Below are 208,942 nucleotides of genomic sequence, written 5' to 3'. Positions count from 1 at the left end.
GGGTACCACAGCGCTGCGCGCTGTGCAAGCGAACACCCCTGCTTCGCAGGGGTGTTGCGCTCCCGCTCCGCGGGAGCGTTGGCGGAAACGCTCCGCGTTCCGCTCAACCAGGTTGCTGCGCAACCTGGTTGACGCCCCGTCCGCTGCGCTCCCGGGGCTTACGGGAGCTGCGCCCCCGTTGTGGCTTCTGCTGTGCTACAGCCACCTATGACGCTCCGCGTCACCAGGCGTGCCACGCTCCGCGCGGCCCACCCAACGGGCCTGACGGCCCGGCAGTAAGGGGCGGTCGCCTGTTGGTGTGGAGTAGCCGGGGTTGTGTTGTGCTTCAAAATGTATCGCGGCTTGAGTCTGGAACGGATGGATCATTCCGATCCATCTCCAGGATGATCCGGTCAGTGAAACTGCGCTACATCCAACCAACCTGCGCAACCGGCCCCGGACTGGGCTGCCGGGTGGCGTGGCGGCGAGGTCAGGCCCCTGCACCGAGCCGGCTGAAGGTCCAACGCAGCACATCCTGGTCGACTCGGGTACGGCCGGTGCGGTGGAGGGCTGTGTGGGTGTGGGCGGTCAGGCGGGCCCAGTTACGGAAGTTGCCGTGGGCGGCGCGGTTGTCGGCGAAAGCGATGTCCTCGGGGTCCGCATCTGCCCACAGGGGGTGGTAGAGCGGGATGACCTCCTGGACCTCGTCGAGGGTCAGGCGGGAGGAGTGCTGCCAGGTGAAGATGCGGGAGGACAGCATGGGTTCTTGGCGCAGCGTGGTGTGGCAGCCTTCGCCGCCAATGAAGATGACGGCGAGCTGGGTGTAGGGGTCGTCCCAGAGGTAGCGGATGTATTCCAGTTGGTCGCTGGAGAGCCATTGGGCTTCGTCCAGGACGAGGGTGCGCGGGTGGGTGGCGAGTGTTGCCTTGAGGAGGTGATCGAACTCGGTGGCGTAGCGGGGAGGTTGGCCTGGCAGCTGAAGGGCGGCGTGCAGTTCGTGGCGTACGGCGCGGGTGTGGAAGGTGATGCGGCGGATGTCTTCGCTGGCTTCGAGTTCGTGGAGGCAGCTGGTGGCGGCGACGGTTTTGCCGAAGCCGGCGTCGCCGTGGAGGCACATCATCGCGCGGGCGTTGATGGTGTCGGTGAGGTTCTTCCTGGCGGTGAGCAGGGCGGGGGTGGTGACCAGGCGGGCGTCGGGCAGGGCGGTGTACTGGTCGGTGGATGCAGGCGGCAGGCGGGTCATGGGGCGTCCTGGGCGGCTGGGTCTGAAGGCGTGGTGAGCCGGGTGCGGGCTTTGAGGGGGTCGGGGGTGGCCCGGTCGGCGGGTGGCGGTGCCGGCGGGATGAGGTTCGGCAGCGCGAGTGGGGAGAGGTCGCATTCGTGGTGGCGGGCCAGTTCCCGAGTGGCTTCGGCTGCGGTGATCGCGTTCAGGCGGCGGGTTTCGGTGGGGGTGGTGGCGGGGGCGAAGCGCTCGTGGCGCAGTCGTTCGGCGGCTTTGGCGTCGGCACGCAGCCGGTGGGCGCGGCGGGTACGGGCTCGGCGCAGTGCGGTGAGCTGTTCGTCGGTGGCTTGGTCGGCGAGGTGGGCGGTGTCCAGATGGCAGCCGTGGGGTGTGCAGACTTCGATCTCGTGGGTGTGGTGGGGCATGAAGCGCACCGTGGCCTTGAGGCCGGCCTGTCTGGTCATCCAGTCGGCGATGTAGTTGCGGTTCTTGAAACGCACCCCGTGGCTGGTGAGGGTTCGGGGGCGGCCGTCGTCCTTGAGAGTGAAGGAGCACACGTCGGCGGCGGGGACGTCACGGAGCGGGGTCGGGTCGCCCTGCCATGCTTCGAGCGGGGTGGCTGAGTGGAGCTCGGTGGGATGGTGCTCGGTGTTCCACCAGGCCACCCAGGTTAGGAGTTGTTCGGTGAAGGCCTGGAAGGTCATCGGTGGGCCGGCAGGTCGGCGGTCGGGGCGTTTGTGTGGCTTCTTGGGGGTGTAGCCGGGCAGGGCGGCGAACAGCATCACGGTGGCGCAGTGGTTGAGGTTCTCGATGCTCCCTTTCAGGTGCGGGCTGTAGGGCGGCAGGACGGTGATGTTCGAGTCCAGGGGAGTCAGTGCGGTGGCCACGGTGCGGGAGAGGAAGTCCTTGCCGCGGTCGAATCGCACATGCGCGGGGAGACCGCCGAAAGGGCCGTAGGGAGTGGAGCGCACGATCGCGGAACGCAGCGCAGCCAGGATGGAGGCACGGGTTGGGCAGCCCGGGGTGTCCGTGGCACCGGTGATCGCTTTGGTCGCGCAGTCGGTGAACCACGTGACGTAGGGGTGGAGAAGAGTGCCGACCACGTCCACGCGCAGCGGCGCCTGGACGTGGTCGGCCTCCCACATGTCGTTACGCCATGTCCGGGGACGCTTGGCGAACACGTCGTGAGCACGGGCGGCTTGGGGGCCCTGGCGATAGCCGGCCCGCTCCCCCGCGGTCAGATCCCGACGGACCGCACGCAGGAATGTCGCCAACGACGGCACCGGATCCAGTACCGGGACGGCGGTTGGTGGCGCACCGCCCGGGAGGGGCCGAGTGCCAGTCGACGGTGCTGGTGGCGGTGGCGTGGCGTCGCCGTCGGTGGTGCCGGTGCCCGCCGAGGGTATGGCGCAGTGGGTGCGGGCCCGGGCGACGGGTTCTCGGTGCACAGCGGAGGCGTTGCCGTGCCAGTACGCCGGCAGCACCCGGAGCTCAGCAGTTATCTCGAACCGGCCCGGTGCGGCGAGCTCCCGGGGCCAGGGTAGTGACGGGCCCGGCGCTGGCATCGGCCAGCCACCGCCACACCGTGCGCTCCGAGACGTTGAGGCACTGCGCGGTGGTGTGCACATGCCCTCGGCTGAGCCTGCCCTTGGCCCGCAGCTGGAGGAGATGCCCTACGGCCGGGGCACGCAGAGCGGTGAGCGACACGGCATCGAGGACGGGCTCGGCTTGGTCGGGTACAGGAGACGAACCGGCGGTGTCGTGAGCGGGGGTGGTGTTCATCGTGGGCCTTCCCGCGCGCGGGCGACGCCCGGCGTGGAGACGGGCGGGATAGTCAAAGACGCGGAGCAAGACGAGAACAGGACCGGGCCAGCAGCGCGGCACCGACCGTGTTCTCCGTGCGGTGATCCAGGGCCGCGTATGCATGGGAGGTGATCTTCGCCCAGGTAGGGAAGTTGCCGTGCGCGCACGTCTCGTCGGAACGGAGCAGGTCGGCGTCGGCCGCGGTGTGCCACAGCGGGGGGGGAACCGAGGCAGCACGCCTGGAACCTGCGCAGGATCCAGGCGTGGGATGTGCTGCCAGGTCAGCACCCGGGACGCCAGCGCCGGAGCCCGGGCCACGGTGCGCTCGGCGCCAGCCCCGCACAACACCAGCGACATCCTGGTGGCCGGTGCGCCGGCCAGCAGCCGCAGGTAATCCAGCTCCGGGCCGCAATACGCTGCACATCATCGATGACCAGCACCCCGGACTCCGCCAGTGCCAGAAGGAACACGCGGTCGGCCGCGGCCGCCGGCTCGTGACGCCTTCACGGGGAGGCTGAACGCGGCCAGCAGCGCGGCACGCAACTACGGGAGCGCCAGCTTCACACCTACCACCGCCCGACGGACCGGAACACGGTGCGCCAGCAGGCGCAGCGCCTGATACAACGCGACGGTCTTGCCCTGGCCAGGATCCCCGTACACACACACGATCCCGCGGGCGGCGGCCGTGTGCGCGAGCGCCTCGGTCACCTCCCCCAATTGCCGGGTCGAGACCACATACGCGCCCGGGACATACAGACGCACCCCGTCCGTGAACCGCGAGCTGCCCGCGGCCACGGCCCGGCCGGCCTCCGATACCGGCGTGGGCAAGATAGAGCAGGGTCTGCTGACCGGACTCGTCCACCGTTCCCGGCAGAGCGAGCTGGGCCAGAGCACGGTCATAGCAGTCCGGATCGACGTGTCCTTGCCGGGGCGAGGTGCTCTCCCGCACACGGCCCGCACGCAGGTGATCCCGTACGGCCCGGTGCATAGTCGTCAACGACGGGAGCCGCCCCTCAAGCGGTGATTCATCTCCGGCTTGTTCCAGCTCGCGGTGCAGCTGCGCAACATTCCCGCCCAGCTCCCGCAGCCGAACCCACCACACGTCACCGAGAACGAACCCCCGGCGACGCCCCACCGGCTCCAACTCACCCTCACGGGCCCGCGCCGGCCAACGCCCCACCATCCGTGCCGACACCCCAGCCGCCTCCGCCGAGATCCGAACATCCACCGCATCAAACGTCCCGGCCTGACCCAAAACCAGCAGACGGCCTACCACCACCTGCCAGGCCAGCACCCGTACACACGAGCGGGACACCAACGCCCCTGCCTCACGACCAAGCCATCCTCACCCAGGCGCCCCAGCAAACCCGCGAGCGGTGACACCTCTACAGCCATACCGTCCACCACACCACGCACCCCCCACCCGCAGCACAGGAACAAGCAACTCCACGACAGCCATCCACCACCTGTGCCACGCCAAACCCACAGACCATGACCATGACAGCGTATTAACCACCCCATAACAACCCACCAACACCACCCCCACCCCCGCCCAACAACACACAGCACAACAACCCTCATCAGAAGCCAAACCCACCGACACCCAACCCACCGACACCACAAAACCCATACACACGGGACACCAACGCCCCACTCTCATCCAAGCCGTCCTCACCCGGAACCGGCAGCATGGAATGATCTGGAGATGACCGAAGTCAGCAGTGCGGACGGTGGCACTTTTCGGCGCGAGACCGAGCGGGTCGTCAACGAGATCGCCCAGGAGTTCCGCACCTTGGACGACGGGGTGGCCTGGTTTTCCGACCTCTCCCTGGCGCGTCGGCAGGATGTACTGCGAGAGGTTGCTGGCTACGCCATGCAAGCGAACATCACGGCCGCGGACGGCCGCTCGGGAGTGACCCGGTCCGGGGTGAAGTCCACGGCCAACCCCTCAGTGATGATCTGTATGGACCCGCCCCGCTACAGTTTCGCCGGCCTGCCCGCCGACGAGCACGTGAAGGCGTTTCGTGTACTCGTCTCCGTGTTCACCATTGCCGACACCCGCCGCAGGGAGACGCACTGCAGGGATACCTGCGGACACACGTGGCATCACCTGCCCACACTCGCCGTGGAGCTGTAGCCGCGGCTGCTCCCAGCTTGAGCCGGTACCGCCACCGAGGGCCGTCAGGAACAGTCCAAGAAAATCAGAGCTAGCCCCTACCCAGCACGGCCACCCGCTGACAACCAACCACTGCCACCACACCACCCATTCACACGCGAGAAGGAGAACAGGCTGGAGAAGCTCGGCATGGTCTGGTCGCTGGCCGATGAGCGGTTCCAGGAGAACCTGGAGGCCGCCAAGGCGTACTACGAGCAGCACTGGAGTCTGTGCGCGCCCCGGTCCGCGACGATGCTGGACCGGCAGGTGGGGCAGTGGCTGTCGAACCTGCGGCGCACCGGTGCGCTGGATGGCCATCCCGAGTGGAAGACCGCGCTGGAGGCCGTGGATGGGCACTGGAACCCGGCGTGGCCGGCGGAGTGGCAGAGGCACTACGTCGCGCTGCGGGAGCTGGTGGCCGACGAGGAGGGCCAGGCCGACGTCCTGCCCGGGGTCACGATCCACGGCATGGACATCGGGTGGCTCGCCAAGCAGCGGACGCCGAAGCTCTGGCAAGCCCTGGCTGACGGGCAGTGCGAGCACCTGGAGCAGCTCGGCATCACACCGCTCGCCCCGGCCCCCGGGGGCGGAGGTTCCCAAGAAGGCGCCCACGGCGTGCATGAGCGCCTTCGAGAAGGGCGCCGCGGCCCCCTGGCGCAGTACAAGACTCGTGAGGGCTCCATGCTTGCATTCGAACTCGAAGGGCCGCTGGAATTCCGCGTAAGAGGTCAATTCATCCCCCGCTCCCTGGCCCGGCGGCCGTCACCGACGACGACCTGGCGCAGGTAATAGCGGTACATCTGACCGGCTCGAATGATCGCGATATCCATCATGGAGACCACGCCACACCGCCCTGACCTGCAATAAAAGGCCGGACAGTCGCACATCCCGGCAGGCGGGAGCAGCGGCCGAGCTTTCTTCCCCGCGTCCCGTCAGGCGGGAAACGGCCCCGGCCGACTCATGAATGTCATCGCTCTCCGGCAGCCACCACTTCACGGCCCGTACGACACCGACCAGCACCATTGAGCACCACCGAGTGCCAAGGAACGATCACCGGCTACCTCAGCCCCTGGCAGCCGCCGGGGGCTGAGGTCTGTCCGGCGGATCATGCTCGGAGATGCGCGAGTAGGTTGGCTGCATGTCTTCCGTACTTGTTGTTGGTTATGACCCGCAGGCGATACCCGGCGTTGACTCGGAGGGCCTTCGTGCGGCTTTAGATAAGGAGCTGGTCCGGTTCGCAGAGCACGACATCGAAGCGGCCATGACCCTGGTCGCGTTCGGTACGTCGGACAATCCCACGCTCGTCGCGTCGCTGGCCGAGCGTGCCTGGGACGTGGTGGTTGTCGGTGCCGGAATCCGCAAGACGGAGCAGCTGCTTCCGTTCTTCGAGCAGATCGTGAACCTGATCCGCCGTCATGCACCCCAGGCTGCCATCGCGTTCAACACCAGCGGTGGGGACAGCGTCGAGACGGCACAGCGCTGGCTCTGAGGTTTGCCAGGGAGGATCACCTGCAGAGCCAGAGTCGAACTGCGGCGAGGGTGACTGTGCCGTGGAAGACGTAGGCCCGTTTGTCATATCGGGTCGCGACGGCCCGGGAGTTCTTGAGCCGGTTAAACGTCCGTTCGACCTCGTTGCGGCGCCGGTAGCGCTCGCGGTCGAAGCCGGTGGGTCTGCCGCCATGGCTGCCGCGGCGTCGGCGATTGGCGCGCTGACTCGTGGCGGCCCGGATGGAACTCAAGCAACAGGCCGCGAAGTCTGCCCGGCCGGCTTCGGATTCCGACGCCGCTATGCAGTGACAGACCGTCTCGGCGTCACCGTGCGACAGCGTCCTTGAGCGGCAGCAGCACGGCGTGGAAGAGAGGCGCGTTCTCCATGCGCGGGCGGAGGTCTCCGAGGGTGTGCCAGCCCCAGCGCACGTACACGAAGGCGGCCTCTCCGGCCCCCGCGCAGGGGGTGGAGGAGCCGCCTTCGTCCGTCACGTCGACGCAACGTCCAGTGCGGGTGCAGCGTCCGGTTCTCCGACGTGCCGCAGCCAAGGCGACCGGGGCCTCGGTGGAGAGAGCCGGAGGCGATCCGCCTCGGACTCAGGGCCGGTAGAAGACCAGCATGGTGCCCGGGTTCTGGGGGTCGCGTTCGCAGTGGACGATCGTGACGTGGTGGCCCGCTCCCTGATCCACCCCCCGCTGGGTCTCCTGCGTGAAGCAGTCCGTCGCGGGGTCGCCCGGCGTGAACATCGAGGGGAGTTCGGCGGCCTGCGCGGCTCCGATGCTGAGGCCGGAGAAGGCCAGAACGCTGGCGGCGGCGACTGCTGCGCGCTTGAACTTGCGCATGTTTTCTCTCCTTACGTGCGTACGTGCAGTGGTGCGTGTGCGCCCCTGCGGCGCACGGGCCCGCTACTCGCGGAGCGTGGCTGAATCGGACCGGCCCCGCGGTCGGCCGGAGTCGTGCCTGCACGGGCGGGCGTCCCCGGCAGGGATGTCAGACCAGAGGGGTTTGTGTGACTGCCTCCGTCTTCAGGCGGTCGCTGCAGGCGGTGACGATGGCGGGTGTGACCGCAGTGAGGTTGGCCCCCCAGCTGACGTTGGCGTTGACTTCGCAGACCAGGAACTCGCCGCCGTCAGGCAGGAACAACAGGTCGACGCCGGCCACGCACAGGCCCAGGACCTGCGCTGCCCTGATCGCAAGATCCTCGCCGCGAGGGTACTGGCCAGGGCAGACGGTGAACTCTCCGCCCTGGGCCAAGTTCGAGACCATGCGGCCGTCGGTGGCCTGACGCGCCTGCACCTCCACGACCCTCCCGTCGACGACGACCACCCGCAGGGACCGGCCATGGGAGGAGGCGATGTAATCTTGCAGAAGATAGGGGACTTCGCTGCGCAGACTGCCGAGGACGCCCTGGAGCATGGCGGCGTCGGTGGCTAGGAAGACCTGCCTGCCGCGGTCGCCGCGCACGGACTTGACCACGCACGGCTCGGCCATGCCGCCCGCGACCAGCCACTCCAACGGAGCGTCCAGATGGGTGCGGGTGTCGGGGACCGGGATTCCGGCGGCGGCCAGGTTCTGCAGATGCCAGAACTTGTTGACGCAGCTGAGCACCGAGGAGATCGGGTTCACCAGGACGGTGCCCATGGCCTCAAGGTGCCGGAGCAGTGTGATCTCCCGGTCGGTGGACAGCGCCGGCGTCGACAGTCGCGCGTAGGCCACCCGCGGCGCGGCAAGTTCCCGCCCCTCACCGTCGAACAGGCACAGCCGCCCTGCGCTGATCCCCAGGAACAGGTCCTGGGTGCGCACCACCTGGCACGCCTGCCCGAACCGGGCACGGAAGGCATCCGCCAACTCCTCGGACACCCGGTTCTGGTCGAGCCCGGGTCCGATCACCAGCCAGACGGGCTCGGTACCACAGCCATTATCCGACATTGCGCATTTCCCTTCGAAAAGGACGAAGAACCGCCCGCTTAACCATGCGAGATCAGGCACCGCGGGGCCTTGGGACACGCCCGCGTCCGCCGCCGGGCTGTCCAGCCACGCGCCGGTGTCGCCGAGCCCATCGACCCACCTGCGGTGGTCGGAGAGCTTCTTCATGTTCAACCAGGTCGCCCGCTGGGCCGACTTCCTGAGCTGGTTGAACATGATTCTGCGGTCCAGCCTGAGTTCATGCCTCCGCCACGGTTACTCGCTCGGTCTGGTCGGCAAGGGCCTGGGGTCCTGTAATGGTTGCCGCAGCGAGGTCGAGGCGCGCGCCCTTGCGAGCGCCGGTAGTGGTTGGTGTACGACGCCTTCAGCGTCGTCTGCACCGTGCGCCGGTAAACCGGCCCCCGGGTCTTGAACTCGTGCACCAGCTCCCGCAGCGTCGCCTCGTCCCCGGACACCGCCGGGAACACGACCTGACGGACCGTCCCCTCCGGGGCGCCGAGCGACTCCTCGGCGAGCTTGAAGAGGATGTTCTTCTTGCCCGACACCTTCTTGAACGCGTTGATTAGCTGCTCGGTGCCCTTCCTCGCCGCCCGCGCACCGATCCGGTGCACCGTGGAGATCAGAAGCTCCACCAGCGTGTCGGTGATCTCCCGCTCCCGCTCGTGCAACAGCGCGGCCAGCAAGGTCACCCGCAGCGCCACCGGATATGTCAGCAGGTGGGAAGGCGACTCCACCGCGGCTCGCGCCCGCCAGTCGGCCACGACCTTCGGTGCGACGTCGATGAACAGATCCCGAGGCAGGCCGATCGCCCGCACTGCCAGGAGCTTGTCGATCTCGGTGAGCATGGTCTCCAGGTTCACGTTGCCCGGCGCTTCCTCACCCTCAGTGCCGCCACCCGCGGGGTCGTCCTGGTCGGCGCCGGCCGCCAGAACCACGATCCGCTCGATGCTCTCCACGGTCAGCCGGGAGGAGATCAGGGCCGTCAGCGACTCCTCGGCCGCCCGCAGGGCAGCCGCCACGATCCGATCACACCGGCCCGGCGTGGGCGGCTCGACGCTCTCCGTGCGGCAGCGCGTCAGCAGTTCCACCCGTACCTGCTCGGACCTGCGCTCCTTGTGTGCGACGTGCTCGACCAGATACGCCGTCAGCTTCCCCGCGTCCGCGACGCTGCGCTCATGGAAGCCGAGGTGCTCCCGGATCTGCGGGCGGTGATACTCGGCCGTGCGGCCCATCCAGTCGTAGGAATCCAGCTCCGAGGCGAGAACCTGCACCTGCCGGGCAACGAACTCCACTGCGTCGCCCGGCAGCTCTGCCCGGCTCCGGGAAAACCGTTCGTACTGCGTATAGAACTTCAACAGCACGGCGAAGTCCAGTCGTATCGCACCACGCTTGCCGGACACGAGCGCCTGCTCGTCCTTCAGCAGCGTCCAGTGCTCGACGAGTTCATCCAGGTCCAGCGGAGTACGGGCCACGATCGACGATCGTCCTCGCAGAGCTTCACCCACCGCAGCAGTACGGCCCCAGACTCACCTACACGGGTGACGCTCTCGCAAGATCACCGCTGTTTGCGGCTGGTGACATGGTTCCTACCGGCACCCCTGGTGGTACAGGTCGCCCCTGGGCGCCGCACCCGCACTTCGTATAGGGCCGTCACCACCTCGTCGGCCGGTGCATCGATCTCGCCTCAGCAACTCGAAGAAGTCCGATCAGAGTGGAAGAGCGGCGACCAGACGGCATGCCTGACGAACCAGGAGGGCCGACTCGTCGACGTGCTCGCTCTGATGCGCGCTGCTTTTCCGGCGAGGGACTTCCCCCCTCGCGCGGCAAGAGAGCCTCTTTTCGGCCATTGCGGGTGGTGAACTGGGCTGCTCGGAGCAAGAGTGGTTTGCCGCGCGGCGGTCCGCCTCACAATCTGCGACAGCGGGACGCAACGGACGGTCTGGCAGCAGTGGAGCTATCCGGTTGCAGTGGCCGAGCTGTTGAAACGGAAGCAGCTGCCGGTTCGGCTCTGTGGCCACGTTTCGGCGATGGCCGCCGTCACCGCTGAAACATAGGTGTAGAACACATCGCTGGGCCGGGAGGCGTCGTCGATGGGTGCCACCGTCAGGGCAGCGCCGAGCTGGAAACTCTCGCGCAGGCCGCGACCCAGTTCAAGTTGCACGCCCTGGCCGCGGAGGTTGCGGTTGGCGATGTTGCGCGGGTCTTTGCCGTCGATCTCCTGCGGGGGCGGTGAGATGGCGAAGCCTGCGGCGGCCAGGCCATCTTTGATGGCGGTCCCGAGTTCGGTGTCCAGGCCGCCAAGGTAGGTGGTCGCAGTGCTGTCGCTGGTGCCATGCCAGGACACCGTCCACTCGGCGGTCCGCAGGACCTGAAGGGCACTCGGCTCGTCGAAGCGGTTGCTGGTGATGTGTAGCGCGGAATTGCCGCTGCTCTTGAGGCCCTGGAGCGAGTAGAAAGAGGTCTTGAGCGCAGCGGCGCAGTAATCGGCAAGCTGTGTGGTGGGGTACTCGATCGCGCCGCCGTGGATGGCGATATTCGCTCCTCGGGCTCCATTGACGACTCTCGACGAGATGAGGTAGTCCCTGCCGCGGGTGTTATGTGCGGCGAGTTCGGCGTAGCTGGCATAGGTGTCGGCCAAGGGACTGGTCCTTACGTGGTGATGGCCAAGGGATCCACACGTGGCGCAGACAGAATTTTCATCGCGAGTGGTTCCAGCGGGTTGATCCAAACGGACGGTGCCGACGGGTTTGACGCAGCTCGAGCCTGGCGATGGAAGTGCTTGCAGTTCTCATTTTCACATCGGGCTGTTCGATTCACCGCCGGTGGCCGTAGAAGCCGTTCGGGACGGTAGGCGTAGGACACCGCCCCTGCTGTCCAGGGCCGGCCGACCCGCACCTGCGGACCGGCGAGGAACTCCCCGGTGCCTCGACAGCGTGATCAACCATGGAAGGGCTACGAAGCTGACGGTCAGCATCCCTGCCCGGGTGATTGATGGGCCAGGCCGTGGCATCGATCCGGCTCGGTGATTGCGGAGATCCTTCCGACGCCGCGCTATTCGGGAGTCACCGGTGGTTCCCGCCGGCTATACCGTGCGCGGATCTCGGCGGTGATCGCTTCGGATTCGGTGACAGCTTTGAGGGAACGGGCAAGCTGGACCCGGGCGGCCGAGCGGTGTTCGGTGTCAGCAATGCCCGACAGATTGGCTTCCGCGATCACTGCCGCGATGTCCAGGGCCGCACGGGCGGAGGACGCGGCCACGGCGAGGTCGGGGACCACATCCGCCTTGGCTACCGCGATGAGCCTGCGGGCGAGGCAAACCACTTCGGCCGCGGTGCGCGCGGTGCGCAGCGGTACTTCGGTCGCGGCCGTCAACGCCTCCTGGACGGCCACGGCGTGTGCTCGTGTGCTCGTGGCGGTGGTTCTGGGCAAGCGGTGTGCGGCGAGTACGGTGCCGAAGGCGGCCGCGTCGTCTGCGGACAGGCCGAGGGCGGTGCTCCGTAGTTCCTCAGCGGCCGCCCGTGCGGCGAGCAGGTCGGATTCGTGTGCCGCACATTTCGGGTGGCCGATGCTGAGGTTGCAGACCATGGAGATCAGGGCGGCGCCTACCGCGGTATTCATCGCCGCGGCCGCCCCGGCTCCGGGCGGGAACGACGCGGAAGCCAGATCGTCGAGCCATCCGCCAACGGTTTCGTCTCGCACGCAAGTCTCCCTCGGGAAGGACGGGTATGTCTCGAGTAAGCGCACAGAACGGCCCCGGGCGGGCGTGCTTCATTCCCGTTCACACGGTGAGCTTTTCTGGCCTTCAGTGTCCCCCCGCAAGCAACATGGCCTAAAGGAGCCGGGTGAACAGGGCGCAGGTGGCCGGTTCCGGCGCTGGCAACTATGAGCTCAACGGCGGGCACACTATACGTAATATCCATCTACATACCTGGGTATTCATACAACTCATGACGACACCGGACATCAGCGCGCTCCTGAAACGCATCGGATGCGCCCGGCCGCTCCGGCCCGACGCTTCCGCCCTGCGCGGGCTGTACCGGGCATGGCAGCGCCAGGTTCCTTACGAGAACATCGACACCCAACTCGGCCGGCCCATCACCCTGGAAGCCGACGATCTCATTGGCAAGTTCGGACACCGGCGCCGCGGCGGCCAGTGCTTCGAGACCAACGCCGCCTTCGCCCTGCTGCTGCGCGGCATCGGATTCGAGGCGATTCTCGTCGACGGAGCAGCGGACCGCGAGACCTACGGCGACGGGCGATGGGGAGGACACAACGCGCTGCTCGTACGGAGTCAGGACGAAACCTGGCTGACGGACGTCGGCCTGGCCGACCCGTTCCTCGATCCGCTTCCTTTACGCGAGGGCCGCTATCGGAGCGGCGAATTCGAGTACGCGCTGGAACGGTTGGATGAGGGGGCGTGGCGAGCACATCATCACCCCGCAGCCCTGCTGTCCTCCGTCGACTTCCGCACTACGGCCCGCCAGGCTTCGCACTACGTCGCACAAGCCAACAGCCAGCGCGGACAACTGATGGTCCACCTGCACAGGGACGGCTACAAGCAGGCTCTGCGCTCCCGCACCGTGCGACGTGCCACCCACACGGGCGACACGCACATGCGCACGCTGACCAGCATCGAGGAGTTCGCCCAGACACTCGCCGAGGTGTTCGGCGTACCACTGGACGATCTTGGAACCAGCGGCCTTCACGCTTTGTGGGACATCACCGGCGAACAACACACGAGATGGCTGAGCAACCGCGACAAGGCCCGCTGACGCAGCCAGACGGCCTTCCGGCGCCCGGCCTTCCCCGCCGGGTGCGCGGCATCAGCGATCCCTCGTTCGATCACGTACCTTGCGCAGCGCGGCCTCGACTCGAACCGCGTCGGCCGTGGCAGTGACTTCGTGGACCCGGACGGCCCACGCGCCCTGGGCGGCTGCCAGAGCCGATGCAGCTGCCGTGGCAGCGTCGCGGGCACGCACCGGCCGGGGTTCATCGGTGGCCGGGTCAGCCAGCAGCGTGCCCAGGAATCGCTTGCGGGAAGCACCGACCAGTACCGGACGGCCGAGCCGGGCCCAGGCGTCGATTCTCGCCAGCAGGGCCCAGTCGTCTTCGCGAGTCTTGGCAAAACCCAGTCCCGGATCGACGATCACCTGGCTCGGGTCCACCCCGCCCGACACCACAGCGTCCATTTCACGCTCGACTTCCTCGATGACCTCACCCACGACGTCCCCGTAGCCGGCCAGTTCATCCATGCGAACGGACTGCCCCCGCCAGTGCATCACAACGAAGGGGACACCCGTTCCAGCAGCTACGCTCACCATTCGAGAGTCTGCGCGCCCCCCGCTGACGTCGTTGATGATGCGTGCACCCACATTCACCGCAGCCTCTGCTACGTCAGCACGCATGGTGTCCACGCTGATTAACACACCGCCTTCGGCCAGGCCCTGGACGACCGGAATCACCCGACGCAGTTCCTCCTCGCAGGTAATCCGCACAGCGCCCGGACGTGTCGATTCGCCGCCGACGTCTACCACATCCGCGCCCTGTGCAACCAACTCCAAACCATGCGCTAAAGCCCGATCGGAATCCAGCCAGAGCCCTCCGTCCGAAAACGAGTCCGGGGTGACGTTGACGACGCCCATAACCCCGCAGCGATCCCAATCGGGCAGGCCAGGCAGAGGGTTCTCATACGCGCTCATGGAGGAATTGTGGCTGGCGCCTGCCCAAAGCATCATCCATTCAGAGAATGACCTCATCAGCGACCCGGCAGTGCGCCGCCGAAGCCGAGCAGAGGTGTGCTCACCGGGTCAGTAGTTGTTTCTCTTCCTCGTCGCCTGACCGCCTCGGGGTACGCATGTCACAACCCAGTTCTCAGAACGGGGCAGGACCGTTTGTGAAGGGATCTATGTGCGAGGGTGGAATTGGGCGATCCGCCTCCGTCTGTGCCGCAGAGCCGATAGCTTGATCCATCTGCCGACAGCGGGAAGAGGATGGACCATGGCTAAGAAGAAGGCCAAGGCCGCGCCGGCTCTGACCCCGGTCCGGACCGACGACACCACCAGCAGCAATGGGAAGCAGCCGTCAGCGATGACGTGGGCGTCCTTGGCGTCGGTTTTGCACTGACCGCGGTAGCCGGCCGCGGCGCGGTGGACGGTCAGGCCGGTGAGGTAGACCATCGGCTGTTCATGGGCGAGCAGGAGCCCGATGAGCAGAGCGGCGCTGCCGTGGTTGGTGTCCACTGCCCACAGCACCTCGCCCGGGTTGGCGGCGAGCACATCGCGGATGAGTTCCAGCAGCTCGGGCTCGTCGTTGCCGACGCGGCGCGACAGTCGCTGTTCCCCACGGGCGTCGAGTGCCACGCAGTGGTGAGGTTCTTTGCCGATGTCGACCCCGGCCCAGATCTTGAACATGTCCGCCTCCGTCCGCTGTTCGTTCTGCGGTCCCGCGGACGGCCTCACCGGCGCTGTCCTACACAGCGATCAAGTCACGTATCCCAATGAGCGGTTGGGGCCGTCACGGACTCCGGGCGGCCAAGTTCTTTCAGCCATCCAGCGGCGACAAGCTCACTGCCATACCCGGAGCCCTCGGGTTCACCGATCCTACGAATGACCGGCGTGGGCACGCGTCAGAACAGTAGGACAAGCTCAGCAATCACTATCGGATCTGATTTTCGAACCGCCGTGAACCCCGCCGTGAACCCTCGGATTGCACGGGTTCATTGGACGCGTCGACTCCCTGTCGTCAAATGATCGTTTGCCGACAGGGAGGCCCTGCGCCCCTGTGCGGTGCGTTGCTCCAGGCCGTCCAGGATGAGGGCCAGGCCCGCCTCGAATGCGGACTCATGATCGATCGCCGGCACATCCGCCGGTAGTGCGATGGTGCCGGGGCTCGGTTCCGCCTGTTCCTCCAGGACGCTGCCGACCGTGAAGCGGCCAGCAGCCAGCATCGCCATCTGGGCGTCACGCTCGGGCACACCGGAGGTGATGAGGAAGTCCATCTTGCGGCGGATCCGGTCGAGGTCGCTGGTGGGTGTGGTGCCGGCGTGGAGGCGTGCGCCATCCCGGCGCATCAGCAGGGTGTGCCTGAAGCTGCGCGTGTTCTCCCGGAGCCAGTCACGCCAGTCGTCGCCGGGCGTCGGTAGCGGTTGCGCCGCGTGGGGCGCCATCGCCGCTTCCGCCATGGCGGCCAGGAGGTCTTTCTTGGTGCGGAAGTACCAGTAGAGCGACGGCTGCTCGACGCCCAGGCGCTTCGCCAGCTGCCTCGTGCTGACGGCGTCCAGTCCGACTTCGTCGAGCAGGCCGAGCGCCTCCGTGATGACGGTCTCGCGGTTCATCTTGGTCACGTTGACAATCTATCGCTGATAGATGAACCTGCAAAGGAATCATTCACTGATAGATTCTGGAGTGGGACCATGACCACGCGATCGGGAACACAATCCTTGCGGGTCCTCGTCGCCGGCGGCGGGGTCGCAGGGCAGGCCCTGGCGTTCTGGCTCACCCGGGGCGGGCATCGGGTGACCGTCGCTGAACGCTTCCCCGCACTGCGGGCCACCGGCGCTCAGGTCGACCTGCGGGGGCAGGGCATCGAGGCCGTCAACCGGATGGGCCTCCTCGACGCCGTTCGCGACGCGCTCGTGGACGAGGCGGGTGTCGCCTTCGTAGACGCCCATGGCAAAGCCAAGGCGACGATCATGGCCAATACATCCGGAAAGGGCCGGCAGACCCTCACCTCCGAGTACGAGATCATGCGCGGCGACCTGGCGCGCATCCTCCACGACGCGACGAAGAACGACACCGAGTACGTCTTCGGCAGGAGCGTGGACGGCTTCGAGCAGGACGAGCACAAGGTCATCGCGCACCTCTCCGACGGCTCATCCGGAGAATTCGACCTTCTGATCGGCGCGGACGGGCAGGGATCACGCATCCGGCGGGCGCTCCTGCCGCAGGGCTTCGACCCGTACTGGCGCGTCGGCATGCACATGGCCTACTGGTTCGTCCCGCGCATCGCCTCCGACAGCAACATCCGGGACACCTACATGATCCCGAAAGGCCGCCAGGTCATGCGCCGCAGCCACAACCCGACTGAGACCCAGGTGTACTTCGTAATGCGGGACGAATCCAAGGAAGCCTCCGCGATCCACCGCGCGCCCGTCGAACGCCAGCAGTCATTCTGGGCCGACCGGTTCCGCGACGCCGGCTGGCAGACCGAGCGCTTCATTGAGGGCATGAGGACCAGCCCGTTCTTCTACTCCCAGGAGATCGCCCAGGTGCGTACCGACACCTGGTCCAAGGGCCGCGTGGTCCTGGCCGGCGACGCCGCGCACTGTGCCTCCCCCTACAGCGGCATGGGCATTTCCGGCGGCCTGGTCGGCGCCCACGTCCTGGCCGGCGAGATCAACCGCCACCCCGGCGACCTGCCGACCGCCCTGGCGAACTACGACAGAACCCTGCGACCCTTCGTCGACGAGATCCAGGGCGAAGTCAACCCGCGCCTGCTGCGCTTGGGCATGCCGATGACTCAGCGCGCGATCGACGTCTTCCAGGCCACCACCGCACTTGCCTGCTTCCTCCGCGTCCCGGAACTCACCGCACGCTTTTCCAGGGAAGACCGCGGCGGCGACTGGCAGCTCCCCGCCAATCCGGCACCGAGCAGCGCCGCGTAGAAACCCTCAGCTTGTCCTACCGTTTTGGCTCGGGCCCACGCCGGTCATTCGTAGGATCGGTGGACCCGAGCCAAAACGGTAGGACAAGCTCAGCCCCTGCGCCACGGCACCTCGTCGGCCGGCCGGTGGTTCAGTGACCAGGACCTCGCCGGCCCGTCCCCGAGCAGCGGGTGGTTGCCGTGGGTGATGACGGCGATGACGGCGATGGCCAGCATCCCGGACGCCGCCCAGGCGCCGAGCCCCGCGCGCGCTCCACGACAGATCGGCGGCGTTCCTGCGCCGCTCTCCGATGCGATCCATGCCTCACCCCACCAGCAGTGGACGCAGCCGTGTCGCGGTGAGGCGTCGGACCAGCGGCTCGGGCCACCGGCGCATAACGTGCATCAGCAGCACACCGACCACGGCGCCCACCACGAGACCCGCCACCGCATCGTGCGGATAGTGCGCCCCGACCCAGACCCGCGAAGCCGCCATCGCGCACGCCGCCCCGACCGCGACCGCACCGAGGCGCCGCGAGACGAACATCATCGCCACGGCCGCCGCGGCGGCGATCGCCGCATGGTTGCTGGGGAAGGACCAGTCGCCGGGCGCCGGGCACGCCTCCAGGGTCGCCACCCTCAGGCTCTGGCACGGACGGTCCTCGCGTACGAGCATCTTCACCACGTCGTTCACGGCGTACGCCACGACCACCACCACAGGCACCGCGAGCGCCGCGAGCGCGGCCGAAGCGCTCGCCCGGCGCGCCCGCCACCAGACCACGACCATCAGCACGGCGAATGCCGCCAGTCCGTACGCCGACCAGGCAGACACCACGCTGTCGAGCCAACCGGGCGCATGCGCGGCGAGGTTGGTCACGTCCCGGTAGACGGAGCCGTCGATGCCGGACCCATCGAGAGCAAGGGGCACAGGGGAAGTCATCCGCGGTCCCCCTTCGCGCCTGTGCCCCGACGCGAGCGCAGCAGCTCGGCGACGAGCGGGATCAGTGACACCGCGACGATCACCGCGACCAGCGGCAGCAGATAGCGGTCCACGTTCGGGATCGAGGAGCCAAGACCGTACCCGGCGAGGGTCAGGCCCAGACGCCCACAGCCTGCCAGACGATGAAGGTGCGCGCGGGCACGTTCAACGCCCCGGCCAGCGGGTTCAGCACCGTACGCACCACCGGCACGAACCGCGCCAACACGATCGCCTTCGCTTGCCCGTACCGCTCAAGGAGTTCCTCGGCTCGCTTCGCACCTTCCGACAGGCGCGCCGAGCGGCTGCGCGCGAGCAGCGCACCGCCCGCCCTGCGCCCCAGCAGATACCCGCACTGCGCGCCCGCGAGCGCACCCACGGCGGCGACGACCAACAGCGGCCCCAGGGAGAGATGAACCCCATGGCTCGAACCGCCCCCGGCGCACAGCAGTCCCGCTGTGAACAACAAGGAGTCACCGGGCAGGAAGAATCCGATCAGCAGCCCGGTCTCGGCGAACAGCACCACGCCGACGCCAAGCACCCCGAACGCGGTCAGAAGCGAGGAGGCGTCCAGCACGTTCACGGCGAGCTGCGACGACAGAGACGGTAGTGACGATAGAGACAAGACAAGAGGTGTGGTCATCGGTGGATCCTTCGCCCAGGCTGGTGGCGGGGTACTGACAAACTGGTGACTCCGTCAGGTCTCTACGCATTCGTTCCCGCGCCGACGGCACTCGTCGCCGGCTCACGCTGCGCCGCTGTGGAGTGGTTCCCTGCCCATTGGCGCAGCCGGTCGGCCGGGTGGGGCAGTACCACGAAAGCCTCGGCCTGCAGGCAGGCCCAGCTGATGCGCGGCAGGTCGCGGGCCGTCGGGTAGACGACGAAGCGAGGTTGCCACTGCGGGCGGAACTTGGCGTTGAAGCGGTAAAGAGACTCGATCTGGAACCACCGGGACAGAAAGACGAGCAGCCCTCGCCACCCGCGCAGCACCGGGCCCGCGCCGATGCGCTCGCCACCTGCCAACGCCGCCCGGAAGACGGCGAAGTTGAGTGAGATGCGGCCGATGCCGAGGCCGGGGGCGGCGCGCAGTGCGGCGACGATGAGGAGTTCGTTCAGACCGGGTTCGGCGGTGCGGTCGCGGCGCATCAGGTCGAGGGACAGGCCGTCCTCGCCCCAGGGCACGAAGTGCAGTAGCGCCCGGACGTGGCGGGTGCCGTCGGCAACTCGCTGGTGGGCTGTGACCACGACGCAGTCGCCGTCGGCCGGGTCGCCGAATCGGCCGAGTGCCATGGAGAATCCCCGTTCGGTGGCGCTGCCCCGCCAGGTCGCCGCGGCCTGGCGCAGCTGCAGCTTCTCTTCGTCGGTCAGTTCGCGCATCCGTCGTACCTGGCATGAGTAGCCGCTGCGCTCGATGCGGTTGACCATTTGGCGTACGTTGCGCATGGTGCGGCCCGCGAGGCTGAAGTCTGCGCAGTCGACGATCGCCTCGTCTCCCAACTCCAGTACTTTCAGGCCGCCTTCACGCATCCAGATCTGCGCGCCGAGTTCGCTGCAGCCCATGACGGCGGGCGTCCAAGCATGTCGTGCGCACTGTTCGAGGAACTCTTTGATGGCGCCCGGCCAGGCCTCCGGATCACCGACCGGGTCACCGCCGACGAGCGCGACGCCGGAGACGACGCGGTAGGCGACGGCGGCCTTTCCCGTGGCCGAGAACAGGACGGCCTTGTCGGCGCGGAGCGCGAAGTAGCCGAGTGAATCGCGCCGCCCCTCGCGCACCAGGAGGGCCCGCAGTCGCGCACCGCCGTCCGCCGGTGCAAGCCGGACGGGTCGTAGCGCCAGGTAGACCGTGGTGGACGCGGTGAGCAGCCCCAGGGCGAGCAGCGAGGCTTGCACGGCGTCACCGACGCCCTCGCCGTCGTACGCCAGCGGTCCCTCCATACCCACGAGGCCGCTTGCGACCTGCTGGAACCGGTCGGTGAAGGAGATGCCTCGGCCAGCCTCGTGTTCGGCGCGCACCCCGACGATCAGCAGCCCGAGGCCGACGCTGACCGTGCCGAGCAGCAGCAGGTTCCCCAGGGCCCGGGTCCGGCCACGAGGGTCGCTCAGTGCGTGGAACTCGCCCCGCAGCCACACGAGTCCGGCGCACAGCAGAGCCGACACGGCGGCCGCGACGAACGCGTGATGCCTCAGGCTCTGCACCAGCGCGCTCACGGCGAGCAGGGCGACGGCTGCCTCCCACGCACGCCGTTTACGGCGCCGCAGACCGCGTGCAAGTAGGACGAGGAGGACGCCCGCGACAAGGGCCGCGGCACCCGTCACGTCCTCCGACAGGCCGGGAACGTACGGCGCCATGCGTTCGATCCGACTGGCGCGTACCTGCGGGGAGACGGCCGTCGCGATGTCGAGGAGCCCGATGAGCAGACAGGTGTGACCGGCGATGGCGGCTGGGCGAGGCTTCACGGTCACTGACCGTAGCCGTGCCGGTCACCAAAGAGGTAAGGGCAGGTGAGGAGAAGGGTAAGAATGCGCGGCGCGACAAACCCGACCGCTCCGCCGGAGGCTTTCCCCGGTGGAGGCTGCCGTGGAAGCGCAGTCGACCGCCTCCTCAACGACAGGTGGAGGACGTATGGGGCTGACAAGCCGGGGCCTGGAGTACACGACGGCGCTGGTCGCTCGGTCGTGTGTGGGGCTCACGGTGTGGGCGTGGCCGCGGCTCGCCCCTCGCCGTCCCATGGCCGTGCTCGGCAGGCTCGGTGTCACCTTGGCGACGCGGTTGGCGATCCTGACGGAGTGCGGAGTGCGGAGTGCGGAGTCGCGGGGAGCACGCACTTCGACTTCTACGGTTTCTGGGACGAACTGCTCGGCCGAGTATCCACAGCGCCCGCACGGGTCACGGACGCCGGCGGCGGCCCCCGTGTGTACGCGGCACGCGAAGGCCCCGTCCAGCCAGCCGGACCACAGAGCCCGGACCAGGTGCACGGCCTGCCCGTGGGGCCATTCGCGAAGGTCGGCAGCGTCCAGTCGGTGCGGATCATCGGGAGGCGCACACGTCACCCGGCGGTGTACACGTCCGCGGCCGCTCTGTCGGCCGACTACAAGGTGACCGACGATCTGACGACGGGCAGCCTCGTCAGCGCCGGGCCGCGCGAACCGCACCGACAGCGGGGGCACGATCTGGTGTGGCGGCTGCGGCATCTACCGATCCCACGGGTGTCCGTCCTGGTGGCGAGTTCTCGGCAGGGTGAGCCCGACTACGGCCCAACCGTGCGGTTCCTCAAGGCCATACGGCCGCCGATGACCTCGGCGCGCATCATCCTGCCGCGCGGCAGCCACCACTTCACGACCTGGCGGCGGGAGATCGGCCCCGCGATGGAGCGGCTGGGCGGGCAGCTGACGTTCCCCCAGGACACCACGCCGTCCCCAACACCGCGCCACGTCACGCGATCGGCCACACAGTGACAGCTCCCCCGGAGGGTGCGAGGCACCCGCTGAAACACCGGCCGAGAGGGCCGAGGCTGCTCTGCGGGTCACGTTCAGCGTGGTGCGGGGCGGTTGGTGGGCCGCCACCGACAAAGTCGGCCCACCAGCCGCCCCGCTGGAGCTCGCGTCCACCAGGTGCGCGGGGGAGCAACGGCCCTGATGGAGCGAGCGGTTCGGTCACGGCCCGAGTCGCCCTACGGGAGCCGGGGCCGCGTGGCCCCCTGAGGACGAGTGGGCCCGCGTCCGCCCTGGGGTGGTGTCCGCACGAGGGCCCGACCGGCTCCGCACGCCGATCCGGGAACACGCCACGCGCCCAACGGGCCTTCCTGCGAAGCCAGTTAACCGTGCGCGCGGTGAACCGCTGCCAGGCGCGAGCGCGCCGGGAGGCCCGTAGGTCCTCGAAGAGGGTGTCGTAGCGGGCCACGACGGCTCGGGGTCGTAGCGGTGTGCGGACTTGAGGGCGGCCGCGCTCATCTCCTTGCGGCCCGCCTCGTCCCCGATCAGGTCGAGCATCGCCGTGGCGAGCGCGTGCGCGTCACCGACCGGGACGAGCCGTCCGTCGACGCCGTCCGTGATGATCTCGCCGGGCCCGAGCGGCGCGTCCGCACTGTCCGCCCGGGTGTCCACCAGCGGTACGAGGGTGATCCGCGGGTCGACCGCGAAGCGGGGGTTGGCCCGGTGCCGGGAGAACGAGACGATCTCCACCTCGTGGCCGCCGTGCTCGACGAGCGCGGCGGCGAGGTCGAGCGTGGTGCGCACCGCAGCGCGTATGGCGTACGCGTTGTGCAGCAGGAACGCGATCTTCATGTGCGAAGGCCTTCCTCGGCGGGCACACGGTGCGGGCCCGGACCGTTCCCGACATCCCTCGATATCGGTGACAGCGTGCGTGCCGTGGGTAAGGGAGCAGTCGCCCGCCGGTGAGAGGCGGGTAAGAAGCCGCCCGGACGGCGGCCGAGCGGTCGATCCGGGCACGCCGCGGGGGCAGACTGGGGCGTGTGTCGCAACGAGCCGTTTCCCCAGCCGCCCCGTCGTCCGCGGCGCCCGCGCCCGCGGTGCTGCTCGCCGAGGACGACCGGGCGATCCGGCACGCCCTGGAGCGCGCCCTGACCCTGGAGGGGTACACCGTCACCGCGGTCGCCGACGGCGTCGAGGCCCTGGCCGCGGCGCACCGTGCCCGCCCCGACATCCTCGTCCTGGACGTGATGATGCCCGGCATCGACGGCCTCCAGGTCTGCCGCGTCCTGCGCGCCGAGGGCGACCGCACGCCGATCCTCATGCTGACCGCCCTAGTCGAGACACCCGACCGCATCGCGGGACTCGACGCCGGCGCGGACGACTACGTCGCGAAGCCCTTCGACGTCGAGGAGGTCTTCGCCCGGCTGCGCGCCCTGCTGCGCCGCACCGCCCCACCGCCCGACGAACCGGTCGACCACCGCATCACCGCCGCCGACCTGCGCATCGACCCCGCCGCCCGCCGCGCCTGGCGCGGCCCCCGCGAACTCGACCTCACCCGCACCGAGTTCGACCTCCTGGAACTCCTCGCCCGCAACACCGGCATCGTCCTCGACCACGCCACCATCTACGACCGCATCTGGGGCTACGACTTCGGCCCCGGCTCCAAGAACCTCGCCGTCTACGTCGGCTACCTGCGGCGCAAGGTCGACGAACCCGAAGGACCGCCCCTCATCCACACCGTCCGCGGCGTGGGGTACGTCCTGCGGCGGGCGTGAGATGCGGCGCGCCGGCGTGAACGGGAAGAGCGGCGAGAACACGGCCTTCGTACCGTACAGCGGGCGCCGGACCCGGTGGCGGGCCCGCAGCCTGCGCACGACACTTGCCATAGCCTTCGCCCTCGTCGCGGTCGGCGTCACGGCGCTGATCGGCGTCCTCTCCTATCATTCGGCCGCCCGGCTCGTCCGTGTCGACCAGGAGGCCGTGTTCGACGAGGTGGTGCACGATCTGCGCTCGCAGGTCCGCCAACAGACCCTCACGCCCGGCGACTTCGCGTCCTCGGACCCGGACCACGACGGCCCACGCGACGATTTGACCCGCCGCGTCGGCACCGACGTCCAGATCCTCGGCCCCGGCGGCACGCCCATCGACAGGGGCAGCCCGCCGCTCCCGGTCGATGCCAAAGCCCGCCGGATCGCCGACGCGGACGCGCCCGGCACGCAACACGAGGACCACGACGTGCGGGTCGCCGGCGAGGACTATCGAGTGTCCACCGTAGCGCTCGGCGACGGCCGGGGCGCGGTCCGGGTCGCGCAGGAATTCAGCGACACCGAGGACCTCCTCAAGGAACTGCAGAGGCGCACCCTGCTGTTCGCTGCGGCGGTGGTGCTCGCGGCGGGTCTGTTCGGCTGGTGGCTCGCCCGTCGCGTCACCTCACGCCTCGTCCGCCTCGCGAAGAACGCGGAGGACGTGGCGTCGACCGGCCGGCTCGATGTCGCCGTATCGGTCACCGGCGGCGACGAAGTGGGCAGCCTGGGCCGCTCCTTCGACCGGATGCTCGGCCGGCTCGCCCGCTCCAAGGACGACCAGCGCCGCCTCGTCCAGGACGCGGGCCACGAACTGCGCACGCCACTGACCTCACTGCGGACGAACATCTCCCTGCTGCGCCGCATCGACGAACTCCCGTCCGAGTCCCGCGCCGAACTGGTGGCCGACCTCACCGACGAATCACGCGAACTGACCGACCTGGTCAACGAGTTGGTGAACCTCGCGGCGGGCAATCAGGACGACGAACCGGTCGTCGAGGTGGACCTCACCGAGACCGCCGAGGATGTCGCCACTGTGGCCCGCCGCCGCACCGGCCGCACGATCATCGTCCGCGCCGAAGGCAGTACGACGATTCCCGGCCGCCCGGCCCAACTCCAGCGGGCCCTGACCAACCTGGTGGAGAACGCCGCCAAGTTCGACACCGACGGCACCGACCCCATCGAGATCGCCGTCACGGGTGCGCCGACCGGCCTCGTCCGCCTCGAAGTCCTTGACCGCGGCCCCGGCCTCGACCCCGCCGACACGGACCGCGTCTTCGACCGCTTCTACCGCGCACCGGCCGCCCGCAGCAGCCCCGGATCGGGACTCGGCCTCTCGATCGTCCGGGAGGTCGCGGCGGCACACGGCGGAGTGCCGTTCGCCGCACCGAGGGAGGACGGCGGAGCGGTCATCGGTTTCACAGTCAGCGGGGCGCCCTCCCCCCGGTGACGGATCGCGCCCCTCCACTGCGGCGCTCTCACGCCCGCGGGGCGATCTGTGGCCGCCAGATCCATGGCGTGCCGTCAGGCGACATGCCCACGACCGCCAGGGGATGCCCGCCCCGGGCCATGAGGGACGGCGAACCCACCGTGACCGGGCGGCCCGGTGCGAGGAGAGGAGTGGTGTCACCCGAAGTCCCGTACTGGATCTCGGCGTGGCCGGTGTCGGCCATCCCGAGCAGCACCGGCATGGCCCGCCCCGTAGGGCCCGCTGCCACCTGGGCGGTGATGGCACCGTATCCGGTGAAGAGCCGCAGAGGGGTGCCGACTTCACCTGCCTCGTTGTCGTACACATAGGGCACGGCCTCTCCCGGTGCGCGGTAGATCAGCGGGATGTGTCCGCCCGATGCGAGGACGGCGGCCGGCGGACCGTCCGGAGCCCGCAGCCCGGTCGGCGGGCGGAGGGTGACCGGTCCGCCCGGGCGGCTCTGAGCCCAGTGGCGCACCGTGTCGTGTCCTGCGGCGTAGACGTGGACCCGTCCCGCCTTGTCGAGAATGACGGTCAGTCCGTCCTGGACCTGTTGTCCGCCCAACTGACGCCAGGGCCCCCACCGGCCGGAGGCTTCGCGTGTGCGCGCGGCGAGGCCCTGCCCTGCGGTGCGGGCGAAGAGGTGAACACGACGGTCGGGCGTGGCCACCGCCACCGGGCAGCCGACCCGGCGCCCGCGCTCGGCGCCGACGTCGGGAGTGCCGAGCCGACGCCACGACCCGAAAGGCCCGCCCGCGCGGCGTTGTTCCAGAACGACGATCTCCCGTGTGTCGGCGCGGCCCTCGCCATCCAGCGCGGAGAACCGAAGGCCGAAGACGAGGTGCCGGGCAGCGGCATCGGTCACCACGGACAGAGCCGGGGCGAGCGGTCCCCCGCCCAGATTGCCCGGGGCGCCGAAACGTCCGCTGCGCGCGGCTGTCTCGCGCCACCGGACCGCTTGGGTGCCGAGCACTCCGTAGGCGACGATCCGGCCGAAGCGATCGGTGGTGGGCACGGGCGACGAACCCGGGTAGCGGAGGTGAGTGCTTCGTGCCCATCCCTTGCGGCTGGTGAGGGCGTGGTTTCCGCCCTGGCTGTAATCGCCGCAGCCGGCCCGGTCGTTGCACTCCCACTGTGGGCTGCCCCCGTACGCGGTGATGTAGCGGGCCTTCTGATCGAGGACGGCGAGTGGCAGGTTGTGCGGCCAGCGTTGGTTGTAGTAACCGCGATAGGCCACGGCGGTGAAGCGCGGAGCGTGCCCCTGGCGCCGGTCGGAGTCGGCCACCCACTGGGACATCGCCTTCCACGTGAACAGCGCCGTGGGGGTGTGGTCCCGGTGATCGGAGAAATGTGGCTGGTCGTTGCCCTTCGGGTGGGCCGCGTCGTGCACCTGGTAGTCGGGGTCGGGGTCCAAGGTGTGGATGACGGTGGGCCCAAAACGGTTCATCAGCCAGGCAAGGACGTCGACCAGCGTCTGATGGTCGTAGGTGTACGCCTGGGACACCGTGGAATCGGTCACCGGCAGGGTGTGCATGACTGCGCGCGGAAGGTTCCACAGTTCGGGCAACCGCATTCCACCCTCGCTCCGCATGGCGATGTTGAGAAAGATCAGCCGCGCCTGGAGATGGCCCGCCACCAGCAGGTCGGTCTCGGCGCTGACTCCGTGCGGCAGGGACAGGGCCGAGCGCTCCCAGCCGGTGAAGCGGCCGAGGCCCAGCATCTCGGCGTAGGCCTGTCGCATGCCTTGCTGCCGGGCACCGGAGTAGCCGGGTCTGTTGGAGATCATCGGTGCGAGTTCGTGGGGCACGCGGTTGCGGCCCGAGGCATCCCCCGCCGTGACCACGACGGTCACCACCGGCAGCCCAGAGCGCAGCAGTTGGTGGCACTGGGGGTTCATGAAGAAGAGGTCGTCATCGGGGTGCGCGACGACCTGAAGCAGCAGGCTCTTCCCCGCAGCGGCGAAGGTTCCGGTCGCGCGCGGGTTCACGGCGCGCACCGGAGCCGGTGGAGGACCGGAGCGGCCGCTCGTACATCCAACGACTGTGGCGGAGGCGAGAGTCGCGAAGCCTCCTGCCAGTACCCGTCGACGCGTCACCTCATACGCAGAGCTCTGCTTCGCCCCGTCTCCCGCCATGCCCCCACGCCCTTACCTGCCGGCACGGAGCCGGTCGGGCCCGCGCATCGATTCCGTACAGCTTGGGACGCCACCGGATCAGAATTCGGAAGGTGTGAATTCTCTTACCGGGAACTCACCTGCTTCTTTCCAGCCCCCTGAGGGCCTACAAATGCTGCCGCGCTTCATATCTCGGATGATCCGCGGAACTGTCCTGTACCGATACCACGTTGTCACGCTGCTGCAGGGGTTGCGCGGTGCCAGAATTGATGGCCCAACGGGCGATCAGGAACGAGAGAGGCGTGGCGAGTACGCCCGCGACCAGGGCCGTGATGTCCTTCCCGGTTCCCAAGGCGTGCACGCCGATGAAGAGGAGCGCGCCGCTGAATACCAGGTTGACGAGGCTCGACAGGGGGAAGCGGATGAACGCCTGCCAAGTCGGCTTCGTGCGGCAGGTGATGTAGGTATTGAGAAGGAAGGAACCGACGATACTGACCGCAAATCCGACGACGTGAGCGATCAAGTACGGGATCCGGCTGTTGAGGGACACGTACACGGCCATGTACACAGCGGTGTTGACGATTCCGATCAACCCGAAGGTGACAAACTGCCGAAAGAAGCGCAGGCCACCGGGCTCCTGAACCCGCGCAACGGGCCGCACGATCGTGTCCACCGTGAGCGGAGGACTGATTCCTGATGAGGGGACGCGATCGACTTCCAGCACGTTCTCTTCGGTCTCGCGCACGACGTAGGGCGGGCGGCGTTTCGTCTCGCTGTAGATGCGGCCGACGTATTCACCGATGACACCGAGCGTGGCGAGCTGGATTCCTCCCAGGGCCACGACGGCGATCAACAGCGTGGCGAACCCGGGCATGTCCACGCCATGGACGATGACGTCCACGGCGATCCACAGCGCGTACGCGAAGGCCGCGAACGCCAGGGCGAGTCCTGCGTAGATGACCAGGCGCAGCGGGCGGCTGTTGAAGGAAATGAGCCCGTCGATCCCGTAGTTGAGCAGGCGCCGTCCTCCCCATTTCGACCGACCCGCGACGCGGTTGACGTTGCGATAGGTGAAACTGACGGTGTCGAAACCGATCCAGGAGAAGATCCCCTTGGAGAACCGGTTGGCCTCCGGCAGGGCGAGAACCGCGTCCACCGCGCGGCGCGACAACAGCCTGAAGTCCCCCTCCCCATCGACGACATCCACGTCCATGCAGTGCCCCATGGCCTGGTAGTACGCCGAACTGACCTTTCTGCGCAGCAGGCCCTCACCGGAGCGGTCTCGTCGGGCGACGACCTGGTCGTATCCCCGCTGCCGCAGTTCCAGCATGCGGTGGAGGAGTCCTGGAGGGTGCTGAAGATCGGCATCCATGAGGGCCACCACGTCACCGCGTGACATGCGCAGCCCCGCGAGCATGGCCGCCTCCTTGCCGAAATTCCGGCTGAAGGACGTATAGCGCACACGCTCGTCCGCGGCGGCGAAGGCTCGCAGCTGAGCGCGGGTGGCATCACGGCTTCCGTCGTCGACGTAACAGATCTCGAAAGACCGCTTCGTCGCGCCCAGGACGTGCATCAGCGTCCCGTGAAATGTGTTGATCACCTCTTCCTCGTTGAAACAGGGCACAACGACGGAGATCTGACACTCTTCCATGCGCCACCTCAGCAGGTATGGGTGCGGTCTTTACGACTACACCCCCACCATGACGCATCAAATCAAGATGACGGTAAGAAGCCGGGGCGGAACGACACCGCCTATGTACGCTCATAGGAAGCGACACCATTACCTTCACGCCGAGAGCTATTCCTGCTTGGCGCCCGTGGGAAGGGAGCAGCCTGTGCTGCACATGCCTAAGAAGGCCGCTCGGGACCAGCGCGGCGGTGTGGTGCCGGAACCGCGAAGGCCATGGTGGCGGACATCCGCGCCGCTGGGACTGCTCTCGCTCCTGCCGCTCGCCGTGTTCGCCTTCGCGGCATGGAACGCCCGGTGGGTGCGCCCCGGCGGGGACGACTGGTGCTTCCTCCCGGTGGTTCGCGACGGCGGGCTGCCCGCCATGGCGGAGAAATTCTACTTCCATGACAACGGACGGATCGTCAACGCCGTGTTGGTGTGGGCGTACGCGCGCTTCGGCGAACCGGGTCAGCAATGGTTCGCGCCGATCAGTGGCGTGCTCGTGATCGCACTCCTATGGGCTTTCATCGCCGCCGCTCTGCACGTCGGCCGACTCCGGGCCCCGCGGGGCGTCGGGCTGCTGGTGGCGTCCATGGTGACGGCCTTGTTCCTCTTCGGCTCGCCCAACACCTACAAGACGTTCTACTGGCCGGCCGCCTCCGTCTCCCACACTCTGCCCCCGGTGTTCGCCTGCGCGGCGGCCGTCCCCGTGCTGCGGGCGACCTCACGGCGAGGCAAGGCCCTCGCGCTGCTCACCGTCGTCCTCACGGGAGCGTGCCTGGGCCTCCTTTCGGAAGAGACCAGCGTGGTCACCGCGACCGTCTTGGCGTTCGCGCTGCTGATCAGCAGCCGGGCCTTCCCGGCGGCACGCCGCCGCTTTCTCCGGGTCTGCTGCGCGGCCGGAATCGCGAGCACCGTGATGGGCATCCTGATCCTTTACACCTCCCCCGGCGCGATGCGCAGACGGGAACGCAAGCACGCATCGACGATGCTCACCCCCGACTCACTCATCGGATCCTTGCGCGGGTTCGGCGAGATCATCGCCACACTGCTCACGACCTGGCCCTACGCGGGCGCCATCGTGGTGGGTCTCGTCCTGGGTCTGGTGACCGCGAGTGGTGCATCGGGCCGCATCCGGCCCGGAAGAACCCAGTCCCTGGCGGCCGTGGCCGGCGTCTGTGCCCTGCTCGTCTCCGGCTATGTATGCACGGTCATCACCTACCCGGTCTTCGGGAAGGCAGTGGTGTCATCGACCCGTCTGTGGAACGACTACCTCCTGCTCTACATCCTGCTCCTCGTCTACGTCGGCGCCCTCGCCGGCCGCGCATGGGGAAGTCGGGCCCAGCGGACAACGCCGGTCCTGGCCACCGGGGCCCTGCTGAACGCGGCCGTCTGTATCGCCCTTGCCGCATCGCTCGCGGGCCTCGCGTCCGACATGACCACGCGTGCCCAGGACTGGGATCGCCAGAACCGCTCGATGCGTAGTCAAGCCGCGGCCGGCGTACAGGTCCTGTCGTACAAACGGCTCCCCCTCAGCCACATGACCGAGCCCTTCCGCCACCACGGCCACGCGAAGTGGCCAGCCGAGTGCATCGCCCGTTACTACCACGTACAACGCATCACTCAAGCCGCCAAGTTGCCCTGACTCAGCGCTTGGCCTGCCCCTCTCTCGGCTCACCGAACCGGCCACGCCGGGCGCATGAGAATCACAAGAGGTCGTTCTTGCCCAGGCGGACCGGTCGGCCGTAGCGGCGTCCCCAGTCCTCGTCGACCAGCTCGTCCAGCTCGTCCAGCAGGTGAGGGGCGGTGCCGGCGACTTCTGCTGATCATGCTGCCGCACCGGGAAAACCCAAGGTCCCCGACAGAGTCAAGCTCAGGGTGAGCGGTGGTGACGTAGTGCATGGCGGTCTTCTCCGTGATGCCGAAGAGCCGCATCAGCCGGTTCTGGTCGGCACTTTGGACTGCTTCGTTGAGGATGCGGTCTTGCCGCGAGCCGCTCAGCGTCAGCCCGCGGGGAAGGGCTCAGCTCAGGGTGCTGATGCTGGAGTCGGTGCCGCGCAGCAGGTCCGCGGCTCGTTCGGCCACGGCGTACACCGTGGCGACCGTGTTCGCCGACGGGATGGACGGGAACACCGAGGCGTCGGCGACCCTCAGTCCATCGATGCCATGGACCCGCAGATCGGGCCCGGTGACAGAGAGGGGATCGGCCCCCATCCGGCAGGTGCCCACCGGATGGCAGTACGAGGCGAGGGTCCGGAGTACAAACGCGCGCAGGGCATCGTCGTCGTCCACGTCCGGCCCGGGAACCACCTCCCGACCACGCCACGGCGCGAGCGCCGGGGCCCTGCCGATCTCCCGGACGAGCCGCACACCGGCGACGACCGCTGCCAGGTCACGCTCGTCGGTGCAGTAACCCGGATCGAGCACGGGCGCCGCACCGGGATCGTCGCTTGCCAGGCGCAGCGTGCCGCGGCTGTACGGGCGGATCGCGGAGACAGCGATGGTGTAGCCGTCCTCCGGGTCCTTGGCCGAGGTCTGATGGGAGGGGCAGTCGACGAAGACGACCTGGAGGTCCGGCTCTTCGACGGCGGGGCCGCTGCGTATGAGACCGAGGGCTTCGCCGTGGTTGTTGCGCCGTGGCGGCAGCGGGCGGGCCGCGCTCGACATGAGGCTGATGATGGGATGGTCGTGGAGCTCGGCGCCGACGCCCGGCAGGTCGAGGACGGTCTCGACGTCCACGTCGGCCAGATGGGCGTGCGGGCCGATCCCCGACAGGAGCAGCAGCTGCGCGGAGCCGATGGCACCGGCAGTCAGAACGACTTCGCCCGCGCGGGCGAGGGTGACTTCGTCGGTGCCGGTGCGGTACTCCACGCCGACACAGCGCCCGCCGCTGATGCGCAGCCGCTGCACCAGGGCGTTGGTCACGACGGTCAGGTTGGGCCGCTCCAGGGCTGGCGCGAGATAGGCGTCGGCGGCGCTCTGCCTCCTGCCGTCGACGATGTTGAGGTCCGTCAGTCCGAAGCCCTCCTCCAGGCCTCCGCTGATGTCGGCGGCCCTGGCGTACCCCGTCTCGGCGGCCGCTTCCAGGCACGCTTCGATGACCGGATGCGGCGGGTCGGCGGGACTCACAGTGAGGGGGCCGTCGATCCCGCGCAGTGCCGGATCGCGGCCCACCGCGTTCTCGCTGCGCCGGAAGTACGGCAGCAGATCGTCAAAGCCCCAGCCCTTGGCGCCCTGGCTGGGCCACTGGTCGTAGCCGGAGTGGTGGCCTCGGGCGAAGACCATGCCGTTGATCGCCGAGGATCCGCCGAGCCCGCGCCCTCGCGGCAGTCGTGTGGATGTGCCGGTGGCCGACTGCTCGACGGTGAAGTCTCCCCAGTTCGCGGGGGTCTGGAACAGGGTCGGCCATGCGGGGGGCGAGGACTGCGCGGGCAGCACCTCCGAGCCACCCGCCTCGATCAGCAGGACATGAGTGTCCACGTCCTGCGACAGCCTCGCCGCCAGCACACAGCCGGCCGTCCCCGCTCCCACGATGACGAAATCGAATTCCGGCACGTGGTCCTCCTTCGGAGCGTCGTCACTCCTGCACGGCTTCGCCTAGCCGCCATCAGGTATCGAAGCATCCCGGTCGCACGGCGGGGAGACGTTTACGCGCTTTTTGCTTCCGCCACGGTGATGGTCCGAAACACCGCCGGCCAGGCGCGGTATCTGGGGCTGGCACGCTACGAAACAGGTGATCAAAGCCGCTTCTTGGGCCTAGACGACCTCTTGCTGTCCCTAACGAAGGCGTTGTACGTGGCGGTGTGTGATCAAGCAGACGGCGATTTTGAGGAATGCTTCGTGGATGTCGCCAGCAGGTCATTCCCGAGCCGAAGCCCAACTCCTGGGGCAGGTATTGCCATTGGATGCCGGTGTGCAGCACGAACAAGATGCCGCACAGGGCCTGCCGGTCCGGCACCCAGAGGTCTGCCCTGCACCAGCTTCGGTCCAGGTTCGGGCAGCAACGGCTTGATGAGCGACCACAGTTCATCCGACACGATCCACGGCCGCGACTGACGTTCCGTCACAACCAGACGAGCGCGCAGACACACCAACAGTCACATGATCAACCGCTTTTGTTAGAACCAGTAAGCGAAGGCTCACAAGCCCGGCTCGTAAAAGGAGTCACGGCTCCCAGCACTCGAACACCTGGTGAGATCCACCCGACGTCACCGGGGTCTGGGCGGTGCGTCCTACGGTGCGTGTTTCCGAACCCGAATCCGAAGCTCAATGGCTTGATGCCTTGATGCCTTGATGGCCGCACAGGACGGCTGTGGGGCCGTTCGGCGAGGTGTCATGCGCCCGTCCGGCAATCAGCGCGCGACGCTGCGCATCAGTCCCTCAAGGTCGCGTTCGCCAGCCGGTGTTTGTGCCCCGCCCTGGAGGCCCCCGCTGATCAGGTGCTGAGCGGTCGGCAGGCTGAACGTAGAAGCCCAAGCATCGTTCTCACGGAGGAGTCCCTCCTTGAAGTCATCGGCGGGCAGCGAGTGCTTGGCTGCTTCGATGACACCGTCGGGCAGCGCGGCGATGTTACGAGCGATACGGTCGACGTGCTCGTCGAGCCCGTCGGCTGGCAGGGCCCGGTTGATCCAGCCGTAGGACACTGCGGTCTCGGCATCGAACAAGTCGGCGGTGAGGACCACCTCCAGTGCGCGGTTGCGACCCACGCGGTCCCGGAGGTACTGCGTTCCGCCTCCGCCGGGGATGATGCCCATCAGCGCTTCGATCTGACCGAGTCCAGCGGTCTCGATGGCGGCGAATGTCATATCCGCTGCGGCCACGAATTCCGCCCCGCCTCCGCGGGCCTTCCCGACGAGCTTCACGATGGTCACCTGGGGCTGGTGGCGGATCAGCTCACCGATCGCCTGGAACACGTTGACGTCTGCTGGCGCGGATGCGGCGAGTTCCTGGAGGATGTCCATCTCTTCCCCGACGTGCATGTCCACGTGAGCAATGAAGAATTCCGGGTCGGCGCTCGAGAAGACGATCACGCGGACGGAAGAATCGTCCTTGAGACCCGTCAGCACCGTCCGCAGCTCACGCATCATCGTCGTTCCGAGCGCGTTCACCGGGGGATTGTCGAGGACGATCCGGGCGACGCCGTGTTCGCTGCTCACGCGCAGGGTCGAGTAGGCATCATTCGTCATGAGGTTCTCCCTTGGTTACCGCTGGGCATGTAGGTTTGCAATGCATACCTACCGTCGACGACGGCGCCCAGACGGTCAAGAACGCACTTTGGGAGCACCTAGGATCATGAAGGACACCGATCTGCACGGCGTTGACGCCGAAACACGGACGGTTTTCCGGGCGGACTGCCCCAGCCGACCGATCCTCGACCAGATAGCGGACAAGTGGTCGATGATGGTGATGGCGCTGCTGGAGCGGCCCACCCGGTTCAATGAACTGAAGCGAGGTCTGGAGGGCATCACGCAACGTGTCCTCACCCAGACACTGCGCCGTCTCGAGCGCAACGGCATGATTCAGCGCACGGTGCTGCCGACCTCACCGGTCGGCGTCGAGTACTCGCTCACACCCCTGGGCGAGTCCCTGCGCGAGCCGTTCGGTCTGCTCTACGACTGGACCGTCGAGCACAGCGCAGAGATCCAGAACTGCCGACGGGCTTACGACACCAGGGCTGACGCTTAACCGCCTGCTCAATGATGTCGATATGCAGGTGGATCGCAGTGGCATGGACGAGCAGGGGTCAGCTGGCCTGTGTCGGCTTTCTTGCCCACCTGCGCGGAGCGCTGGAGGCGCAGCGTGTGCCGAATGCGCCGGTAATCGGGAGCCGACTGGCGCACCACTTTGTCACCCGGGAAGAGACCTTCACCCTTCCGGACAGGAACGAATCCGATGCCGAGCTCGACCGCCGCGGCACCGCCCAGCGCCCAGCAGGAATCCCCGCGACTCGATCCCGCAGACTGCTGTGACCCCCTCATCCCGGAACGGTTCCACCAGACCTGCGACCACTGCGGCCAGCGCCTTGGCGTCCCGGAAGATCGCCCACACATCGGCGTGCCCGCCGACCCATCGGAAGTGTTCCAGCGTCAGATCACGTGCGGTCCTAGGCATGCGCGCGACCGCGCACCGGCTACCCCTCACCCTGGCGCCCCATCTACGCTCAGATCAGGCAGACCTCGCTTCACCGCCTCGGCGTTCGTCCCCTGGAACACCGGGGTGAACACCCCAGTACCCCGCCACTGCCGAACCCGCGCCCGCGGGTTCTCCGGGTACGGCCCGTACTCACCGACCGGCAGGAACGGGGAGATGAACTCCCACTCGGCATCCGAAAACTGAGAGCCTCCCCCCCCCAGGTCGGGGACCGACGAGATCACAACCCCACACATTAATGCGTGTCGACGGTGTCGAGGGACTCAAGGATGCCCGTCAGCGCCGCGGAGAAGCGGTCGAGGGTGTCCTCCCGCAGCGAGACGAAGCAGCGGGTGCCCTCGAAGCGGTGGAGAGTCAGACCCGCTTCTCGCAGGATCCGCATGTGGTGGCTCACCGTGGATGGCCCGAGGCTCACGGAAAAGTCCTCACGCTGGTGCTCGGCGTGGTCCGCCAGTACGGCGACGATCGCGAGCCGGGCCGGATCCCCCAGGGCAGAGAGCAGCCTTGCAAGTTGAACGTCCCCGAGGTCGGGGTGATGCGGACTCTTCGGCATGGGGGCAAGACTACTATTTCGAAGTTCTACATTGTTCGATGTATCCTTCCTGGCGTCACATCGATCAAGGAGGTCCCCATGGAGTTTCTCGTGCAGGTCGACGGTTCCCGCGTCTACACGCTGCCCACCGACGAACGCGACGATCTCATCCGCCGGGAACGGGAGCGGGGCCGTGAACTGCTGGACGAGGGAGTGATCCAGCAGTTCTGGCGGATCCCGGGCCGGCGCGGCAACGTCGGCATATGGTCTGCCGTCGACGCCGACACGCTGGAAGAGGCTCTGACCAGCCTGCCGATCTGGCCGTACGCCGACATCGAGGTCACCGCCCTGGCCACGCACCCCATGATCCGGCAACGCTGACCCGCCCGCACCGGCTGGGCGTCCGCATCGACCCCGGCGCCGGTCGCTCCTGACGGAGAACGGGCCGGGCGGCACAACTCCATACACGCCCTGGCTGACCGGCTGGTTTACACCAGTCTGGATTCATGGAGTCTCATCGGGGTTGGCATTTCTCATCGATGCCTGCCGTGACCGATGAGTTTGGTGCGGATCCGTGGTCGATACGGCTGGATATACCGGCAGGGGTGGGCCTGTGCTGGGGACGTTCCAGCGCGGGAGGAAGCAGATGGAGGATGTGATGAGCGTCGACGACTCCGACCAGGGCCACGCGATCCGGACGGGCGGGCAGGGGACGCGGGTGAGCGGCCCCAGGGTGTTGGTGGCGGGGGCGAGCATCGCGGGACCCGCGCTGGCTCACTGGCTGCGTCGGCGGGGGCTGAGGTGACCGTGGTGGAGCGGGCTCCCGAGACAGGACAACCAGGCGCCCGCAGCTATCGCGGCTGACGACGACGCCAATGCCGCTTGCCTGCCGACGCTCGGGCTGGACTCGACTTCCTGTGACCTGGATGAGCCTTGTGGTCTACCAGCCGGGGGGTGAACGGCCTGGAGGCCAGTACGCCAAAAACCGTCCCACTTCCTGGAACGGGCCACGGCGGACCATGCTGAGGTGCTGCGGGCCCGCCTCAACGCGTGAATGGTCCGGCGCTGTGCTGTCGGAGCGCAGGATCTACGCGGATCTGGCTCAGCTGCCGTCGGTGCTGTCGTAGTTGTTCAGCGCGGTGGTGAATGCCTCGATGGTGCGGCGGCGCGCGGTGAGGAAGGCGAGCCAGGTGCCGTCCGCGTAGTGGACTCGGAAACGAGCCATGAGCTGGAGGCGGGGGCGGCTCTCCACTTGGGCGACCCAGGTGCGGGGGATTTCCCAGACGGGGGTACCGTCCAGGTGCCGTACAAGGCCGACCCGCTGGTCCGTCACCCGCATCAGCAGCGCGCCGGACGTGGACGGCATGGCCGCCGCGATGCTCTGCGCACCGCCGGACTGGGCGCCGTACCGGTGCATCAGGTGGTCACCGAGCATCCCGCCGAGCTTGCCGTGCTTGACTTTGACACCTTCAGCGCTCTTCACCGGCACGACGATTCCGGAGGCGAGCAGCTGCTCACCTGGCGCCAACTGACTCAGGGCAGACCGCTGTTGCACAGATATGGCTTCCGACATGGCGACGTTTCCCCGTGATCTTCTCGACTCTGATGGGGGATCGTATCGGCCAGGGCCGCCGCTACTGACGGCGCCCCTGCCGTGCTGTCAGCCCCACCGAGCAGCAAGTCGCGGTCGGCGCCAGAGCCTGCCACCGTGTACCGCCCGGCTGGCGCAAGTTCGTGTCCGCGTCGGCTGCACCTTCCCCTGCACCGCGTACACGAGCTCCAGACCTACCCGTTCGTCCACCTCCGGTATCCCAACCAGGAGTCCATGGGCTCGAACTTCAGCTCGTTCATGACGGGCATGCGGGTCATGAACAAGGATGCCTACTGGCTCGACAACCGCATGACCAACGGGAGCAGGCCAGCCGCGACCGCGGCACGGTCGATCCTGAGACCGCAGTACTGTCCGACAGCAGCGAACACGGCTGGGGAGAGCTCTTCGTGATGCTCCTCGATGTACAGCTGTGCCTCTTCCTCAGTGGTATCGGAGCCGTCGTACGGGGAGGGGATTACCGCGCCCGCCGCGCGTAGTGCGGCGTCCAGCGCCGGCGACCACCCGGCGGTCTCTTGGAACTCTGCCTGCCGGGTCTGCCCATCGCCCGGCGTGTGAAGGATCAGAGCTGGGGCATCGTGGTGGTTCAGCGTGAGACAGATGACTTCCTCACCTGCCAGGGGCGCCATCTCGGGCGCCCTCCGGTAGCCGAGGAACCAGGTAGCGGCGACTCCGTCATGGCCGGCTGGCAGCATAGGCGGTATGAGTGAAACAACTGGTTCTGACGAGGGTGTAGTTGACGCTGTTCTGACCTCACCGCAGGAGTGGCGTGGCTTTCTGGAGCGGTACGGCGAGCGGTACTTGAAGAACTGTGCCGACGGCGACGAGTTGGTCGATCTGCTGGATGAAGATCAGCTGGACCTGCTGGATCGGGAGGGTCGGGTTGATGTGTGGTTGGGTGAAGCACCGGCTCGGAAAGAGGCTCTGGTGGCGTCCGAGGAGCGGCTCGGGGTGCGGTTCCCGCCGAGCCTAAGGGGGTTCTTTCTGGCGAGCGACGGGTGGACGCTCCTGGATGCCTGGGTGGACGGTGTTCATCCGTGCGGCCGCGTCTCATGGATGCGGGATGGCGATGCCGGCAGCAGCGTGACCGCGGTCTACGAGTCGATACCCGACAACGAGGAGTATGTGCAGCTGTTTCGCCGATCCCTCGAGATCGCCCGGGGAGAAGACTTCTGGTTGCTCGATCCGACCGACGTCGGACCGGACGGCGAGTGGGCCGCCTACGATTTCGCCCCGAAGTACGGCACCCTGACGGAGTACCCCAGCTTCTCGGCGCTGTTTCAATCCGAGTACGAGGACTTGGCCTAGGTTCCGTCGCCAGAGGTCACGCCCGCATCAGGAGTGATGCGAGGGTGACATCGGCGTCATAGGACTCGATGGTCTTGTCGTAGCGGCTGGCGATGCCGTGCCATCGCTTAAGCGGTTGAAGCGCCGTTCCACGACGTTGCGGTGCTTGTAGAGCTCGATCACGGGGCGGATGCCGCGCTGCCAGAGCAGGCGGCGGTACTTGTCGTGGTCGTAGCCGCGGTCGGCGAGAATCGCGTCAGGTCGTCGGCGCGGTCTGCCGACCCCGGCCCGCCACTGCCGGGATCTTGTCGAGCAGGGGCAGAGGTTGGGGCAGGGGCAGAGGTCGGGTGGCATCGTTGCGATTACCGCCGGTCAGGGTCGCCGCGAGCGGGATGCCCCGGCCGTCGACGATGAGGTGGTGCTTGCTGCCCGGCCGTGCGCGGTCGACGGGGCTGGGCCCGCTTTTGAGCCCCGTCGAGCGGCCCGCATGTGGGAGGAGTCGATCACCGACCGGTCCTAGGAGCTGTCTGATAATTGATCTTGTGGTGGGTCGTGGTGAGTTGACGGATGCGGCGTGGGAGCGGACAGCGCCGCTGTTGCCGGGCGTTGACGGGCGGGGTCGTCCATGGCGTGATCATCGGCAGGTGATCAATGGGGTGCTGTGGCGGTTGCGGACCGGTGCTCCGTGGCGTGACCTGCCGGAACGCAATGGGCCGTGGCAGACGGCTTACGAGCGGTTCGCTCGCTGGGAGGCGGAGGCACCTGGGTCCGCCGGTCTTGAACAAGCTGCGGGTACCCCGGCCCGGTGCCGGGCGACCTCGCTGCAGACCTGATGCGGTCATCGCAGACAAGGCGTACTCGTCCCGGGCCATCCGCCAGGGCCTGCGCAAGCGCGGGATCCAGGCCGTGATCCCCGAGCGGGCCGACCAGAAGGCCAACCGCCTGCGGCGAGGCAAGGCCGGCGGCAGACCGCCGGCCTTCGACCGCGAGCTCTACAAGAACCGCAACGTGGTCGAACGCCGCTTCAACCGCCTCAAGCGGTTCCGCACAGTGCCGACTCACCAACTGAACGGAAACGCGGAGCCGACGGCCGATGGCCGATGGCCGATGGCACGACCGGACGGGACCGACTCGGTTGCTCGCATCCCGTCGCTGCCGGCATAGACCGGCCCAGCCCGCTTGGTCGAAGGAAAGCACACGTAGTCTGTGCCTCCGGGCGGCCAGGACTTGGCTGCGCGTAGCCATGGGTGGCGTCTCGTCGCCACTGACCAAGGAGGGAATCGCACGTGAGTTCAGAACTCAAACACCCACTCACCCGGCTCGGTGAACTCACCTTCCAGGCCGACGATGAGACACTCGTCCGGGAAGTACGTGCTCTCGTCGACCCGGCGGCCACACTCCGGCTCAACGGGAAGGAGTCGGATGTCGAGGGCTACATCCGCCACGTACTAGAGCTGCGTGCGGCCATCGCGCATGGCACGATCACCGTCATCGACGAGGTTCGGGACGGCCGTGGGCTGCGCGAACTCCTCGCGGCACGCGTGGTGGTCCACATGACCGGCAAGGACGGGGTTGTTACCAAGGGTGAGTCCCATCTCGTCGGTCGCCTCGGTGACGACGGCCGCCTCGTCAGGATGGTCGAGATCGGTCGGGTCGTGACCGGCGAGGACGATCCGGTCGAGGTCTGACCGAGGCCGGAACACCCCGGGGGTACTCCTGAGCTTGCTCCGGTTTGGCGGACATCCGAGATCAGGGGTTCGTCCCCGGGAGGATGTCCATCATGGAGAGCATGGGGAAGAAGCCTCGTCGTGCTCGCTGTTCGTGCTCGCCGTTCGTTCACGCCGGAGTTCAAGGCCGAGATCGTTGAGCTGTGCCGCCGTAGCGACCGCTCGATCGGCCAGGTCGCCAAGGACTTCGACCCGATGGAGGTCCTCAAACGGGCCACGGCTTTCTTCGCGAAGGAGACCCGATGACGGTGCGCCCGTTCATCGAGGCGGAGAAGCAGGCAGGCCACAGCGTCAAACGCGTGTGCGAGCCGCTGAAGGTCTCCCGTGCCGCCTACTACGCCCGCCGCTCGGGCCCCAGTGCCCGCACCAGTGACGGTGCTGAGCTGACCGCCACGGACGACCCCGCCCGTCAACACCCGGCAACACAGTCCCAGTTCGGCAAATCGGTACCCCACTGGGTCGGTGCACGGTTCCAGTTCGCGGGTGCGCCGTCATAGTGGACCGGGGGCAGGGCATGACGCAGCAGACCGTAGGGCGATCCGGTCTCGGTGAGCCAGGATCCGGGGTCGTAGAGGTCGGCTTCGCCCTGGGCGGAGGTGGCCAGGATGTCGTGCAGCAGCCAGGAGGCCGTGCCGGCCAGGGAGAGGCGAAGATGCCGCCCGCCGCCGGTGGCCTGGCGGTCGCTCAGTGCACGTAGGACGGCGGCGGCGAGCAGGTACCCGGTTCCGTGGTCCAGCGCCTGCGCGGGCAGTACACCGGGGCGGCCGTCGGCCGTGGCCTCGATTGCGGCGATACCGCTACCGGCTTGGACCAGGCTGTCGAAGCCGCGACGCTCGGCCCACGGGCCGGACCAGCCCCAGGCGCTCAGTTGGGCGACGATCAGGCCGGGATGCCGAGCCAGGAGCGCGTCGGGGGCCAGTCCGTGCCGGTCCAGGGCGCCGGGGCGGTAGCCGGTCACCACGACGTCTGCCTCGCTGAGGAGACCCTCGAAGGTCTGCCGGTCGCCAGGGCTGGTGAGATCCAACAGTGCGGAGCGTTTGCCCAGTCCGGTGTCGGCGTGGGCATCCGCGTCTTCGGGGAGCTGCGGGGCGTCCACACGCAGCACGTCGGCGCCCAGCAGCGCCAGTGTGCGTGTGGCGACGGGGCCGGCGATGACGCGGGTCAGGTCCAGGACCCGCACCCCTTGGGCCGGCACGGGTGCGGGTGCCAGCAGCCGGGGGCTGCTCTGACCCACGCTCCGCGTCTCGACCAGAGCGGGTCCGGCCGCATCGGGTGCGGCCGCAGGGGGTCCGGCCGCAGCGGGCGCGGAAGCCACGGCCACGGCCAGGCCGCCCGCCGCATAGACGGTCTCCTGGACCTCCCGGGCCGGACGTGATGCCAGTTCCTTCGCGAGCATGCCCACCAGCGCCTGGTCATGCCCCGTGCCCGCGATGCCCAGTGCGCTGAGCAGCCGGGCACGGTGGTGCGGGTAGTTGGCGTGAGTACGCACCCATCCGTCGGCCGTCCGCCAGAACCCGGACAGCGGAGCAAAGGACGTCGGGGCCCGGCCGTCGATCCGCAGGTGGCGTTCACTGACGAACGCGGTGGCCACCGCCGCCTCGTTCACCCGCACCGCAGGCACGGGCACGCGGTTGCGCAGTGCCAGCAGTTCCGCCGCCGCCAGCGAGGACACGCCCACGCAGGCACGCGCCAGTTCCCTTACCGGCAAACGCGACGGCAGAACAGCGCCCGCTCCCTCGAAGGACACGCTCGGGACCAGTCGGCGTCGGCCCCCCAGAGCTGCCCAGGCGTGCGTGGTGGCGGCATCCTCGGTGTACGTCATCCGCTCATTGTGCGGGGCAACCCAGGATGACGCTGCCAGCGGGCCGTTGTGGTTCTACCCTCACCTTGGCTGGCGCCCTGAAGGATCCGCGTGCCGGAACGCGTAGCCGTCACCGGCCGTCACGAGCAGACCCTGATCGACCAAAGGGCGCAGCAGGGCGTCCAGTTCCCCCCGGCCTTCATCGGCCACGTCCTCCAGAAGAAGGTGTGCGACGTGGTCGTCGTCCGTCGACATCAAGCTCAGCAGACTGCGGGCGGAGGAGGGCTGCGCGCGGCCTCCGCAGGAGCAGTTCGCGCAGACTCTCCGGCGTCTGTACATCTCCGTCGGCGAGCGACCTCCTCGGCGGCGCCCAGCAGCCCGTAGCCGGCGTTGCTGACGACCACGTCGATGTGGCCCATCGCGGCCCAGGCGCGTCAGCCGTCGGCCGTATCTGGCCGGTATGTGTCAGATCGAGAGCCGCGAGCCACGGCCGGTCGCCGTGTTGCGCCTTGAGGTTGTCGGCGGTTGAGAGGTCCCGAAGTGTGCCAGCGACACGATCGCCGGTAGCGAGCAGCTTTTCCGTCATCAGGCGGGCCGAGGCCGCTGCTGATGCCAGTGATGAACCAGGTTTTCATGGGTGGTTTCCGCCCGGGGGGAAAGCGGCGGGAGGATGTCCCGCCCACGCGTGCGCCTAGCGCTTGTCGACGACGACCCCGCCGTTCAGGATCACTATGCTCAGATCGCGAAGGTTGTCGATGTCCGCAGTGGGATCAGCGTTCAGCACGAGCAGGTCGGCGCGTTTGCCGGGGGCCACCGCACCGAGGTCGGGGCGGACACACTGCCGCGACGCGCCGCTGGTGCCTGCGGCCAGCACCTGGGTGGGCGTCATCCCGGCCGCCACCATGAGCTCGGCCTCGTCCAGGGTGTTGGCTCCGAACAGGCCCCGTCCGCTGAAGGTGTCGCTGCCCAGCGCGATGTGCACGCCGGCCTCAGCGACCTTCTTGAGATTGCCACGGGCGTCCGGGTGGGCATCGTCGATCCAGAGCGTGGGCGTGTAGGTGATGCCGTGTTCGAGCATCAGGTCGATGAGCGAGTGGTCGGTGAGGGGCTCGACGGTGACACCGTGCTCCAGGCCGTCCGCCCCAGCCTCGATCGCCTCGCGTGCCGCGGCTTGCTGGGTGGTGTGGACGGTGACCCGAAGGCCCCGCTCGTGCCCGGTCTCGATACCCGCCCGAAGGAAATCGAGGGGAAGTCGTTCCAACTCGACACCACCCGGAAAGGCAGGATTCTGCCAGCGGTACTTCGGCCCGCCAGCGTGCGCGCACGCGCCTTCCGACAAGAGTTTGACCGCGTCCACCTTGCGGTCAGCGAGGTGGTGCACCAGGTCGCGGATCTGCTGCACGCTGTCGACCTCCCCCGTGAAGCGCTCGCGCGCCCAGGGGTTGCCGCTGAAGACAGTGGCGGCGGGATGCCCGTCGCGTCCGGTGATACCGCAACCGGTCGCCAGCAGTCGCGGGCCCCGCAGCTCGCCCGCGGCGATTCTCGCCCGCGTGTCCAGAATTCCGCCCGTCGGATCACCCACCGACTTGATGGTGGTGATCCCGTGGTCGAGGAACAGCCCGAGCCTTCCGGGAAGCTCATTCTCCTCGAAGGCCCGCATCGAATCCGGATCGGAGACCGCGCGCACGTCGTAGAAGTGGATATGAGTGTCGATCAGGCCCGGCATGACCCATCCTTCGGCCGCATCCACCTCCTGTCTGCCCCTGAGCGGCTCGGCCGAGACGGAAGCGATCTCTCCGCCGTTGATGGCGACGTCGTACAGACCGGCGAGCGCCTGACGGCCGTCGAAGACATGTGCGCGACTGATCACGAGGTCGTAGGTCGCGGGGCCACGAGCCTCCGTGCTCGCCATTGCTTCGGATTCCTGGGGCATCGCTCTCACTCCCGGTGCGTTCTGAGTAGGTGTTCGGGCCGCGGTACACGCGGACGGATCATGCGGCCGACCGCTGACGTCGAGAGTCAGGAGGGCCCGGAGTGCCCGGAGTGCCCGGGCTGGAAAAACTGTAACCGACCCAGTTACAGTTAAGTCGTACGTCATGACGCAGGGTGGGTATGCGTCAGCGCCTGATCAGTGATTCCTCGGTTCGTTGCCGGAGGCCAGTATCTGATGCAGCAGGCCGGCGATGGTCGTCCTGCCGAGCTGTTCCTCCAGGGCTCGTTCCGCGCTCTGGAACTCGGCGTCGAGCAGGTCACCGATGTTGCGTCCGACCTCGCACGCCCCGCTGGGCGGATGGGTGTACCGCGAGAAGATCTGCCCTTCCTCGGCGGCGGCGTACGCGTCATAGAGCGTGATGTCCCGCGGGGCGCGAGCAAGGGACCAGCCGCCTCCCCGACCCTCGGCGGACCACACCAGGTCAGCGTCTCGCAAGCGGCCGAGCACACGCCGCACGACGACTGGATTGCTCTCAAGGCTGTCCGCGATCTCCGCGGAAGTCAACGAGCCCCCACGCCGGTGCGCCAGCATCGCCAGCGCGTGAATCGCAACCGCGCTCCTACTGCTGAGCCCCGCCATCTCCTACTCCTTGCCGTCGCCGGTTGACTGCAACCACAGTAGTTGCAGTTTGATCGATGATCAACCGAGTTGCCTCAACGGGGCATAACTCGGGCAAGAGACCAAACGGGGCCACGGGATGAACTGGAAAGCTCGACTGCCGCAGTAACTGCCGGATCTACTGCGGCGGAGCCTCTGCCGTGATCATCGCGGCCTGCGGGCGGGGCATTCCGGCCGCCGGGGGAGGTCTACGCATGTACTGCGGCAGTGCCGACCATAGCCTGGGCATGCACTTTGAAGCCTCGGGGTCTACGTGGAACCTGCATGACCGTCAGCCAGGAAAGCGACGTCACTCCCGTCGGCACCTGGCGGCATCCACGGGTGTTTCGCCCCTCCCGTCGGCGAACGATCGCCCCAGTAGACGGGGCGCGTTACGGCAATCGCACCGCGGCGTCCTGGTGGAGACACGCCTTCCAGTACGGCTACGCCTACCAGCGCCTGTGTGACCTCACCGGCTCGTTCCTCGACAACAGCTGATTCACCCCGCACCGCGGCGACTGGCTGTCCGACGTCGATGCCGGGCTGACCGCCCTGGGCATCACAGCGGTGTCCCCGGAAGATTTCTGGTTCGGCTCGCTGCCCCCGCCTCCCCTGCTACGGGCAGACAGCCCGGATTGCGATGAGTGGACACACGGGGCGTGGGCCCGGGCAACGGGCAACGGGCAACGGGCAACGGGCAACCGCGTACGCGACTTGAGCGTAGCGCTCGGGCAAACCGCCGCGCAGCCACTGCGTTGAGGGCGTTCATTCGACGCGTGCGTCGTACCAGTTGAGGGTTGCCTGGCAGTCCTTGCTGTCGGTGCGCTGGGCGGAGAAGGTGAGCTGGCCGCTGTGGGCTGGTGCGGTGCCGGTGACGGACACGGGTTCGGTGCCCATGGTGGTAGCGGAGACAACCCGGCTGCCGCCCGCAGTGACGGTCCACTCAGCGGATACCGCGCACCCGTCTTCGCTATCGATGTCGATGGTCCCCCGAGGCTTCTGGCTTGCGTCGGAGATATCGAGCCAGAAGGTTGCACTGATCGCCTCACCCGATGGGATCTCCAACGACAAGTAGGCCGGAGAACAACCCGTCTCAAGGTTGCACCATTTACTGTGCTCCGAAGGCCGGTCACCCTTGGCGTAGTCCATTCCCGGCATCCAGTCGTAGGAACTGTTGAGCCACATCGGCAGGACCACGCAGACTCCCACGCCGACTGTCCACAGCATGCCCTGCTGCCATCGGGTGTAGCGGTGGGAGGCGATGCGGGAGATCGTCTTCGGGAGGGTCAGCACCAGCACGTCACCCGCAGTGTCCTCGGCGGCCTCCGTAGCATTCCGGGCGCCTCCTGCCAGAGCAGGAGATCCTGCTGGCGCTTCCGCATGCAGCGCCTCCACCTGCCGGCGCAGCACCGCGACTTCATGTTCCAGCGGGGCGAGAGTCTCCCGCAGGCCCGTACTCCGGCGCTCGCTCTCCCCCAGCTGCCGCTCGGTGTTCTTGACGTAGTCGGCGGCCGCGGTGAGCTGACGTCGCAGCCAGGCGTTCTCCTCGTGAAGTGCCTCTGTGCGAGCAGCAGTTCGACGGGCTTCGTCCAGTTCTTCCCGGAGGGCCTGGAGGCGGGCCTGTGAGGTCTCGATGCGGCGACGGTCGCTACCGGCCCGCGCTTCGGCCTCCAGCAGTCGCTCGCGGACGGCGCCCAGCTCATGTTCCAGGAAGGCGAGACGGTGATGAGGATTGCTGCTCGCCTCCATCACCGCAATCCATAACGCGCGCAGCTGCCTCTGCTCGGCCTCGGTCAGGGGCGCGTCCACGGCCCGCCGTGCCACGCCCAGGCAGTCGATGAACTGCGGGGGCGCCACCCGGTCGCCGGACAGGAAACGCGACACGGACGTGTAGTCGAAGGGCACGTCCGTCCGGCGCGCGAACGCCCGCAAGGAGTCCGGAATCGGCTGGTAGACGGCACGCAGGCCCTCGGCGTAGGCAGCACCCGCCCGCTGGTACCGGCCGTCAGCGGCATCAGCGTCCACCCGTCCCCCGTCTCCTGGGTCCCGCGCACCCCGTTGACGCGAGGCTGCCTCGAAGGCGTACCAGTCTTCCCACCCGGAGCTATTACACAAAATCGGCCATGGAAAGAAGTCGGGGAAAGGTACGTGTTGCAACCTTCCGCAACACTCTGACCTGCAGGAACGGTGGTCACGTCAGCCATCCGCAAGCACGAGGGGACGCCACCAACTGATGCACTTCGACCACCTGGAGGACTTCCTCCTGCACGACCTCGCCGGCAACGTCTCCTCCGCTCTCCTGACCGCCGCAGCCATCGCCGTGGCCCGCAAAGTCCGCACCGCCTACCGGCAGCGCCGCACGCAGCACAACGCCGGATGCACACAAGGCTTGGCAGGGCCGTTCATCGGCCGTACCAACGGCGCCAGGAGAGAACAGCGGGGACGGCGAGCGCCACGGCCTCGCGGCCGAGGACGTTGACGTGTCACTCCCCAGCCACCGTGGTGATCTATCCAGGTCGCGCCGCCGCCATCACCCGCACCGCCGCCCTGCTCACCGCCCCCGTCGCCCTCGCCCTCCCGGTCGCCACCGCCCAAGCCGCACCCGCCGTCAGAACCGATGCGGCACCCAGAGCAACTGCGAGCTGACCGGGAGCCGCTGGTATTCCGAGTACGACGACCAGTACGTCGATGGCCCCTCCGGGCTCGACACCGACCACCGCATCCTCCCTCGCAGAGGCCTGGGACAGCGGTGCCGAGGACTGGACCGCGGCGGAGCGTCAGGCCTACGCCAACGACCTCCGCGACGAGCGGGCGTTGATCGCCGTCACCGCGAAGTTCCAACCGCAGCGAGTCCGGCCAGGCCCCTCGATCTGGATGCCTCCGGCCGACGGCAACCGATGCGACTACGTGAGCCAGTGGGTCGCCATCAAGACCGGCCAACCATACGAAGGGCTCCCCTAGTCCCGAGGGAGAACGTAGGTCACGTTGAGCGGTGCTGCCATCAGGAGGACACGGCCAAGGCCAACGAGGCGACGGCCGTGGCGAGGTAGAAACCAGGAAACGCGAGGTTGTAGAGCACGCGGGCGCGCAGATGGAAGGTGAGGGCGCCTAGGTAGAGCACGACGAGACCGCAGGCCGCGGCGGCACCGAGGGGGCGTAGTGCCGTGTCGAGGAGGCCGAGGAGGAGGCCCGCCGCACCAGCCAGCTTGAGGGCGGCCAGCCAGGGCAGCCAGGATCGGGGCACACCCACCTGCGCCGAGTTGGCCAGCACGAAGCGCGCCCCGGCGAGGTCGGCTGCGGCGATGCCGACGTTGACAGCGGCGGTGAACGAGGTGACGACGAGGAATGCGAACTGGGTACCGGTCATGCCTTCAGGGTCCGCGGGCGCTTCGGCACCGTCCAGTACCGGCTTCTACGACCTGGTGGCATGGACGTGGACACGCGCCTGCTTCGGTACTTCGCCGCAGTGGCGGAGGAGGGCACCCCGTCCGGGTCGGCGCCGTCACCGGCCGGCCCGACGAGTGGTTCGGAGCTGAGGAAGACGCCGAGCGCGAAGAGTCCGCGGCGAACAGGGCGAAGCACCACAACAGCCAGGTGGACCCGCCGAGCGGCCCGCGACTGGAACACCTACGTGGCCACGCGCACCTGACCCACCTGCGCGGTACCGAAAGGACGATCACGCACGGAACTCAGGGCCGGACGGTGTTCTTGCCGTGATCTAATCCCAGCGGCCATCGGAAGAAGGGTGATTCGTGTCTACACGTGATGCGCGTGGGAGCGTAACGACGGCGGGCCAGCGAGATCAGGCTTCTCCCGGATTATGGGGCAATCGCAACTACCGGATTTTTTTGGGTATTCAGACCCTTTCGGCGCTCGGTGATTCCTTCTCCTACGTGGCGATCCCGCTCCTGGTCTTGCACAGCACGGGTTCGGTTGTGCAGATGGGCCTGGTCACCGCCCTGACCGGGGTGGCCTCGATCCTCACGGGGTTGTTCGCCGGGGTGGTCGTGGACCGTGTCGACCGGCGTCGGCTCCTCATGGTGGCCGACTGGGCGCGTTGCCTGCTGTTCGCTCTGATCCCGCTGGTCTGGCTCTTCACCACGCCGATGTGGCTGCTCTACGCGGTTGTCCCGGCCGCAGGCGTGTTCATGATGCTCTTCAGGGTGGCGTATGTGACGGTAGTCCCGGCCATCGTCGAGCCCGATCAGATCACCAAAGCCAACGGGCATCTGTTCGGCACGTACGCGGCCGCCAGTGCCGGGGGCCCGGCGTTGGTGGGCTTCGTCGCCTCTGCCCTCGGCCCGGCTGCGGCCATCGGCATCGACTCCGCCACCTTCGCCTTCTCCGCCATCGGCATTCTCTTCGTGACGATCCGTCCGACCCGGCAGGCCTCTGCACGGAGCGTGGGCGACCGGGCGGGTGTGCGGGACGAATTCCTCGTCGGCGTGCGGTTCTTGTGGGCCCACCCCGTGCTGCGTCCGTTGACAGTGCTGCTCTCGCTGCTGACCTTCCTCACCTACGGGCTCACCGACCTCATCATATTCCTCGTCCGAGAGGACCTGGGGCACCCGGACAGCACCGTCGGCTTCGTCCTGAGCGCCGGCACGCTGGGCACCTGTCTGGCATCGTTCGCCGTCGCGCCAGTGCACCAGCGGCTCGGATTCGGTGCCAGCTGGATCGGAGCCTTCACACTGTGCGGAACCGCCGTTCTGTGCCTGGGACTGTCACACAACGTCCTGGTGGTCGGCCTGCTGGCCGCCGTCATACTGTTCGGCACCAGCATCGCGGGCACCTGTTCCATGTCGCTGCGCCAGGAGGTGACCCCCGGTCATCTGCTGGGAAGAGTTACTGCCGCGTTCTGGACGACCCACTCCGCACTCGGCCCGCTGGGGGCTGCCGCAGTCACGGCCGCGGCCGCTGGGGTCGGTGTCACCGCAACGTGCCTGGGAATCGGCGTCAGCGTGGTGTGCATCGCCCTGACCGCGATACTGACGGGAATCGGGCAGAGCCGCCCGGATCGCCCGGCCGTGCAGGACGCGTGACACGCGCCCTGGAACCCGTGTCCGCCGTGCAAGATCTGCAAGGCGATGAACGCCCCGGGCGGAGGTCCTCTCCCCCTCGTGCGAGGTCACAATGGCGGCTCCCAGCTCCCCTCTCCCCCGTTCGACGGTGATGTGCGCCGGCCGGGCCACGAGGACGGGGCCGGCGCGATGACCACCGCGCGGGCGCCGTGCCGCGATGGCAGGTCGGCCGCGCACGGGCCACGCTCAGCAGGCTCAGCGGGAACGGGCCGGACAGCGGCGGATCGCCACCGGCGGGGGTCACCAGTCATGGACGTCCTCCGCCGCCGCACAGCGGCGTGACTCGCCACGTGCTCGTTCCAGGTCGGCCTCGACCATCATCCGTATCAGTTGCTCGAAGCCGACCTCGGGTTCCCAGCCCAGTTCGGTACGGGCCTTCTTCGGGTTGGCGCACAGCAGATCCACCTCGGCGGGGCGGGTCAGGCGGGTGTCGCTGACGACATACGCCTGCCAGTCCAGGCCCACCGTCTCGAAGGCGACGCGAACCGCGTCTCGCACGGAGTGCATGTGCCCGGTGCCCACGACGTAGTCGCCGGGCTCCGGCTGGGCGAGCATCAGGCGCATGGCGCGTACGTAGTCCCCCGCGAAGCCCCAGTCCCGCACTGCGTCGAGGTTGCCCAGGCGCAGCTCGTGCTGGAGCCCCAGGCTGATCCGGGCTGCCGCCCGGGAGATCTTACGGGTCACGAACTCCCGGCCGCGCCGCGGGGATTCGTGGTTGAAGAGGATCCCGGAGGCGGCGAACATACCGAAGGACTCACGGTAGTTACGGGTGATGAGGTGCCCGTACGTCTTGGCGACGCCGTACGGGCTGCGGGGCCACGGCGCGGTGTTCTCGTCCTGGGGCACCTCGGAGACCTTGCCGAAGATCTCGGACGACGACGCCTGGTAGAAGCGGATGGTGCCAGGCGAGACGACACCGGATCTGCCGAGGCCGCTGACGATACGGATGGCCTCGAGCATCCGCAGCACGCCCATTCCCGTGACCTCGCCCGTGAGTTCGGACTGCTGCCACGAGATGGGGACGTAGGAGATCGCGGCGAGGTTGTAGACCTCGTCGGGCCGGACGCGGTCGACGGCGGCGACGAGACTGCTCTGGTCGAGCAGGTCCCCCTCGACGAACCGCAGGTCGGCGGCGAGCCGCTCGATGCGGCGGCGGTGCGGGTTGGCCTGGCCGCGCAGCAGCCCCCACACCTCGTATCCGCACTCCAGGAGGTGCTGGGCGAGGTAGGAGCCGTCCTGGCCGGTGACACCGGTGATCAGTGCGCGTTTCATGGTCGGGCCCCTTCCCTCGGCCGGGCGGTGCCCGGGTGCCGCCCCTCGGCGCGGGGCAGCGGGGAGCGCCGCCAGTCCGTCGCGGTGAGCGTCGTGATCAGCTCTGCCGCCTCGGCGAGTCCGGGCACGCTGCCGAGGCACCCGGGGTGGGCGGCGGGTGGTCCGCCGCGGCCGCTGCGTACGTGCAGCGACCAACAGCCCGCCGCCGCAGCCGCCATCAAGTCGGTGTCGTGATCTCCGACGAGCAGCGCCCGGGCCGGGAGTGTCTGGAGCCGTTCCAGCACGCCGGTGAGGAGTCCCGGGCGTGGTTTGCGGCAGGAGCAGCCAACCGCAGACGGATGCGGGCAGTGCAGGATCACCGGGCGTGGCACGCCGACCGCCGCCAGGTCCGCGGCCATGCGGTCGTGGATGCGGTCGAGTTCATGCGCGGTGAGCAGGCCGTGGCCGACGGCCGCTTGGTTCGTGACGACGGCCAGACGCAGGCCCAGGCCGGTCAGTCGGGCGCAGGCGTCGAGCGCGCCGGGCAGCCACCGCCACTGCTCGGCGCGGGTCACGTAGTCGGGACGGTTGACGTTGAGGACGCCGTCGCGGTCGAGGAGGACGGCCTGCAGCTGTGGCGTCCGCTCCGTCGGGTTCAGTCGGGGGTCAGCCATGATGCTGCCCGAGGGAGGCGGAGGAGCCGTGCCGGTGCACCGGCGCCTCGGGGCCGGGCGGCGCCAATGAGGCGGGCGGCTCGGGCGGGCCCTCGGCGATGAGTTCGCGCACCGTGTTGCGCACGGCCTGCGCCGAGGTGAGGCGGGGCTGCCAGCCGAGGCCGAGGAGTCGGCTCGGCCGCACCCGCAGCGTGGGGATGTCTCCGCTCCAGCCGCGCTGTCCGGCGCCGAACGTGATCTCCCCGTCTGCACCGGGGAATTCGGCGACGGCGATACGGGCGACGTCGGCGGCCGAGGTGGCGTCGGTGTTGCACACGTCGAACGGCTCGAACGCCTCCCAGGCGGCGGAGCGCGCGTCCCCGGACGCTTCCGCGAGCGTCGTCATCGCGGACGCGCAGTCGGTTGCGTACAGATAGCTGCGGGTCTGGCTGCCGTCGCCGAGGACCGTGAGTTGGGCCGGGTCCTCGCGCAGTCGGCTGACGAAGTCGTAGGTGATGCCACGCCGCATACCCGCGCCCACGATGTTGGAGAGCCGGGCAGACACGGCGCGCAAACCCGTCTCGTGTGCGGCGGCGCTCAGAAAGGCCTCGGCGGCCGCTTTGCCCGCGCCGAATCGGGTGGTGGGACGCGGCGGGCGCTCGGCCTGCGGCGTGTCGTACGCGGCCCGGTCGCCGTAGACGAGCTGGCTGGAGGTCATCACCACGCACTGCGGCGGGTGTTCGGTGAGGGCGTCGAGGAGTGCCACGGTGCCCGCGACCGTAGTGTCCAGGTCGGCCCGGCCTGACCGGTCCGCGCGATTCTCGGTGTTGGCCCCCAGGTGGAAGACCCAGCGTGCGTCTTCGGTGAGCTGCCGCAGGGTGCGAGTGTCGCGCAGGTCGGCCTCGTGGTAACGCAGGCCCGGGTGCGGGGCGGCGGCGCGCAGCCGGTGTGCCGACGGCCACGGAACGACGTCCACCGCGGTCACCCGGTGGCCCGCGGAGAGCAGTCTGGCCACCAGGTGCGATCCGATGAACCCGGCGGCTCCGGTGACCACGGCGTGCGGTGTGTCGCCAGGGGTGTCCTGCGCTGTGTCGCCGGGAGTGTCCTCTGGTGTGCTCATGTCTGTTCCGGCCTACCTTCCGTGGCTGGTGGGGTGGCGGGTGGGATAGCTCATCGGCAGGCGCACCATGGGGAGCGGCCTGACCCACGGGCGAACTAGTCGACGGTGTCGAGGAGTTGGGAAAGCTTCCGGATGCGGACGTAGCGCGCGTCGTCGGGGTAGATACCGAGGGGGTCGTAGAGGATCGTGGAGGGAAGGTGGCGCGGGGCGCCGTCGAGGGTGTCGCCGACGTAGCGGCACTGCTCCAGGGGGCGGCCCAGGGCGACGGCGGCCATCCGGAAAATCCTCGGGTCGGGTTTGGCGATGCCGACGGCACACGAGTCCAGGACGCCGTCGAGGCGGTCGAGCAGCCCTGCCCCGGCGAGTTCGGCGTGTGCGTGGCCGTCGGCGTTGCTGACGACGTAGCGCTGTACGCGGCTCGACAGCGCGTCAAGGAACGGCACGGCCTCGGGGTTGACGACGCTCCACAGCACCGTGTCGTCCACTTCACGCCGCACCGTGCGCCACAGTGCTTCGGCGGCGTCGGGCGGACAGTGGGCGTGTGCGGCCCACAGGTGGGCGAAGGGGCGCGGCCCGGTGGCCGGCGCGTCCTCCAGGTCCTGGTCGCGGGCGGCGAGAGATACGGCGTGCCGTGCGGTGATGGCGTCGAGGCGCAGCCCGAGGTGTCTGCCGTAGTGGGCGAGCACCTCTCCGTCGAGCAGGATCAGCACTCCCCCGGAGTCCAGGAGCAGCGCCGGGGGGCGCGTGCCAGTTCGGGCGGGCGTGCTCTGCCGGGCGGGCTCGGGCTGCCGGGCGAAGGTACGGGACTGGGCGGTGCTCATGGTTACTCCCCTCTGCGTGGGCCCCGGGCAGGGCTCGGGCCAACTGGCCGCGGGCGATCGCCGCCGGGGCGCGGGGCGGCGGTCGTCCGCGGCACCGGGGCGTTAGTGCGGGCCGGGCGTCAGGAAGAGGTTCACGAACTCGCGTTCCGTGCCCTGCGCGGCGCGTACGAACTCTTCGTCGGGCAGAGCCGGGTCGATGTCGAGGTCGTCGACGATGTCGCGGGTGAAACCGAGTTCGGAGTAGATCCGCAGCACCTCCACCGGGTCGGCGCCGCGCTCGCGGATGCCGGGCGGCCAGAACTCGACGAGCAGGCTGGGGCGGCAGCGGCGCAGCGTGCGCCGCATGCCCTGGATCGCGAGGTGGTCGCCGCCCTGCAGATCGACCTTGATGAAGTTGATCTCGGGTACGTCGTCGAGGATGTCGTCCAGGGCGATCACGGGTACGGGGTGGCCGAGTTCGCTCGGCTCGTCGAGGACCCGGTGGTCGCCGGTGTTACCGTCCTTGTCGCGGCGTAGATACGCGATGCCGGGCCGGTCCCCGGCCGCGGCGAACACCGGGGTGACGTTGGACGCGCCGTTGCGCACCAGGTTCTGTACGAGCATCTGGTGGTTCCAGGCGTCGGCCTCGATGGCGATGACCCGGCCATGGGACTGCACGAGCTGGGACATCAGGAGGCTGAAGTAGCCGATGTGCGCGCCGATGTCCAGGACGGTGGTACCGGCGGTGACGGTCTTGCGGATGGCCGCGTCCTCGTCGGCCTCCCAGCGGCGGGTCTCGGCGAGTTCGGGCCGGATGATGGTGTCGCCGCCCTCGATCTGAAGGACGCCGACGTCCGTGTCTATGTGGGCGGGCAGCAGCCACTGCGGGGCCGCGGCGCCCGGTGCGGCCATGGCCTCGCCGACGAGAGGCCGCCACAGCCGGGCGGTGGCCTCGCCCGCCGCCTGCGCGTCCGGCGCTGCGGTGCCGTTCGTGAGGGCGGCGATCGCGGCGGCGGTGCGCTGCACCGTCAATGCGAAGTCCGCGGGCGAGGGGCCTCCGTAAGGCGAGCGGTTTCCGGTGTCCGGCATGTGGATGCGGGTCCCTTCTCTTGGGGGCTCTATGCGGGTGGGGCTCTATGCGGGTGGGGCTCTATGCGGGTGGGGCTCTATGCGGGCTCGTTCATGAGCTCAGTGGGTGCCATCAGGGCAGTGACGCCGAGGGGGGGAGGCCCGGGGTTCAGACGGGCACGCCCTCCACAACGCTGTGGTACTGGGCTTCGAGGTATCCGTGGTCGGCGAGTTTGCGGGTCATCGTGTGCCGGAACCCGGCGGCCGCGAACAGTCCCGCGAACTCGCCCTCGGTGCGTACCCGCCCCCGTGTGGTCACCAGAAGGTCCATGTCCGTGGTGACGATGCCGTGGGCGGGTCCGAGGTCCTCCGCGCGAGTCGGCATCAGCGGCTCCATGACGAGGATCCGGCCGTCGTCCGCGATGACGTCGCGGCAGTTGCGGAGCAGTTTGAGCACGTGGTCGTCGTCCCAGTCGTGCAGCACGCTCTTGAGCACGTACAGGTCGCCGCCGGGCACCACCGCGTCGAAGGCGTCACCGCCGACGGCCGTGCAGCGGTCGGCCAGACCAGCCTCGGCGACCAGCTTCCGGGCCTGCGCGAGGACTTCCGGCCGGTCGAACACGATGCCCTTCAGACCGGGGTGGGCGGCGAGCACCCGGCTGAGCAGGGCGCCGTTGCCGCCGCCGATGTCCACCACAGTGTCGCACCAGGCGAAGTCGTAGCCCTGGGCGAGGGCCGGGCCCACCGCCTTGGTGTCCTCGCCCATCGCCGCGTTGAACATCGCGTCCTGGTCGGGGTGTTGGGTGTAGTACGTGAAGTAGGGCACGCCGTGGATACGCTCGAAGCCGTTGCTGCCGGTGCGTACCGTCTCCGCTAGGTCGCCCCAGCTGCGCCACATGGCTTCACCGGCGAAGAGCAGCACCATGGCGCACAGCGAGTCGGGCACGTCCGAACGGAGCGGACGGCCCATCGGGGTGAGGGCGTAGCGGTCGGGGCCGCCGTTCGCCGCGACGATGCCGGTACCCGCCATGCCGCGCAGCAGACGGCGCAGCGCCGCCTCGTCGGCACCACAGGCGCGGGCGAGTTCGGCACAGGTGCGGGGCCCTGCGGACATCTGATCGGGCAGGCCCAGACGCACGGCGGCGTGGATGATCTGGGCCGGCATGGAGCCGAAGGCCAGCTGCCACAGGCGGGCCAGCGACTCGTCCTCGCCCTGCGGGATTCCGGACTGCGCGGATGCGGTGGGTTCCCCGGGCGTGGTGGGTTCCTCGGGCGTGGTGGGTCCATCGGTCGTGGCGGACTCGTCGGCGGTGGTCATGGGGTGATCGCACTCCTTGGCTGTGCCGGAACCGCGGGCGCGGACGGCGTAGCGGGTGGGGTGGACAGGTCTGTCGGGGCGGTCGGGGAGGAAGGCGCGTATGGCGTGGAAGGATCGCGTGCCGCAGGGTGCCCGGTCTCCACGAGCGTGAGGACCTCGGCCCGCAGCGCCCGGGCAACCGCCGCGTCGGGGGCCTCTACGTTGAACCGCAGCAGGCCACGGGCCTCGGTGTTCGAGGGTCTGATGTTGAACCAGGCGCCGTCCGGGCGGTGCACCGTGAGTCCGTCGAGCCAGTCGCAGGTGGTGCCCGGGCGGATCGAGGCCGCGCGGGCGACCTCGCGCAGCCGCTCGTCGGGGTCGTCGACGCTGACAGCGGTCTCCGGCAGAGTGGTGTAGCGGGTGCGGCCGTCGATGAGCGCGGACACCGGTGTGGGAGTGGCGCCCATGGCGGCGAGAACGTGCAGTGCGGCGAGAAGACCGGAGTCCGCGTTCCAGAACTCGCCGAAGTAGTAGTGCGCGGAGTGCTCGACACCGAGCACGGCCCGGTGCCGCGCCATCTCGCGCTTCATGTACGAGTGGCCGACGCGGGAGCGCACCGGGCGGCCGCCGAGCGCGGTCACCTCCTCGGCCAGGGAGCGGGACGTGACCGCGCTGTGCACGACGGCGGCGCCGGGCTGCCGGGCCAGGGCGCGCCCGGCGAGGAGCACGCCGACGGCGCTCGCGGGCACCGTCTCGCCGTGTTCGTCGACGACCACGCAGCGGTCCGCGTCCCCGTCGAAGGCGAAGCCGACATCGGCGCGGGCCTCCCGGACCAGGGCACGCAGCGCCGCGGTGTACCGGGGTTTCATGGGGTCGGCGTCGGGGTGCGGGAAGACCCCGTCCACGGCGAAGTTCAACGGGATCACATCGACGGGCAGCGCGGCGAGAACGGCGGGGACGGTGAGCCCGGCCATGCCGCCGCCGGCCTCGACCACGGCCGTCACCCGCCGCACCGGCGCCGCGTCCGGTGCCGCGAGGGCGAGGAGGTGGTCACGGTACGCGGCGAGCATCGGGTGGTCCCGGGCGGTGCCGGTGCGGGCCGCGGGCCAGGTGGGCGGGGTTCGTGCCGTCTCGAGCAGCTCGCGAAGGCCTGTGTCCCAGCCGAAGGGGGCTGCGTGCGCGTGGCACAGCTTGATGCCGTTGTACTCGGGCGGGTTGTGGCTCGCGGTGATCATCGCGCCCGGGCGGCCCAGGGACGCCGAGGCGTAGGAGAGCATGTCGGTGCTGGCCAGGCCGATGCGTACGACGTCACGACCCTGGCCGAGCACGCCCCGCACGAACGCCCGGGTGAGGCGGGGCGAGGAGTGGCGCATGTCGTGCCCGACGACCACTTCGGGCTCCTGCACCATGGCGGTGAAGGCCGCCCCGAACCTCTCGGCCAGTTCTTCGTCCAGTTCCTCGTCCACCACTCCGCGGATGTCGTAGGCCTTCACCACGGCGGCCGGGTCGCGCATCATCGCCTCCTTGTCACTGTCCGGGCCGCGCTCACCAGCGCCGGATCCGGGTCGGCTGTACGGGGGGACGCCGGGTGCCGTCGTCGAGCACGTAGGGGTCCTGCGGGCCGAACGGCTCCTGCCACCACTGTTCGGGGGCGGGCTGCCAGTCCTCGTCCGGGTAGATGCAGTCCACGGGGCACACCGGCGGCAGGCATTTGCCGCAGCCGGAGCAGAGTTCGGGCAGGATCGCCATGCCGCCGCGGCCGAGGTTGAAGACGGCTCCGAACTGGGACGGGCATGCCTCGACGCAGGCGTCGCAGCTGATGCACTCGGTCTGCTCGATGCGCAGCGGGTCCTGGCGCCACTGGGGAGGGCGGGTGCGGTCGGTGACGCGCTGGCCACGGGGGGTCTCCCGGGCTTCTTTCGGCCCGGTCGTCGAGCTTCGTCCGCGGCCCCGCACGGGACGGTCATCGGTCATCGGTCGGTACCTCCAACACGGTTGGTTCATCGGCTGGTTGAGCGGGTGCACCGTGAGCGAAGGCGGCGGCCGTCCATGCGGTGGTGGCCACTACGGCCGCGGCCAGGCCGCTCGCGGAGAAGCCGTGGCTGCCGTCGACGACGCGCAGCTGCCAGGCGGGGCGGGTCTCGGTCTCGTCGAGCAGGCGGCGGGTCGTGGCGTCGGGGTGGGCCAGCTCCTCGGTGCCGTAGACGACGCACACCGGCACGCCGCTGTCGCGCAGCAGGGCGGGGTAGTCGCGGCCGCGGTCGTCGCGCGCGTAGGCGACGCCCAGCCACAGACCGCACCAGGCGGCGGCCAGAGTGCCGTCGACGCGGTGCAGCCGAGGGGCGGGCCCGTCTTCGGCCTCCTCGTCCAGGATCGGTCCCCACAGCACGGCGCCGTCGACCTCGGGCAGGTCGTGTGCGGCCATCGCGGCGAGCCGGGCGCCCGCGCTGTTGCCGACGACGACGAACCGTTCGGCGACCCCCTGGGCGCGCAGTCGGCCCACGGCCGCCCGCAGGTCCGCCAGGCGACGGCTCCAGGTGGTGTGCGTGAAGGTCCCGTCGCTGACGCCGGTGCCCCGGCTGTCATACCGGAAGACGGGCAGTGCGTGTGCGGCGCCCTCGTGTGCCAGAAGGGTGCCGCACTCGTGGATGTCCACGCGCTGTCCGGGGTTGCCCGGTTCGTAGATCAGGCATACGGGCCACGGTCCGGATCCGGGGTCGGGCGTGTGCAGGATGCCGAGGAGTTCCTCGCCGTCGGAGCTGAAGCCCACCGAGCTGATAACGGAACTCCCTTGCCCTGGTACGGAGTCGGCCGCTCGGCCGGTGTAGGCAGTGCGGCCGGCGCCGACAGCGCGGCCCGGGTCGACGAGGGCAGACGCGGCGGGCCGCACGCCGCCCGGTGCGGCACTTTCGGGCCCGCCGGTTCGCGCGGGCGCTCCGGCCGCCGCAGGGTCGATCCCACCCGGCGCGGACGCGGCGGCTCCGTCGGACACAGGACCGGCGATCCCATCGGGCCCGGAAACGGAAGCTCCGCCGGGCCCGGAACCAGTCACGCCATCGCCCCCGCGAACCGCGGCCCCGCCCCGCATGGACCCGGCGGCGCCTGTCAGGAACTCCACCGAGGCCGTCATCACCGTCTCCCGCGGCTCGTGTTCCCAGTGCCAGCTCGGGGCCCACTTGTCCGGCCGGTGGACGATTTCGCGCAGCGGCAGTCCGCTGGCGCGGGCCCACGCGCGGTCCTCGGCGGTGGCCGCGACGATCAGCGTGCGGGTGCCGGGCAGGGCCGCGAAAGCGGCCTGCGCCGCGGGCGCCGCCGCCACGAGGAGGCCGGCGTCGACCGGCCCTGCGGGCTGCGGCGGCTGGTACGGCTCGCCCACGGCCGCGTCGAGGAGGGCGGCGGCGACGGCACTGTCCTGGAGCTCGTCGGGGACCGTCCGGCCGCGCGTGCCGAGGGCGGCCAGCTCGCCCGGGGCCGCGTCGGTGCCGGTCCGCCACAGCGCGAGATCGGGGCAGACGAGCAGACCCGAGGCGGCCTCACCGGCCGAAAGCAGCTCGGCGGCCAGCACGTTGCCGAGTCCGCAGCCGATCACGGCCACGGGTCCGGCACCCGTCTTGCGGGCGTGGGCGGCGACGGCGCGGGCCGCCTGCCGCGCCCCTGCCCAGGTGGCCGGGCGGCCGGTGGCCGCACTGTCGGCGTGGCCGGGGTGGTCGTACTGCAGGACGTTGAGGCCGCGGCGGCGCAGTCTGCGGGCCAGGATCGACCACAGGTAGCGCGGCTCACTCATCGACAGGGCGAGCCCTGTCAGGAGTACGACGGTGGGAGCGGCGTCGTCGTGGTGGTGGCGCACCACGCACACCGGGTCTGCGGGTGCGCGCGCTGTCAGGAAGTACTGGCTCAGCCCTTGCTGCATGCCCACCACTCCCCCCGCTCCGGCTCGCCCTCATGGACGGGCACCCATCTCGCGAACTCCGCCACGGACATCCCACCCAGCGTCAGTGCGAGCAGCAGCCGGGCCGGTATCTCCGGATGCTTGCGCTCGAACCGCGCGGCCGAGCTCTCCAGGCCCGCGCGGTAGAACCCGTCGGGTCTGCTGTGCGCGAAGTGGTCGTTGCGGGCGGCGGCGCAGTGCAGGAACTCGGCGCCGCGCGCAACGAGCCGGTAGCCGAGCTCCAGGTGTTCGAGACCCCACCCGGTGAAGTCCTCGTCAAATCCGCCGACTTGGTCGTAGAGGTCGCGGCGCAGCGAGACGTTGCCGGACAGGAAGCTGAGCCAGCGCACCGGCGAGTCCGTCCGCCCGGAAGTGTCGTAGATGCCGCAGACCTTCTTCACGAACGCGGGAGTGCGGGAGCGGCGCCGCAGCGTCCCCCCTTCGGCGGCGAGCAGCTCCTTGACCTCGGCCAGGCGCTCTTCGAAGCCGCTCAGGTACAGCTCCTTGACGTCGCCGACCACGACCCGCCGTGCCCCAACCTCGTCGACGCGGGCATGGGCACGGGCATGGGCACGCACATAGCCGGACACCGGTGCGCGGTCCCCGTCGCAGAAGACGACGACCTCTCCCCGGGCGGCCCGCACGCCGGTGTTCCTGGCGGCAGCCCGGCCCTTGGCGGGAGTGTGCACCGCGCGCAGCGGCAGGTGCCACGCCGCGGCACGCAGCACATCGGCGGTGGCATCGCCCGACCCGTCGTTCACCACGACGAGTTCCCAGCTGCCGGACGGTGCGTCCTGGCGGGCGAACGCGTGCAGCGTCGCCTCCAGGCGGGCCGCCTGGTCACGGGTGGGCACGACCACACTGACGGCGGTCATGACTCTCCTTACGTTCAAAAGGGTCGGGGTTCACGTGCGGTACGTCGGGGCTCACCGGCTCGTCGCGCGGTGCACGCGCGCCGCGGCACGGGTTCAGACGACGACGAGGTCCTTGCCGAGCCAGTAGTTGCGGCCGGTCAAGTCCGTCTCGGCGAAGCGCCGTTCGACGTCGAGATACCCCTCGACGAGTTGTTCCGGCGTCATCAGCTTGGGCGTGAAGGTCACGGCCAGCGGGTCGTCGATGCCCTGGGGGCGCTTTTCGAGCAGCCGCCCCTCCCGGGCGAGGTGCTCGTACAGCGGAGTGCCGGGGATCGGGTAGAGAACGCTCAGGAACAGCCGGGAGACCTTGGCACGCAGGGCGAACTCGTAGGTCTCGTCGAAGACGTCGGGGTCGTCCCAGTCGAAGCCGAAGATGACGTTGACCTGTGTCTCCACCCCGGCCTCGTGCAGCCGAAGGAGCAGCTCCTCCGCCTCGGGGATGGTGAAGAAGGTCTTCTCGGTGAACTCGCGGTTCTTCTCCCGCACGCTCTCCACGCCGAAGGAGGCCACGCGCATGCCCCCGTCGAGCGCCGTCTGTACGACGTCGGGGTGGCGGGCGAGGTTGAAGTCCGTCTGGCAGCCCCACTCGATGCCCTCCCCCGCGAGGCGGCCGAGGAGTTCCTTGGAGCGCTTGGGGAAGACGAGGAAGTCGTCGTCGCGGAACACCACGCGGGGGATGTCGAACCGGTCGCGGTAGGCGAGGAGTTCTTCGTACACGTCATCGACGGGGCGGTAGCGCCACTTACTGTAGAGGAACTCACTGCAGAAGGTGCACCGCCGGGGGCAGCCTCGCGCGGTGAACGACGGCAGCACGTGCGGAGCTTCGATCTTACTGAAGTCGACCAGGTCGAAGCGGGGCAGCGGGTGGCCCGTCATGGGCACAGGCTCGTGGCTCTGGTAGATCTCCTTGAGTTCGCCCCGTGCCAGATCGTCGATCAGGTGCCGCCACAGCACGTCTGCCTCGCCGACGACGACGGAGTCGCAGAAACGGCTGATCACCGGGACGAGGCTGTGGTTGTCTTCGATGGTGGCGGGGCCGCCGACGACTACGCGGGTGCCCTGCCTGCGGATGGTGCGGGCGAGTTCCAGGGTTCGCTTGAGCTGGATGGTCTGGGTGGTGATGCCGACGAGGTCGTAGGAAGCGAGGTCGTAGTCCCGCTCCAGGTCCTCACAGACCTCGTAGACCAGGTCGATCTCCCAGTCGGGCGGCACCATGGCGGCCAGGTAGGGCAGCGTGAGGGAGATCAGCTGCGTGGGCCGCATCTCGCGTTTGTCCAGGCCGTCCGGGGTATAGACGGCGGGTTCGACCAGCAGAATACGCACAGGACTCCTCGGGTCGCTGGGAATCATCGGGTGGTGCGGTGCTTCGCTGTACAGGTGCTTCGCTGTACAGGTGCTTCGCTGTACAGGTGCTTCGGCGTGCAGTGTCAGGGCGGGCGGTCTTCGTGTACGGCGCGGAAGCGGGTGTAGCGATCGGGCGTGCCGATGTCGGTGAACGGCCGGTCGACCAGGTGGGCGGCGAGTGCGCGGCGCCTGATAAGCGCGCGGAACAGCGCACCGAGGTCCACCGGGTCCTGCCGGGTCCCCAGGTGCCGCAGAGCGCGGCGACGCAGTACGCACACGCCGGTGTCGGTCCAGAAAGTGCCGGTGTCCGCGGCGGCGTCCTCGTCGTATCCGGTCACCCGGCCGTCCTGGACGCAGGTATTGGGGTGTACGCCGGTGTCCGCGGAGGTGACGACCATGACGCCTTCGTCCCGGGTGTGGCGCAGCCAGTGGGGCGCGTCGGCGTACGGCAGGTCGAGCAAAGTGTCGCCGAGGACGAGCAGGAACACCTCGTCCAGGTGCCGCTCGGCCGCGCGCAGCGCTCCGGCGGTGCCGCGCTGGGCGGTGTCGACGTGCGAGGTCACCTCGACGGGCGCGGGCAGCCGACAGAGGTGTTCGAGTACGGGGCGCGCCAGGTGTCCGAGGCAGAAGTGGAAACGGTGCAGCCCGGCCTCGATGAGCGGGGCGAGCAGCAGGTCGAGGAAGGGGCGGTCGGCGACGGGCAGCAGGATCTTCGGCCGCTGGGTACCGAGTTCGCCGAGCCTGGTACCCAACCCGCCCGCGAGGATGACGACTTGGAGCCCGTTGACGGCATCGGCGGGCACGCTGCCGCGCTGGGCGGACAAGGCGCTCATCGCTGCTGCCCGAAGGCCGTCGGTGCGGCGATAGGCGCCGCGGTGGTAGGCGGTGCGGTGGTAGGCGGTGCGGTGGTAGGCGCCGCGCTCACGGTCGGCAGCAGTCCCCGCCGGTGCGCGCGGAGCAGGGCCAGGGCGGTGGGGGCGTCCTGGAGTTCGCCGTTGGTGGCGAGCGCGAGGGCCTCGGGCGCAGGGAGCGGGCAGGGGTGGATGACCTCTCCGTCGTCGTGGTGCGGAGGGCCGGGCCGGACGTCGGCCGCCAGGAACAGGTGGACCTCCTCGTTGGACGAGCCGCTGGAAGGCCAGACGCTGCCCAGCGGGTACAGCACTCCGGCGCGGGCGCCGGTCTCTTCGGACAGTTCACGGCAGGCGGTCTCGCGCGGGCTCTCACCCGGCTCGCACCGTCCGGCCGGGGCCTCCAGGCACCACCCGCCCACCGCGACCCGCCAGGACCGGATGAGCAGCAGGGTGCCATCGGCGGTGACCGGCAGAACGAGGGCGCAGCCGGGATGGTCCAGGTAGTACCAGGTACGCCCGGGCCCATCGGGGGCGGGCTCGTGGTCCTCGCGGACGGTCATCCAGGGGGTGTGGAACGCGATGCGCGCGCGGGCGGGCTCCGGCCGCGCCCCTGCGGTCGCCGAATCCGGCCGCGCCCCGGCGGATGTGTGCTTCGGTCGGGCCCCCGCCGTCATCGTGCGCTCACCTCCGCGAGTTCCGTCAGCGAGTCACACAGCGCACTCACCACGTGCGTCTGCCGCTTCTCGTCCAGTCCGGGGTAGATGGGCAGGCACAGCTGACCGGCGCAGGCGCGCTCGGTTCCGGGCAGCCGCAGACCCGCATGGCGGTCGGCGAGCACCGGCTGGTGGTGCAGCGGCGTCGCGTACACCTCGCCCGCCGCCTGTACGGAGTGCTCGCGCAGTCGGTCCTTGAGCGCGTCGCGGTCGGTGTCCGGCGGGAGCATCAGCATCGCCTTGTAGCCGCTGTAGGGGTGGTCGGGCAGCAGGAAGTCCCCGACGGGCAAGCCGCGCAGGGCATCGGCGTATCCGTCGGCGACCGCCCGCCGGGCCGCCAACACCTGCGGCAGCCGCCGGAGTTGGGCGCGGCCCAAGACCGCGGCGAGCTCGGGAAGGCGGGCGTTCCACCCAGGGCGAGTGTGGGTGCTCACCCAGGCCTCGGGCTTGCCGAGGTTGCGCAACAGCTTGATCTCCTGGGCCAGCTGATCGTCTCCGGTGACCACCATGCCGCCCTCCCCGGTGGTCATGACCTTGGTGGCGAAGAATGAGAAGGCGCCCGCGACACCGAAGGTGCCCGCGTGCCGCCCGGCGCGCTCGCTGCCGTGGGCATGCGCGCAGTCCTCGACCAGCGCGACGCCGCGCTGCTCGCACCAGGTCGCGATGGCCTCGGTGTCGGGGCCGATCAGGCCGCCGGTGTGCACGACCGCCACCGCCGCCGTGCGCGGGGTGCACGCCGCGCGCACCTGCTCAAGGGTGGGCGCCATGGTGGCCGGGTCGACGTCGGTGAGGCGCACGGTGGCGCCCGCGCGTTCGGCGGCGATGTACGTCGCGAAGTTGGTGCCTGCCGGAACGACCACTTCGCGGCCCTGCACACCCAGGGCCCGGAAGATCAGCTCCAGTGCGGTGGTGCCGCTGGCGACGGCGACGGCGCTCGGCGTCCTCGTGAACGCCGCGAACTCCTCCTCGAACGCCTCGACGTTGACCCCCTGGGAGAACCTGCCGGCCCGCAGCAGCCGGTCGACCTCGGCGAGCACCTCGCGACGCTCGGCGTCGGGTACCTCGATCTCGACGGCCGGAACTAACGGCATGCTGCCAACCCCTCTCGAATTCACGGCGCTCTGGAGAAGCACTGCACCAGGAATACGTGCCCATGTCGCGCGGCGGGCCCCGGTTGAATACCGTAGCAGTCAATTCCGTACAGACAACACCCTCCTTTGAAGTCTTTCACCCCTTGCGCACTTGACGGCTCCTCGCGCACTCTCTTATCAATGCAAAGCGGCCCAGGACACTGGCGCCCGTCGCTTCGGAGGTGGAGTTTCATGACGCTCGCCCGCATCACCCGACAGGCCACCGCATTACTGGCGCGGAGCTACGACTCACTGTCCCGCCCCCTGCACCCCGCCGTCGCCGAGCTCATCGGCCGGAACGTACCCGCCGTCGACGGTCCCTGGCTGGAACCGTTCAATGGCCAGCGGGCCCGACAGGACATGTTCCGTTCCCTGGTCAGCGCGGTACGCCCGGTCGCCCTCTTCGAGTCGGGCAGCTACCGGGGCGCATCGACGCGCTTTCTGTGGCAGGTCTCGGGAAGGCCGGTCTACACCGCCGAGAAGAACCCGAGCTTCGCCCGCTACGTAGCCCGGGAATTTCGCCACGTGCCCGACATCAAAGTACTCAACCGCGATTCACGGGACGCCTTGCGAATCTTGCACGGTGGCGCACATATTCCACCCTCCGAGCCTTTCCTGTGCTATTTGGACGCGCACTGGAATGCCGATCTACCGCTGCGCGAAGAGGTGGCTTTCATTCTGCAGAAGTGGCCCCTTTCGGTAATCGTCATCGACGATTTCAAAGTTCCAGACGACCACGATTACGGATTCGACGCGTATGGCCGCACCGAACTGACCGTGGACTATCTGGGTAGCTCCACCCTGGGCGCGAGCCACGTGCTGTGGCCGAGCTGTCCCGGCCGAGAGGAGACCGGATACCGGCGCGGCTGTGTCGTGCTCGCCTCGCCCAAGGTGGCCGCCACCGTCAGCGACCTGCCCGAGCTGCGCCGGATCCCCGGCCTGACGGTCACGGGCTGACCGTCTCGACGCACGCCGTCTCCCCTGCCGTTCTCCCGGAGGCCGCACGCAGCCGCTCGTAAACCTTCAGATATCCGTCGACCATCGACTCGGCGGTGAACTCCCGCCGCGCCGCCTCCTCGGCGCGGCGGGCGTCGGCCGCCGCCCGCTCCGGGTCGTCGAGCAGGGCGCAGACCGCGGCGGCCAGCGCGGCGGGGTCGCGTGGCGGCACCGGGACCGTGCCCGGGCAGCACTCCAGGACCTCGGACAGACCGGACACCGAGGCGGCCACCAGGGGGCGGCCCGCCGCGACGGCCTCGATGGCGGACAGGCCGAGGCCCTCGGCGTGGCTGGGCTGCACCACCACGTCCGCGGCGCCGTAGAGCGCGCGCATCGCGCCGAACGCCCGGTCGGAGCCGCGCAGCAGCACATGCTCGCGCAGCCCCAGCGCGTCGATGTCGTCCTCCAGCTGCCGCTGGTACATGGCCGACGCGGAGTTCAAAGAGCCCACCAGGGCGGCCCGGGCCCGGGGGTGCCGGGCGACGATGCCGGCCATCGCCCGCACCAGCTCGCGCTGGCCCTTGCGTTCCTTGTACCGGCCCACGAGCAGCACCAGCGGGTCGTCGGGCACGACGCCGAGCCAGGAGCGGGCGTGCTGGATCTCCCGCTCGTCGGCGCCGCCGTACAGACCGGCCTCGATGCCGTAGCGCGCCAGGTGCACGCGGCCCGGGGCTGCGCCGTAGCCGATGGCCTGCTCGCGGTAGGCGCGGCTGCCCACCACCATCGCGTCGTACGGCAGTTGCCCGAAGACCAGCCGGGAGCGGGAGGCGCCGAACGGATCGGTGTCGGGGGTGGTCTCGTTCATCGTCACTACCAGGGGACAGCCGACACCGTCCCGCATCATCGCGCCGAGGAGGGCGCCCACTTGGCAGAAGGTCTGCAGGATGTCGACGCCTCCGGAGCCGATGACGCGTTCGGCGTCGCCGAGGAGTCCGAAGGCCCGCTCCTCCCACGGCACCCGGTCCGGCTCGGACCAGCGCGTGGCATCGGTGCGCACGCGGTGCACGCGCACGCCGAGCAGTTCTTCCCGCTCCGCGGTGTCCGGGTAGCGCTCGGTGAGGACGTCGACCTGGTGGCCGCGCCGTACCAGGCCCGCCGCGAGGGTGTAGATCTGTGTCTCCGACCCGCCGTGGACGGGCGGGAAGGTGGGGGTGAGGAACCAGATGCGCACGGCGCTCCCTTCCGGCGGCGGGCAGTGGCGTACCCGCCGGAGCTGGGCGATGGGCGGTCGCAGGCGTGGACGCAGGTCAGGTGGTTCGCCAGAGCTGGGCGAGATAGCGGTCTCCGGCATACGTCAGCTCCTCCACCGCCGTGCGCACGGCGACCGCCGCCAGGTCGTCGTAGTCGGAGAGCGGCCGAATCACGGTCGAAGTGGTGACGCTGGAGACGTCACGGGGGACGCCAGCCGGGTTGTGGCCGTCCACGACGAGCAGCCGGCCCCCGCACGGCGTCACCACCCGGCCCATCTCGCGCACGGCGGACCGGAACACCGTGTCATCGGTGAGGTGTTGCAGCGTGAAGACCGCGAGAACGGTGTCGAACGACCCGTCATCGAAGGGCAGTCGGTCAATGCCGGAGCGGACAGCGCGGGCCGGTTTCCCGTCGAGGGCGCGGGCCGCCCTGCGCACCATCTGCGCCGACCGGTCGACGCCCACCGTCCAGCGGGCACGGGCACTCAGCCATGCGCTGAGCCGTCCGACGCCGCAGCCGAGGTCGATCACCCGGTCCCGGTCAAGATCCGGCAGGAGACGCTCGATCAGCTCCTTCTGCTCGCGGTCGACCTCGGCGCACTGCTCAAGCGTCCAGCGCCCGGAGAGCACCGCGTGCAGGCCCGGCCGATGCGCCCGCTCGTCCCAGATGTCCGCCCCGGCGGCCGCGCCCCGGCTCACCGTGCACCGCCCACGACCTGCGAGGCCGCGACCGACGCCGACGGCGCCGCCAGGGCACGGGCGCCGAGGCGGGCGCCGAGCAGCTCGGTGATCATGTGGTTGACCGCCAGGTGCAGGTCCTCGACGACTCCGTAGTGGTCCGCAGGCACCATGATCACGTCGTCGGCGAGGGAACGCGCCGTGCCGCCGTCGAAGCCGAGCAGCGCGACGGTTTCCACCCGGCGGGCGCGTGCCGTGGTCAGCGCCTGCACGATGTTGGGCGAGTTACCGCTCGCGGTGACCACTATCAGGACGTCACCGGCTCGGGCCTGGGTGGCGAGCTGAGCGGCGAACACCGCTTCGTACGACACGTCGTTGGCCCAGGCCGTCAGCACCGAGGTGTCGAGCAGCGGGACCACTCTGATCCCTGCCGCCAGGCCTGGCGTCGCGGTCTTCGCCAGGTCGCACGCCATGTGCGAGGCCGTGGCGGCGCTGCCGCCGTTACCGGCCACGAAGACGGAGGCGCCGCGGGCCCAGGCGGCTTCGATCCGGTCGGCCGCCGCGGTGACCTCGTCCGGGTCGAGGGCGCGCGCGGCGTCGGAGAGGGCCTTCAGATAGCTGTCCGGTTCCACTGAGCACTCCCGTTCCGCCGGGCCGCACCGGGCCGCCCGGCCGGTCGTCAACAGATGCGGGTGGCACGCAGATAGTCGCAGAGGTCCTGGATCGTGTCGTACGAGGAGAGCAGCAGCCGGTCCTCGTCGAGGCGCACGGCGAACTCCTCCTCGAAGGAGACCAGAGCCTCGATGAAGGCCAGGGAGTCGACCCCGAGGTCCTGCGTGAGGGACTGCCGCGGGGTGATCTCCTCCTCGGGACGCGACGGGATGCTCAGCACGGCCAACTTCCGCACTGCCCAGGCGGCCACGTCGTCCGCCTCCTGCCCCCCGTTCGCCCGGACCTCGGCTTCGTCGTGCACTTCGTCCTTGGTCGTCAACGGCCTACCTCCTCGGCTTCAGGCACATCCGGACCGGATACGCCGCCCTGCGCCGGGGCGTCCTGGCCGAGGGCGAGCACCGCCGACCGGTCGATCTTGCCGGTACGAGTGCGCGGGAATTCCGCCACCGCCTCGATGCGGCGCGGAAGTTTGTGGGTACTGAGACGCTCACGGCAGAAGCCGCTCACCTCTCTGAGCACGGTGGCCTGTTGACCGGTTGCGTCGGTCTCTGCTTCGTATCCGCCGGTGCCGTGCGCGTGGGCGAGGCGCACCCACGCCACCAGCGCCTCCCCGGTCCGGGCGTCGGCGCGCACCGCGCACACGGCCTCGGTCACCGCGGGGTGTGCGGTCAGAGCGGCCTCGACCTCTTCGAGAGAAACGTTCATCCCGCCGACGATGGCGATGTTGCGCAGTCTGCCGCGCAGGTACAGGAAGCCGTCCTCGTCGAGGCGGCCGAGATCTCCGGTGCGCAGCCAGCCGTCGCGCAGCACCCGCGCACTCTCCTCCGGTCCTGCGTAGTACCCGGTCATCACGCCGGGTCCGCGGACCACGATCTCGCCGGTCCGGTCCGGGGGCAGGACACCGAACTCCCGGTCACGGATGGTGACTTCGATGCCGGGCAGGGGACGCCCGACAGATCCGGGGTGGCCGTGACGGTCGCGGCGCCTCATCGTGGTGATCCTCGGCCCGGCCTCGGTCTGGCCGTACGTCTCCACCAACTCCACCCCGGGCAGACGCTGTTCGAGGCGGTCGAGGATATCCGGCTGGGTGGCGGCGCCACCGAACACGATGTGCCGCAGCGAGTGCAGGTCGTACGCCCGGTGCCATTCGCCCAGGGTGAGGAGGCGGAGCATGGCGGGCACGAGCAGGGTGGAAGTGACTCCGTGCCGCTCGACGAGCCGCCCGAACCGGCTGGGCAGGAAGTCGCCGTCGAGCAGCACGACATGGCCGCCGCTGTCGAACTGGCCGACCAGCTGGACGGTGTTGCAGTAGCCGAAGTTCAGTGGCACGACGGCGAGCGCGGTCTCGCTGCCCCCCGTGGGGCCGAGCGACGCCCGGTGGGCCCGTGCGCTTGCGAGCAGGGCGGCGTGGGAGAGAACGACCCGCTTGGGCAGGCCGTACGAGCCGGAGGTGGCGAGCAGCACGGCGGCCGCCGCCGGTTCCACGTGGCGGCGCGGAGCGGACTCCGCCGTCACCGCGCCGCAGGCGGACCGCAGCTTCGTCAGGTCGCCCTCGGCTCGGGCGCGCACCGGGACGTACACGACCGCGGGCGCCGCGGCCGGTCCGCCCCCACGGTCCGCCGCGCCGGCGCCCCGGCTGCGGCGCGCGGCACGGGCTCTCGGATCGCACAGCAACACCACCGGGGCGCAGGCGGCGAGTTCACTGTCGGTCTCCTGCGCGCTCAAGTCGTGGGAGAGCGGGACGACGGCGGCACCGAGCGAGAGGGCGGCGAGGTAGAGGACCACGTACTCGGCGCTGCGTGGCAGTTGCAGCGCCACACGATCACCGGTCTTCACCAGGGGCGCGAGGGCATGGGCGAGATCGCGCACCTCGTCCTGGAGTTGCCGGTACGTCAGGTGCAGCATGCCATCGGTGAGCGCGGGCGCGAGTGGCGCCACACTGCCGGTACGTGCGAGGGCCGAGGGGATCGTCAGCGGTGATGCGTCGGTGGCGGGCGGTGTCAACTTACCGGTGCCCACTGGTGGTTCACCTCCACAGGCAGTCAGTCGTACGCTACAGCGGACAACCACGCCGTGAAGCTTACGCTGGAGCTTGCGCGCTCTGTCAATAGTGTCGACCACCGAGCGAACCGCACCGCTAGACTGCGTCCGCTGCAGCGGACGGGGGACATCGTGCCGCTCGCGGAGTGACGCGTTCAGCCACGGAGGCACTGATGACGGACAGCCACAGCAGGCGACCACCGAACCGCCAGCTGACGAGCCCGATCAGCGAACGCCTGACGCATCTCATCACCGCGCTCCACCCCGACGAACGCACCAGGCCGGGCTACGCGCGCCTGGCCAAAGAGATCCGGGAGGCGACCGGAGGCACGCTCTCCGGCACGTACTTGTGGGAGCTGGCCACCGGCAAGAAGCACAACGTCTCCGTCGAGCAACTCAGCGTCCTCGCCGAGTACTTCGGCGTACCCCCCGAGTACTTCTTCAACGAAGAGGTCGCCGACCGCGTCAACGCTCAGCTGCGCCTCGCCACCGCACTGCGCGACACCAGGGTCCGCTCGCTGGCACTGCGTGCCGAAGGGCTCTCCACTGAGACCCTGGACGCGCTGCTCGCCATGGTCGACCAGGCACGCAAGCTGCACCACCTGCCTGCCGTCGAGGATCCGGCGCCGCACGACGCGGCAGCGCCTCCCCCCACCGACGGTGCGTACCCCCCGGCCGACGGGCGGTCCTGACGCCATGACGAGAACGCCACCACAGCCGACGAGAGCGCCTCGGTCCGTACGATCCGCCGCTCCCCGAAGGACGCATGGATTTGCTGTTCCCTTACCGAAATCTGCGACAGCGCTGTGAAGCGGTCCTCGACGAACTCCAGCTGCCCCGGTCCGACTCGGCACACCAGCTGTGCCAGCACGTCGCGCGGCGCCGCGGCCGCCCGATCCATCTGCACGCACTGCCCGCCGAGGGCCGCGCCGACGGCGCCTGCGGCGCGTGGCTCGCCACTGACACCGACGACCACGTCTTCTTCGAACCCGGCACCACCCGCCCCCACCGGGACCACATCATCCTGCACGAGATCAGCCACATGCTCCTCGACCACCAGCATCCCCTCACCGCCGAGAGCGGCCCGGCGCGGGCGTTCCTGCCCGACCTCGATCCGCAACTGATCCGGCGCCTGCTGCGCCGCGCCGCCCACACCACGCAGCATGAGCAGGAAGCCGAGATGCTGGCGAGCCTGGTCCTGAGCAGATCCCTGCACCGGGCCCGCCACCCCTCGCACGGCACGGCACAAGCCCTCGAAAGAGCGCTGGGCCTCCATGCTTTCGGCGACCGCTGACCCCGGCGCGCTGGGCGTCGGCGCGCAGACCCTGGGCACCGTGTGCATGTGGGCCGCCGTCCTGCTGCGCCTGCCGCATACCCTCGGCTCGCGGCAGCAGCGCGAGCTGTGGCTGGCCGGCCTCGCCGCTGCCGCCGCCAACACCCTCGACCTGGACAGCGTCGGTGCCCTCATCGACCGAAGCTTCGGCAGCCTGCACAGCGTGGACCTGGTCCGCAACATCTGCGGTCTCATCTCGGCCTTCGCCCTGCTCGAACTGGTCCACTCCCTGACCACCAGCAGTCGACGCCGGGCGCTGCTGGTCTGGTTACGGGTCGCCGCCTGCTGTGTCGTGGCGGGTCTCCTCGCCATGGAGGTGCTGTACGGCCCGCACGGGCGGCACCTTGTCCAGGGCGGCCCGGCACCCTCACCGCCCGCCCCGTACTGGCTACTGATCATCGCTACGCATCTGGCCGTCAACGCCCTGGCTCTTCTCGTGTTCCTGAACCTCGGACGGCACTGCGCCGACCGCTCCTTGAAGGCGGGCCTGCTCCTCCTGGCCTTCGGCACGGCCATGGCGGGCGTCTTCTGGCTCAACGCGCTCGCCCACCTCCTCGGCCACACCCTGGCCGCGGCGGTCCAGCCGTTCGCCCTCGCACTGCACGTACTGCTCATCGCCGCCGCCCTGACCGTGCCCACCACCTACGCGGCCCGCCGCACCCTCAGCGATGTCAGGGACTGGTGGCGGATCTGGCCGTTGTGGCGCGACCTGGTGGAGGCATGCCCGCAGGTGCTGCTCGCTCCCCGGCGCAGCCGCCTGCGGGAGGTTCTCTGGCCCGTGGGCCCTCCCCGGCTGCTGCTGTACCGCCAGCTCGTGGAGATCCGCGACGCCATCCTCGTACTCGCGCCCTACGCCACGCCCGAACTGCACGCGTGCGCATGGGAGTTCGCCGACACCCTGGACGGGAGCGCCCGCGCCCCTGGCGGCCGGGGGCGGGGGCGCCGCGCACCGGACATGGCCGTGGCCCGCCCGGCGGCGGTGCTGGCCGTCGTCCTGAAGGGGGCTCGCGCGGCCCGTCTGTCCGGCGCCGAACCGCGGCACGGCACACTCCCCACCGCGCAGATCGGCGCCGACACACTGCCCGACGAGACCGCGTTCCTGATCACGGTGGCCCGGATCTACCGCTCGGCCGCCAACCCTGTTCACCCGCACAGCCCCGTAAGTGAGGAAGCACCACAATGACCGCCGCAACCCCACACCGCGCCGGTCGGCGGGAGTGGATCGGACTCGCCGTCCTGGCCCTGCCGACGCTGCTCATCTCCATGGACATGACGGTCCTGTATCTGGCCGTACCGCATCTGAGCAGCGATCTGGGGCCGAGTTCCACCCAACTCCTGTGGATCATGGACATCTACGGATTCCTGATCGCCGGCGCGCTGGTACCCGCCGGCGCACTCGGCGACCGCATCGGACGCAGGCGCATCCTGCTCGTCGGCGCGGCCCTCTTCGGCGTCGCCTCGACCATCGCCGCGTACGCCGACAGCGCGGCCATGCTCATCGCATCCCGCGCGCTCCTCGGCCTCGCCGGGGCCACCCTGATGCCCTCGGCCCTGTCCCTGACCCGCGTGATGTTCCACCGCGCGAGCCAGCGCAGCTTCGCCGTGGCCGTCATCATGACGAGCTTCTCCGTCGGCACCGCTGCCGGGCCCCTGATCGGCGGCGTGCTCCTCGAACACTTCTGGTGGGGCTCGGTCTTCCTCCTGGGCGTGCCGGTGATGCTGCTGCTGCTCGCCGTCGGACCCGCGCTCCTGCCCGAGTACCGCGACCCGGAGGGCGGCCCCATCGACCTGCCGAGCGCCGCGCTCGCCCTGGCCGCGGTACTCGACATCGTCTACGCGATCAAGCACGTCAGCGCGTCGGGCCCGGACCTGGTCTTCGCCCTCACCCTGGTGCTCGGAGTGTCCTTCGGCGTGCTCTTCGTACGCCGTCAGAACCACCTGGACGACCCGCTGCTCGACCTTTCCCTGCTGCGCGACCGCATCATCAACACCTCCCTGGGCACCTACCTGTTGGGCCTGTTCGCCATGGGCGGAACCCAGCTGTTCATCGCCCTGTACCTGCAGGAAGTCCTCGATCTGTCGCCGTTCGTGGCCGGTGCCTGGATGGTGCCCGCCGCCGTGGGCACCACCGTGGGCTCCTTGCTGGCCCCTCTGCTCGCCCGGCGCCTGCGCCCCGCGACGGTCATCACCGGCAGCCTGGTCGTCGCGGCGCTCGGCTTCGCCGTCCTCTCCCAAGTCGGCCCTGACGACCTGGCGTTGCTCATCATCGGCTACGAACTCGTAGCCCTGGGCCTGAGCCCCATGATCGCGCTCTGTGCCGACCTCGTGATCAGCACCGCGCCGCCCCAACGGGCCGGTGCGGCCTCCGCCCTGTCGGAGAGCAGCGGCGAACTGGGAGTGGCCCTGGGTGTCGCGCTGCTCGGCACCTTGGGTACCACCGTGTACCGGTCCCAGCTCACCGACCACCTGCCCGGCGGCCTGCCCGAGGCGACGGCGGATGCCGCGCGCTCCGCCCCCGGCGGCGCCAAGGACGCCGCCGCCGACCTGCCGCAGAACCTCGCCGAGCCACTCGTCGCGGCGGCCCGCGGAGCCCTCGCCAGTGGCCTCGGGGTCACCTCGGCGGTGGCAAGCGCGATCGTCCTGGCCGCCGCCGCGCTCGCCGCGGTACGGCTGCGCCACCTGCCGACGAGCACGGAGGACGAACACGCCGCCGAGCAGACCGCCGAACAGCCGACCGTGTCGGAGGGCGGGGCCTAGACACCGGGCTCAGGGGGGGGACGGCGCAGGTCACCAGTCTCCGGCAGGGTCGGCACTGCGCCTACCGAAAATGTACTCATTTTCCGCACCTGCGTCACCGCCCGACCGCGCCGTCGATCTGCTCGCGCAGGATGTCCGCGTGCCCGGCGTGCCGGGCAGTTTCCTCGATCATGTGGACCAGCACCCAGCGCATCGACGGCGGCGGGGTCTCGCGCAGGGAGCGGGCGCCGGGGCGGTCCAGGTCGGTGCAGGCGAGAGCAACCTCGTTGGCCCGGGCAATCGCCTCGCGATAGGCGTCCGCCAAGTCCGATGCGGTGTCGTCGGCAGTCACCGCCCCCTCATCCTTCTCACGCTCGCCGTCGGCGCCGGCGTAAGCCCAGACGAACCAGTTGAGCTCGACGGCCGTCAGGTGCTTGAGCAGCTGCAGCAGGCTGGTCCCGGAAGGAACGCCGGCCGTACGGACCGCCGGCTCCGGGACGTCGGCCGCCTTCGAGAGGACGGACTCACGCAGGTAGTCCAGGAACGCCAGCAGAGTGGTCTTCTCATCGGCGTTCAGACCCGGGGGCCGAAGGTCGGGGCGGGGCTCCATAGTTGTCATGTCGGAACCGTAGATGCTCGATTCAAACCGTCAATGGTCGTATGCGGTCAGCGAACGCATGACGGGTTGCGCGGCGTGCTGGTCGTGCCAGATGGCAGCGGTCAGTGCGAGAACTCGCTGGAGCACGCGGACGCTCACACCGTTGGAAGTTTGGCACTCGCCTCCAAAGACCTGGTCCTGGCCGTGGGACTCAGGCAGGACTCGGCCACTCAACCGAACTCTCGTGCCTTGTCGCGCAAAATCCACCGCCGGGTCAAGTCCCACGACGGCGTACCGGCAGAGAGGATGAGCCCAGTCGGACTGTACGAGATGCTGGCGGGCCGGGAGTCTGGCTGGGGGCAAGCGGTGACCGGCGCCCCTACCCCCCTGTCGGCGGCGCGCTGGTTCCACGTACGAGGAGGTCCATCGGGATGTACCTGGGCTCGGTGTCGCCGCCGTCGGCCATCAGGGCCTCCAGCATCTCAGTGGCCTGCCGGCCCAGTTCGTGGCGGGCCAGCGAGGCCGTGGTGAGCCTGCGGGAACTGGGCAGATCGTCCAGGGAGATGTCGTCGCAGCCGATCACCGACATGTCCTCGGGGACGCGCAGGCCCGACTCCTCCAGGGCGGTGAGCGCGCCGAGCGCCACGAGGTCGTTGTACGCGACGACCGCGGTGACTCCGGCGGCCCGCACGGCATCGGCGGCGGCGTACCCGTGCTTCGCCGTGTGGCCGCAGGGAATGACGGTGACGTCGAGGCCGAAGGCGGCGGCGGCGTCGAAGGCCCGAATGCGTTCGGCATTGGCCCAGGACGCCTCGGGCCCGCTCAGGTAGGCCACCCGGCGGTGGCCGAGCTGGGTGAGGTGCCCGCAGGCCAGGGTCATCCCGCCGTAGAAGTCGACGGAGACCGAGGGAACGCTCAGGCCGGGGACGATCCGGTTGACCAGCACCACCGGGTGGTCGCGCAGCGGCAGGTCGTCGAGCGCGGCGCGGTCCATGCGTGGCGAGCACAGGAGCACCCCGTCGCAGCATCGCATCAGGTCCTCGGCCAGCTCGTGTTCGCTCGCCGGGTCCTCGTCCGACTCCATTACCATGACCCGCCGCCCGTGCGAACGGGCCACGGCGGACACCGCCTTGAGCAGATCGGGGAAGTAGGGGTTGGAGAGGTCGGGCACGAGCACGCCGACGGCGTCGGTCTCGCCACGAGCCAGGCCTCGCGCGGCGGCGTTGGGCCGGTAGCCGAGTTCGGCGACCGCGCCCTGTACGCGGCGCACCAGGTCGGGGTCGACCCGGGCCGTGCCGTTGAGGACGCGGGAGACGGTGGAGGTCGAGACCCCCGCCGCCGCGCCGACATCGGTGATGGTCACCCGACGCTGGCGCGCGGCGCCTTTGCGGCCCATCGTGCTGCCCGTCGCGTCCGATGCGTTCGAAGTCGTCAACCCTGCTCCCAGATCCCTATGTCTGCCGGCCAACGTAACCTTTCGCTCAGCCTCCCCGCCGTCCGGTACCCGGTTCGAGCAGCAGTCCGCGCAGGTGCGCGACGTCCCGGCGCACCGAGGCGAACGGGTCGTCGGTCCGGTAGTGGACATGCAGAGAAAGCGGTCCCTGGTAGCCGAGTCCGGCGAGGCCGGGCAGCACCGTGGGCCACGGTACGACACCTCCGTCGGCGAGCGGCTGCCATACGCAGTTCCAGGACCCGGGTGACGGGCCCGGCTCCCACACGGCGTTCTTCACGCCCACGCAGCCGACCCGGTCCGGGCCGCCGAGAACATCGACGGTGAGGCGCCAGTCCTCGCTTCCCTCCTTGGCCTGGTTTCCCGGGTCCGGGTGGACGAGGACCCCGTCGAGACCGGCCAGGAGGCGCAGCGCGTGCGCTGCCGAGGGATGCAGTGTGCCGTGGTGCAACGCCAGCACGAGCCGGACTCCGTGGCGCCCTGCGAGCGCGGCGAGTTCCTCGAGGTCGCGCCGGGCCCGGTCCAGGCCGACGGCGTGGCCGACCTCGGCGTCGTAGCGGTAGAAGCCCACGCGTACCAGCGGCACGCCCGCCTCGGCGCAGTGCCCGAGGACGAGGTCAGCAGTGCGGTCCGCGGCGACCAGGTCGGTGCTGACGAGGCCCAGTTCGAGCCCGGCACCGCGCAGCGCGCGGGCGGCGTCACCGATGCGCCAGGACGTGTCCGGGGTCGCGGTCTGCCCCTGTCTGACGAGCAGGTCCGCGCCGTCCGCGCCGGCCTTGGCCAGCTGTTCGGCAAGCTCCTCGGGCGGTAGGGCACCGAACGGCTTGGTGAGGACGAGGACGCGCACGACGTACTCCCTTCAGTAGCGAAACTCTGTGAAAGCGTTCCCTCAAACTAGCTGATGGCTTCGCTTATGACAGCTCGATCACAAGAACTAGCAGGTCAGACCCAGTAATTGGGATACTGGTTGGGTTGCTCGGGAAAAACCTACTGTGAAAACGCTTGCTCACGGTCTCTCCGCCCCCTAACGTCAGCCGCGCTTCAGCCCGACGACGCGAGCCGCTCGGGCCGCCGTCTCAACGAGATCTCAACGAGAGCAGGAGCCGACGATGGAGACAGCACACAGGCGTGGAGGATCCGGGATCGGGAGGCTGGCGATGGCTTCCGTCCTTGTGGTTCCGCTGCTGGCTGCGTGCGGAGGGGGGTCTGGTGGGTCCTCCGGCACCGTGCTCAAGGTCTGGGACTACTCGGCTGAGCAGACGGACTTCCACAAGAAGGCCGCGGAGGAGTTCCATCGGCAGCACCCCGACATCACCGTGCAGTGGCAGTCGATCGCGCAGGACGAGTACAGGCGGACGCTCCCGCTGGCCTTCCAGAGCCGCCAGGGCCCGGACGTCTTCTACTGGAGCGACAACGGCCCGCTGGCGATGTCGCAGCTGCTCGAACAGAAGTGGATACAGCCGCTCAACGGCAGAGCGGCGCTGCCCGCGAACTTCACCAAGCGCTGGCCGGAGGGCTCGTTCGTCGACGGCGTCAACCAGCTCGACGGAAAGACGTACGGCTTCCCGCTGTCCGAGAGCACGTACTGGGGCCCCGGCTACATGTTCCTCAACAAGAAGGTCTTCGGTCAGGCCGGGCTCGACACCGCGAATCCACCCACGACCTGGTCCGAGCTGAAGAGCGCCTGCGCGACTATCAAGGAGAAGACGAAGACGTACTGCATCGCGTCGCCGACCAAGGACGTCGACTTCCAGCGCATCTTCTACGCCCTCGCCGCCGGCGAGTACACCGTCAACGACTGGTTCTTCGACTACAAGAAGGGCACGTTCTCACTGGCCGAACCGCAGGCGCAGAAGGTCTTCGCGTTCATCCAGGAGCTCAAGAAGGACGGCTACCTGGCCCCCGGCAACAACGACAAGAACTTCTCCCGGCAGCAGTTCGCCACCGGCCAGGCCGCAATCATGATGGACGGCACCTGGACCCCGGCGGTCTTCAAGACCCTCGGCCTGGACTCCTCTCAGTACACGGTGGCCGCCCACCCCACCCCCGACGCGGGGACCAAGGGCGCCCTGTGGAGCCAGCCCGACGGCAACAAGTACTGGGTGAGCGCCCAGACGAAGCAGTCGAAGGCAGCCTGGACCTTCCTCAACTGGATGACCGAGCCCGACGGCTACTTCGCCAAGGAGTACCTGAAGGCGGGCTTCGGGACCCTGGCCTTCGCGGACAACGCGAAGTACATCAAGGACCCGGCCATGCGCCGGATCATGCGGATCGCCGACCAGCCCGGCTACCGGGTCAAGCTGCCGCTCCCCGTCACCAAGTGCCCCGACCTGGTGAAGTCCACGGCCTACGTCAAGGCCATCGGAGAGCGGCCCACCTGGGAGTACGAGGCGATGGCCGGCGCGCTCAGCGGCGACAAGTCGCTGAAGCCGGAGGCCGAGCGGATCGTCGCACAACGCCAGAAGAGGCTGGAGGGCCAGCTCAAGAAAGAAGCCGCGCAAGGTCTGAAGGTTTCCCTCGACTGCTTCACGTTCCCGGACTGGTCCTACACAACCGACTACAAGGCGGCCAAGTGAACGCCCTGCAGACGCGGTTGCCGCGCGACACCACCGCATCCCGCCCCGGCAAGACAGCGCGCCGCCCCCGGCCCCCAGCACCACCGGACGGCGACCGTGAACGCGCCAAAGGGCGCGAGCGGCTGTGGGTGGCCGCCTTCCTCGCGCCCTTCCTCCTCCTGTACCTGGGGTTCACCCTCTGGCCGCTGGCCGCCACGATCTACTACTCGTTCTTCGACTGGTCGGGCACCGGCCCCCTCGACGACTACGTCGGCGGCGGCAACTACCAGCGCATTCTGAGCGACCCTCTCTTCTGGCAGGCCGTCGTCAACACGCTGCTGTTCGCCGTCGGCACGACAGTGATCAAGCTGCCGCTGTCCCTCCTCGCCGCGCTGGTCATGACGAGGAAGTGGCTGCGGGCGAAGAAGGCACTGCGGACCGTCTTCTTCGCACCACTGATCATCCCCGTGGCGATGGCTGGGCTGGTCTTCACCTATCTCCTCAACCCGTCGAACGGGGCCCTCAACTCCGCGCTGCACAAGGCCGGTCTGACCGACGGCACGACCGACGTCTTCGCCAACCGGTGGAGCGCACTCCTCGCCCTGGTCCTCATCTCCGTCTGGCAGGTCTTCGGGCAGTACATGATCTACTGGATGGCGGCACTGCAGAACGTGCCGGAGGAGCTGTACGAAGCCGCGGCCCTCGACGGTGCCAGCGAGTGGCAGAAGCTCACGCGGATCACGCTCCCGATGATCCGGCCCGTCGCCGTGGTCATCGTGATGCTGGCGCTGGTCAACGCGATGCACGTGTTCGGCCTCGTCGTCACGCTCACCGGCGGCGGCCCGGGGACCAACACCTACGTGGTCTCGTACTTCATCTACAAGCAGGCCTTCGGATCCATGCCCTTCGCCTACGGCTACGCGTCGGCAGCGGCCCTGCTGTTCTCCGTCATGGCCTTCCTCCTCGTGATGAGCCAGGGCTACTTCGTGCGCCGAGCGCAGAAGACGCGAAAGGAGTACGGAGTCTGATGCCCCGTCGATCACTCTCCCGGCCCACGCGCGCCAATCTCATCGCGCTGCCCCTGCTGATCGTGGTGGGCCTGATCTGGATCTATCCCTTCCTCTGGATCGCCGCCGGCGCGTTCAAGACCCAGTCCGGCCTGTTCACCGGCGGCGCGAGCCTCATCCCCGACCAATTGAACCTCGACAACTTCCAGCGGGCCTGGACAGACGCCGGGTTCTCGAAGTACTTCTTCAACACGGCCCTGTACGCGGTCGTGTCCACCCTGATCGAGCTCTTCAAGTCGGCTCTGTGCGGCTACATCCTGGCCCGCTACGAATTCCCCGGGCGCAAGCTCCTGCACCGGCTGATCATTGCCACGTTGTTCGTTCCGGTGGCCTCCATCGTGATTCCCCAGTTCGTGCTGGTGGACCGGCTCGGCCTGCTGAACACGCGCGCGGGCGTCATCCTCGCCATGTCCGGCGCCGCGGGCGCGCTCTACGTCCTGCTCTTCATCGGCTTCTTCTCGGGCGTCCCGAAGGACCTTTTCGACGCGGCGAAGCTCGACGGCGCGGGATTCCTGCGGACGTTCCGGCTGGTCCTGCCGCTGGCCAAGCCCGTCATCGCGGTGGTCGTCATCTTCCAGTTCATCAGCAACTGGAACGAGTTCAACATCCCCCTGGTCTTCACCCTCGGCCAGCCTGACCTGCAGAACCTGGCCGTCGGAATGCTGTCCTTCAAGGGCGAACACTCCGTGGACTGGACGGGCTTCGCCGCCGGAATGACCTTGTCCGTCATTCCCATGCTGTTGGTCTTCATCTTCTTCCAGAGCTACTTCGTGCGCGGCCTCGCCGGCGCGACCAAGGAGTGACCCCTGTGACAGCCACGCGGCCGGGCGCCGCCGACCTCAGCGGTGCTTTCGCCTACACCTGGGATCTCGTGGGCGACCCCGCCGCGGCCGAACGCATCGCCGCACTCGGCGTGGGCTCCGTCGTCCTGCAGGCCGCGTACCACTCGGCGCGCGCCATGACCCCGTACCACCCCGTCCACCGCACCGTGCACGCCACGCATTCCGCCGTCTACTTCCCGCTCGACCCGGGCGGGTGGCGCGGCACACGGCTGCGGCCGCCCGTACCGGGCTGGGCCGTCGACGTCCCCGACCGGTTCGGCACCGCGGCCACGGCCCTGCGCGGCCAAGGGCTGCGGGTCGAGGCCTGGCTGGTGCTCACGCACGGCACCGTGCTCGGGGAGCAGGCCCCCGGACTGACGGTGCGCAACGCGTTCGACGAGCGCTACGGGTACGCGCTGTGCCCGGCCCAGCCCGAAGTGGCGGCGTACGCAGCACAGTTGGTCGGCGCCTTCTGTGAACGCTACGACACGGCCGAGGTCCCCGCGCTGATGCTGGAGGCCTGCGGCTGGCTGGGCTTCGAGCACGGCAGCCACCACGAGAAGACGGCAGGCGCCGATCTGACCAGGGCGGCCCGCGATCTGCTGTCGGTGTGCCTGTGCACCGCGTGCCGCGAGGGCATCGCGGCCGCCGGAGCGGACCCCGCCGACCTCGCGCACGCCGTACGCCGCACCGTCGACGCGGAACTGCAAGTGGGCGCACGCGCGCCGCACACCCTGCACGAGGCCCTCGGCGAGCAGGCGGCCACCGCGCTCCTGCGCCACCGCAAGGCCGTGATCGAGCAGTTGACGAAGGACGTGGCCGCGGTGGCGCCGGGCCGGGAACTGCTGCTGATGGCCGATGGCGACCCGGGGGCCACCGGACCGGACGCCGGCATCAACCTCGGCCGGTTCAAGGGCCGGGCCGACGCCCTCGTCCTCAAGTGCTGGGACGGCGAACACCGGTCGGTGGCCCGTATCGAGGCGGCCGTCCGGGCCACCGACCGGACCGTCATCGCAAACGTCTCCGTACTGGAGGAGCACCCCGCCCGCGTCGCCGGTCGGGTGGCACGGCTCCTGGACGCGGGCGCACAGCAGATCCGCTACTACCACGCAGGCATGGCCTCACCCGCTCGGCTGCAGGCGCTGCGCCGGGCCGACGCGTACGCGCGGGAAACAGCACGAGCGGCACGGACAACCGAGGGAGCAGCATGACGACCAAGCGACGCACCGGACTGTACGTGATGGACCCGGAACGTTTCGACGACGTCTACGGGTCGGCCGAACGTGCCCTGATCGAACGCCACTTGGCCATCGAGGCGCCCCCTTGCGCCGCGCCCGACCTGACCGCCGGGCTGCTGGCCGACGTCGACGTACTGGTCACCGGATGGGGAGCGCCCCGGCTCGACGCCGCACTCCTCGACAAGGCGCCCCGGCTCGGGCTCGTCCTCTACGCCGCCGGGTCGGTCCGCCCCCTGGTGACCGAGGAGTCCTGGGCACGCGGAGTGAGGGTCACCGCCGCCGGGACCGTGATCGCCGACCGGGTCGCGGACTTCGCGCTCGCCCAGATCCTTTACGCGCTCAAGCACGGCTGGCGCTATGTCCTCACCGCGCGCCGCACCCGGGCGGCGGCCGAGCGCCGCACCGAGCCCGGCACCGCGGGCGCCACCGTCGGGCTCGTCTCCCTGGGCGCCACCGGGCGTGCCACCGCCCGGCTCCTGACCCGGCACGGCGTGTGCCTGCTCGCCCACGACCCGTACATACCCGACTCCGGCATCCGCGCCCTTGGTGCCGAACCGGCTTCCCTGGAGCGGCTGTTCGCTGAGAGCGACGTCGTGAGCCTGCACGCGCCCCTGCTGGAGGAGACCCACGGCATGGTCGACGAACGACGGCTGCGTTCCATGCGTCCCGACGCCACCCTCGTCAACACCGCACGCGGCGGTCTCGTCGACGAACCCGCGCTGGCGACCGTCCTCAGGGAGCGCCCTGACCTGTTCGCCGTGCTCGACGTCACCGACCCCGAGCCCGCCGACCCCGGCTCGCCGCTGTTCGACCTGGACAACGTCGTGGTCACCCCGCATCTCGCCGGCAGCCTCGGCCCGGAGCGGCGGCTCCTCGGCCGGGCCATGGCCGACGACCTCGAACGGTACGTCGCCGGTCGCCCCCTGCGCCACGAGATGGCCGCCACGGCAATGGAGCACGCGGCATGACGGCAACCGCCTTCACCCTCGTCATGGTGCCACCGCTGTCGCCGGAGACCCGCGCCTGGCCCGACCGGCTCGGCAAGTCCGTTCCGGGGATCACGGTGCTGTGCCCCGAGGACCCCGCCGCGGTGCACGCCGCGCTGGCCCGCGCCGACGCCGCGTACGGCACGCTCACCCCTGAACTCCTGGGCGCCGCCCGCCGGTTGCGTTGGCTGCAGGCCGCTCAGGCGGGCCCTCCGCCCGGCTTCTACCACGCGGACCTGGTACGACACCCGGCCCAGGTCACGAACATGCGGGACACCTACACCGACCATGTCGCCGCCCACACGCTGGCGCTGGTGCTGGCCCTCGCCCGGCAACTGCCCCGCTACGTACGGGAGCAGGCCGCCGGAAACTGGGCCCCGGACTGGTCGGACGGCGCGGTCGTGCCGCTGGCGGAGGCGCGTGCGCTCGTCGTCGGCACGGGCGCGGTCGGCGCGGAGGTGGGGCGGCTGCTCGCCGCGTTCGGCACACATGTGGAGGGCGTCGACCCCCGTGTCACCGAGGCACCCGGCTTTGCCGGAGTGCTGCCGCCCTCTCACCTCGACCGGGCGCTCGGCCGGGCGGACGTCGTGATCCTGACGGTGCCGCACACCCCGAGTACAGAAGGCCTGATGGACGCCGACCGCCTGGCGGCCATGAAGCAGGGGGCCTGCCTGGTCAACGTCGGCCGCGGCCCCACGGTCCGCCTCGACGACCTGGTCGCGGCACTGGATTCGGGCCGTCTGCGAGGTGCCGCCCTCGACGTACTGGAGCGGGAGCCGCTGCCGCCGGAGCATCCGCTGTGGCGCCACCCGGCGGCGCTGATCACCCCGCATGTTGCGGGAGCCGGGCCGCACGCCGCGGAACGCAGGTTCGAGGTGCTCGCGCAGAACGCCCGGAGGTTCGCCGACGGGCGGCCGTTGATCAACGTAGTGGACAAGTCGCAATGGTTCTGAGCCCACCTGCCGACGCCCGGCCCGCCACGACCGTCGAACGCATCGAGATCTTCAAGGTCGCGCTGCCGACGCTGCGGGAGTTCACCGTCGCGGGCGGTGGCGTCACCACCCCGGGGCGGCCCGCGATCCGCGTCCTCGTCAAGGTCACCGCGTCGGACGGAGCCACGGGATGGGGGGAGGCGACACCCATCCCCTCCTGGACGTACGAGACCACCGAGTCCATCGTCTCGACCCTGACCCACTACCTCGCGCCTGCCACCACCGGGCTGCCGCTGTGGGACCTCGACGGTCTCGTCCGGGCGTGCGACCGGGCCATTCGGCGCGGCTGGTCCACGGGGATGCCGCTGGCCCGCGCCGCCCTTGACGTCGCGTGGCACGATGCGCTGGCCCGCTCGCGCGGCGTGAGCCTGGGTGAGCTGTGGGGCAGACGGCGGCACGACACGGTCGAACTCTGCTGGATCGTCACGGGAGTCGCCCCGGCCGCCGTCGCCGATTCCCTGGCCGAGGGCCGCGCGGCCGGATACCGCCACTTCAAGCTGAAGGCGGGGCTCGAACCCGGGCAGGACGTCACGGCGGACGTCGCCCGCGTGGCGGCGGTCCGCGAAGCCGTGCCCGACGCGACGCTGATCGTCGACGCCAACCAGGCCGGCACCCAGGAATCCGCGCTGCGCCTCGCCCAGCACCTCGCACCGCTCGACATCGCGGCGCTCGAACAACCGCTGCCCGCCAACGACATCGACGGACTGCGGCGGCTGCGGGACCTCAGCCCGGTGCCGATCGCCGTGGACGAGAGCCTGCGGCACCCCACCGACCTCGCCTCTTTCGTGCGCCTCGGGGCCATCGGCATCGCTGTGGCGAAGGTGCAGCGCTGCGCGGGCCTCACCCTGGCGCTGCGCCAGTGCCAACTGGCCGAGGACTGCGGGATCGCGCTCATGGGCTCCGGTCTCACGGAGTCCGACATCGGCCTCGCCGCGTCCCTGCACCTGTTCGCGGCCCACGACCTCATCGCACCCGCCGACCTCAACGGACGGCAGTTCCTCAGCAGTCCCTACGCGACCGGGCCCGCGATCCGGGTGCGTGAGGGAGTGGCCGAGGTCCCGACGGGGCCCGGCCTCGGTATCGGCATCGACGAAGGGATCGTACGAGAACTCACCTGTTGAGCCGTGCCCGCTGAAGGGTGCGGGCGCACACCCCCAAGGGTCTGTCATGGCCCTGACATAAGGAGTCGCACATGAACAGTCAGGCACCTGCTCGCAGGTCACACCGCAGCGCTCTCCCCTGGCTCGCCGCATCGGTACTCGCCGCGGGCCTCCTCATCTCGGCGCAGCACGCGTCGGCCGCCCCGACGGGCGCCGCCGCCTGCCCGGCCCCGGCGTCGGCCATCGGGCTGAGCAAGGCCTGGAAGCTCCAGCTGCCCCTGCCGAACAGCTCCGGGTCCCCGCTGGAGGTCAAGCAGCCCGCCCTGGCGACGTACGACAAGGCCCCCTGGTTCACGACGACTTCGGGCTGCGACGCGATCAAGTTCAGGGCCGCGGTCAACGGCGCCACCACCAGCAACACCGGCTACCCGCGGTCCGAGCTGCGCGAGATGACCGCGAACGGGTCGGGGAACGCCGGCTGGTCGTCCACGGACGGCACCCACACCATGGTGGTCGACGAGGCCGTCACACATCTGCCCGCGGGCAAGCCGCACGTCATGGCGGGCCAGATACACGACGCGACGAGCGACGTCACGTCGTTCCGCCTCGAAGGCAGCAGCCTGTACGTCACCTCGTACAACACGCCGCACTACAAGCTGGTGACGTCCAATTACCAGCTGGGCGACCGCTTCCAGGGGAAGTTCGTCGTCCACGACGGGAAGGTGGACGTCTACTACAAGGGCACGCTCCAGGCCACCATCGCGGCCGACTTCAGCAGCGGATACTTCAAGGCCGGCGCCTACACGCAGGCGAACTGCGACAACTCCGCGCCCTGCAACACCTCGAACTACGGTGAGGTCTCCCTGTACGACGTCACCGTGACGCACTCCTGAGACAGCGGGCCCCCGGGTGTCCGCCCGGGGGCGCACCCTCCCGCTCAGGTCGAGCAGTCCTGCGTCTGGACGCCACGGCCGCCTCCTCTCTCACCCTCGCCGCGGAATGAACAACAGCAGCGCGGGCGCGGTCCTGATCACCACGACCCTGCCCGACAGGCCGCACCTGATGCCGCCGGTCCTCGCGTACGGGGTGTTACACAAGACGGCCGCGAACAGGGTCGTACGGATGACTCGCCCTCAGCACCCGCCCGGAGCGCCCTTCCCCACCTCGTCCTGAGGATCTGCATCGCCCCGGCGACCGTCCGACTCGCTTCGGGCGTCCGCCCCGGGTCCTGCTGCGGCCCCTACCGGGAGCAGCAGCGTGAACACGGTCGGCGCGCGGCAGGCCAGGGAGAGCCGCCCTCCGAGGGAGACAGCGAGGTCGCGGGCGAGCGCGAGGCCGATGCCCGTGCCCGCCCCGCCTTCGGTGTGTCCGCGCTCGAACAGGCGCGCGGAGTCGCCGTCGGACGTCCCCTCGTCGGCGACGTCGAGGGCGAGGGCGTCGTGGAGGTCGCGGACCGTGACGCGCACCGTGCCGTGTCCGTGGACGCGGGCGTTGTCGAGCAGCACGCCGAGGATCTCGGTGACGACTCCGCCCGGGACGCGTACGCCGTCCGGCGCCTCGCCCGTATCGCACTCCAGGCGTCTGCCGTCACGCGCGAACAGGCCGTGCCACCGCTCCTCGGTCTCCCGCAGCAGCCCCGCGACCGGCCGGTCCGGCGCGGCCGGCTGGGGAAGCCCGGCGGAGCCGGACAGCCGAAGGACCTCCTCCACGGTGTGGTGCAGCCTGCGGGTGGCGTCCAGGGCCTCTGCCAGGACGGGACGGGTGTCGTCCTGCGCGAGTCCGGCCTCCAGGGTGAGCTGGAGGCCGGTCAGCGGGGTGCGCAGCTGGTGGGAGGCATTGGCGGTGAAGTCCCTTTCATGGCGCAGGAGTTCGGCCAGGCTGTCCAGCATCTCATTGTGAGTGCGGGCGACCTGGTCGATCTCGGCGATGGTGCTGTGGGCGGCCCGCGCGGTCAGGTCGCCGCCGGTGACGGCCCGGCAATGCCGTGAGAGGCCCTCCAGGGGCGCGGCGAGTGCCCGCGCCTGCCGGCGGGCCACAAGGACGGCCACGGCCAGCGCCAGCAGGGCCACACCGAGCAGGATCGCCCAGCCGACCAGGACGCGGCCGCGCACGTCCTGGACGGTGGAGGAGACGCGGACGACGCCGATGACCCGCTCATCGAGCGAGACGGGGACGGCGGCGACGAGTTCACCGCCCGCTGTCGCCCGGGTCACCGTGCCAGCCAGGGCCCGGCGGGCGGTGTCGTCACCGGTCCGGGGGCCGTTGCCCGCGCGCAACCGCAACCGCGGGTCATACAGGCCCAAGCGCCCGCCGTCCGGAGGCGGCGGCAGCTCCACCGGGTCTCCGTTCGCGTAGTCCGGACTCACGCGAACGGCGCCGGCCAGGGCCGCCCTCTCCAGGGCGTCCCGCTGGTCCGCGTACAGGGAGGACCTGATGGCGAGGGCCAGGGGAACGGCGAGGAGGACCAGGGCGACCAAGGCGGCGGTGAGGGCCACCCGCACCACACGCTGTCTCATGCCCCCATGATGCGCTCCGCCGACCTATCCGCAGGGGACCCGCCGCACGCTTTTGCCGTCGTCTAACCCTCGCCGTGCGAAGCCCTAACCGGCCCCCGCCTAGCGTCGGTGCCATGGCCGTCCGGTTGGCGCACAGCCCCCCGGTCGGCAGATCGTCTCCCGCGCGCTTTCCACGCGCTTCCAGGCGTTTTCCAGGAGGGCAGTAATGATGGCACGCGTACACGTTTTCGGCGTTGCCGGGCTCGTGCTTGCCGCGGCGGTGACCGCCGGGTGTTCCGGGGCCACCTCCAGCACGGGCTCCAGCTCACGTTCCGGTGCTGCTTCCACCACCGCTTCCCCTCATGGCTCGGGCAGCGGTCCGGCGCCCACCGAGACCAATCCGCCCGGTGACATCCCCGACAACCAGGCGTTCGTCACCTACCGGCCTACCGGCGGCGCGTTCACGGGATTCACGGTGAAGGTGCCCGAGGGCTGGGCCCGAACCAGCCAGGGAAGCGCCACCGTCTTCACCGACAAACTCAACCGCGTCCAGATATCCGCCACCGCCACCTCGAGCGCGCCCACCGTCGGCTCGGTCACCCACCAGATAGTGCCTCAACTGCGCGGACAGGTAGCGAAGTTCGCCGGTCCGAAGGTGTCCACGGTAACCCGGAAGGCGGGTAGCGCCGTGCTGCTGACCTACCAGGGCGACTCCGCCGCGAATCCGGTCACCGGCAAGGTCGTGCGCGACGCGATCGCGCGGTACGCCTTCTACCGGCAGGGCCACGAGGTGGACCTCGTCCTGTCCGGCCAGGTGAACGCCGACAACGTGGATCCCTGGCGCATCGTCAGTGACTCCTTCACCTGGAAGTAAGGGGTGAACACCATGCCGGTCCTGCCGTCCGACGAGGCCCTCACCGCCCGAGAGCTGTACCGCTTCTTCCGAGCCGGCGAGGAGGAGACGCTCGCGCTGCGCGGGGTGTCCCTGCGGGTGCGGCACGGGGAGACGGTCGCCGTGATCGGGCCGTCCGGGGCGGGCAAGTCCACCCTGCTGTCCTGTCTGGCCGGGCTCGACGAGCCCTCGGGCGGTGAGGTGCGCGTCGACGGCGTACGCATCAGCCACCGGCCGGAGACTGAACGGGCCCGGCTGCGCGCCCGCCACATCGGCGTCCTCCTGCAAGCCCGCAACCTCATCGCTCACCTCAGCGTGCGCGACAACGTCCGCCTGGCGCACAGCGCCGTGCGCGGCCGGCCCTCCGCTTCCGTAGGAAGTCTGCTGGCCGAGGTGGGACTCGCGGGGCGGACGCACGCGCTGCCCCGGCAGTTGTCCGGCGGCGAGCTGGCGCGCGCCGGGCTGGCCGTCGCGCTGGCCAACTCCCCGGCTGTCCTGCTGGCGGACGAACCGACCGGCGAACTCGACGGCGGGACGGAGCACCTGATCCTGCGAATGTTGCGCGACCGTGCCGCCCGGGGCTGTGCGGTGCTGATCGTCACGCACAGCGCCGAAGCCGTCCGGATCGCCGACCGTGTGATCGCTCTGGACGACGGCAGGGCCCACGAGACGTCCACGTTCCACACCGGCACGCAACAGCAGGAGGCCCACGATGGCACCCCGTGATCACGCGATGCCGGTCGACGAGCCCATGACGTCTGCGGACGAGTCGCTCGTCGACTGCCGGGACGCTGCCCTGACCTTCGGCCGGGGCGCGACCGCCGTGGTGGCGGTGCACGGGGCGAACCTGCGGGTCCGGCCCGCGGACCGGCTCGCCATCGTCGGCCCTTCCGGGTCGGGCAAGTCGTCCCTGCTGCATCTGCTGGCCGGACTCGAACAGCCCACCAGCGGCAGCGTCACCTGGCCCGCCCTGGACGGCCCGGGCGGCATCGGGATCGTCTTCCAGGGCGACAGCCTGATCCCCGCCCTCGACGTGGTCGAGAACACCGCGCTGCCGCTGGTCCTGGCCGGAGTGCCGGCCGCCGAGGCACAGCGGTCGGCCGCCGAGGCCCTCGCCTTGGTGGACGCCGCCGACCTGGCCCAGCGGCTGCCTGAGGAGATCTCAGGCGGGCAGGCACAGCGGGTCGCCGCCGCCCGCGTCCTGGCCCAGGCCCCCCGGCTGATCCTCGCCGACGAACCGACCGGCCGGCTCGACCACGCCACCGGCGGGCACGTCCTGGACGCCCTGCTGACCGCGGCCGACCGGACAGGTGCGGCCCTCGTCGTCACCACCCACGACCCGGCCGTCGCCGCGCTGCTCACCACCCGACTGGCCATGCGCGACGGCCGGCTGCTCACCGTGGCCGAACCACAGGAGACGTCATGAACACCGCATGGGCCCGCGGCCTCGCCCGCTACCGCACCGGACGGCTCCTTGCCGCCCTGGCCGGCATCGCCCTGGCCGTCGCCCTCGTCGCCGCACTCGGTTCGTTCCTCACCGCGTCCAAGGCGACCATGACGCAGCGCGCCGTGCACTCCGTCGCCGTGGACTGGCAGGTCGAGGTGCAGCCCGGCGCCGACCCGCAGGCGGTGCTGCCCCTGGTGCGCAAGGCCCCCGGCATCCACGACGCCGTCCCGGTCGGCTTCGCCCGCAGCTCCGCGTTCACGGCCCAGGTCCAGGGCAGCACGCAGACCACCGGCCCCGGCATGGTGCTCGGCCTCCCCGACGGCTACCAAAAGCTGTTCCCCGGCGAGATCCGCCCTCTCACCGGTGGTACCAGCGGCGTACTGCTGGCCCAGCAGGCCGCCTCCAACCTGCATGTCGCCCCCGGCGACACCGTCGACATCCGGCTCCCCGGAACGGCTGTACGCCAGGTCCGCGTGGCCGGCGTCGTCGACCTCCCGCAGGCGGACTCGCTGTTCCAGAAGGCCGGCGCCCCAGCCCAGTCACAGCCCACCGCGCCGCCCGACAACGTCATCCTGCTCCCCTCCGCCGACTTCGCCTCGCTGACCGCCCATGCGCCCGCCGCAGGCGTCACCACGCAAATACATGCCGTACGCGACGCCAAGCTGCCCTCCGACCCGGCCTCCGCCTTCAACACCGTGACCCGCGCCGCCCACAACCTGGAGGCCCGCGCCTCGGGCGCGGCGATCGTCGGGAACAACCTGGGCGCCGCCCTCGACTCCGCCCGCCAGGACGCCCTCTACGCACAGATCCTCTTCCTCTTCCTCGGTGTTCCCGGCGCACTACTGGCCGCCGCACTGACCGCAGCGGTCGCCGCAGCCGGTGGTGAACGGCGCCGTCAGGAGCAGGCGTTGCTGCGGCTGCGCGGACTGCGGCCCGGCCGCATCGCGGCGCTGTCCGGCCTGGAAGCCGCGCTGGTGGGGGCCGGCGGCGGCGTCGCCGGACTCGGCATCGCCGCGCTGACGGGCCGACTCGCCTTCGGATCGGCCTCGTTCGGGACGAGCGCGGGCTCCTGGCTCCTCTGGTACGCCCTTGCCTTCGTGCTCGGTGCCGCCGTGGCCGCGGGCGCCGTGCTCGTCCCCGCGCTGCGCGACCTGCGCGGCGTGACGGTCGCCGACACACGCAGGGCCGAGGCCCGTACGGGCTCGGTGTGGTGGATGCGCTACGGCGTGGACTTCGCCCTGCTGATCGGCTCCTGGCTCGTCTTCCGCGCCTCGTCCGGCAACCAGTACGCGCTCGTCCTCGCCCCGGAGGGCGTGCCCAGCATCTCCGTGTCGTACTGGGCCTTCCTGGGCCCGGCCCTGCTGTGGGCAGGCGCCGCGCTGCTGCTGTGGCGGCTCACCCTCCTCGCGCTCACCCACGGCCGAGCCGTGCTGGCCCGGCTCTCGCGCCCGCTCGCCAAGAACCTGGCAGGGACGACGGCCGCGGTTCTCTCCCGGCGCAGGCGGCCGCTGGCCCGCTCGGTGGTACTGCTGGCGCTCGCGGTGTCCTTCGCGATCTCCACGGCCACCTTCAACGCGACGTACAAGCAGCAGGCCGAAGTCGACGCGCGGCTCACCAACGGCGCCGACGTCACCGTCACCGAACCGCCCGGAGCACAGACGCCACCCAGCGCGGCCGCCTCCCTCAAGGTCTCCGGCGTACGTCATGTCGAGCCGCTCCAGCACCGGTTCGCCTACGTCGGCTCCGACCTCCAGGACCTCTACGGCGTACGCCCTGACACGGTCGCCTCGGCCACCTCCCTTCAGGACGCCTACTTCTCCGGAGGCAGCGCGGGCACCCTCATGCGCAAGCTCGCGAAGCAGCCCGACGCACTGCTGGTCAGCGCGGAGACCGTCACCGACTTCCAGCTCTCTCCCGGTGACAGGGTCAACCTGCGCATCCAGGACGCTCGCACGAAGGCGCTGCGCACGGTGCCCTTCCACTACGTGGGCGTCGCCAAGGAGTTCCCGACCGCGCCGAAGGACAGCTTCTTCGTCGCCAACTCCTCCTACGTGGCCCGGGCCACCGGCAGTGACGCGGTCGGCTCGTTCCTGGTGGACACCGGCGGCGCCCACCAGAAGCAGATCGCCGCGCGCCTGCGGGCGCAGCTCGGCACCAGTGCCACTGTCACCGACCTCACGCAGACCCGCGGCACCGTCGGCACCAGCCTGACCTCCATCGACCTGGCGGGCCTCACCCGTATCGAGCTGGCCTTCGCGGTGCTCCTGGCCGCCGGAGCCGGTGGCCTTGTCCTCGCGCTCGGCCTCGCCGAACGCCGCCGCACGTTCGCCATCGCCACCGTGCTCGGCGCGACACGACGGCAGTTGCGCGGGATGGTCCTGACCGAGGCGATCCTGCTGACCGCGGGCGGCCTGGCCGGTGGCACGCTCATCGGCTGGGCCCTCTCCGAGATGCTCGTCAAGGTTCTGACGGGCGTATTCGACCCGCCGCCCGCCGCCCTCGCCGTCCCGGGCGCCTATCTGGCTCTCACCGTGTTCGCCGCGACCGCGGCCGTACTGGCCGCCGCGCTGAACGGAGTGCGACGCGCCGCTCGACCCGCCGTCGAGGAACTCCGGGATCTGTGAACGCCCCGCCCGGCTCTACGCTGCCCAGCATGCGAACGCCCGCCACACCGGACCGCAGCCGCTATAGCGTCCTCGTCGTCGAGGACGACGACACCATCGGCCGCCATCTCGAAACGGGGCTGCGCAGCAACGGATACACCCCGACGTGGAGCCGGACCGGCGCTGCCGCCTTCACCGAGTCCGCGCAGACCCTGTACGACGTGCTGCTCCTGGACCTCGGCCTGCCCGACATGGACGGCCTCGACATCGCCCGCACTCTGCGAGCCCGCTGCCCCGACCTGCTGATCATCATCCTCACCGCCCGTACGGACGACATCGACGTCATCGCCGGACTCGATGCCGGAGCCGACGACTACCTCGTCAAACCCTTCAGCCTGACGGTTCTGCTGGCCCGGCTCCGCGCCCACCTGCGCCGCCGTACGATCGCCTCCCCGGCACAGGAGCCGATCTCGCTCGGCGACCTGATCGTCGACGTCACCGCGCGCCGGTGCATCCTCCACGACCGAGAAGTCCCGCTCAGGCCCAAGGAGTTCGAGCTGCTCGCCATGCTCGCCCGGCACATGGGAGAGGCAGTGTCCCGCGAGGTGCTGATGGCCGAGGTCTGGGACGAGAACTGGTTCGGCTCCACCAAGACCCTCGACGTCACGATGGCCGCCTTGCGCCGCCGCCTCTCCGACGCGGCCGGTGCGTCCCCGCTCCCCGCGGCGCTACCGCGAATCTCCACCCTGCGCGGACACGGCTACCGCCTTGAGCCCCACGCCGCGCCTCCCGCCTGAGTCCAGCAGCGGCGGTCTGGCCATCGCCCGGAGTCGCCCAGAGAGCCATCCGGGCGATGGTCAGGCCGCCCCGACAGATCCGTGTCGTTTCGTGAGGTACCCGAGTGCGAACTCCCGTTCCTGAAGGAGGTACATTGCGTAGCGACCACCGCGGGAGCTCGGGAGTAGCCGGGCTGAGAGGGCGGACGGGACTTGCTCCCCTTTCCGCCGACCGCATGAACCTGGACCGGGTAATGCCGGCGTAGGAAGGGTGTTGACGATGGATACTGCCTCCGTACCTGCCCAGCACGGCACTGCTGTTTCCCGTGATGCCGTGGCGGATGTGATCGCGTCCCTGCGGACCTCCGCACCCCTTGTGCACTGCCTGACCAACGTCGTGGTGTCGCAGTTCACCGCGAACGTGCTGCTCGCGGCGGGGGCTGCCCCCGCGATGGTGCACAGCGCGGAGGAGGCCGGAACGCTGGCCCGGGCGGCCGGGGGTGTCCTGGTCAACCTGGGAACGGTGACCTCCGTGACGGCGGCGGCGATGCGCGTCGCGGTCACAGAAGCGGCCGGGGCCGGGCGGCCGTGGGTGCTCGACCCGGTGGCGGTCGGCCCGCTGCCCTGGCGCACCGAGCTCGCCCGCGAACTCCTTGAGAGCGCACCCCCAGCGGTCGTTCGCGGTAATGCTTCCGAGATCCTGGCACTGGACGGCGGCACGGGCGGGCACGGCGTGGACAGCACTGACGCCCCCGAGGCGGCGCTGGCCGCGGCCGACGCGCTGGCCCGGCGCTACGGCTGCGCGGTCGCGGTGAGCGGTCCGCAGGACGTTCTCACGGACGGGACGAGAGTGGTGCGCCTGGCCAACGGGCACCCGCTGCTGGCTCTGGTGACGGGAACGGGCTGCTCACTCGGCGCCCTGGTGGCCGCCTGCACAGCCGTCACCGGCGACGCGCTGCTTGCCGCCACTGCCGCGACCGGCCTGCTCACCGTGGCCGCGGAGGACGCCGCCACCTGCTCCGCGGGGCCCGGCACGTTCGCGGTCGCCCTGATCGACGCGCTGTACGAGCTCAGCCCTGAGCGTCTCGCCGAGGCTCTCAACCTGCGCTGAGCATGCGCGTACCGCGGGGTCCTGCGTGAGCGGTGGCCCGGACGCCACCCGCTGCACAGGCCCCCGCCCGCCCTGGGGCGGCGCCCCCAACACCGAGTCCGGCTGTCCTGTCCCCCGCTCTCGCCCCTGTGACCAACTCAAGGTCCCCGCACTTCAGGGCCTGACTTTGCCCGTACCTCCCGATGCGTTTCCCACGGCTTTCCCCGGCCGGGAGACCCCCAAGGAGCAACCCATGCGACCTCCTCTCGATCTGTCCCTGTATCTCGTGACCGACACCAGGCTCTGCGGCCACCGCGGTGTCGCCGCCACCGTTGCAGCGGCCGTCAAGGGCGGCGTCACCGCCGTCCAGTTGCGAGATCCGGACGCGGACGCCCGCACGCTGTTCTCGCTCGGCCGGGCGATCCAGGCCGAACTCGCGGACACCGGCGTCCCCTTGATCGTCAACGACCGCCTGGACGTGGCGGTCTGGTTGGACGCGGACGGCGTCCACCTCGGGCAGCGGGACGTCTCCCCCGCGACCGCCCGGCGCCAGCTCGGTCCCCATGCGTACGTCGGCCTGTCCGTCAGCCGCCCCGAGCAGCTGGCGCACGTGCCGGACACCGTCGACCACCTCGGTGTCGGTCCGGTGTTCCCGCAGTCCACCAAGCCAGACGCGGACGCCCCGCTCGGTGTGCGCGGCCTGGCCCGGATCGTCCGGGAGAGCCCGCTGCCCTGCGTGGCCATCGGCGGGATCGGCGTGACCGAGGCCGCCGCGGTCATGGGAAGTGGCGCGGCCGGGATCGCTGTCGTCAGCGCGGTCTGCGGACAGCCCGACCCCGAGACCGCGGCCCGTTCCCTCGTTCGCACTCTGCGACAGGAGATCCCCGCGTGACCAGCCCGCCCATCGCCCTCAGCATCGCCGCCAGCGACCCCTCCGGCGGCGCCGGGATCCAGGCCGACTTGAAGGCGTTCTCCGCCAACGGCGCCTACGGAACAGCGGTTCTGACCGCTCTGACCGCACAGAACACCCAGGGCGTCACCGGCATCCATGCCGTCCCCCCGGCGTTCGTCACCGAGCAGCTCGACACTCTGTTCGCCGACGTCCCGGTGGACGCCGTCAAGATCGGAATGCTGGCCGATGCCGCCATCGCCGCAGCCGTCGCGGACGCCCTGGAGCGGCACCGCCCCCGGTGCGTCGTCCTCGACCCCGTCATGGTCTCGACCAGCGGCCACCGCCTTCTCGAGGCCGATGCGGTGACGGTGTTGCGCGACCGTCTCCTGCCTCTCGCCGACCTCATCACCCCCAACCTCCCCGAGGCCGGTGACCTCCTCGGCACCGCCGCCGCAGAGAACCGCGCAGAAGCCATCGAGCAGGCCCGCGCACTCCTCGAAACCGGCGCCAGGCGCGTCCTCCTCAAGGGCGGCCACCACACACACGACGCAGAATCCGTGGACATCCTCGTCGACGCTACTCACGCCACAGACGCCTGTGCCGCGGGCGTCACCGAGCTGTCCGCGCCTCGCGTGAACACGCGCAACACCCATGGCACCGGCTGCACCCTCTCCGCCGCGATCGCCGCCCTCCGCCCGCAGCACGACGACTGGCACACCGCTGTCCGCGCCGCGAAGGAGTACCTGACCGGGGCCCTGCGCGCGGCCGACACCCTGCATATCGGCCGCGGCCACGGACCCGTCCACCACTTCCACGAGTACTGGAGCTGAGCCCCATGACCACGACATTCTGCGACGAGCTGTGGACGGCCACGGCCGAGATACGTGCGGCCATCGACAAGCTGCCGTTCGTCACCGGCCTCGGCGACGGCACCCTGGACCGGGAGAAGTTCGTCTACTACCTGGCCCAGGACGCCCACTACCTGCGCGGCTACGCCCGCGCGCTGGCCGGCGCCGCCGCGAAGGCGGACCGGCCGCAGGACATCGCGTTCTTCGCGAAGTCCGCCCACGACGCCGTTGTCGTCGAGAGCTCCCTGCACGAGAGCAACGTCGTCGACGTCGACGCCTGGACGCCCTCCCCCACCGGCACCGGATACACCTCCTATCTGCTCTCCGTGGCTCACACCCAGGGCTACCCGGAGCTGGCCGCAGCGGTCCTGCCCTGCTTCTGGATCTACGCCGAGGTGGGCCGGGCGCTCCTCGAGCAGGCCGGCGACCTCGCCGCCCACCCCTACGGCGACTGGATCGGCACGTACGCCGACGAGGAGTTCGAAGCCGCCACCGAACACGCCCGACAGATCGTCAACCGGCTTGCGGACCAGGCCGACCCGGCCACCCGCGCACGGATGCGTACGGTCTTCACCACCGCGTCCACCTGGGAGTGGATGTTCTGGGACGCCGCATGGCGCGTGGAGTCCTGGCCCTTCGACACCGTTCCCGCCCAGGTCTCGGAGCCGGCGAAGTGACGACCACCACCGAACCCGCCACCCCGGGACCGGCCCCGGCGAACGAGGCGCCGCTCACCCTCGACCAGCCCACGCCCAAGGTCCTGAGCGGCATGGACCAAGGCACTTTCTGGGCCAACCTGGGCGTCAGCCTGCTCGGCTTCAGCGGCATGCTGGTCGTCCTGGACCCCCTTGGCACCGGCAGTCCGACCCTGTCGTTCGCAGCGGCCGTCACCGCGTCCGTCGTCGGCACCCTGATCGGCACCGTCGCCCTGGGCCTCGCCGCCATCACCGGGGCCCGCACCGGCGCGCCCTCGATGGTCCTGCTGCGCGGCCTGTTCGGCGCGAAGGCGTCCTACCTTCCCACCATCCTCAACGTGCTGCAGATGGTCGGCTGGGCCGTCTTCGAGCTGGTGGTCATCTCCACCGGCCTGAAGATCCTGGCCCGCCAGACCTTCGGCGACCCGGGGCCCGGCTGGCTGTACGTGCTCGTCGCGGGCGCGGTGACGACAGCGCTCACACTCCGTCCGCTCGGCGCCCTGCGCATCATCCGCCGCTACGTCACCATCGCCGTCGTCCTCGCCATCTGCTACCTGGGCTGGGACCTGGCCGACCGCGGCATCCCGATGGAGGGCGGCTCCTGGAAGGACTTCTGGTTCGCCACCGACAGCGTGATCGCCGTGTCGATCTCCTGGCTGCCGTTGGTCGCCGACTACTCGCGGCACTCCCGCAGCGAGAAGGCGGCGTTCGGCGGCCTGGTCGTGGGCCAGACCCTCGCGGGCGTCGCGGGCTCGGTCCTCGGCGTGGCCGCCCTCGCCATGATCGCGTTCGACAGCACCGACCCGTACAAGGTCTTCGACCCTTTCACCGCCACCAGCGTCGGCGTGATCTGCTTCGGCGTCCTGGTCCTGCGCGAGGTCGACCAGTCCTTCGCCAACGTCTACTCCACCGCCGTATCCGCCCAGAACCTGCTGCCCCGGGCCGACCGCCGCATCCTGTGTCTGATCAGCGGCACCCTGGCCACCGCCCTGGCACTCCTGGTGAACATGGACAGCTTCGCGAGCTTCCTCTACCTGATCGGCGCGGTCTTCATCCCGATGTTCGCCGTCCTCGTCGTGGACTTCTTCGTACTCGGCGGCCACCGCACCTGGGACATCTCCGAACAGGCCCCCACCCGCTGGGTCATGCTGCTGCCCTGGGCACTCGGCTTCGCCACCTACCAACTGATCGCACCGACGAACATCGCCGGCTGGTCCGACTTCTGGGCCTGGCTACAGGGCGCCGTGGGCTTCACCGTCCAGCCGTGGATGAGCGCTTCCCTGCTCTCCTTCGCGGTAGCCGCCCTCGCCACCCTCGCCGTGGGCCACAGGCGCCGGTACGTCGCAGCTTCGTCCGGGCGGCACCTCGCTGGTGACACGTAGCACCACGGGTGCTGCGTGGCCGGCGACGACTCGGGGCACGCCACCGCAGGCACGGCCGCCCCACCCGATGCCATCCAGCAACCGGGGCAGGCGGCGTACGGCGGCCGCGGCTGCGGCTGCGGCTGCGGCTCCCCACCATCCAGCACGCCCCGCGGATGGAACGCCGATGCCGGCCTCACCGTCCAGCACACCGACGGCATCCGTGCACTCCCCCTGGAGGGGCACCGCGAGTAGTTTCCCGCCCTACACCGCCTGACCACCGCCTGACCACCGCCTGACCACCGCCAACATCGGTCTTTACGCCGACCGCCCCCTCAACGCCCTGCCGGTCCGCCACACCTGAGATCACAGCCCCAACCGTCACCCTGCTCGGCGACGGCGACATGCCTCATGCCCCGCTCGGCGTCGGCGTCGGCATCAACCGCGCCAGGCTCCACGCCAGCGAGCTCGCCCTCGCCGTGGTGAACAGCAACACCGCCGCGGACACCATCCGCTCGTACGAGACGACCATGCTGCCCCGCTCCAACGAGAGGCAGAATCTTCTCGACAACGGCGCTGAGGATCCGATCACCGCCGAGCTCCCCGACTCCGCCACCTTCGTATAGCCATCGGCCTCACGGCAGAGGTCCGCATCTCGCCGCTGCTCATCGATCAGAGGGCCCGGCACACAGTGCCCCAGCTCCGCGGAGAACAACCCTCGCCGCCTGCTCTGGCGGCACAGGGCAGCAGGGCGGCAGGGCAGCAGCTTGTGACAAGATCGCGGGATGTTGCGACTCACCGATTTCATTATCGACTGCCCGGACACGATGAAGCTGGCGGCTTTCTACTCCGAGGTGACGGGCCGTCCGATCAAGGAAGGCAGCTCCGAGGACTGGGCTGGCATCCAATTCGGCGAGATCGAGCTGGCATTCATCCGGGTGGACGACTACCGCGCTCCGCAGTGGCCCGACAGCGAGCACCCCAAGCAGTTCCACCTCGACTTCGAAGTGGACGAGATCGAGTCCGAGCAGCGTCGCGTCCTCGACCTCGGCGCGACGCTAAGGCAGGACTTCATCGGCGCCAACGGCTACGGCTGGCAGGTCTACACCGACCCGATCGGCCACCCCTTCTGCCTGTGCCGCAACAAAGGCGTCATCTGGACCGACCAGGGCCCGATCTGGCCCCAGAAGGACTAACTGGTTCTAACAAACGCGGTTGGTCATGTGACTGTTGGTATGTCTGCTCGCTGGTCTGGTTGTGGCGGAACGTCAGTCGCGGCCGTGGATCGTGTCGGATGGACTGTGGCCGCTCATCAAGCCGTTGCTGCCCGAACCTGGACCGAAGCTGGTGCAGGGCAGACCTCGGGTGCCGGACCGGCAGGCCCTGTGCGGCATCTTGTTCGTGCTGCACACCGGCATCCAATGGCAATACCTGCCCCAGGAGCTGGGCTTCGGCTCGGGAATGACCTGGTGGCGGTGTCTAGCGGCGTCTGGCGGCCTGGAACGAGGCCGGCGTCTGGGCCAACTCCACGTCATCCTGCTGGAGAAGATGCGCTCGAGGAACGAGCTGGACTGGGACCGGACGGTGAGCGACTCCTCCCACGTGCGGGCCGCTCGACGGGGCCCAAAAGCGGGCCCAGCCCCGTCGACCGCGCACGGCCGGGCAGCAAACACCACCTCATCGTCGACGGCCGGGGCGTCCCCCTCGCGGTGACCCTGACCGGCGGCAATCGCAACGATGCCACCCAACCCCTGCCCCTGCCCCTGCCCCTGCCCCTGCCCCTGCTCGACAAGACCCGGGTGCATCTGCACGCCCCCGTGCAGATGCACCCGCCGGGCCTGCTCCCCGACACCTACCGCCCCATCAGCATCGCCCACCTCCTGTCGCACACCAGCGGCCTCCCGGACGAGAGCGGCCCCGACGTCCCCGAGCTGGAGACTCCGGAGTCGATCGACGCGCACCGCCGCGACCGGTGGACCCCGGAGCGCCTGATGGCCACGGTGACGCGGAACCCCGGGATGCAGTTCACCCCAGGCGGGAAGCAGCGGTATCGGGGCGCCAATCACGTGCTGCTCGCGATGGTCGTCGAGAGGGTGACCGGACGCGCGTACGGCAAGGAGATCCATCGGCGCCTCTCGCGGCCGCTCGGCCTTGCCGGGACGTCCGCGCCCGGCCAGGACCCGTCCATCGAGGGCCCGCACGTGCACGGCTATCTGGAGATGAGCGACGGACGGCTCAAGGACTTCACGGAGTACGACCAGTCGTATGCGTGGGGGGAGGGCGAGCTGATATCCACCGGCGAGGACCTGGAGTGCCTCCTCGCGGCGCTGTTCGCGGGAGAACTGCTACCCCGACGCCTGGTACGGCGGATGACGACGCTGCTCGATCCTTCGGTGCGGATGGGGAGTGGATAGCTCTCCCGCCCGCTATGGGCTGGGGCTCCAGGTGGCGACGGTCAACGGCGTCACGCTCTGGGGCAAGACCGGTGAGCAGTACGGGTACAACACGGCGGTGTTCTCGACGCTCGACGGCCGGCGGCGCTTCGTGCTCTCGTTCAACCCGGTGAGCGGTGGGAACAGCCAGGGACAGATGACCCAACGGGTGGTCGAGGCACTCACGTAAGTCGGGGCCGGCAGGTTGCTCAAGGCATCAGCCCTCTCAGTCAGACCTCAAGTCCCGAACAGGCGTAGGACTCAGCCCGCTGTCGAGCTCGCAGTCAGCGCCTCGCGGAGCCACAAGTCCGCACCACCAAGGGTCAGGCCGGGTGTCAGCTCTCCTGCCAGCTGCCAGTAACGGGACAGTGCCGGGTGATCCGCCGCCGCGAGGTGGATGGCCAGGGCGCGGCGGAATGCGGGGCTGTCACGGGTGTCGAAGGCGCGGGCGTGGGCGGCGACGTAGCAGTCCAGCGCCTCACTCAGGCTGAAGGGCCGGTCGGTTTGCTGGGCGGCGTCCGCCAGCTGGAACGCCTCGTGCAGACCGTCGTAGAGCAGGTCTGGGTGTGCGACGGTAGCGGGCCGGTGGGAGGCGAGGCAGTGGTCGGTGGCGGACGTGGTCAGGGCGTGGAGGCGGGCGAAGGCGAAGACCTGGTCCGGAGTCGGGTCGGTTGGGGGCTGCGGAACGGCCCGCTCGGTGACGGAGTTGCGCAGGCGGGCGGAGAGACCGGCCGGAAGCAGGCGGCGCCAGTAGTGCGCGAGGGCGGATGTGTTCGGCGGGGCGCCGATCGCCCCGATCAGCTCCAGCCGTTCCGCGAGCTGTTCCGGGGCGCCCTCCTGGAGTGCCCGCATCGCGGCCTCTCGCCAGCGCAGAGCGGCGAGTTCGTCGCCGAGGCGGTCCAACTGGCGTGCCACAACGGCTTCCAGGGAGTCCCCGCGGTCGAGGAACCGCCCGATTTCGGGGACGGGCACGCCCAGTGAGCGCATGGCGCGGATCATGCGCAGGCGGGCCGGTGCCTCGGGACCGTACCGGCGGTGGCCGCCGGTGCTGCGCAGGGCTTCGGGCAGCAGGCCCTGGTCGGAGTAGAAGCGGACGGTCTTGACTGTGGTCTTCGCCTGCTCGGCGAGCTCGCCGATGCTCAGAGTGCCGTCTGGTGGCAAGGGTTGAACCTCCCTCAGGGGGAGTTCCTAGGTTACTCACGACGAACTCACTCCCTGGAGGTGCTGATGTCCGTATTCATCCTGGTCTCCGGTCCGTTCACCGACGGACGGATCTGGAGCGAAACGATCGGGCGGTTGCGGGAGTCGGGGGCCGAGGCCCATCCGGTGACGCTGTGCAGGCAACCCGATGCCGATCTGGAGACGCATGTCGAGGATGTGGTCCGGCTGATCGATCTGCTGGAGCCGGCCGGGGAGCTGGTGCTGGTTGGCCACGATTACGCCGTCCATCCGGTGCTGGGCGCGGCGGATCGCCGCGCGGGGCGGGTCGCACGGATCGTCTACCTGGACGCCGGGCTACCGCAGGACGGCGATCGGGCACTGGCCCTGGTGCCGGACTCTTCGGTGCATGAACTGCTGCGTATGCAGCGCAGCCCCGGGCCAGTCCCGCCGCCGGGGCCAGCCCAGTGGCAGCAATGGGGCAGCACGGAGGGGCTGTCGGCGCAGCGGCTGGAGCTGTTGAGCCAGCTGGCCGCCCCGCAGCCGCCGCGCACGCTGACACAGCCGCTGCGGCTGACCGGCGCCGCGGCGGCACTGCCGGCCAGCGGCATCCTGTGCACCGCAGGAGGGACAACCGTAGAGCTGGTCCAGGAGCTTGTGCGCACCGGTCCGCCGCACTTTCGCAGGCTGGCCGATCCAAGGGTGGGCATCTTCGAACTGGCCACCGGTCACTGGCCGATGCTCTCCTGCCCGGATGAACTGGCCGATGTGCTGCTCCGCGCGGCCGCGGGTGAGGGGCGCAGGCTGACCACCGCAGCCGAGACAGAGCCGCCTTTCCTGCGGCCCTTCCCCCTCGACGCCCCGGAGCGGGTGAGGGTGCGCAACGGGCGTGTGGACCTGCACCTGCCTCAACCGGGAGAGGCACAAGGGCCTTGGCCCGCGGTGCTCTTCGTGCACGGTGGCCCGATACCGCCCGGAGCCGCCCCGGCGCCGCGCGATCGCCCGTTCTACCTCGGCTACGCCCGCTACACGGCGAGCCTGGGCGCGGTGGGAGCCGTCGTGGAGCACCGCCTGCACGACATCGCCGGCTACGCGCAGGCCGCGGACGACGTGGCCGAGGCCGTTGAACTGCTGCGGGCCGACCCCAACGTGGACGCCGACCGCATCGCTGTGTGGGTCTTCTCCGGCGCCGGACTGCTCACCGCGGACTGGATCAGCGCCCCGCCCCCGTGGCTGCGCTGTCTGTCCCTCACCTACCCGGTCCTGGCCCCACTTGCGGGCTGGGGCGCGGTCGACCCCCGCTTCAGCCCGATCCGCGCGCTCCGTGCGAACACCGGGACGCTGCCGCCGCTCGTGCTCACCCGGGCGGGCCTGGAAACACCGCAGATCGCCGCCCGGGTGGAGGAGTTCGTGGCCGCGGCAGAAAAGACCAAGACTCAGGTCGACATCATCGACGTCCCGCACGGCCGCCACGGCTTCGAGATGAACGAACCCACGGACGAGTCCCGCCAGGCCATTCACCGGGCCGTGCACACGGTGCTCGCGCATCTGGGTGCCCAGCCGGCTCGGCGCCGACGTTCACCGTCCGTCGGGAGCACCATGTCCTCCCCCGCCTGACCGCAGGAGCATCTTGCCTCCGCGGGAGTCAGTTCGCGGCGCTGCGGCATCAGCCCGGGGGAGGCAGGCGACGCAGGCTGGCTCCGCTGACGAAGAGGAACTATCCCCAGCTGAGGCGGAGTTACGGAACGCCTGCAGTCCGGATTATCAGCTCCGTCTCAGGGGCAAACGCGGCTGCCGTGGCCGTACCAGACGAAGGAGGCCCAACATGGCGATACAGCGAATGGACAACGTCCTGATCGTCGTTGACGATCTTGAGGCTGTCATTGCGTTCTTTGTCGAAATCGGGATGGAACTTGAGAGTAAGGGGCCACTCGAATGGCGGGGGGCGGAGCGTGTCATCGGGCTCGATGAAGTCCGGCAGGACATCGCCATGCTGCGGGTCCCGGACGGCCACGGGCGAGTAGAGCTGGCGAAGTTCCACAGGCCGACGGCCATCGCCCCCGAGCCGAAAGACGCGCCTGCGAATACGCTCGGCCTTCGTCGCATCATGTTCGCCGTCGACGATGTCGAGGACGTCGTGGCCCGCCTACGGGTACACGGTGCCGAAATGGTCGGCGAGATCGTGCAGTACGAGAACATCTATCGGCTCTGCTACATCTGCGGCCCCGAAGGCATCATCGTCGGGCTCGCCGAGCAGCTCGGCTGAATGCCACCGAAGGGGCAACGCACCCACAGAGCGGGCGAGCCCTGCCCTGTAGCGGCCGACTTGCGGCTTCTACGCATCTCGGCATGGCACAGAGGGTGTTCTGCAATAAGGGCTCGACGAGCTTGCACCGCAAATCCAACCTGTAAGGAGACCACGCATGACAGCTGATTCACCGGCGCAGACCGTGCAACGCTTGTTCCCGCTGCTCGCCGAGGGGAAGAGTGCACAGGCAGCGGCACTGTTCGCCGAATCGGTGTCGTTCTCGATCCCCCACCCGCCGGGCATTCCGTGGGTACCGGAGGTCGACTCGGCGGAGGGCATGCGAACGTTTTTCGAGCTTCTGCAGACCCATGTGCAAGCCAAGGAGTTCGACCTCCGCCAGGTCATCGCCGAGGGCGAGGATGTAGTACTCATCGGGCACATGGTCTCCGAGGTCAAGAAGACGGGCCGGAACATCGACACCGCCTTCGCCCTGCACACCACGGTCCGGGACGGGCAGATCACCCGCTACCACCTCTACGAGGACAGCTACGCCGTCGCCAAGGCCTACTTCGGCGACTGATCGTCCGGCGGGCTCCCGCAGCTTGTCCTCCCGCTTCCGGCCCCGAACCCCGCATCGCACACGCTCACTCGTCCGAGGAGTCGGGAACTTCGAGCAGTTCACCGACCGCCTCAATGACTGGCGTGAAGTGGCCACGGAGGCAGAGCGTCGCGGCTGGGGAGCGACAGGCTCCGACGAGCGGCCCATCACCATCCGGGTCATGCCGGACCGTCGACGCCGAGCCTGACAGCAGCCCAACCCGGGCCACAGTTGAACTATCACAATTACCCTCTTCGTAGCCCCTCAACGGGGTTACCAGCCTTCGGAGTTGGCATGACTGCCTCCCCATGTCGAGTGGATGGCCCGGGGGGTGTCACTGTCACCGGCCTCAGCAGAAAGGGGTGCAGGCGGCGATGCTGGTCGCACCCCGCTCAGCGGGCCGAAGCGCTCTGTGTCGCCTCGCGTGCCTCGGTGAGGGCGCGCTGCCTGAGGTTGCCGCCGAACAACTGAATCGTGGTGGCGGCCAGGATGTCATCCCTGCCGATGGTCCGCCCGTCCCCCCTGCGGGCGGGCAGGGCCCGGGGGGAATCCTGGAGGAACGGGGGTGGGGCCGGTTCGCCCGACATCGCTGGGGTGACCGTACCGAAACGTCTGGCCCCGCCCTCGCGGACGACCATGGCCGCGTCCCGGGCAAGGTCCGTCAGGAACACGCTCGCGATTCCGTCCAGGTCACGGACCATCGCTGGGACGGCCCTCGCCCCCTGGCTCCACAGCAGCTTCTTGACCCCGGCCTCGAACCTGTGGGCACCGACCACAGCACTCGGTCTGCGCGACCTGCTGCGCTTACGAGAAGGCACAATGACACCCTCGGCGTCGTACAGGACACCGGTCAGGCCTTGAAACGTCGGGCTGTGGTCGTACCACTTGGCCGCCACCTCGAGCTCGACGTTCCGGTCGATCGCCGAGAGGAGGTCCCCGGGAATCAGCTTCTTCCGGGCCTCCTCCGCCGCCGCTCTCCTCGCGCCATCGATGATCTCCGTCAGCACTGTCCGCGTCACCGACGCGGCGGCCCACGTGGCCGACCGAGAGACGTGCATCGGGGTCACGTCCCTGAACACCGCTTTGACAAGGGAAGGCTTGAACGGCGAGACATCCATGACCCAGGCGGTCTCGGGACCGCCGCGCTCAGGGCGTGCGGGCTGTGCGGTCATCGGAAGTAACGCTCCCTGCTGTCGGAGTAATCAGAGGCCCACACTTCACCACGCCGACCCGCTCTTCCCCCACCCCAGTTCGGACGCCGGATGCGCCGTAGCCGATGGCGTAAGACAATCCTCGGCCCCGTCCTCGGCCTCGTCCTCGTCCTCGTCCTCGAACACCGCATAAGCCCCGAGCGCTGCCGCAGTCATTCCGCCTGCGGCCACACTTCCTTCTCCCGCAACCCCACCGCTCCCTCATCGCGCTACAGGGCTCGGCGGGCGGGCGGGCGACGCCAGTACCAGCCATGACGGTGCAACAGTCGCCACACCGCAGCTGACGAAGAATCCAGATCGGACTCCCCCGATCAGCACCCCGATTCTCGCCGGCGTCCAGCGCTGGTCCTCCCGGCCGTGCACGGCCGGGACCTCGCGCCAACTCCGCTTCCAGTTCAGCGAACTGCCCCTCGGACAGCCGCCGTTCAGCGAGCAGCGGTGGTGACATCCACCTCCGTGATGGCCGCGTCGGGATGCCGCGCCCCTGTCAGCACCTGGTCCTGCCCGGTGTCGCCGAGGAGGTGGCGGCGGAAGAAGGCGCCGAGGTACGTGGCGGCGACATGGCGCTGCTGGCGCTCAGTCAACTGCCTGGCCGGCGTCGCACCCTCACGGTCAGTGCACTGCCCGGGGTGTCCTTCCACCGGCATGGCATCGTCGGCGGCTGCGACCTGACGGCTCTGCGGCGACCACTGTGTGTTGAAGTAGTTGTGGTTCGCCCCGTGGATCGCGAACCGGTAGAATCCACTCCGGTTCCCCTTGGCCGCGTCGGCCGCGAACCAGAGTGCCTCACCGCCAACCTGTCCGTCGCATGTTCCCCGGAAGGTGGCGAAGGGGGTCTTGGTGATCGTGTAGTTGGACATGTCCTCCGTCATGACGTTGTAGGCGGGCGCCAACGCCGCCACCGCCTTGACGTCGACACCCTTGGGCCACTGCCCCCGATGGCTGTCGGCCGCCTGCCAGGTGACCCCGGCCCCTGCCCTGGAATGCCCCATGATCCCCACGTTGCCCATGTCCACGTGGTGGGCGAAGCCGACGCGTCGCGCCGCTCCAGTCGCCGGGTCGGTGAACTTCCCAGCGAGCTCACCCTTGTCCTTGGAGCTGAGCTCTTGCCACATGCGCAGATGCCGGTTGATGAGATCCGCCCGCGCGGCAGCGTTGTCATCCCCCCACACGGAGGAGGCGTTGATGCCGTTGGCGCCGACCGAGACCACGACAAACCCCTGATCGGCCAACTTGCGGCCCAGGTAGTCGTATCCCCGGTCGCTGTGCAGGACGGGTGTTCCCGACGCACACGGCCAGGCTGACAGCTTGGCATTGGCGGCTTCATACGCGGCGTCGTCACCATCGTGCTCGGCAGCTGTGCGCGCTGCGTCTGCCTTCCGGTCTGCGCAGGTATCGTGCAACCCGTGCATCATCACGATCAGCGGATGCCGCCCCGTGCCCAGGTCGGCGGGGTAGTGCACCACACCGGTCAACTCGACCGGTTCGCCCGTCTGCGGCAGATGCCAGGCCGCGTCCCCCATGTCGTAGCGGACCGTCTTCGTGGTCCCTGAGGAAGGCACCGGGTTCCGTCCCGTCGCCTCGTTCACTCCCACTGCACCCGCCATAGACGTATACGTGAAAGCGGCTGCGGCCACGGACAGCGCCGCCGCCGACAGGCCCAGCAGGCGAACCGAAACCCTCGTGCGCTTGTGTCGCTTCAACATGTCTCCATTCGTAGGTACGGGGCCTGGGCCGATGGCATGAGCGTGCGGTGCCCGCTCATGGCCATCGGCCCAGGGGCTGAAGTCACTGGTTCCTTCAACGGGCGGCGTCGTAGGAATTCACCACGAACGCGATGACCCGGTCCTGCAACGCGGCCCCTGCGGCACCGTCCCGCTTGATCATGCCTGTTCCGTGGAAGCCGCTCTTGTTGATGACGAGTTCCTTCTTGCGGGCAGCGGAGGCCGCGTAGACCTCACGGGCCTGCTTCTCCGCCTCGCCTTGCATGTCAGCGGGCGACACCACCAACAGCGTCGGAACCTTCAGCTTCCGCACCGCCGCCACCGCATCGGCCCCGAGACACCGGGCAGGCGAGGACATCATCAGAAGGCCCACCACTCGCAAGGGTGTGTCCACGCCGGCGACAGCTGCCGTCGAACCGCCACACGACGCACCCGCCAAGAACACCCTCTTCGCGCCGACACGGCGCAGTTCACCCAGTCCGGCCCGGGCATCGCGGTCGATGTGCTCATTGACGGCCAGGTGCTCAGATGCACCGTGATTGCGGTACTCGGGGATCACCACGTGGTAGCCACGCTCCGCCAGCTTCCGCCCGATGTCGACGAACGAGCAGATGTTGTAGCCCTGCTCGTGATCCAGAAGAACACCGTCGGGCCCGTCCCCCAGGACCAGCGCCGACAGATGCACCCCGTCGCTGGTGGTCAGCGTGGTGGCCTTGCTCCTCAGATCCTTCGGCACGCAGGTGTTGACGAGATGTCCCCGAGCCGTGCGCACGGTCTGGTCGGGCCAGCTCGGCTTGTACGACACCGGCTTATGATCCGGCGGCGGCGCGGGAGCACGGCTCCCCGTCCCGGACGGCGTCGGCGCGGAGGACTTCGACGCCCCCGCCCCCGGGTCACGCGCCGGCTTGTCAGCCGGGCCTGAACAGCCCGACACCAGGCCCAGACAGCCCAGCGCGGCAGCGGCAACGACTTTGACTCTCAGCACAGTCTTCCTCGGATTTCACCTGCACGTCGATGTGCCGTACACAAGCAAGGCACACACGTTCCGTGCCAGGACGGAACTTCCCTTTACGACCTGACAGACGTGTGGCCCTGCGCGAGGTTGCAGGACGCTACCGACGATTTACGTTCCGGAGGAGGCAAACAGGCCGGTCCACAGCTGCACGCTCACACCGCCCCGTGCACTGCAACCTGTGGACGCCCCACACGTCCTTCCCAGTAGAGGGCATTCTCTGAAAGCCCTGAACCGCTCATCGCATTCGACAGGTTGTCCCCTATGCCAGAAATGAACCGCCGGGAAACCGGCTGCGACACCTTCCCGGCGTCCCCCCGGCGCCCCGGCTCGGATGACGGCCGACACGCACACCGTCAGGACGTCACCAGCCGTCGGCTGGGAAAGGGTGCTGATGGCTGCCGTTTTCACCTGTGAAGGGGCCTTCCCGCGCAGCCGGTGGCGGTGGCTCCTCGCCCGCCTCTCCCAGGGCGGAAGGGATTCGGACCTCAAGGGCCGGTCATCCGTCACAGCGTCGGAAGAAATCGACATGCTGTACCGCCACCGCAGGCTCGACCTCGTGCGCCTGGCCGTCCTCCTGGTCGACGACATCCCCACAGCCGAAGACGTCGTCCAGGAAGCCTTTGCGGGCCTCTACCGACGTCACGGCAACACGCTCGACAGCATCGCCGACCCCGAAGCCTACGTACGGCGCAGCGTGGTCAACACCTCCCGAGATGTCCTGCGCAGGAGGCGCACCGTGCGCGGCTACATCCCCCCGCGCATCCTCCCCGCACCACCACCGGAAGAAGAGGTCCTCCTCAAGGAAGAACACCAGGAAGTGCTGCGCGCACTGCGACTGCTCACCGTGCGCCAGCGGGAGGTCCTCGTCCTCAGGTACTGGTCGAACATGTCCGAAGCGGACATCGCAGCCGCCCTGGGCCTTTCTCGGGGTGCCGTGAAATCCACAGCGAGCCGGGCACTCACGGCTCTGGCCAGAAGACTGAAGGAGACACCATGACAGCCGTCGAGGACCGCCTTCGCGCCGCACTGCACGCCCGCGCCAACCAGGTCACCACCCTCCGCCCGACCTCCACACCATCGACCCGCGCACGGATGGTCGTCCACCCCGGACTGCGCAAGGCCGCGGTAGTCATTCTGGCCGCAGTACTGGCAGCCGCCCTCCTCGTGCTGCCACAACTCCTCTCACGGAGCGACCCATCAGTCCCCGCCGACACTCCCCCACCAGCTAGCCCGAGCAACAACATGTCACCTTCACCCGCCCCTTCCCCACCGGACAAGGCGCCTAGTCCCATCGCACCGTAGAACAGCCGCAGCCGGGACTGAGGCTGCGGTTGTTCCTGCTGAGCCGGGCCAACTGCGCAGCCCGGGCTCAGGGCTTGAGCAGCGTCTTAATCATTCCGTCTTCCTTGTCCTGGAACATCTGATACGCCTTGGGGCCCTCTTCCAGGGTCATGTGATGGGTGGCGAAGTCGTCCACTCCGAGCGGGTCCTCGTCGGTGAGCAGCGGCAGGAGGTCATCCACCCAGTGCTTCACGTTGGCCTGCCCCATGCGCAGTCGGATCTGCTTGTCGAACATGGTCAGCAGCGGCATCGGGTCGAGCGAACCGCCGTAGACACCGACCACCGAGACAGTGCCCCCGCGCCGGACGATGTCGATCGCCGCGTAGAGGGCGCTGAGCCGGTCGACGCCGGCACGGTCCATGAGCTTCTCGGCCACGGCACCGGGCAGCAGGCCCACGCCCCACTGAGCCACCTTGGCCAGAGGCGCCCCGTGTGCCTCCATCCCGACGGCGTCGATGACGGCGTCCGTGCCGCGCCCGTCGGTCAGGTCGCGGATCTCGTCGCCCAAATCCTTGCCGTAGCGGCGCAGGTCCAGTGCCTTGACACCATCCGCGTGAGCGCGGCTGAGCCGCTCGGGCACCAGGTCCACCCCCACGACGAGGCTCGCGCCCTGGTGGAGCGCCATCCGGGCGGCCATGGCACCGATGGGCCCGAGACCCAGGACGGTCACCGTGCCGCCGGGTGGGATGTCGGCGTACTCCACGGCCTGCCAGGCGGTGGGCAGGACGTCGGAGAGGAAGACGAAACGATCGTCCGCAGGACCCTCCGGCACCTTGATGGGCAAGGTGTTGCCAAACGGCACCCGCAGGAATCCCGCTTGTCCCCCGGGCACTTGGCCGTAGAGCTTGCTGAACCCGAAGAGCGCTGCACCCGTGCCGCGTTCCTCGACCTGGGTGGTCTCGCACTGCGAGTGCAGTCCACGATCACACATGAAGCAATGCCCGCAGGAGACGTTGAACGGCACCACCACACGGTCACCCGCCGACAGTTCAGTGACCTCTCGACCGACCTCCTCGACAATTCCCATCGGTTCGTGCCCCAGAATGTCGCCGGGATCGAGGTAGGGCCCCAGAACCTCATACAGATGCAGATCTGATCCACAGACACCGGTGGACGTCACCCGCACGATGACGTCGGTCGGGTCCCGCAGCACAGGATCGGGGACAGTCTCCACACGGACATCGCGCTTGCCGTGCCAGGTGAGTGCACGCATCAGGATCTCCTCCGGTAGCAGTGACGCTCGGCCCGCAGCGGGTCTCTCCCATGAGGGTGACGCTATGCGTACGCGCGGCCTGTGCCAGCGACCGATCCAGGGAGGCAACGGACAGACCACATCTCAAACCCTGTGCCCGGCCGCACATCTACCCTAGGCAGAGCATGGCGGAACCGCACCCGCGCGACCTCATGCTGCCCGCGCAGCCCTACACGGAGGCGTTCCGGCTCACAGTCGTGGCCATAGGCGGGTGGTGGTCACATCAGGCAGCCCGGTCAAGGAGCCGCTGGTGGGGGCCGTGCGCACGTTCGCCCACGGCACCGAGCAGCGCCCAGGCGGTGGCTTGGTTCGCAGTGACGACGGGTTTACCGAGGCGTTCTTCGAGGCGGGGCAGTGCATCGTAGGTGGGGAGCGCGGTGCAGCTGATGAACACGGCGTCGGCCTCCGGGTGATCGCCCTTGATGACGGTGTCCACCACCTGCTGTTCCGCCACGGCATAGACGTCCTCGACCGTGTCGAGTCCCAGCGGTGTGAGGGCCACGACGTCGAAGCCGGAGGCGTCGAGGTAAGCGGCCAGCAGGCGTCCGACTGGCTCCTGGTACGGGTGAACCACCGCGAGACGGCAGGCGCCGACAGCACGGAGCGCGTCGGTCACCGCGCCACTGGTCGTCAGCGCCCGCTGCGCGCCATACGCCAACATCGCTCCCCGCAGCGCCCGCTCGCCGGGCACGCCATCGACGAAGCTACAAGCAGTGCAGAGATACCCCACAGCCTCCGCCCCACGCTCGACGAGTTCACGGACGGGCCCTGCCAACAGGTCCGCTCTGCCGAGACGGGAGACGAGCTCCAGATTGTCCCGGTAGGGGACCTCCGCGGTGTAGGTCATCGTCCACTCCACACTTGGCGGAACCCACCGGCGCAGCTCCTCCTGACGTGTGAAGTCATAGGAGGCGACCACCCCGACATGCCGCCTTCCCTCAGTACGGGGACTTGACTGACGCATGTCTCCGACGCTAACGCGACTGCCACGCGGACCCAAAGCCCATGTCGACGGGCCCCTCGTTCGAGCAACGTCGTCGACCTCCTGGACGCGCTGGACGGAGCGACACGGTCTGGGCGTAGCCGTTGCGCGCGACATCCAGATACAACCGCCCCTTGCGGGCGTCCTTGCGGGGCTCGGTCGTCAAATGCCCCGTCAGGAAGCGAGTACGGAGTCACCCTCGACGTGTAGAAGGCCGCCGTACCCCGACCGGGCCAGAACTGGACAGTTGACCCTTGCCCTCAAGGGCAGGGTCCGCGGTCATGCCGCCAGGCGGGTGCCGCAGCGCCAGATGGCACGGGTGTTGAGGGTGTCGCTGATGTTGCTGATCGGGTCGCCGTCGACCAGCAGAAGGTCGGCGCGGAGTCCCTCGGCGATGCGGCCCCGGTCGCTGAGGCGGAAGCGGCGGGCCGTGGTCGCCGTGGCCGCGCGCAGGGCCTGTCCGGGGGTGAGGCCAGCAGCCACGAGGTACTGCAACTCGTGGTGCAAGCTCGCTCCGTGTGCCAGGCCCCCGAAGAACGTTTCGGGCATGGAGACGTCGGTACCGGCCAGCACGTCGACGCCAGCGGCGTCCAGAGCGCGCACCGTGGCGTACACATCATCGAGCTTGCCCTGCGGGTAACGGTCGTAGCTGGAGCGCAGAGTCTGGTCCCACTTGCTGTCGAGGCGCGCGGCGACCCGGGGGTCGTCGGCCAGTTCGCCGCCGGTGATCCCCATCATCGAGGCATTGAGACTGATGCAGGGAATGACGAACATGCCCGCATCCTTGATGAGGCTGATGATTTCGGCGGTGTGCGGCTGATCCATGAACACGTGGGTCACACCGTCGATGCCGGCTTCGGCGGCCATCCTGGTGGCCTCCACGGTCAACGCGTGGGCCACGGTAAGGGCACCGTACTTCTTGGCTTCGGCCACACCGGCGTTCACGGTGGCCTGGTCGAGCGAGGGCAGCCCAGGGTGCCCCTCCACGCTGCCGTCGTCGATCATGAACTTGATGAAGTCGGAGCCCCGGGCGAGGAGTTGAGGAACGAAGGCTGCCGCTTCCTCGGGAGTGGTGGAGAACGGCATCAGGGGCATCACCGGGGGCAGATCCCACTTCGGCCGGAAGCCTTCGGGCATCAGCTCGCTCGGGTGACCACCGGGCGGCGTGATGGCGAAGCCGGAAGAGCGCACGTCAGCCAGGGTGTCGTCGGCGGTGATAAGCCCCCGGTTCTCCCGTGTGTTCATTCCCTGCATCTCCAGTTCGGTCGTCACCCCGAACCGCAGGGCGAGCGCCAGGGAACCCGGAGCGGAGTGGACATGGGCGTCGATGAGTCCCGGCAGCAGCGTGGCGCCGCTACCGTCGACGATCTCGCTGCCCTGAGGAACCTCGCCACCGACACGAGCGATCCTCCCACCGTCGATGACCACGGTCCGCACGCCTACCGTCTTCTCCCCATCGAAGATCTGCGCGCCTGTGATCGCGGTGAGTGCCATAGCAGTCCGCCTCGTTCCTCACTCGTCCAATATTTACATACCTAATGCTATGGACTTGTCTACTGGTATGCAAATGCACGGACCGAGCCTAGACTCGGTCACATGAGCAGCGCGTCTTTCTCTGAGCAGCCTTCCGACGACCTGGCGTTGGACCAGATCGGCCCGGCACTGTCACGTCTGCGACGACGCGCACCGGCATCGGGCAAGGACCTCTCCCGCAACCTCGTACTCAATGTGATCGCCGATGCGCCGGGCGAGACGACCGTCGGGGGCCTCGCCGCCGAAATGGGTGTAGCCCAGCCGGTGGCCAGCCGGACTGTCGCGGCCTGCATAGAGGACGGACTGCTGCGCCGAACAGCGTCCCAGTCCGACGGGCGCCGCACCGTGCTCGAACTCACCGAGCACGGCGAGGCCGAACGCAACCGCTTCGCCGCTCAACAGCGAAAAGCGTTCCAGGAGATCACGGCCGCCTGGTCGCCGGAGGAGCGGATCCAGTTCGCACGCCTCTTGGCTCGATACGGAGCTGACGCCACCACATGGTCCAGAAAACAGGCCACAAGCCGCGACTGAACGAGCGGAGCCCCGAAACCCGCCTCACAGCCAGGAGCTTAGGCACCGATCGCGCCGATCGAGCCGACGGACGATCTACCGATCCGACAGTCGCCCGTGAGCAGGTTGAGAACCTTGAAAACCGATCGCACCAGCCCTTTGACCTGCGACTTCAAGTTGGCGGCAACCCAGTCCGTGTGGCCGCAGCCGCAGGAGAAGCTCCCGCCGCCTTGCGAGAAGGGCTTCGGCCGCGCGGGCGGGGCGATACTGATGGTGACAGTCGCCCCGCCGCCGGCCCGGTGGTGGACGCGGGCCCGGTTGATGGGGCCGCATCTATGTATGTCTCCGAGGGGAGCCGTTCATGACCACGGCGAAAGACCTGTTCATCATCGCCATGGACCTGAAGCATTCCGTGGGACAGGGCGACCTGTCACTCGCACTGGCGGGAGCCGAGCTGATCGATCTCATCGGTGCGGAGGCCCTCGCCGTGGACGGCGACCGCATCGTGCCAGGTGCGCAGGTGACACTGGACGACCGGTTCATCAGCCAGGCTGCGGCAGGGCTCACTCGGCAGGCACCCTACGAGCGGATCGAGGACTGGCTGTGGCGCCGGGGCCGAGACCTCTCGGCCGCGTACCAGGCTGCCCTGGAGGAGAACGGTGAGCTGAAGGCTCAGCGAAGCGGCCGGTTGCCCTTCGGCTCGGAACGCGTGGAACTGGCCGATACGCCCGCGCGCCGCCGTGCAGCCGACCGCTGGAATGAGAAGGAACCCGTCCTGGCCGCCCTCGCCTCGGTCGTGGGCATCGACGACGACCGATCCGACGATGAGCCCGGCCTCGATGACGAGGCGGTGACGACCGTGCTGGCCGCCGTCCACGACGCGGTGATGGAGCTGGAGGCCGTACGCCAGAGGCGGACCATCGAGAACGCCGCTTTCGCCAACCTCTGGCGCGGACCGTGAACCGAACCCGCCTTCGGGGGCACCGTCCAGTCCCACGGGGACGGTAACGCGGTCGCACACCGTCGGGCGGGCGCCTACGGCATGTTCGCGGACCAGTTCCGGTCAGGGCCTCGACGCCTACACCTGGAGACAGGGTGTGCGTCCGTCTCACACCCTGATCACGGGGTCTCATGAGACACCGCCAAGTCTGACGAACGACGGCCACCGCCTGATCATGTGGAGGACTGAGGCCACACGCGATGCCACACCCGATCAGGACGCACGGCCATAAGCGCGTGGATGGCCGTGCAGTCGCCGGACAAGCCACGGTGCCGCCCGGCACAGTGCTCGACGGTGAGGCCGCGCTCCCGGTCAACGGGCAGCTCAGCTTCTCCGCAGCGCGGTCCCTGGCCCAGCCGGGTGATCACGCGCCCGCCGCCGTGGCGGCCTGTTCGTCGTGTTCCTGCAGCGTCCGCATGACGGTGGCGGCTGGGGGGGTGCTGGTTCTTCTTCGTGCCCGTGGTGATGACGAGCCGCTTGGCGATGTCGCGCAGGCTCATCTCCTTGTCGCGCAGGTGAAGGGCCATGGACAGCATGGACTCGTCGGTGACGCCCGCGCCGCCGGACTCCGTCGGCTGATCAGCGGTGGGACCGTGGGGCGGGCCGGCGGCGAGTGGCGTGGAGGGAACCGAGCAGATCGAGGGACTGGGCACTGGGGCTGCTTGGTTCGGCGTGGTAGATGACGAGCTGCTGGCCCGGGGCGTCGCGTACGTCGAAAGCCTGGTAGGTGAGGGTGAGGGGGCCGACATCCGGGTGGAGGAAGTGTTTGGCGTCCTGGGTCTTGCCACGCACGGTGTGGGCGTTCCAGAGACGGTTGAAGTCCGCGTTTTCCTCGGTGAGGGTGCGAACGAGTTCGCGCAGCCGTGGGTTGTCCGGGTCGAATCCGGTTGCCTCGCGGAGGTTGGCGACGGTGGCCTGTGCTGCCCGGTCCCAGTCCGTGTAGAAGTTGCGGCCTGCCGGGTCAAGGAAGGTCATGCGGGCCAAGTTGTCCGCCGGATCGAACGAGGCGTAGAGGGCCTCGGCCTGGGCGTTGGCGGCGAGGATGTCCAGGGTCCGGTTCATGACGAACGCTGGAGTGTTCGGGTAGCCCTCCATCAACTGTCGCAGCGCTGGACTCACCTCCTCCGCGGCATGGGCGGAGGGCCGGTCGTTCGGCGTGGCCCCGGCCAGTCGGTACAAGTGCACGCGGGCGTCCGTGTCGAGGTGCAGTGCGCGACTGAGTGCGTCGATCACCTGGGGTGAGGGGTGGCGCTCGCGGCCTTGTTCCAGGCGGGTGTAGTAGTCGGCGTTGACTCCGGCCAGGACGGCGACCTCCTCGCGGCGCAGTCCGGCGACCCTGCGGGGCCCGTAACTCGCCATGCCGACGTCTTCCGGCCGCAGGTCGGCGCGGCGTGCGCGCAGGAAGTCTCCCAGGTGGTTGTCGCCCATGTGTCCACGCTAGGCGAGGGCTCGGTGCGCTGCCTGGGTGTGGCATGCCCAGGCAGCACGCGTCCTAGTTGATGGCCGGTGACCTGCCCAGACTCGGTGGAGCGGACAGGACCACATCGTTCGAGGAGAGGAGTCCGCCATGGCCGGGGCCGTTGAGGGCGACCAGTTCGACGTCGTCGGGGTGTGGGCGACGTGCTCTACCGGCAGCAGAAGCAGCCGTAGAGAGGGCCGGGCCCGTGACCGCCCTGACGCCGGGGGCTCCGCCGCCGGACCAGGAAGTTCCGACACAACAGTCAGTCAACACCAACGAGAATCAAGGACCACATCCATGACAGGACAACGGCTTGACGGCAAGGTCGCGCTGATCACGGGCGCGACTGGCGGCCTCGGCGCAGCAACCGCCGAACTCTTCGCCAGCGAAGGCGCCCGGATAGTGATCACCGATATCGCCGAAGCCCCCCTGCGGGAGCTGTCCCACCGGATCGAGGCACGCGGCGCGGAGGTCATCGCTGCCCGCCTCGATGTCTCCTCCGCGCGGGAGTGGGACGAAGTGATCACCGTCGTACGCGACCGGTTCGGAACGCTGGACGTACTCGTGAACCTCGCCGGCATCGTGGACTGGCCGGGCATCGAGGACACGCGGGAAGAGGCGTGGGACCGCGTCATCGACGTGAACCAGAAAGGCACATGGCTCGGCATGAAGGCGGCGATGCCGCTCCTGCGTGCGAGCGGCAACGCGTCGGTGATCAATACGTCGTCCGTACTCGGCCTGGTGGGAAGCGGTGCGGCTGCGGCCTATCAGGCGTCCAAGGGGGCCGTACGCCTGCTGAGCAAGACCGCCGCGGTCGAGTACGCCCGGCAGGGAGTACGGATCAACTCGGTGCATCCCGGAGTGATCGCCACGCCGATGATCCAGGACCTCCTGGACGACCAAGGCGACCAGCAGCCGGACATCCAACGCACCCCCATGCTCCGAGCCGGCCGCGCCGACGAGGTCGCCCCCGCGATCCTCTTTCTGGCCTGCGACGACTCCTCGTTCGTCACCGGCGCGGAGCTGGTGATCGACGGCGGGCTCACCGCGCACTGAACAACCCAGCCGTACGACGGCCACGTGGGCCTGCCGTGCATGCGTCAACGGCGCGGCCCACCCGGTCCGCGCACCCCACCGCTGAACAGCACATCAGGTGCCCCGCACCGCCGCCTGCACTCACACTCGCCTTCTCCAGGGACCGCACCATGACACCTGCAACCGCATCCGCTGCGACATCCGAATCCACCGAGTTCGCTGGGAAGATCGCCCTCGTCACTGGAGCCGCGCGAGGGGTGGGCCGGGAGACCGTGGCGCTCCTCCACGCCCGCGGCGCCCGGGTCGTCGCCCTCGACCTCCGCCCCGACGTCACGAACCTGGCGGAGCAGTTTCCCGGCGTCCTCACGACAACAGGTGACATCACCCAGGAGGAGACCGCCCACCGCGCGGTGGCAACGGCCCTGGACGCCTTCGGCGGACTGGACATCCTCGTGAACAATGCCGGGCGCACCCAGAACAAGCCCGTCACCGAAACCACGGCCGAGGACTGGGACACCGTGATGGCGGTCAACGCCCGCGGCTCCTTCTTCTGCGCCCGCGAGGCATTCCGGGCCATGAAGAGCCGCGGCGGCGGCGCCATCGTCAGCACCGGCTCGTACGCCTCCACCGTGGCCCTGCCCGAAGGCGCCGCCTACAGTGCGTCGAAGGGCGCTCTGGCCCAACTGACCAAGGTGCTCGCCGTCGAGGGCGGCCCGCTGGGCATCCGCGCCAACCTCGTGGCCGCGGGCGTCATCGAGACGGACTTCCTCGACACGATCCGCCCCGACAGCCGCGCCTACCTGGCGTCCTTCGCCGCCGCGCAACCACTGGGACGTGTGGCGCAGCCCAAGGAGATCGCCGAGGTCCTGTGCTTCCTCGTCTCGCCCCGCTCCAGTTTCATCACGGGAGCCGTGGTAGCCGCCGACGGCGGATTCACCGCGATCTAGCGACGCATCAGACAGCACATACCTGGCGACCACGGCCCGCAGGCCCTGGTCGCCGGCGCTTCCACCGGATGACGTAACGGGGGGTGCCGAGTCGCGCAGCGGCATAGTCAGGCGAAGGCCGAGGCCAAGGACTCGTCGAAGGCCCGGCGGTAGCCCGGACTACCGGGAGCCCGCCACAGGGTGCGACTTGTAAAAGGACTCCTCCAGGTAGGCGACCTCGTGCGGCTGGTAGGGCTCCTCCAAGTAGGCGGCCTCGTCTTCGTCGAGTGCGACGTCCACCGCGGCGAGGGCGTCGGCCAGTTGGGCCGGCTTGGTGACCCCGACGATGGGCGAGGTCACCGCCGGGTTGCGCATGACCCAGGCCAGGGCGACCTGGGCCGGGGGCAGACCTCGCTTGCCCGCGATCTCGTGGACGCGCTCGGCCACTGCCTGATCCCCGTCGCGGTAGAGGATCTTGCCGCCCTCGTCGGTCTCGGCACGCGCCGTGGCGGTGTCCCGGACCCGCGTCAGCCTGCCCCGCGCCAGGGGGCTCCACGGGATCACGCCGACGCCCTGGTCGGCGCAGAGCGGGAGCATCTCCCGCTCTGCTTCTCGGTGGATGAGGTTGTAGTGGTCCTGCATCGACACGAACCGGGTCCAGCCGTTCAGGTCAGCCAGGTACAGGGCCTTGGCGAACTGCCAGGCGTACATGGAAGAGGCTCCGATATAGCGGACCTTCCCGGACTTGACCGCGTCGTGCAGCGCCTCGAGGGTTTCCTCGATCGGGGTGTCGTAGTCCCAGCGGTGGATCTGGTACAGGTCGATGTAGTCGGTCCCCAGTCTCTTCAGGGAGGCATCGAGCTCGGCGAAGATCGCCTTGCGGGACAGCCCGGCGCCGTTCGGGCCGGGGCGCATCCGCATCCAGACCTTGGTGGAGAGAACAACCTCCTCGCGCCGGGTGAAGTCCTTGACCGCCTGGCCGACGATCTCCTCGCTGCTTCCGGCGCTGTACCCATTGGCCGTGTCGAGGAAGTTGACGCCGCCCTCGAGGGCCTGCTTGATGATGTCCCGGCTGGCGTCCGCGCCCAGTGACCAGGGCTCGCCGCCCCGGTCCGGCTCGCCGAAGCTCATGCAGCCGAGGGTGATGGCGGAGACTTCCAGTCCGGTCGTTCCGAGTTTGACGTATCGCATGCCGCCGAACCTAGGAGTTGGAGTGCGCTCCAACGCAATACGTCTCGGTCCGGAATGCGGAGGCGTGGTGCATGTACGCCCTGCTAGGTTTCGACTGTCTCGGCCAGACGTACCAGAGAACCCAATGGTAGCGAGTAACAAACTGTCAATTCTCGGCCGAGCGCGTGGGGCACTACTCAGCCCCTCCGACGGCAAACACCCTCGTGGGTCCGTCGCCACGACCGATCATCGCTCGATCACTAAGAGATTCCGCTGGTCCGGGCGGCAGTATCACGGCGCTCGCGACGGCGCCCCTACCCGGTTCACCCCCACCCCTGTTATGCCGGTGTTTGTGCGTCTGGGCGTCCCGATATCTCAGCCAAGGAAGCACCGGTTCGCGCAGCTTCGATGCGCCGTATCCGCAGTTGAACCCGGGGGCGAGGGCGGAACTTGAATGCCTCTCCGCAGTTGCAGGACTCCCCCTTCACGGTTCGCGCCGGGCGCGCGGATATCCCCGGTGGTGAACCCCTGTGCACGTTGGAGACCAGCGGGCCGTCGTCCCTCATGCCGATCCGCCCCCTCACCCGGGCCGAGCGGAGGCCCGCCGAGCCCACGCCTTCGCCGCGCAACCCAGCCGAGCCGTGGGCCCGCCGGCACGAGCACCACCGCCCGTCCACGGTCTGACCCGCGACGCGCCCTCAGGCAGGGACGAAGACGTCCTCGTCGGCCCCCTCGAGGATGAACCCGTTGTCGAAGCGGACCCGCACACTCACGCGAGGCGCCCGTTCCTGGAAGGCGGTCCAGGCGGGTTCCAGAGAGCCGACCTTCTCTCCGAGCTGCCTCCTGCTCTCCGTGGGCATCTCGCACCCGAAGGCGTCGAGCAGCGACTTCAGCCGCTCGTACTCGCGCACCTCGCCGCTCTCTTCCTGGTGGCCGACCACCTCCTCGACGGTCCCGCCGGTGCCCGCCGCCAGGGACAGGAACCCGACGACGACCCCCGACACCTCGGCCGCATCAGTCAGTCGGGTATCCGCTGCCAACACCACCCGTTGGCCTGCCTCCAGAGTCATCTGCTCCCCATCTCCCCTGCATCAGCTACATCCGCTACATCCGCGCGGTACAGGAACCCCTCGACCAGGCGGTCGCTGAAAGCCTGGTCGACGGGTTCCGCCGACGCCAAGACGCGATGGTAGACCGGTCCCACGAATTAGTCGCTCTGGGCTGCCGGGCTGCTCCCTCTCCCCGAGCGAAGGAACGCCGAACGAGTATCTGGCCCATCATCGACTTTCTGGCCCATCATCGACGCGCATTCACAGCCCTCGGACAGCTGCGAGGTCGCTCCGACCGTAGCGGCCATCACCGCGTGGCGTTGCGACCAGCACGCTCAAGACACGCCCGACAGCCGCCCCGCCCTGGCCCTGTATGCCGCCATCCTGAGGAACACCCCCTACCAGACGCCGCCGTCGCCCAGCTTCACGCCGAGGGCCACAACATCAGGTGAATCGGGCAGTATTCGGAGGCGGAGGGTTCAGGCCCGGCCCGATCGCGGCTTCGCTTACGGGATCCGCCTCGCGCCCTTGACCCGACTGGGGGTCCCCCGGCTGGATCGCTCGTGTGGCCCGCAGGACGGGTTCGTTATGCCCTGGAAGCTCTGTGCAATCAACCCACATGGAGTGAGTTTCATGCGTATGCGTACCGCGGTGTGTGCCGCTGCTGTGGCCGCGACGGCCGTCGTCGGCAGTGCAGGCGCAGCCTCTGCCGAAGCAGCCGCTCCGGCGAAGGATGGCCGCTGCCCCGCAGGCCAGCACGAAGCCGTCGAGGACTCGATCAACACCCATGAAGTGGGTCAAGACGCGCCGGCCTGCCTGCCAGATTCGCTGGACGGTCTGTCCGACCTGAATCCTGCACCGCCTGCCAACTAGGCCTGAGTTTCCCACGCAACGACGTACGCACTGGAACGCTTCGCGGCAGGTTCCGTGATGTCGCCTCTGATGGCCTTCAACGACGATGGCCGTGGCACGAGGACGCCGGAGCTCCCCCTTGGTGCCGTGTCCTCGCACATGTCTCGTCGCTACGGCAGTGGAGGCGGCGGGGCTTCACCCAACCGGTCTGTGGTCGCGGACCCGCCAGCGTTACCGTCCCTGACGAAGGCATCGGATCGCGCCGACACCGAGCGGCACGCTGGGAGCACCCAGATTCCGCTTCAGCCCGCCCCCATGCGGATGTCGACTGGGACAGGTGAGGGGACACACGAAAGGGAGCTCGCCGCTGCACTCAACGAGGAGCCCCCGTTCATGCCTGATCGATTCCTCAGCCCCTCGCCGCCCAGCACTGCGCTGTCACGCGCAGTGGGCGTGGTGGCCTGAAGCCTCAGCGGACGGAAGTGACCCGCTTCTCTTTCATCGCGGCACAGTTGGAGCCGTAGACGGACACGTAAACGTTCTTGATGTTGCCGCCCCAGTCGACGCAGTGACCCTTGCCGTAGACGGTGGCCGGCCCGGCGTAGGACGTGTAGTTGCCGGAGTCAGAGGCTCCCTGGTCGGTGTCGCTGACGTAGATCCACGTCGCCGTGTCCACGGCCTTGCCGGGAGTGCTGCGGATGGTGGCCACACAGTTGCGGCCGGTGGAGGCGTTGTACGTCAGGTAGACGGTACCCAGCGAGCCCACCGGTGCGGAGTTGACGGTCTTGTAGCTGTTTCCGCAGACCTTCTGCGGGGTGGTGTTCGCCGCCGCAGATGCCGGTGAGGTCAGGACTGCTGTGGAGCCGGCCACCAGCGCAGTCACCCCAGCCACGGACAGCATGGCACGCTTAAGTCGCATATCTCCCCCTTGTGTCACTTCAAGCGTTTCTTCCTGCTAGGTGTGACACGCCCACTGGAGGAAGGGTTGTCCTATCTTCTGCGGTGTGGCCGAGAGTCGACGTATTGTCCGAAAACCGTGCCCCCTGGTGTGGGCTCGGCAGGATCTCGATCGCACCCGGACAGTGCCGCTCGGGACGGCGAACCGGCCCTCTCTCCTGCGCCAGGCCAACAGCGCGGTCAGGGGTCGCCACGCAAGATCGGGTCGGTAGGCGGCACCAGCTCATTGACGCCGACCTCTACAAGGTGTGCCGGAGCGTCACCGCATTGCAGGGCGATCACGTACTCAATGATCTGAGCGTGGGAGCACTCCTCATGCGCTTGCGGACACCGGCTCAACCGACCCAAGCCCCATCTTGATCAAGGGTGATGGCCTGATCGGAGAGGAAACCCACCACAGCGTCCAGGAACTCCGCCTGCCCTTCCACGTTAGCCATGTGCACCGTGGGCAGGAGGGTGAACCGCGCACCGGGGACGATCGCGGCGAGCTCCTTGCCGTGCTCGGCGGATGTGACGGTGTCGTACTCGCCCGCGATCACCAGTGTGGGGTTGTGGATGAGCGTGGCCGTGCGGCGCAGGTCGTAGTCGCGCACGGCGGCCCAGCTCCCGGCCACGCCCTCGCGCCGTGTGGCGAGCAGGGTGCGGCGAAAGCCCTCGACGACCTCGTCGTCGCCTTCCAGCATGCGGGCCGGGAACCAGTTGTGCAGGAACCGCTCCGCGGTGACCTGCATGTCCGGGGCTTCCAACAGTTCGGCGATCGGTTGATCCCACTGCTTCGCCGGGCCGAGAGAGGCGGCGGTATTGGAGAGCACCAGGCGATCGACACGCTCCGGAACGTGGATCCCCATCCACTGCGCGACGATTCCGCCCAGAGACAGGCCCAGCACGTGCACCCGCTCCAGGCCCAGGGCATCCAGCAGTTCCACCACATCGCGCCCCAGCCGGTCCAGGGAGTAGGGGCCGCTGGGGACATCGGAGGCGCCGTGGCCGCGCGCGTCGTAGCGCAGCAGCCGGAAGCGCTCGGTCAGCGCCGGCACCTGGCCATCCCACATGTGGAGGTCGGTACCTATGGAGTTCGAGAGCAGCAGCACCGGCTTGTTCTCATCACCGTCGAAACGGTAGGCGATGCGGACGCCATCGCCGGTGGTGATGGCGTTACGGGTCTGGGAAGTCATGTCAGCTCCAGTGCTCTAGCGGCTATGCGCTTCAGCCTATGAACACCACCCGACAGAGTGCTATTACAAAGATCGAACGAACTCTGTACGCTCTGTGGACAATGATGTCGGACTTCACGCTCCACGAACTGCAGTGCTTCAACGCCGTTGTGGTCGACGGTGGCTTCCAGGCCGCCGCCGAGCGGCTGCACCGCTCGCACCCATCCGTGTTCGCAGCCGTCGCCAAGCTGGAGCGCCGACTGGGCCTGGACCTGCTGGATCGCTCGGGCTATCGGGTTCAGCTCACCGAGGCGGGGCGCGCCTTCCACCGCAAGGTGCGCTTCTTGCTGCACGAGGCCGAGGAACTACAGACCTACGCCTCACAGTTGGCGATGGGCGAAGAGGCCGAACTGCGCGTAGTGCTCGGGGATCTGTGCCCACTTCCCCCAGTGCTGGAGATGCTCAGCCGCTTCTTCGCGCAGTGCCCGCAGACACGCCTGCACCTGCAGTTCGAGTCGGTCACCGGCCCCTGGGAGCGACTGCTGGAGGACGAAGCCGACCTCATCGTGCACCGCGTCCCCAAAAGCGACGTGCGAATGGAGTGGATCGACCTCGGCCGCGTCGCGCTGGTGCCCGTCGTGGCGCCCGGATTTCTGCCCTTTCCTCCGGACACCGAGATCACACCGCAGCGGATGCAGACATTCACTCAGTGCGTGGTCCGGGATTCGGCGCGGCATCCCTCCGAACAAGGTCATTTCCTGGTCGACGGCGCGCCCCTGAGCTCCGTTCCGGACCACCTCATGAAGAAGGAACTGATCTTGCACGGTATGGCGTGGGGACACGTTCCGCGGTTCATGATCGAGACCGAGTTGCGTGACGGGAGGCTGCTTCCCATCGCCGGACGCCACTTCCCCGGTGTGGTCGAGGAACTCTCGGCAGCTCGCCGGCGCGACCGACCGCACGGGCCCATCGCCGACCGGCTCTGGGACTTCCTCGCCCGCCAAACACCCCTCCTACGGCCGACACTGGGCCGTGTGCCCAAGGCCAAGCAGGCGACGGAACACCACACGACGGGTACGTAGCCATCGACATCCCGTCGAGGAACGCCGTCTGCATCGCTTTCAGGCCCCGTATCGAGGAACTGCCTGCCACCCGTCATGATCAGGCGGATGCCGAGTGGGCTCCCTGCGTCAACTGGGCCACGAAGAACTGTCGGAATTGTCTTCGTACCCCCGCGCCAGGCCGATCCTCCGCCCTGCGATCGCAGGGCACCGGGCGCCGCCCAGCCCGGCCATATGCCCACACCTGGCCCTAAGCGCTCTACTGGCGGGGCGATGCGTCGGCTTGAACAAGGACTCGTGCCAGGTCAGCGCTCTCGGGAAGGGTGTCGAGCGAGAGGGGCTGCGTGGCGACAGCACCCTCGTGCAGCACGAGGAGTTGGGTGGCGAGGGTGGCCGGGTGCGAGCAGCCCGCTGTGGCGGCGAGTTCCTTGAACAGGTTCAGCAGCCAGAGCTTCTGGTTCGCGGCGATGCGGTAGGCAGGATGTGAGGGGTCCGGGAGTTCCGCCAGCGCGTTGATGAAGGCGCATCCGCGGGTGTTGGTCTCGCTCCAGGTCCGCAGTGCATCGAAGGGAGCGGTGACGGCCTCGGCCGGGGTGTCGGCGGCGTCAACGGCGGCACGAACCAGTGACCGCCAGCGCCGGTCGCGTTCCGTGAGATAGGCCGCCACGAGGTGATCTTTCGAACCGAACTGGTTGTACAGGGTCCGCTTGGTCACGCCTGAGTGCTCGGCGATCAGATCCACACCGACCGCTGTGATGCCGCGGTTGTAGAACAACTCCTCGGCGGCCGTCACGATGCGGTGCCCGGCCGGCGTCATTGGGCGCGTTTCCTGCACGAGGTGCCCCTTCACAGGACGGTGTACGGTGGAAGGTGTTCACAGATCAGTATACCTGGAGGAGGTTCAAGGCGATGGGTATGTCCGATTCCATGCGAGCGGTGCGCATCACCAGGCACGGAGGACCGGAGGTCCTTGAGCTGACGGAGGTCGCCATCCCCGCCGCTCAGGCAGGGGAGGTGCTGGTCCGCGTCAGCGCGGTGGCGCTGAACAACACCGACCTGTGGACCCGGGAGGGCGCCTACGGCCGCCCGGACGACGCGAAGGCACTCTCGGGCTGGCGAGGCCCGATCGACTTCCCGCGCATCCAGGGCGCCGACGTGGCCGGACGGGTCGTGGCCGTCGGGACCGGCGTACGGGAGGACCTCGTAGGGCGCCGAGTGGTCGTCGACCCCGCGATCTACGACACCGAAGGACCGGACGCCAACCCCGTGGGCCTGATGGGGAGCGAACGCGATGGCGGATACGCCGAGTACGTGACGGCACCGGTGAAGCGTGTGCACGACGTGACGGAATCTCCGCTCACGGACGAGCAGCTCGCGACGTTGCCGACCGCCTACGGCACGGCGCTGGGCATGATCGAGCGAGGCCGCCTGCGCAAGGGGGAAACCGCCCTGATCTCGGGAGCGTCCGGCGGCGTCGGCATCGCGCTGGTGCAGATCGCCCGTGCGCGCGGCGCAAGGGTGCTCGCGATCAGCAGCGGGCCCAAGATCGAGGCGGTTCGCGAAGCGGGCGCGCACGAAGTCATCGACCGCGCAGGAGACGCCACCGAGCAAATCCGCGCCGCCGCACCGGAGGGCATCGATGTCGCACTCGACGTCGTGGCCGGCGAACTGGTCGGCGAGGGGCTGCCACTGCTGCGCGAAGGGGGCCGGTGGGTCATCGCCGGCGCGCTCGGTGGATACGGCGTGACCTTTGATGTGCGCCGTCTCTACCTGCACAACGCCCAGGTCATCGGTTCCGCGATGCACACGCCCACGCACTTCGACCTGCTCATGGACCTGGCTCGTCGGGCAGAGGTCCAGCCCGTCATCGCCGCGACCTTTTCGCTGGACCAGGCCGCTCAGGCGCAGGAAGAACTCTCCCGCAGGGGGCACGTGGGAAAGATCGTCATGCGCCCCTGACTTCCGTCCGACGGATCACGGGCGGAGCCATCAGCGGACCGCCGCGACGGTGACAGTGACGGTGTCGTGGAGGACACAGGCCCGCTTGCCGTAGCGAGTGGCGACAGCTCGGGAGCTTTTCATCCGGTTGGCCGTCCGCCCGACCTCGGCGCGGCGTTGGCTCGCATCTGGTAGGCACATTCAACGCCCGCCCCGGGGGCTCCAGGAGCGCAGCGAGCACATGACTCGTGATGGGCGCCCCGCCCCTGCTCCGCGAGTCCGCCTGAACCGTGCCCTCCGCACGAGGCCACGTCGTGCGGAGGCGGGCCGCTATCCAGCCCTCACGCCGCGTCCGCGTCGAACTCGGCGACCATTGGTTCCCACTCCTCACACGACCCAACCCGCGTGCTGAATGCCCATCAGGGCCACCCAGCACGCGGGTTCGTGCCGGAAGGCGTACGAGAATCCGCGAACCCGCGTGCTTCCGACCGCACGGCGCGGAAGATCCGCCGTCTCAAGTCGTCCCCGCAGCATCTACAGCGGCAGTGATGAAGGAGGCGACCAGGCGACGGCGGTCGTCCTGCGACCACGCGAGGACGAGTTCACTGTTGGGGGCATCGGTCACGGGCCGGTAGACGAGGTCGGGGTGCATGGGGCGGGCCAGCGAGCGGGGCAAGATCGCGATGGTGCGTCCCAGTCTGATCATTTGCAGGGCTTCGGCCGCGTCCGTGATCTCGGGCCCCGGCCCGGCCTCGGGTGCTCCGGTCCAGCGCACGCCTTTCCAGCGTGGCAGTGTTTCCTGGGCGAGGTCGGCGAGAGTGACCTCCGAGCGAGCGGCGAGCCGGTGGTCCGGCGGCAGGATCGCGACACGTCCTTCGACCATCAGGGTTTCGTGGTCCAGGCCGGTCATGTCGTCGAACGGCGCGTACAGCAGGGCGACATCAGCGCGGCCATCGCGGACGTAATCGGCGCGGTCGGTGGCTCCGCCGAAGAGGATGTCCACCTGGCGGGCGTCGGGCTGGTCGGCGTAGGCGGCCAGAATGCCGGACAGCAGGTTTGCGTCGCCGCCGGGCTTGATCACCAGGCGCAGGCGGGATTGCTGATCTCCGGCCCGGCGGGCCTTCTCGGCAGCCGCGCTGACAGCGTTCAGTGCGTGCCGGCCATGGTGCAGTAGTGCTTCGCCGGCGGGGGTAAGGGCGACGTGCCTGCTGGAGCGCTCCAGCAGCTTCACTCCGAGCCGGGATTCCAGGCGCCGAATCGCTTTGGACAGGGCCGGCTGCGCGATCGCAAGGCAGGCCGCGGCGCGACCGAAGTGCAGTTCCTCGGCCACGGCGACGAAGTACTCCAGCTCGCGGGTCTCCAGCTCAGCCATGCCCAAAGACTATCGCCTGATCCATTCCCATCAGGCATTGAATGAGAACGGATAGATCTTGGACGGGCGCGAAGAATGCCTGTTCTCTGGAGGCATGATTCACCACACGATGATCGTAGCGTTCGACAATCCGATTCCCGCGAGTGAGCTGGACCAGTACCTCAAGGAGTTCGAGGAGCTCGTGACGGGATCCGGTCTGGTCGAGTCGGTCGCGGCCCGCCATCACATCCGCGTCCCGGGCGACGACCACGCCCCGGTGGCCATCGCCAGCGCCATCCTGCAACTGCGCCTGACCGACCTCGATGCCCTGAACGCGACCTTCACCATGCCTGGGGCAGTCGACCTCATCAAGCGCTGGCAGGGCCGCCACCCGTACAAGGCGATCTGGGGCAACCACGAGCCGCTGGCGTAAGCAGCTACGCCGGCAAGGCCGGTCTGGTCACCGGCCCCGGCAGCGGAATCGGGCGGGCCGCCGCGCTCGAGTTCGCCCGGCGCGGGGGCGCGGGCGCTGTACTCGACCTGGACGAGTACAGCGCCCGCCGGACCGTGGAGCTGATGCAGAACACCGAGTATCCGATCTCGGTTCGGTCCTCACGGCCAGGGCGCCGATGCCCGCTGGGGTACCACGGTGTATTTCGGGTCCTCGGCCGAGGCCACCCCGGCGGCGAAGATCCCGAAGCGGGTGCAGGCCGACCCGGCGAGCAGGGCCAGGCCGCTGACCGCACCGGCCGTCCGGCTATGGCCTGCGAGCAGCGCTCCCCCGGCCGCGCCAGCCGCGGTGAGCAATTTCGCGCTACGCAGCAGGGCTCCGGCCCGGCCGCTGCGCCAGGTCTCGGCCACCATGCCCAGCCGCTGCTCGGCGGCCCTCGTCACTGCCGTTTCCGCTCCCGCGGCCAGCACCGCCGCACAGCGGGCCGGCGCGGACTCGGCAGGGGGCGCCAGAACGAGCGCCATGCCCGAGGCGGCAGCCGTCGCGGACGCGGCGAAGAGATAGGGGAGTTCGCGGTGCGCACCGTGCCAGGCCGGAACTGCGGTGTCCGCCGCGAGGACGGCGGTGTACGAGGCGACGGCCGGCCCGAGCAGGGCTGCCGCAGCGGTCGCCACCGCTCCGACTCCGCGCAGCCTGCCGGTGGCGGCGGTCAGCGCGGCCGCACCCGCGGCGGGCCCGTAGGCGCCGAGCAGCCAGGAGCCGACGCTCATCGGAGAGGTCGGCTTGAAGACCCTCAGCATGTTCGGGAAGCGGCTCGGCATGCCCAGGTCGTTGACCAGCGCGGCGACCGACAGCGACACCGCGCCCAGCGAGGACATCTTGAGCGCGGTCGCGGTGGTGGTGCGTCCGGTCAGGTGTGCGCCCGCGGCGAGCACCGAGCCTGCCCCGGCAAGGCCGCCGAGGAAGAAGTAGCCCGCGATGTCGCGGGCCGCCCAGGAGGGCGGCTTGATGATCGGCCTGCCGTAATACGACTCGAACTCAGCCTGGGGCACCATCAGTTGCTCTGCGCGTCGCCGCCTTTTGCCACTCATCGCGTAACCGCCCTGCGTACGAGGGCGGGCAGAGCCGGCAGGGCGCAGGATGCCGCGATCACCGCCGTGAGAGAGAGGGCGGCAGCTCCCGCGTGCTTCCACATGGACGGCAGGTCCCGGGTGGTGACGACGGGGTCCGGCGGCAGCCCGTACACCTCGGGCTTGTCCAGGAGGAGGAAGAACGCGCCGTCGCCGCCGACTCCGTCGTCCGGTTCGTGCCCGTACAGATGGGCGGACCCCACTCCCGCCTCGTGCAGTTGGTCGACCCTGAGCGCGGCCCGTTCACGGAGTTCGTCCAGCGGTCCGAACTGGATCGATTCGGTCGGGCAGGCCTTGGCGCAGGCTGGTTCCTGTCCCGCGCCGAGCCGGTCATAGCACATCGTGCACTTGAAGGCCCTTCCGTCGTGCGGGCGCTGCTCGATGACTCCGTACGGGCAGGCGGGCACGCAGTATCCGCAGCCGTTGCAGATGTCTTCCTGGACGACGACCGTGCCGAACTCGGTGCGAAAGAGGGAGCCGGTGGGGCAGACGTCCAGGCAGGCGGCGTGCGTGCAGTGCTTGCAGACGTCGGAGGACATCAGCCAGCGCAGCTCCCCGCCGCCTGGTGCTGACTTTTCTTGCGTGAGCGGGAGTTGAGTTCTTCCCTCTGCCTCCGGAGGCGTCTGCTGTTCGATGAATGCCACGTGCCGCCACGTCGAGGCGCCGAGGCCCTGGGTGTTGTCGTAGCTCATCCCGGTCAGGGACAGGCCGTCTTCAGGAATCGCGTTCCACTCCTTGCAGGCCACCTCGCACGCCTTGCAGCCGATACAGACGGAGGTGTCGGTGAAGAAGCCGACCCGGGGCGGCGACTCAGTGTGTCCCGCGTCGCGTGCGGGGTCGGGCTCAGGTCCGCTCAGGAGGTGCCGCTCCGTCATTTCTGTCCCTCCAGACCTGTGTTGGCGTTGATTCCGGCCCGCTGGCGGTACTCCGCGACCAGCGCGGGAAGTGCGGGCCCGCGCGGTCGGCGGCCCGGCCGGATGTCGGCGGTAAGGGCCTTGTCCTCCTGGATGTGGGCGTTGGGATCCAATGCCATGGCGACGAGTTCGTTGGCGGCGTCGCCCTTGGCCACCCCGTTCGGGCCCCAGTGGAAGGGCAGTCCGAGTTGATGGACGGTCCGTCCGTGTACCGTCAGCGGCCTCAGCCGCGCGGTCACCATCACTCGCGCCTCCACCGCGTTGCGGGCCGTGACGATCGTTGCCCACCCCATGTGCTCCAGCTCCCTCTCAGCGGCCAGTTCCGGGGAAACCTCGCAGAAGAACTCCGGCTGCAGTTCGGAGAGGTAGGGCGACCACCGGCTCATCCCGCCCGCCGTGAAGTGCTCGGTGAGCCGGTGGGTGGTGACGATGTACGGATAGACGCCTGCTCCCGGCTCGTCGCCGCTGGGGTGATAGCGGTTGCCCTCCCGGGGGAGCAACTGCCGTACCGGGGAACGGGACACCGCGGGGTAGAGGGCGTTGCGGAAGGGCGAGTCCTGCGGCTCGTAGTGTGTCGGCAGCGGCCCGTCCTCCAGTCCGGCGGGCGCGTACAGCCATCCCTTGCCGTCCGCCTGCATGATGAAGGGGTCGTCCCCGCGCAGGGCGTCGGGCCCCGTCGCGTCCTTGGGAGGCACGTAGTCGGGTGCCCGGTCCGGCACGAAGTCCGGGATGTCGTGCCCGGTCCACTTCGAGGCTTCCGCGTCCCACCACACGTACGCCTTGCGATCACTCCACGGAGTCCCGTCGGGGGCGGCGGAGGCCCGGTTGTAGAGGATGCGACGGTTCGCGGGCCACGCCCACCCCCACTCGGCGGCCACCCAGTCCTGCTCGCCGCCCGGCTTACGGCGGGCGGCCTGGTTGACACCGTCGGCGTACACCCCGCAGTAGATCCAGCAGCCACAGCGGGTCGAGCCGTCGTCCTTCAGTTCGGTGTACGCCGACAAGGGCGCCCCCTCAGGTCCGTGCCCGTTGACCTCGGCGAGTACCGCTTCGGCGATCGGCTCCCTCCGTGGCCCGTCCACCGGATAGTCCCAGGTCAGATCCTGCACGGCCCGGTCCATCGGGTCCACGGACGGGGCCAGCCGCTCCTTGATACGCCGACCGAGGTGGTACATGAACCACAGGTCGCTGCGCGCGTCCCCGGTCGGCTCGACGGCCGCGTAGTGCCACTGCAGGCAGCGGTTGGTGTTGGTGAAGGACCCGGACTTCTCGGTGTGCGACGCGGCCGGGAAGAAGAACACCTCCGTCCCGATCTCCTCCGTCTTCAGCTCCCCGGTCTCGATCTCGGGCCCGTCCTGCCACCAGGTCGCCGACTCGATGAGCGAGAAGTCCCGCACGACGAGCCACTCCAGGTTGGCCATGCCGAGCCTCTGGAGCCGGGTGTTGGCGGAACCCACGGCCGGGTTCTCGCCCATCAGGAAGTAGCCCTTGCACACGCCGTCGAGCTGGGCCAGCACCGTGTCGTAGGTGGCATGCGAGCCGGTCAGGCGTGGGAGGTGGTCGAAGCAGAAGTCGTTCTCGGCGGTGGCCGCGTCGCCGTAGTAGGCCTTCAGCAGGCTCACGAAGTACGCTCGCATATTGCCCCAGAAACCCTTGTCGGTGCGGCTCGCAGCGATGAACGCGTCCAGATCCTCGTGGGCATGGGCGTGCGGCATCGGCAGGTAACCGGGCAGCAGGTTGAACAGGGTCGGGATGTCGCTGGAGCCCTGGATCGAGGCATGGCCGCGCAGCGCCTGGATGCCGCCGCCGGGACGGCCGATGTTTCCCAGGAGCAGTTGGAGAACGCTCGCCGCACGGATGTACTGCGATCCGACCGAGTGCTGCGTCCACCCCACCGCGTACGCGAAGGCGCTGGTCCGCTCGCGGCCCGAGTTCGCCGTGAGGTCCTCGCACACCCGCAGGAACGTCTCACGCGGCACCCCGCAGGTCTCCGCAACCAACTCCGGTGTGTAGCGGGCGTAGTGACGCTTGAGGATCTGGTACACACAGCGCGGGTGCTGGAGCGTCTCGTCGCGCGGGGCGCGATGGTCGGTCTGCGCACCGCCGGAACCGTGCGTCTCCGCCCCGCCGGATTCGCTGACGCGCGCCGTGTACTGCTCGTCCACGTCGCCGGCGGGGGCCTGGACGCGGGCCCCCTCGTACTGCCAACTCGACGCATTGTAATGGGAGTTGCTCTCCTCCAGGCCGGAGAATACGCCGCCCAGATCCTCCGTGTCCCGAAAGTCCTCGCTCACCAGGGTCGCCGCGTTCGTGTAGGCGAGGACATACTCCCGGAAGTCCTTCTGCTCGCTCAGCACGTAGTGGATGATCCCGCCGAGGAAGGCGATGTCGCTGCCGGCCCGGATCGGTACGTGCAGATCGGCCAGGGCGCTGGTGCGGGTGTAGCGCGGGTCGACGTGGATGATGCGTGCGCCGCGCGCCTTGGCCTCCATCACCCACTGGAAGCCGACCGGGTGGGCCTCTGCGAAGTTCGAGCCCTGGATGACGATGCAGTCGGCGTGCTGCAGGTCCTGCATGAAGGTGGTCGCTCCGCCGCGCCCGAAGGAAGTGCCGAGACCGGCGACGGTGGAGCTGTGGCAGACTCGGGCCTGGTTCTCCACCTGTACGACGCCGAGCCCCGTCAGAAGCTTCTTGATCAGGTAGTTCTCCTCGTTGTCCAGGGTCGCTCCGCCCAGGCTGGCGATGCCGAGTGTCCGGGCCGTCCGCACCCCCTCGGCCGACTCCCACTCCCAGGTTCTGCGCCGCGTCTCCACCACCCGTTCGGCCACCATGTCCATGGCTGTCTCCAGGTCGAGGGACTCCCAGTCGGTGGCGTACGGACGCCGGTACAGGACCTGGTGGCGGCGCGCGGCGCCGGTGGTGAGCTGAAGCGTCGCGGCGCCCTTGGGGCAGAGCCGGCCCCGGCTGATGGGCGAGTCCGGGTCCCCTTCGATCTGGACCACCTCACCACCCTCCACGTACACCTGTTGTCCGCAGCCCACCGCGCAGTAGGGACAGACGGACGGAACCACCCGTTCGGCCGTGTCGGTGCGCGGGCGCAGCTGCCGCGTACGCTCGGACATGGCCGCACTGCCGCGGCCCAGCGGATCGGTTCCGGTGAGCTGGCGGTAGACGGGCCATCCGCTGACCCAGGTTCGTACGCCCATTGCGCTTCCTTCCGGCGGGCCCGTCTCTTCGGCATCCGTACACGGCGTTCTCCCAGCCTGACGGGCGGACGCCAAGACGTCGCGCCGAGCCCGCGGGGCCCGGCCGTCCCGATGCGCTGGTGCGCGGCCGAAACAGTGCAGGCGTCCGAGTGCCCAGAGCCCCGTGGACAATGCGTGCCGGTCTCTCCCAGTGCTGTGGGCTCCTATCCGCACGGTCCTGCTTCCGTTCGGCAACCGCAGGACACCTCGCGACCGGCACCGCGACTCCGGCCGGTCGCCACCAGCCGGTGCCGCCTCGAAGGCAGTTGCCGCGGCCCACGCCCCCTCCATCGCCCCTCGGGTGCCTCTGGACTTCCCCTGTTGCCGCGTCCTGTCCGCCTCGGTCCGCAGCGAGGCCGGGGAAGCCGTCAACCGGGCCCCGTGCCGCGCCCCTCCCTGGCCGCACGCAGTGGCTGCCCCTGCCAAAGCGGCGCCTCCGACGGTCTGACGACGGCGCCTGCCGACCGTCCTCACATCTCATGCCGGGCGGGCCTCCGCGGCTGCGGCCACCATGGGTGGATGAACACTGCAGAGCTAATGGCAGACGCGTTCGGACGCGTTCAGGAGCAAGTACACGCCGTTGTCGACAGTCTCTCGCTCGAGGACCTCGCGTTCCGGCCGGATGCCGAGGCGAATTCGATCACCTGGCTGGTGTGGCACCTCACCCGCGTGCAGGACGACCATGTCGCTGACGCGGCGGGCCTGGACCAGGTGTGGACGGCCCAGGGCTGGTCCGACCGGTTCCAGTTGCCACTCGGTGAGCAAGAGACAGGCTACGGACACACAGCCAAGCAGGTGGCATCGGTCCGCGGCATCGCCGCCGACCAGCTGCGCGGCTACTACGACGCCGTCCACGAGCAGACGCTGTCCTTCCTGCACGGGCTCGACGACGCGGCGCTCGACCGCATCGTCGACGATCAATGGACGCCACACGTCACCCTGGGTGTCCGGCTGATCAGCGTCGTCTCCGACGATCTGCAACACACCGGCCAGGCCGCCTACGTACGCGGTCTGCTGCCACGCCGCTGACACACTCCCCCGGCTGTCGAACCGCTGCGCATCCCGCACTGGTGTGGCCGCTTGGCCCGTCGGAGGCGGGTGCAAAGTGGCGGCCGGGCGCGTCCGGTCGCTGTGCACACTGACGGGGCAGGGCCGTGGTTCCGGGCGGGTTTCTCACGCCTGGTCGAGGCGTTCACCGCGCATGACAGCGCCATCAAGGCCTCATCGGCCCGGCCTCCACCGCGGGTGGTCTGGTCCGGCTCGGACCGGGCGGAACAGGTACCGAGGAGCCCGCGCAGCACTATCACCGCTGCTGCCAGGACGATGCTGCCCCAGGACGGCTTGCCGACCAGCCGGAGCAGTAGGGCGGCGGTCAGGAAGTCAAGCAGCACGGCCAGAGCCTGTCGCACGGTGTGCGTCAGGCGCCAGGCCGCTGCTGTCGCGACGAGGCCGAGCGCGGCGATCAGCACAGCGGCTGTCTGCGGCCACTCGCTCATGTCGGCTGTCCCTCGGCGCCGCGCCAAGGCGGTGCGTCGCCTCGTTCGACCTCGACCCGCTCCTGGGCGATCTCCCGTCCCAGGAAGTAGTTCAGCACGGTCCGGATGGCCGCGATAGCTGCCAGCTGGCCGATCTCGGCGAAACTCGGGGCGACTGCCGTACGCAGTACGTCACCCGCCAGCTGGAACTCCAGACCCAGGACGAGGAACCGCCCCAGGCCCATCCTGATCCGATTGAACTCAGCTGCCCTGCGGCGCCCGCGCGCACCCGCCCGGATGAACTTCACGAACGCCCACACCGCACCGATGAAGATGACCAGCGCGCCCGCTGACTCGACCAGCCTGACCAGCAGACCGATCACATCGTGCAGGGTCGGCTCGGGCAGCATGTCCACCAACGGGGTCATTGGTGGAGAGTCTTCCCCGAACACCCAAGACGCAAGGACAAGTTCGAGCCTGACTGCGCCGAGCAGAGCCATCTGGCTTCAGCAACGGTTCGTTGCCGTCTCCAGGCGCACCGGCACAGCCACATGCGGCCGGATGCAGCGGGAAGGCGCCCAGGCCTCCTGACGGACCGAACGAGACTCGGGGCGGTGTCAGGGCGTGGCCCGCATGTGCGTCCGCGCCCATTCCTCGAAGCTGGTGAGCGGGGCGCCGAGGCCCCTGGCCTGCTGCGGGCGCCCCGGCTGTCCCACCACGTTCAGCCACTCGCGCGAGGCGCCCATCTCCGGCATTCCGGCGGCCAGGGGCTTGTTCCTCGGTCATGTCCGGCGCGGACAGTCGCGTACCCGGAGCCCCTCCCCCTACAGGGGCGGACTGGCACCGATGAGGCAGCCGTCGGGGACGAGACAGGCGTCTAGTGCCGCCGTCATCACTGAACGGAACACAGACGGCTCGATTACTTGCAGGGAGGAACCGCGCCGTTGGCCTTCACGTAGCGAGCGGTGACCCACCCCTGGGGCGTCTTGACCTTGTACCAGGTGCGGTTGCCACCGACGGGCTGACCGGCCTTGCGGCAGATCAGGTCGATGGTCTGTCCGCTCCGGTAGGCCCCGGTGATCCGTGAGTTGGAGGTCGGCTGCTGGCGTACGTGCACGCCGGCCTTCGAGATGACCTTGCCCGTAACCGGCTTCGGGGCCGGTGCGAGAACAGTGAGCTTGGCCTTCGCCGTCCACTTTCCACAACCGACTCCCCCGACCACGACCTGGTGAGCACCAGGGGCGGCATTCGCCTTCACCCCTGCTTGGCCCGCGTACACCGGCGGGTTGCCCCTCTTCGCCAGCGCCACTGCCTTGACGAAGGCATCGGAGCGCGCCTGCACCGAACGGCACGTCTTCGGAGCGCCCACGACCTTGATCGTGACCGTGGCCTTCTGCTTGGCCATCGCCGGTGTGACCGTGACCCGCGGCGCTGCCGCCACGCCGGGCGCCGGCACGGTAGGAGCAGCAGCCTGCGCGAGGCCGGTCATCGCCACGGACGCGAGAGCCACCGCCGCACACCCGCTCACGGCATTGCGAACCATCATTGCGTTCTCCTTTGAGGCGGTTGCCAGTTCCGGTCCCGAGCGGAACCCCGAGCTGTGCATCGTGAAGGAAACGTAGGTCCGACACCGGACATATTGAGGCACCCGCCCCACGACGCGCCGTCCGTCACCGAAATGCAGGAGCGTGTGATCAACCGACGGATCGCCTGACCCGAGGTCGAGGTCGGCCCGGTCCGCCCTGCGGCGGGCTCTGTACTACGGGGCGGCCCCCGTGGGTCTCGCAGCCGCAGCAGCAGCCGCACCAGCCCCTACTGTGCTTGCGCCAGCAGCGCACGGCGGACGCCCCTTCTGACTCAAGGCGCTTCGCCCGGGATGGTTCAGGATGGCTCACTTGCTCACACAGCTCGCAACCCGCCGAATGAGGGCAAAGTTTAAGTTGGCCGTGACCCGGCAACCGGAACGGGAATCCCTCAATCGCCACCTCGTTCCCGGAAGGGCCCCGTCATGAGCAAAGACCAGACAAGCACGCTCGATGCCAGCAGCGACCTGTCCCAGGTCTTCGAACTCGCACAGCAGCTGCGCGTGGACTCGGTGCGCGCCAGTACCTCGGCGGGCTCCGGGCATCCCACCTCCAGTCTGTCCGCCGCCGATCTGATGGCCGTGCTGATGACGCGCCACCTCCGCTACGACTGGCAGAACCCGGACCACCGCGCCGCCGACCACATGATCTTCTCCAAGGGGCATGCCTCGCCCCTGCTGTACGCCATGTTCAAAGCGGCCGGCGTCGTCAGCGACAAGGAGCTGATGACCACCTACCGCCGATCCGGCCACCGTCTGCAGGGGCACCCCACTCCGGAACTGCCCTGGGTGGACGTGGCCACCGGCTCGCTGGGCCAGGGCATCGCATACGGCGTCGGGATCGCATTGGCCGGACGGGATCTGGCAAAGCAGCCCTACCGGGTATGGGTCCTGTGCGGAGACAGCGAAATGGCCGAAGGCTCCGTATGGGAAGCCCTCGACAAGGCCGGGCACCATCAGCTGGCCAACTTCATCGCCCTCATCGACGTCAATCGACTGGGCCAGAGCGGCCCCACCGAGCTCGAGTGGGACACCGACACCTACGCCCGGCGTGCCGAGGCATTCGGCTGCCGTGCCCTCGTCGTCGACGGCCACGACCTCGATGCGATTGACCAGGCCCTGACCACCGCCGCCGACGGCCGGGCCCCCACCGTCATCGTCGCCAAAACCGTCAAGGGCCAGGGCGTGAGCGAAGTCGCCGACAAGGAGGGGTGGCACGGCAAGCCCCTGCCCGAGGACCTGGCCGACCGCGCCCTCGTGGAACTGGGCGGGATCCGTGACCTGCGGGTGCGCGGCCCGCGGCCCCCCGACGCCACCCCTGTTCCTGCTCCGGCAGCAGCCGCCGCGGAGCTGCCCCGCTTCGAAGTGGGCGATCAGGTAGCCACCCGGGCCGCGTTCGGTAAGGCACTTACCGCCCTTGGAGCACATCCCGATGTCGTCGCCCTGGACGCCGAGGTCGGCAACTCCACGCACGCCGAAGACTTCAAGAAGGCATACCCCGAGCGCTACTTCCAGACCTACATCGCCGAGCAGCAGATGATCGCCGACGCCGTCGGCATGGCGGTCTGCGGGTATCGCCCCTACGCCACCACCTTCGCCGCGTTCCTGACCCGTGCGCACGACTTCATCCGCATGGCCGCCGTTTCGGAGATCACCATGGCCTTGTGCGGAACGCACAGCGGAGTGGAGATCGGCGCCGACGGCCCCTCCCAGATGGGCGTCGAAGACCTCGCCATGATGCGCGCCGTGCACGGATCCACCGTCCTGTATCCCAGCGACGCCACCTCCGCCGCCGCACTGACCGCGGCCATGGCCGACCTCCACGGCATCTCCTACCTGCGCACCACTCGCGGCGCCTACCCCGTCCTGTACGCCGACGACCAGAGCTTCCCCGTCGGAGGCTCGAAAACCCCTCGCCGCAGCGACGACGACCAGGTCACCCTCATCGGAGCCGGCGTCACACTCCACGAATGCCTCGCCGCCGCCGATGACCTCGCCACCGCAGGCATCCAGGCTCGCGTCATTGATGCCTACTCCATCAAGCCCATCGACACCAGCACCCTCGCCAGTGCCGCACACGACACCGGCGCCTTCGTCGTCGCCGAGGACCATCACCCCGAAGGAGGCCTCGGGGAAGCCGTCCTCTCCGCCCTCACCACCACCCCGGCCCGCCCTGACTTCGCCCACCTTGCCGTCACCAACCTGCCAGGATCCGGCACCACCACCGAACTCCTCGACGCAGCGGGCATCTCCCGCACGCATATCGTGCAAGCAGCTCGCGCCCTCCTCCAACGGTAGTGACGAAGCGGAACGCACCATCACCACCACGGGCCCGCCGCGCGATCGGGCGGGACCGGCGGTGCGTTCGTTCGTCTCAGGTGTCAACAGCGCGGCGGCGCCCGGGAGTGAGGAGGTAGGCGATCGCCATGTCACCGAGTTCGTCCGCGTACCGGCGCCTGGCCGCTTCACCGATCACGGGGTCAGGGCGCACGGAGTTGTGGAAGCAGGCGCCCAGGAGGGCACGGGCCGCGGTGTCCAGCGCCGCCTGCGGCTGGGCGCGCCGGATCTGGTCGGCGTAGGGGGCTGCTGCTTCCAGCAGTAGGCGGTGGATCTCGGTGATGGTGCGGGCCCCGCGATCCAGGGAGTTGGTTCCCCATGTGCGCAGCAGCTCGGGGAAGAGACTGCTGCTGTCAGCGAAGGACTGCAACAGGGCTTGTGCGTAGGCATCCACGACGCCTGTGAGCGAGGGTTCGGCCGTACGCAGTTGCTCGGCCATGTACTCCTCGCGGCGTTCCAGCATCCGTTCGGTGAGGGCGTTGGTCATCGGACGGGCATTGACACAGTTCGGCGACACCGCCGACGGCTTCACCGCCAGTGTGACCGTCTACGTGCCCACGTCCTGCCCGCAGGACGTGCTTGAGCACCACCTGCGACACTACGCGGTCGAGTTCAGGAACTGGATCATCGCCGCTGCGGCGGCCCGCGCCTGAGGCAGTCGGCCAGCCGTCGGGCGGCGTCGGCCCTGAACGGAGCGGTAGCGCCGCTGCCCGCGGAGACCATCCGCGGGAGCACCCGATCGCGCCCGCCCAAGCGCCAATGACCAAGCGACGGCGGGCGTTGTTCCCCCAGCGGTTCCCTCCAGGCCCTCCCCTCCCTCGGCTGCTTGACAGGCCTGTGACGCGAGCGTACGACTGAAAAAGTGGCGACCCGTCACCATCCGTGCACGGCTGCCCTAGGAGGGCACCATGTCACTGGCCACTCCCTATCCCGCTCAACTCGACCTTCAGGGCACCCTGAAGATCGCCCGCTGGCGACCGTTCGTACAGTGGCTCCTCGCCATTCCACACCTGCTGATCGCCTACGTGCTCAGCATGCTGCGTGCGGTGCTGACCTTCGTCGCCTTCTTCACCGTGCTGTTCACCCGGCGCGTCCCCCGTCCGCTCTTCGACGCGATCGCCATGACATTCCGTTACGAGTGGCGTGTCGCGAGCTACGTGCTCTTTCTGCACGAGGAGTATCCGCCGTTCGACTTCCAGACGGCCGCGGACGACGACGGTGCCGATCCGCACACGCTCGTCACGTTCGCTTACCCCGAGCAGATGTCGCGGTGGCGCCCGCTGGTCAAATGGCTTCTCGCCCTCCCCCACTACCTGGTGCTGTTCGCCCTGGGCATCGCGGCGATGGCCGTCGTGACCGTGGGATTCTTCGCCGTCCTGTTCACCGGCGAATATCCGAAAGGGCTCCGCGACATCCTCGTGGGCGTCTACCGCTACAACCTGCGGGTGCAGAGTTACGTCGGTCTGCTCACCGACACGTACCCGCCCTTCAGCCTGCAAGCCGACTGAGAGAACCAGCAGTCGCACTCCCGCTTCGCTCGCGTAGCGCCTTCGACCAGCGGCCATGGCTCCCACAGCGCCCTGGCCAGGGTGGTCAGCCCACCCGCCAGCGCGAGCCGAAAACGGGGGGCGGGCCTACCCAGTCCGGAACTCGTTCTGCGAGCCCCTTGCCGATCAAGGCGCCGCCTGTCATGCCGCCGATGGTCACCAGACATATGGAGGGGGCGAGGTGCGGCACACCGTTGGCTCTCAATTGGCTCTCACCGAGAAGGCCTGCCCAGCGCCCCTGCCGTAAGAACGCCGTGACCGCCCTGAAGTGAAGGGACTCGTCTGCCCGGCATCACGAGCAGCGCCGCCAGCGTGCCCATGCCTCCCTTGGCGGCGAGCAGCACTGCGGGCAGGCGGGCGGCGCCCCACAAGCCGACAGGGACAGCGCAGGCAGAGGCCAACACCAAAGAACCCCATCGCGCATACGTACGCGACGCCAACCGTCCGCCAGCCCTAGCACGCTGATGACACCACCGGACAGCACACCCACTCCACTGCGGGGTCATTCGAACGCCAGTGGATATCGCCCTCGAAGACCTAAACGGGGAGCACTCCCCACTTCATGCTACGGTCACCCGGACGCGTAAACGGGGAGCGATCCCCATTTCTGTCCGGGAGCCGTCCATGCACACACAGCACCCCACCGTTCAACTGGCCAGCCTCACCGACGACTTCACAGCCGACCCCTACTCCGCCTTCACCACACTGCACTCCCGCGGGCCGGTCCACCATGTGCGCTTCCCCACCGGGGACGAGTCGTGGCTGGTGGTCGGGCACGAGGAAGCGCGCGCCGCGTTCGTCGACCCCAGGCTGCGCAATGACGTGCGGCATTCCGCCGACTTCGAGGACGACGGGCTGTACTCCGTGGGCAGCAACATGCTCCAGGTCGATCCGCCCGATCACACCCGCCTGCGGACGCTGGTGGCCCGCGAGTTCACCGCACGTCGCGTCCAGGCGCTGCGGCCACGTGTTCAGGAGGCGGCCGATGCGCTCTTGGACGCCGTGGCCGCCGACGGCCGTGCCGACCTCGTGGCCGCATACGCCTATCCGCTGCCGCTCACCATCATCTGCGAATTGCTCGGCGTGCCCGAAGCAGACCGGGCGTCCTTCCGCGAGTGGTCCACGAAGGTCGTCTCTCTCGACGATGCGGAGCAGTCCGCCCGCGCCTCACAGGAAATGGCCGCCTATCTCGCGGGTCTCGCAGAAGAGAAGCGGCGGCTACCGGACGTGGCGGAGAGCGATTTGCTGCACGCCTTGGTCCGCGCCAACGACGGGGACGGCGGCGACCGGCTCGCCCCGGAGGAACTGCTCGGCATGGCCTTCCTGTTGCTCGTCGCGGGGCACGAGACCACCGTCAACCTCATCGCGAGCGCCGTCCACCTGCTGCTCAGCCATCCCGAGCAGCTCGCCGCCCTCCGCGCCGACCCCGAGTTGCTGCAGGGCGCAGTGGAGGAGACGCTCCGCTTCGAGTCGCCCGCACCTGCGGGAACTTACCGCTACGCCGCCGAACCGATCGACCTCGGCGGCGCCCGGATACCAGCGGGCGCGCGCGTCGTTCTCTCCATCGCCGCCGCGAACCGTGACCCCGCGCGCTTCTCCTCCCCCGAACACTTCGACATCCGCCGCGATCCGGCCGCGACCCGCGCCCATCTCGCCTTCGGGCACGGCCTGCACCACTGCCTGGGCGCCCCGCTGGCGCGCCTGGAGGCGACCTTGGCCCTGCGCATCCTGCTGGACCGCTTCCCCCGCTTGGCCTTCGACGGTGACGGCACACCCCAGTGGCGCACCAGCCTCATGCGGAGTCTGCGAGAGCTGCCGGTGCGCTGGTAGGCACCGGCCAACGACTCCATCAGACCCCCGTACCCACGCCCCCTGCTCTCCGCTCTCCGCTCTCCGCCGCAGGGGGTTCAGGGCATGTCGGTTTGCGGTAGGTCGGTGACCAGTTTCCGGGCGATGCCCTCAAGGGCCGCCAGGTCGGCGGGGGTCAGGCGGTCGACGAAGTGCCGGCGGACCGAGGCGACATGGGCGGGGGCTGCCCCTGTGAGGCTCTCCAGGCCCTGCTCGGTGAGCAGGAGCAGACAGCCCCGGCCGTCGGCGGGATCAGATGCGCGCCGGATGAGGCCGCGCGTTTCCATCCGGGTGGCGTGGCGCGACAGGCGGCTGCGCGACCAGCCCATCTTGGCGGCCTGTTCGTGGAGCGTGCTGGTGTACCCGGGGCGTTCCGAGAGCGTGCTCAGCACCTCGTAGTCGGGCTCGGAAAGACCGGCAGCGGCCAAGTCGCGTGCCGTACCGGTCTGGACAGCGATCACCATGCGGCGGAAAGCCCGCCAGGCGCGCTCCTCTTCGGGGTCGAGCCAGGTTGGGGTGCCGCCCGACGTTGTCGTTGACATGTAATCAAAATAGCAGTTACGTTCATTTCCATGTCAACGACATCGTCTTCGCCACCGACGCGGATCCTTGTCCTGGTGTGCAGCACGCGCCCCGGCGCCCTGGGGCCGGCGATCGGGACATGGCTCACCCAAGCGCTCACCTCCCGGGCAACGCAGCTGCGGGCCGAACTCGTGACCGTCCGCCTGAGCGACCTCGCGCTTCCGTTCCTCGACGAGGAGGAACACCCGTCCTCCGGCATCTACCAGCACGAGCACACCCGGCAGTGGAGCGCGATGGTGAGTGCGGCGGACGGCTTCATCGTCGTCACACCGGAGTACAACTACGGAATGCCGGCGACCTTGAAGAACGCCCTGGACTACCTCGGCAGCGAATGGGCGTGGAAGCCGGTCGGTTTCGTCAGCTACGGCAACACCTCGGCCGGCACCCGAGCCGTCCAACACGCCAAACAGGTAGCGACCACCCTGCGCCTGGTGCCACTGGGCGCCACAGTCGCGATGCGCATCACCGACGCCACGGAACACGGCAAGGTGATCCCGGATCCAGCCCGGGACACCGCAGCCATCGGCGTGCTGGACGAACTCATCCGAGTCGCTCACGCGCTGCGGCCGATACGCGAAGCGGCCCGAGCCGGAGCGACGCCCGGACCGCTGCCCGGGTCCTACGCACGACGGCTGCTCCCGCAGGACGCACCCGAGGTCACCGTGCTGCAACGCTGCTGTTGGGTGGATGAGGCGCTCGCCAACAACACCCTGACCGTGCCGGCCCTGCACGAATCACCCGACCAGGTCCGCGCATGGCTGACGGAGTGGCACACCACCGGCCTGTGGCGTGACGGTCGGCTACTCGCACTGGTTCGAGCACGCCGCATCGGCACCGACTGGCACATAGGCCGCCTCGGTGTGGCACCCGATCTGCGCCGTCAAGGCCTGGCCCGCTGGCTCCTGCACATCGCCGAGCGCGCCACCGCGCCGGAATGCAGTCGCATCATGCTGTCCACCGGCTCCCGCAGCCACCGCAACATCACCTTCTACGAGAGCGCGGGGTATCGCCCGCTCCGGTCCACCGAAAACGACGAAACCATCACCCTCGTCAAGAGTGCCGCCGACCCGCAGTGCGCCACCTCAGCCCAAGGCGGCACAGGGACAAGTGACCTCGCCGCCGGGCGCAATGACGCTCAGGCAGTTCAGGGCGCGGAGCAGGTTGGGGCGACAGCCTTGGCCGACACCCCTCAAGGGAGCGGACAGTGAGCGCGCACGACGACGGGCACACCATCGCGGGATGGGCCGGAGCGCTGGTCGCCACGGCCGGAGCACTGGCCATCGGCGCGGGAATCATCGGCTGGCGCCCTGGACTCTGGCTGGGGCTGGCCGCCCTGGTGGCGTCGGTTCTGCTGACGTGGAGCCTGCACCTGGCGGGCTGGGGCAAGCCGCCAGGGGTGCGCCCTCATGACCAGCGCGCCGTCAGGACACGGGACAGGAGCGCACACGACGGACATGACAAGTGCCTCGCCTGCCGACTGGCCGGGCGCGGCAGGCAGGTGCGCCATGGCCACTCCCGCGATCGGCAGTCTGTTTGACCTGATCGACTCAGGTACCCGGCGGGTCGGCGCGGCGCGCTCAAGGGTGCTGGCCGTCGTGCTGCTCCTCAGGAGTGTCACCCGGTGGCCAGGATCGGCATCCACATGACCCTCAACCACCGCCACAGCCCGGCGACTTGAGCCGGTGCCAGCTCCACCCGTAGCAGCCTCATCAGCATCAGCCCCTCCCGAAAGGACGCCCGCCCAAGCCACATCACGGATCATCAAGATCGCTCAGTCCGTCGGCTCGGGCCCGGGAACGCCGAATCCGCGGACGCCGTGACCTACGTGCATCACACTGGCACGACGATCCGTTGTCGCCGCGGCGGCTGCCCACCCAGAACACCTCGTGGGTGAGCGAGAAAAGGGGAAGACGTGAGTGAGAGCCAGCGTCCGTCAGACGTGTCGGGCAGGCTGAACACCGGAGTCGCGCACAACGCTCGGGTGTGGAATTACTGGATCGGCGGGAAAGACAACTACGAGATCGACAAGCAAGTCGGTGACCAGGTCGTCACGATGTTCCCAGTGATCCGGGACGTGGCCCGCGCCGACCGCCAGTTCCTCGGGCGCACGGTCCGATTCCTGACCGCCGACTGCGGCGTGCGACAGTTCCTGGACATCGGCACCGGACTGCCGACCGTGGACAACACCCACGAGATCGCCCAGCGGATCGCACCCGAGTCCCGGATCGTCTATGTCGACAACGACCCCATCGTGCTTGTCCACGCCCGCAGCCTGCTGACCGGTACGCCTCAGGGAGCCACCGACTACATCGACGCCGACATTCACGACCCGGATGGTGTCGTGGAGGGCGCATCGGCGACCCTCGACCTGGACCAGCCCGTCGCGGTCATGATGCTGGGCATCCTCAACTTCGTTCTCGACACGGGCGAGGCACAGGACATCGTGCACCGAATCATGGCCGCGGTCCCCTCCGGCAGCTATCTCGCGCTGACACACCCCACTACCGATACCGATCTCGGTGGCGAGGGCAATGTCGAGGCCATGAAGTTCTGGAACGAGAACGCCACCCCGCCGATCACTGCCCGCAGCCGCGCGGAGATCAACTCCTTCTTCGACGGCCTGGACTTGGTCGCCCCCGGCCTCGTTTCGTGTGCGCAATGGCGCGTTGAGTCCAACTCCCTCGCCGAACTTCCGCAGTTCGGCGCGGTTGCGTTGAAAACCTGACGGATGCGGGAACCCGCCGTCGTAGAACGTCCGCGCGCACAGGTCTTCGACTTGTGGTGACTCACCGCGGGCAGCCGAGGCCACCGGAGCGCCTATGGACGCGCGGTCTCAACTGTGACGCCACGGGTTCAGGGGCGGGCCGCGGAGACGTTCTGCTCCAGACGGGCGCCCAAGGTGGCGGCGAAGTCCTCGGCGCGGGACAGCTGGATCCGGAGCCTGTCGACCTGCTCGGCAGCGACCTGCTCGTACTCGCGCAGCCGGGCCAGCAGTGTCTCGCGCTCGTCGGCGTCGAGGCCGCCGTCCGCGTCGAGGCGGTCGGTCGCGTCCAGCAGGTCGCGCATCTGGTCGAGAGTGAAGCCGAGCGGCTTCATGCGGCGGACGACCATGAGCCGCTGCACGTCAGTCTCGGTGTAAAGGCGGAATCCGCCCTGGGATCGAGCCGAGGGTGCGACGAGGCCGGTCTCCTCGTAGTGCCGAATCGTGCGCAGGGACAGCTCGGTCCGCGCGGCGACTTCGCCGATCTGCATGTGCCTGTCGTCCACGCGTGTGCTCCTGGCCCTTCTTGTCGCAGCGGGCCGCCTCCCACGCGACCCGCCTATCCCTACTCTAACGTTAGGGTAGAGTTCGCGATGTCGACGGGATTGCCCGCGCTGCCCCTCTATTGCCATACCGGAGCCGTCGCCGCCCCGGCGAAGATCCGATTCTTACAGGAGAGAGCGTGCGCGATCCCATGCTGCCCATCGCCGCCGCCTGCCCGCCCTGACGCTTCGCCCCTGGAAGTGAGTCTGGCCGCGCAGGTCCGCTCCGTCCTCTCTCTCGGCCTCCGGCCTGCCTCCCGCGGCCCCTCCGCGTCCTACCGCGCACCCACGTCCTGCCCGGAACTGGGTGCGCCCGAGCACGACAGGTTCCCCTCGCTTGTCTTCTACGACTGTCTCTCCCGGCGCGCGGCTACGCGGCCTGCGTCCTGACTGGCTGAACAACCCGAAGGTCTGGCGCACTGAGGTGTTGGCCGGCTTGGTCGTCGCCCTCGCGCTGATCCCCGAGGCGATCTCGTTCTCGATCATTGCCGGGGTCGATCCCGCGATCGGCCTGTTCGCCTCTTTCACGATGGCCGTGACCATCTCGATCGTCGGCGGACGACGGGCGATGATCTCCGCCGCGACCGGTGCGGTCGCGCTGGTGATCGCACCTCTGAACCGTGAGCACGGCTTCGGGTATCTGGTCGCGGCCGTGATCCTGGCCGGCGTCTTCCAGATCATCCTTGGGGCGCTCGGTGTCGCGAAGCTGATGCGTTTCGTGCCGCGCTCGGTGATGGTGGGCTTCGTCAACTCTCTCGCGGTCCTGATCTTCATGGCCCAGGTGCCGGAGATGCACGACGTGCCCTGGCCTGTCTACCCGCTGATCGTCGGTGGCCTCGCGCTCATGATGTTCTTCCCGAGGATCACCAAAGTGGTCCCGGCCCCGCTCGTCTCCATCGTCATTCTGACCGTCATCACCGTGGCCGCCGGAATCGCGGTGCCGACCGTCGGCGACAAGGGCGACCTGCCGTCCTCCTTGCCGGTGCCGGGCCTGCCGGACGTGCCGTTCGCTTTGGACACTCTGACCACCATCGCTCCGTACGCGCTCGCGATGGCGCTGGTCGGCCTGATGGAGTCGCTGATGACCGCCAAGCTGGTCGACGACATCACCGACACCCGCTCCTCCAAGACCCGCGAGTCGATCGGCCAGGGCATCGCCAACATAGTCACCGGCTTCCTCGGTGGCATGGGCGGCTGCGCCATGATCGGACAGACGATGATCAACGTGAAGGTCTCCGGTGCCCGTACCCGCCTGTCGACGTTTCTGGCAGGCGCGTTCCTGATGGTGCTGTGCATCGTCTTCGGCTCGGTCGTCTCCGACATCCCGATGGCGGCCCTCGTGGCGGTGATGGTGATGGTGTCGTTCGCGACCTTCGACTGGCACTCCATCGCTCCCAGCACCCTCAAGCGGATGCCAGCCGGTGAGATCACCGTCATGTTCACCACCGTGGCCTGTGTCGTCGCCACGTCCAACCTCGCCATCGGCGTCGTCATCGGCTCGATCACCGCGATGGTCATCTTCGCCAAGCGCGTCGCCCACCTCACAGAAGTCACCGCCATCACCGACCTGGACGGCAGCACCGTGGTGTACTCGGTCACCGGCGAGCTGTTCTTCGCCTCCTCCAACGATCTCGTCGGCCAGTTCAACTACGCAGGCGACCCGGAGAAGGTCGTCATCGACCTGTCCGCCGCGCACGTCTGGGACGCCTCCTCGGTGGCCACGCTGGACGCCATCGAGACCAAGTACGCCCAACGCGGCAAGACGGTCGAGATCATCGGCCTGAACGCCCCCAGCGCCGACCTCCACGGCAAGCTCACCGGCGAACTCACCAGCCACTGACCCCGGCTCCGCACTTGACGCGTTGACGTCGGCGGTGAACGCGTGAGGACGCTGCCTTGAGGATGGTCCACCGAGCCGTCAGCGGAGCAACCTCACCACGGCAGTTCTGATGGAGCACCGCCGTACCTGCCCCCCTGCAGGTCAATCCTGTTGGTACGCGTCTTCGTGTTCGTTGAGGAGGACGTATGAGGGCTCAAGGGCGGCGGCCACGCGCGCTCGGTCCAGCAGCTCGGTGAGTGGCGGCGGGGTCAGCCCGAGACGGTCGAGGAACTCGGCCCGGCGCTCGGGCAGGTCCTCCATGTCGGCCGCCTCACCGAGCTCCTCGTCTTCCTCCTCCCGCAGCGCCAGCAGCATCGCCTCGTCCACGGCACACCCCTGGTCCTCAAGGCTCAGTGCCCGATCCGCGCAGGGCAGCACGGCCAACAGCAGCAGCGCGTCACGGAGGTTGACACCGACGATCCCGGCAGAGCCCTCGGAGTCAGCGAACAGCACGGGCCGGTCCTCGCCGTCGCCGGCCCCGCACAGGAAGTACGTGCCGCCTCCGCCGTCCTTGGCGATCGCCTCCAGCGGCTCGCCCGAGGCGAGGTGCACCGGTTCCACGTGGGTGATCGGCCCATAGCGTGCGACGCCTGTGTCGAAGTCAAAGGGCCACTCGGCGAGTTCCGCGGCCTTCAGGTCGCCGCGGAGCAGGCCGAGCAGCGAGGGCGATGACGTCACGCGGGCAACCGTAGGGCACGGTGACGGCAGGCTCACGACGGGGCCATCCGCCCTCCCACCACCAGCACGCGGTCCCCACGCCTTCTCAGCTCGACGACAAGGCTGCGGACCCGGAACAGATCCCGGTCGTCGCAGGGACACCATCGTCCGCGTGGTGATCGCGACACCGGCGGGAAGCCCCACTGGCGTCACCACGCGTGCGGTCCGTGCACCTCCCCCACGACCAGTCGGCGCGACGTACTCGACGATGCCGCCTGTGATGAGACTCCGCAGCCTCGACACCAAGAGCCCCGCCACCTGGCCTGGATCATGTGCTCCGTCGTACGGCACGGATACGGCCGCGATCGAGGGTGACGACCTGGTCGGCCGCGGCCAGGCCTGAGCGTTCGTGTGTGACCAGGAGCGTGGTCCGCCCCCGGGTGGCGTCGAGGATGTCCGCGAGGACCGCGAGAACCGTGAGGTGCACGGCGGACAGACGGCCGTCGGCGTGGGCGCGCAGCGCGCTCCAGGTGACGGCGGCCAGGGCCGTGCCCTGGAGCAGCAGGAGCACGGCGCCGGCCAGCGAGGTGGTCCGGGCGCGGCGCCGCTCGATGCGGGCGATGCGGGCCGCCGCGTGCCGGGCGCGCCCGGCGGCGCGGCCCCGGGCACCGTAGGCGGCGAGGTCGGCCGCTCCCCGGGTCAGGTCCAGGACGTGTGCGGCGAGTTCGGCCCGTGCCGCCGCCTGCGCCCGGCCGGTGTGCCGGGAGACGGCGAGTACCGCGGCCGGGACGAGCAGGGCGGCCACGGCGAGTGGCAGCGCGAGCAGGAGGCCTGCCTGGGGCAGCAGCATGGTGGCCGTCGTGACGGCGGCGGCGACGACCGTGCCGGCTGCGGCGGTCGGCAGCAGGACCCGCAGCAGCAGGTCCTGGGCGGCATCGACGTCGTCGACGAGGCGGGCCAGCAGGTCTCCGCTGCGAAAGGCGGGCGTGCCCGCGGGCGCTAGCGGCACCAGTGCCTCGTACACCCGGGTGCGGAATCCCGCGACGGCCCGCAGGACACCGTCGTGACCAAGGAGGCGATCGCCGTAGCGCAGGGCTCCGCGGCTCAGCGCCAGGGCGCGGACGGCGACGGTCGCCAGGCTCACCGAGACGATCGGCGGGTGCTGAGCGGCCCGCGTGATCAGCCAGGCCGCGGTGGCCATGAGCGCGGCGGCGGCCAGCTCGCTGCCGGCCGCGGCGAGTGCGGCGGGCAGGAGCCTGCGCCAGTACGGCACGAGGTGGCGGGCGAGGCGCAGGGTGGGACGGGACCCGCTCGGCGGCCGAGCGGGGGGGTGCGGCCGCCGGGCGGGAGCCTCTGCGGCTTTCGGCCGCCGCGTACCTGGTCATGGAGTCAATGGTCCTTCCGCGGATACCAGTTGGGGCGCACCCGAGGGGTCATCGACGCGACCGGAACGCACCGTGACGATCCGGTCCACGTGCGGAAGCAGACTCGTGCGGTGGGCCACCACGATCGCGGTGCGGCCGTGCATGAGGCGCTTCATGGCGCGTGTGACGGCGGCCTCACTTTCAGGGTCCAGGTGCGCGGTCGGCTCGTCGAGCAGCAGCACGGTGGCGTCCTTGAGGAAGGCGCGGGCGATCGCGATGCGTTGGCGCTGGCCCGCGGACAGGCCCGCGCCGTGCTCGCCGAGCAGTGTGTCGTAGCCCTGCGGCAGTGCCTCGATGAGCAAGACCACGCGCATCACGCAAGTAGCCAGGTCGGCATGCCCGTACCGACCAGCAGAAAACAACCGGCTTGTACGTCGGCGAACTCAGCTGCGAATGAGGTCCGCGGTGCCGCCGATGTTCGCGCCGCGTCACCCGGACGGCAACGATCTCTTTCTCATCGAAATCTCGTGAACAGGCGGCATCCCTGATGGACAAGCAGTTCACCGCGACCTTGCAGAAGAGCCCGAACAAGGGCGGCTGGACCTACGTGGTGTGGCCTGAGTCGGCCGAGTTCTTCGGCACCCACGGCTTGGTGAAGGTCCGGGGCACGATCGACGGTCATCCCTTCCAGAGTTCGTTCATGGCCCTGGGAGACGGCACACACAAGCTGCCTGTGAAGGCGGACGTGCGCAAAGCGATCGGCAAGAGGGAAGGGGACACCGTGACCATTCGCCTGGAGGAGCGGCTGGAGGAGCGGCTGGATGCCTGATTCCGGAAACAGACGAGGGAGAAGTGGTTCGGCGGATGCGGTGCTCAGGCCGCGAGGTGGCCACCGGCCGTCAGCTCGACTTCGTCTCCCGTCCGGATGAGCTCCCGGATCAGCCAGGTGCGGTCGTCGATGACGGTGCCGGCACCCGTGGTGTAGCTCAGGACGGTGAGTACGGGGCCCGTCGACTTCGCGGTCACAAGCTCCGCCTGGGTGACCACATCATCGGAAAGGCGCAGTTCCAGTTCGATCGGCCACGGCTCTGTTGCGAAGGCTTGGGGATCGGGGAGCCCCTGGATGCGACAGCGGGCACCCGGGAAAAGATGTGTGTGTCCGCATACGGCCAGGAAGGCATCCGCTTCAGTCGGTTCGATGGAGGGCTGAGGCATGACAGGGCTCCGGAATCCGTGGTGACGATGGGCCTGGGTAGTCTGGCGGCCTGAATGATCGAGCTGCGGCATTCCGCAGCCGCGCTGCTCTGCTGTCACCCGGTCGGCGCCGCGGGAAGTCTGAGACGGCACGAGGGAAAGCCAGGCCCAGAGACACTGCGCGCATATCGTCGCGTCGTTCCCGGCGGATGCGTGGGCGTCGGGATTCGTGCAGTCAGGACACCGCTGTCCTCGCGTCAGCGCAGAGAGGCGTCCTTTCTCCGTCGCTCGTCTCGCCGTGCTGGTCGGCCTCGTTGCCGTCGACACCTGGAACGGATCCGGGGCCTCATCGGCCGGAGTGCCAGCGGGGCGACCGCCGTCCCGCTCTGCGTCGGAGCCGCGGCAGTCACGTCGGGCCTTCGCCCTCCCTGCCCCACCACCAGCCGCCACCACCGCGGTCACACTCCGGATCGGCCGCCGGCTCGCACCCGGTCCAGCACCTGGCCGGCCAACTCCTGCGGGGTCAGCTCGCCGTCCAGGAACACCGTGCCGCCGGGCAGGGTGTCGGCCGCCGCCGTACACAGCGCGATCCTGTCCTTGCACCAGCGCCGAACTTTCTCGTCCTGCTCCGGATTGTCCGGGGTGAAGCTGCGGCCATCGATCCTCTGTTCCAGGATCTCTCGGGAGACCTTGAGGAAGAAGTGGTGGACGCCGATGCCCGCATCCTCCAACGCGCCGAAGATCTCACCGGCATAACCCGGGTTGACCAAGGTCATGGGGACCAGGACGGGGCGGCGGTACTCCTCGACCAGTCCGACCGCCAGGTCGGCGACCTGCCGTCGCCACAGCCGAATATCCTGGAAGTCGCCGGTCGGCACCTCCACGATCTCCCGCAGCACATAGCCCACCACCTCCGGGTCACAGATCAGCGCCTCGGGCCAGCGCGAACGCAACTCGTCCACCAGCGTGCTCTTCCCGCTGCCGAACGCACCGTTCACCCAGACGATCAACGCGGTCCTCCTCGCCACCGTTGCCTTACCCGCGCAACGGGTCCGGCATGTCGGATCAGCATGCCGCGCGGTCTGGGCGGGGACAAATCTCCAGTGCCGGACCAGGCCCGAAAGACCGCTGGGTGCGGCCGAAACCCGCCGCCGGGCGGAGCCAGCCCGCGTTGCGCCTCGCCGCGGCCAGGGAGTAACCCGGACGAGGGATCGACGTTATGAAGCCGTGGGTATCTGGCTGCTCAACAATTTCCGCACTCTCGCGCTTGCCGGGCTGCTCGGTGGCGGCGCCGTACTGGCTGCCGTCGTCGGCCTGCTGGTGCTGCGGCGCAGATTTCCCCACCATGCGAACGGCACGCACAACGAGATGATCGGCGTCGTGCTCGGCATGTACGCCGCGATCTACGGCATCATCCTGGCCTTCGTCGTCGTGGCCGAGTGGGAGGGCCTCAACGAGGCGGAGACCAACGTCGCGCTCGAGGCCAGCCAGACCGCCGAGGTACTGCGTGATGCCCCCGCGTTCCCGAGCGGGCAGGAGCGCCGGGTGACGAACGCCGTCGGGGCGTACGTGCGTGTCGTCGTCGACGAGCAATGGCCGCTGATGCGCGACGGACAGCCCGACCCCAACGTCACCAACCGCGAAGTGACCGCGCTGTACAAGGTGTTCCAGGACTACGAGCCGCGGACCGAGGCCGAGAAGACCTACTACGAGCAGTCCGTCTCGACGCTGGGTGAGATCGCGGGCGCACGCCGAACTCGGCTCTCCGACGCCCAGCAGTCCCTGCCGTCGCTCCTCAACATCCTGGTCTACGGCGGCGCGCTCGTCATGCTCCCCCTGACCTTGCTCTACGGCATCAGGAGCCTGCGCGCGAATTTGATGTTCGTCGTGTCGGTCGCCGCGCTGATCGGCGTGAGTCTGCTGCTGTGCTTGACGCTGGACCATCCGTTCGCGGGCGACCTCGCCGTTTCGCCCGCTCCCTTCAAGGAGGGCGTGCTCGCGCAGTTCTGGCGATGACCTCCCTGGCCAAGATGGCTCTACGAAGCCGTGTGCCGCCGGCACCCTCCCCGAACTCCGCGTCTGGCAACGGGCCTTCAGGAAGGGGTGCATCGGCTCAGGAGCCAGGACAGGGCAGTCAGCTCCGGTCGGCTTGGCAGCCCGGGCCATGTGCGGCGGACACGAGTCCGCCGGATGCCGCGGCCTGCGGCCGGGTGCGTTCCTCCGCGTCCGCGTCGAAGCCGACCGGTTCCCAGCGCTTCACCAGGAGTGCGATCAGACCGAGTACCTGGGCGGCGAGGATGACCCAGTAGACGTGGGTGCCCAGGCCGCTGCTGAGGATGGGGAAGAAGAACAGGGTCAGCGTCGAACCGAGGCGCAGCACCGCCTGGTTGAAGCCGATGCTGACGCCGCGCATCGAGGTGGGGAAGCCCAGCGAGGCGTAGCTCATGATGTGCGCGCCGGGGCCGAAACCCTGGGCGAACATGAACGCGCCGAGCATCAGGATCCCTGCCGTCACCACAGCGGTCCCGCTCGGCTCCCCGATGAGGGCGAGCACGGTGATGGCGACGAACTGGATGGCGAAGCCCAGCGTCATCATCGGCCAGGCGCCACGGGTCGATGCCCAGCGGATGCCGAGCAGTCCGCCGGTCAGGGCGAAGAGGAGGTTCAGGGCAAAGGAGGAGGCAATCGTGGTCAGCGGGCCCTGGGTCATCAGTGTGGCGATGATGATCGGCAGCCCGAACGCGACCGCGTTGTACCCGAAGGTCTCCGCCAGACCGACCGACACCGACTGGATCGTGCGCGTGCGGTACGGAGGGGTGAAGAGCCGTGCGTAGGCGCCGAGGCCGGGCCGGGGCGGGCGGGGCGGCTGCGCGGGCACATCGTCGGCGACGCGTGCGTCCACATCGTACGACTGGCGAAGGATCTTCGCCGCGCCTTCCAGGTCGCCCTGGTCGGCGGCCCAGGTCGGGGACTCGTTCATGTAGCGCCGGCGCAGCAGCAGGACCAGCAGCGCGGGTACAGCTCCGAAGCCGACGGTGAAGCGCCACAGCCAGCCCAGCTGGGCGTCCGGCAGGACAAAGTACAGCAGCATGATCACCAGGTAGCAGCCGCTGGTCGCGCTGTACCAGGCCGGCGACCAGGCAGCCGTGCGTGAGCCCTTGCTGCCCTTGCCGCGCAGCCGGGAGAATTCGGCGAGGAACGCGATCGCGACGGGGATGTCCATGCCCACGCCGATGCCCATCACGAAGCGCGCGGCGATCAGCGTCCACGCGTCCTGCGCCAGCGCGCACACCAGCGCGGTCACGACGAAGAAGAGCATGTTCGCCATGAAGACCCGGTAGCGGCCGATCCTGTCCACCAGCCAGCCGCCGACGAGAGCGCCGACGAGTGATCCCACGCTGATCGAGGCGGTGACCGTGCCGGCCATGGCGGAGCTGAGGCCGAACTGTTTGGTGATGTCGGGAAGCCCGTAGGCGAGGGAACTGAGGTCGTAGGCGTCGAGGAAGATGCCGCCGAGCGCGATGACCACGATCATTTTGGCGTGACTGCCGCGGGCCGTGCCCGAGTTGACCAGATCGGAGACGTCCGCCGCGGAGCGGATCAGTACCGTGCTGGGCGTCGTCGCCGGGGTCGTGCTGGTCGTGCTGCCGGACAAGGGGGAGGTGGAGCTCACGAGCGCCTTCCGGGGTGGTGCGGACGTACCGGCGAATCGTCGCACCGGCCGGAAAACGTCCGTACACACGTCCGCATAATGGTCACCGTCGTCTGCATCATGGACGGCATCACCATCAGCATGCGGTCGACCACCTGGCGTCACCGCCTCAGCAGGCCCCTATCCAACTGGTCGGCCGAGCCACTCAAGCGAAGGACTCGGCCGCGCCACCGCACCTCGTCAAGGTCCCGGGCGGGACGGGACGGACCGTGGTTGGTCCGCCCGCCCCGCCATGTCGTTCATCCGCTACGGAAGGCTGTGCACCTTGGGGCCGACGGCGTTCGACCAGGCGTTACCCGCCGTCGCGTCCCAGTTTGTGGACCACGTCATGGCGCCCCGCAGACTCGGGTACGTCTTCGACGGCTTGAAGGAGCCGCAGCCGGTGCCCCGGGTCAGGCAGTCGAGGGCGTTGTTCACGACCGACGGGGCCACGTAACCGCTGCCCGCGCCGCGTGTCGACGCCGGGACGCCGATGCCGACCTGCGACGGGTCGAGGCCGCCCTCCAGCTGGATGCAGGCGAGTGCGGTCAGGAAGTCCACGCTGCCCTGGCTGTAGACCTTGCCGTCACAGCCCAGCATCGAACCGCTGTTGTAGTACTGCATGTTGACGACCGTGAGGATGTCCTTCACGTTCAGCGCCGTCTGGAAGTACCCACCGGACGTGGACTGCATGTCGATGGTCTGCGGCGCCATCGTGAGCACCAGCTTCGAACCCGCCTTCGCGGAGAGCTGGTGCAGCGCCTTGCTCATGTAGGTGGGGTTGAGGCCGTTCTCCAGGTCGATGTCGACGCCGTCGAACCCGTACTCCTGCATCAGCGCGTAGGCGCTGTTCGCGAAAGCCGCCGCGGAGGCGTCGCTGTTGACCGAGATGGTGCCCTTCTCACCGCCGACCGAGAGGATCACGGACTTGCCCGCGGCGTGCTTCGCGGCGATGTCCGCCTTGAAGTCGGCGGTGGAGGAGTAGCCGACGGCCGGGTCGAGGTTGAAGGTGATCTGGCCCGGCGTGGTGGTGGCGTCGGCGAAGGAGACGGCGATGATGTCGTACTGCGAGGACACGTCCCGCAGCTTCTGCACGGTCGCGCCGTTGTTGAAGTTCTGCCAGTAGCCGGTCAGCGCGTGCTTGGGTACGGTGCCGCCGTCTCCGCCGCCGCCCTTGGCGGTCCGTACGGAGACCGCCGTCGACTTCGCGGACTCACCCGCCGCGTTCGAGGCGCTCACCTGGAAGCTGTAGGTGGTCTCCGGCGTCAGACCGGTGACCGTGGTGGAGGCACCGCTGGCCGAGGCGACCTTCGTGCCGTCGCGGTAGACGGTGTATCCGGTGGCCGTGGACACCGGGGTCCAGGACAGGTCCACCGACGTGGACGTGGTCGTCCCCGCTGCGAGGCCGGTCGGTACGGCCGGTATCTCCACCGGGTCGGTACCGCCGCCCCCGTCGGGACCGAGAACGCTCACGTCGTCCGCGTAGTACGCGCTCTGTCCGTACCAGCCATGGGTGTACACGGTGACCGACGTGGTGTTCGCACCGGTGGTGAAGGTGGTGGAGAGCTGCTGCCAGGACGAGTTGCCCGGCGTCCAGGTCGACACGTCCGTGGTGCCGGTGCCGCGGGCGCCGAGGTAGACATAGCTGCCCTGGACCCAACTGCTGAGCTTGTACGTCGAGTTGGGCTTCACCTTGACGATCTGGGAACACTCGGCGTTGTTCTGGCCCGCCGGGGTGGCCTTGAGCGCTTTCGTGCCGCCGTGCACGGGGGAGGTCACGGCGGCACCGCTGTTCGCGGCGCAGGTCCAGTTGCTCAGGTCCGACTCGAACCCGGCGTTCTTGGCGACGTTGACGTCCGCCGCCTTGACGTCCGCCGACTGCGCAGGCGCGGCGAGCGCGGTGACGGCGAGCACGGCGGCCGCACCGACGGCGATCGCCGCGCCGATTCTCCGGCGAACACCGGGTCTGCCCTTACGTACACGGTCCACGGAATGCCTCCAGGGTGAAGCGAAGGACGAAGGTGAGAGCCGGTGGCCACCGCTACTGTGCGCAAAGCTGGTCCAGACCAATCGAGTTGTCAAGACCTCTGGCGAAACGACCCGCCCACGGAGCACTAGAGGGCCGCACCGCACTGCGCCGCTGAGGGCCATCCCCACACATGCGGGGATGGCCCCGCGAGGCCGCGGACGTACAGCCCTGTGCAGTGGTGTACGGCGGTAACAGAATTCGCCGGAACGCTTCTCCTGGTTCACGCGGGGCTGGTGGGCTGACCGCGCTCAACTCACCTATCACAGGAGGCATGCGTGAATCTCGTCGTCAACGGCGACGCGGAGAGCGGGTCCGGCGGCAGTGCCGATCCCGTCTCGAAGGTCCGCGGCTGGAAGGTCACCCAGGGAGCCCCGGCACTCATCGCCTACAGTCTCGGCGGCGGCTACCCGACCGCGTCGGACCCGGGCCCGGCCCGCCGCGGCAGCCGCTTCTTCTCGGGCGGCGACAGCCCGCGCACCGCGCTGGTGCAGGACATCGACCTGCCCAGGGTCGGTCCGACCGGACGCAGGGCCGTCGACGCGGGCAAGGTCCGCTACACGCTGGCCGGCTGGCTCGGCGGCTTTGCCGGACAGGAGGACGGCGCGCGCCTCTCCGTGGAGTTCCGCGACGCCAAGGGCACCCCGGTCTCCCTCAGCGTCCTCGGCCCCGTCAGCACGGCCGACCGGGAGGGCAGGACAGGTCTCCTGGAGCGTACGGCCCAGGCCGCCGTGCCGCCCACCGCCCGCTCGGCGCGGGTCCTGCTCGTCTTCACGCGCACCGGCGGCGGCACCTCCAACGACGGCTACGCGGACGCCCTTTCCCTCACCCTCAGCGCCACCGGAGACCGCCGATGACCGTCAACCGACGTGACCTGCTCAAGTCCGCCGCGGCCGTCGGCGCGCTCAGCCTCGCCTGGCCGCTCGCCCCGGGCCTCACCCCGGCGCAGGCCCGCGAGGCCGCCGAGAACCTGGGTGCCGAGTACGACCGCGCGCCCTTCACGCTCGGCGTCGCCTCCGGTGATCCGCAGCCGCACTCCGTGGTGCTGTGGACCAGACTCGCCCCCGAACCGTTCGCCGCGGAGCAGAGACTTCCCGAGGTCGTCGAGGTCGAGTGGGTCGTCGCCAAGGACGCCCGGCTGCGCCGCGTCGTCGCCCGGGGCACGGCACCGGCGTCCGCGACGCTCGGCCACAGCGTGCACGTTCCGGTGAGTGGCCTCGCCCCGGGCCGGCACTACTGGTACGCGTTCAAGGCACTCGGAAGGAACAGCCGCGTCGGGCGTACGAAGACGGCGCCGCTCGGCCGCGTCGCCAAGGTCACCTTCGCGGCCGCCAACTGTCAGGCGTTCCACGACGGTTTCTACGCCGCTCATCGCGGCATCGCCCGCGAGAACGTCGACTTCGTCATGCACCTCGGCGACTACATCTACGAGCACGGCCAGGTCGGCGGCGTACCCGAGAAGTACGTGCGGGACCACGACGGCCCGGAGATCCTCACGCTCGCCGACTACCGCAAGCGACACGCCCTGTACAAGGGCGACACATCGCTGCGCGAGGCACACGCCGCCCACCCGTGGTTCCTGACCTGGGACGATCACGAGGTCGTCAATGACTACAGCGGCACCGGCGGCGGCGCCCCGTTCATGCGGCGCCGTGCAGCCGCGTACCAGGCGTGGTTCGAACACATGCCGCACCGCGACTCGTTCGGCGGGTCGGCACTGCCCGATCCGGAGATCCACAGAGTGCGGCGCTGGGGCGACCTGTTGGAGCTCGCCGTCCTCGACCTGCGCTCGTACCGCTCGGCGCAGAATCTCCCCGACGGCACCATCCTGGGCACCGACCAGAAGGCGTGGCTGAGGAGGACCGTCGACCGAGCCCCCGACGCCTGGCACGTATGGGCCAACTCGATCATGCTGAGCCAGCTCCGGGGCCGTCCTGGCGGCTCGTACATGTTCACCGACCAGTGGGACGGCTTCCTCGCCGAGCGCAAGGAGGTCCTCGGGCACGTGCACGACAGCGGCCTGGAGGACCTGGTCGTGATCACCGGCGACTGGCACTCGGCGTTCGTCGACGACATCCGCACCGACTTCGACGAGCCGGAATCGCCATTGCTGGGCACGGAGTTCACCGCGCACTCGGTGACCTCCGGCGCGTACTCCGCGGACTGGAACGCGGCCAACGGCCCCCTGATGGGCAAGGCCAATCCGCATCTGAAGTACTTCGAGGGCAATCGGTACGGCTACGACGTGTACGAGGTGACGCCGGAGCGGTTCAGCGCGCACATGCGGGTCATCGGTGACCGCCGGGACCCGCGCTCGCCCATCAGCACGCTGACGACGTTCCATGTGGACCGGGGCACGGCCGGGTCCTACGAGGACGAGGACACCAAGGGATCGCCCGCCCAGTACCGCAGGGACTGACACTGGGTTTCAGCGTGCCCCGGTCCGGAAATCGGGGCACGCCCGGTGCCGTAGCAACCCTTCGCAGGACGACGCCCCTTTGGTGGTCGCAGTCAGGGGCGTCCCCCTCGGGTGCCGGGAGCAAAGTGGGGGCTCCCCGCACACCCCGGCCGGGCGTGCGTGGACCGCCGGGCTCAAGCCGGACAGGGCGCCGCCGCCGGGCCGGGACAGCTCGGTGGTCAGAGCCACGCCGTCGACGACTCCCCCTGGTCGGCGCGTATGGGCACGATCGACCCATCAGCGTTCACACGATTCGCCTTCGCCTCCATCGGGCGTGGGCGGGGAGGGGAGGGGAGGGGAGGGAGTCGTGTGGAAGAGGCCGTGACGGGGGGCCGTACGGAGGAGGGAGTACGGGGAACACATACGGAGGAGAAGGTGACGAAGGCCGCGACACGTCACCTCAGGAGCCAGACTGAATCTTCATCAGTTTCGCGCTTCGATGAGGTATCCCTGCCTCATGCCCCAGCTCACCGAACTGCTCCCCGTCGAGGCCATCCGCCTCGACGCCCCCGCCCCCGACTGGCAGGGCGCCATCCGTGCCGCCGGGGACCTGCTGGTCGCGAACGGCGTCAGTACGGACGCGTACACCCAGGAGATGCTCCGCACGGTGGAGGAGAACGGGCCGTACATCGTGGTCGCTCCCGGCTTCGCCTTCGCCCACGCGCGGCCGTCGCCCGCCGTGCGTCATACCGGCATGTCCTGGGTGCGTCTTGTCGAGCCCGTACCGTTCGGCCACGACACGAATGACCCGGTCCGCCTAGTCGTCGCCCTGGCCGCGACGGACGCCTCCGCGCACACTCAGGCGATGGGCGCCCTCGCCAGGCTGCTTGCCGACCCGGAGACGGTAGCTGCCCTCGACCAGGCGCCGACCCCCGAATCGGTGCGGCAGATCCTCGTAAGGGCCGAGGAGCCCGATGAACCCGCCGAACCTTCCGAGCCCGCCGAGTCGGCCGAGCCCGCGGCCACCAAGGCCGCAGGCGGCTCCGGCGGCTCCGGCGGCACGCACACGATCCTCACCGTCTGCGGCAACGGCGTCGGAACGAGCCTGTTCCTCAAGTCGACGCTCGACAAAGTGCTCGACCGGTGGAAGTGGTCCCGCTACATCAACACCGAGGCCACCGACACCATCTCCGCCAAGGGCAAGGCCTCGGAGGCCGTCGCCATCCTGACCTCCCGTGAGATCGCCAGAGCTCTGGGCGACGTAGGCGTGCCTGTGCGAGTGATCGAGGACTTCACCAACACCAAGGAAGTGGACGCCGCGCTGCGCGATCTGTACGACGTCTGAGACTCCGGCCTCCTCCCCCACGCCCCGTCCCCGCCGAACCTCCAGGAAATCCCGGGAACCCCATGAACGTCCTCGTCGACATCGCGAAATTCATCGTCAATGAAATCCTCGCCGTCCCCGCCTATCTCATCGGCATCATCACCGCCGTCGGCCTCATCGCCCTGAAGAAGTCGACCGGCCAGGTCGTCGGCGGCGCCATCAAGGCGACGCTCGGCTTCCTCCTGATCGGCGCGGGCGCGACCCTTGTCACCGCCTCGCTCGAACCGCTCGGCAAGATGATCACCGGCTCGACCGGCTCGCACGGCGTCATCCCCACCAATGAGGCCATTGTCGGCATCGCCCAGGCCGAGTACGGCTCGCGTGTGGCGTGGCTGATGATCCTCGGATTCCTCGTCAGTCTGCTCCTGGCGCGCTTCACACCGCTCTCGTACGTGTTTCTGACCGGCCATCACATGCTGTTCATGGCGACTTTGCTGACGATGGTCCTCGCCACGGCAGGGGTCACCTCATGGGTCGTGGTGGTGGCCGGTGGCGTCCTGCTCGGCATCATGCTGGTCGCGATGCCGGCCTTCGCCCACCCCTGGACCAAACGCGTCACGGGCAACAACACCGTCGCCGTAGGGCACTTCGGCACGGCCGGCTACATCGTCTCCGGCGCGACCGGACAGGCCATCGGCAAGAAGAGCCGCTCCACGGAGGAGATGAACCTCCCCGAGGGTCTGCGCTTCCTGCGCGACTCGATGGTGGCGACGGCCCTGTCCATGGTCCTCATCTACATGATCATGGCCATCGTCTTCCTGGCCAAGGTCGGCAGGACGCAGGCATTCCAGGCGTACTCATCGGGGAAGGGGGACCCCGGCTCGACCGGCATCGGCAACTACCTGATGTCCTCACTCGGCCAAGGCCTCCAATTCGGCATCGCCGTCGCCGTCATCCTCTTCGGCGTGCGCACGATCCTCGGTGAACTCGTTCCCGCCTTCCAGGGAATCGCTCAGAAGGTCGTGCCCGGCGCCATCCCCGCCCTGGACGCACCCATCGTCTTCCCCTACGCGCAGAACGCCGTCCTCGTCGGCTTCATCTGCTCCTTCACCGGCGGCCTGGTGACCCTGGGGCTGCTGGCCGGGGTCTTCAACCCCGCGTTCGGCACGGCCCTTGTCCTGCCTGGCCTGGTCCCGCACTTCTTCACCGGTGGCGCGGCGGGCGTCTTCGGCAACGCGACGGGCGGCCGCCGCGGCGCCGCCGTCGGCGCGTTCCTCAACGGCGTCCTGATCACCCTCCTGCCGGCGTTCCTGCTCGGGGTGCTCGGCTCATTCGGCTCGGCCAACACGACGTTCGGGGACGCCGACTTCGGCTGGTTCGGCTTGATCATCGGTAACGCGGCGAAGGCGGGCCCGGCGGCCGGCATCGTCCTCCTGCTACTGATCGGCGTCGCCATCCTCATCGCTGCCATCGCCTGGCAGAAGAAGGTCGTCGACACCGGCTGGGACCCGGGAGCCGCGCGCGACAAGTTCCTGCCTCCAAAGGCGCGGGAGACCCTCGAGGCCCAGGAGACCTCGGCCCCGAACACGACCCGGGAGTACGCGAAGATCGCCCCACCGGCGGGCGCACCGAAGCCGCCTCGGCCAGAAGACTAAGAGGGCGCGCGGATGGGCGTGATGGCGGCACCCAGCCGCCCGACCCGGGCGAAGCGCACCGCGATCCGGCCCGTCAGGCCCGTCAGGCCCGTCAGGCCCGTCAGGCCCGTCAGGCCCTCGAACGTGTCCCGCCAACGGGCGGGTTCTATGCTGTGACCTGCGGCCACCGTCTCTTCGTCAGTCCACACAACTCACGATGATCAACGGTGGCCGCACCCGTCTCCACAACGCGTCAGGGTCGCGCAGCTCCGCCTGCCGTCCTGAGTCAGGAGGACATGTGCAACGTGGTGAAGTCTGGTGGGTCGAGTTCGACGAGCGGCGGCTGGTCGTACTGCTGTCGGCAGACGACGCGTCCAGGATCCGGGCGATGCAGGTCGTCACTCCTGCGGGCGTCGACATCAGCGGTCTGGGCATCGAAGTGCAAGTAGGCGCCATGGAAGGACTGCCCTTTGAAGGCGTGCTGCGGTTCGCGTTCCCGCACCCGGGCTTTACCCCCTGCACGTGGCTGACCACCGTGTCCCAGGACGATCTGATCGAGCGGGCGGGCGTCCTGTCCTCCGCGAAGCTCAGCGCGCTTGAGGACGCCCTCCGTCTCGGTGAACTCGGGTAGGCGGAGAGGCGCCACTCACCATCGAGATTACGATCTACGGCTGGAGTACTAGGCCCCCCGAACAGCGCCCGTCAAGACCACGCGCCTCACCCCGCCGCCCCGCGGCCCCGCCGCCCTCTGCCCTCTGCTCTCTGCCCTCTGGGGCCACCTGGTGCCATCGGTGCGAGTGTGCTGAGGTGCACAGAGCGCCGGAACACCTGCCCCTGGCAATCGGAGAGCGACTTGCGCAGTCTGACCTTCGTCATCGGCACGGGCCGCAGCGGCTCCACCGCGCTGTCCGGCATCCTCAACACCCACCCCGACGTCCTCAGCCTCAACGAATACATGGCCTCCGTAGGGGACGCGGCCTTCCCAGAAGGCCAGGTCTCCGGCGGCGAGTTCTGGGAGGCCCTCTTCCGGCCCACCCCGTACTTCGCGAACATGATCCGCAGCGGGCTCCTGATGCCCGAGTTCCTCTACACGCGCCGCCCGGGGCAGTACACGGCGCAGAGCACCGGCATCCCCGCGCTCTCTCTCATGGTGTTGCCCCACCTCACCGACGACCCCGACGGGCTGCTCGACGAAATCCAGGCGGCGGTCATCGAATGGCCCGACCGCACCGCAGCCGAACACCACGAAGCGCTCTTCGAGTGGCTCGGCGCCCGGTTGGGACGCACCGCCGTCGTGGAGCGCTCCGGTTACTCGACGGGCTGGGCCCAAGGGCTGCGAGCCGCCTTCCCCCACGCGAAGTTCGTGCACCTGTTCCGCGACGGGCCCGACTGTGCCCTGTCCATGAGCCGTCACCCCGGATATCGCGTGATCACCTTGATGCGCGAGATCAAGGAGCGGACGGGCATCGAGAGCTTCGACGACCTGACGGACCAGGATGTACGCTCCCTGCCGCCGGAGCTGGCTCCCCTGCTCAACGAGCGCTTCGACCCCGCCCTCGTACAGGAGCGTGCCTTTCCTCTGCCCCGGTTCGGCGCCCTGTGGTCCGAACTCGTCGCCCAGGGCGCTCGGTTCCTCGACGAACTGCCCGCCGCTCAACGCATGACACTTGCCTACGAGGATCTCCTCGACGCTCCCCAGGAGGAGCTCGCCCGCCTCGCCGCATTCATCGGGGTCGAGCCTTCGCGCCAGTGGCTGGACGGTGCGATCGCCCAGCTCGACGACAGCCGCCGCGGCTCAGCCAGGAAGCAGCTGACAGCCGCCGAACTCAAGGACCTCAGTGCCAGCTGCGCTCCGGGTACCCGGGCCCTGGAGAACAGGCCAAGCTAGACGACCAAGGCATGCCCCCGTCGTCCATGGTGGCCGTGGCCGGGGAAGTCAACAACAACGGACGCCGCGACGCCGCCCGCTCGCCGAGGACCCAGCCCTGATCGCCGGGCCTGCTCCCCACGGCGCTGTGGCCGTGGTCGTCGCAGCCGACGGCTGCGCACTTGGAAGCCCTGAACTCTCCTGCTTTCAGGCGGCGTTCGACCGTGGCCCCACAGCGCGTACCTGCCCGTTCGTACACCACTGCGCCAGGCGCTGGTCCTACGGCCGCAGCCACATCCGCCGTGCACGTGGAGCGAGTCCGACGTATACCATGGTCTTGATCGTTTCCGGCCGCCATCGAGAGTGGTGAGCCGGAGTCGGGCAACGGGGGCCCGGGACAGTGAACCCTGGCCGGTCGCCACTGCAGTTGGAGCACCAGGCCGTTCGTGGCATCGCGCCTTCGCGGCCGGCCCCGGACTCTGCGTCGTGTCTGACCCACGGTGTGCTGTAACCCCGGGACTCAGTGGTCGGCGCGCCCGGGCCGGGACGGGGCCGCGCTGTGAACGGTCGTAATGCGTTCGGGCTGGCCACGGGTCGGCGGGTGCATGGTGTCCGGACACCACGAGTTGTGGTGCCGGTATTTCGAGGAGGCTGCGGCGGCAATGGAGATTCGTTCCACGACCGACGAGGACGTTGATGTCTTCGTCGACACAGTCCATGCCGCGTTCGGGAGCTTCCCGGAAACCCCGGTCGAGGGCAGCGGACTCTGGTGGTCGGCGCTCGAGAAGGACCGCCGCCTGCTCGCCCTGACGGCGGACGGACGCCCCGTCGGCACCGCCGCCGCGTACTCCTTCGAGCTCACGCTGCCCGGTGAGACCCTCGTCCCGGCCTCCGGAGTGACCGCCGTGGGTGTCCTGCCCTCGCACCGGCGTCAGGGCGTGCTCAGCGCGATGATGCGGCATCAGCTCGCCGAGTTGCGGGCCCGCGGGGAGTTCCTCTCCGTGCTGCTGGCCTCCGAGGCCCGGATCTACGGCCGGTTCGGCTACGGACCCGCGACCCGCACGGCGCAGCTGACGGTGCCGCGCCACCAAGCCGCCCTCGCCGTTCCCCGGGCGCGCAAAGCGGCAGACGCCCCGACGACCGGCTCGGTCGAAATGCTGCGGCGTGCCGAGTGCGGCGAGATCCTGGAAGAGGTTTACGACCGGTATCGCCGCACACAGCCCGGCGCGCTGTCCCGGCCGCACCGCTGGTGGGCCTTGCGTGCTGGACAGCCCCCGATCTCGCCGGCGCCGCGCTACGTCGCCGTTCACCGGGACGCCGACGGCGTCCCTGACGGATACGCCAGCTACTCGATCGAGTCCGGCACCTTGACGGTGGACGAGACCATCGCCACCCACGACACCGTTTTCACTGCCCTGGCCCGGTTCGTACTCGGACACGACCTGGTCTCTCAGGTCGTGTTCAAGCACGTCCCGCCCGAGCACCCGCTGCGCTGGCAGTTCGCGGACTTCCGCGCCGGCGAGGTGAGCGGTGACACTGACTGGCTCTGGGTCCGGATCCTGGACGTCCCGGGTGCTCTGACCGCGCGCGGCTGGTTCATGGACGGCGAGCTCGTCCTCGACGTCGAGGACCCGTTCCTCGGCGAGCACGGCCGCTATCTGCTGACCGTCCGAGGCAACAGGGCCGACTGTGTCCCGACGGACCGGGAGCCCGACCTGTCTCTGGACGTGAGAGACCTGGGCTCGGTCTACCTCGGCGGCACCGCCCCGAGCACGCTGGTGCGTGCCGGACACATCCGGGCCCACCACCCGGGCGCGACCGCCCTCGCCGATGCCCTCTTCCGCGCCGAGCAGTCCCCGCACTGCCTGCATTGGTTCTGACCGCGCGCCCGCCGAGCGGGAACTTGGCCCCTGCTCGGCCACACTCCTATCGTGCGGGTCCGCGGCGGCTCCGGCCGATAACTGCCGGTCGCCGCACCGACCCGGGCAACGCCAGCCTTCCCGGCTGGTCTAGCGGCCCGGTCCCACGTTGGTCACGACGAAGTAGCCCGAGTGTCACGACGAAGTTTCCCGAGCTCACCCAACCGTCCTCCGCACCGACCGTCACCCCGGACCGGATTTCCTGGACCCTGACGAAGCTGGACCCTGACGAAGAAAGAGGCACTGCTGCGGAGTACGGAAGCAGGCCCCGGGACCGCGCGTCGCGGTCCCGGGGCCTGCCCCATGCAGTGCCGCGCTGTGGCGGCGTGTGTCAGCTCTGTGCGGTGTCGTCGCTCGCCTGCTCGGCGCCCTGGGCTGCGCCTGTCTTCTCGCGCATCTTGCGCACCAGCTCAGCCTTCTGGTCGGCGGCACCCTGGCGGTCGAGGTTGCGGTGCGGACCGTTGTTCTGCCGTTCGGCGCGGGACAGCTTCTTGCGCTTGCCGCCGCCCATGCCCACGGGGTTGTTGATGTTCTTGCTCACGGGTTCTCCCGGATTGATGTGAAGTGATCTACGGATTCATCGGCGGAGGGGACGGGCGCGGCGTCGTCGAAGGACGTCAGCAGGCGCCCATCACGCCCTCACTCGTAAATCGGCGTCTGGAAGAACATGCCCCAGACGTTACCCGGTTCCATCAGCCCCGCACACCAAATTCTCCCCGCCCCGGGGCCGGCCGGGCCTTCGACAGTGCCCCGGGGGCAGCCGATTCCTTCCCAGAATCCCAGCACCGCCAGGAGCCGGTGGGGCGGGCTAGCGGAGGTGACCGCGGTGACGATCGCTTGAGCGGCGTGGGCCGGGTCGTCGGGGCCGCCGCCGGTGTTCTCGCGGAAGGAGGCCCGCGACGTGGCGGCGTAGACGGCGATTGTGTGGTCGACGAGGGTCTCGTGCGCGGAGAGAGAAGAGGCTCCGGCAGCCGAGCCGTGCGCCGCCGCCTCGGCCCGCGGGTGTGCAACCGGCCCACATCAGCCCGCTGACGCAGTCCTTGCTCAATGCACGACCGGTGTGCGATCTTAAGTTTATTCAGTTCATGGAAACGTTTCCACAAGGAGGTGGGGCGGATGGCCACGATCAAGGATGTCGCCGCACGGGCAGGGGTCGCGCTCGGTACCGCGTCCCGGGTGCTCAGCGGCAGCAGTCAGACCTCGGCCGACTCCCGCTCCCGTGTGCTCGCGGCCGCGGCGGAGCTGGGATACATCGCCAACGGCCCCGCCCGTTCTCTGCGGCGTGCCCGCACCGAGGTGCTGGGGCTGCTCGTATCGGACATCCGCAACCCGTTCTTCTCCGAGCTGGCGCACGCCGCCGAGCAGGAGGCGCGCCACCACGGATACACCGTGCTCCTCGCCAACGCGAACGAGGATGCCGAGCAGGCCGACGCCTACCTTCAGACCTTCGCCTCACAACGCATCGACGGCCTGCTCTTCTCGCCGCAGAGCACCGTCTCGCCGCAGCTCGCGGCGACGCTCGCGTCCGGACTGCCGCTCGTGTTCCTCAACCGCAGGATCGAAGGCGTCGACGCCCCGCTGTACGGCACGGACAACGCGCAGGGCGTGCAGCAGGTGCTCGCCTGGCTACAGCGCCGGGGCCACCGCGACGTCGCCTTCATCGGTGGCCCGGACACGATCTCCACCGGAGCCGAGCGCCGCGCCGCCTACCTCGCCGGGCGCCACGCACACGGCATCAGCACCGACGACAGGCTGATCGATGCCGGTGACTTCCTGGCGGGTGGGGCGGCCGAGGCCATGGGCCGCATCCTCGATCGCGGCTCCCCCTTCACGGCCGTGTTCGGCGCGAACGGTCCGACCACCCTGGGAGCCGTGCGCGCGTTGCGCGAGCGGCTCGGCGCAGAGAAGGCCGCCCGCGTCGAGATCGTCTCCTTCGACGACCTGGACTGGTTCGAGTTCGCCTCGCCGCCCATCAGCGCGGTCCGCAACGTCGCGTCCTCGATCGGCCGACTCGGTGTACGAGGACTCGTCGACCTCATCGCCGGCCGCCCCGCACCCGGACAACGCATCCCCACCACCTTCGCCGACCGGTCCTTGCCGGACATCCGATGAACACCCAGTACGCCGTCGGCACCACCGTCACCGTCCGTCACCAAGGACATCGAAGACACCGAAGAGACCGAAACCCTCAGCCGTCCACCCCACCCCGGCGATGCTCTCGCAGAGCGCTCGGCCAAGACGCTCCTCGCCGGTGCACGCGACGGTGACGCCACCCTGCTCGATCTCCTCGCTCGCGATCCCGGCGTCTTCACTGCTGAGCCTCCCGATGTCACTGCTGAGCCTCCCGATGTCACTGCTGGGTCTCCCGATGGGCGGGACCCCCTTCAGGCCGCGCGGCTGAGCGCCGCGCCGATGCCAGGCGCAGAGCGCGCGATCCCGATCAAGGCCATCGACCGCGCTTACGCGCCCGGTGTGCGGCCGCACATCGCTCCCACACCCGACCGAGCACTGCAACGTCCGCCCCTACCTGGCGAAACCGCAGTGCGCCCTCTCTGAAAGGAACAGCCGATGAAGATAGCCCTCGGCGCGGACCACGCCGGATACGCGCTCAAAGACACCGTCCGCCAGGCCATTGAGGCTCTCGGACATGAGGTGATCGACTGCGGTACCTACAGCGGCGACCCTGTCGACTTCCCGGACATCACGCGCACCACCTGCGAGGTCGTGCTCTCTGGCGCCGCCGATCGAGCCGTGCTCGTCTGCGGCACCGGCCAGGGCGCCGTCATGGCCGCCAACAAACTGCCCGGCGTCCGCTGCGGCCTCGCCCATGAGCCCTACTCCGCGCACCAGGCCGTAGAGCACGACGACGCCAACGCCATCGCCATGGGGGCCTGGCTGGTCCCGCACGCTCTCGTGCCCGACATCATCCGTGAATTCCTCGGTGCCGTCTTCGACGACGACGAGGAAACCCGCCGCCGGGTCGCCAAACTCAACGCGCTCGACACACTGACCCCAGCCCTCTGACAGGTCACCCCCGCACCCCCTGACCGGGTGAGCCTTCTCTTGCGCTGACACCGAACGCCCCGCCCACGCACCACTACGCCGGGCGCTTCCTCGGCATGCCCCAAAACACCCAGCCAAAGGAGCCGGTCGCCCCGCCCGCCACCCCTCATCCTCCTCACTGCGCAGACGCCGGAGCCGATCCGGCGCCCTTTCTAGGAGAACTCCCATGTCCATCAGCGTCCCTGCAGGACGGCGGAGCGTGCTCGGCTCCAAAGACCGCGTCAAGACCGCAATCGCCGCGGCCTTCGGCACGAGCGTCGAGAACTACGACTTCATCGCGTACGGCACCGCCTCCGCGCTCTACTTCGGAGCGGTCTTCTTCCCCGAGAGCGATCGCCTCGTCGGCACCTTGCTCTCGTTCGCCACCCTCGCGGTCGGCTTCGTCATGCGCCCGCTCGGCGGCGCCCTCGGCGGCTACTTCGCCGACAAGTACGGCCGCAAACCCGTCCTCGTCGCGGCGATGATCGTCATGGGCGCCGCCACCTTCCTCATCGGCGTGCTGCCGACCTACGGACAGGTGGGTGTGCTCGCACCGGTCCTGCTCGTGCTCATCCGCATGATCCAGGGCCTCGCGTTCGGCGCCGAGTGGGGCGGGGCGATCACCATGGCCTACGAGCACGCGCCGTGGCACCGCCGCGGCATGTTCGCCGCGATCCCCCAGGCCGGCAATCCTCTGGGCATCGCCCTGGCCAGCGGCGTGTTCGCGTGGAGTTCCACCCTGGAGGGCAACTGGCAGTGGCGGACCCCGTTCCTGCTCAGCGCCGTCATGGTGATCGCCGCACTGATCGCACGCTCCCGACTCTCCGAATCCCCCGAGTTCCAGGAAGCCAAGGCCAGCGGCAACACCGAGAAGAACCCGTTCCTCGCCACACTGGCCGACGACTGGCGCGGCATCCTGCGCGTCATCGCCTTGCGCGTCGTGGAATCCTTCGCCTACTACTCCACCGCCACCTATCTGCTCAGCTACATCACCGAACGCCACCCCGACCTCAGGCCCGTCGCCCTCGGCGCGATCACCGTTGCCAGCATTCTCGCCATCGCGGTCACCTTCCTCGCCGGCGCGCTCACCGACCGCATCGGACGCCGCCCCATCTACATAGCCGCCTGTACGGCGGCGATCCTCTTCGCCTTCCCGATGTATCTGCTCACCAACACGGCCCAACCCGCCCTGGTGGTCACGGTGTTCATCATCGGCATCGGCCTCATCCACGCATCACTCACCGGAACCCAGGGCTCCCTGCTCACCGAGCAGTTCCGCACGGCGACGCGCACCTCGGGAGCCTCGCTCGGCTACCAAGTCGCCGCAGCCATCGGCGGCTTCGCCCCGCTGCTCGCCGCCGCCCTGGTAGGTGCCTACGGCTGGCCAGGCGCCGCACTGCTCTACCTCGCCGCAGCCGTGATCGGCCTCGGCGGCATCCTCGTGACCAAGGAGACCTGGGGCCACCATGAGCGGGAGCGTGTGATCGGCCTCGTAGCAGAGGAAAGGCGCACTCAGACCGCTTCGGAGGCGCCGGCCAGTGGCGCCCCGCCCCTCACCTCCGAATCTCGGTGAGCTCTGTTCTCCCGCTCACCCGTGAGTGCGCCGTGTGCGGCCTTGGTGGCGGTTCAGGCGGTCGAAATGACCGCTTGGGTGACGGCTGTGATCGCCGGGGTGGGGTGGCCGCAGAGGCGTGCCACGAGCACCCGGCGAATCTCGGGGGGTGCGCCGTCGACGCGCAGCACGCTCACCCCGGGCGGCAGCATCGGTGAGAGCCCGGACGGCACCGTGGTCATGCCGAAGCCGCCGGCGACCAACTGGAGCTTGGTCAGCCAGTCGCGCGCGGAGTGGATGACGCACGGCCGTCCGGGCAGGCCGGGCCAGACGCCGAGCAGCGGCTCGGAGTTCGACGACGGGGTGGCGATCCATGCGGCGTCGACCAGTTCGTCGACGTGCACGGTGGTACGTCCGGCGAAGTCTCCGGTCGAAGACACGGCCACGACCAGTTCGGCGTCCGCGACGGTCTCGAGGTGCAGGCGCGGCAACTCGCTGTCGAAGGGCCGGTGGGGCGGGCGGGATGTCAGCACTGCGAGGTCGAGCGAGCCCGCGCGCAGCGACCGGATCAGGGTGGGTGTGGTGCTCTCGCGCGAGGTGACCGTGATCTGCGGGGCGGCCTTCGCGAGGTGTGCGAGTGCGGCGGGCAGGATCGCCGCGCCCGCGCTCGGGACTGCCCCGAGCCGCACCAGTTCGGTCCGCGGGACGGTGCCGGTGAGTTCACGCTCGGCCGCCGCGAGCGAGGCGAGGATCGTGTGGGCATGCCGCAACAGGGTCAAGCCGGAGGCAGTGAGCCGTACCCCGTCCGGGCGGCGTTCGAACAGGGTGGTGCCGGCGCTGTGTTCGAGGGCGGCGGCCTGGCGTGAGACGGCCGACTGCGTGTAGCCGAGTCGGGTGGCCGCCGCGGTGAAGCTGCCGGACTCGGCGATCTGCCGCAAGACCCGCAGTCCCGTACTGGAGATGTCCATGCGACATACGCATACCATAGATGCGAGATCATCGCTTCCCGCATGCTCGTCCCGCTCCTAATGTTGATCTCAAGAGCACGGACAAACACGGAGGTCATCACGTGCGAGCAGCAGTTCTGACGCGGTTCGGCGCCCCACTCGCGGTGCGGGAGGTGCCGGACTCCGAGGCCGGTAGCGGTGAGGTGGTGGTCGAAGTCCTCGCCGCCAGCGTGGCGCCCTACGCGGCCGAAGTCTTCAGCGGCAAACGGAAGTACCCCCTCGTCCCTCCTGTCGTGCCCGGTGTCGGCGGCGTGGGGCGGATCGTCCACGTCGGCCCTGACGCCACCCGGCTGCGGGTCGGCGACCTGGTGTGGTGCGACTCGACGGTGCGCTCGCGGGACGATGCCCTGACGCCCGATATCACGCTCCAGGGCTGGAGTTCGCGCGGCGAGGGCGGCGCGCGGCTCGCCGAGTACATGCACGACGGTGCGTTCGCCGAGCTCATGCGGGTCCCGACGGAGAACGTCTTTCCGCTGCCGGCCGCGGCCGGGGAGGATCCGGCCCGCTGGGCCGCGCTCACCGTGCACACCATCTCCTACGGCGGACTGCTGGCAGGCGGGCTCGCGGCCGGCGAGACCCTGCTCGTCAGCGGGGCCACCGGCAACCTCGGCAGCAGCGCGGTCGCGGTTGCGCTCGCGATGGGAGCGGGCCGCGTGGTCGCCCCGGGCCGCAACCAGGCCGCGCTCGACCTCCTCGCCGACCGGTTCGGTCCGCGTCTGCGCCCGGTCCCGCTGACCGGGGACGAGGCCACCGACCGCGCGGCGATGTCCGCGGCGGCCGACGGCCCGATCGACATGGCGATCGACCTGCTCCCGCCGAGCGCACCCAGTTCGGCCTCGCGCGCGGCGGCCATGACCGTGCGCGAGTACGGCCGCGTCGTCCTCATGGGCGGCGTCGGCATGCTCGGTGGCGACGACCTCGCACTCCCCTACCCATGGATCATGCGCAACTCGATCACCGTGCGCGGGCAGTGGATGTACCCGCGCGCAGCCAATGTCGGCATCATCCGGCTTCTCACCTCGGGCACTCTGGATCTCACCCCCGAACGAGTCCGGTCGTTCAGCCTCGACGCCGTCAACGACGCCATCGCGTACGCAGCCGCGCACGGTGGCCTCTTCGACCGAACCAGCCTCATCCCATCGGCCGGCTGACAAGGCCCGCTGATCCGCACCATCCGCACGACCGTCATTCCTTACGAGCACAGGCGGCCATACTGCTGCTGTTCGACGTGCACGAAGCCAATCGGGGCTCGGCCGGTCACTGCTACCCGGCGAAGCTGCCCGTGTCGACCAGTCCTGGGAGACAGGCGACCTGCAGATCAGGCCGGCCGGGCTTCCGGTGATCGGCAACTTCTACCCGCAAGGAAAGGGCGAGGAGTTCCGCGACGGACTGCTCCGTCACATCGAGGGCAGGGACGAGTCGAAGCCCATGTTCATCGCCGCCGCGATCAACGCCTGGAGCTGGTCACCGAGCGACATCGCGGAGCTGGCCGAACTGCTCGACGCACCCTTCGAGGTGGTCCGCGGTGATGTGTTCTTCGCGTTGATGAATCTGAGCGCGTGAACGTACCGCTTCGGCGGAGGTGAATGACGGTCACGGTGCCGTGCTCCTGTGTGGCACGGCACCCTGGGGCACTATGACTTGGTCAAGGGGCAGTCGGGGTTGGCCAAGTGGAAGTTCTGCGGGGTTTCACCGGGTTTCAGGCTGGGGCGTCGCCGCTCAGGAGCGCTGGCGCGCCGTCAATGCACCCCGTCTCGCCACCCTTGCGCACCGCCATAGCGGCGCACGGACAGTCCGCGAACCTCCGCCGACTCCGCCGACCGCGGCGGCGCGTCTTCTCCTCCTCTGAGTACGAGTACCCCTGCTCTGAGTACGAGTACCCCTGCGGGAGGAGAGCGCGCCGCACGCGGCCGGGCCGGCCCGGGTGCTGCTTTCCGGTAGGCGACAGCGCGCCCGGTGGTGGCGTGCGGGTCAGCGGACCTTCGTCAGCTCGCCCTGGTCCTTCAGGGTGGCGATCCCGTTGGCCCAGAGGCTGTTGACCCGCTGGCGCTCCTGCGCGTTCGGGTAGGCGTTGGTGCAGGACGTACCGGGGCCGCCGCCGGACATCAGCTCGCCGCACGGGCCCGAGTAGTGGTCGGGCAGACCGAGCACGTGACCCGTCTCGTGGGCCGTCACCCGCGTGGAGTTGTACTGCTGGTTCTGCCGGTAGTCCAGGAAGATGTAGCCGTGGCCGTGGCCGTCGGTAGAGGCATACGAGCCGCGCGAGTCGTTGCCCTCGCGGTACTCGAAGTCGGCAGTCGAGCTGGTCTGCTGGAGCTTCACGTTGCTGACGGAAGAGTTCCAGATCTGCGTGCTCTGCGCTATCTGGCTGCCGAAGCTCGGCGCCCGGGTCGTGCGGTAGCGGACGGTGACGACCTGGATGCCGGGCTGCGCCGCCTGCTTCTTCAGCGCCGACTTCATGACGGCGTCGAAGAACTGCCGGTTGGCGGCCTGCTCCTCGGCGGAGCCCGCGTACGCCGACGTGGCGTTCGTGGATACGGGCTTGACCGTGTCGGGCGCGGGCGCCGCGAACGCCGAGGGAGCGACGGCAAGCGAGCCGACGAGGGCGGCAGCGCCCAGGATGGCACGGAGGCTGGTGCGGGATCTCTTCACGGGGGGTGTGTCCCTTCTCAATGTGCGGTGGCCTGGATGGCCGGGGCGGCCGGGAACTCCCGGGCACGAAGGTGCCCGGCATCCCGGGACCGGGGCCCTGCGGGTGCGGGCCTTTGGTCGGGATGAGTATCGGGAAGGCCGGGCTCGTTCGTACCGATACCATTCGGCGATAGCCGCAGAGCATCAACTGGTATGAGCCAAAAGGCAGTTGCCACATCGCACGCCCGGACGTGCGCCTACGGGAAACACTTGATCCGTACCGCTGCGCACGTGGAACTCCACCGCGATGCTCACCCATCAGCGGGGTGAACACGCAGCGGCCATCGCGGCGGGACAGGCGGCGCAGTCCACCGGGCCCGGCTACGAGGCGCACTCCCGCCAGCTCTGCCCCGCGTCCACCGGGCCCGGGAACGAGGCGCACTCCCACCGGCTCTGCCCCGCACAGCCGTACTGAGGGTCTCGTCGCCCGACGGCGCGACGTCGAAGACCACGGCGGCAGGGCGGCAACCTCCGGGGCCACCGCGACGACTACTGCACACGGGACAACGACACCCGGGATTCAACGATGAACAGGGAGCCGACCATGAGCCGAGCACGTACACGAAGACTGCACGCCACGCTGGCCGCGCTGGCCGTCACTGCCGCCAGTGGTGCGGCCTTGACGCTGCCGGAGGCGTCGGCGCAGCCCACGGCCGCGGCAGCGGTCGGCAGCGCCACCGGCTACGCGACGCAGAACGGCGGGACCACCGGCGGCGCGGGCGGCAAGACGGTGCGGGCCACGACGGGCACCGCGATCCACACGGCCCTGTGCAGCCGCGCCGCCGACGACACTCCGATCACCATCGAAGTGGAGGGGACGATCAATCACGCCAACACCGCGAAGGTGTCGGGGGACAGCTGCAACACCGCCGCCGGTGTGATCGAACTCAAGCAGATCAGCAACGTCACGCTCATCGGTGTCGGCAGCGGCGCCGTCTTCGACCAACTGGGCATCCACATACGCGATTCCAGCAACATCATCATCCGGAACGTGACCGTCAAGAACGTCAAGAAGTCGGGCTCCCCCACCTCCAACGGCGGCGACGCCATCGGCATGGAGAGCGACGTCCGCAACGTCTGGGTCGACCACACGACCCTGGAAGCCTCGGGCGGGGAGTCGGAGGGCTACGACGGCCTCTTCGACATGAAGAACAACACGCAGTACGTGACGCTGTCGTACAGCATCCTGCGCAACTCCGGACGCGGCGGCCTCGTCGGGTCCAGCGAGAGCGACGTCTCCAACAGCTACATCACCTATGACCACAACAAGTACGAGAACATCGACTCCCGCACGCCCCTGCTGCGCGGCGGCACGGCCCACATCTACAACAACTACTACACCGGCCTGAACGAGTCCGGCATCAACTCCCGCGCCGGAGCCAAGGCCAGGGTGGACAACAACTACTTCAAGAACTCCAAGGACGTCCTTGGCACCTTCTACACCGACGCGGCCGGCTACTGGCAGGTCAGCGGCAACACCTTCGACACGGTGACCTGGTCCCCCGCCGACGACGAATACAACCCGGCGGGCCCCAACCCGACGTCCAACACCACGGTGAGCATCCCCTACCCCCACTCCCTCGACAGCGCCGCCTGTGTGCCGGACATCGTGGGCAGAACGGCGGGAGCGGGCACGGGCCTCAAGGTGTCGGACGGCACCTGCTAGAGACGCGAGCCGTTCTGGCGGTACGGCGGCGGGACACCGGCGTACCGCCAGAACGGCACCACCACGACAACCGCCCACCCCCGAGGTTCACAACACCGGCACATACGCCATCAGCTTGATCCTTGGCGTCTGGCCTCGTCGCGTTCGTGGAGCGCGCTGCGTCGTTCGACGGTTCTGCCCACGTCCTGGTGGGGGGCGGGGTGACGGTTCTTGGAGCCGGGGGCCCGGGGCCTGGACGGCTGGGTTTGGGCACCCAGCGAACTCATCCCACGGCCCCCTCGTGAACTCCCTGAATTCTTCGCAGAGTTCAGGATCACGAGAAGGCCGCCCTCATACCCTGCTATCACCCCAAGGAGTGACCGCACAACCAGGTCAAAGGGTAAGGATCAAGCTGAGAAGCTGCGCCGCATCCGTGGTCCAAGAAACATCCACGTCAGTTCGTGCGCTAAGCACGTGTCGTAGCTGCCGTGGCTGGGTTCGTGCGGCGAGGGGTACGACAGCCCGAGGCCCGGCCCGGGTGAAGCGGATGACTCCGCCGGACTCCGTGACTGCGGCCCGCTCGAAGGTGGCCAGCTACTTCACGCACATGACGTAGGCGGTCCCGTGCTTGTGCATCATCTCGACCTTCCAGCCGTTCGCGTCAGCGGCTTCGACGGGTGCGCTGGTCTGCACGAAGTCCACCACCGCGCCCGCTCCGGTCACGACGGGGTCAGAGTTGTAGCCTCCGCCGATCGACACCATGCCCTTCGGGCAGGAGGCCACGGACTCGTGCCCGTCGAGCCCCGGCTTGCCGACGACGACCTTGGGCACCGGTGCGCCAGGGGCGCACATGGCGTAGGACTCGGCGGTGCCGTGGTGCAGTTTGACCGCCCAGGTGTTGGGCTTGGGGGCCGACGGTGCGGAGGCGTCCACGGCGTCGACGTTATGCTTGACACCGTTCCTGGAGTTGTGCGACTTGTAGCCGCCGCCGACCAGACCGGTGCCGGCGGGACAGGTCGCGTCCGCCCACTTGCCCTGGTCCGACCACGCCGGAGACTTCACGATCTTCAGGGCCGCGGTCGCAGCTTGCGGCGCGAGGGAGGCGTGGGCGGCCGGGGACACCAGCATCGTGGCGGCGGCACTCAGTGCGGCGGCTGCCGGGATAGCCAGGGCCAGAGCAACGGTTCGGGGGAAAGCGGGCATGGCACAGCTCCGGATAGATCGGCCGCATCTCACGGCATAGGGAATGAGCGGGATGATCTTGTCCCTTCGTCCGGACCAGGCGCCCGACGACATGCCCCGCACCCCCTCTGATGGATGCAGTCGGCAGAGCAGTCGGCGGGGCGCACCCCGGCTTACGCGGCTTCGTAGAGGTGCGCCCGCGCGCTACGCCACTGCACCCACCCCAAGACCGTCAGCCCCTTCGCGTCCGGCAGACCGGCGGGGCGCAGGAGTCCGCGTCTCCAAGCGCGAGGCCCCTCAAGTAGCGGGAGGGCACGCCGCGCCTAGACCAGATGCTGGCCGCTCCAGCATCCGCCGACGTGGACCTACACTGCGGTGCGCCCACCGATGCCCTTCTCAATCAACCAGTCCGGGGGGGCTCACGCCTCTCCGGCCCGTGCCGTCGGCGGTGAGCTCAGAGGGCCTGGTCATCCTCCCCTGTGGCCTTGTCGGGTACCAGGGCGAGGCTGACGATGTGGCGGATGCGGTCGTCCCCGGGGGCTCGTCGCGTAAACCGGGCGACCAGTGCCTCCAGTTCCTCCACCAGCTCGGTGAACTCTTCGGGGGTCGCCCACACCGCTCCCTGCCGGTAGAGGACTCCCTCGCGTGAGGGGTCAGCGTCGTCGCGGGAGAGGTAGCGGTCGAAATCGGCCATCATCGCCCCGGTGAAGACGGTGAAGGCCTGCCGGTGGTCGTCCTTGGTCATTCCGGCGCGGGCTTCCTCGTCGACGAGGGCCTTGTCCTGCCGGACCCGGTAGCTGCGTTCGATCGTCCCGCGTACGGGTCTCTCCTGGACCACTTCCAGGATGCCGGCCTGGGCGAGTGTCGCGACGTGCCGGTACATGCTGGCCGGTGAGACATCCGGGAGACGTTCCCGGAGCTGCGCGGTGGTCAGTTCACCGGCGCCGACCAGGGTCTGGATGATGCGCATCCGGACCGGATGGAGGAGGAGATTCGCGGTTGCCATGATTCACCTTCTCACATCTGATAACATTCTCTCACTTGAGAACGCATGAGCGCGAAACGAAAGAGGCGGGGCCTTGCCCGACATCGACATGACGGTCACCGCGGACAACGGGACCTCGCTGGCCGGCACCCTGACACTGCCCGTCGGCCCCGGCCCGCACCCGGCGGTCCTGCTGCTGCACGGCTCCGGCCCGCTGGACCGTGACGGCAACAGTCAAAAGCTCCCGATGAACCTGGGGCGGCCGGTGGCCGAGGCCCTCGCCGCACGAGGGATCGCCACCCTGCGCTACGACCGTCGCGGCAGCGGCGCCAACCCCGGCGACTGGCGGGCCGCCGGCTTCACCGACAACCGCAAGGACGCCGCCGCGGCCGTGCGCGCTTTGGCGGGCAGGGCCGACGTCCACGCGGACGCGATCGGCGTGATCGGCCACAGTGAGGGCTCGCTGCACGCCATGGCCCTGGCGGCCCGCACGGACGTGCGTGCCGTCGTGATGCTGGCCGGCTTCGCCAACCTGGGCGAGGAGGCCTTCCGCTGGCAGGGCCGCTCGATCGTCGCGAGCATGCCCGCTTTCTTCCGGCTGCTGCGCCGACCGCTGGCGGGACTGGGCAGCCGGGCCCTCGCCCGGGTGAAGAAGACCCGGACGGACGTGGCGCGCGTGGCCGGTGCCAAGGTCAACGCCCGCTGGATGCGCGAGATGCTCGTCCATGACACCCGCGACGACCTCGCCGTCAGCGCTGCCGCGATCCTCGCCGTCACCGGCGACAAGGACCTTCAAGTCAACCCGGACGACTTGAAGGAGATCGCCCGGCTGGTGCCCGGCGGCGCGGAGACCCACCGCATCGACGACCTCACCCACATCCTGCGGCGCGACTCCGGACGCCCCACCCTGAACTCCTACCGCCGCCTGCTGCGCGAGCCGGTCGACCCCGGCCTGCTCGACCTCGTCGCCGAGTGGCTCTCCCGTCACCTGACCGCGGTCGCCGGCGAGGCGCCCGCCGAGGGGCGATCCGCCTCTTCCTGACCTTCCGGTCCTGCCACCTCGGCCGACCCCCGAGCCTCGTCACCCAGGGCGGTGTGCTCTTCCCCGTCGGAAACACACCACGCTGCCGAGCGACCCTGGTGATGAGTTATCGCGCCCGCATCCGTCACACCTACGACAGGACACCACCGGACGGAAGGACTACGTGATGAGTGCCAATACGCGGCCGGGGGAGCAGGGCGTGAGCGGGCCGGGCGACGCCGACGAGCCGGCGTTCTCCGGACTGGCCGAGCGGCACCGGCGGGAACTGCACGTGCACTGCTACCGGATGCTCGGCTCGTTCGAGGACGCCGAGGACACCGTGCAGGAAACATTCCTGCGGGCCTGGCGCCGGCGCGAGACCTTCGAGGGGCGCTCGACGTTCAGGGCCTGGCTCTACCGGATCGCCACCAACGCCTGCCTGGACCTGCTGGCCAAACACCGCCCGCAGCCCGCGACCGGCGGCGAAGTGCTCTGGCTGCAGCCCTACCCCGACCGGCTCCTCGACGAACTGCCCGCCGCCGGCGCCGACGAGCCGGAAACCCTCGCCCTCGCGCGCGAGACCATCGAACTGGCCTACATGGTCGCCCTCCAGCACCTCGCGCCCCGCCCTCGGGCCGTACTGATCCTGCGAGACGTCCTCGGCTGGCCCGCCAAGGACGTCGCCGGCCTCCTCGGCGTCTCCGTCAACTCCGTGAACAGCGCCCTGCAGCGCGCCCGCGCCGGCATGCGCGAACACCTGCCCGCCGAACGGCAGGACTGGACCGGCAGCCAGGAGAACACCGGGACGCGCGAGATCGTGCGCCGCTACACCGACGCCAGCCTGGCCACCGACATCGACACGCTCGCCGCACTGCTGCACGACGACATCCGCTCCTCGATGCCACCCACCCCAGGCCTGCAAGTCGGCCGCGACACGGTCGTCGACTACTGGGCCGAGAGCGGCTTCGACGGCATGGAACACCTGCGCGCCGTCCAGACCTCCGTCAACCGGCAGCCCGCCCTCGCCTTCTACCACCGGCAAGAGCGGGAGGGCGCGTTCCTGCCGCTGACCATCGACGTTCTGCGCATCAGTGGCGGTTCGATCACCGAGATCACCACCTTCCACAACGACCGGTTCGCCCTGCTCGGGCTGCCCGAGAGTCTTCCGGCTGACGGCACCGAGTAGACCGGCGTACACGCCCGCGCCGCACGGTGCGCGTACCTCGGCGATCGCAGTGAAGCGGTGCGACGCGTCCGGCGCAGAGGGACGGACGGTCTCGGGGTGGACGGTGAGGCGGCGCCGGGCGGAGGCTGCACCACCATGTCCCGGATATCCGGAACTGGGCGTCTCGCCCCCGGTGTCGCAAGCATTTCGATACGCGGCGTGACAAGAGTCGCACCTATGTGTGCGATCGGTGACGGACCTACGGGCGTGCGGCCGGTGAACTCGGGCCCTACTGTTCGGTAACCCTCACAAGACGGTGTTTTCGTGCCCCCTGGCGGGAGATCCACTGCGTGCTAGCGTCCCGGGTCGCCGGGGGGCCGACACATCAAGTGAGAGGAATCCCGTGGGTCACATGCACCACATGGCAGGAGGCTGGGCCACTCCGGTCCTGTCGTACGCCATGGCCGTCGTCGGCGCCGCGCTGGGACTGCGCTGCACCGTGCGCGCGCTGGCAGCCGGGGGGCGGTCCAAGAAGAACTGGCTGATCAGCGCCTCCGTCGCCATCGGCGCCGGCATCTGGACCATGCACTTCATCGCGATGCTCGGCTACACCGTCGACGGCACCGCGATCCGCTACGACATCCCGCTGACCCTGCTCAGCCTGGTCGTCGCCATCGCCGTCGTCGGTGCGGGCGTCTTCACCGCCGGCTACGGCAACTCCCGGGTGCGCTCCATCGTGCTCGGCGGCGTCGGCACCGGACTCGGCGTCGCCGCGATGCACTACATCGGCATGGCCGCCGTACAGCTCAACGGCTCGATCTCGTACGACCCCGCGCTCGTCGCGCTCTCCGTTTTCATCGCGATCGCCGCCGCCTCCGCCGCCCTGTGGGCCGCGCTGTCCGTGCGGGGACCGGCTGTCGCGGCCGTCGCCTCGCTCGTGATGGGCCTGGCGGTGAGCAGCATGCACTACACGGGCATGGCCGCCGTCACGGTGGACGTGCACGCCGGCACCGCTCCCCTGCGGGGCGCGAGCGCCACCGCCTTCATCCTGCCGCTCGCCGTGGTGCTCGGCTCCTTCCTCTTCCTGACCTGCGCGTTCGTCGCGCTGTCCCCCACAGCGCGGGAGCGCGCCGAGAGCGAGGCCGCAGCCCGCCCGCTGCACGAGGTCGAACTCCCGCTCGCCTGACCGCAGCCGGGCCGCCCCGGCCCGCACCGTCCCTCTCTCCACCGCGGCAGGCGCTGCGTCACGCACGTGGGCGCCCCGCGTTCCCCGGGCCCGACGCACCGCGCGCGCCCCCACACTCCTGCACCACCAAGGAGCCCCTTCGTCATGCCCGCACGCCCTCTGGTGCCCCAACGCTGGCGCCCCAAATCGATCCGCGCGAAGGTCGTCACCCTGCTGACCGTGCCGGTCCTCTCCCTGATGGCCTTGTGGGGACACGCGGCCGTCACCACCGCCTCCCAGGTCTCGGCCACCGAGCAGCTGCGCCAGGTCGACTCGACCCTGGTGCGGCCCGTCGCACAGTTCACCTCCGCGGTGCAGGACGAGCGTGCCGTAGCCCTCAAGTACCGTGCCACGCCCGGCGGCACCGCTCGCCGCGACTTCGACGCCGCCCAGGCCCGTACGGACAGATCCGTCACGGCACTGCGCGCGGGCATCCGCTCCAGCAGCACCGACCTCGCGGCCCTCGACGCCGCGCTGCCCGGCCGGGTCCGTTCCCTGCTCGCGAGCGCCGGGGCGCTCGGTGAGCGGCGCGAGAGCACCCGTGGCGCCTCCGCCGTGCTCTCCGACTACACAACGGCCGTCGACCGGGCCTTCGCGGTCCGCTCCGGGCTCGCGGGCGCCGACCAGCCCGACCGCGTCTCCGACAGCCGTACCGTGCTCGAACTGGCCCGCTCCCGCGACGCGTTGAGCCGACAGGACGCCGTGCTCGGCGCCGCGCAGGCAAGCGGAACCATGTCCGCGGCCCAGCACCGTACGTTCGTCGGCGACGTCGCCGAGGAGCGTGCCTTCGCCCACGCGGCGGTGTCCGACCTGCGGGCCCAGGACGCCGCCGCCTACCGCGAAGTGCTCGGCTCCCGCGCCGCCGCCGGCCTCGCCGCCGCCCAGGACGACGTCCTCGCCGCCGGACCCTCCGGCGCCGCCACCGCGGTATCCGCGGCGCACTGGCGCTCTGTCGCCGGTCCCACCCTGTCCGGACTCGCCGCCGCCGAGCGTGGCGCGATCGACACGGGCGCCGACGCCAAGCCGTACTCCCTGTCGAATCTGGGCGGTTCCGGCCTCGCCGTGCTCCTCGGCCTGCTCGGTGTGCTCCTCGCGCTCCTGCTCTCCGTACGCATCGGTCGCGGCCTCGTCGACGATCTGACCGGACTGCGCAACTCCGCGTTGGAACTCGCCTCCCATCGGCTCCCGGCCGCCATCCGCCGCATCCACGGCGGCGACGGCCTGGACCTGGAGAAAGAAGCGCCGCTCTCCCACGAACCGGTCCGGGACGAGGTCGGCCAGGTCGGCGCGGCGCTGACCACGGTGCAGCGCGCCGCACTGCGCGCCGTCGCCGGCCGCGCCGCCGTGCTCACGGGTGTCTCCGGCGTGTACGTCAGCCTCGCCCGCCGCAGCCAGCTGTTGCTGCACCGGCAGCTGGAACTTCTCGACACCATGGAGCGCCGCACCGAGAACCCCACGGATCTGGAGGACCTCTTCCGCCTGGACCATCTGACGACGCGGATGCGCCGCCACGCCGAGTCCCTGCTGATCCTCTCCGGCTCCGCTCCCGGCCGCGCCTGGCGCAATCCGGTCCCACTGATCGATGCCGTGCGCGCGGGCATCGCGGAGACCGCGGACATCGAGCGCGTCCAACTGCACGACATCCCCGACCTGCGTCTGGCCGGCACGGCGGTCGCCGACCTCATCCACCTCGTCGCCGAACTCACCGAGAACGCCGCCTCCTACTCGCCGCCGCACACCCCCGTGGTGGTGCGCGGCCAGGAAGTCGGGGCGGGCGCCGTCCTGGAGATCGAGGACCGCGGTCTCGGCATGAGCGACGAGGCGCTCGCCGCGGCCAACGAGAAGATCCAGGCCGCGGACGTCGACCTGCTCGACTCGCGCCAGCTGGGCCTGTTCGTGGTCAACCGCCTCGCCGAGCGCCAGCACCTCGATGTGACCTTGCGCCGCTCCGTCTACGGCGGCATCACCGCCCTCGTCTTCCTCCCGCAGCAGCTCTTGGAGGCCCCGCACCCGGGCCTGCGCCCCCTGCCCGAGCCGGAGCCGCCACGGGCGATGGAGCCCCGCCCCGCACCGGCCCTCCCGCCCGCTCTTGAGCGCATCCCCGCCCAGCGGCACCACCGCCAGGAACCGAAGGCCGCACCCCTGACGGAGCCCCGCCTCCCGCACGGTGAGCAGGCGCCCCGCCAACTCCCCGGCCGCGCCCGGCACGCCGCACCCCAGCAGCCCCAAACCCCGTCCGCCCCCACCGTGCGGCCCGCTCGCGAACCGAACGAGCCGGATGGATCGGACAGTTCAGACACAGGGGAGGGACTGCCGCGCCGGGTGCGCCAGGCCAGCCTCGCCCCCGAACTGCGCAAGGACCTCGCGAAGGACGAGGACGCGAGCGCGAGCCCGCACTCTGCCCAGAGCCCGGCCGTCCGTTCCCCGGAAGCCGCCCGCGCCACGATGGCGTCGCTGCGCTCCGGCCGGCGCCGCGCCTCCGCCACCCGCGACGAAGCGACCGGATCCGGCGCGCCGGGCCCCTCGCCCGACCACCACGCAGCGAACGACGAAGGGTTCACCGACCGATGACGCCGACCTACTCCGTCACCTCCCTGGGCGACCAGAGCGACGACCACGGCGAGAGCGGCATCGACTGGCTCCTCGACGACTTCGTCGACCGCGTCACGGAGGTGCGCTACGCGGTCATGCTGTCCACCGACGGCCTGTGCGTCGGCGCCTCGCACGGGATGGGCCGCGACGAGTCCGAGCGCTTCGCCGCCATCGCCTCCGGCTTCCACTCCCTCGCCAAGGGGGCGGGCCGGCACTTCGACGCGGGCGGCGTCGTCCAGACCATGGTCGAGCTGCAGGGCGGCTTCCTCTTCGTGATCGCCGCCGGGGACGGCTCCTGCATCGCCGTGTTCACCGACGGGCACGCCGACATCGGTCTGGTGGCGTACGAGATGGCCCTGCTGGTCGATCGGGTGCGCGAACATCTCACCGTGCCCCTGCGGACCGACGACACGCCGACGCCGGACGGCGAGGCCTCATGACGGACCAGCCACCCAACCGCCGACGGGACGGTCCGGGCGACCGCTTCGGCGAAGCCTGGACCGACCGGTACGACGACGAGGCAGGACCCCTGGTCAGGCTCTACGCCATGACCGCCGGCCGCGCCCGCACGGACAACGGCGCGGAGCGCGTCGACCTGATGGCGATCGTCCGGCCCACCGCCGCCACCCCGCGCGCCCCGCTCCCGCCCGAGCAGCGCGCGCTGTTGGCCCGGTGCGCCCACGGTCCGCACCCTGTCGCGGACCTCGCGTCGGACTCGGGGCTGCCCCTCGGTGTGGTCCGAGTCCTCCTCGGCGACCTCACGGCGCAGGGCCTGATCCACATCACCCCGCCCGATTCCACCGCCACCGGGAACGAACGTGCCCACGCCCACCTCCTGCGAGAAGTGATCAATGGCCTCCGCGCACTCTGACCGCACGCGGCATTCGGCGTCCGCCGACTTCACCGCGCTCAAGCTCCTGATCGCCGGCGGATTCGGCGTCGGGAAGACCACGCTGGTGGAATCGGTCAGCGAAATCCGTCCCCTGCGTACCGAGGAACCCCTCACCGAAGCCTCGCGCCCGGTGGACAGTCTCAAGGGGGTGGCCACAAAGACCACGACCACGGTCGCCATGGACTTCGGCCGCATCTCCTTGCGGGACAACCTCGCCCTGTACCTGTTCGGCACGCCCGGCCAGGACCGATTCTGGTTCGTCTGGGACGAGCTGGCCACGGGCAGCCTCGGCGCGGTCGTCCTCGCCGACACCCGCCGCCTCGCGGACTGCTTTCCCGCCGTGGACTACTTCGAGAGCCGCGGCATCCCCTTCATCGTCGCGGTGAACTGTTTCGACGGGATCCGCAGCCACGCCCCGGACGCGGTGGCCCGCGCCCTCGACCTCAACCCCGGGACACCCGTCCTGCTCTGCGACGTGCGCGACCGTGAGTCCGGCAAGGAGGTCCTGATCTCCCTGGTCGAGCACGTCCTGAGTCGGGAGCTGGTCACCCGCTGAGCGCCGGACTCCTGGCCCGCGTGACGTGGGCCAGGAGTCCGGCTACGCCGACTGGACCAGGATCCACCCGGACTTGACGAGCCGGTGCGCCCCTTGCTGTTGATGGATGGGGACGGACCGCTGATCCCGTATATGGCGAATCCGCACCGGATTGCCCTGGGGCTTCGAGCCCGCGCGTCTTGAAGGTGTCGGCGCTCGGCGCGGCGGTGGCCGCTCACGCCTCCCGGTGACTGTCCGTCGCCGACGCCGAGTCGCCGGTGCGGAGGCTGGCGGTGTGACTGTCAGCGCGCCTGTCGGACAGTTCGGGCGGGGTCTCCCCCGCGGCCAGGTGCTCAAGTACCTCCGCGAGTTCCCGACAGGCATTGCGCACCGATCGTCGGGTGGCGCGCTGTTCGGCGACCATGGCGGACAACAAGAGCGCCGTCAGCGCGGTGGCACCGTTGAACGCCTGAAGTTTGGTCATGATCTCGATGGCCGAAAGGTTGAGGAAGGCGCCTTGCCGCGTACTCGCCTCGAAGGTGGTCAGCACCGACGCGAACAGCGCGCACAACATGCTCCCCGCAAGCTGGAAGCGCAACGCCACCCAGATGAGCAGCGGGAAGACGAGGAAGAGCAGGCTCAATTCGCCGACCACGGCCACAGGTACGACGATCAAGGTCGCGAGGCCCAGGAACAGCATCTCCTTCCAACGCCTCAGTCGCACTGGGCCGGCGGCTCCCACCAGCACGAGCAGGAGGGGCGTTACCAGCAGGACGCCCATCGCATCGCCCACCCACCAGGCCAGCCACACGGACCAGAACTCCCCCGTGTCCAGTCGGCCGGTCAGCACCTGCAGCCCGACCCCCGCCGTGGCGCTGATCAGCATGGCTCCGAGCCCGCCGAGGAAGACCAGGGCCAGACCATCCCGCACACGTGAGATCCCGACCCGGAATCCGGCCCGTCGCAGCATCAGATAGGCGCAGAGCGGGGCGAGGGTGTTGCCCGCCACGGTGATGAGTGCCGTGAGCTGCGGGGTGGTGAGGGACGCGATGGTGAGGAAGGAGCCTACGGCGATCCCCGGCCAGACCGAGACGCCGTAGACGAGCAGGGCGGCGACGGCGACCCCGGTGGGCGGCCAAATGGGTGTGACGACCACGCCTTCGACGGTGAGCCGGCCCAGCAGGCCCAGACGCCCGGCCACGTAGTAGCAGGCGGCCACGGCCAGTGTCTTGAGGACCACCTCCAAGGACAGCCGGAACCGCCGAGTCACCACCACAGAGCCATCAGACACCGAGCGGACCACTTCGGCCATGCGAGGGCCCAGGACCATGCCCGAGCGCGTCCGTGACCTGCGGGGCCTCCTTCCCTTTCGCCTACGTCTGCGGGGATGCGGTGGACCCCACTGGAGGGCCGCCTCCGTCGTGGCCGACGATGAGGACGGCGGCATCGTCCTCATGCCCCACTGTGTCCGCCAGCCGCATCACACCCCCCACAAGAGCGTCGATCCCAAGACCGGCCGCGGTAGTGATCTCGGCCAGGCTCATCACCCGCCGCAGGCCTTCGTCGAGACTCAGTGACGGCCCCTCCACCACTCCGTCGGTCAGCAGCACGACGACGCCGTCCGTGCTGAGCCGATGGCACACCACGGGGTACTCGGCGCCTTCGAGCACCCCGAGCGGCGGGCCGCACTCACCTTCGTCGATACCGGACCGGCCGTCAGCCGTGGCCCAGATGTGGGGAATGTGGCCGGCCCGAGCGCACTCCAGGACGCCCGTAGCCGGATCAAGCCGAAGGAAAGTACACGTGGCGAAGAGGTCCGCGCCCAGGGAGACCAGGAGATCGTTGGTACGCGTGAGCAGCTCCCCCGGGTCGCCCGTGACGGACGCCAGCGCACGCAGTCCCACACGGACCTGCCCCATGAACGCGGCGGCCTTGATGTTGTGCCCCTGCACGTCACCGATGGACAGGCCGATACGGCCGTCCGGCATGGTGAAGGCGTCGTACCAGTCTCCCCCGACGTTGAGCCCGTGATTGGCGGGCATGTAGCCCACGGCCAGCCGGACGCCCGGAGGCTGCGGAAGGTCATGGGGCAACATGCCGCGCTGCAGCGCCACTGCCAGCTCCACCCGGGAACGCTGCGTCTCCGCGAGCTCCCGGGCCCGGGCAGTCAGCGCCCCGAGCCTGGCAAGCAGCTCGTCACCGTCGTCGGCCGCCTGCGTACGGAACATTGATCGCCCCGGTTCCGCGAGAGCACCCCGCGTTCAGTTCAGCTGTCTTCCGCCACATGCACCACTGGCACAACGTCCTGATCAAGTCTGCCCGCAGATGGCGGGGGTCGCACCCTGTCACGTCTCCCCCGGAAGGCCCACGCCGCTCTCTGAGGTGTCGGTGCGGCCACCGTGCCGCGCGCCAGATGACGTCACAGCCGGGCCCTGCCTATCGCCCTGCGGAACACACCCGCGCCACCAGGGCGGGCAGGGCCTGCCCGAGGGGCAGTTCCACTCGCTGGGTGGCCCAGCGGTCGCCTCGGGTCGGGCCCTGATTGACGATCAGGACCGGCGTGCCGGACTGCGACGCCTGGCGCACGAAGCGCAGCCCGGACATGACGGTGAGGGAGGAGCCGAGCACGAGCAGGACGGCAGCCTCCTCGACGAGGTGCCGACATGCCGCAACCCGCTCCGGGGGCACGTTCTCACCGAAGAAGACGACGTCCGGCTTGAGCACGCCGTTGCCACAGGCCGAACACGCCACCACCCGGAACTCGCGAACCGCCTCGTCGGGCAGTTCCACGTCACCGTCCGGATTGACCCGCGCCGCACGGTAGCGCTCGGCGGCAGCCTCGAACCCCGGATTGGCTTCACGCAGCCGTTGGTCGAGCTCCGAACGGGCGCTGCCTCGGCCACAGGCCAGGCAGACCACCCGGCTCAGGGTCCCGTGGAGGTCGATGACGTCCCGGGCCCCGGCGGACTGCTGCAGCCCGTCGACGTTCTGTGTGATCACACCGGTGACCAGACCTGCTTCGGCCAAGGTGGTGACGGCCCGATGACCGGCGTTCGGACGGGCCCGCGTCATGGCCCGCCACCCCAGCTGACTGCGAGCCCAGTACCGCTGCCGGGCCTGCTCGGCTCCGACGAACTCCTGATACGTCATGGGAGTGTGCCGGCGCAGGGAGCCGTGCTCCCCGCGGTAGTCCGGGATACCTGACTCGGTGGAGAGACCGGCCCCGCTCAGCACCACGACCCCGCCTGCGCGCACCGCCTCGACGACAGCCGTGAGGTCGGTCGAGGCCGGGAGCAGGCCGCCAGAAGGCTCCCAGGTCAGCGTGGGTCGCGTCCGCATACCTGCCAGCTTACGTTTCGGGCGGGCCACGCGTGGCTCGGTGCGGCCTTCTGGCTTCTGCCTGGTGCCTTCTGCCTTATAGCCAGGGACCAGCCCGAACCACCTTCGTGTACGCCGAAGTAGTACGCCTGGACCTGCCCATGACGCTGTTCGTCGGGGGCCCTCACCAGTACCGCGAGGACGTGATCGTATGCCGCCGGTCCGATGTCCTGGTCCTTGAGATCTTTGATCAGTTCCACTTCACTGCCCCCCGGCGGCCACGTACATCCTGGTAGCGGGCTCATTCCTCCGCGTCGCGCACCAGGAGTGCGATCTGTACCCGGTTCTCCACCGTCAGCTTGGCGAACAGGTTGCCTGTGTGTGCCTTGACGGTCGCGATGCTGATGTGCAGCCGCTGGGCGATCTCCGGGTTGCCCAGGCCGTCCGCGATGGCCTCGGCGGTTTCGCGTTCCCGTTCGGTGAGTGTGGACAGCTTCTTCCGCGCGGCGGCGCGGGACGATTCGCGAACGTGAGCGGACTGCGGGCCGGTGGCCGCGGCGATCACCCGCGCGGCGGCCGCCGGGGACAGCACGGGCTCGCCTTCCGCGACGGTCCGCACCGCTTCGAGAATCTGCGCAGGCCGGGTGTCCTTGAGGACGAAGCCGAGTGCTCCGGCGCGCAGCGCGCCGAGAACCAGGTCGTCGGAGTCGAATGTCGTCAGCATGAGCACTCGGGGTGGCACCGCTCGGGTGAGCAGCTCGCTGGTCGCGCTGAGACCGTCGCGTCCGGGCATCCGCACGTCCATCAGGACGACGTCCGGTCGCTGCTCGTCCACCACGGTGATCGCTGCGTCGCCGTCGGCCGCCTCCGCGACGACGGTCAGATCGGGTTCGCCGTCGATGACCAGCCGCAACGCCATGCGCACCAGCTCTTCGTCGTCGACGATGACGACACGCACCGGCTGCCGCTCGCTGTCCACTCAAGTTCTCTTTTCGTGGGTGGGGTTCGGCCAGGGTAGGCGCGCGGTGAGGAGGTAGCCGCGGTCGGGTGTGGGGTGATGGTCGAGTCTTCCGCCCGCGAGGTCCACTCGTTCGGTGAGGCCCAGGAGTCCGAACCCCGATGCCGGTCGTTGCGCGGCACTTGTGGCGGCCGGGGAAGCGGTGGCCGGGAAGTTGCGCACGCTGACGTCGAGTTGGTCACCCTCCGATCCTTCGAGGGTGACGTGGACGGGTGCGCCTGGAGCGTGTTTGGCGGCGTTGGTCAGTCCTTCCTGGACGACCCGGTAGCAGGTGCGACCGACGACGTCGGACGGTGTGCCCTGCACGGTGCTGGTGAACGTGGCGTCCAGGCCGGACGAGCCTGCCTCGGCCACCAGGTCGGGGATCCGGTCCAGGGAGGGTTGTGGTGGTTCCGGGTGGCCCGGGTCTGCCCGGAGCACACCAAGGACGTCCCGTAGTTCTTCCAGGGCTTGGTGGGAGCCCTCGGCGATGCCGCGGACCAGCACGCGGTTCTCCTCGGCGCTGAGGCCACTTCGGTGATCGAGCACTCCGGCCTGCATGGCAACCAGGGAGATCCGGTGCGCGAGCACGTCGTGCATCTCGCGGGCGATCCGGTTGCGTTCCTGGGCCCGAGTCTGCGCCGCTCGTGCGGTCTGTTCCCGTTCGGCGCTCTCCGCCCGGTCCCGCAAGGACCGTACTTCGACACGGCGCGCGCCGATGGCCATGCCCACGGCCACCGCGATGCCCGCCGTCAGTGCGGGCATCGTGAGCTGGATCCACCACGTACCGGGTGGGCTCTGGACCGGGTAGACCTCGACAGCGAACTGCGCCGCGGTCACGTAGGCCAGCACGACGACCGCGATCTCCACCGGTCGGCGGCGGGTGGAGATCGAGCCGAGGGCCACCAGCGCGGCGCCGGCGGCCAGTGCCGAGGCCGTCGAAGCGATCGCGACCGCCATGGCGACGGCGAGCGGGAAACGCCGCCGCCACACGAGCGCCGTCAGGCAGCCGAGAGCGACCAGCGGATCCCCGATGTGGAACCAGGCGCCCGTCTCATCTCCCTGCCAGTGCAGCAGCACACCGGTGTAGAGCCAGGCCGGGATGCCCACTGCTACGGCTGCCGCCGGCCGCCAGGTCTGCTGCCACCACCCGAGCCGTGGCGCCGCGTCGTACATGTTCACCCAGCCATTGTCTCCACCCTGTGTGGCCGGGGAGTCAGACCAGGGGCTGATCCGCCCTGGACCAGAGTCCAATGACCGCCTCGCCCGGGGTCGAAGACGTCGCGGGCCGCCGGGTTGATGTGCCGTACGTGCCGCACGGACAGACTCGTTCACGTGCCGGGACAGCGGGACGTGAAAACGGGACACGAACGGGATTCGAGACGGAGAGAAGAGAAACGATGAGCAAGGCCGGGTTCAAGGCCGGTCTCACTGCCCTTGAGGCGGTCGGGATGGCGATGACGGCCCTGGCCTCCCAAACGGTGATCCGCGGTCTGCTCGACCAGGACACAGAACTGCTGTGGGGGGCCTTCGACCGGGTCCCCGGCGGTCGCACGGGCCAGCTGGTCCTCCTCGGATTCATCGCGCTCGTCGCAGCGGCGTCCGGTGGCTGGGCACACACCCGCCGGGAAACGGCCTGACGCGATCCGGGACGACGGACTCGCTCCCGATACGGGCGTTCGGGCAGTGTCCCGGCACCTCCCCTACACACTCCTTCAGGAGGACATCAGATGCGCAGATCCCTGTCCCTCGCCCTCGCCACCACCACGATGGCGGCAGTGACCGCTGTGCCGGCCGTGTCATCGGCGGCGACGCCGGACACCGTACGCTGGGGCCCTTGTCCGCAGGACGTCGCCGCACCCCGTCTCGAATGTTCGACGCTCCAAGTCCCCCTGGACTACCGGGATCCGGACGGCCGGCAGATAGAGATCGCGATCTCTCGGCTCGCCGTCGAGAAGCCCTCGCAGCGCCGCGACGTACTGCTGACCGATCCGGGTGGCCCCGGCGGCGCGGGACTCGACTACCCGGCCGTCCTCGCCCGCTCAGGGCTGCCGCGGAAGGTGCTCGACTCCTACGACGTGGTCGGCTTCGACCCGCGCGGGGTCGGCCGCAGCACACCGGTGACCTGCGATCTGACGTCCGAGCAGCAGGCACGCGGCAATTTCGCTCCGTACGCGCACACCGATGCCGATGTCGCGCGTGAGGCGGGGAACGCGCGGACCATCGCCGAGCAGTGCGCCACCTCGCGGACGGCGTGGATGCTGCCCCACACCACCACGGCGAACACGGCGCGGGACATGGACCGGATCCGGGCGGCGCTCGGCGCACCGAAGATGTCGTACCTCGGACATTCCTACGGCACCTACCTCGGTGCGGTGTACACGACGATGTTCCCCAAGCGCAGCGACCGGGTCGTGCTCGACAGCAATCTGGGCCCGGGTGGTTACGACGTCACGGCCATGCGGCGGTTCGCCCGTGGAATGGACGACCGGTTCCCGGACTTCGCGACGTTCGCTGCCGCGCGCCCCGAGTACGGTCTGGGCACCACACCGCGGCAGGTGACCGCGAAGTTCTTCGATCTCGCGGAGCGGTTGGACGCGAAGCCGGTCCGGGGAATCGACGGGACGCTGTTCCGCGGGTTCACGTTCGACCGTCTCTACTCCGATGCGCTCATGCCTCAGATCGCCGAGTTCTGGCAGGCGCTCGACACGGACAAGCCGCTGCCGCCCGTGCCGCCGCTGCCGGACATGGAGAACCTCATGTCCGCGCGATTCCATGTGATCTGCGGTGATACGCGCTGGCCGGACACGGTCAGGGAGTACCAGCGCAATGTCGCGGTCGACCGCGTGGCCCACCCGATGCTGGGCGGGTCCACGGCCGGCATCGGGCCCTGCGCGTTCTGGCCGGACAAGCGCGTCGAGCCGCCGGTCCGCGTCGGTGACCGGGGCCCGTCGAACGTGCTCATGGTGCAGAACGAACGCGATCCGGGAACGCCGCTCGCCGGGGCCAAGGAGTTGCGGCGCGCGTTCGGGAAGCGGGCCACGATGGTGACCGCCGACCAGGGCGGTCATGGTGTCTACCCCTTCGGCCGCAACACGTGCGCGAACGACGCGGTGACGGCGTTCCTGACCGGCGGGCAGCGCCCGGCGCGGGACCTCGCCTGCGCCGCCGAGCCGAACGAATAGCGGGAGGGCGAGACATGATGAAGGAGTTGCGGCGCCGTCGGGCCGCGCAGCGGGTCAAACCCGGGGACGGGCGAGCACTGAAGCGCTTCCGCTGGTGGCAGATGACGTTCCGCGCGCTGTTCCATCTTCGGCTCACCCACGACGATGGCCTCCAGACGGTCTACGCCGTCGACGTCAGGCATTCGGGGAACACGTCGACCGGCGTAGTCGAGGCCCACCTGTACCGCGACGGCAGGCAGCACGCCAAGTCCGGACTCCCTGCCTTCTTCCCCGTCACGGGCGGCACCGTCGAAGTGAAAGGGAGCGGCTTCGGGCTCAAACGCTGCCACTACGTCACCGCCAAGGGGACCGAGCACCAGCTCACCCCGGATGGTGACTCCGCCGAAGGCCGCCGCGCGCACTTCGACGACGCGCACCCCGCGCTGAGCCGCGTGATCGGATTCCTCTCGTCGATCATGCTTGTCGTCGCCCTGGCACTCCTTCTCTGCCAGCTCGTCGAGCCGGTCACAGAGGTGGAGCCCATCGCCCGACGCGTCGGGACGTTCACTTCCCCCGTCACTCCGCCGACATGGCTCAACATCCTGATCGGGCTCGGTGCCGCGACGGCCAGCACCGAGCGGGCGCTGCGGCTGCGCTACCACTGGCTGCTCGACGGCGGTGTGGGCTGACAGGTGCTCGTCCCGCGCCCGGCACACACACCGGCCTCCCGTGCTCCTGGCGGCTCAGCGGTGCATCCACCGGCCCACGTCCGGTCACATGGCCGCGGTGCTGATGGCGTCGCGGGTGCCCGGGCCGTAGACGCCGAGGGGTTCGTCGATGGCGCGTGACTGTTGCATGCGCGCGACCGCGGCTGCGACGTCCTGGTTGTAGTAGCCGTCTACGGGGCCGGTGTAGAGACGTAGTTGTCCCAACTGCTCCTGCAACTGCCGTACAGAGGTACCCGTGCTGCCCACCCGCAGCACACTCGATGCGTGCTCGGTGCTCGCCGGAGGGCTCGGATGCGGTGTGGGATTGCTGGGCGGGGCGGGCCTTGAGGGTGTCTTGTCGGGTACGGGCGAAGTCTCGTGACGGGGAGCGTCTGGTTTCTGCGCGGGCGGCGCGGCGTGCGGAGCGGTGGGGGCTGGGCGGCTGTGGGACTGGGCCAGGAGCCCGGCGGTGAGGACGAGCAGGGCTGCGGACGCGTAGCCGTACGAGAGCGGTGGGAAGCCCCGTCTGGACTTGATCGCGCCATGGCGGGCATGAGTAGGGGCTTGGGCGGGGAGGCTACGCCGTCCTCGCAGGGAGGCGCGGTGGCGGCCCTTTCCCTCTCTGCCGGAGGTGGGCGCCGCGCTCGCGGGTATCGCCTGCGTCGGCCCGTCCACTGGGCGCGGCACCCCGAACGCCGTACGCAGGCGTCGGTCTGGTCTCCGCGTCAGGTAGGAGGAGAGCGCTGGATACATGGACGGGTCTGGGACGGCTGCTTCGAAACTCACATGATCGAACGTAGACGTCCGTGCGGCACCGATCCCTCGCCGTCGGCCCCGAACCGCGATCCTTAAGGCTGCCTTGACGGTCGACTCAGGGCCCGCTAAGCCCCGTGATGCCGCAGGCGGGTCTGTCGCCGGCGATGCGGTACGAGCCGTCGGCTTGGAGGTGAAGGTCCAACGGTCGCACGGGGAGTTTTCGCCGGTGGGCCGTGATGTCGTGCCGCACGCGGCGGCGCTGCCTGGCACTTGACCGGGTCCATCAGGATCCGGGCGGGACGGCCGCTTCGGTGGGGTGAGGGACGCCTGGGCGGCCCCGACCATCGGGGACCGGCGCCGAGGGCGTCGACCAGGCCGGACCCAACCATGCGCGCGGGCCGACCGCTATAAGGCTGAGGCTGAAGTTGAGGCTAACACTGACGCTAAAGTTGAGGTTGAGGGATCGGTGATGGTTATCGGTGACGATAACTCGATGGGACCTTCGCTCTCAGCGGCGAGACCGGTGCGTGGAGCCGAGGGCCTTGAGTCCGTTCAGGACGGTGCGCAGGACCGCGAGGCGGTGGGCGCGGAGCCGATCCGCCTCTTCCGACTCGCCCTGGGGCACGTCCGACTGGCTGAGAGCCTTACGGGTGGCGTGCGCGGCGAGCAGCCCGAGAAGCAGCCGGACCAGGGCGCGGCTCGTGGCGGCGCCGGTGAGGGGCCACAGGGCGAGGCCGGCCGGTCACCTCCACGCGCCTGAGGGGTTGTTGGCCGTGAGCGCGGCGGACAGCATGCGCGCATGAAGAACAGCGACGACAGCGATGACCTGGACGACAAGCACGAGTCGCGCACCCACCGCAGGAAGCGGGACCTGCCCTTCCCGTACGACCAGGACCTGTCGGGGATCCTGCCGCGCCTCAACCGTCGTACCGGCTGGGGCCGCACCCGCCTGGCGAACCACCGTGTGACGGCGTCGCTCCTGGCCGCCGGAATGCGGCTGCTCGAGCAGCACTTCGGGCCGTGCGCCGAGCGACCGGTCACCAGCAAGAGCCTGCTTCTCGGCCCGTTGTCGCAGCGCTGCGTGGGCGAGGCGTTCGGCCACAACCCCGAGCCCTTCGCACGCCACGGCGACGGCGCGGGGCTGCTGCGGGACCGCTGGACGCCGTACTCGAATTTCGTCGTCGATCTGATCAACTTCGCGGTGTGGAAGAAGAACTACCCCCCGGAGTTCCGCACCCGACGTGCCACGAACACCAGGCGTCTCGTGCGCGGGCGCGACGGCCGCGACTTCGTACGCGCCGTCCACGACATCGCCCATCGACACACCACGGAGGGCCGGCCTGTCCCTGGAACAGGCCGTCGCGGCGCGCTTCGGCGGGCGCCGCCCGGGGGGGGGCTCGGCGCCGACTTGACCGACGAGACGCCGACTACACCAGGTGAACATCGACCAGCTCGGCGGGGCGCCGCCCACCGCGACTGCACGGCACGGGGCCGCGTTCGCCGATACCGAGGACCTCGGCACCGGCCACGACTCCCGCGCCCCGCGGTCGACCGCTACATCGAGGGCGCTGTCTCCAGCACCGACGCGTTCCCGCCGCACCCCAACGCCGCGGGCTCCCGCGCCTACGGCCGGGCCCTGGCCGACGCGGTACGAGTGGACGCGTCGCACCGCTTGATTGCCGACCTTGACGACTCCGCTCTGGTTCGAACCCCCAAGCCGTTGCTCCCCTGGTGACAGTGGTCGCGGAAGCCTGTACGCCAGAACCCGGGCCGCGGCTACGCGCGCGCCTCGTCCGGTTCTCCGCTGGGGTGCGCGGTTGCGACTCCGTGTCGCGATCGTGTTCGCGTGCCCCAGCGTTCAATCGTCGGGCCGACGGCACCCACCGCGGCGAAGAATGCGCCCAGGAGCAGCCAGCCGCCCGTACCCAGTCCGAGCACGACGGTGGTGAGGATGGCCGGGGCGAGCGCCTGGCCCGCGCTGAAGCCGAGCCCGAGAAGCCCTTGGTACTGGCCTTGGGCATGGTCTGGCGCCAAGCCGAAGCCAAGCGCGAAGCCGGCCGAGGACTCCCATATCTCCCCGAGGCTGTGGACGCAGATCGCCGCAACCACAAGGCCCGCGGCGGCCCACACGGGAGCGTGCGCGGTCAGGGCCATCATCGGGCAGCTGAGGAGGAAGAGCAGCCCTGCCGTGCGGAACGCCTTGCCGCCATCGCGCGGGGTTTCGATGCGGGATCCGATTCTGGTCTGCAATAGAACGCAGACTCCGGCATTGATCGCGGATACCGCGGCCACGGTCCAGCGCGGTGCGGTCGTGTGCTCGGAGATCCAGATCGGCAGGAGCAGGGACACCACTGGATATTGCAGCCCCATCGCGCCATGGAGAGCTGCGAAGGTCACGAACGGCCGGTCGGTGAGAGCGATCCAGCGGCGCTGCCGCAACGGTGGCGCCACTGCCCTGTAGTTGGGGAGCAAGAAGAGGAGGAGGGCGCACAGTGCGAAGCTGGACGCGTTGCCGAGAATCAGCACGCTGTAGGCGGTACGAGTATTCGCTGTCACCGCAAATCCGGCACCCACGGTTCCCAGGACGACGCCCAAATTGACGTAGGTGCGGAGCTTCGCCCTGAACAGTGCTGGGCGGTCAGTACCGACCCGGACCACGAGGGCTCCCCAGGCTGCTCCAGCGACGGCTGCGGCAAGCTGGTCAACGGTGGCGATGAACGCCAGCGCAGCCCAGCTCTCGACAAGCATGAGAGCGGACATCGCCACTGCCTGAACCGTCAGAGCGAGCATCATGACCGTGCGCGGCCCACGTCGATCGGCCAGGTGACCTCCCGGTATCCCGGCGAGCAGGCCGATCAGACCGGCGACGGTGAGGGCGGCACCCACCTGCACTGCCGGTAGATCCACGACCAACGTGAAGTAGAGTGCCGCCGCCGTGTTGAACAGCCCATTGCCGACTCGGTTCACGAAGCTGGCCAGGATCAGTACACGCTCTGACCTGTTGGCCCCAGCTATGTCAGCTATTCGGCCGGGCGATCCTCCCTTGATCATGGACGCAGGTTAACAGCGGGAGCACACCCCGTCAGCGGTGCGAAGCTGCCGGCCGTCCCGTGGGCCGGAGTCCGCCTTCACGGCCAGGGTGTTGCGGGACGCCGAGGATGTGCACGAAGACGATGCCTGCTCGCCGCCGGATGGACCAAGCGACCGATTTGATCGTCTTACCGCCGGGTAGCAGGGCGACATGGCCACCGACAGCGTCACCTCCCCGAGCGGCTACACGCAGCCCGCCATCGACGTCCAGGCTCTTGCCGATCTGCTCGACGGCGAGTACGCCGAAGTCCGCAGCCTGGTCCGCGCCAATCTGACGACGTACGCAGACGTCCTCGACGAAGCGGAACAGCTCGGCTTCGACGAGTTCCGCGAGCGCGTGCGTGAGCTCGTCGTCGAGATGGCGGCAACCGGTCAGACCGGCATGGGCTTCCCGAAGGAGTACGGCGGGGGCGGCGACATCGGCGCATCGATCGCCGCGTTCGAGACGCTCGCCTTCGGCGATCTGTCGGTACTGGTGAAGGTCGGCGTGCAGTTCGGACTCTTCGGTGGCGCCATCCTGCACCTGGGCACGGAACGCCACCACGAGGCCTACCTGCCGCGCCTGATCACCGGAGAGCTGATGGGCTGCTTCGCGATGACCGAGACCGGACACGGCTCCAACGTCCAGGCGCTGGGCACCGTGGCTCGGTACGACGCCGACAGCCAGGAGTTCGTCATCACCACCGGCACAGACGAGGCGCGCAAGGACTACATCGGCAACGCGGCCCGGCACGCCGAGCTTGCGGTCGTCTTCGCCCAGCTGGAGGTGGGCGAAGAGCACCAAGGGGTGCACGCGTTCGTGGTGCCGATCCGCGTCGGCGGTGAGGTCGCCCCCGGTGTCCGGATCGAGGACGACGGGCGCAAAATGGGCCTCAACGGCGTGGACAACGGCCGGATCTGGTTCGACGGCGTACGCGTGCCGCGCGAGGCGCTGCTCAACAAGTTCGCCGACGTCACTTCCGAGGGCGTCTACCAGAGCCCGATCGACAACCCCGACCGCCGCTTCTTCACCATGCTCGGCACCCTGGTGCAGGGGCGGGTCAGCGTCGGCGGAGGCGCCATCAACACCAGCAAGGTCGCGCTGGCCATCGCCACCAAGTACGCCGATCGCCGAAGGCAGTTCAAGGCCGCCTCGGACGCCGAGGAGCAGGTGCTCCTCGACTACGGCATGCACCAGCGCCGGCTGCTCCCGCTCATCGCGCGCACTTACGCGCTGCACTTCGCCCAGGACGTCGTACGCACGCAGCTGCACGAGGTCTTCTCGGGGACCACGGACGACGAGCGCGCACGGCGTGAGCTGGAGGCACGGGCCGCAGGCACCAAGGCGCTCGGCACCTGGCACGCCACGCGCACGATTCAGGAGTGCCGCGAGGCGTGCGGGGGCGCCGGCTATCTGGCCGTCAACCGGTTCGCCGCCCTGAAGGCCGACAGCGACGTCTTCGCGACGTTCGAGGGCGACAACCACGTGCTGCTCCAACTGGTGGCGAAGGGCCTGCTCACCCACTACGCAAGCGAGTTCGAGAGCATGGACCAGCTCGGCATGGTCCGGTACGTCACGAACCTCGCCGTCGAGACGGTCATCGAGAAGACCTCGGCCCACAAACTGCTGGAGCGGGTACGTGACTTGCTGCCCGGCGGCGATCAGTGGGATCAGGAAGCGGGCCTCCTCGATTCGGAGTATCAGCTCGCCATGCTCCGATTCCGCGAGGAACACATGCTCGCCGGTGTGGCACGCCGACTCAAGCGCGGGATGGATCAGAAGACCCATCCCGGCGTCGTCTTCTCACAGGTGCAGGACCATGTCATCGCGGTGGCCCACGCACATGTCGAGCGGCTGGTGCTCGAGGCGTTCGTCGACAAGACGCGCCGACTCCCCGATGGTGACAACAAGGTCGCACTGGGGCTCCTGTGCGACCTCTTCGCCCTTTCCACGATCGAGGCTGACCGCGCCTGGTTCATGGAGCACGGCCGGCTGACGGTGCAGCGCTCCAAGGCGATCCGCCGTGAGGTGAACGGCCTGTGCCGCAAGATCCGGCCGCTCGCCACCGACCTCGTCGACGCCTGGAACATCCCGCCGCGAATGCTGCGCTCCCCCGATCTTGTGGGGTGAGCATCCACGTCCGGCGTGTGAAGCTTGCTCCGACGAGCTTCGCCGCATGCCGGATGCGGTGAGCGGCAGACCTGCACAGTGGTGCGCCGGAGAACGCCCTTCAGATCTGGTTCAGGCCACAGGTTCAGGCCACCGTCGGTGTACAGGCTCGAACGGGGCGGACTCATCAGCCGCCTTGCGCCCGATGGACACTGATTGCGTAGCCGCCACCCTCGTAGGGGTGGGTGTCCCACGTCGCGAAGCGGTCGACGGAGGTGAGGCCCGCCGCGGCGCAGTAGGCGTCGTACTCCGGCAAGGTGATGGCGGGCGACACCGGCAGATGAGCTTCGTCCAGGCCGAAACCGGCGACCATGAGTCCGCCAGGACGCAGGACCGCGGCCAAGCGGCTGATCACCGCGGCCTCAGTTCCCGCAGCGAGGAGCGGGAAGATGTTGCCGGCAGCGACCACGAGGTCGAAGCCGGCGGCAACGTCGAGCGCGGCCGGGTCGAACGTGGCCAGGTCGGCCTGGATCCAGGGCAGTTCCGGCGCCTGCCTGCGCGCCACGGCCAACATGGAAGCATCCAGGTCGACCCCCACACAGTCGTACCCCAGCTCAGCCAACCGGATCATGACCCGGCCGGTGCCGCACCCGGCATCCAGCACCCGCGCACCGGCGGGCACCAGCGCGGCGCACAACTGTGCCTCACCGTGCATGTCCTTGCCACTGCCGGCCAGGGCCGCGAACCGGGCGGCGTAGTCCTCTCCCGACACTCCACCGGTCAGCTCTTCCCAACGACTCATGTCGGACAGGATAGGTGAGCAGCATGTGTCCATGGTCGTCACGCGGGTCTGCTGACGAGTGTGGTGAGCCTGTGGCGCCCTCGTCACGGGGGAAGTTCTGCGCAGGTGGGCCGTGTCGGCGGCAGTCGCAGGACTCACGGGCGCGTGCCCGAAGTGCCGATGGCCACGGCGCCGCGGAAGCTGTCTGCCGAGATGGTCGACATGGTGTCGAGCGACGGGTCGGGAACCGGCAGCAGGTGGGCGTCGACCCAGGTGTCCCCCGCTGCCGCGTTGGCCCACGGGTCCTCGATCACGATGGCGCCGGGTACGGCGCCGTGGCAGAGCACCCAGTGCGGTACGTCGAAGCCTTGCATCCCGGCGAGCGAGACCAGGAGCAGCACCTGTTCGCGTCGGCCGATCGCGCTCCGGATCGCCGTCATGGGGAGGTGGCATGAGTGGATCGGGACACCGGTCCGTACGGCGTCCGTACGCGATGTGCGCTGGAGCAGGGCGCGCCACTCCTGCTCGTTGTCCGGGTAGTGGTCGAGCAGGACGGGCCGGTCCGTATCGAGGTGGATGGTGACGGGGGACGACGGCCAGGCCCGGCGCACGGCGACGCCAAGGCCGACGGGCTCGCACGCGGGGAAGTTGGTCGCGTCGCGCCACAGTGTCAGCTCGGCCTGGCGGTCGAGTGCCTTGTCCGGCAGCGCCCCGGAAAGGGTCTGCGCGACCAGGGCGGTGACGGCACCGCACGTGAAGTGCGTGGTCTGCCCGTAGTACGGGGGCTCGGTCACCAGGCCGTCGCGCAGCCAGCGAACGTAACCGGCCGCAGGCCCTTCCGCGTGCCCTGCCGGTGTGAGCGGAGGGCGCAGCGGAGTGAATCCGGCGGCAGCGGCGGCTTCCGGGCTCGCCGTCCAGCCTTCCCACTTGACCTGTGCGAGCCCCCGGCCGCGAGCGTGGGCGACGACGGCCTGGACGGCTGCCGGTACGTCGCCGATGGCGTCGACGATCTTCAAGTAGGCTGTGTCGGGGCGTGCCGTCACGAGCGCGGCAGCGACCCAGTCCGCACCGCCGTCACCTGGCACGGCCACGATGTGCGGAGCGTGAGCGGAACGGTCGACCGTGTGCCAACGCTCGGGCACCTCGTGGCGCCCGAGCCGCCTCAGGTCGGTCGGCGGGGCACCGTTGGGCTCGAACGGGACAACGACGATCCTCACGGGCATTTCCTGCTGTTTCTGCTGTTTCTGCTGTTTCTGCTGAGGTGGCATACCGGCGCTCCTTGCGGCTCGGAGGGTGCGAGGGACGGGCTTTCACCGGCGGGCGGGCTCACGCGCGGGAGCGCCGGAGCACCCAGACGAAGTACGGACCGCCGACCAGGGCGATCATGAGGCCCGCCGGCACCTGGGCGGGTGCCACGACCGTGCGGCCGAGGGCGTCGGCGACACAGACCAGCAGCGCGCCGAGCAGCATCGCGACCGGGATCGCGCGGCCGTGCCGGGCGCCCACCAGTGACCGGGCGAGGTGGGGGGCGACGAGCCCCACGAAGCCGACGACACCGACGGCGATCACGCTGAGCGCCGCGAGCACCGCGGCGATCGTCAGTGCGGCGACGCGTACGCGTACCGGCCTCACCCCGACGATGCGCGGGGTGTCCTCGTCGACGGCGAGCAGGTCGAGCCTGCCGCGCATGGCGAGCAGCACGGGGAGCGCGAGCGCCAGGGCCACCGCGACCGGTACGACGTCGGGCAGCGTGCGCCCGTAGGTCGTGCCGGAGAGCCAGGTGAAGATCCGGGGCGTGTTGTACGGGTCGGCACGCAGCAGGAGGAAGGTGGTGATGGAACTGAGGCCGTACCCGCAGCCGATGCCGATCAGTACGAACCGGTCGGGCAGGAATCCGCCGCGCCAGGACAGCACGGCGATCAGCGCGAACGTGGCGAGCCCCGTGGCGACCGCGGCCACGATGAGCAGCGGTCGTCCGCCGGACAGGCCCGATGTGGCGACGGCCGCCGCGCCCAGGCCCGCGCCCGCCGTGATGCCGAGCACGCCCGGCTCCGCCAGCGGGTTGCGCACCGTGCCCTGTACGACGCATCCGGCAAGACCGAGTGCCGCACCGGCGAGGATCGCGGCGATCACGCGCGGGACCCGGTCGTCGAGCGCCTGGCCGACCAGGTCGGGGGCGGTGCCCTGAACCCAGAGCGCGATGTCGCCCGTCCGCAGCCAGAGGCTTCCCGCCAGGACCGCCACGAGCGCCGCCGCGACCAGGAGTGTCGCCGCGCCGAGCACGACGAGGAGGAACGCGCGGCGCGAGCGGGTGGCGATCCGCGCGTGCGGTGGTTGCCGGAGCCCGCCCGTGTCACGGAGGCGGAGCGCGAGGACCACGATGACGACGGCGCCGAGCAGTGCGGTCGGTACGCCGGTGGGAATGGAGGCGGCTGAGTCCGCACCCTGCACCGCGCGCAGCGACGCGTCCGCGAGCAGGATGAGCAGCGCGCCGAGCAGCCCGGCCGCGGGCACCAGGAGGAGGTGTTGGCGCAGCGCCCGGACCCGTCCCGCGATCAGGCGGGCCAGGACGGGGGCGCCGAGGCCGACGAAGGCGATCGGGCCCGCGAGTGTCACCGCCGTACTGGTCAGGATCACCGCGCAGATCACGGCGGTCACGCGGGTGGTCCGGATCGGCACGCCGAGGGTGGACGCGGCGTCGTCGCCGAGGTTCATCACGTCCAGCCGCCGGGACAGCGCCAGAGCCACGCACAGCACCACGGCCATGACGGGGAAGGCGCGTATCGACGCGTCGATGTTCAGTTGTGCGAGCGAGCCGCTCCCCCAGGCGAAGAGACCGGTCGTGTTCTGGTTGAACAGGATGAGGAGCATCGCGGTCGCCGCGTCCAGGGCCATCGCCATGGCCGATCCGGCGAGGATCAGGCGGGTGCCCGCTGTGCCCGCTGCCCGGCCCGCGAGGAGCAGCACCAGCGTCGCCGCGACCAGGCCGCCCGCGAAGGCGACGGCGCCCGACGCCCAGAGCGGGACGGCGAGGCCGAAGGCCGCGACGAGCGAGAGCGTGAAGTAGGCCCCGGCCGTGACCGCGAGGGTGTCGGGAGAGGCGAGCGCGTTGTTCGTGACGGACTGCAGCAGCGCGCCGGCGCAGCCGAGGGCGAAGCCCACCGCCACACCCGCGAGCAGGCGCGGCAGGCGCGAACCGGTGAGGATCTCACCGACCGGCGCCCCGCCGGTGTTGTCCCGTGCCCCGCCGAGGTAGCGCACCAGGTCGCCGACGCCGACGCCCGATGTTCCCTGCGTCAGGTGCCACATCCCCACCAGGGCGGTCACTGCGAGAAGGAGTGCCAGGACGGCCACCCCGGTGGGGGCGCCGCCGCGCTCGGCGCGCGGCAGCGCTTCCCCTCCGGATGCCGTCATCTGAGGTGTGCTCACTTCTTGTCGAGTACGTCGACGTACGCGTCGATCGCCTGCTCGCAGGAGCGCGGACCGCCGGCGCCCCACACCCGCGCGGGGAACGAGTGCGCGCGGCCTTCCTTCACGGCCGGGATGGTCTTCCAGATCGGGTTCTTCTTCAGCGCGGCGACGTACCCCCCTGCCCCTTCGTCGTTGGCGTAGAACAGGTTGGCCTTACCCACCGAGGTGAGTCCCTCGACGTCGGTCTGCGCCAGGCCGTAGGACTTGTCGACGCCCCCGTCTCCGTGGGCCTTGTTGATGTCCTTGGTCCACGCGGGGTTCATGCCGAGCTCCTTGCCTATCTCGGTGAACAGGGCGCCGTCGCTGTAGGGGCGGACGGTGAGGTTGCCTCCCTGCAGCCATCCGTCGAAGAACAGGAAGTCCTTCGTCGGCAGATCGGCGTCGGTGACCTGCTTCTTCGCCGTCGCGAGGTGGTCGTCGAACTCCTTGAGCACCTGGTCGGCGCGCTCGGTGCGACCCGTCGCCTCGCCGATCATGCTGAACACCTCCCGCATGTTCCCGATCGGGTCCTTCGGGTTCGCTCCCCGGGTGGCCATCACGGGGACGCCTCGCTTCTCCAGCTTCTTGAGGGTCTCGTCGTCGGCGTCGAACGCCTCCACCACGATGAGGTCGGGCTTCGCCGCGTAGAGGGTGTCGAGGTCGGGCTCCTCACGGGTGCCGATGTCGGTCACCTTGCCGGGCAGCTTCTCCGCGCTGACCCAGGTGCTGTATCCCTTCCCGTCGGAGACCGCGGTGGGGGTGACACACAGGGTCAGCGCGTCCTCCACCTGCTGCCATTCCAGGACCGCGATCCGTGCGGCGGGCTTGTCGAGCTTCACCTGTCGGCCGACGCCGTCCTTGAAGGACACCGGCTTCGTCGAGGTGGTCGTGGTGTCCTTGGCGCAGTCCTTCGACGCGGGCGAGGCGCCGGCGCTGCTGCCGGCGTCAGCCTTGTCGACGGTGGTCGTGCCGCAAGCCGTTGCGGCGAGGACGATGAGCCCTGTGGAGGCTGACGCCGCCAGGCGACGGGCACGGTTCATGAACGTTCCTCTTTCTTGTTCTTCGCAGCGCATCGTTCATACGACGCGTTGTTCGTACGGCTCACCGCTCTTGCGACTCGTCGCTCTTGCGACTCACCGCGGTGACGGCTGTGCCGCTTGAGGCGGGGTGCCGCTTGAGATGGGGTGCGCTTGAGGCGGGGTGCTGCTTCAGACGGGGTGCCGCCCGATGGGGTCGATACGGAGACGGCCCGTCCGCGGGTCGACGCCGACCTCGACACGGATGTCGTAGACCTCGCCGATGTTCTCCTCGGTGAGGACATCGGCGGGTGTGCCGGCCGCGTGCACGCGGCCGGCACGCATCAGGACCAGCGTGTCCGCGACGCGGGACGCCTGGTCGAGGTCGTGCAGGACGATCCCGACCGCGATGCCGTGCTCCTCGACGAGATCGCGCACCAGGTCGAGCGTCTCGATCTGGTAGCGCAGATCCAGGTGATTGGTCGGTTCGTCCAGGAGTACGACGCCGGTGTCCTGGGCCAGGCAGGCCGCGAGCCAGACGCGCTGTATCTCCCCGCCGGAGAGTTCCCCGACCGGCCGGCCTGCCATGTCCCGTACGCCGGTCACGCCCATGGCGTGCTCGATGGCGCTCCGGTCCTCAGCGGTCAGGCCGGCGAAGCCACGCCGGTACGGGTGGCGTCCGAACGCCACGACCTCCTTGACCGTCAGCCCTTGGGGCGCGGGCCTCGACTGGGAGAACAGCGTGATCTCGCGGGCGAACTGGCGGGCACTGAGCAGAGCCGCGTCGCGCTCGGGCCCTCCGTCGGCGGAGCCGAGCGTCACCCGCCCGCCGTCCACCCGGTGCAGCCGGGAGAGCGCGCGCAGCAGCGTGGATTTCCCGCTGCCGTTCGGCCCCACCAGGGCGGTCGCGCGGCCGGGTTCCAGAGTGAGCGAGACGCCGTGGACGACCGGTGTGCCGCCGTACCGCAGCATCAAGTCGTGCCCGTTGAGGGCACCCGCTGGTGTGGCGGGGTCTGCCACAGGGCGACCGGCGTGCCGGGAGGGGCTTGTGAGCATCAGCAGGTCCGGGTGATCGGAGGGGCGAGGGCTGCGGCACCCTCCGTCCGGCCTTGCCGGCCGGGCAGCGGACTCTCCACGCACGGAAAACACCGTTCGCGGTGAGCAACAACTAAGGGTTACCTAACTCCGAGGAGCTTATATATCGCTCGCCATGTCGACAATCAGGAGTTCTGGACACCCGATACGGGATTTCGGACACCCTCCGGGGCGTCGTCGGCGGCGTCGAAGAACGCGCCCGGGGTGGTTCCGGTGATCCGTCGGAAGGCGGCGATGAAGGTGCTGGGCTGCGCGTAGCCGAGGACCTCGGAGACGGTCGCCACCTCGAACCCCTCGGAGAGGAGCGTCAGCGCCCGGTGCACACGCAGCGCCTGCCGCCACTGCGCGAAGGACAGGCCGGTGGCGTGGCGGAACGCGCGAGTGATCGTGCGGTCGCTGATACCCAGCCATCGCGCCCACTCCTCCAGCGAGCGGGAGTCGGCGGGATCGTCGAGCAGGGCTTCGGCGATCGCGTCGACCCGCGAGTCGCCGGGCAGCTGCAACGCGAACTGGCGTTCCGACGGCTGGAGCACGTCGAACACGACCGACTCCGCCCGCGCTCTGGCCGCCGCGTCGAGATCCGTGTCGGAGAGATGAGTCAGAAGTGACTCCAGCAAGGGCGTCATCGCGATCGCTCGCGGCTCGTCGAACGCGAGCGCGGCCGGTGTGCGGTCGGGGGCGAAGAAGGCCTCGTGGAACTCCGCACCCGCCGTCGCCCGGCCTCCGTGCACCACTCCGGCGGGCATCCACAGCCCGTACCCCTCGGACACGGTGAAGACGCGGTCCGCCACCCGGGACGTCAGTGTTCCGCCGCGGACCCAGACGAGTTCGTGCCGGGGATGCGAGTGCGGCGCCCACTCCGTGGGGACACGGGGTATCTGCAGCCCGGCGAAAATGGCGAAAGGTGCTATCGCCTGCTCCGGGAACGGCTCGACCCGGCGCACCACAGCGCCCGCCTCTTGCCGCCACATCCCGGGGCTCGCGTCATCACGGGACGATCGGACCATACGGACGAGTCTAGCCGGGGCCCTCGGCGGCACCGCGAGCCCCCTGACCTGCGACGAACCGGCACCACCCGGACCGCGACGGACACCACCGCCCGGACACGCTCGACTGGGCTACGGCTCCTGCGGCCGTGAGCGCGTCCGCCACCGCTCCCTCCCCGGTCCTGGCAGAAGCGGTGGCGGACGCGCCACAGAGACTGATCCGCTGTCAGCCGAACGGGATCGTCAGTGTCGAATCGGCCGTCCCGGTCCTGAGCTTCGCCGGGGCGTCGCCGATCGCCGACCACACCTCCAGGCGTACCGTCCCGCCCTTCAGGTTCCCGAGCGCGCCCGTCGCCGATTTGAGACCACTGCCCTCGCTGTAGGCCTCCCAGCCGGTCACCGGATCAGTCGCGAAGTACCGGTAGGTCTCGGTCCGTTCGAAGGTGCCGTCGCCCGTGAGGTCGTAGCTGATCCTGGCCTGATGGCCCAGACCGACCGCGGTCCCCGCGTCCAGCTGGAGGCGGAAGGCCGTGGACTTGCCCGCCGTGAGCGTGCCGTTCACCTTCGTCGCCTCGTAGACCAGTGGCTGGTACGGCGTGCCGTCGTGGTTCGCGCCTCCCGCCGACGCGAGGGCGTCGCTGCCGCCTGCGGCGCCGGTCGCCGTGGTGAGTGTGCCTCCCGTACGGAGCTGGAAGACGTTCCCCGTGGGCGGGTCGGGGTCCGGGTCGCCGCCACCCGTTCCGGTGCCCGTCGCCGTGGAGCGGGCCGGGACCGTGAGGGTCGCGCCGTCGGAGAAGGTGACCGTGCGGGGCGAGGCGCCGAAGTTGTGCGCCGCGTAGGTGCGCACCGTCCCCTTGGTGAAGACCGCCGATGTCGGGATGTCGCCCGTGATCGTCGCGTCGGGAGCGCCGAGCGCGTCCAGGGTGGCGATCCAGTGGTAGGTGTGCGCCTTGGACTCACCCTGCTCGGGCGTGTAACCGGCGTTGCCCGCGTCCCACTTGGTCTTGGCCGCGGCGGGGTCGGCGAGCGATTCGAATTCCCAGAGGATGTCGCGCCACTCGACGGCCGAGCCGCCGTTCTCCCGCACCATTTCCGCGAGGTTGCGCCGGATCGCGGACTTGTGTCCGGCCAGGTGGAGTGAGCCGCCGGTGATCGGGAGGGCGTTGATGCCGTGGATCTCCTCGGGGTTCGCCGTCCACCACGTCGAGTACGCCGCTCCGCTCCCCCACACCATCCCGGCCGTGTCATGGCCGAAGCCGGAGGGGAACACCTGCTCGTCGGCGTCGAACCAGTACTGGGCGATCGCCTCCGACTCGGTGGTCAGCAAGTAGGCACCCAGGTCGCGGAGTTCGGCGTTGTCAGTGGCCGATCCCCAGAGCACCAGGGCCGCGCTGAGGTTCGTCGACTCGGACGACGACTCCTGGTTGTTCCCCGCGGCGAAACCCTGGTGCCCGGAGGCCCAGCTGTGGCCCGCGTACACATCGAAGCCGCGGAGGAAGGGGAAGGCCGTGTCGCCGCGGGCTGGGTTGGCCGCGTCCTTGATGAGGGTCTTCACCATGCCG

198 protein-coding genes, 11 pseudogenes and 1 riboswitch (1 of these 210 running past the window's edge) are annotated in these 208,942 nt (G+C 69.3%); of the genes and pseudogenes, 102 read left to right on the top strand and 107 right to left on the bottom strand.

Annotation, left to right across the window (positions count from 1 at the left end; genetic code table 11):
* Positions 1 to 469 precede the first annotated feature (469 nt).
* The 3 genes and pseudogenes from ACFVXC_RS18490 to ACFVXC_RS18480 all read right to left on the bottom strand — a co-directional run bounded on the left by ACFVXC_RS18490 (position 470) and on the right by ACFVXC_RS18480 (position 3,832).
* The gene (locus ACFVXC_RS18490; RefSeq protein WP_389906465.1) at positions 470 to 1,222 is read right to left on the bottom strand and encodes an AAA family ATPase; all 753 of its coding nucleotides are present in this window, start codon (positions 1,220 to 1,222) and stop codon (positions 470 to 472) included.
* A pseudogene (locus tag ACFVXC_RS18485) lies at positions 1,219 to 2,893 on the bottom strand (Mu transposase C-terminal domain-containing protein). The gene ACFVXC_RS18490 and the pseudogene ACFVXC_RS18485 overlap by 4 nt, the downstream one beginning before the upstream one ends.
* Positions 2,894 to 3,547: 654 nt before the next feature.
* Positions 3,548 to 3,832, bottom strand: a complete 285-nt coding sequence (locus ACFVXC_RS18480) for a hypothetical protein (protein ID WP_389906464.1) — start codon at positions 3,830 to 3,832, stop codon at positions 3,548 to 3,550.
* An 877-nt stretch (positions 3,833 to 4,709) separates the two neighbouring features.
* On the opposite strand from ACFVXC_RS18480, the gene ACFVXC_RS18475 reads away from it, so the two are divergent.
* The 3 genes from ACFVXC_RS18475 (at position 4,710) to ACFVXC_RS18465 (ending at position 6,648) form a co-directional block, all read left to right on the top strand.
* Positions 4,710 to 5,141, top strand: a complete 432-nt coding sequence (locus ACFVXC_RS18475) for a DUF5958 family protein (protein ID WP_389906463.1) — start codon at positions 4,710 to 4,712, stop codon at positions 5,139 to 5,141.
* 168 nt (positions 5,142 to 5,309) lie between these two features.
* The gene (locus ACFVXC_RS18470; RefSeq protein WP_389906462.1) at positions 5,310 to 5,948 is read left to right on the top strand and encodes a helicase associated domain-containing protein; all 639 of its coding nucleotides are present in this window, start codon (positions 5,310 to 5,312) and stop codon (positions 5,946 to 5,948) included.
* Positions 5,949 to 6,297: 349 nt separating this feature from the next.
* Positions 6,298 to 6,648, top strand: coding sequence for a hypothetical protein (locus tag ACFVXC_RS18465; RefSeq protein ID WP_389906461.1), 351 nt, complete (start codon positions 6,298 to 6,300; stop codon positions 6,646 to 6,648).
* A gap of 16 nt (positions 6,649 to 6,664) precedes the next feature.
* Here the strand turns inward: ACFVXC_RS18465 and ACFVXC_RS18460 are convergent.
* The 7 genes and pseudogenes from ACFVXC_RS18460 to ACFVXC_RS18430 form a co-directional block, all read right to left on the bottom strand.
* Positions 6,665 to 6,871 (bottom strand): annotated as a pseudogene (locus tag ACFVXC_RS18460) (IS5/IS1182 family transposase); the annotation flags it as partial.
* Between the two features lie 100 nt (positions 6,872 to 6,971).
* Positions 6,972 to 7,139: a hypothetical protein gene (locus ACFVXC_RS18455; protein WP_389906460.1), complete on the bottom strand. Its 168-nt coding sequence runs from the start codon at positions 7,137 to 7,139 to the stop codon at positions 6,972 to 6,974.
* Positions 7,140 to 7,244: 105 nt separating this feature from the next.
* The gene (locus ACFVXC_RS18450; protein ID WP_389906459.1) at positions 7,245 to 7,490 is read right to left on the bottom strand and encodes a hypothetical protein; all 246 of its coding nucleotides are present in this window, start codon (positions 7,488 to 7,490) and stop codon (positions 7,245 to 7,247) included.
* Positions 7,491 to 7,638: 148 nt separating this feature from the next.
* Positions 7,639 to 8,790 carry a RimK family alpha-L-glutamate ligase gene (locus ACFVXC_RS18445; protein WP_389906458.1) on the bottom strand — a complete coding sequence of 384 codons (1,152 nt, stop codon included), beginning with the start codon at positions 8,788 to 8,790 and terminating at the stop codon, positions 7,639 to 7,641.
* Positions 8,745 to 10,046 carry a DUF4158 domain-containing protein gene (locus ACFVXC_RS18440; RefSeq protein WP_389906457.1) on the bottom strand — a complete coding sequence of 434 codons (1,302 nt, stop codon included), beginning with the start codon at positions 10,044 to 10,046 and terminating at the stop codon, positions 8,745 to 8,747. Before ACFVXC_RS18440 ends, ACFVXC_RS18445 begins: the two co-directional genes overlap by 46 nt.
* 482 nt (positions 10,047 to 10,528) lie before the next feature.
* A complete protein-coding gene (locus ACFVXC_RS18435) occupies positions 10,529 to 11,212 on the bottom strand; it encodes a poly-gamma-glutamate hydrolase family protein (RefSeq protein ID WP_389906456.1) in 684 nt (227 codons plus the stop codon).
* A 413-nt stretch (positions 11,213 to 11,625) separates the two neighbouring features.
* Positions 11,626 to 12,273, bottom strand: coding sequence for a cyclodeaminase/cyclohydrolase family protein (locus ACFVXC_RS18430; RefSeq protein ID WP_389906455.1), 648 nt, complete (start codon positions 12,271 to 12,273; stop codon positions 11,626 to 11,628).
* A gap of 143 nt (positions 12,274 to 12,416) precedes the next feature.
* Between ACFVXC_RS18430 and ACFVXC_RS18425 the strand changes: the two genes are divergently transcribed.
* Positions 12,417 to 13,346: an arylamine N-acetyltransferase gene (locus ACFVXC_RS18425; protein WP_389906454.1), complete on the top strand. Its 930-nt coding sequence runs from the start codon at positions 12,417 to 12,419 to the stop codon at positions 13,344 to 13,346.
* Between the two features lie 51 nt (positions 13,347 to 13,397).
* Here ACFVXC_RS18425 and folP read toward each other — a convergent pair whose 3' ends face one another.
* The 3 genes and pseudogenes from folP to ACFVXC_RS18410 form a co-directional block, all read right to left on the bottom strand.
* The gene (folP, locus tag ACFVXC_RS18420) at positions 13,398 to 14,273 is read right to left on the bottom strand and encodes a dihydropteroate synthase (RefSeq protein WP_389906453.1); all 876 of its coding nucleotides are present in this window, start codon (positions 14,271 to 14,273) and stop codon (positions 13,398 to 13,400) included.
* Positions 14,274 to 14,654: 381 nt separating this feature from the next.
* Positions 14,655 to 14,984, bottom strand: a pseudogene (locus ACFVXC_RS18415) (transposase); the annotation flags it as partial.
* Between the two features lie 305 nt (positions 14,985 to 15,289).
* Positions 15,290 to 15,907: a TetR/AcrR family transcriptional regulator C-terminal domain-containing protein gene (locus ACFVXC_RS18410; RefSeq protein ID WP_389906482.1), complete on the bottom strand. Its 618-nt coding sequence runs from the start codon at positions 15,905 to 15,907 to the stop codon at positions 15,290 to 15,292.
* Between the two features lie 78 nt (positions 15,908 to 15,985).
* On the opposite strand from ACFVXC_RS18410, the gene ACFVXC_RS18405 reads away from it, so the two are divergent.
* Positions 15,986 to 17,236: an FAD-dependent monooxygenase gene (locus ACFVXC_RS18405; RefSeq protein WP_389906452.1), complete on the top strand. Its 1,251-nt coding sequence runs from the start codon at positions 15,986 to 15,988 to the stop codon at positions 17,234 to 17,236.
* 89 nt (positions 17,237 to 17,325) lie between these two features.
* Here the strand turns inward: ACFVXC_RS18405 and ACFVXC_RS18400 are convergent, their stop codons facing one another.
* The 4 genes and pseudogenes from ACFVXC_RS18400 to ACFVXC_RS18385 all read right to left on the bottom strand — a co-directional run bounded on the left by ACFVXC_RS18400 (position 17,326) and on the right by ACFVXC_RS18385 (position 20,650).
* Positions 17,326 to 17,451 carry a hypothetical protein gene (locus tag ACFVXC_RS18400; RefSeq protein ID WP_389906451.1) on the bottom strand — a complete coding sequence of 42 codons (126 nt, stop codon included), beginning with the start codon at positions 17,449 to 17,451 and terminating at the stop codon, positions 17,326 to 17,328.
* A gap of 88 nt (positions 17,452 to 17,539) precedes the next feature.
* Positions 17,540 to 18,142, bottom strand: a complete 603-nt coding sequence (locus ACFVXC_RS18395) for a phosphatase PAP2 family protein (RefSeq protein WP_389906481.1) — start codon at positions 18,140 to 18,142, stop codon at positions 17,540 to 17,542.
* Positions 18,143 to 18,150: 8 nt separating this feature from the next.
* Positions 18,151 to 18,833, bottom strand: a pseudogene (locus tag ACFVXC_RS18390) (DedA family protein).
* 62 nt (positions 18,834 to 18,895) lie between these two features.
* Positions 18,896 to 20,650, bottom strand: coding sequence for a phosphatidylglycerol lysyltransferase domain-containing protein (locus ACFVXC_RS18385; protein WP_389906450.1), 1,755 nt, complete (start codon positions 20,648 to 20,650; stop codon positions 18,896 to 18,898).
* Positions 20,651 to 20,980: 330 nt separating this feature from the next.
* Here ACFVXC_RS18385 and ACFVXC_RS18380 point away from each other — a divergent pair, with 330 nt between their 5' ends.
* Positions 20,981 to 21,649: a hypothetical protein gene (locus tag ACFVXC_RS18380; RefSeq protein WP_389906449.1), complete on the top strand. Its 669-nt coding sequence runs from the start codon at positions 20,981 to 20,983 to the stop codon at positions 21,647 to 21,649.
* A 198-nt stretch (positions 21,650 to 21,847) separates the two neighbouring features.
* Here ACFVXC_RS18380 and ACFVXC_RS18375 read toward each other — a convergent pair whose 3' ends face one another.
* Positions 21,848 to 22,477 (bottom strand): hypothetical protein, encoded by a 630-nt coding sequence (locus tag ACFVXC_RS18375; RefSeq protein WP_389906448.1) that lies wholly within the window; start codon positions 22,475 to 22,477, stop codon positions 21,848 to 21,850.
* Positions 22,478 to 22,722: 245 nt separating this feature from the next.
* Between ACFVXC_RS18375 and ACFVXC_RS18370 the strand changes: the two genes are divergently transcribed.
* Both ACFVXC_RS18370 and ACFVXC_RS18365 read left to right on the top strand, forming a co-directional pair.
* Positions 22,723 to 23,400, top strand: coding sequence for a response regulator transcription factor (locus ACFVXC_RS18370; protein ID WP_389906480.1), 678 nt, complete (start codon positions 22,723 to 22,725; stop codon positions 23,398 to 23,400).
* Position 23,401: 1 nt separating this feature from the next.
* Positions 23,402 to 24,877, top strand: a complete 1,476-nt coding sequence (locus ACFVXC_RS18365; RefSeq protein WP_389906447.1) for an ATP-binding protein — start codon at positions 23,402 to 23,404, stop codon at positions 24,875 to 24,877.
* 28 nt (positions 24,878 to 24,905) lie between these two features.
* Here the strand turns inward: ACFVXC_RS18365 and ACFVXC_RS18360 are convergent, their stop codons facing one another.
* Together ACFVXC_RS18360 and ACFVXC_RS18355 are read right to left on the bottom strand one after the other, a co-directional pair.
* A complete protein-coding gene (locus tag ACFVXC_RS18360) occupies positions 24,906 to 26,882 on the bottom strand; it encodes a PIG-L family deacetylase (RefSeq protein WP_389906446.1) in 1,977 nt (658 codons plus the stop codon).
* A 292-nt stretch (positions 26,883 to 27,174) separates the two neighbouring features.
* Positions 27,175 to 28,659: a glycosyltransferase gene (locus ACFVXC_RS18355; protein WP_389906445.1), complete on the bottom strand. Its 1,485-nt coding sequence runs from the start codon at positions 28,657 to 28,659 to the stop codon at positions 27,175 to 27,177.
* A gap of 193 nt (positions 28,660 to 28,852) precedes the next feature.
* Here ACFVXC_RS18355 and ACFVXC_RS18350 point away from each other — a divergent pair, with 193 nt between their 5' ends.
* Positions 28,853 to 30,322 (top strand): DUF6056 family protein, encoded by a 1,470-nt coding sequence (locus ACFVXC_RS18350; protein ID WP_389906479.1) that lies wholly within the window; start codon positions 28,853 to 28,855, stop codon positions 30,320 to 30,322.
* A gap of 377 nt (positions 30,323 to 30,699) precedes the next feature.
* Here ACFVXC_RS18350 and ACFVXC_RS18345 read toward each other — a convergent pair whose 3' ends face one another.
* From ACFVXC_RS18345 to ACFVXC_RS18335, 3 genes and pseudogenes are all read right to left on the bottom strand, one after another.
* Positions 30,700 to 32,232, bottom strand: a complete 1,533-nt coding sequence (locus ACFVXC_RS18345) for a GMC family oxidoreductase (protein ID WP_389906444.1) — start codon at positions 32,230 to 32,232, stop codon at positions 30,700 to 30,702.
* Positions 32,233 to 32,500: 268 nt separating this feature from the next.
* Positions 32,501 to 32,744: pseudogene (locus ACFVXC_RS18340) on the bottom strand (transposase); the annotation flags it as partial.
* A gap of 285 nt (positions 32,745 to 33,029) precedes the next feature.
* Positions 33,030 to 33,863: an enoyl-CoA hydratase/isomerase family protein gene (locus ACFVXC_RS18335; RefSeq protein ID WP_389906443.1), complete on the bottom strand. Its 834-nt coding sequence runs from the start codon at positions 33,861 to 33,863 to the stop codon at positions 33,030 to 33,032.
* Between the two features lie 106 nt (positions 33,864 to 33,969).
* On the opposite strand from ACFVXC_RS18335, the gene ACFVXC_RS18330 reads away from it, so the two are divergent.
* Positions 33,970 to 34,362: a winged helix-turn-helix transcriptional regulator gene (locus tag ACFVXC_RS18330; RefSeq protein WP_389906442.1), complete on the top strand. Its 393-nt coding sequence runs from the start codon at positions 33,970 to 33,972 to the stop codon at positions 34,360 to 34,362.
* Between the two features lie 700 nt (positions 34,363 to 35,062).
* Here the strand turns inward: ACFVXC_RS18330 and ACFVXC_RS18325 are convergent.
* Positions 35,063 to 35,380, bottom strand: a complete 318-nt coding sequence (locus ACFVXC_RS18325; RefSeq protein WP_389906441.1) for an ArsR/SmtB family transcription factor — start codon at positions 35,378 to 35,380, stop codon at positions 35,063 to 35,065.
* A 78-nt stretch (positions 35,381 to 35,458) separates the two neighbouring features.
* Between ACFVXC_RS18325 and ACFVXC_RS18320 the strand changes: the two genes are divergently transcribed.
* Positions 35,459 to 35,740 carry a muconolactone Delta-isomerase gene (locus ACFVXC_RS18320; RefSeq protein ID WP_389906440.1) on the top strand — a complete coding sequence of 94 codons (282 nt, stop codon included), beginning with the start codon at positions 35,459 to 35,461 and terminating at the stop codon, positions 35,738 to 35,740.
* A gap of 277 nt (positions 35,741 to 36,017) precedes the next feature.
* Positions 36,018 to 36,181, top strand: a pseudogene (locus ACFVXC_RS18315) (FAD-dependent oxidoreductase); the annotation flags it as partial.
* 280 nt (positions 36,182 to 36,461) lie between these two features.
* Here the strand turns inward: ACFVXC_RS18315 and ACFVXC_RS18310 are convergent.
* The gene (locus ACFVXC_RS18310; protein ID WP_389906439.1) at positions 36,462 to 36,932 is read right to left on the bottom strand and encodes a hypothetical protein; all 471 of its coding nucleotides are present in this window, start codon (positions 36,930 to 36,932) and stop codon (positions 36,462 to 36,464) included.
* Between the two features lie 308 nt (positions 36,933 to 37,240).
* Complete coding sequence (locus ACFVXC_RS18305; protein WP_389906438.1) at positions 37,241 to 37,597, bottom strand: hypothetical protein; 357 nt, start codon at positions 37,595 to 37,597, stop codon at positions 37,241 to 37,243.
* Between the two features lie 73 nt (positions 37,598 to 37,670).
* On the opposite strand from ACFVXC_RS18305, the gene ACFVXC_RS18300 reads away from it, so the two are divergent.
* Positions 37,671 to 38,276: an SMI1/KNR4 family protein gene (locus ACFVXC_RS18300; RefSeq protein ID WP_389906437.1), complete on the top strand. Its 606-nt coding sequence runs from the start codon at positions 37,671 to 37,673 to the stop codon at positions 38,274 to 38,276.
* 117 nt (positions 38,277 to 38,393) lie between these two features.
* Here ACFVXC_RS18300 and ACFVXC_RS18295 read toward each other — a convergent pair.
* Positions 38,394 to 38,771, bottom strand: a pseudogene (locus tag ACFVXC_RS18295) (transposase); the annotation flags it as partial.
* 26 nt (positions 38,772 to 38,797) lie between these two features.
* Between ACFVXC_RS18295 and ACFVXC_RS18290 the strand changes: the two are divergent.
* From ACFVXC_RS18290 to ACFVXC_RS18280, 3 genes and pseudogenes are all read left to right on the top strand, one after another.
* A pseudogene (locus ACFVXC_RS18290) lies at positions 38,798 to 39,314 on the top strand (transposase); the annotation flags it as partial.
* Positions 39,315 to 39,541: 227 nt separating this feature from the next.
* A complete protein-coding gene (locus ACFVXC_RS18285; RefSeq protein ID WP_389906436.1) occupies positions 39,542 to 39,943 on the top strand; it encodes a hypothetical protein in 402 nt (133 codons plus the stop codon).
* Positions 39,944 to 40,063: 120 nt separating this feature from the next.
* Entirely contained in the window at positions 40,064 to 40,228 is a 165-nt protein-coding gene (locus ACFVXC_RS18280; protein WP_389906435.1) for a transposase, read from the top strand.
* A gap of 163 nt (positions 40,229 to 40,391) precedes the next feature.
* Here the strand turns inward: ACFVXC_RS18280 and ACFVXC_RS18275 are convergent, their stop codons facing one another.
* The 4 genes from ACFVXC_RS18275 to ACFVXC_RS18260 form a co-directional block, all read right to left on the bottom strand.
* Complete coding sequence (locus ACFVXC_RS18275) at positions 40,392 to 41,654, bottom strand: CoA transferase (protein ID WP_389906478.1); 1,263 nt, start codon at positions 41,652 to 41,654, stop codon at positions 40,392 to 40,394.
* Positions 41,655 to 41,864: 210 nt separating this feature from the next.
* A complete protein-coding gene (locus tag ACFVXC_RS18270) occupies positions 41,865 to 42,038 on the bottom strand; it encodes a hypothetical protein (RefSeq protein ID WP_389906434.1) in 174 nt (57 codons plus the stop codon).
* Positions 42,039 to 42,474: 436 nt separating this feature from the next.
* Positions 42,475 to 43,716, bottom strand: coding sequence for an amidohydrolase family protein (locus ACFVXC_RS18265; protein WP_389906433.1), 1,242 nt, complete (start codon positions 43,714 to 43,716; stop codon positions 42,475 to 42,477).
* A gap of 195 nt (positions 43,717 to 43,911) precedes the next feature.
* Positions 43,912 to 44,355, bottom strand: a complete 444-nt coding sequence (locus ACFVXC_RS18260; RefSeq protein WP_389906432.1) for an Rrf2 family transcriptional regulator — start codon at positions 44,353 to 44,355, stop codon at positions 43,912 to 43,914.
* 303 nt (positions 44,356 to 44,658) lie between these two features.
* Here ACFVXC_RS18260 and ACFVXC_RS18255 point away from each other — a divergent pair, with 303 nt between their 5' ends.
* Entirely contained in the window at positions 44,659 to 44,871 is a 213-nt protein-coding gene (locus ACFVXC_RS18255; RefSeq protein WP_389906431.1) for a hypothetical protein, read from the top strand.
* Between the two features lie 267 nt (positions 44,872 to 45,138).
* On the opposite strand, the gene ACFVXC_RS18250 is transcribed toward ACFVXC_RS18255, so the two are convergent.
* Positions 45,139 to 46,398 (bottom strand): hypothetical protein, encoded by a 1,260-nt coding sequence (locus ACFVXC_RS18250; RefSeq protein WP_389906430.1) that lies wholly within the window; start codon positions 46,396 to 46,398, stop codon positions 45,139 to 45,141.
* 208 nt (positions 46,399 to 46,606) lie between these two features.
* Between ACFVXC_RS18250 and ACFVXC_RS18245 the strand changes: the two genes are divergently transcribed.
* The 3 genes from ACFVXC_RS18245 to ACFVXC_RS18235 are packed head-to-tail and all read left to right on the top strand — an operon-like array spanning position 46,607 to position 47,334.
* A complete protein-coding gene (locus ACFVXC_RS18245; protein ID WP_389906429.1) occupies positions 46,607 to 46,852 on the top strand; it encodes a hypothetical protein in 246 nt (81 codons plus the stop codon).
* Positions 46,853 to 46,872: 20 nt separating this feature from the next.
* Positions 46,873 to 47,019: a hypothetical protein gene (locus ACFVXC_RS18240; protein WP_389906428.1), complete on the top strand. Its 147-nt coding sequence runs from the start codon at positions 46,873 to 46,875 to the stop codon at positions 47,017 to 47,019.
* Between the two features lie 42 nt (positions 47,020 to 47,061).
* Complete coding sequence (locus tag ACFVXC_RS18235) at positions 47,062 to 47,334, top strand: hypothetical protein (RefSeq protein ID WP_389906427.1); 273 nt, start codon at positions 47,062 to 47,064, stop codon at positions 47,332 to 47,334.
* A 40-nt stretch (positions 47,335 to 47,374) separates the two neighbouring features.
* On the opposite strand, the gene ACFVXC_RS18230 is transcribed toward ACFVXC_RS18235, so the two are convergent.
* On the bottom strand, positions 47,375 to 47,740 hold the full coding sequence (locus ACFVXC_RS18230; protein WP_389906426.1) for a DoxX family protein: 366 nt from the start codon (positions 47,738 to 47,740) through the stop codon (positions 47,375 to 47,377).
* Between the two features lie 385 nt (positions 47,741 to 48,125).
* On the opposite strand from ACFVXC_RS18230, the gene ACFVXC_RS18225 reads away from it, so the two are divergent.
* Complete coding sequence (locus ACFVXC_RS18225) at positions 48,126 to 49,415, top strand: MFS transporter (RefSeq protein ID WP_389906425.1); 1,290 nt, start codon at positions 48,126 to 48,128, stop codon at positions 49,413 to 49,415.
* 279 nt (positions 49,416 to 49,694) lie between these two features.
* Here ACFVXC_RS18225 and ACFVXC_RS18220 read toward each other — a convergent pair whose 3' ends face one another.
* The 14 genes from ACFVXC_RS18220 to ACFVXC_RS18155 form a co-directional block, all read right to left on the bottom strand.
* Positions 49,695 to 50,726: a GDP-mannose 4,6-dehydratase gene (locus ACFVXC_RS18220; RefSeq protein WP_389906424.1), complete on the bottom strand. Its 1,032-nt coding sequence runs from the start codon at positions 50,724 to 50,726 to the stop codon at positions 49,695 to 49,697.
* On the bottom strand, positions 50,723 to 51,379 hold the full coding sequence (locus tag ACFVXC_RS18215) for a D-glycero-alpha-D-manno-heptose-1,7-bisphosphate 7-phosphatase (protein WP_389906423.1): 657 nt from the start codon (positions 51,377 to 51,379) through the stop codon (positions 50,723 to 50,725). The genes ACFVXC_RS18220 and ACFVXC_RS18215 overlap by 4 nt, the downstream gene beginning before the upstream one ends.
* Positions 51,372 to 52,478, bottom strand: a complete 1,107-nt coding sequence (locus ACFVXC_RS18210; RefSeq protein ID WP_389906422.1) for an NAD-dependent epimerase/dehydratase family protein — start codon at positions 52,476 to 52,478, stop codon at positions 51,372 to 51,374. Before ACFVXC_RS18210 ends, ACFVXC_RS18215 begins: the two co-directional genes overlap by 8 nt.
* A gap of 95 nt (positions 52,479 to 52,573) precedes the next feature.
* Complete coding sequence (locus ACFVXC_RS18205) at positions 52,574 to 53,299, bottom strand: HAD family hydrolase (protein ID WP_389906421.1); 726 nt, start codon at positions 53,297 to 53,299, stop codon at positions 52,574 to 52,576.
* Positions 53,300 to 53,401: 102 nt separating this feature from the next.
* The gene (locus tag ACFVXC_RS18200; RefSeq protein WP_389906420.1) at positions 53,402 to 54,367 is read right to left on the bottom strand and encodes an FkbM family methyltransferase; all 966 of its coding nucleotides are present in this window, start codon (positions 54,365 to 54,367) and stop codon (positions 53,402 to 53,404) included.
* A gap of 148 nt (positions 54,368 to 54,515) precedes the next feature.
* Positions 54,516 to 55,664, bottom strand: coding sequence for a methyltransferase (locus tag ACFVXC_RS18195; RefSeq protein ID WP_389906419.1), 1,149 nt, complete (start codon positions 55,662 to 55,664; stop codon positions 54,516 to 54,518).
* Positions 55,661 to 57,157 (bottom strand): phosphomannomutase/phosphoglucomutase, encoded by a 1,497-nt coding sequence (gene manB, locus ACFVXC_RS18190; RefSeq protein ID WP_389906477.1) that lies wholly within the window; start codon positions 57,155 to 57,157, stop codon positions 55,661 to 55,663. The genes ACFVXC_RS18195 and manB overlap by 4 nt, the downstream gene beginning before the upstream one ends.
* A 31-nt stretch (positions 57,158 to 57,188) precedes the next feature.
* Positions 57,189 to 57,617 carry an indolepyruvate ferredoxin oxidoreductase subunit alpha gene (locus ACFVXC_RS18185; RefSeq protein WP_389906418.1) on the bottom strand — a complete coding sequence of 143 codons (429 nt, stop codon included), beginning with the start codon at positions 57,615 to 57,617 and terminating at the stop codon, positions 57,189 to 57,191.
* Positions 57,607 to 59,553 (bottom strand): serine aminopeptidase domain-containing protein, encoded by a 1,947-nt coding sequence (locus ACFVXC_RS18180; protein WP_389906417.1) that lies wholly within the window; start codon positions 59,551 to 59,553, stop codon positions 57,607 to 57,609. The genes ACFVXC_RS18185 and ACFVXC_RS18180 overlap by 11 nt, the downstream gene beginning before the upstream one ends.
* A complete protein-coding gene (locus tag ACFVXC_RS18175) occupies positions 59,538 to 60,446 on the bottom strand; it encodes a glycosyltransferase (RefSeq protein ID WP_389906416.1) in 909 nt (302 codons plus the stop codon). Before ACFVXC_RS18175 ends, ACFVXC_RS18180 begins: the two co-directional genes overlap by 16 nt.
* Positions 60,447 to 60,539: 93 nt before the next feature.
* On the bottom strand, positions 60,540 to 61,808 hold the full coding sequence (locus ACFVXC_RS18170) for a B12-binding domain-containing radical SAM protein (RefSeq protein ID WP_389906415.1): 1,269 nt from the start codon (positions 61,806 to 61,808) through the stop codon (positions 60,540 to 60,542).
* 104 nt (positions 61,809 to 61,912) lie between these two features.
* On the bottom strand, positions 61,913 to 62,662 hold the full coding sequence (locus tag ACFVXC_RS18165) for a sugar phosphate nucleotidyltransferase (protein WP_389906414.1): 750 nt from the start codon (positions 62,660 to 62,662) through the stop codon (positions 61,913 to 61,915).
* Entirely contained in the window at positions 62,659 to 63,240 is a 582-nt protein-coding gene (locus ACFVXC_RS18160) for an NUDIX hydrolase (protein ID WP_389906413.1), read from the bottom strand. The genes ACFVXC_RS18165 and ACFVXC_RS18160 overlap by 4 nt, the downstream gene beginning before the upstream one ends.
* 110 nt (positions 63,241 to 63,350) lie before the next feature.
* Positions 63,351 to 64,484 (bottom strand): DegT/DnrJ/EryC1/StrS family aminotransferase, encoded by a 1,134-nt coding sequence (locus ACFVXC_RS18155; RefSeq protein WP_389906412.1) that lies wholly within the window; start codon positions 64,482 to 64,484, stop codon positions 63,351 to 63,353.
* 231 nt (positions 64,485 to 64,715) lie between these two features.
* Here ACFVXC_RS18155 and ACFVXC_RS18150 point away from each other — a divergent pair, with 231 nt between their 5' ends.
* Positions 64,716 to 65,480 carry a hypothetical protein gene (locus tag ACFVXC_RS18150; RefSeq protein WP_389906411.1) on the top strand — a complete coding sequence of 255 codons (765 nt, stop codon included), beginning with the start codon at positions 64,716 to 64,718 and terminating at the stop codon, positions 65,478 to 65,480.
* Here ACFVXC_RS18150 and ACFVXC_RS18145 read toward each other — a convergent pair.
* From ACFVXC_RS18145 to ACFVXC_RS18125, 5 genes are all read right to left on the bottom strand, one after another.
* Complete coding sequence (locus ACFVXC_RS18145) at positions 65,470 to 66,690, bottom strand: glycosyltransferase family 4 protein (protein WP_389906410.1); 1,221 nt, start codon at positions 66,688 to 66,690, stop codon at positions 65,470 to 65,472. The two genes, ACFVXC_RS18150 and ACFVXC_RS18145, sit on opposite strands and share 11 nt — an antisense overlap.
* A 76-nt stretch (positions 66,691 to 66,766) precedes the next feature.
* Positions 66,767 to 67,408 carry a class I SAM-dependent methyltransferase gene (locus tag ACFVXC_RS18140; protein WP_389906409.1) on the bottom strand — a complete coding sequence of 214 codons (642 nt, stop codon included), beginning with the start codon at positions 67,406 to 67,408 and terminating at the stop codon, positions 66,767 to 66,769.
* Complete coding sequence (locus ACFVXC_RS18135) at positions 67,405 to 68,019, bottom strand: SIS domain-containing protein (protein ID WP_389906408.1); 615 nt, start codon at positions 68,017 to 68,019, stop codon at positions 67,405 to 67,407. Before ACFVXC_RS18135 ends, ACFVXC_RS18140 begins: the two co-directional genes overlap by 4 nt.
* A gap of 47 nt (positions 68,020 to 68,066) precedes the next feature.
* Positions 68,067 to 68,378: an acyl carrier protein gene (locus ACFVXC_RS18130; protein WP_389906407.1), complete on the bottom strand. Its 312-nt coding sequence runs from the start codon at positions 68,376 to 68,378 to the stop codon at positions 68,067 to 68,069.
* Entirely contained in the window at positions 68,375 to 70,078 is a 1,704-nt protein-coding gene (locus ACFVXC_RS18125) for a class I adenylate-forming enzyme family protein (protein WP_389906406.1), read from the bottom strand. Before ACFVXC_RS18125 ends, ACFVXC_RS18130 begins: the two co-directional genes overlap by 4 nt.
* 194 nt (positions 70,079 to 70,272) lie before the next feature.
* On the opposite strand from ACFVXC_RS18125, the gene ACFVXC_RS18120 reads away from it, so the two are divergent.
* The 4 genes from ACFVXC_RS18120 (at position 70,273) to ACFVXC_RS18105 (ending at position 74,189) form a co-directional block, all read left to right on the top strand.
* Complete coding sequence (locus ACFVXC_RS18120) at positions 70,273 to 70,791, top strand: hypothetical protein (RefSeq protein WP_389906405.1); 519 nt, start codon at positions 70,273 to 70,275, stop codon at positions 70,789 to 70,791.
* 74 nt (positions 70,792 to 70,865) lie between these two features.
* On the top strand, positions 70,866 to 71,393 hold the full coding sequence (locus ACFVXC_RS18115; RefSeq protein ID WP_389906404.1) for a hypothetical protein: 528 nt from the start codon (positions 70,866 to 70,868) through the stop codon (positions 71,391 to 71,393).
* Entirely contained in the window at positions 71,374 to 72,615 is a 1,242-nt protein-coding gene (locus ACFVXC_RS18110) for an MAB_1171c family putative transporter (RefSeq protein WP_389906403.1), read from the top strand. The genes ACFVXC_RS18115 and ACFVXC_RS18110 overlap by 20 nt, the downstream gene beginning before the upstream one ends.
* On the top strand, positions 72,612 to 74,189 hold the full coding sequence (locus ACFVXC_RS18105) for an MFS transporter (protein WP_389906402.1): 1,578 nt from the start codon (positions 72,612 to 72,614) through the stop codon (positions 74,187 to 74,189). Before ACFVXC_RS18110 ends, ACFVXC_RS18105 begins: the two co-directional genes overlap by 4 nt.
* A gap of 94 nt (positions 74,190 to 74,283) precedes the next feature.
* Here the strand turns inward: ACFVXC_RS18105 and ACFVXC_RS18100 are convergent, their stop codons facing one another.
* The 3 genes from ACFVXC_RS18100 to ACFVXC_RS18090 form a co-directional block, all read right to left on the bottom strand.
* On the bottom strand, positions 74,284 to 74,778 hold the full coding sequence (locus ACFVXC_RS18100) for a DinB family protein (protein ID WP_389906476.1): 495 nt from the start codon (positions 74,776 to 74,778) through the stop codon (positions 74,284 to 74,286).
* A 367-nt stretch (positions 74,779 to 75,145) separates the two neighbouring features.
* Positions 75,146 to 76,201: a LacI family DNA-binding transcriptional regulator gene (locus ACFVXC_RS18095; RefSeq protein ID WP_389906401.1), complete on the bottom strand. Its 1,056-nt coding sequence runs from the start codon at positions 76,199 to 76,201 to the stop codon at positions 75,146 to 75,148.
* A gap of 46 nt (positions 76,202 to 76,247) precedes the next feature.
* Positions 76,248 to 77,063 (bottom strand): sugar phosphate isomerase/epimerase family protein, encoded by an 816-nt coding sequence (locus tag ACFVXC_RS18090; RefSeq protein ID WP_389906400.1) that lies wholly within the window; start codon positions 77,061 to 77,063, stop codon positions 76,248 to 76,250.
* Between the two features lie 310 nt (positions 77,064 to 77,373).
* Here ACFVXC_RS18090 and ACFVXC_RS18085 point away from each other — a divergent pair, with 310 nt between their 5' ends.
* From ACFVXC_RS18085 to ACFVXC_RS18045, 9 genes and pseudogenes are all read left to right on the top strand, one after another.
* Entirely contained in the window at positions 77,374 to 78,792 is a 1,419-nt protein-coding gene (locus ACFVXC_RS18085; RefSeq protein ID WP_389906399.1) for an ABC transporter substrate-binding protein, read from the top strand.
* Complete coding sequence (locus ACFVXC_RS18080) at positions 78,789 to 79,799, top strand: carbohydrate ABC transporter permease (protein ID WP_389906398.1); 1,011 nt, start codon at positions 78,789 to 78,791, stop codon at positions 79,797 to 79,799. Before ACFVXC_RS18085 ends, ACFVXC_RS18080 begins: the two co-directional genes overlap by 4 nt.
* Positions 79,799 to 80,641, top strand: coding sequence for a carbohydrate ABC transporter permease (locus ACFVXC_RS18075; RefSeq protein WP_389906397.1), 843 nt, complete (start codon positions 79,799 to 79,801; stop codon positions 80,639 to 80,641). Before ACFVXC_RS18080 ends, ACFVXC_RS18075 begins: the two co-directional genes overlap by 1 nt.
* A 5-nt stretch (positions 80,642 to 80,646) precedes the next feature.
* Positions 80,647 to 81,870 (top strand): hypothetical protein, encoded by a 1,224-nt coding sequence (locus tag ACFVXC_RS18070; RefSeq protein WP_389906396.1) that lies wholly within the window; start codon positions 80,647 to 80,649, stop codon positions 81,868 to 81,870.
* Complete coding sequence (locus ACFVXC_RS18065) at positions 81,867 to 82,865, top strand: hydroxyacid dehydrogenase (RefSeq protein ID WP_389906395.1); 999 nt, start codon at positions 81,867 to 81,869, stop codon at positions 82,863 to 82,865. The genes ACFVXC_RS18070 and ACFVXC_RS18065 overlap by 4 nt, the downstream gene beginning before the upstream one ends.
* Positions 82,862 to 83,836, top strand: coding sequence for a D-2-hydroxyacid dehydrogenase (locus ACFVXC_RS18060; protein WP_389906394.1), 975 nt, complete (start codon positions 82,862 to 82,864; stop codon positions 83,834 to 83,836). The genes ACFVXC_RS18065 and ACFVXC_RS18060 overlap by 4 nt, the downstream gene beginning before the upstream one ends.
* Complete coding sequence (locus ACFVXC_RS18055; RefSeq protein ID WP_389906393.1) at positions 83,827 to 84,996, top strand: mandelate racemase/muconate lactonizing enzyme family protein; 1,170 nt, start codon at positions 83,827 to 83,829, stop codon at positions 84,994 to 84,996. The genes ACFVXC_RS18060 and ACFVXC_RS18055 overlap by 10 nt, the downstream gene beginning before the upstream one ends.
* Before the next feature lie 71 nt (positions 84,997 to 85,067).
* Positions 85,068 to 85,868 carry a polysaccharide lyase family 7 protein gene (locus ACFVXC_RS18050; protein ID WP_389906392.1) on the top strand — a complete coding sequence of 267 codons (801 nt, stop codon included), beginning with the start codon at positions 85,068 to 85,070 and terminating at the stop codon, positions 85,866 to 85,868.
* 56 nt (positions 85,869 to 85,924) lie between these two features.
* Positions 85,925 to 86,148: pseudogene (locus ACFVXC_RS18045) on the top strand (sodium-dependent transporter); the annotation flags it as partial.
* On the opposite strand, the gene ACFVXC_RS18040 reads toward ACFVXC_RS18045, so the two are convergent.
* On the bottom strand, positions 86,109 to 87,491 hold the full coding sequence (locus ACFVXC_RS18040) for a histidine kinase dimerization/phospho-acceptor domain-containing protein (protein ID WP_389906391.1): 1,383 nt from the start codon (positions 87,489 to 87,491) through the stop codon (positions 86,109 to 86,111). The pseudogene ACFVXC_RS18045 and the gene ACFVXC_RS18040 overlap by 40 nt on opposite strands.
* A 205-nt stretch (positions 87,492 to 87,696) precedes the next feature.
* On the opposite strand from ACFVXC_RS18040, the gene ACFVXC_RS18035 reads away from it, so the two are divergent.
* From ACFVXC_RS18035 to ACFVXC_RS17960, 16 genes and pseudogenes are all read left to right on the top strand, one after another.
* Positions 87,697 to 88,344 carry a hypothetical protein gene (locus tag ACFVXC_RS18035; RefSeq protein WP_389906390.1) on the top strand — a complete coding sequence of 216 codons (648 nt, stop codon included), beginning with the start codon at positions 87,697 to 87,699 and terminating at the stop codon, positions 88,342 to 88,344.
* Positions 88,345 to 88,356: 12 nt separating this feature from the next.
* Positions 88,357 to 89,088, top strand: coding sequence for an ABC transporter ATP-binding protein (locus ACFVXC_RS18030; RefSeq protein WP_389906475.1), 732 nt, complete (start codon positions 88,357 to 88,359; stop codon positions 89,086 to 89,088).
* Positions 89,075 to 89,788: an ABC transporter ATP-binding protein gene (locus tag ACFVXC_RS18025; RefSeq protein WP_389906389.1), complete on the top strand. Its 714-nt coding sequence runs from the start codon at positions 89,075 to 89,077 to the stop codon at positions 89,786 to 89,788. Before ACFVXC_RS18030 ends, ACFVXC_RS18025 begins: the two co-directional genes overlap by 14 nt.
* Positions 89,785 to 92,433 (top strand): FtsX-like permease family protein, encoded by a 2,649-nt coding sequence (locus tag ACFVXC_RS18020; RefSeq protein ID WP_389906388.1) that lies wholly within the window; start codon positions 89,785 to 89,787, stop codon positions 92,431 to 92,433. Before ACFVXC_RS18025 ends, ACFVXC_RS18020 begins: the two co-directional genes overlap by 4 nt.
* Before the next feature lie 29 nt (positions 92,434 to 92,462).
* Complete coding sequence (locus ACFVXC_RS18015) at positions 92,463 to 93,209, top strand: response regulator transcription factor (RefSeq protein WP_389906387.1); 747 nt, start codon at positions 92,463 to 92,465, stop codon at positions 93,207 to 93,209.
* Between the two features lie 140 nt (positions 93,210 to 93,349).
* Positions 93,350 to 93,475, top strand: a riboswitch (TPP riboswitch).
* A 47-nt stretch (positions 93,476 to 93,522) separates the two neighbouring features.
* On the top strand, positions 93,523 to 94,299 hold the full coding sequence (thiM, locus tag ACFVXC_RS18010; protein ID WP_389906386.1) for a hydroxyethylthiazole kinase: 777 nt from the start codon (positions 93,523 to 93,525) through the stop codon (positions 94,297 to 94,299).
* A gap of 232 nt (positions 94,300 to 94,531) precedes the next feature.
* Positions 94,532 to 95,170, top strand: a complete 639-nt coding sequence (thiE, locus tag ACFVXC_RS18005; RefSeq protein WP_389906385.1) for a thiamine phosphate synthase — start codon at positions 94,532 to 94,534, stop codon at positions 95,168 to 95,170.
* On the top strand, positions 95,167 to 96,000 hold the full coding sequence (thiD, locus tag ACFVXC_RS18000) for a bifunctional hydroxymethylpyrimidine kinase/phosphomethylpyrimidine kinase (protein WP_389906384.1): 834 nt from the start codon (positions 95,167 to 95,169) through the stop codon (positions 95,998 to 96,000). Before thiE ends, thiD begins: the two co-directional genes overlap by 4 nt.
* A gap of 5 nt (positions 96,001 to 96,005) precedes the next feature.
* Entirely contained in the window at positions 96,006 to 96,695 is a 690-nt protein-coding gene (gene tenA / locus ACFVXC_RS17995) for a thiaminase II (protein ID WP_389906383.1), read from the top strand.
* Positions 96,692 to 98,095, top strand: a complete 1,404-nt coding sequence (locus ACFVXC_RS17990; RefSeq protein WP_389906382.1) for a purine-cytosine permease family protein — start codon at positions 96,692 to 96,694, stop codon at positions 98,093 to 98,095. The genes tenA and ACFVXC_RS17990 overlap by 4 nt, the downstream gene beginning before the upstream one ends.
* Before the next feature lie 15 nt (positions 98,096 to 98,110).
* Positions 98,111 to 98,329, top strand: a complete 219-nt coding sequence (locus tag ACFVXC_RS17985) for a hypothetical protein (protein WP_389906381.1) — start codon at positions 98,111 to 98,113, stop codon at positions 98,327 to 98,329.
* 149 nt (positions 98,330 to 98,478) lie between these two features.
* Positions 98,479 to 98,700 carry a hypothetical protein gene (locus ACFVXC_RS17980; protein WP_389906380.1) on the top strand — a complete coding sequence of 74 codons (222 nt, stop codon included), beginning with the start codon at positions 98,479 to 98,481 and terminating at the stop codon, positions 98,698 to 98,700.
* A 159-nt stretch (positions 98,701 to 98,859) separates the two neighbouring features.
* A complete protein-coding gene (locus ACFVXC_RS17975; RefSeq protein ID WP_389906379.1) occupies positions 98,860 to 99,270 on the top strand; it encodes a VOC family protein in 411 nt (136 codons plus the stop codon).
* A 61-nt stretch (positions 99,271 to 99,331) separates the two neighbouring features.
* Positions 99,332 to 99,834 (top strand): annotated as a pseudogene (locus ACFVXC_RS17970) (IS5 family transposase); the annotation flags it as partial.
* A 63-nt stretch (positions 99,835 to 99,897) separates the two neighbouring features.
* Positions 99,898 to 100,488 (top strand): serine hydrolase domain-containing protein, encoded by a 591-nt coding sequence (locus ACFVXC_RS17965; RefSeq protein ID WP_389906474.1) that lies wholly within the window; start codon positions 99,898 to 99,900, stop codon positions 100,486 to 100,488.
* Entirely contained in the window at positions 100,481 to 100,696 is a 216-nt protein-coding gene (locus ACFVXC_RS17960; RefSeq protein ID WP_389906378.1) for a hypothetical protein, read from the top strand. Before ACFVXC_RS17965 ends, ACFVXC_RS17960 begins: the two co-directional genes overlap by 8 nt.
* A gap of 71 nt (positions 100,697 to 100,767) precedes the next feature.
* Here ACFVXC_RS17960 and ACFVXC_RS17955 read toward each other — a convergent pair whose 3' ends face one another.
* Positions 100,768 to 101,667: a MerR family transcriptional regulator gene (locus tag ACFVXC_RS17955; RefSeq protein ID WP_389906377.1), complete on the bottom strand. Its 900-nt coding sequence runs from the start codon at positions 101,665 to 101,667 to the stop codon at positions 100,768 to 100,770.
* A gap of 66 nt (positions 101,668 to 101,733) precedes the next feature.
* On the opposite strand from ACFVXC_RS17955, the gene ACFVXC_RS17950 reads away from it, so the two are divergent.
* From ACFVXC_RS17950 to ACFVXC_RS17940, 3 genes are all read left to right on the top strand, one after another.
* The gene (locus ACFVXC_RS17950; RefSeq protein WP_389906376.1) at positions 101,734 to 103,281 is read left to right on the top strand and encodes an alpha/beta hydrolase; all 1,548 of its coding nucleotides are present in this window, start codon (positions 101,734 to 101,736) and stop codon (positions 103,279 to 103,281) included.
* Positions 103,282 to 103,489: 208 nt separating this feature from the next.
* Entirely contained in the window at positions 103,490 to 103,930 is a 441-nt protein-coding gene (locus tag ACFVXC_RS17945; protein ID WP_389906375.1) for a VOC family protein, read from the top strand.
* Between the two features lie 157 nt (positions 103,931 to 104,087).
* On the top strand, positions 104,088 to 104,492 hold the full coding sequence (locus tag ACFVXC_RS17940; protein ID WP_389906374.1) for a nuclear transport factor 2 family protein: 405 nt from the start codon (positions 104,088 to 104,090) through the stop codon (positions 104,490 to 104,492).
* A gap of 410 nt (positions 104,493 to 104,902) precedes the next feature.
* On the opposite strand, the gene ACFVXC_RS17935 is transcribed toward ACFVXC_RS17940, so the two are convergent.
* From ACFVXC_RS17935 to ACFVXC_RS17925, 3 genes are all read right to left on the bottom strand, one after another.
* Positions 104,903 to 105,682, bottom strand: a complete 780-nt coding sequence (locus ACFVXC_RS17935; RefSeq protein ID WP_389906370.1) for a hypothetical protein — start codon at positions 105,680 to 105,682, stop codon at positions 104,903 to 104,905.
* Between the two features lie 464 nt (positions 105,683 to 106,146).
* Positions 106,147 to 107,427 (bottom strand): alpha/beta hydrolase, encoded by a 1,281-nt coding sequence (locus ACFVXC_RS17930; RefSeq protein ID WP_389906368.1) that lies wholly within the window; start codon positions 107,425 to 107,427, stop codon positions 106,147 to 106,149.
* Between the two features lie 94 nt (positions 107,428 to 107,521).
* Complete coding sequence (locus tag ACFVXC_RS17925) at positions 107,522 to 108,250, bottom strand: alpha/beta hydrolase (protein ID WP_389906366.1); 729 nt, start codon at positions 108,248 to 108,250, stop codon at positions 107,522 to 107,524.
* Positions 108,251 to 108,851: 601 nt separating this feature from the next.
* Between ACFVXC_RS17925 and ACFVXC_RS17920 the strand changes: the two genes are divergently transcribed.
* Both ACFVXC_RS17920 and ACFVXC_RS17915 read left to right on the top strand, forming a co-directional pair.
* A complete protein-coding gene (locus ACFVXC_RS17920) occupies positions 108,852 to 109,457 on the top strand; it encodes a SigE family RNA polymerase sigma factor (RefSeq protein ID WP_389906364.1) in 606 nt (201 codons plus the stop codon).
* A complete protein-coding gene (locus ACFVXC_RS17915) occupies positions 109,454 to 109,762 on the top strand; it encodes a hypothetical protein (RefSeq protein WP_389906363.1) in 309 nt (102 codons plus the stop codon). The genes ACFVXC_RS17920 and ACFVXC_RS17915 overlap by 4 nt, the downstream gene beginning before the upstream one ends.
* 67 nt (positions 109,763 to 109,829) lie before the next feature.
* On the opposite strand, the gene ACFVXC_RS17910 is transcribed toward ACFVXC_RS17915, so the two are convergent.
* The 3 genes from ACFVXC_RS17910 to ACFVXC_RS17900 form a co-directional block, all read right to left on the bottom strand.
* Positions 109,830 to 111,014 (bottom strand): zinc-dependent alcohol dehydrogenase, encoded by a 1,185-nt coding sequence (locus ACFVXC_RS17910; protein WP_389906361.1) that lies wholly within the window; start codon positions 111,012 to 111,014, stop codon positions 109,830 to 109,832.
* 262 nt (positions 111,015 to 111,276) lie between these two features.
* The gene (locus tag ACFVXC_RS17905; protein ID WP_389906359.1) at positions 111,277 to 111,900 is read right to left on the bottom strand and encodes an Asp/Glu racemase; all 624 of its coding nucleotides are present in this window, start codon (positions 111,898 to 111,900) and stop codon (positions 111,277 to 111,279) included.
* A gap of 414 nt (positions 111,901 to 112,314) precedes the next feature.
* Positions 112,315 to 113,529, bottom strand: a complete 1,215-nt coding sequence (locus tag ACFVXC_RS17900) for an amidohydrolase family protein (RefSeq protein ID WP_389906357.1) — start codon at positions 113,527 to 113,529, stop codon at positions 112,315 to 112,317.
* 102 nt (positions 113,530 to 113,631) lie between these two features.
* Here ACFVXC_RS17900 and ACFVXC_RS17895 point away from each other — a divergent pair, with 102 nt between their 5' ends.
* The gene (locus ACFVXC_RS17895) at positions 113,632 to 114,099 is read left to right on the top strand and encodes a MarR family winged helix-turn-helix transcriptional regulator (RefSeq protein WP_389906355.1); all 468 of its coding nucleotides are present in this window, start codon (positions 113,632 to 113,634) and stop codon (positions 114,097 to 114,099) included.
* 340 nt (positions 114,100 to 114,439) lie between these two features.
* On the top strand, positions 114,440 to 115,039 hold the full coding sequence (locus ACFVXC_RS17890) for a GPP34 family phosphoprotein (RefSeq protein WP_389906354.1): 600 nt from the start codon (positions 114,440 to 114,442) through the stop codon (positions 115,037 to 115,039).
* 212 nt (positions 115,040 to 115,251) lie between these two features.
* Here the strand turns inward: ACFVXC_RS17890 and ACFVXC_RS17885 are convergent, their stop codons facing one another.
* Together ACFVXC_RS17885 and ACFVXC_RS17880 are read right to left on the bottom strand one after the other, a co-directional pair.
* A complete protein-coding gene (locus tag ACFVXC_RS17885) occupies positions 115,252 to 115,614 on the bottom strand; it encodes a hypothetical protein (protein WP_389906352.1) in 363 nt (120 codons plus the stop codon).
* 43 nt (positions 115,615 to 115,657) lie between these two features.
* Positions 115,658 to 116,506, bottom strand: a complete 849-nt coding sequence (locus tag ACFVXC_RS17880; RefSeq protein WP_389906350.1) for a helix-turn-helix transcriptional regulator — start codon at positions 116,504 to 116,506, stop codon at positions 115,658 to 115,660.
* A gap of 328 nt (positions 116,507 to 116,834) precedes the next feature.
* Between ACFVXC_RS17880 and ACFVXC_RS17875 the strand changes: the two genes are divergently transcribed.
* Entirely contained in the window at positions 116,835 to 117,593 is a 759-nt protein-coding gene (locus tag ACFVXC_RS17875; RefSeq protein WP_389906348.1) for an SDR family NAD(P)-dependent oxidoreductase, read from the top strand.
* 149 nt (positions 117,594 to 117,742) lie between these two features.
* On the top strand, positions 117,743 to 118,519 hold the full coding sequence (locus ACFVXC_RS17870) for an SDR family NAD(P)-dependent oxidoreductase (protein ID WP_389906346.1): 777 nt from the start codon (positions 117,743 to 117,745) through the stop codon (positions 118,517 to 118,519).
* 159 nt (positions 118,520 to 118,678) lie between these two features.
* Here the strand turns inward: ACFVXC_RS17870 and ACFVXC_RS17865 are convergent, their stop codons facing one another.
* The gene (locus tag ACFVXC_RS17865) at positions 118,679 to 119,689 is read right to left on the bottom strand and encodes an aldo/keto reductase (protein WP_389906344.1); all 1,011 of its coding nucleotides are present in this window, start codon (positions 119,687 to 119,689) and stop codon (positions 118,679 to 118,681) included.
* 677 nt (positions 119,690 to 120,366) lie between these two features.
* The gene (locus ACFVXC_RS17860) at positions 120,367 to 120,738 is read right to left on the bottom strand and encodes a hypothetical protein (protein ID WP_389906343.1); all 372 of its coding nucleotides are present in this window, start codon (positions 120,736 to 120,738) and stop codon (positions 120,367 to 120,369) included.
* A gap of 612 nt (positions 120,739 to 121,350) precedes the next feature.
* Here ACFVXC_RS17860 and ACFVXC_RS17855 point away from each other — a divergent pair.
* The gene (locus tag ACFVXC_RS17855) at positions 121,351 to 121,590 is read left to right on the top strand and encodes a hypothetical protein (RefSeq protein ID WP_389906341.1); all 240 of its coding nucleotides are present in this window, start codon (positions 121,351 to 121,353) and stop codon (positions 121,588 to 121,590) included.
* A gap of 448 nt (positions 121,591 to 122,038) precedes the next feature.
* On the opposite strand, the gene ACFVXC_RS17850 is transcribed toward ACFVXC_RS17855, so the two are convergent.
* Positions 122,039 to 122,488 (bottom strand): spore-associated protein, encoded by a 450-nt coding sequence (locus ACFVXC_RS17850; RefSeq protein WP_389906340.1) that lies wholly within the window; start codon positions 122,486 to 122,488, stop codon positions 122,039 to 122,041.
* Between the two features lie 373 nt (positions 122,489 to 122,861).
* On the bottom strand, positions 122,862 to 123,701 hold the full coding sequence (locus ACFVXC_RS17845; protein WP_389906339.1) for an alpha/beta fold hydrolase: 840 nt from the start codon (positions 123,699 to 123,701) through the stop codon (positions 122,862 to 122,864).
* A gap of 101 nt (positions 123,702 to 123,802) precedes the next feature.
* Here ACFVXC_RS17845 and ACFVXC_RS17840 point away from each other — a divergent pair, with 101 nt between their 5' ends.
* On the top strand, positions 123,803 to 124,762 hold the full coding sequence (locus ACFVXC_RS17840; protein ID WP_389906337.1) for a LysR family transcriptional regulator: 960 nt from the start codon (positions 123,803 to 123,805) through the stop codon (positions 124,760 to 124,762).
* Positions 124,763 to 125,000: 238 nt separating this feature from the next.
* On the opposite strand, the gene ACFVXC_RS17835 is transcribed toward ACFVXC_RS17840, so the two are convergent.
* Positions 125,001 to 125,558, bottom strand: coding sequence for a TetR/AcrR family transcriptional regulator (locus tag ACFVXC_RS17835; RefSeq protein ID WP_389906335.1), 558 nt, complete (start codon positions 125,556 to 125,558; stop codon positions 125,001 to 125,003).
* Positions 125,559 to 125,650: 92 nt separating this feature from the next.
* Here ACFVXC_RS17835 and ACFVXC_RS17830 point away from each other — a divergent pair, with 92 nt between their 5' ends.
* Positions 125,651 to 126,700 (top strand): zinc-binding dehydrogenase, encoded by a 1,050-nt coding sequence (locus tag ACFVXC_RS17830; RefSeq protein ID WP_389906334.1) that lies wholly within the window; start codon positions 125,651 to 125,653, stop codon positions 126,698 to 126,700.
* A 493-nt stretch (positions 126,701 to 127,193) separates the two neighbouring features.
* Here the strand turns inward: ACFVXC_RS17830 and ACFVXC_RS17825 are convergent, their stop codons facing one another.
* Positions 127,194 to 128,051 carry a LysR family transcriptional regulator gene (locus tag ACFVXC_RS17825; protein WP_389906332.1) on the bottom strand — a complete coding sequence of 286 codons (858 nt, stop codon included), beginning with the start codon at positions 128,049 to 128,051 and terminating at the stop codon, positions 127,194 to 127,196.
* A gap of 109 nt (positions 128,052 to 128,160) precedes the next feature.
* Here ACFVXC_RS17825 and ACFVXC_RS17820 point away from each other — a divergent pair, with 109 nt between their 5' ends.
* Positions 128,161 to 128,463, top strand: a complete 303-nt coding sequence (locus ACFVXC_RS17820) for a hypothetical protein (RefSeq protein WP_389906331.1) — start codon at positions 128,161 to 128,163, stop codon at positions 128,461 to 128,463.
* 179 nt (positions 128,464 to 128,642) lie between these two features.
* Here the strand turns inward: ACFVXC_RS17820 and nrfD are convergent, their stop codons facing one another.
* The 3 genes from nrfD to fdh are packed head-to-tail and all read right to left on the bottom strand — an operon-like array spanning position 128,643 to position 133,731.
* On the bottom strand, positions 128,643 to 129,536 hold the full coding sequence (gene nrfD / locus ACFVXC_RS17815; protein ID WP_389906329.1) for an NrfD/PsrC family molybdoenzyme membrane anchor subunit: 894 nt from the start codon (positions 129,534 to 129,536) through the stop codon (positions 128,643 to 128,645).
* A 32-nt stretch (positions 129,537 to 129,568) separates the two neighbouring features.
* Complete coding sequence (locus ACFVXC_RS17810) at positions 129,569 to 130,486, bottom strand: 4Fe-4S dicluster domain-containing protein (protein ID WP_389906327.1); 918 nt, start codon at positions 130,484 to 130,486, stop codon at positions 129,569 to 129,571.
* The gene (gene fdh / locus ACFVXC_RS17805) at positions 130,483 to 133,731 is read right to left on the bottom strand and encodes a formate dehydrogenase (RefSeq protein WP_389906325.1); all 3,249 of its coding nucleotides are present in this window, start codon (positions 133,729 to 133,731) and stop codon (positions 130,483 to 130,485) included. The genes ACFVXC_RS17810 and fdh overlap by 4 nt, the downstream gene beginning before the upstream one ends.
* 558 nt (positions 133,732 to 134,289) lie before the next feature.
* On the opposite strand from fdh, the gene ACFVXC_RS17800 reads away from it, so the two are divergent.
* Entirely contained in the window at positions 134,290 to 134,799 is a 510-nt protein-coding gene (locus ACFVXC_RS17800; RefSeq protein WP_389906323.1) for a DinB family protein, read from the top strand.
* Between the two features lie 463 nt (positions 134,800 to 135,262).
* On the opposite strand, the gene ACFVXC_RS17795 is transcribed toward ACFVXC_RS17800, so the two are convergent.
* From ACFVXC_RS17795 to ACFVXC_RS17785, 3 genes are all read right to left on the bottom strand, one after another.
* Positions 135,263 to 135,673, bottom strand: a complete 411-nt coding sequence (locus ACFVXC_RS17795) for a DUF1622 domain-containing protein (RefSeq protein ID WP_389906321.1) — start codon at positions 135,671 to 135,673, stop codon at positions 135,263 to 135,265.
* A gap of 189 nt (positions 135,674 to 135,862) precedes the next feature.
* Complete coding sequence (locus tag ACFVXC_RS17790) at positions 135,863 to 135,991, bottom strand: hypothetical protein (RefSeq protein WP_389906319.1); 129 nt, start codon at positions 135,989 to 135,991, stop codon at positions 135,863 to 135,865.
* Positions 135,992 to 136,164: 173 nt separating this feature from the next.
* Complete coding sequence (locus ACFVXC_RS17785) at positions 136,165 to 136,791, bottom strand: SH3 domain-containing protein (RefSeq protein ID WP_389906317.1); 627 nt, start codon at positions 136,789 to 136,791, stop codon at positions 136,165 to 136,167.
* A gap of 462 nt (positions 136,792 to 137,253) precedes the next feature.
* Between ACFVXC_RS17785 and ACFVXC_RS17780 the strand changes: the two genes are divergently transcribed.
* Positions 137,254 to 139,125 (top strand): transketolase, encoded by a 1,872-nt coding sequence (locus ACFVXC_RS17780; protein WP_389906315.1) that lies wholly within the window; start codon positions 137,254 to 137,256, stop codon positions 139,123 to 139,125.
* A 76-nt stretch (positions 139,126 to 139,201) separates the two neighbouring features.
* On the opposite strand, the gene ACFVXC_RS17775 is transcribed toward ACFVXC_RS17780, so the two are convergent.
* The gene (locus tag ACFVXC_RS17775; protein ID WP_389906313.1) at positions 139,202 to 139,651 is read right to left on the bottom strand and encodes a hypothetical protein; all 450 of its coding nucleotides are present in this window, start codon (positions 139,649 to 139,651) and stop codon (positions 139,202 to 139,204) included.
* A 10-nt stretch (positions 139,652 to 139,661) separates the two neighbouring features.
* Here ACFVXC_RS17775 and ACFVXC_RS17770 point away from each other — a divergent pair, with 10 nt between their 5' ends.
* The 3 genes from ACFVXC_RS17770 (at position 139,662) to ACFVXC_RS17760 (ending at position 142,541) form a co-directional block, all read left to right on the top strand.
* Positions 139,662 to 139,817 (top strand): hypothetical protein, encoded by a 156-nt coding sequence (locus ACFVXC_RS17770; protein WP_389906311.1) that lies wholly within the window; start codon positions 139,662 to 139,664, stop codon positions 139,815 to 139,817.
* Between the two features lie 255 nt (positions 139,818 to 140,072).
* On the top strand, positions 140,073 to 140,672 hold the full coding sequence (locus ACFVXC_RS17765) for a DUF4389 domain-containing protein (RefSeq protein ID WP_389906309.1): 600 nt from the start codon (positions 140,073 to 140,075) through the stop codon (positions 140,670 to 140,672).
* A gap of 663 nt (positions 140,673 to 141,335) precedes the next feature.
* Positions 141,336 to 142,541: a cytochrome P450 gene (locus ACFVXC_RS17760; protein ID WP_389906307.1), complete on the top strand. Its 1,206-nt coding sequence runs from the start codon at positions 141,336 to 141,338 to the stop codon at positions 142,539 to 142,541.
* A 77-nt stretch (positions 142,542 to 142,618) separates the two neighbouring features.
* Here the strand turns inward: ACFVXC_RS17760 and ACFVXC_RS17755 are convergent, their stop codons facing one another.
* Positions 142,619 to 143,101, bottom strand: a complete 483-nt coding sequence (locus ACFVXC_RS17755) for a MarR family winged helix-turn-helix transcriptional regulator (protein ID WP_389906305.1) — start codon at positions 143,099 to 143,101, stop codon at positions 142,619 to 142,621.
* A gap of 30 nt (positions 143,102 to 143,131) precedes the next feature.
* Between ACFVXC_RS17755 and ACFVXC_RS17750 the strand changes: the two genes are divergently transcribed.
* From ACFVXC_RS17750 to ACFVXC_RS17740, 3 genes are all read left to right on the top strand, one after another.
* Positions 143,132 to 144,349: a GNAT family N-acetyltransferase gene (locus tag ACFVXC_RS17750; protein ID WP_389906304.1), complete on the top strand. Its 1,218-nt coding sequence runs from the start codon at positions 143,132 to 143,134 to the stop codon at positions 144,347 to 144,349.
* Positions 144,346 to 144,678, top strand: coding sequence for an HGxxPAAW family protein (locus tag ACFVXC_RS17745; protein WP_389906302.1), 333 nt, complete (start codon positions 144,346 to 144,348; stop codon positions 144,676 to 144,678). The genes ACFVXC_RS17750 and ACFVXC_RS17745 overlap by 4 nt, the downstream gene beginning before the upstream one ends.
* A gap of 375 nt (positions 144,679 to 145,053) precedes the next feature.
* Complete coding sequence (locus ACFVXC_RS17740) at positions 145,054 to 145,866, top strand: SAM-dependent methyltransferase (protein ID WP_389906301.1); 813 nt, start codon at positions 145,054 to 145,056, stop codon at positions 145,864 to 145,866.
* Between the two features lie 128 nt (positions 145,867 to 145,994).
* Here the strand turns inward: ACFVXC_RS17740 and ACFVXC_RS17735 are convergent, their stop codons facing one another.
* A complete protein-coding gene (locus tag ACFVXC_RS17735) occupies positions 145,995 to 146,408 on the bottom strand; it encodes a MerR family transcriptional regulator (protein WP_389906300.1) in 414 nt (137 codons plus the stop codon).
* Positions 146,409 to 146,781: 373 nt separating this feature from the next.
* Here ACFVXC_RS17735 and ACFVXC_RS17730 point away from each other — a divergent pair, with 373 nt between their 5' ends.
* Entirely contained in the window at positions 146,782 to 148,284 is a 1,503-nt protein-coding gene (locus ACFVXC_RS17730) for a SulP family inorganic anion transporter (protein ID WP_389906298.1), read from the top strand.
* Between the two features lie 141 nt (positions 148,285 to 148,425).
* On the opposite strand, the gene ACFVXC_RS17725 is transcribed toward ACFVXC_RS17730, so the two are convergent.
* The 3 genes from ACFVXC_RS17725 to ACFVXC_RS17715 form a co-directional block, all read right to left on the bottom strand.
* Positions 148,426 to 149,001: a hypothetical protein gene (locus ACFVXC_RS17725; protein ID WP_389906296.1), complete on the bottom strand. Its 576-nt coding sequence runs from the start codon at positions 148,999 to 149,001 to the stop codon at positions 148,426 to 148,428.
* A 307-nt stretch (positions 149,002 to 149,308) separates the two neighbouring features.
* Entirely contained in the window at positions 149,309 to 150,253 is a 945-nt protein-coding gene (locus ACFVXC_RS17720) for an ABC transporter transmembrane domain-containing protein (protein WP_389906294.1), read from the bottom strand.
* A 108-nt stretch (positions 150,254 to 150,361) separates the two neighbouring features.
* Complete coding sequence (locus tag ACFVXC_RS17715) at positions 150,362 to 150,718, bottom strand: ATP-binding cassette domain-containing protein (RefSeq protein ID WP_389906292.1); 357 nt, start codon at positions 150,716 to 150,718, stop codon at positions 150,362 to 150,364.
* A gap of 173 nt (positions 150,719 to 150,891) precedes the next feature.
* Between ACFVXC_RS17715 and ACFVXC_RS17710 the strand changes: the two genes are divergently transcribed.
* Entirely contained in the window at positions 150,892 to 151,173 is a 282-nt protein-coding gene (locus ACFVXC_RS17710) for a DUF1905 domain-containing protein (RefSeq protein ID WP_389906290.1), read from the top strand.
* A gap of 44 nt (positions 151,174 to 151,217) precedes the next feature.
* On the opposite strand, the gene ACFVXC_RS17705 is transcribed toward ACFVXC_RS17710, so the two are convergent.
* Complete coding sequence (locus ACFVXC_RS17705; RefSeq protein ID WP_389906288.1) at positions 151,218 to 151,559, bottom strand: hypothetical protein; 342 nt, start codon at positions 151,557 to 151,559, stop codon at positions 151,218 to 151,220.
* A 437-nt stretch (positions 151,560 to 151,996) separates the two neighbouring features.
* The gene (locus ACFVXC_RS17700) at positions 151,997 to 152,548 is read right to left on the bottom strand and encodes an AAA family ATPase (RefSeq protein WP_389906286.1); all 552 of its coding nucleotides are present in this window, start codon (positions 152,546 to 152,548) and stop codon (positions 151,997 to 151,999) included.
* A gap of 217 nt (positions 152,549 to 152,765) precedes the next feature.
* Between ACFVXC_RS17700 and ACFVXC_RS17695 the strand changes: the two genes are divergently transcribed.
* Complete coding sequence (locus ACFVXC_RS17695; RefSeq protein ID WP_389906285.1) at positions 152,766 to 153,554, top strand: DUF4239 domain-containing protein; 789 nt, start codon at positions 152,766 to 152,768, stop codon at positions 153,552 to 153,554.
* A gap of 118 nt (positions 153,555 to 153,672) precedes the next feature.
* Here the strand turns inward: ACFVXC_RS17695 and ACFVXC_RS17690 are convergent, their stop codons facing one another.
* Positions 153,673 to 155,211 carry an MFS transporter gene (locus ACFVXC_RS17690; RefSeq protein WP_389906284.1) on the bottom strand — a complete coding sequence of 513 codons (1,539 nt, stop codon included), beginning with the start codon at positions 155,209 to 155,211 and terminating at the stop codon, positions 153,673 to 153,675.
* 285 nt (positions 155,212 to 155,496) lie between these two features.
* Positions 155,497 to 157,218, bottom strand: coding sequence for a chitinase (locus ACFVXC_RS17685; RefSeq protein WP_389906282.1), 1,722 nt, complete (start codon positions 157,216 to 157,218; stop codon positions 155,497 to 155,499).
* A gap of 315 nt (positions 157,219 to 157,533) precedes the next feature.
* On the opposite strand from ACFVXC_RS17685, the gene ACFVXC_RS17680 reads away from it, so the two are divergent.
* From ACFVXC_RS17680 to ACFVXC_RS17665, 4 genes are all read left to right on the top strand, one after another.
* Positions 157,534 to 158,112, top strand: a complete 579-nt coding sequence (locus ACFVXC_RS17680; protein ID WP_389906281.1) for a phosphoesterase — start codon at positions 157,534 to 157,536, stop codon at positions 158,110 to 158,112.
* Complete coding sequence (locus ACFVXC_RS17675) at positions 158,109 to 159,674, top strand: alkaline phosphatase D family protein (RefSeq protein WP_389906280.1); 1,566 nt, start codon at positions 158,109 to 158,111, stop codon at positions 159,672 to 159,674. The genes ACFVXC_RS17680 and ACFVXC_RS17675 overlap by 4 nt, the downstream gene beginning before the upstream one ends.
* A 496-nt stretch (positions 159,675 to 160,170) precedes the next feature.
* A complete protein-coding gene (locus ACFVXC_RS17670) occupies positions 160,171 to 160,998 on the top strand; it encodes a PTS sugar transporter subunit IIA (protein WP_389906278.1) in 828 nt (275 codons plus the stop codon).
* 62 nt (positions 160,999 to 161,060) lie between these two features.
* Positions 161,061 to 162,632: a PTS ascorbate transporter subunit IIC gene (locus tag ACFVXC_RS17665; RefSeq protein ID WP_389906277.1), complete on the top strand. Its 1,572-nt coding sequence runs from the start codon at positions 161,061 to 161,063 to the stop codon at positions 162,630 to 162,632.
* On the opposite strand, the gene ACFVXC_RS17660 is transcribed toward ACFVXC_RS17665, so the two are convergent.
* Positions 162,629 to 162,820 (bottom strand): hypothetical protein, encoded by a 192-nt coding sequence (locus ACFVXC_RS17660; RefSeq protein ID WP_389906275.1) that lies wholly within the window; start codon positions 162,818 to 162,820, stop codon positions 162,629 to 162,631. The two genes, ACFVXC_RS17665 and ACFVXC_RS17660, sit on opposite strands and share 4 nt — an antisense overlap.
* Positions 162,821 to 162,909: 89 nt before the next feature.
* Here ACFVXC_RS17660 and ACFVXC_RS17655 point away from each other — a divergent pair, with 89 nt between their 5' ends.
* From ACFVXC_RS17655 to ACFVXC_RS17645, 3 genes are all read left to right on the top strand, one after another.
* Positions 162,910 to 163,242: a type II toxin-antitoxin system PemK/MazF family toxin gene (locus tag ACFVXC_RS17655; protein WP_389906273.1), complete on the top strand. Its 333-nt coding sequence runs from the start codon at positions 162,910 to 162,912 to the stop codon at positions 163,240 to 163,242.
* A 222-nt stretch (positions 163,243 to 163,464) separates the two neighbouring features.
* Positions 163,465 to 164,499, top strand: a complete 1,035-nt coding sequence (locus ACFVXC_RS17650) for a sulfotransferase family protein (protein WP_389906271.1) — start codon at positions 163,465 to 163,467, stop codon at positions 164,497 to 164,499.
* Between the two features lie 641 nt (positions 164,500 to 165,140).
* Positions 165,141 to 166,358, top strand: a complete 1,218-nt coding sequence (locus tag ACFVXC_RS17645) for a GNAT family N-acetyltransferase (RefSeq protein ID WP_389906269.1) — start codon at positions 165,141 to 165,143, stop codon at positions 166,356 to 166,358.
* Positions 166,359 to 166,728: 370 nt separating this feature from the next.
* Here the strand turns inward: ACFVXC_RS17645 and ACFVXC_RS17640 are convergent, their stop codons facing one another.
* Positions 166,729 to 166,938: a DUF6243 family protein gene (locus tag ACFVXC_RS17640; RefSeq protein ID WP_389906267.1), complete on the bottom strand. Its 210-nt coding sequence runs from the start codon at positions 166,936 to 166,938 to the stop codon at positions 166,729 to 166,731.
* 575 nt (positions 166,939 to 167,513) lie between these two features.
* On the opposite strand from ACFVXC_RS17640, the gene ACFVXC_RS17635 reads away from it, so the two are divergent.
* From ACFVXC_RS17635 to ACFVXC_RS17625, 3 genes are all read left to right on the top strand, one after another.
* Positions 167,514 to 168,509, top strand: a complete 996-nt coding sequence (locus ACFVXC_RS17635) for a LacI family DNA-binding transcriptional regulator (protein WP_389906265.1) — start codon at positions 167,514 to 167,516, stop codon at positions 168,507 to 168,509.
* A gap of 456 nt (positions 168,510 to 168,965) precedes the next feature.
* Complete coding sequence (locus tag ACFVXC_RS17630) at positions 168,966 to 169,421, top strand: RpiB/LacA/LacB family sugar-phosphate isomerase (RefSeq protein ID WP_389906263.1); 456 nt, start codon at positions 168,966 to 168,968, stop codon at positions 169,419 to 169,421.
* Positions 169,422 to 169,626: 205 nt separating this feature from the next.
* Positions 169,627 to 171,012, top strand: a complete 1,386-nt coding sequence (locus ACFVXC_RS17625; protein ID WP_389906262.1) for an MFS transporter — start codon at positions 169,627 to 169,629, stop codon at positions 171,010 to 171,012.
* A 53-nt stretch (positions 171,013 to 171,065) separates the two neighbouring features.
* Here the strand turns inward: ACFVXC_RS17625 and ACFVXC_RS17620 are convergent, their stop codons facing one another.
* A complete protein-coding gene (locus ACFVXC_RS17620) occupies positions 171,066 to 171,959 on the bottom strand; it encodes a LysR family transcriptional regulator (RefSeq protein WP_389906260.1) in 894 nt (297 codons plus the stop codon).
* 101 nt (positions 171,960 to 172,060) lie between these two features.
* On the opposite strand from ACFVXC_RS17620, the gene ACFVXC_RS17615 reads away from it, so the two are divergent.
* Both ACFVXC_RS17615 and ACFVXC_RS17610 read left to right on the top strand, forming a co-directional pair.
* Complete coding sequence (locus ACFVXC_RS17615; RefSeq protein WP_389906258.1) at positions 172,061 to 173,149, top strand: alcohol dehydrogenase catalytic domain-containing protein; 1,089 nt, start codon at positions 172,061 to 172,063, stop codon at positions 173,147 to 173,149.
* A 187-nt stretch (positions 173,150 to 173,336) separates the two neighbouring features.
* Entirely contained in the window at positions 173,337 to 173,561 is a 225-nt protein-coding gene (locus ACFVXC_RS17610; RefSeq protein ID WP_389906257.1) for a hypothetical protein, read from the top strand.
* A 408-nt stretch (positions 173,562 to 173,969) separates the two neighbouring features.
* Here the strand turns inward: ACFVXC_RS17610 and snpA are convergent, their stop codons facing one another.
* Positions 173,970 to 174,650, bottom strand: coding sequence for a snapalysin (snpA, locus tag ACFVXC_RS17605; RefSeq protein ID WP_389906255.1), 681 nt, complete (start codon positions 174,648 to 174,650; stop codon positions 173,970 to 173,972).
* Positions 174,651 to 174,936: 286 nt separating this feature from the next.
* Between snpA and ACFVXC_RS17600 the strand changes: the two genes are divergently transcribed.
* Positions 174,937 to 175,104 (top strand): hypothetical protein, encoded by a 168-nt coding sequence (locus tag ACFVXC_RS17600; RefSeq protein ID WP_389906253.1) that lies wholly within the window; start codon positions 174,937 to 174,939, stop codon positions 175,102 to 175,104.
* A gap of 129 nt (positions 175,105 to 175,233) precedes the next feature.
* A pseudogene (locus tag ACFVXC_RS17595) lies at positions 175,234 to 176,352 on the top strand (polysaccharide lyase family 1 protein); the annotation flags it as partial.
* A gap of 576 nt (positions 176,353 to 176,928) precedes the next feature.
* Here the strand turns inward: ACFVXC_RS17595 and ACFVXC_RS17590 are convergent.
* Together ACFVXC_RS17590 and ACFVXC_RS17585 are read right to left on the bottom strand one after the other, a co-directional pair.
* Positions 176,929 to 177,537, bottom strand: coding sequence for a hypothetical protein (locus ACFVXC_RS17590; protein ID WP_389906252.1), 609 nt, complete (start codon positions 177,535 to 177,537; stop codon positions 176,929 to 176,931).
* Between the two features lie 433 nt (positions 177,538 to 177,970).
* A complete protein-coding gene (locus ACFVXC_RS17585; RefSeq protein WP_389906250.1) occupies positions 177,971 to 178,522 on the bottom strand; it encodes a helix-turn-helix domain-containing protein in 552 nt (183 codons plus the stop codon).
* 73 nt (positions 178,523 to 178,595) lie between these two features.
* Here ACFVXC_RS17585 and ACFVXC_RS17580 point away from each other — a divergent pair, with 73 nt between their 5' ends.
* The 7 genes from ACFVXC_RS17580 (at position 178,596) to ACFVXC_RS17550 (ending at position 185,952) form a co-directional block, all read left to right on the top strand.
* Positions 178,596 to 179,543: an alpha/beta hydrolase gene (locus ACFVXC_RS17580; protein WP_389906248.1), complete on the top strand. Its 948-nt coding sequence runs from the start codon at positions 178,596 to 178,598 to the stop codon at positions 179,541 to 179,543.
* 166 nt (positions 179,544 to 179,709) lie between these two features.
* A complete protein-coding gene (locus ACFVXC_RS17575; protein ID WP_389906246.1) occupies positions 179,710 to 180,708 on the top strand; it encodes an RNA polymerase subunit sigma-70 in 999 nt (332 codons plus the stop codon).
* Positions 180,709 to 181,090: 382 nt separating this feature from the next.
* Positions 181,091 to 181,873, top strand: coding sequence for an MHYT domain-containing protein (locus ACFVXC_RS17570; RefSeq protein ID WP_389906244.1), 783 nt, complete (start codon positions 181,091 to 181,093; stop codon positions 181,871 to 181,873).
* A gap of 144 nt (positions 181,874 to 182,017) precedes the next feature.
* Positions 182,018 to 184,483: a nitrate- and nitrite sensing domain-containing protein gene (locus ACFVXC_RS17565; RefSeq protein WP_389906242.1), complete on the top strand. Its 2,466-nt coding sequence runs from the start codon at positions 182,018 to 182,020 to the stop codon at positions 184,481 to 184,483.
* Positions 184,480 to 184,944, top strand: a complete 465-nt coding sequence (locus tag ACFVXC_RS17560; protein ID WP_389906240.1) for a roadblock/LC7 domain-containing protein — start codon at positions 184,480 to 184,482, stop codon at positions 184,942 to 184,944. Before ACFVXC_RS17565 ends, ACFVXC_RS17560 begins: the two co-directional genes overlap by 4 nt.
* Positions 184,941 to 185,375 (top strand): DUF742 domain-containing protein, encoded by a 435-nt coding sequence (locus ACFVXC_RS17555; protein WP_389906239.1) that lies wholly within the window; start codon positions 184,941 to 184,943, stop codon positions 185,373 to 185,375. Before ACFVXC_RS17560 ends, ACFVXC_RS17555 begins: the two co-directional genes overlap by 4 nt.
* Complete coding sequence (locus ACFVXC_RS17550) at positions 185,356 to 185,952, top strand: ATP/GTP-binding protein (protein ID WP_389906237.1); 597 nt, start codon at positions 185,356 to 185,358, stop codon at positions 185,950 to 185,952. The genes ACFVXC_RS17555 and ACFVXC_RS17550 overlap by 20 nt, the downstream gene beginning before the upstream one ends.
* Before the next feature lie 214 nt (positions 185,953 to 186,166).
* Here ACFVXC_RS17550 and ACFVXC_RS17545 read toward each other — a convergent pair whose 3' ends face one another.
* The 5 genes from ACFVXC_RS17545 to ACFVXC_RS17525 all read right to left on the bottom strand — a co-directional run bounded on the left by ACFVXC_RS17545 (position 186,167) and on the right by ACFVXC_RS17525 (position 191,422).
* A complete protein-coding gene (locus ACFVXC_RS17545; RefSeq protein ID WP_389906235.1) occupies positions 186,167 to 187,207 on the bottom strand; it encodes an MASE1 domain-containing protein in 1,041 nt (346 codons plus the stop codon).
* 97 nt (positions 187,208 to 187,304) lie between these two features.
* Positions 187,305 to 188,159, bottom strand: coding sequence for a PP2C family protein-serine/threonine phosphatase (locus ACFVXC_RS17540; protein ID WP_389906233.1), 855 nt, complete (start codon positions 188,157 to 188,159; stop codon positions 187,305 to 187,307).
* A 208-nt stretch (positions 188,160 to 188,367) separates the two neighbouring features.
* Entirely contained in the window at positions 188,368 to 189,270 is a 903-nt protein-coding gene (locus ACFVXC_RS17535; protein WP_389906231.1) for an NAD-dependent protein deacetylase, read from the bottom strand.
* Positions 189,271 to 189,550: 280 nt separating this feature from the next.
* A complete protein-coding gene (locus ACFVXC_RS17530; protein ID WP_389906229.1) occupies positions 189,551 to 190,228 on the bottom strand; it encodes a response regulator in 678 nt (225 codons plus the stop codon).
* Positions 190,229 to 191,422, bottom strand: coding sequence for a sensor histidine kinase (locus ACFVXC_RS17525; protein ID WP_389906473.1), 1,194 nt, complete (start codon positions 191,420 to 191,422; stop codon positions 190,229 to 190,231).
* Positions 191,423 to 191,646: 224 nt separating this feature from the next.
* On the opposite strand from ACFVXC_RS17525, the gene ACFVXC_RS17520 reads away from it, so the two are divergent.
* The 3 genes from ACFVXC_RS17520 (at position 191,647) to ACFVXC_RS17510 (ending at position 194,099) form a co-directional block, all read left to right on the top strand.
* On the top strand, positions 191,647 to 191,886 hold the full coding sequence (locus ACFVXC_RS17520) for a hypothetical protein (RefSeq protein WP_389906227.1): 240 nt from the start codon (positions 191,647 to 191,649) through the stop codon (positions 191,884 to 191,886).
* A gap of 90 nt (positions 191,887 to 191,976) precedes the next feature.
* A complete protein-coding gene (locus ACFVXC_RS17515) occupies positions 191,977 to 193,431 on the top strand; it encodes an alpha/beta hydrolase (RefSeq protein ID WP_389906225.1) in 1,455 nt (484 codons plus the stop codon).
* Between the two features lie 14 nt (positions 193,432 to 193,445).
* Positions 193,446 to 194,099 carry a hypothetical protein gene (locus ACFVXC_RS17510; protein WP_389906224.1) on the top strand — a complete coding sequence of 218 codons (654 nt, stop codon included), beginning with the start codon at positions 193,446 to 193,448 and terminating at the stop codon, positions 194,097 to 194,099.
* An 84-nt stretch (positions 194,100 to 194,183) separates the two neighbouring features.
* Here ACFVXC_RS17510 and ACFVXC_RS17505 read toward each other — a convergent pair whose 3' ends face one another.
* Positions 194,184 to 194,384, bottom strand: a complete 201-nt coding sequence (locus ACFVXC_RS17505; protein WP_389906223.1) for a peptidoglycan-binding protein — start codon at positions 194,382 to 194,384, stop codon at positions 194,184 to 194,186.
* Positions 194,385 to 195,366: 982 nt separating this feature from the next.
* Here ACFVXC_RS17505 and ACFVXC_RS17500 point away from each other — a divergent pair.
* Together ACFVXC_RS17500 and ACFVXC_RS17495 are read left to right on the top strand one after the other, a co-directional pair.
* A complete protein-coding gene (locus ACFVXC_RS17500) occupies positions 195,367 to 195,633 on the top strand; it encodes a hypothetical protein (protein WP_389906222.1) in 267 nt (88 codons plus the stop codon).
* 39 nt (positions 195,634 to 195,672) lie between these two features.
* Positions 195,673 to 196,608: a hypothetical protein gene (locus ACFVXC_RS17495; protein WP_389906221.1), complete on the top strand. Its 936-nt coding sequence runs from the start codon at positions 195,673 to 195,675 to the stop codon at positions 196,606 to 196,608.
* Between the two features lie 41 nt (positions 196,609 to 196,649).
* On the opposite strand, the gene ACFVXC_RS17490 is transcribed toward ACFVXC_RS17495, so the two are convergent.
* Positions 196,650 to 197,924 carry an MFS transporter gene (locus ACFVXC_RS17490; protein ID WP_389906219.1) on the bottom strand — a complete coding sequence of 425 codons (1,275 nt, stop codon included), beginning with the start codon at positions 197,922 to 197,924 and terminating at the stop codon, positions 196,650 to 196,652.
* A 190-nt stretch (positions 197,925 to 198,114) separates the two neighbouring features.
* On the opposite strand from ACFVXC_RS17490, the gene ACFVXC_RS17485 reads away from it, so the two are divergent.
* Positions 198,115 to 200,073 (top strand): acyl-CoA dehydrogenase, encoded by a 1,959-nt coding sequence (locus ACFVXC_RS17485; protein ID WP_389906217.1) that lies wholly within the window; start codon positions 198,115 to 198,117, stop codon positions 200,071 to 200,073.
* Positions 200,074 to 200,239: 166 nt separating this feature from the next.
* On the opposite strand, the gene ACFVXC_RS17480 is transcribed toward ACFVXC_RS17485, so the two are convergent.
* From ACFVXC_RS17480 to ACFVXC_RS17450, 7 genes are all read right to left on the bottom strand, one after another.
* Positions 200,240 to 200,854, bottom strand: coding sequence for a class I SAM-dependent methyltransferase (locus ACFVXC_RS17480; RefSeq protein WP_389906215.1), 615 nt, complete (start codon positions 200,852 to 200,854; stop codon positions 200,240 to 200,242).
* A gap of 134 nt (positions 200,855 to 200,988) precedes the next feature.
* Complete coding sequence (locus ACFVXC_RS17475) at positions 200,989 to 202,101, bottom strand: peptidase C39 family protein (protein ID WP_389906213.1); 1,113 nt, start codon at positions 202,099 to 202,101, stop codon at positions 200,989 to 200,991.
* 58 nt (positions 202,102 to 202,159) lie between these two features.
* Entirely contained in the window at positions 202,160 to 204,247 is a 2,088-nt protein-coding gene (locus ACFVXC_RS17470; RefSeq protein ID WP_389906212.1) for an iron ABC transporter permease, read from the bottom strand.
* Between the two features lie 11 nt (positions 204,248 to 204,258).
* Positions 204,259 to 205,323, bottom strand: a complete 1,065-nt coding sequence (locus ACFVXC_RS17465) for an ABC transporter substrate-binding protein (RefSeq protein WP_389906210.1) — start codon at positions 205,321 to 205,323, stop codon at positions 204,259 to 204,261.
* Positions 205,324 to 205,491: 168 nt separating this feature from the next.
* Positions 205,492 to 206,355: an ABC transporter ATP-binding protein gene (locus tag ACFVXC_RS17460; RefSeq protein ID WP_389906208.1), complete on the bottom strand. Its 864-nt coding sequence runs from the start codon at positions 206,353 to 206,355 to the stop codon at positions 205,492 to 205,494.
* 164 nt (positions 206,356 to 206,519) lie between these two features.
* Positions 206,520 to 207,365, bottom strand: a complete 846-nt coding sequence (locus tag ACFVXC_RS17455) for a helix-turn-helix domain-containing protein (RefSeq protein WP_389906472.1) — start codon at positions 207,363 to 207,365, stop codon at positions 206,520 to 206,522.
* Between the two features lie 241 nt (positions 207,366 to 207,606).
* A protein-coding gene (locus tag ACFVXC_RS17450) for a glycosyl hydrolase (RefSeq protein ID WP_389906207.1) crosses the window boundary here: on the bottom strand, positions 207,607 to 208,942 show its 3' portion. 1,454 nt of this gene lie beyond the right edge of the window; the window shows 1,336 of its 2,790 coding nt (coding positions 1,455-2,790); its start codon lies off the right edge, out of view — the gene reads right to left on this strand; the stop codon is at positions 207,607 to 207,609.

The organism is Streptomyces sp. NPDC058257, from assembly GCF_042881845.1.
Lineage (GTDB): Bacteria > Actinomycetota > Actinomycetes > Streptomycetales > Streptomycetaceae > Streptomyces.
The sequence above is the reverse complement of the archived record's forward strand: the minus strand, read 5'-3'. Positions and strand labels throughout refer to the sequence as shown.

Coding starts and splice junctions, on each gene's coding strand:
- ACFVXC_RS17635 (WP_389906265.1), top strand. CDS start 167,514: ATGGCCACGATCAAGGATGTCGCCGCACGGGCAGGGGTCGCGCTCGGT.
- ACFVXC_RS17590 (WP_389906252.1), bottom strand. CDS start 177,537: ATGCCCGCTTTCCCCCGAACCGTTGCTCTGGCCCTGGCTATCCCGGCA.
- ACFVXC_RS17585 (WP_389906250.1), bottom strand. CDS start 178,522: ATGGCAACCGCGAATCTCCTCCTCCATCCGGTCCGGATGCGCATCATC.
- ACFVXC_RS18235 (WP_389906427.1), top strand. CDS start 47,062: ATGGCCCCTCCGGGCTCGACACCGACCACCGCATCCTCCCTCGCAGAG.
- tenA (WP_389906383.1), top strand. CDS start 96,006: ATGACCACGACATTCTGCGACGAGCTGTGGACGGCCACGGCCGAGATA.
- ACFVXC_RS17795 (WP_389906321.1), bottom strand. CDS start 135,673: ATGACCCCGTTGGTGGACATGCTGCCCGAGCCGACCCTGCACGATGTG.
- ACFVXC_RS18310 (WP_389906439.1), bottom strand. CDS start 36,932: ATGTCGGAAGCCATATCTGTGCAACAGCGGTCTGCCCTGAGTCAGTTG.
- ACFVXC_RS17455 (WP_389906472.1), bottom strand. CDS start 207,365: ATGTGGCGGCAAGAGGCGGGCGCTGTGGTGCGCCGGGTCGAGCCGTTC.
- ACFVXC_RS18245 (WP_389906429.1), top strand. CDS start 46,607: ATGCACTTCGACCACCTGGAGGACTTCCTCCTGCACGACCTCGCCGGC.
- ACFVXC_RS17820 (WP_389906331.1), top strand. CDS start 128,161: ATGATCGTAGCGTTCGACAATCCGATTCCCGCGAGTGAGCTGGACCAG.
- ACFVXC_RS17775 (WP_389906313.1), bottom strand. CDS start 139,651: ATGACCAACGCCCTCACCGAACGGATGCTGGAACGCCGCGAGGAGTAC.
- ACFVXC_RS17965 (WP_389906474.1), top strand. CDS start 99,898: ATGCACCCGCCGGGCCTGCTCCCCGACACCTACCGCCCCATCAGCATC.
- ACFVXC_RS17855 (WP_389906341.1), top strand. CDS start 121,351: ATGCGTATGCGTACCGCGGTGTGTGCCGCTGCTGTGGCCGCGACGGCC.
- ACFVXC_RS18465 (WP_389906461.1), top strand. CDS start 6,298: ATGTCTTCCGTACTTGTTGTTGGTTATGACCCGCAGGCGATACCCGGC.
- ACFVXC_RS17895 (WP_389906355.1), top strand. CDS start 113,632: ATGAGCAGCGCGTCTTTCTCTGAGCAGCCTTCCGACGACCTGGCGTTG.
- ACFVXC_RS17710 (WP_389906290.1), top strand. CDS start 150,892: ATGGACAAGCAGTTCACCGCGACCTTGCAGAAGAGCCCGAACAAGGGC.
- ACFVXC_RS17915 (WP_389906363.1), top strand. CDS start 109,454: ATGACAGCCGTCGAGGACCGCCTTCGCGCCGCACTGCACGCCCGCGCC.
- ACFVXC_RS18210 (WP_389906422.1), bottom strand. CDS start 52,478: ATGAGCACACCAGAGGACACTCCCGGCGACACAGCGCAGGACACCCCT.
- ACFVXC_RS17935 (WP_389906370.1), bottom strand. CDS start 105,682: ATGACCGCACAGCCCGCACGCCCTGAGCGCGGCGGTCCCGAGACCGCC.
- ACFVXC_RS18100 (WP_389906476.1), bottom strand. CDS start 74,778: ATGGAGCCCCGCCCCGACCTTCGGCCCCCGGGTCTGAACGCCGATGAG.
- ACFVXC_RS17845 (WP_389906339.1), bottom strand. CDS start 123,701: ATGACTTCCCAGACCCGTAACGCCATCACCACCGGCGATGGCGTCCGC.
- ACFVXC_RS17755 (WP_389906305.1), bottom strand. CDS start 143,101: ATGTCAACGACAACGTCGGGCGGCACCCCAACCTGGCTCGACCCCGAA.
- ACFVXC_RS18030 (WP_389906475.1), top strand. CDS start 88,357: ATGCCGGTCCTGCCGTCCGACGAGGCCCTCACCGCCCGAGAGCTGTAC.
- ACFVXC_RS18405 (WP_389906452.1), top strand. CDS start 15,986: ATGACCACGCGATCGGGAACACAATCCTTGCGGGTCCTCGTCGCCGGC.
- ACFVXC_RS17460 (WP_389906208.1), bottom strand. CDS start 206,355: ATGCTCACAAGCCCCTCCCGGCACGCCGGTCGCCCTGTGGCAGACCCC.
- ACFVXC_RS17705 (WP_389906288.1), bottom strand. CDS start 151,559: ATGCCTCAGCCCTCCATCGAACCGACTGAAGCGGATGCCTTCCTGGCC.
- ACFVXC_RS18185 (WP_389906418.1), bottom strand. CDS start 57,617: ATGACCGATGACCGTCCCGTGCGGGGCCGCGGACGAAGCTCGACGACC.
- ACFVXC_RS17885 (WP_389906352.1), bottom strand. CDS start 115,614: ATGCTGTCCATGGCCCTTCACCTGCGCGACAAGGAGATGAGCCTGCGC.
- ACFVXC_RS17520 (WP_389906227.1), top strand. CDS start 191,647: ATGAGCAAGGCCGGGTTCAAGGCCGGTCTCACTGCCCTTGAGGCGGTC.
- ACFVXC_RS17750 (WP_389906304.1), top strand. CDS start 143,132: ATGTCAACGACATCGTCTTCGCCACCGACGCGGATCCTTGTCCTGGTG.
- ACFVXC_RS17515 (WP_389906225.1), top strand. CDS start 191,977: ATGCGCAGATCCCTGTCCCTCGCCCTCGCCACCACCACGATGGCGGCA.
- ACFVXC_RS17830 (WP_389906334.1), top strand. CDS start 125,651: ATGGGTATGTCCGATTCCATGCGAGCGGTGCGCATCACCAGGCACGGA.
- ACFVXC_RS17920 (WP_389906364.1), top strand. CDS start 108,852: ATGGCTGCCGTTTTCACCTGTGAAGGGGCCTTCCCGCGCAGCCGGTGG.
- ACFVXC_RS18300 (WP_389906437.1), top strand. CDS start 37,671: ATGAGTGAAACAACTGGTTCTGACGAGGGTGTAGTTGACGCTGTTCTG.
- ACFVXC_RS17525 (WP_389906473.1), bottom strand. CDS start 191,422: ATGTACGACGCGGCGCCACGGCTCGGGTGGTGGCAGCAGACCTGGCGG.
- ACFVXC_RS17560 (WP_389906240.1), top strand. CDS start 184,480: ATGACGCCGACCTACTCCGTCACCTCCCTGGGCGACCAGAGCGACGAC.
- manB (WP_389906477.1), bottom strand. CDS start 57,157: ATGCGCGACCCGGCCGCCGTGGTGAAGGCCTACGACATCCGCGGAGTG.
- ACFVXC_RS18040 (WP_389906391.1), bottom strand. CDS start 87,491: ATGAGACAGCGTGTGGTGCGGGTGGCCCTCACCGCCGCCTTGGTCGCC.
- ACFVXC_RS17810 (WP_389906327.1), bottom strand. CDS start 130,486: ATGACGGAGCGGCACCTCCTGAGCGGACCTGAGCCCGACCCCGCACGC.
- ACFVXC_RS17575 (WP_389906246.1), top strand. CDS start 179,710: ATGAGTGCCAATACGCGGCCGGGGGAGCAGGGCGTGAGCGGGCCGGGC.
- ACFVXC_RS18175 (WP_389906416.1), bottom strand. CDS start 60,446: ATGACCGCCGTCAGTGTGGTCGTGCCCACCCGTGACCAGGCGGCCCGC.
- ACFVXC_RS18355 (WP_389906445.1), bottom strand. CDS start 28,659: ATGGAAGAGTGTCAGATCTCCGTCGTTGTGCCCTGTTTCAACGAGGAA.
- ACFVXC_RS17910 (WP_389906361.1), bottom strand. CDS start 111,014: ATGCGTGCACTCACCTGGCACGGCAAGCGCGATGTCCGTGTGGAGACT.
- thiE (WP_389906385.1), top strand. CDS start 94,532: ATGCGACCTCCTCTCGATCTGTCCCTGTATCTCGTGACCGACACCAGG.
- ACFVXC_RS18375 (WP_389906448.1), bottom strand. CDS start 22,477: ATGAAGATCGCGTTCCTGCTGCACAACGCGTACGCCATACGCGCTGCG.
- ACFVXC_RS18450 (WP_389906459.1), bottom strand. CDS start 7,490: ATGCGCAAGTTCAAGCGCGCAGCAGTCGCCGCCGCCAGCGTTCTGGCC.
- ACFVXC_RS18165 (WP_389906414.1), bottom strand. CDS start 62,662: ATGAGCGCCTTGTCCGCCCAGCGCGGCAGCGTGCCCGCCGATGCCGTC.
- ACFVXC_RS17825 (WP_389906332.1), bottom strand. CDS start 128,051: ATGGCTGAGCTGGAGACCCGCGAGCTGGAGTACTTCGTCGCCGTGGCC.
- ACFVXC_RS17850 (WP_389906340.1), bottom strand. CDS start 122,488: ATGCGACTTAAGCGTGCCATGCTGTCCGTGGCTGGGGTGACTGCGCTG.
- nrfD (WP_389906329.1), bottom strand. CDS start 129,536: ATGGTGCCCCAGGCTGAGTTCGAGTCGTATTACGGCAGGCCGATCATC.
- ACFVXC_RS17540 (WP_389906233.1), bottom strand. CDS start 188,159: ATGTTCCGTACGCAGGCGGCCGACGACGGTGACGAGCTGCTTGCCAGG.
- ACFVXC_RS17630 (WP_389906263.1), top strand. CDS start 168,966: ATGAAGATAGCCCTCGGCGCGGACCACGCCGGATACGCGCTCAAAGAC.
- ACFVXC_RS17980 (WP_389906380.1), top strand. CDS start 98,479: ATGCCTCATGCCCCGCTCGGCGTCGGCGTCGGCATCAACCGCGCCAGG.
- ACFVXC_RS18015 (WP_389906387.1), top strand. CDS start 92,463: ATGCGAACGCCCGCCACACCGGACCGCAGCCGCTATAGCGTCCTCGTC.
- ACFVXC_RS18160 (WP_389906413.1), bottom strand. CDS start 63,240: ATGACCGTCCGCGAGGACCACGAGCCCGCCCCCGATGGGCCCGGGCGT.
- ACFVXC_RS18350 (WP_389906479.1), top strand. CDS start 28,853: ATGCCTAAGAAGGCCGCTCGGGACCAGCGCGGCGGTGTGGTGCCGGAA.
- ACFVXC_RS17670 (WP_389906278.1), top strand. CDS start 160,171: ATGCCCCAGCTCACCGAACTGCTCCCCGTCGAGGCCATCCGCCTCGAC.
- ACFVXC_RS17900 (WP_389906357.1), bottom strand. CDS start 113,529: ATGGCACTCACCGCGATCACAGGCGCGCAGATCTTCGATGGGGAGAAG.
- folP (WP_389906453.1), bottom strand. CDS start 14,273: ATGAGCGCGTATGAGAACCCTCTGCCTGGCCTGCCCGATTGGGATCGC.
- ACFVXC_RS18180 (WP_389906417.1), bottom strand. CDS start 59,553: ATGCAGCAAGGGCTGAGCCAGTACTTCCTGACAGCGCGCGCACCCGCA.
- ACFVXC_RS17715 (WP_389906292.1), bottom strand. CDS start 150,718: ATGCGCGTGGTCTTGCTCATCGAGGCACTGCCGCAGGGCTACGACACA.
- ACFVXC_RS17480 (WP_389906215.1), bottom strand. CDS start 200,854: ATGAGTCGTTGGGAAGAGCTGACCGGTGGAGTGTCGGGAGAGGACTAC.
- ACFVXC_RS18205 (WP_389906421.1), bottom strand. CDS start 53,299: ATGAGCACCGCCCAGTCCCGTACCTTCGCCCGGCAGCCCGAGCCCGCC.
- ACFVXC_RS18445 (WP_389906458.1), bottom strand. CDS start 8,790: ATGTTCAACCAGCTCAGGAAGTCGGCCCAGCGGGCGACCTGGTTGAAC.
- ACFVXC_RS17500 (WP_389906222.1), top strand. CDS start 195,367: ATGGGACCTTCGCTCTCAGCGGCGAGACCGGTGCGTGGAGCCGAGGGC.
- ACFVXC_RS18025 (WP_389906389.1), top strand. CDS start 89,075: ATGGCACCCCGTGATCACGCGATGCCGGTCGACGAGCCCATGACGTCT.
- ACFVXC_RS18020 (WP_389906388.1), top strand. CDS start 89,785: ATGAACACCGCATGGGCCCGCGGCCTCGCCCGCTACCGCACCGGACGG.
- ACFVXC_RS17510 (WP_389906224.1), top strand. CDS start 193,446: ATGATGAAGGAGTTGCGGCGCCGTCGGGCCGCGCAGCGGGTCAAACCC.
- ACFVXC_RS17905 (WP_389906359.1), bottom strand. CDS start 111,900: ATGACCTACACCGCGGAGGTCCCCTACCGGGACAATCTGGAGCTCGTC.
- ACFVXC_RS18365 (WP_389906447.1), top strand. CDS start 23,402: ATGCGGCGCGCCGGCGTGAACGGGAAGAGCGGCGAGAACACGGCCTTC.
- ACFVXC_RS18490 (WP_389906465.1), bottom strand. CDS start 1,222: ATGACCCGCCTGCCGCCTGCATCCACCGACCAGTACACCGCCCTGCCC.
- ACFVXC_RS17875 (WP_389906348.1), top strand. CDS start 116,835: ATGACAGGACAACGGCTTGACGGCAAGGTCGCGCTGATCACGGGCGCG.
- ACFVXC_RS18410 (WP_389906482.1), bottom strand. CDS start 15,907: ATGAACCGCGAGACCGTCATCACGGAGGCGCTCGGCCTGCTCGACGAA.
- ACFVXC_RS18230 (WP_389906426.1), bottom strand. CDS start 47,740: ATGACCGGTACCCAGTTCGCATTCCTCGTCGTCACCTCGTTCACCGCC.
- ACFVXC_RS18075 (WP_389906397.1), top strand. CDS start 79,799: ATGCCCCGTCGATCACTCTCCCGGCCCACGCGCGCCAATCTCATCGCG.
- ACFVXC_RS17760 (WP_389906307.1), top strand. CDS start 141,336: ATGCACACACAGCACCCCACCGTTCAACTGGCCAGCCTCACCGACGAC.
- ACFVXC_RS17940 (WP_389906374.1), top strand. CDS start 104,088: ATGACAGCTGATTCACCGGCGCAGACCGTGCAACGCTTGTTCCCGCTG.
- ACFVXC_RS18335 (WP_389906443.1), bottom strand. CDS start 33,863: ATGACGAATGATGCCTACTCGACCCTGCGCGTGAGCAGCGAACACGGC.
- ACFVXC_RS17470 (WP_389906212.1), bottom strand. CDS start 204,247: ATGACGGCATCCGGAGGGGAAGCGCTGCCGCGCGCCGAGCGCGGCGGC.
- ACFVXC_RS17785 (WP_389906317.1), bottom strand. CDS start 136,791: ATGATGGTTCGCAATGCCGTGAGCGGGTGTGCGGCGGTGGCTCTCGCG.
- ACFVXC_RS18155 (WP_389906412.1), bottom strand. CDS start 64,484: ATGCCGTTAGTTCCGGCCGTCGAGATCGAGGTACCCGACGCCGAGCGT.
- ACFVXC_RS18305 (WP_389906438.1), bottom strand. CDS start 37,597: ATGGCGCCCCTGGCAGGTGAGGAAGTCATCTGTCTCACGCTGAACCAC.
- ACFVXC_RS18220 (WP_389906424.1), bottom strand. CDS start 50,726: ATGAAACGCGCACTGATCACCGGTGTCACCGGCCAGGACGGCTCCTAC.
- ACFVXC_RS18475 (WP_389906463.1), top strand. CDS start 4,710: ATGACCGAAGTCAGCAGTGCGGACGGTGGCACTTTTCGGCGCGAGACC.
- ACFVXC_RS17625 (WP_389906262.1), top strand. CDS start 169,627: ATGTCCATCAGCGTCCCTGCAGGACGGCGGAGCGTGCTCGGCTCCAAA.
- ACFVXC_RS17945 (WP_389906375.1), top strand. CDS start 103,490: ATGGCGATACAGCGAATGGACAACGTCCTGATCGTCGTTGACGATCTT.
- ACFVXC_RS17600 (WP_389906253.1), top strand. CDS start 174,937: ATGCTCACCCATCAGCGGGGTGAACACGCAGCGGCCATCGCGGCGGGA.
- ACFVXC_RS17535 (WP_389906231.1), bottom strand. CDS start 189,270: ATGCGGACGCGACCCACGCTGACCTGGGAGCCTTCTGGCGGCCTGCTC.
- ACFVXC_RS17780 (WP_389906315.1), top strand. CDS start 137,254: ATGAGCAAAGACCAGACAAGCACGCTCGATGCCAGCAGCGACCTGTCC.
- ACFVXC_RS17930 (WP_389906368.1), bottom strand. CDS start 107,427: ATGTTGAAGCGACACAAGCGCACGAGGGTTTCGGTTCGCCTGCTGGGC.
- ACFVXC_RS17620 (WP_389906260.1), bottom strand. CDS start 171,959: ATGGACATCTCCAGTACGGGACTGCGGGTCTTGCGGCAGATCGCCGAG.
- ACFVXC_RS18400 (WP_389906451.1), bottom strand. CDS start 17,451: ATGCTGGCCATCGCCGTCATCGCCGTCATCACCCACGGCAACCACCCG.
- ACFVXC_RS17865 (WP_389906344.1), bottom strand. CDS start 119,689: ATGCGATACGTCAAACTCGGAACGACCGGACTGGAAGTCTCCGCCATC.
- ACFVXC_RS17950 (WP_389906376.1), top strand. CDS start 101,734: ATGTCCGTATTCATCCTGGTCTCCGGTCCGTTCACCGACGGACGGATC.
- ACFVXC_RS18330 (WP_389906442.1), top strand. CDS start 33,970: ATGAAGGACACCGATCTGCACGGCGTTGACGCCGAAACACGGACGGTT.
- ACFVXC_RS17555 (WP_389906239.1), top strand. CDS start 184,941: ATGACGGACCAGCCACCCAACCGCCGACGGGACGGTCCGGGCGACCGC.
- ACFVXC_RS18060 (WP_389906394.1), top strand. CDS start 82,862: ATGACGGCAACCGCCTTCACCCTCGTCATGGTGCCACCGCTGTCGCCG.
- ACFVXC_RS17840 (WP_389906337.1), top strand. CDS start 123,803: ATGATGTCGGACTTCACGCTCCACGAACTGCAGTGCTTCAACGCCGTT.
- ACFVXC_RS17880 (WP_389906350.1), bottom strand. CDS start 116,506: ATGGGCGACAACCACCTGGGAGACTTCCTGCGCGCACGCCGCGCCGAC.
- ACFVXC_RS18265 (WP_389906433.1), bottom strand. CDS start 43,716: ATGCCCCAGGAATCCGAAGCAATGGCGAGCACGGAGGCTCGTGGCCCC.
- ACFVXC_RS18255 (WP_389906431.1), top strand. CDS start 44,659: ATGACCGTCAGCCAGGAAAGCGACGTCACTCCCGTCGGCACCTGGCGG.
- ACFVXC_RS18065 (WP_389906395.1), top strand. CDS start 81,867: ATGACGACCAAGCGACGCACCGGACTGTACGTGATGGACCCGGAACGT.
- ACFVXC_RS18120 (WP_389906405.1), top strand. CDS start 70,273: ATGACGGACAGCCACAGCAGGCGACCACCGAACCGCCAGCTGACGAGC.
- ACFVXC_RS18085 (WP_389906399.1), top strand. CDS start 77,374: ATGGCTTCCGTCCTTGTGGTTCCGCTGCTGGCTGCGTGCGGAGGGGGG.
- ACFVXC_RS18105 (WP_389906402.1), top strand. CDS start 72,612: ATGACCGCCGCAACCCCACACCGCGCCGGTCGGCGGGAGTGGATCGGA.
- ACFVXC_RS18110 (WP_389906403.1), top strand. CDS start 71,374: ATGCTTTCGGCGACCGCTGACCCCGGCGCGCTGGGCGTCGGCGCGCAG.
- ACFVXC_RS17665 (WP_389906277.1), top strand. CDS start 161,061: ATGAACGTCCTCGTCGACATCGCGAAATTCATCGTCAATGAAATCCTC.
- ACFVXC_RS17790 (WP_389906319.1), bottom strand. CDS start 135,991: ATGGGCGCCTCGCGCGAGTGGCTGAACGTGGTGGGACAGCCGGGGCGC.
- ACFVXC_RS17870 (WP_389906346.1), top strand. CDS start 117,743: ATGACACCTGCAACCGCATCCGCTGCGACATCCGAATCCACCGAGTTC.
- ACFVXC_RS18470 (WP_389906462.1), top strand. CDS start 5,310: ATGGTCTGGTCGCTGGCCGATGAGCGGTTCCAGGAGAACCTGGAGGCC.
- ACFVXC_RS17490 (WP_389906219.1), bottom strand. CDS start 197,924: ATGATCAAGGGAGGATCGCCCGGCCGAATAGCTGACATAGCTGGGGCC.
- ACFVXC_RS17975 (WP_389906379.1), top strand. CDS start 98,860: ATGTTGCGACTCACCGATTTCATTATCGACTGCCCGGACACGATGAAG.
- ACFVXC_RS18270 (WP_389906434.1), bottom strand. CDS start 42,038: ATGTCGACGGACGACGACCACGTCGCACACCTTCTTCTGGAGGACGTG.
- ACFVXC_RS18150 (WP_389906411.1), top strand. CDS start 64,716: ATGACGCTCGCCCGCATCACCCGACAGGCCACCGCATTACTGGCGCGG.
- ACFVXC_RS17465 (WP_389906210.1), bottom strand. CDS start 205,323: ATGAACCGTGCCCGTCGCCTGGCGGCGTCAGCCTCCACAGGGCTCATC.
- ACFVXC_RS18055 (WP_389906393.1), top strand. CDS start 83,827: ATGGTTCTGAGCCCACCTGCCGACGCCCGGCCCGCCACGACCGTCGAA.
- ACFVXC_RS18050 (WP_389906392.1), top strand. CDS start 85,068: ATGAACAGTCAGGCACCTGCTCGCAGGTCACACCGCAGCGCTCTCCCC.
- ACFVXC_RS17475 (WP_389906213.1), bottom strand. CDS start 202,101: ATGCCACCTCAGCAGAAACAGCAGAAACAGCAGAAACAGCAGGAAATG.
- ACFVXC_RS17765 (WP_389906309.1), top strand. CDS start 140,073: ATGTCACTGGCCACTCCCTATCCCGCTCAACTCGACCTTCAGGGCACC.
- ACFVXC_RS18320 (WP_389906440.1), top strand. CDS start 35,459: ATGGAGTTTCTCGTGCAGGTCGACGGTTCCCGCGTCTACACGCTGCCC.
- ACFVXC_RS17645 (WP_389906269.1), top strand. CDS start 165,141: ATGGAGATTCGTTCCACGACCGACGAGGACGTTGATGTCTTCGTCGAC.
- ACFVXC_RS17675 (WP_389906280.1), top strand. CDS start 158,109: ATGACCGTCAACCGACGTGACCTGCTCAAGTCCGCCGCGGCCGTCGGC.
- ACFVXC_RS17890 (WP_389906354.1), top strand. CDS start 114,440: ATGACCACGGCGAAAGACCTGTTCATCATCGCCATGGACCTGAAGCAT.
- ACFVXC_RS17800 (WP_389906323.1), top strand. CDS start 134,290: ATGAACACTGCAGAGCTAATGGCAGACGCGTTCGGACGCGTTCAGGAG.
- ACFVXC_RS18115 (WP_389906404.1), top strand. CDS start 70,866: ATGGATTTGCTGTTCCCTTACCGAAATCTGCGACAGCGCTGTGAAGCG.
- ACFVXC_RS18035 (WP_389906390.1), top strand. CDS start 87,697: ATGATGGCACGCGTACACGTTTTCGGCGTTGCCGGGCTCGTGCTTGCC.
- ACFVXC_RS17485 (WP_389906217.1), top strand. CDS start 198,115: ATGGCCACCGACAGCGTCACCTCCCCGAGCGGCTACACGCAGCCCGCC.
- ACFVXC_RS18200 (WP_389906420.1), bottom strand. CDS start 54,367: ATGCCGGACACCGGAAACCGCTCGCCTTACGGAGGCCCCTCGCCCGCG.
- ACFVXC_RS18325 (WP_389906441.1), bottom strand. CDS start 35,380: ATGCCGAAGAGTCCGCATCACCCCGACCTCGGGGACGTTCAACTTGCA.
- ACFVXC_RS18215 (WP_389906423.1), bottom strand. CDS start 51,379: ATGGCTGACCCCCGACTGAACCCGACGGAGCGGACGCCACAGCTGCAG.
- ACFVXC_RS17565 (WP_389906242.1), top strand. CDS start 182,018: ATGCCCGCACGCCCTCTGGTGCCCCAACGCTGGCGCCCCAAATCGATC.
- ACFVXC_RS17860 (WP_389906343.1), bottom strand. CDS start 120,738: ATGACTCTGGAGGCAGGCCAACGGGTGGTGTTGGCAGCGGATACCCGA.
- ACFVXC_RS17495 (WP_389906221.1), top strand. CDS start 195,673: ATGAAGAACAGCGACGACAGCGATGACCTGGACGACAAGCACGAGTCG.
- ACFVXC_RS18260 (WP_389906432.1), bottom strand. CDS start 44,355: ATGGCGGGGCTCAGCAGTAGGAGCGCGGTTGCGATTCACGCGCTGGCG.
- ACFVXC_RS18195 (WP_389906419.1), bottom strand. CDS start 55,664: ATGACCACCGCCGACGAGTCCGCCACGACCGATGGACCCACCACGCCC.
- fdh (WP_389906325.1), bottom strand. CDS start 133,731: ATGGGCGTACGAACCTGGGTCAGCGGATGGCCCGTCTACCGCCAGCTC.
- ACFVXC_RS17550 (WP_389906237.1), top strand. CDS start 185,356: ATGGCCTCCGCGCACTCTGACCGCACGCGGCATTCGGCGTCCGCCGAC.
- ACFVXC_RS17835 (WP_389906335.1), bottom strand. CDS start 125,558: ATGACGCCGGCCGGGCACCGCATCGTGACGGCCGCCGAGGAGTTGTTC.